Raw genomic sequence first — 189340 nt, 5'->3', positions numbered from 1 at the left:
GGTGCGGGAACGGGTGCGCACACCGGGAGCGTGGGGTGCGCCCGGCGGAAACGGGTGCGCTGTGCACGATGCGGCCAGGGCTCGGCCTGGGAGAGTGTGGGATTTCGGGTGTGCTGCGGTGCGCACCCTTTCGCGCCGCTCGCACCCGGAACCTCTGGTGCGCGGTGCGGGAACGGGTGCGCACACCGGGAGCGTGGGGTGCGCCCGGCGGAAACGGGAGCGCCCGCAGGGAACACGGGACGCGCGCGGCGGGAATCGGGCGCGCCCCACCTGGTGGCGGTGCGCGTCAAGGTTATTGACGCAATCCGCTTCTGACCTCCTCCGTGAGCCGGCCCTGTTGCAGCCGGAAGCAGCGCTCGGTTTTCTGGGCCAGGCTCCGGTCGTGGGTGACCACCAGGATGGTGGTGTTGTGGTCGCGGCTCAGTGAACTGAGAAGCTCGATGATGTGCTCGCCGGTCTGCTCGTCCAGGTTTCCGGTGGGCTCATCGGCGAGGATCAGCTTGGGTTCGTTGGCCAGGGCACGGGCAATGGCCACGCGCTGCTGCTCGCCGCCGGAGAGCCGGTTGGTCCTGCGTGCGTGCTTCTCCGGATCCAGTTGAACCTGCTCCAAGAGCTCTTTGGCCCGCTGCAAACGGGCCGACTTGCGGACACCGGCGAACTCCATGGGCAGCATCACGTTGTCCACGGCGCTGAGGTTGGGGATCAGGTTGAACTGCTGGAACACGAAGCCGATGTCCCGGCGCCGGTATTCGGTCAGTTTGCCGTCCGGCAGGCCCGCCAGGCTGACGCCATCCACGACGACGTCTCCCGAAGTGGGCTTGTCCAGCGCGCCGAGGAGGGACAACAGCGTGCTTTTGCCGCTGCCGCTCTTGCCGACGATGGATGCGAGCGAACCTTTCCCGAGTTCAAAGCTGACGCCGTTGACCGGCTTGATGGTCCGGTCGCCGGACTTGAACTGACGGACCAAATCCTTGACTACAATCACAGCTATTCTCCTCGGAGTACTTCGATGGGGCGGATACGTGCAGTCAGCAGCGCGGGTATCAGGGCGCCGATGATGGCTACAGCGAACACGGCTGCGATGCCTGCAGCGAGCACACCGGGGGAGACGCTGGCCGTAACGGAGGTCAGCAGTTGGGAAGCGCCGCCGAACGGACCTCCCTGCCCACCACCCGGGAAGCCGCCACCACCGGGCAGTGCACCGTTCGGCACGGCTCCGGCCAGGCCGCCACCCCGCTGGGTCCTGGTGGCCGCCGTCGTGGTGGTGTTGGAACTGATCAGCGCGGAAGCGATGCCGCCGCTGGCAAGGGAGGCAATGACGGCACCCACTACGCTGCCGAGGGCCACGAGCACCAGGGACTCCAGCACGAATTGCAGGCCTATGGTGCGGTTCGGGGCGCCGATCGCCTTGAGGACGCCGATTTCGCGGCGGCGTTCGCGGACCAGCATCACCATGATGAGCAGGATGATGATGCCAGCTGTGGCCAGTGCGGCGATGAAGGCGATCAGGGAGATGTTCTTGACGCTGTTCAGGGAGCTGACGGCGGTTTCGAGGTTGCGCTGGCCCTGGGTGACGTCGGCTTTGTCCGCGCCCAGTGCGTTTTGGACGGCGGTCTTGGTGCTGTCCACGTTCTCCATGCTGTTGACCGTGACGATCATGGTGGAGAGTTCATCAGGGGTTGCGGCAAGGGCCTGGGCTTCGGGCAGTGTCACGTAGACGGCGTTGTTGCCAAAAGTGGTTCCTGCGTCGAAGATGCCAGCGACCGTGAACGTTTTGTCCTGAACGGTGAAGGTTGAGCCCACGGTGAGGTTGTTTTTCTCGGCAAGCGAGCTGCCAACCAGGGCTTTAGCTTCGGCCGCGGTGTAGTCGCCCAGGCCGGTACCGCTTGTGATGTTCAGGGCCTTACCTGTGCTGTCCACCTCGGCGCCGGTTCCTGTTGCCGTGATGGGCAAGGTGCGTGTCGGCTGGGTGGTGGAACCGGTGGAGCTGTTGCGGTTGCCAAGCGTTCCGGCGTCGACGGCGGCCGTCAGGTTGGTGCTCACCGTCGCCTGCTGCCCGCCCGGACCAAAGCCGCCACCGGGGCCGGCCTGCTGGGTGGTGCCGGTGGTCGCTCCGGTGCTTGCCGTCGTCGTGCTGGCGGTTTGGAGCCGCAGCGCCTTGGTTCCCACCACGGACGTCACGTTGGCGACCGAGGCCACGGTCTGGGCTTCCGTCGTCGTGAGCGGTTCACCGCCGCCTTCGAAGCCTTGCCCGCCTGCGGGGTTGACGGTCAGGGTGGTCCCCACGGAGGCGTTCAGCTCCTGGACCTTGGCACCGACGGCCTGGTTGGCCACGAGCATGGCCAAAGCCAAGCCGATGGCTACGGCCAGGACGGCAACAACCGCCGCCGTTCTGATCTTGTTGCGGAAGGCATTGCCTACGCTTCGGGCAAGGACGCTCACGTTTCTCCTCTGGACCTGCAGATTGTCCGGCCCGCTCAGGCGCGGGCCGCAGGACCAACACTGCTGAGCGCTGCTGTGCGGTGCACCAGCCGAAGCTATGTGTGGGCTGTGAAAGCGTGGGCTGCCAAAGCAAAAGCCCGGCCCGCCTGTTTGGCGGACCGGGCTTGCTGCAAAGAGGTGTTACTTGGTGATCGGGCCCAATACCGGATCGTCAACGTAAGCCGTCTTGACGTTCTCCTTGGTCACGATCTGTGGCGGCAGGAGGAATGCCGGAACGGTCTTGACGCCGTTGTTGTAGGAGTCCTTGTCGTTGATCTCCAGCTGCTTTCCTGCCTGGAGGTCCTTCACCATGGTGATGGCGTGCTCAACGAGCTTGCGGGTGTCCTTGTTGATGGTGGAGTACTGCTCGCCGGCCATGATCGACTTGACGGACTCAACTTCGGAGTCCTGGCCGGTGACAACGGGGAGCGGCTTGCCGGCGGCCTTGACGGACGTCAGCACTGCACGGGCCAGGGTGTCGTTCGGGGACAGGACGCCGTCCAGTGAAGCGGTGCCGTAGCTGCCGGTGAGCAGCGTGTCAGCGCGACGCTGGGCGTTTTCAGCCTTCCAACCCTGGGTAACAGCCTGCTCGAACGAGGTCTGGCCGGAAACTACCTTCAGGGTGCCGTCGTCCATCTTCGGCTTCAGGACGCTCATGGCGCCGTCGAAGAAGACCTTCGCGTTGGCATCGTCGGGGGAACCGGCGAAGAGCTCAATGTTGTACGGGCCGGACGGCTTCTTGGCCTTCATGCCGTCCAGCAGGGCCTGGCCCTGGAGGACACCAACCTTGAAGTTGTCGTAGGCCACGTAGTAGTCCACGTTCTCGGTGTTCAGGAGCAGGCGGTCATAAGCGATGACCGTTGCGCCGGAATCCTTGGCCTGCTTGAGCTGCGTACCCAGCTGGGCGCCGTCGATGGCACCCACAATGATCACCTTGGCACCCTTGGTGACCATGGCACTGATCTGGTTCTGCTGCTCGGACACGCCGCCGTTGGCGAACTGGACGTCGGCCTTGAAGCCGGCGCCGGTGAGGCCGTCGTTGAACAGCTTCTCCGCCAGGACCCAGTTCTCACTGGTTTTCTGCGGAAGTGCGACGCCGATCAGCGAGTCCTTGGGGAACGCTTCCCCGCCAGCTGTGCTGCTGCTTGAGCCGCTGTCAGTGCGGCCGCAGGCCGTCAGCGCCAGTGCCGCGATGGCAGCGACTGCTGCTGCCTTTCCTGCTTTACCAAACATTCGCATATCTTGGTTCACTTTCTGTGTGGGTGGGGTGGAGCGAGTCGTGCGGAAACCTGTCAGGCTTCCTTGGAAATGACCTCTTTGGTGGAGGTGGCTTCTTGGGGCTGGATCTCGTTGTTGCGCTGGAAGTTCTTCATCAACATGCCGGTGATGGAGCGCTTGCCCTGGGACTTGTTGTAGACATCGAAGGCCACGGCGGCCAGGAGCACCAGGCCCTTGATGATCTGGGTGAGGTCGGCGCCAACGCCGAGGAGCTGGAGGCCGTTGTTCAGGACAGCCATGACCAGACCACCGACGATCGAGCCGATAACCGTACCAACACCACCGGTGACGGCAGCGCCACCGATGAAGACTGCGGCGATGGCATCCAGTTCCCAACCGACGCCGTCGAACGGACCCGATGCGGTGGAGCGGGCTACGAAGATCATGCCGGCCAGGCCAGCCAGGATGGACATGTTCATCATGACCATGAAGTTGACCTTCTTGGACTGCACACCGGACAGTTCCGCTGCGTGGCGGTTGCCACCCACCGCGTAGACGTGGCGGCCGAGGACCGTCTTGTCGGCGATGAAGCCGTAGATGAGGACCAGCACAGCCAGGATCAGGCCGGGGATGGGGAAGGAGGTGCCGGGACGGCCGGTGGCGAACAGGTACGTTGCGTAGAGGATCGCACCGCAGATCAGGACCAGCTTGGTGACCTCAACCCAGAGTTCCGGAACTTCGGCGCCAAGGGCCTTGGCTGCGGCACGGGCACGCAGGGACATGATGATCACGAAGGCGATGGCGACCAGGCCAATAAGCACGGTGAGGTTGTTGAAGCCGGTGTTCGGCCCGATTTCAGGAAGGTACCCGGAACCGATGAACTGGAATTCCTTGGGAACGGGAATGGTGTTGGACTTGCCCACGAACTGGTTGAAGCCGCGGAAAAGCAGCATGCCGGCCAGTGTCACGATGAAGGCAGGTATGCCCACGTAGGCCACCCAGAACCCTTGCCAGGCACCGATCACCGCGCCCAGGAACAGGCCGAAGAGCACCCCGACCCACCAGGGGAAGCCCCAGTCCCGCATCGCGAGAGCCACGAAGACGCCCACGAAAGCGGCCACCGAGCCCACGGAAAGATCAATGTGGCCGGCGATGATGACCAGCACCATGCCGATGGCCAGGATCAGGATGTAGGAGTTGCCGTTGAACAGGTTGATCACGTTGCCGGGGGTGAGCGTGCGTCCCTCGGTGAAGATCTGGAAGAAGACGATAAGTGCCACCAGGGCGAAGATCATGCCGAACTGGCGGGTATTGCCACCAAATAGCTTCTTGAGCGCGTTCATTGTTTTGGTCCTTGTGTCAGGAAGGGGTGAGGCTGGGCCAACGGGTCAGGCGGATTTGCGGGCGGAAGTCATGAGTTTCATGAGGCTTTCCTGGTCTGCTTCGTTCTTGTCCAGGACGCCGGTGATGGCGCCTTCGAAGATGGTGTAGATGCGGTCGGACAGGCCCAGGAGCTCAGGAAGCTCCGAGGAAATGACAATCACTCCCTTGCCCTGGTTCGCCAGCTTCTGGATGATGCCGTAAATCTCGTACTTGGCGCCGACGTCGATTCCGCGGGTCGGTTCGTCCAGGATCAGGAGGTCGGGATCGGTGAACATCCACTTGGCAAGCACCACCTTTTGCTGGTTGCCACCGGAAAGCTTTGCTACGCCTTCCTCAACCGAGGGGGTCTTGGTGCGCAGTGACTTGCGGTAGTCCTCCGCTACGGAGAACTCCTTGCGGGTATCCACCACCGTGTAGTTGCTGATCTTGTCCAGGGCCGCCGCCACTGTGGTGGTCTTGATGTCATCCAACAGGTTCAGGCCCAGGGACTTGCGGTCCTCGGTGACGTAGCCGAGTCCGGCGTCGATCGCTGCCCGCACGCTGCGGAGGTTCACCGGCTTGCCGTCCTTGTACACCTGGCCCTTGATGAAGCGGCCGTAGGAGTGGCCGAACAAGGAACGGGCCAGTTCGGTCCGCCCGGCACCCATCAGGCCGGCGAAGCCCACAATCTCGCCACGCCGTACGTAGAAGTTGGAGCCCTTGCAGATCAGGCGGTCCTGGATCTGCGGGTGGCCCACGGTCCAGTCCTTGACCTCGAAGAAGACTTCGCCGATCTTGGGCTCGTGGTCCGGGAAGCGCGACTCGAGCGTCCTGCCCACCATGCCCTTGATGATGCGGTCTTCGTCCACGCCGTCGCGTTTGACGTTCAAGGTCTCGATCGACTTGCCGTCGCGGATGATGGTGATCTCATCGGCGATCTGTTCGATCTCGTTGAGCTTGTGGGAAATGATGATCGAGGTGACGCCCTTACCCTTCAGGCCAAGGATCAAGTCGAGCAGGTGCTGGGAGTCGGATTCGTTCAGCGCAGCCGTTGGTTCGTCCAGGATCAGGAGCTTTACCGACTTGTTCAGCGCTTTGGCGATTTCCACGAGCTGCTGCTTGCCGACGCCGATTTCCTTGATGGGGGTATCGGGGTCGTCCCGCAGGCCTACGCGGGCCAGCAGTTCCAGGGAGCGCTTGCGGGCTTCCGCCCAGTCGATAACGCCCCACTTTGTGGGTTCGTTGCCCAGGAAGATGTTCTCCATGATGGACAGTTCCGGGATCAATGCCAGTTCCTGGTGGATGATCACGATGCCTGCGGCCTCGCTGGCACGGATGTCCTTGAACTGCTGCGTCTCGGCCTGGTACACGATGTCGCCCGTGTAGCTCCCGTAAGGGTAAACGCCGGAGAGGACCTTCATGAGGGTGGATTTCCCTGCTCCGTTTTCACCACAGATGGCGTGGATTTCGCCAGCCATCACCCGGAGGCTCACATTGGACAGTGCCTTCACGCCCGGGAATTCCTTCGTGATCGAACGCATCTCCAAAAGGATGGGATCACCTTGCGTGTCGAGGGATGTCATCAGCCCTTACGCCTCCAATGCATGACTTCGTTGTCGGCCCCGCAAACGGCGGAGCTGTCTGATGAAAAAGTAAACTGGATCACCCGGCTTGTCGTCAAGACTTGAACGCATCATCCAGCTAACGATTTCGTTACCTGCCAGTAATACCCGCGTGTTGGAACACCAAAGCGGCCGCTCCGAGCGCCTCTGCACGTGCCCCCAGCGAGGACATGGCCAGGTGTGTCGTCTCGCCCACAACGGGCACTGCGTGCCTGACCAGTCCGCGGCGGATTGGGTCCAGCAGCAGGTCACCGAGCCCCGCGAGAGGACCACCCACCACGATCACCTCCGGGTTGATCAGGTTGGATACGTTGCCCAAAGCGCGGCCGACGGCCAGTCCGGCGTCGTCCACCACCCGCTGCGTCGCGGAGTCCCCGGCGAGGCAATTGCGGACAATATCCTGGGGTGTCAGGAGCGACTCTTGCCCACGCCCCAGCAACTCGATCATGGTGGTTGTGGAGGCGATCGTTTCGAGGCAACCCCTGTTCCCGCACCGGCACACCAGTCCATGCTCGTGGATGGTTGCGTGGCCGATCTCCCCGGTGATTCCCACGTTGCCGTAATAGGGAAATCCATTGAGGATCAGGCCCGCGCCGATGCCGGATCCGATCTTGAGGAACATCAGGTTGGAGACGCCGCTGTGCGGTCCCCATGTCACTTCGGACAGTGCGCCCAAGTTCGCGTCGTTGTCAACGAATACGGGGCAATTGAGTGCTTCCTCCAGCCGGTGGAGGATGTCGATGCCCACCCATTCGGGCAGGATCGCACCTTGGGCCACGGTGCCTGTTCGTCGGTCAATGGGTCCCGGAATACCCGCGCCGGCTCCCACCACGGCGGTCCGGTCGATACCGTTTTCGCGGAGCAGTTTTTCCAGCAGTTGGACGGCCGCTTCAATGCCTTCTTCTGCCTGGTGACCGAGCGGCAATTCGATGTAATCCTCGGCAATGACGTGGTAGCCCAGTGAGGCCAGCACCACCCGCAGGTGGCGGCGTCCAAAGTCGATTCCGACGGCGACCGCACCGTTGCTGTTCAGCCTCACGTTGGTGGCTCTGCGGCCGGAACTGGTGGTGGGTTCAGTGGAGACGAGGCCGGCGTCCTGCATGATTTTGACGATGTTGGACACCGTTGCCGTTGAGAGCCCGGTCTGACGCGAAAGCTCTGCCTGCGTGGATGGCCCGCTCAGCAAGCACTCGATGATGCGCTGTTGATTCAGGTGGCGGAGCGCCGACTGCGAGCCGGGTTTTCGAGGGTGGCTCTTCGTTGAGCGCTGTGTAGCGGGCATGACAAGAAGATTGCCCCAGAAGCATCCTTGTAGTCAAGAAGTGAACACAGTGAGTCAAGCTTCACCGACATACTCCAACACAAGATGATTGGCTATGTACCCCTTGTGAAGCCCTCTAAGCATTGCGGGGCCCGGTTTGCGGGGTTAGTGCGCGCCGTACCGTGCAGAGCGGGCCTCACAACGCGACGGGAGCGGGCAATGCGTCCCATTTTGGAAGTCCGCGGGTCCAATTGCCTCAGTCGCCAGGACGGTTCCCGGCCTAGGCTTGAATCAAGAAACGTCCCGGCCTTGAGACGAGCGTCCGGGATTTAGCGAAAACCTAGGTGGTAATGATGCTGCTATCCGTCCTGCAGGCCAACGCTTCCGTCATGGATGTCGAGGCGAACCTGCGCACCATCGACGACGCCGCGCAGCGAGCCGCCCACGCCGGTGCCGGGCTGCTCCTCACGCCGGAGCTGTTTCCTGTTGGATACGCACCACTGCGGCTGCATGCTGAACTCGACCCCGCCACGCTGCCAGGCATTCGGGAACGGCTCGCCGGGATCGCCCGCAAGCACGGCATTGGCTTGGTCTACAGCCTTCCTGCCGTAGCGTCGGGCCAAGAAACGCACGACGGCGCAGAGTCGCCTGCAACTCATGGCGCCTGGAACATCACGGCTACTTTGCTGGACGCAACCGGCGCCGAGGTCCTCAACTACGCCAAGGTCCACCTTTTTGGCCAGGAGGAACACAAGGCGTTCGTCGGCGCCCAAGAACCTCCCGCCGTCGTGGATTTCAATGGTATCCGGACGTCGATGCTGATCTGCTACGACGTCGAATTCCCGGAAGCCGTCAGGGCCGCAGCAACCAGGGGTGCCGAACTTCTACTCGTGCCAACAGCCCTGTCCGCCGGATTCGAGAACGTCCCACAGGTCCTCATCCGGGCCCGCGCTTTGGAAAGCCAGCTCAACGTGGCCTACGCCAACCATTCCGGACACGAGGACGTCTACAACTTCCTGGGCGGCAGCGTGGTGGCCGGACCGGACGGCTCGTTGCTTGCCGCCGCGGGGGAGTCCGCGACGCTGCTGTTCGCCGAGGTGGGCACGGAAGCCGTTAAGGCGGCACGGGCTGAAGTCCCATACCTGCGCGAACGACGGCCGGACCTTTATGGCAGCTGGGAACATGGCAACTAACGCTGTCCGCTATCCACCCTCAGGCAGCCGCGCGGACTAATAGCCCCCGCCCGTGCCGTCACTCGGGCTGGCGTTCCTGTACGTACCGCCGTCCCGGTAAACCCGGCCACGCTGGGATTGGAATGTTCCCCTGTGGGCGGGTGGCTTGTCCTTCGCCTTCCTCTTTTGGCGGAAGCTTCTCCAGACGACGCCGAGGGCAAGGGCGATCGGCACCGCTATGACAGCCAAGGTTTCCATAGGGTCGAGCCTATTCTGAAGCGGTGGCGCCCGCTGCCAGGAGATCGTCCACGTACTGCAGGGCAAACCACAACTCGGCCCGCACCTGTGCCTGGTTGAGGTCCATCTCCAACAGCTCCCCAAGCACGCCGATTTGGCGACGCACGCTGTTGCGGTGCAGCCCCAGGAGTTTGGCCGAACCGTCCCAGCTGCCATTTTCACTGAGCCAGCCGCGCAGGACGCCCAACAGCGGATCCCTGCGGTCCGGCTCCAGCGACAGCACGGGAGACAACAGCCGTGACGCCAGCATGCTCCCCGCATCACGTCCCAAGAGACCGGCCACGGTCCACGAAATCTCATCCACGCGGGCACTGGCTCCACTGGACACGACACGGCTCCGCAACGAGCTTGCCCGCTGGTACGCTGCCGTGAGCCCGGTCAGTTCCGTTGGCTCTCCGATCACCAGCCGCCAACCGAGTTTCTCGACATCTGCCAGCAAGGAATCGTCAACGCGCAGCCGGGTGATGGCCGCGAAACCATAGTCGGTAATCTCCACGAGTTTGGTATCGAACAGCCGCCTCCATTGCAGCAGCTCCCGCACGGGCCCTTCATCCGCCGCGCCGTCCACCCGGACCCCCTGCACAACCCGCATCTGCGCCGACCGCGTGGAGGACAGGCTCTGCGCAAGCAGGTCCTTCAAACCGTTGACATGTTTGGTCCCGCCCGTGGCCAGCGATTCCGGGTGCAGGAGGACCGCCGTGGCCAATTGGCTCGGGGCGAGGGAGCCGCTGGTCCTCTGCCTCACCAGCAGCTCCAGCAACCCCACCGCAGCTTGCACTACGTTGTTCTGCGCAGGTGTCAGGGGCGTGTCCGAGCCGAGGATCAAGGCACCCAGGTTCGCGTCCTTGGTGCTGCGCAGCGGATGCCCGAACACCAGTGCCGACCCCGGCTGGTCGAAGCCGTCCATCTCCACGCGCGGCCCGCTCCCGGACAGCAACCTGCCCAGCATCGGTTCCAGGAGGGAATGTTCGACGCCGGTGCTGCCGCCGGCATTGTGCCCGCGCGCCCGGACCCGTCCGTCCGCGCCCACCAGCACGGCCCACACCGGCACCCGCTGCACGAGTGCGGCGAGCAGCTCGTGTTCGGGCCTGGGGGAGAGGACTGCCCGCATGAGTTGTCGGTTGGTGTCGGCCAGATGGCGGAACACCCGTGCGTTGTCGCTTTCCAGGAGCTGCGAGAACTCCAAGCCGATCGCCGCGAAGGGCACGGATTCGGGCACCTCGAACAGGGTGAGGTTGTGCCTGCGGCAAGCGTCCAGCAGCACGTCAGGAACGCCGTCGAAATAGGGCCTGATCCCGAATCCAAGTGCCGCCACCTTCGCTTCCACCAGCCGCTGGACGTAGGCGTCAACCTTCTCCGCCGAGCCGCCCTCCCCAAGGAAAGGCAGCCCGGCGGTCAGGAGGAACTCGCCCTCGGGCAGGTAGGGCGTGGGGTCCTCAAGCTCACTCGGTTCCACCCATCGCAGCAGCGAGGAGCCGCTGCCGCCGTCGTGAAGCATTTTCAACTCCGGCGGCAGCTGCTCCAGGAACTGTTCCAGCGTGACGAAACTCAGGCGGGCGGTGGCGGGCTCAGGCGACATTGCCCGGCCCGGCGGCTGCCGGCTCCTGGTAGTCGGGGCACTGGTAAGCGGCTGTGGCGTAGGCCCGGGGCAGGCGCGGGGCGATCCTGTTGATGATTTCGTCCCCGTGGCTGCCGATTGCGGCGCCCCAATCGTCGGCGCTCGCCGCCCCGCAGGCAGGGTCCCCGAACAGCACAGCTGTATCACCGACGTCGATTCCGGTGGCGTCCGGGCCCAGGTCGACCATGAACTGGTCCATGCAGACCTTGCCGATCACCGGTACGGCGCGGCCTGCGATGTTCACCACCGAGCGTCCGCTGATGCCTTTGGGGATGCCGTCCGCGTAGCCGAGCGGGATCAGTCCGAGGTAGCGGGGCTCGTAGGTGATGGCCTGGTGTTCGTAGCTCACGCCGGTGCCGGCCGGGACTTTTTTGACCATCACCAGCGGGGCGGTGACGCTGAGTGCGGGACGCAGCCCGAAGTCTGCCGGGTCAAGGTGATCGGCGGGGGCGAGGCCGTAAATGGCCAGTCCTGCCCGGACCATGTCGAAGTGGAATTCGGGCCGGTCCAGGATGTTGGCGGAGCTGGACACGTGCCGGAGTGCGGGGGTGAGGCCGGCTTCCCGGGCCTGACGTACCGCGTCTTCGAACTCGGCGACGGCGGTGGCGTTGCCGGGGTGCGCGGGAACATCGGCCCAGGCCAGGTGGGTCCAGAGGCCGCGAACGCGCAGGGTCCCGTCGAGTTCGGCCTGCCGCGCCCGGGCTACCAGTTCGGCCCAATCCTCCTTGCGCGCGCCACCGCGGCTGAGGCCGCTGTCAAGCTCCAAATGCACGACGGCGGGCCGACCAAGGCGTCCAGCGATGCCTACCAGGACCTCCAGTTGGCCGACGCTTCCAAGCGAAACATCAACGTCGTTTTCGAGGGCTTCAAGAATGGTGGCGCTTGTCTGGGATGCCAGATAAAGCCAGGAAAGGATGGGGACGGTGATTCCGGCTTGCCGTAGCGCGATGGCTTCGGTGAGCTGCGCGGTTCCCAGCCAGTCCGCGCCCGCCGCAACTGCTTCGCGGGCCACTTCCACGAGTCCATGACCATAGGCATTGCCCTTCACGACGGCCATAAAATATGGCGCTTCGCTGCGCTTTTTCAGGGACCGGACATTGTCTGAAATTGCGGACAGGTCTACGGTGACCTGTCCGGAAAGGGCGGCCGGGGCTCCCCCTTGATACTGTGCATTACGTCTCATGGTTGAACACTATAGGTCATTTTGCACCGCAGTGAGAGGTGGCTCACATGCCAGTCTTGTGGAGGGGAAATCGAAACTACTTTGAAGGGACGTCAAGGGTGACCGTGCCTGTGAACACCAAAAACGAAGCGGCGGTGAGCGTGATGAGGCCGAGCCTCGGTGCGCAGCTCCTGCGCCGCAAGCCCATCGGCCAGATGGTCGATGAAGCCGGAGGCGGCGAGGGCGGTACGCCGTTGGTCCGCAGCTTTGGGGTACTCCAGCTGACCATGATCAGTGTTGGTGCCACGCTTGGCACCGGCATCCTGGTGATCCTGGGCGAATCCGTGCCGCTGGCGGGACCGGCCATTTGGATCTCCTTCGTCATCGCCGGCGTGGCCGCGCTCCTCTCGGCTGTTTCCTACGCCGAAATGGCCGGCCTCGTCCCCGTGGCAGGATCCAGTTATTCCTATTCCTACGCCACCATGGGTGAGGGCATGGCCTGGATTTGCGGGTGGTGCCTGGTGCTGGAGTATGCGGTCTCTGTCGCAGCTGTAGCCGTGGGTGCGGGGCAGTACGTCAATGAGACGTTGGCAGCGTTTGGGCAGGTCCTGCCTGATGCCATCAGCCAGCCCCCGGGCGATGGGGGCGTACTCAACCTCCCCGCGCTGATCATCGTGGTGCTTGCCATGATCCTGCTGGTGCGGGGTGCACGGGAAAGCGCCTGGATCAACACCACAATCGTCATCATCAAGGTGGGCATCCTGATCTTCTTCTGCGCTGTAGCCTTCACTGCCTTCAACGCAGGGAACTTCGAGCCGCTCATGCCCATGGGTGCAGCCGGTGTTTCTGCCGCGGCGTCGAGCGTCTTCTTCTCCTACATCGGCTTTGATGCTGCCTCCACCGCCGGCGAGGAAGCCAAGAACCCCAAACGTGACCTTCCCCGCGCCATCTTGCTCTCCATGGTGATCGTCACCAGCATCTATGTCCTGGTTTCCGTCGCCGCCATCGGAGCCCGTCCCTGGGGCTGGTTTGATGGGACCGAAGCCGCATTGGTTCAGATCCTCCACGAAATCACCGGCCAGCCGTGGATCGCACTTGTCTTCTCGGTGGGCGCCGTCCTGGCGATCGCCAGCATCGTTCTCACCGTCCTCTACGGACAGACACGCATCATGCTGTCCATGTCCCGCGATGGCATGGTGCCCAAGGTCTTTGGCCGCGTCTCCCGCCGAACCGGCACCCCGGTGGCCGGAACCCTGATCATCGGGTCAGTCGTCGCCCTCACCGCCGGGCTTGTCCCGCTCGGGGCCCTGGCCGACGCCACCAGCATCGGCACGCTCTTCGCTTTCGCACTGGTCAATGTCGCCGTCATCTACCTCCGGCGCAACCGTCCTGACCTTGAGCGCAGCTTCCGGGTTCCGCTGTACCCCATCACGCCGATACTGGGCACCCTGATGTGCGCGTACTTGATGCTCAACCTCGGCGCCGACACCTGGGTGACGTTCGGGGTATGGATGTTGGTGGGCATCGCCATCTACTTCGGCTATGGACGCCGGAACTCCAAGGTAGCCGCGCTCACTGAGCAGGACTACCGTGAAATGACCACCAGGGCCGTCAGCCCGGAACCTGTGAAAGCAGACAACCCATGACCATTGCCACCGAACTCCCTCACGTCGATGACGCCGGAGCGCCCGGAGAAGCACCGATCACCATGCTGAATCCGGACTTCCCCTTCAGCTACGACCACTACCTGGACCACCCTGACGGGCTGGGCTCCGTTCCAGAAGAGCTGTACGGCACCGAAGTGGCCATCATCGGTGCCGGCCTGTCCGGGCTGGTCACCGCCTACGAACTGATGAAGCTCGGCCTCAAACCGGTCATCTACGAGGCCGACCAGATCGGTGGCCGTCTCAGGACAGCCAGCTTCCCGTCCGCCCCCGGCGTCACAGCCGACCTTGGCGGCATGCGCTTCCCGGTCTCGGGTAAGGCGTTCTACCACTACGTGGACCTGCTGGGCCTGGACACTAACGACTTCCCCAACCCCATGGCCCCGGCCACGTCCAGCACCGTCATTGAGCTCGCCGGCAAGAAGCACTATGCCACCACCGCTGATGAGCTGCCGGAGTTCTTCCGCGAAGTCGCCGATGCCTGGAAGGCCGCAGTGAACGACGGCGCGGCCTTCGCCGAAATGCAGGAAGCCATCAAGGCCCGCGACACCCGGCGGATCAAGGAGCTGTGGAACGCGCTTCTGCCTGAACTGGACGAGCAAACCTTCTACGGCTTCATCGCTGCCAGCAAGTCCTTCAAGGAAGCCGGCTTCGCGCACCGTGAAGCGTTCGGCCAGGTGGGCTTCGGGACCGGCGGCTGGGACACGGACTTCCCCAACTCCATCCTCGAAATCCTCCGGGTTGTTTACACCGACGCCGACGATCAGCACCGCTCCATCGCGGGAGGAGCGCAAAGGCTCCCCGAGGCACTCTGGAACCACGCGCCGTCGGGCATTAAGCACTGGCCGGAAGGGACGTCCCTTTCGTCCTTGCACTCCGGCTCGCCACGCGGTGCGGTGGACAACATCCGCCGCGCAGAAAACGGCGACCTCCTGGTCCGGGAGAACTGGGGCCGCGAAGCGACGTACCAGGCCGTGGTGACCACCTGCCAATCGTGGCTCCTGTCAACGCGCATCCACACCGAGGAAGCGCTGTTCCCGGCCGAGCTGTGGACGGCGATCGAGCGCTCGCACTACATGCAGTCGTCCAAGACGTTCGTCATGGTGGACAGACCGTTCTGGAAGGACATCGACCCGGAGACCGGGCACGAAGTTTTGTCCATGACCCTCACCGACCGCCTCAACCGGGCCACGTACCTGCTCGACGACGGCCCGGACAAGCCCGCTGTCATCCTCCTGTCCTACACCTGGAACGACGACGCCCTGAAGTGGCTGGCGCTCAGCGCCGAGGAACGCGTGAAGCTGATGCTGCACTCCTTGGAGCAGATCTATCCCGGCGTGGACATCGCGAGCCACATCGTTGGCCAACCCATCACCGTGTCCTGGGAGGCGGACCCCAACTTCATGGGCGCCTTCAAAGCCAACCTGCCCGGGCACTACCGATACCAGCAGCGGCTTTTCACGCACTTCAAGCAGGACAAGTTGCCCGAGCACCAGCGCGGCATCTTCCTTGCCGGGGATGACGTGTCCTTCACTGCGGGCTGGGCCGAAGGAGCTGTGACCACCGGCCTCAACGCTGTGTGGGGCGTGGTGAACCACCTCGGCGGTTCGTCCGTTGCCGGCAACCCGGGCCCCGGTGACCTCTTGGAGGAGCTCGGTCCGATCAGCCTGGATTAGGTTCCGTTGCGAGGCCCGCTCTGCACCCTAAAACCTCACGATAGGGTGCAGAGCGGGCCTCGCATTTGTCATTTAAGCGTGCATTTCCCGGTGCGCCGCAGCGAGTTCCTTGTAGTGGGCCGCGTTGTGCTTCACGCCTTCAAACTCTTCGTCCGTCAATTCCCGCCGGACCTTTGCCGGGAGACCCGCCACAAGTGAGCGCGGGGGAATGACAGTGCCCTCCAACACCACGGCACCGGCCGCAATAAGGGAGCCGGTACCAATCACAGCGCCGTTCAGGATCGTGGCGCTCATGCCAATCAGGCAGTCGTCCTCCACAGTGCAGCCGTGGACCACAGCGCTGTGGCCGACGGAGACGCGCTCGCCCACGGTGCAAGGAAAACCGGGGTCGGCGTGGAGGACTACGTTGTCCTGCAGATTGGACCCTGCGCCGACCTTGATGGCGGCAGTGTCGGCCCGGACTGAGACGCCGTAGAAGGCGCTGGAGTCCTCGGCCAGCGTGGCTTTGCCAATGATGGACGCAGTGGGTGCCACGAAAGCAGAGTCATGGATTTCCGGGGTGTCCCCGGCGAACGTGTAGGAAGGAGCCATGCGCCCAGCTTAGTTGGGCGCGGCGGGCCCTCAGTTGAACACTACGGTCCGGGTGCCATCGAGCAGCACGCGGTGTTCGGCCTGCCACTGCACCGCCTGCACCAGTGTGCGGCCCTCGACGTCCCGGCCCATCTGAACGAACTGCTCCGCGGTACGGGCGTGGTCGACGCGGATGACTTCCTGCTCGATGATCGGGCCCTCATCCAGGTCGGCTGTCACATAGTGGGCCGTGGCGCCAATGATCTTCACACCGCGGGCATGGGCCTGGTGGTAAGGCTTGGCGCCCTTGAAGGACGGGAGGAAGGAGTGGTGAATGTTGATGGCCCGGCCGTTCAGCTCCTTGCACAGGTCATTGGAGAGGATCTGCATGTAACGGGCCAGGACCGTGAGTTCAACATCGTGTTCGGCGATGAGCTTGAGCAGCGCGGCTTCGGCGTCTGCCTTGGTCTCGGCCGTCACGGGAATGTGGTGGAACGGGATGCCGTAGAACTCCGCAAGGGACTCCAGGTCCCGGTGGTTGGACACGATGGCCGGAATCTCAATGGGCAACGTTCCGGCGCGCTGTGCGAACAGGAGGTCGTTCAGGCAGTGGGCGTCTTTGGAGCACAGGATCAGGGTGCGCACCTTTTGCCCGACGGGGTTGATCTGCCACGTCATCCCGAACGATTCAGCCACGGGCTGCAGCGCGGCTGTCAGTTCCGTCTGCGTGCTCGACGTCGTTGCCTCCACGCGCATGAAAAAGTTGCCGGTGCTGGGGCTTCCGTATTGCTGGGAGTCAGCGATGTTGCATCCCGCCTCGAGCAAGGCGCCGGCTACCGCGTGAACGATGCCGGGGCGGTCAGGGCAGGACAGTGTTACTACGAAAGCGGTGGATTCAGTCACACGATCAAGCCTACCTGTGCTGCCTTGTTGTACTGTTAACGGGTCGCAACTGGCGTTGGGTGGACTACCACCAGGGAGCGGCAATCATGAAGACCACGGATCGTACGCCTGGGCCGAGGGTCATGTCTTACCGCTGCACGCACGTGACCAATCCCTCTGTAATTTACGGGACGCGGGAATGCTGCTGCCGGTAGCCTGACCTGTAGCACCACCGTTGCCTAGCCAGGAGATCTCCGTGACTACCACAACCACTTCCGCGTCTGTCAGCAACCAGTCGCTCGCCGATCTCGATCCCGAGATCGCAGCAGTCCTGAACCAGGAACTTGGCCGCCAGCGCGGCACCCTGGAAATGATTGCGTCCGAAAACTTCGCTCCCCGCGCCGTCATGGAAGCCCAGGGCTCTGTCCTGACCAACAAGTACGCCGAGGGCTACCCGGGCCGCCGCTACTACGGCGGTTGTGAATACGTCGACGTCGCTGAGCAGCTTGCTATCGACCGCGTCAAGGAACTCTTCGGCGCAGAGTACGCGAACGTCCAGCCGCACTCCGGTGCTCAGGCCAACGCCGCAGCCCTTTCGGCCATGATTACCCCGGGCGACAAGATCCTGGGCCTGTCCCTGGCCCACGGTGGACACCTGACCCACGGCATGAAGCTGAACTTCTCCGGCAAGCTCTACAACGTAGCGGCATACCAGGTTGAAGAAGACAACTTCCGGATCGACATGGACAAGCTCCGTGAGCAGGCCATCGCCGAGAAGCCGCAGGTCATCATTGCCGGCTGGTCCGCTTACCCCCGCCACCTCGATTTCGCTGCTTTCCGCTCCATCGCCGACGAAGTTGGCGCGCTTCTCTGGACGGACATGGCGCACTTCGCCGGCCTCGTTGCAGCAGGACTGCACCCTAGCCCGGTGCCGTACTCCGACGTCGTCACCTCCACGGTCCACAAGACCCTGGCCGGCCCCCGTTCCGGTGTGATCCTGGGCAAGCAGGAGTGGGCCAAGAAGCTCAACTCCAGCGTCTTCCCGGGCCAGCAGGGCGGTCCGCTCATGCACGTGATCGCGGCCAAGGCTGTTGCGTTCAAGATCGCCGGCGGCGAGGAGTTCAAGGAGCGCCAGGAGCGCGTCCTCGAGGGCGCGAAGATCATCGCCGACCGCCTGAACCAGGCAGATGTTGCCGAGGCCGGTGTCTCGGTCCTCACCGGCGGCACCGATGTGCACCTGGTCCTGGTTGACCTGCGCAACTCGCAGTTGGACGGCCAGCAGGCCGAAGACCTCCTGCACTCGGCGGGCATCACCGTGAACCGCAACTCTGTTCCGTTCGACCCCCGCCCGCCGATGGTCACCTCCGGCCTCCGCATCGGTACGCCCGCCCTGGCTACCCGCGGTTTCGGTGCCACTGAGTTCACCGAGGTTGCGGAGATCATCGCCACAGCGCTCAAGGCCGGCTCGGCTACGGACGTAGAAGCCCTCCAGGCCCGCGTAGACAAGCTCGCCGCCGATTTCCCGCTGTACCCGCAGCACGAGCAGTGGTAACCAGCCCCTTTAAGGCTGAACACGCATTACCCGGGCATTGAACCGGAGCCGACGGGACCCGCCGCCACATCTACGGCGGTGGGTCCCGTTGGCATGAGCCAACAGGTCACCCACCAGAAAGAGCAGATGGAATGACACAGTCCACCGCACAGATCCTCGACGGCAAGGCCACCGCCGCAGCCATCAAGGCAGAACTGACCACCCGCGTTTCCGTCCTCGCTGCCAAGGGAATTGTTCCGGGCCTGGGCACCATCCTGGTGGGTTCCGACCCCGGCAGTACCTGGTATGTGGGCGGCAAGCACAAAGACTGCGCCGAGGTTGGCATCCAGTCCATCCGCCGCGACCTTCCTGAGGACATCTCCCAGGAAGACCTCCTGAAGGTAGTCCAGGAGCTCAACGAGAACCCTGAGTGCACCGGCTACATCGTCCAGCTTCCGCTGCCCAAGCACATCGACCAGGACGTCATCCTCGAGGCCATGGATCCGGACAAGGACGCCGATGGCCTGCACCCCATGAACCTCGGCCGCCTGGTGGCCAACGTCAACGGTGAGATGAAGTCTCCGCTGCCCTGCACGCCGAAGGGCTGTGTGGAGTTGCTGCGCCGCCACGACATCGACCTGAAGGGCAAGCGTGTCCTGGTGGTCGGCCGCGGTGTCACCATAGGCCGCCCGATCGGGCTCCTCTTGACCCGCAAGGAAGTCAACGCAACGGTGATCCTTGCCCACACGGGAACTGTTGACCTGCCTGCGGAACTCAAGCAGGCCGACGTCGTGATCGCCGCGGCCGGTGTGCCGCACATGATCAAGGCCGAAGACCTCAAGCCGGGCGCTGTCGTGCTCGACGTCGGCGTCAGCCGCGTGGACGACGGCAACGGCAAGGCTGTTGTCACCGGAGACGTGGACCCGGCAGCTGCCGACGTCGCGGCCTGGCTGTCCCCGAACCCGGGCGGCGTCGGTCCGATGACCCGCGCCATGCTCCTCGCCAACGTGGTGGAGAGCGCCGAACGCCAGGCCGGAATCGCCTAAGGTTCCGCGAGCACCGCGTTCCCGCGAACACAGCAGGGCGCCTACTCCCCACGGAGTAGGCGCCCTGCTCCGTTAACCCGACGACGCCGCACAACAACCACGGCTAGGCTCTGAGTATGCAGCCCCGTTCCCCTGAGCCCACACGGCGTCCGGGGCCACCGCCCATCGCAGGCCCCCGCCGTTTCGCAGGGCCGCCCACAAGTTTCATTGTCATCACGGTCGCTGTGGTCCAGATTGTGGGAACACTGTTTTCTGCAAGCCACCAGGACGCGCCCCGGCCTTTGGATGGGCTGGCGATCCTGCTGCTCCTGGCCGGCCCGGCCGGGTTGGCCCTCCGGAAACGTGCGCCCCAGGTGATGCTTCCGGTCGCGCTCGTCGCCACCGGGGCTTATTTGGCGTTGGGTTACGCCTGGGGGCCCATCGTTTTGTCCTTTGCGCTGGCAATCGTGCTCACGGCAGCTGCCGGACTGCGGTGGCAGGCGTGGGCAGGCGCCGCAATCGCGGCTGCGGCGGTCGTCGCCGGGTCGGCAATGACGGGCGACGAGAACTGGCCGGTGCGTGCGTCCGCGGGGGTCGCGTGGGCCGCGATCCTGGTCCTGTTGGGGCAGGGCTTCCGACGGCGGAGCGAACGGTTCGCCGAATATCGTCGTCGCCGCGAGGAAGCGCAGAAGGCGGAACGCGACGAGTACAGGCTCACCCTGGCCCGGGATATCCACGATGTCGTGGCCCATTCCCTTTCCATGATCAACGTCCAAGCATCCGTGGCCCTGCACGTCGGTGCTGATGATCCGGAAAAGCTCAGGCCCGCCCTCGAAGCCATCAAGGCCGCCAGTAAAGAATCACTCACCGAGGTACGCCAGCTCCTGGGCGTGCTGCGCGAGGACGTCCCGCTGGCTCCCGCCGCACGGCCCACGTTGGCCCGTGTCCCCGAGTTGGTGCGAAACGCGCAGGTCGGTGGTCTTCGGGTCATGCTGGAGGACAATGCCGACCACCCGGGTGCTGGCCCCGCCCAGCAGGAAGCCGCCTACCGGATCATCCAGGAAGCACTCACCAACGTCGGCAGGCACTCAGGCGCCAAGTCCGCCGTCGTACGTATTGCCCAAACCGACAGGGAGCTGGAGGTGACCATTGACGACGACGGCGCGGGCATGGGTGGCGCGCTCCCCGGCAACGGCCTCACGGGCATGCGTGAGAGGGCGGTCGCCTTGGGCGGCTCGCTCACACTTCACAACCTCGAGCCGGGCTTGCGCGTCCAAGCGAACCTGCCGATACATCCCGAAGGAACCCGACCATGATCCGCATCCTCCTGGCCGACGACCAAACCCTCATCCGGGCGGGCTTCCGGGCGCTCCTGGATGCCGAACCCGACATGGAGGTGGTGGGTGAGGCAGGCACCGGCCGCGAGGCTGTCCGGTCCGCGGCCCGGGACAGGCCCGACGTCATCCTCATGGACATCCGCATGCCGGACGACGACGGCCTCACCGCCACCCGAACAATCCTGGGCGACCCTGCCATGGCCAATACGCGCATCATCATCCTCACCACCTTCGAGCTGGACGAGTACATTGCCGAAGCCGTGCGGGCCGGCGCCGCAGGCTTCCTGGTCAAGGACACGGAACCGGCTGAGCTCATCCGGGCCGTCCGGGTAGTGCACGATGGAGACGCGCTGCTCTCCCCGTCGGTGACCCGGCGGATCATGGCCCAATTGGCGTCCCAAAGCCGCGCTGCCGGCAAGGTGGTCCCGCTGGACCAGGTGACCGAGCGCGAACGCGAAGTCCTGGCCCTGGTGGGCGAGGGCCTGAACAACGCCGAAATCGCCGAACGCCTCTTCATCACACCGCTCACCGCCAAGACCCATGTTTCGCGCATCATGACCAAGCTGATGGTCCGCGACAGGTCCCAACTGGTGGTCCTTGCCTACGAATCAGGCCTGGTGAAACCGGGCTGGAGCAGCTGACCCCTTGCCGGGACTCCGCCGGGAGTAGGCGGCCGCGGCAAGGTGACTCCCGACGGCGGACGCCCCACCTGCCGCTCCCGGGCAGACTCGAACCAGAGCCGAAAGACGGTTCACGCCGGGCACCGGCGACGCAGAGTTTGGATCAAAGACATGTTCACCGCATTGACGTCAATCGTCGGGGAGACCACCACGCTTGGGGGAGCGGTGGCACAGTTGCCGGCCGCCGTCGCCACCCACGGACCGTGGGGCGACGGGCCCTTCTGGCCGTTCTTTATCATCTTCCCGCTGTTCTGGATCATCGTGATCGGCCTCTTCATCTTTGTGGGCCGGCGTACGTGGCGCCGCAACCACCACTGGGCCGCAACCCAAGGCGCCGAAGGGGTGCTGCGGGAGCGCTATGCCCGCGGCGAGATCGATGAGACCGAGTTCCGCCAGCGGCTGGAGGTGTTGCGCTCGCAGCCGGGCAGTTGACCGGCCGGCCAACTGAAACGAGAGGGCTCTTGCAGGAATATCTGCAAGAGCCCTTTCACATATTCCCTGGCGCTACTAGTCTGCTGAGGGTGCACAATGAAGCCATCCGCTCCTCGACACAGTCCCCGACACCATCAGAATCGTCGCGAACCAACCCCGACATGAACCCGCAAACCGTCATCAGCGCCCGGAACCTCACCAAGGCCTATGGTGACCTCACCGCCGTGGACAACATCTCCTTCGACGTACCCGCGGGGGAGTCCTTCGGCCTTCTGGGGCCCAACGGTGCCGGGAAGTCCACAACCATGAAGATGATCGGCGGCGTCTCCCAGCGCACCTCCGGATCGCTCAACATCATGGGCCTGGACCCCGAGTCGCATGGCCCGGAGGTGAGGGCGCACCTGGGCGTGGTCCCACAACAAGACAACCTGGACGAGGAACTACGGGTCCGCGAAAACCTGATCGTGTACGGGCGCTACTTCGGGCTCCCGCTGAGCTACCTGCGGCCCAAAGCCGACGAGCTCCTGGAATTCGCGCAGCTGACGGACAAAGCCAACTCGAAGGTGGATGCGCTGTCCGGTGGCATGAAAAGGCGGCTCACCATCGCGCGGTCGCTCATCAACGAGCCACGGATCCTCCTCCTCGATGAGCCCACCACAGGCCTCGACCCGCAGGCCCGCCACATCCTTTGGGACAGGCTTTTCCGGCTCAAGGAGAGTGGAGTGACGCTGATCCTCACCACGCACTACATGGACGAGGCCGAGCAACTCTGCGACCGGCTGATCGTGGTGGACAAGGGACGGATCATGGCCGAAGGGTCACCGGCCAACCTGATCCGCGAGCACTCCTCGCGCGAAGTACTCGAACTCAGGTTCGGGTCCGAGCGGAACGCAACAATCGGCGTCGAACTCCAAGGCATCGGTGAGCGGCTGGAGACGCTGCCCGACCGCGTGCTCATCTACGCGCACGACGGCGAGGCCGCGTTGGAGCAGGTCACGTCGCGTGGGCTGCGGCCCATGACGTCGCTGGTGCGCCGTTCATCGCTGGAGGACGTGTTCCTGCGGCTGACCGGAAGGAGCCTTGTTGACTGACTCACCGGGTAAACCGCTCACGACGGCGGCGCAGCCGTTGCGGGCCCACTCACCTGAGGTTTCGGCTGCCAGGGCACGACGCTGGGGTTCCTTCTTCTATGCGGAACAGGTTCTGCGCGTCATGCGCAATTACGGCTGGTCCGTGATTCTTTACAGCGTGGGCCAGCCGGTGGCCTACCTGTTCGCCATGGGGGTTGGGCTCGCCAGCTTGGTGGACGCAAACAGCGAGGCAGCGTTCGGCGGCGTCAGCTACCTGGAGTTCGTGGCTCCGGCCCTGCTGGTTTCCGCAGCGGTGATGACGGCGTCGGGAGAGTTCTCGTACCCCATCATGGACGGCTTCAAATGGCGCCGGGTGTTCTACGGTCCGCATGCTTCACCGTTGATACCGCAGCAGATCGCCAGTGGCCACATCATGGCCAGCACAGTCCGGTTCCTGCTGCAGTCGGTGGTCTACTTCGTGGTGGTGGCGTTGTTCGGTGCCGCACCGGGCCCGTGGGGTTGGGTGTCGGCCCTTGTTGCCACAGTGTCTGCATTGTCTTTTGGCCTGCCGCTGATGGCCTACGCCGCGAGCATCACCCAAGACAAGGGGCAGTTCGCCTTGGTCCAGCGGTTCATCGTGATGCCGTTGTTCCTGTTCTCCGGCACCTTCTTCCCGCTTGATACCTTGCCGCTGGCGGTCCGCTGGATCGGATGGATCTCGCCTGTTTGGCACGGAACGGAGTTGGGCAGGGTCTTCACTTACGGCATGGACCAGGACCCGTTGCTGACCATCACACACGTCGTGTTCCTGCTGGCGACAGCCATCATTGGATGGGTCCTTGTCCGACGCCAGTTCGTGAAAAGGATGGGCTCATGAGTGTCCTGACAGGCGGCCACAGCGCCACGGATCTTGCGCGCGAGCGGAAGTTCGGCTCGCTCTACTCCCGCAACGCCCGGGCCGTTGTGGGACGCGGGCTCATGGCGGCCAAGTCGAGCACTTGGCTGGTGATGGTGTCCGGGTTCTTCGAGCCGGTGCTGTTCCTTCTGGCCATGGGAGTGGGGATGGGCTCCATCGTGGGTACCGTGCAGGGCCCGGGAGGCGGAGAGATCAGCTACGCGGCGTACATTGCGCCCGCCCTGCTGGCGGTCTCGGCCATGAACGGGGCCATCTACGATTCCACCTGGAACGTGTTCTTCAAGATGAACTTCGCCAAGCTCTACCAGGGGATGCTTTATACATCGCTGGGACCGCTGGACGTAGCCATCGGCGAGATCTTCCTGGCCCTGCTGCGCGGCCTGCTGTACGCCACCGGGTTCACTGCCGTCATGGGGGTCATGGGGCTGCTGACCAGTTGGTGGGCCATCCTGGTCATCCCGGCATCGGTGTTGATCGCTTTTGGCTTTGCGAGCTTCGGCATGGGTATTACCAGTTTCATGAAGACCTTCCAGCAAATGGACTGGATCAACTTCTTCCTGCTGCCCATGTTCTTGTTCAGTGCCACGTTCTACCCGCTGAGCGTCTACCCGCAGGTCATCCAGTGGTTCATCCAAGCCATGCCCCTGTGGCACGGCGTGGAGTTGCTGCGGCAGATCAGCGTGGGCTCGTTCAGCCCTGCCACGGCCATCCATGTGGGGTATTACGTGGTGATGATCGGGCTCGGGATCATGTTGACCACCGGACGGCTGCGCCAACTGTTCCTCAAATGACGCCTCCGTGTTCGCCGTCCGTGGAAGCCGGCACAGGCACCATTGCTCTTTTGAGAGAATAGAGCCATGCAATCTCTCGGTGACCCGCGCCCGTCCACGTCCCCCGCCGGCAAAGGCATGTTCAAGGGCTTCCGCATCGGCGGCCTGGGGATGACTGTCGTCATCATCGCCTTCCTGGTGGCCGTCATCTTCGCGGCCAACAAGAACGACGTCGTGGGCTGGGTCGTCGCCGCAGTGGCCTTCGGCTGGCTGGCTCTGGCCACTTTCGTGGTGCTGAGCATTCGCAAGGCCGCGCAGCGGGCCGGGGCGAAGCTGAGCGAAGCGCAAGCGGCATTCAACTCCGCAACCGGCCGCGCGCCGTCGTCGGGTGTTGCTGACAACGGCGGCACCCGCGTTGTCGCTGAGCGCAGCCAGGCAGACGAAGTCCGCGACCTCAAGCTGGACCACTCCTTCAAGATCGTGCAGGTGCAGGTGCGCGTGGTGGACGGGGAACGCGCCAAGGGAGCCGCTGCGGACCAGGACACCATCAACCGGGCACTGGAAACCATCGCCATCACGGCCACCAACGCCCGGGACATGATCAAGTCCCCAGGTGGCTCGGAGGAGCCCGTAGCCGGAACCATCATCGACTAGAGTGGACCGGGTGAGTACGGCATTGAAGAAGGATTTCCTTCGCATCGCATCAGTCAACGTCAATGGCCTGCGGGCTGCCTACAAGAACGGCATGGCGGAATGGCTGGAGCCCCGCGAGGTTGACATCCTGTGCTTGCAGGAAGTGCGGGCCCCTGATGACATCGTCAGGAAGCTGATCGGCGAGGGGTGGCACATCCTCCACACCGAGGCTGAAGCCAAGGGCCGGGCCGGAGTAGCCATCGCCTCCCGCCAGGAGCCTACCGCTACCCGCGTTGGGATCGGTGACTCCTACTTCGACACCTCAGGCCGCTGGGTCGAGGCGGATTACACCGTGCAGACCGCTTCCGGCGACTTCACCACTCTTTCCGTCGTCAGCGCCTACGTGCACTCCGGCGAAGTGGGGACGCCCAAGCAGGACGACAAATTCCGTTTCCTGGATGCCATGACCGTCAGGCTGCCAGAGCTCGCCAAGCACAGCGACCATGCCTTGGTGGTTGGCGACCTCAACGTCGGACACACAGAACTCGACATCAAGAACTGGAAGGGCAACGTCAAGCGTGCCGGCTTCCTCCCCGAGGAGCGGGCGTACTTCGACCGCTTCCTCGGCGAAGAGATCGGATGGAGGGATGTCCACAGGGGCCTGGCAGGAAATGTCGCCGGCCCCTACACCTGGTGGTCCCAGCGCGGTAAGGCCTTTGACACTGACACTGGCTGGCGCATCGACTACCACCTGGCCACCCCGGGCTTTGCAGCAGCCGCTTTCTCGGCCGTTGTTGACCGGGCGCCTTCGTGGGACACCCGCTTCTCTGACCACGCACCGCTGGTAGTCGACTACCGGCTCTGAGCTTCCGAAGGTATTTTCTCCATGACCAGTTCCATCACGACTGAAACCGGCACCGCCGCCAAAGAACGCGCCGCAGCGTCCACCAAGCTGGCCGTCGGCGCCAAGCACCGCGTCCTCTCAGGGATGCAGCCGTCTGCTGACTCCTTGCACCTGGGCAACTACCTGGGCGCCCTGGTCAACTGGGTACGGATGCAGGACGAGTACGACGCCGTGTTCTTCATTCCGGACCTCCACGCCATCACGGTGCCGCAGGATCCGGCCGAGCTGGCCCGCCGCACCCGTGTTACGGCCGCGCAGTACATTGCAGGCGGCGTGGACGTGGACAAGTGCACGTTGTTCGTCCAGTCGCAGGTTCCCGAGCACGCCCAGCTGGCCTGGGTCCTGAACTGCATCACGGGCATGGGTGAAGCCGCCCGCATGACCCAGTTCAAGGACAAGGCACAAAAGCAGGGCTCGGACCACGCGAGCGTTGGCCTGTTCACGTATCCCATCCTGCAGGCCGCGGACATCCTGCTCTACCAGCCGCACGGCGTGCCCGTCGGTGAAGACCAGCGCCAGCATGTGGAGCTGAGCCGCGACCTCGCGAACCGCTTCAACAGCCGGTTTGGCGAGACGTTCCAGGTGCCCGAAGCCTTCATCCAGAAGGAATCGGCCAAGATCTACGACCTCCAGAACCCCACGGCCAAGATGTCCAAGTCCGCGGAATCACCGGCCGGGCTGATCAACCTCCTGGACGATCCCAAGACAGTGGCCAAGCGCATCAAGTCCGCCGTCACGGATACCGAAACCGAGATCCGCTACGACCGCGAAAACAAGCCTGGTGTTTCCAACCTGCTGACCATCTACTCGGCCATCAGCGGCACACCCGTGGAAAAGATCGTGGCCGACTACCAGGGCAAGATGTACGGCCACCTCAAAGTGGACCTCGCCGAGCTCGTCTCCACCCACCTCGCACCCATCCGGGAGCGGGCCAACGAGCTCCTGGCGGACCCGGCAGAACTGGACCGCCTGTTGGCCCTCGGCGCGGACAAGGCCCGCGGGATCGCCTCAGCCACCCTGGCCGATGTCTATTCCAAGGTCGGCTTCCTGCCGTACCGTGGGGACGCCGTACGCGGCGAGCAGGGAGTCCGCTAAGCCCATGTGCTCTGCTGGCCAGCTCAACGTCGAGACCGACGCCCGGAAGGGTGTCGGTCCGGACGATTCTAGCCAGCCGGCTGTCACCGGCGCCGATTGTGGTGCCGGTGACACCATGTGCGTGGGCGTGATTCTCGGCTTCCCGCCTGAGATCGCCCAGGAGCTCCAGGAATGGCGGGCATCGTTCGGTGATCCCATGGCGGCTGTCATTCCTGCGCACATCACCCTGATCACCACCACGCCCACCCAGGACTGGGCAGCAACCCGCGAGCACGTGCGGGCAGTCGCCAAAACGCAGGAACCGTTCAACATCACCATCTCGGGTACCGGTTCCTTCCGGCCCGTGTCGCCTGTGGTCTTCGTCAACGTCGAAGAGGGCTTTGAGGAGTGCGTGCAGCTGCACGAGAAGCTGCAAAGCGGCCCGCTTGAACGGATGCTTCCCTTCCCGTACCACCCGCACGTCACGGTGGCCCACGACGTCGCCCAGAAAAACCTTGATGAGGCCGAAACGGTGCTCAGGGATTACCGGGCGACGTTCCCAGTGGTTAGCATGGGACTTTACGAGCACGACACCAATGGAATATGGCAGCTACGGGAAGAGCTCGACTTTGGCGGCGATACTGACGAGGAACAGCAAGCGGATCCAAGCCACGGCGGCGGACGCTCCTCCGCTGCCAACTGAGCTGGCCAAGCTCAAACTGGAGCTTCTGCATAAACGGCAGGAATTAGGCCACGCCAAGCGCTCCGGCGCGGGCTTCCCGGCCAGGGCAGGTGCATACTTCGCCGTTTTCATGGCCAGGCTGAACACCAACCGCGCCATGCGCTCGTTCCAGCATTACTCGCGGCAGCACGGCCCATTGCTCAGCGCGGGTATTGGCTTCAACATGTTCTTTTCGGTGACAGGTCTCCTCACTACCGGTTTCGCGATCGCCGGAATCGTCCTGGGCGGCAACCCGGTCCTGGAAGACGCCGTCATCAGCAGCGTGGCCGCCGCCGCACCGGGCCTCCTGCAGGTCAACGGCGGCGAAGGCTTGGTGGATCCCCACTCCTTGCTCAACCCGTCCGGGCTCGGGTGGACCGCACTGATAGCGGCCGCCGTCACCATTTTCACGTCCTTGGGTTGGATTGCGAGCGTCAGGGAAGGGCTGCGGGGAGTCATGAACGCCGACCCACTGGTCCGCAACGCGCTCCTGCAGAAAGCCATCGATGCCGGCACCCTTCTGCTGCTGGGCGTCATCCTGGTAGTCAGCGCCGGAGCCTCGCTGATTTTCGGAACAGCCGCGGATTGGTTCATCGGCTTGCTGAAGCTGAACGAGGACGTGGCGGCGCCCATCGCCGCTATCGTCAAGATCGTGGTTCCGCTCCTTTTGAACTGCACGACGGCGGCAGTACTGTTCCGTCTGGCAGGCGGGCTCAAGCTGGGGCGCCCGGCCTTCCTGGAAGGGGTGGCGCTGGCCGGGATCGGAACCACGGTCCTTCAATTCTTCAGCACCGAACTCCTTGCCCGGTCCGGGAACAATCCCGTCCTGGCGTCGTTCGCCATCATCATCGGCCTGCTGATCTGGTTCAACCTGGTGAGCCAGGTTTATCTTGTTTCGGCGTCGTGGGCGGCGATCCGCGAGGCTGATGCCGAATCGGGAGAGGCACCGCGCACGAAGGTCCTTGGTTCGCGCCGCGTAGCGCCCCGTACCTGACCCTTTTCCTGGCCCCGGGAGGCGCGAATGAACAACCAGCTGTGGATCGCCTGTCTCGTCGGTGCTGCGGCAGGCCTCGTCGTTGGGCAGCTGATCTTCAACTCGCCCTTCCTGGGCATCCTCATTGGCGTCGGGTTGGGGGCTCTCGTGGGTGCCGCCGTGGGCCCGGGCCGCAACTAAAAGCAACGCGGGAGGCTACGGGGCCTCGGCCAGCCCCTCCCACTTCACGGTCCAGTCCGAAGGGAATCCCGGGGCGTGCTGCTCAGGTCCGTTGTCCCAACCCGCTGCCATCAAAGCGACTGCAGCCAACAATCCGCCGTTGCCGGGGAGATACAACGGCAGGGAGTCGGTTTGGCGGTTGTGTCCATTGGCGAGGAACGTGTTCTTCCCGGCGTCCAGCAGGAGTGCGTCCACTGCAGCTTCCGGGTCCTCCAGCCGCGCAGCCGTCATGGCCATCACGGGGTAGTCCCAGCCCCACGTGCTGCCCCAATCCCAGTCGGCAAGCACAGCCGTCAGGGTTGCCCGCATGGTCGCTGGATCAATCACGTCCGTCTGCGGGAGGACGCCGAGTGCGCACAACATGGAGGGGTGGTCGGTGCGGATGGTGAACGGCTCGACGTCGATGGCCGCGTACACGTCGTCGATCACCCGTGGCTTGACCATGCCGTCCGCTACCACCGACCATTCCTCCACCGGTTCCAGGCCCAACCTCTCCCGCCAAGCGGCAGCCGTTCTGAGCCCCCACTGCCAGTACGCCAACTCGAAGGTGGGGTTGGCGACCGTAGCCCTGATGGAGCCGTAGCTTTCCTGGGCCGGCACGAGTGGAGGACCCAATTCAAAGCCGCGGGACGTGGGATGCGCGAAGCTGGCCATGAAGACGGCCGACTCGAAAACAATCTCCGCGAACTCCTCCAGCACCTCGCGGCTGGGGTTGGCCCTGTACACCAGCTCCGCCAGATAAATCGGGTGTGGCTGCTGCCAGATGAGGAAGGTGCCAATGGTGCTGGGGCTTTCCCGGCCGTCCGGACCCACCTGCTTGGGCCATCGCACGCCGTCCAAACCCTGTGCCTTGGCGGTCTGCCGAGCGCTGTCCAGGACTGTGGAGTACCACCGCAGGGACGGCAGGAGCAGCTCCACCCGGTTCCAGTGCGCGAAATGCGCGGCATGCCACCAATGCATTTCCAGGTGGAAGCGGCCACGCCACGAGTTGCACACCAGCCCTGTTTCCTGCGGAGGCAAGGAACCAGCGCAGTTGACCGCTGTCAGGTATTGCGACAACACAATCCTGCGTTCCAGTTCCTTCGCCCGGGGATCGTCCGTGGCCTCCAGTTCCAAGGCACCGCCGGAGGACCAGAACTGCGGCCAATACTGCGCGGAGGCGGCGATGACGATTCCAGCAGTTGAAAGCACGACGCCGTATCCCGCCGTCGCTTGGAGGCCGGGCTGGGGTGCCGCTGGGGTTGAGCGGTTAGAGCCACGTGGAATGCAGTCGCCGTCTCCGGAAGGGGTGAAAAAGACGGCGAAGTCCAGCACGTCTGGAGCTCCCGGATCCATGTCCTCCCCGGACACACGGATAGTGTGTTGCCCTGTCTGTTCAACTCCCAGACGTTGCCCGGTGATCAACGCCCGGTACCGGGAGTTGTCCAGTGCACGGAAGACCGGCCAAGCGGTCGTCCCTTGGTCATCGGCAGAGGACATGGGCACGCCCACAACGGTGGAATGTGCGTCCGGCCTGGTCCAGTCAGCGGCGTCATGCCAAGCTTCGGAACCGTAAGGGAAGTCCACGCCTATTACCAGGCCGGACCGGAGGGCGGGCGACTCAATGCGGAAGGCGACTTCGTCGCGGTACGGGTGGCACGCCGTCGTGATTTTGACGGGGTAACCGGCCAGTGTGAAGCGACTGGTCACCACGCCTGTCCACAGGTCCAGCGTTTGCTCGGCGTCTGTGATGTCCGCCTGGTCCAGCGGGCGTTCAGTGCCGTGATCCAGCCAGCGCAGTCCGATGCGGCCCAAGTCCAACCGGTGTGCGTTGGCCCGCAACCAGTTTTCTGCCTCTGACGTGCCCGTTTCCCGGTCGTTGACGATGTCGCCCACCATGTCCACGTAGGGGACAGGACCCCGTGGTGAGTCATACATGACGGTGGAACCTGCAAGGTTGTGCCGCTGCTGGGAGGGAACGGAGTGCCAGCCCCACTGCGCTTGGGTCCCCAGCAGGGTCCCCGGTGGCAGCTCGTCGCGTGCGCCAACGGGATAGGCGCCCGGAAACGACTGCAAGCCGGTCAGGTCCATGGTGAAGGCGAATTCGCCGTTGCCGACGGATACAGGGCTGCGCGGGTCGAGCTGGTGCTGCCGGACGTTGTGGCGCCGGACGAGTTTCTCGCGGTCGATGGGTTGGTTGTTACGCACGGTGCGGATCCCGTTCCTGGGTTGCTGGTTGGAGGACAACGGTGTCTTCAAGTTCCCGCAGTGGGAAGAATGCGGCCCGCTCATACGGAGTCTTGTTGGGTTGGTGGAGGGTAAGGAACAAGCCGCCGTCGAGCCTGCGTCCGATCATGCCGTGGCCGCCGTCGGTGTTCCACAGTGGTTCTTCCTCCTGGATCCATGGGCCAAGCACAGTCCCGGAGGTGCTGCGCGCTATGCCCATGGCATAGCCGTTGTCACCGAAGCTGGACCACAGCATGATCAGTTTGCCGCTGCTGAGCCGGAACAAGAACGGGCCATCGGTGACATGGACAGGAAACTCCCGGTCCTTTGCGGACGGAACATCCAAGGCCCGGGACCATGGCGCTTCCGAGGCGCTGAAAAGGAACACCGGCACGCCCTCGGCGGTCCGCAGGTCCGGGCTGAGGCGCTGGGCCATCATGGCGCCGTCATGCACCTGCTTCCATTCGTGGCAGAAGACCATCCACGGCGTCCCTTGCTGGTCCACGTGGAGGGTCCCGTCCAGGCACTGCCAGTTTGCCGGAGTGAGCGGACCGTCGCTCCACGGTTCGAACGGTCCTTCCGGCGCTTCCGCGGCAAGAACCTGGGTTCCACGGAGCCGGCCGGGTGCAATGAATGTGGCAAACATGAAGTACCGGCCTTGATACTGGTGCACTTCGGGGGCCCAGTACTGTTCTCGGCTCCAGAATCCGGGGGACGGGCGGAAGGCTGCCACTGGTCCCTCCCAGTGGATCAGGTCACGGCTCCCGTAGCAATCGAAACCCGTTGCCTGGCCGGACCAGATGTTCCGGTCGGTACTGCCGAAGAGCAGATACCGCCCGGAGGCGGGCAGTGTTAGTACGAATGGATCCCTTATTTGGATGTCATCCAAGCTGTGCGACACGGTGTTTTCCTCTGCTGCAGATATAGTTCATGCCCCAAACTATTGACGAATATACACCGCCTTGATACGTTTCAGGAACCGTTTTCTTGAGTCTGAAAGAAGCTTACCCAATGGCGCGTAAATCTCTCCGTATCATCCGAAAATCCATCGCCTTCGTCGCCGCTCTCGGCCTGATGGGCCTCACTGCGGCCTGCTCCAGCCCGTCCTCAAACCAGCCGGAGAACGGCCCAGTGGAAATCAGGTTCTCCTGGTGGGGCAACGCAACCCGGGCGGACATCACCAGCAAAGCCATCAAGGAGTTCGAGGCCGCCAACCCCAACATCAAGGTGAAGCCCGAATACGGCGATATCAGCGGTTACTTCGACAAGCTCGCAACCCAGGTAGCTGCAAACGACGCTCCCGACGTCATTACCATGGGTGGAGCGTACCCAGCCGAATACGCAAACAGGGGAGCGCTGCTGGACCTGTCCAAGGTCAAGGATTCCCTGGACCTCTCTAAACTGGATCCGGGTGCCCTGGAGAATGGCCAGGTCAAGGGCGCGCAGTACGGTGTGTCCACAGGGGCCAATGCGCTGGCCATCGTGGTCAATCCGGCAGTGTTCCAGGCCGCCGGGGTCGCACTCCCGGACGACAGCAAGTGGACCTGGGACGATTTCGCCAAGACCGCGAAGGACATTACCGATAAGAGCCCGAAGGGAACCTACGGCACAGCCACCGTCCTGACCCACGATTCACTGGACGCCTTCGCCCGGCAGCGCGGCAAGTCGCTTTACACGCAGGACGGCCAGCTTGGCTTGGACAAGGACACGGTTCAGGCCTACTTCGATTACTCCCTGAAGCTCAGCGAATCAGGTGCAGCCCCCAGCGCCTCCGAAACAGTGGAGAAGCTAAACGTCAGCACCGAACAGACACTGATGGGCATGGGGCAGGCAGGCATGATGCTCACGTGGTCGAACTCATTGACGGCCCTCAGCAAAGCCTCCGGCGCCGAGCTGAAACTGCTCAAGCTGCCGGGTGAGACGCCCACTCCCGGCATTTGGCTCCAGTCCTCGCAGTTCTACACCATCTCGGCCCGCAGCAAGCACACTGATGCAGCAGCCAAACTGGTCAATTTTCTGGTCAACAACGAGGCCGCGGCTAAGATCGTTCAAAGCGACCGCGGTGTGCCCAGCAATGCCGGCATGCGTACCGCCATTCAGGATCTCCTGACGCCACAGGGCAAGACCGAGGCAGCGTACATCGACCAGATCGGCAAGATGGAGTTCGCGCCGACGTTCATCGGTCCCACCGGTTCAACGGCGGTCTCCGAGATCACGGCCCGCATCAACACCGATGTACTGTTCAAGCGGCTCACTCCCGAGAAGGCTGCGGAACAGTGGCTCAGCGAAAGCAAAGCCGCCATCGGCAAGTAGCCAAGAGCAACGCGGGGTCACTTTTGGCCCGTCCAGGGGTAGAACATGGGCCACAAGTGACCCCGCGTTGCTTTAGGAGACTTCCAGGTACGGATCCGCCCACGCGCCGATGATGCGGGCCACCCGCGCTGCCTGGCCCTTCCCCGTGAGGAGGTGTTCGCTGCCCTCCAGGGAAATGAAGCTGCGGGGGTGCCGGGCGGTGCGGAAGATCTCGCTGGCGTTATCAATGCCCACCGTGTTGTCGGTGGGGGAGTGCATCACCATGAGCGGCTTGTGGAGGGTCCGGATGCAGTCGCGCAGGTCCGCCCGCTCCACATCCTCCACGAAGTGCCTGCGGACCTCCATGGGCCGTCCGCCCAGATCCACCACGGCACTGCCATCGCGCAGGATCGATTCGATCTCGGCGTCGAACATGTGCTCGACGTGCTTGGGCTCGTAGGGCGCGCCAACTGTCACCACTGCGTTGAGCCCGGGGATATCGCGGGCCGCGGCCAGGACAGCGGCACCGCCGAAGGAGTGGCCTACCAGCAACGAAATCGAGCGGCCCTGTTCGCGCATGAACCCGGCAGCCAGGATTGTGTCAGCCACCTTGACGCTGAACGAGCCCGCAGACCACTCTCCCTCGGATCCACCCAGGCCAAGGTTGTCGAACCGCAGCATCCCGATTCCCTGCTCTGCGAGCCCCTTGCAGATGCGGGAGGCAGCGGGGCTGTCCTTGCCAAGGGTCAGGCCGTGCGAATACAGGCCCCAACCGCGGACGGGACCCTCAGGGACGTCCACGATGCCGGCCAGCGTGTCGCCGGTGCTTCCGGTGAAACTGATCTTCTCAGAGCGTGACACGCTGGTCTCCTTGTGGTGCGATAACCGGTTTGCTGACGGTGATTAACGACGACGGCGCCGGTCACCATGTGGGGTGAGCGGCGCCGTCGTCGTGCTGTTCTTTAAGGGAACGGCTAACTAGATCTTGCGTGCCAGGATGGCCTGCTTGACCTCGGCGATTGCCTTGGTCACCTGGATGCCACGGGGGCATGCTTCGGAGCAGTTGAAGGTGGTGCGGCAGCGCCACACACCTTCTTTGTCGTTGAGGATTTCCAGGCGCATGTCGCCGGCGTCATCACGGGAATCGAAGATGAAGCGGTGTGCGTTGACGATCGCTGCCGGACCGAAGTACTGGCCGTCGGTCCAGAAGACCGGGCAGGACGAGGTGCAGGCGGCACACAGGATGCACTTGGTGGTGTCGTCAAAGCGCTCACGGTCCTCGACGGACTGCAGGCGTTCCTTGGTGGGCTCGTGGCCCTTGTTGATCAGGAACGGCATGACTTCGCGGAAGGACTGGAAGAAGGGTTCCATGTCCACGATCAGGTCCTTCTCCACGGGGAGGCCCTTGATCGGCTCGACGGTGATGGGCTTGGACGTGTCCAGGTCCTTCAGCAGCGTCTTGCAGGCGAGGCGGTTGCGGCCGTTGATGCGCATGGCATCGGAACCACAGACACCGTGGGCGCAGGAGCGGCGGAAGGAAACAGTTCCGTCGATCTCCCACTTGACCTTGTGGAGGGCATCCAACACGCGGTCCGTGCCGTACATGGTCAGCTTGTAGTCGTCCCAGCGTGCCTCGTCCGAGATTTCCGGATCGTAGCGACGTACGCGAAGCGTGATGTGGAACGTGGGGATTTCACCGTCGCCGGCAACGCTTGCCGGGAGCTCGATCTTGGAAGCGGGCTCTGCCATTTCGGTCGTCATTAGTACTTACGCTCCATCGGCTCGTAACGGGTGAAGATGACGGGCTTCGTCTCGAGACGGATGCCCGCAACAGATTCCGCCGAGGACGCGGCGGTGACGGTGTTGTCCAGGTAAGCCATGGAGTGCTTCATGAACTTTTCGTCGTCGCGGTCCGGGAAGTCCTCACGGTAGTGGCCACCGCGTGACTCTTCACGGTGCAGCGCACCGACGGTCATGACCTTGGCCATGTCCAGGAGGAAGCCCAACTCAACGGCTTCCAGGAGATCCAGGTTGAAGCGCTTGCCCTTGTCCTGGACCGTGACGTTCTTGTACCGCTCCTCGAAGGATGCGATGTCGCGCAGGACCTGCTCCAGCGATTCCTTGGTACGGAACACCTGCATGTTGGCGTCCATGGTGTCCTGCAGTTCCTTGCGGATCTGCGCAACACGCTCAGTGCCGTTGCCGGTGAGCAGGCGGTCCAGGATGCCACGGGTCATGGCTTCGGGGTCAGCCGGCAGCTCAACAAAGTCGGCCGTCTTGGAGTACTCCGCAGCGGCGATACCGGCGCGCTTGCCGAACACGTTGATGTCCAGGAGCGAGTTGGTGCCGAGGCGGTTGGAGCCGTGCACGGAAACACAGGCAACTTCACCGGCTGCGTAGAGGCCCGGCACGATCGTGTCGTTGTCCTGCAGCACCTCGGTGGTGATGTTCGTCGGAATGCCGCCCATGGCGTAGTGCGCGGTGGGGAACACGGGAACCGGATCCGTGAACGGTTCCACACCCAGGTAGGTGCGGGCGAACTCGGTGATGTCCGGAAGCTTGGCCTCGATGTGCGCAGGCTCAAGGTGGGTCAGGTCCAGGAGGACGTAGTCCTTGTTCGGACCACAGCCGCGGCCTTCACGCACTTCGTTGGCCATGGCGCGGGCCACGATGTCACGGGGTGCGAGGTCCTTGATGGTGGGGGCGTAGCGCTCCATGAAGCGCTCACCCTCGGAGTTACGCAGGATGGCACCTTCACCACGCGCACCCTCGGTGAGGAGGATGCCCAGGCCGGCGAGGCCGGTCGGGTGGAACTGGAAGAACTCCATGTCTTCCAGGGGGATACCGCGGCGGAACGCGATGCCCATGCCGTCACCGGTGAGGGTGTGGGCGTTGGAGGTGGTCTTGAAGACCTTGCCGGCACCGCCGGAGGCGAACACCACGGACTTGGCCTGGAAGACGTGCAGTTCGCCGGAAGCGAGGTCGTAGGAGACAACGCCTGCAACGCGCTTCTGCTTGTACGGCGTACCGTCTTCGCGTACTGCGTCTTCTTCGACGATCAGCAGGTCCAGGACGTAGTACTCGTTGTAGAACTCAACGTTGTGCTTGACGCAGTTTTGGTACAGCGTCTGCAGGATCATGTGGCCGGTACGGTCAGCTGCGTAGCACGCACGGCGGACAGGAGCCTTGCCGTGGTCGCGGGTGTGGCCACCGAAGCGACGCTGGTCAATGCGGCCCTCAGGCGTGCGGTTGAACGGCAGACCCATCTTTTCCAGGTCCAGCACGGCGTCGATGGCTTCCTTCGCCATGACCTCGGCTGCGTCCTGGTCAACCAGGTAGTCGCCACCCTTGATGGTGTCAAAGGTGTGCCATTCCCAGTTGTCTTCTTCGACGTTAGCCAGTGCTGCACACATACCGCCCTGTGCCGCACCAGTGTGCGAACGGGTGGGGTAGAGCTTGGTCAGTACCGCTGTGCGTGCGCGCTGACCGGACTCGATCGCGGCGCGCATGCCGGCGCCACCTGCACCGACAATGACGACGTCGTACTTATGGACCTGCATACCAGATGCTCTCTCTTTCAAAATTCAGATGGTCGGCGGAGGCTGCTCCGCTACGTCCGGCGAACCGGTTTACTCCAAGGAGGACCGGACCGCCGCTGTGGCACAGCCCGCTACGGGGCCGGGCAGAATCCGCCAGGCAGCTGAACGCCGTCGACGACGGGGCACGGGTTGAAGGTGAAGATCACCAGAGTGCCCAGGATGATGATGACCAGGGTGGCCGCGTAAAGGACCATCTTGAGCCAGAAGCGAGTGGAATCCTTCTCGGCGTAGTCGTTGATGATGGTGCGGACGCCGTTGGTGCCGTGCAGCATGGCAAGCCACAGCATGGCCAGGTCCCAGAACTGCCAGAAGGGATCGGCCCACTTGCCGGCAACAAAGCCGAAGTCGATGGCGTGGATGCCCTCGCCCACCATCAGGTTCACGAAGAGGTGGCCGAAGATCAGCACCACCAGGACGATGCCGGAGAGGCGCATGAAGAGCCAGGCGATCATCTCGAAGTTGCCGCGGCTGGAACCGCTGCGGTTGTACTTCGGCGCGATCTTGCCGCTCCCGATTTTCCCGCTGCGCGGGGATTCGATGGTTGTCATGGCTTAGTGGCCTCCCAGCGCAAGGGAAAGGTGGCGGATGGCGAAGCCGGCGAACGTGACCAGCCACAGTGCAAGCACGATCCACAGCAGCTGGCGCTGGTACTTCGCGCCCTTCTTCCAGAAATCGATGGCGATCACACGCAGGCCGTTGAAGGCGTGGAAGATAATCGCTGCGACCAGGCCCGTTTCACCCAGGGCCATCAGGGGGTTCTTGTATGCGCCGATGACGGCGGTGTAGGCCTCAGGGGACACGCGCACCAATGAGGTGTCCAGCACATGGACCAACAAGAAGAAAAAGATCACTACACCGGTAATACGGTGTCCAACCCAGGACCACATGCCTTCACGGCCGCGGTACAAGGTGCCAGCTGGTTTTGTCGGCACTGATTAAACCTTCCTGCAACACAGCGGCGCTGGCATGGGATCCATGCGGGGGGAACGCCTGCTGCGAGAGCACTCGTAGCTCACGCCTAAATCTAGGCTTCGCTCACAGCATATTCAATTTAGGACGGACTTCTCTGCTTGTTAATTCCATGTTTCCTGCCCGGATTCAGGCGATTTTGGGAACTGCCTGAGACGAACGCCACATGCGTGGCGTTCTGCGGGGCTTCCTGCTTGCACAGGATAAAGTGTTGCGGTGAGTACAGAAGACGCGAAATACCCGGAATCGCCATTGGACCGCTTTCACGCGGTCATTCCGGCGGGCGGTGTGGGGACCCGGCTGTGGCCACTCTCGCGTGCCGCTGCGCCCAAGTTCCTCCACGACCTGACCGGTTCGGGCAGCACGTTGTTGAGGGCCACCTATGACAGGCTCGAGCCGCTGGCCGGAGACCGCGTGCTGGTGGTCACCGGTGAAGCGCACCGTGCCGCTGTGTGCCGCCAACTGCCTGAGGTAGGGGATGACGAGCTCGTCCTCGAAAGCGAGCCCAAAGACTCCGGCGCTGCCATCGGGCTGGCCGCCGCGATCCTGCACCGGCGCGATCCGGAGACCATCATGGGTTCCTTCGCCGCAGACCAGGTCATCAGCCCGGACGACCTTTTCCAGGAGGCCGTGCGGGAGGCGATCCATACAGCTGCCAAGGGCAAGATCGTCACCATCGGCATTAAGCCCACGCACCCGTCAACGGGCTTCGGCTATATCCGCTCAGGCGCGGCCCTGAACGTCGAGGGTGCCCCCAATGCCATGGCCGTGGCCGAGTTTGTTGAGAAGCCCAGCCAGGAAGTGGCCAACAAGTACTTCGAAGCCGGGGACTACGTCTGGAACGCGGGCATGTTCGTTGCGCCTGTCGCACTCATGCTCAAGCACCTCGAAGCGAACCAGCCGGTGCTCTTCGCGGGCCTGCAGGAGATCGCCGAAGCGTGGGACACGCCCCAGCGTGACGAGGTCAAGGCCCGTGTCTGGCCAACCTTGCCCAAGATCGCCATCGACTACGCCGTGGCTGAGCCCGCAGCGGAAGCCGGGGACGTCGCCGTCGTGCCTGGCACTTTCCGTTGGGACGACGTCGGCGACTTCGCCGCGATCGGTCGACTGAACAACGCCGGCGACGTCGACGAAGTCACCGTCCTGGGCGAGGGCGCCCGCGTCTTCGCGGAGAATGCCAGTGGCGTGGTGGTTTCCGACACCAAGCGCGTCATTGCCCTGATCGGCATCAAGGACGTGGTCATCGTGGACACCCCCGACGCCTTGCTGGTGACCACGAAGGAGCACGCGCAACTGGTCAAGGGCACCGTCGACGCCCTCAAAGCCAGCGGCGACACGGACGTGCTGTAACGCATCTGCTTATACCGTGAGCCACCTCTTTGGTTGCCCTGCGTCTGAACGCAGCGTAACCAAGAGGTGGCTTTCGTTCTTCGGAGGCCGTGCATGGCTAGAGTTGTGACGTGCGCAATTACACGACTGAAACCGAGCCCACTCCCGTTGTTGGTCCGTGGGTTGACGAATTCCTGCCCGGACTCATCGAATTCCGGCGTGACCTCCATGCGCACCCTGAACTGTCCTTCAAGGAATTCAGGACCACCGACAAGCTCGTAGAGCGCCTCGAGGCAGCGGGCCTGAAGCCACGCCGGCTCGAGGGCACCGGGCTCACTGTGGATGTTGGCGAAGGGCCCATTGCCACAGCACTCCGCGGCGACATTGACGCCCTGCCCATCATCGAGGAGACCGGCCTTCCGTTCGCTTCGAAGAATCACGGCGTCACCCACGCCTGCGGGCACGACATCCACACCACCACCATGCTGGGCATTGCCCTGGTGTTGCACCGGATGCACAAGAACAATCCGTTGGGCGGCACGGTACGCATCATTTTCCAGCCCGCCGAGGAAACCATGCCCGGAGGCGCCTTGTCCTGCATCGAGCAGGGTGTGCTGGAAGGGGTTCCCCGTATCCTGGCGCTGCACTGTGATCCCCGGATCAACGTGGGCCAGATCGGCACCCGCATTGGTGCGATCACGTCGGCGTCGGACACCATCAAAATTGAACTTTCCGGGCGTGGCGGACACACGTCACGGCCGCACCTGACCGAAGACCTGGTCTTCGCTTTGTCGCAGATCGCCATCAACGTCCCGGCTGTTCTTTCCCGCCGGGTGGATGTCCGCAGCGGTGTTTCAGTGGTGTGGGGCCAGATTTCTGCCGGATCGGCTCCTAACGCCATCCCGGCGTCCGGCTACATGGCCGGCACCATGCGCTGCCTGGACCGGGACGCCTGGCACAGTGCCGGCGAGTTGCTGGACGACGTCGTCAAGCAGGTGGCAGCACCCTACGGCGTTGATGTGCACCTGGAACACACCCGCGGAGTGCCGCCGGTGGTCAACTCCGAGCATGAGACCGCCCTGATCGAGGCTTCCGCGCGGGCGGAACTTGGCGAGAACGCCGTGGTCCTGACCCCGCAGTCCATGGGCGGAGAAGATTTCGCGTGGTTCCTCGCGGATCTTCCCGGAGCCATGATGCGGCTTGGGACGCATACCCCTGGCGGCGAGGAGTATGACCTTCACCGCGGCGATTTCATTGTGGATGAGCGTGCGCTTGGATACGCGGTGCGGGTCCTTACCGGCGCTGCCCTGCGGACAATCCGCGACCTGGAGTCCTAACCTCAACCAAGCCGTCAAGCGCGTTCTTTCCCCTCAAAAACTCGCTTATCGGCAAGCTGTTCGGGTTAGTGTCGGCCAATTGAGTTGTGCACAATTGAATTGTGCACTATCGTTTTATTCATGAGTGATGCTCCCCGCCTCCGCCACCAGGTCTGCTTTGCGTTGTATTCGGCGTCCAAAGCAGCCACAGCGGTCTACCGCCCCGTGCTGGAGGACCTGGGCCTGACCTACCCGCAGTATCTGGTCATGCTGGTGCTGTGGGAGCAGGAACCGCGCAGCGTCCGCGAACTGGGCGCCGAACTGGGCCTCGATTCCGGCACGCTTTCGCCGCTCCTCAAGCGCCTTGAGGGCCTGGGCCTGGTGGAGCGTAAGCGGTCCTCTCAGGACGAGCGCCGGGTTGACGTTGTGCTGACCGACGCCGGCAGGGAACTCAGTGCCCGCGCCCAGGCCGTGCCCCAGGCATTGGCCGATGCTGCGGGACTGTCCGCCGCGGAGATCCAGCAACTCCACGCCACGCTTGGCAAGCTCACCACGGCCTTGAACAGCTCACTCTAAGAATTTTCCAAGCCACCCATTACCGAAGAGAAACGGAACCACCATGAAGACTCTTTACACTGCTGAGGCCCTGGCCTCCGGCGAAGGCCGTGACGGCAACGCCCGTACCAACGATGGCAAGCTGGACGTCGCCCTCGCCAGCCCCAAGGAGCTTGGCGGCAATGGCGAAGGCACCAACCCGGAGCAGCTCTTCGCTGCCGGTTACGCTGCCTGCTTCCACTCTGCGCTTCGCCTGGTGGGCCGCAAGGAGCGCGTGGACCTGACGGACTCTGCTGTCGCGGCCAGGATCCACATCGGCGCACTGACGGACAGTGAAGGCTTCGGCCTCGCCGCTGAACTGGAAATCGCGTTGCCCGCCCTGGACCGTGAAACGGCCGAGCAGCTCATGCACAAAGCGCACCAGGTGTGCCCCTACTCCAACGCCACCCGCGGCAACATGGCCGTAGACCTCAAGCTCGTGGAGTTCGCAGCATGAGCGCCGTTTCCACTCCCGCAGAGACCCGCGAAATCCAGCTGGCATCCCGTCCCGTAGGCCGCCCGGCACAGGAGAACTTCCGCCTGGCCACGGCCGGACTGCCTGAACTCGGCGAAGGACAGATCCTGGTCAAGAACCAGTTCATGTCCGTTGACCCCTACATGCGTGGCCGCATGAACGACGTGAAGTCCTACTCGGCTCCGTTCCAGATCGATGCAGCGCTCGACGGCGGTGCCGTGGGTGAGGTGATTGCGTCCCGTTCGGAAGCGCACAAGGTGGGGGACGTCGTCGTGCATTCCCTCGGATGGCGCGAACACGCAGTGGTGGATGCCGCAGCGACCACCCCGGTTCCCAGTGGGCTTGCACCCACCTCCGCATTCCTCGGCGCATTGGGCATGACGGGCCTGACTGCCTACTCCGGCCTGCTGAAGGTGGCGGAGTTCATGGAAGGCGACGTCGTGTTCGTCTCCGGCGCGGCAGGGGCTGTTGGCTCCATGGTGGGCCAGATCGCCAAGGCCATGGGCGCGTCCAAGGTGATCGGTAGCGCCGGGTCGGCCGAGAAGGTTGCCCGGTTGCTGGAGTTGGGCTTCGACTCTGCGTTCAACTACAACGACGCCCCGGTGCTTGACCAGCTCCGCGAGGCGGCGGGGGAGCGCGGCATCGACGTCTACTTCGACAACGTCGGTGGCGAACACCTCGAAGCAGCTTTGGCCACCCTGACGGTGGGCGGACGTGTGGCCATGTGCGGTGCGATCGCCCAGTACAACTCGACCGAGCCGCCGGTTGCTCCCCGCAACCTGGCCGTCGCTATCGGCAAGCAGCTGACCTTGCGCGGTTTCCTGGTGGGCGGACAGCGCAAGCACGCGGCCGAGTTCGCGCAGAAGATGGCCGGTTGGCTTGCCGATGGCAGCGTCAGCTACGACGAGACGATTGTCGATGGCCTGGAAAACGCACCGCAGGCCTTCATTGACCTGCTGGACGGAGCAAACACCGGAAAGATGCTCGTCCGGCTCTAGCAACGCGGATTTACCAAGCAGTAGCCGGGTGTGACTTGCGCACCCGGCTACTGCTTGGTAACAAAAGGTCAACAATCTGCCCTCGGGGACCGCGATGTGCTATCCGGGTGTGTTTTAGGACACTAGTGTTGTTTCCATCAATGCGCCTAGGCGCAGCTGCGAGCATCAGTGAAAACAGAATTTCTGCCTCAGGTATAGGAAACGGACACTCATTGACCATCCGTCGTAGCGCCAATCACTTTCTTCCTGGAGGAAAATTGAAGAAACCACTGCGTGCCACCCTGAAGCGCGGTTCAATGGCCGGTGTTGCAACCGTCGGCGCAGCAGCGCTCCTGCTGACCGGCTGTGGCCAGGCTCCCGACGCCGGATCCGGTGCCGCCACCAAGAGCGACTATGTGGGATGCATCGTCTCCGACTCCGGTGGATTCGATGACCAGTCCTTCAACCAGTCCTCTTTCGAAGGCCTCAAGAAGTCCGAGAAGGACCTTGGCATCACCATGAAGTCCGCCGAATCCAAGGCCAACAGCGACTTCGAGACCAACCTCAACGGCATGATCTCCGCTGGCTGCAACCTTACGGTCACCGTCGGCTTCCTCCTGGGCGATGCCACCAAGGCCGCTGCAGAGAAGAACACTGACAAGCACTTCGCGATCATCGACTACACGTACGAGACTCCGATCGCCAACGTGAAGCCGGTTGTCTACGACACCGCGCAGGCCGCCTACCTGGCCGGCTACGCTGCTGCGGCCACTACCAAGACCGGCAAGGTTGGTACCTTCGGCGGCATCAAGATCCCCACGGTCACCATCTTCATGGACGGCTTCTACGACGGCGTCCAGGCCTACAACAAGGCAAAGAACAAGTCCGTCCAGGTTGTCGGCTGGGACAAGAAGACCCAGGACGGCTCGTTCACGGGAGACTTCGAAAAGCAGGACACCGGCAAGCAGGTCACCATCAACCTGCTGGACCAGGGTGCGGACATCGTGATGCCCGTTGCCGGCCCGGTCGGCAAGGGTGCAGGCGCTGCGCTGAAGGAAGCCAAGGCAGCCGGTAAGGACGTCAAGCTCATCTGGGTTGACTCCGATGGCTACCTCACGGCTCCCGAGTACAAGGACCTCATGCTGACCTCCGTGGTCAAGAAGATGGACGAAGCTGTGGAGACCGTGGTGAAGGACGACAAGGACGGCAAGTTCAGCAACACGGCCTACGTTGGCACGCTGCAGAACGACGGCGTTGCCATTGCTCCGTTCCACGATCTCGACTCCGCTGTTTCCGCTGACACCAAGAAGGAACTCGATGCCCTGAAGGCGGACATCGTCTCCGGCAAGCTGGTTGTCGAATCGGCAGCGAGCCCCAAGAAGTAAACAATTCCTGAACGCGCCGCCAGTACCGTGCCCCGGTACTGGCGGCGCGTTTTTGCCCTGACTAGGCTGAACCCAAGCCACGGCTTGTGGGCAGTAAAGTCCCTCGGACTCACAGAACGGTGGAGTTGTGAAACTCGAATTGAAGGGGATCTCGAAAGCCTTCGGGACCTTCTACGCCAACCAAGACATTGACCTCGTGGTCGAATCCGGACAGATCCATTGCCTCCTGGGCGAAAACGGGGCCGGCAAATCGACCCTCATGAACGTGCTCTACGGGCTCTACGAGCCCACTGCCGGCCACATCCTGGTGGATGACAAACCCGTCAGCTTCCGCGGCCCCGGCGACGCCATGGCGGCGGGCATTGGCATGGTGCACCAGCACTTCATGCTGGTTCCCGTCTTCACGGTCGCAGAAAACGTGGCCCTCGGCGCTGAACCAACAACATTCGGCGGCGTCCTGAGCATCGACGAAACCCGCAGGAAGATCCGGGAGATCTCCGACAGGTACGGTTTCGATGTTGATCCCGACGCCCTCGTTGAGGACCTCCCCGTAGGGGTCCAGCAGCGCGTTGAAATCATCAAGGCACTGGTGCGCGAAGCCAAGGTGCTCATCCTCGACGAGCCCACGGCAGTGCTGACACCCCAGGAAACCGATGAACTCCTGGACATCATGCGGCAGCTCAAGGCGGGCGGCACGTCCATTGTCTTCATTTCGCACAAGCTCCGCGAAGTGAAGGCTGTTTCGGACGTCATCACCGTCATCCGCCGCGGCAAAGTAGTTGGCGATGCTCCTCCCACGGCATCCGCTACCGAGCTGGCCTCCATGATGGTGGGCCGGCCTGTCAGCCTGAGCCTGGACAAAGCACCGGCACAGCCGAAGGAAACCACGTTCGTCGTGGAGAACCTGACCGTGCGTGCGGCCAACGGCACCAACGTGGTGGATGGCATCAGCTTCGACATCGCCCAAGGTGAGATCCTCGCCGTCGCCGGCGTCCAGGGCAACGGCCAAACCGAACTGACGGAAGCGATCCTGGGCGTGCAGGAGCACGTGACCGGATCCGTGACCCTGGACGGCAAGCAGTTGCTTGGCTTGCCGGTCAAGGATGTGCTGCGGTCCGGCGTCGGCTTCGTCCCGGAGGACCGCACCGTGGACGGACTCGTGGGTCCGTTCTCGGTGGCCGAGAACCTGGTGCTTGACCTCTACGACCAGGCCCCGTTCGCCAGTGGCATCAGCATGAAGCCCGCCAAGGTCGCCGAGCACGCCAAAGCCAAGATCGAGGAGTTCGACATCCGGACCCCTTCGGCCGGTTCGGCTGCAGGAACACTGTCCGGCGGCAACCAGCAGAAGGTCGTCATGGCGCGGGAACTGTCCCGCCCGTTGCGCCTGTTCATCGCAAGCCAACCCACCCGCGGCGTGGATGTGGGCTCCATCGAGTTCCTGCATAAGCGCATCGTTGCCGAGCGGGATGTCGGAACACCGGTGATGATCGTATCCACTGAGCTTGATGAAGTCATTGAGCTCGCAGACCGAATCGCGGTGCTGTACAAGGGCAAGCTCGTGGGCATTGTCCCCGCGGGCACTCCCCGGGACACCCTCGGCTTGATGATGGCCGGCGTCGGCCCGGAAGGAGGCTCAGATGACTGAGAAGGATCAGGCTCAGAGCGATCAGACCCCCGCTGAATCCACGGCGGAAGTACGTGCCGCGGACGTCTCGCTTGATACTGCCGGCGGAATGCTGGAACCGTCCATTGTTCCGGTGTCCTCCCAGAGCGGAGACTCGGGCCACCAGCAGGGCAGCGTCATGCGCCGCATCGTTATGGGCAACGGCTTCGTCTCCGTCCTGGCGGTCATCGTCGCGCTCTTCCTGGGTGGCCTGCTGATTGCCAGCACGGACAGCCAGGTCGCCAAGACCGCAGGCTACCTCTTCGCCCGGCCCACGGACTTCCTGAGTGCCTTGTGGGCTGCGATGACCGAGAGCTACGGCGCACTCTTCCAAGGCTCCGTTTTTAGTCCCCGCGAAGGCTTCAAGCCCATCCTGGAGACCATGACCGTTGCCACCCCGCTGATCTGTGCGGGCCTCGGCGTCGCCTTGGCGTTCCGTGCGGGCCTGTTCAACATCGGTGCCCAGGGGCAGATCATTATCAGCGCCACCCTGGCGGCTTACGTGGGCTTCGCATGGCACCTGCCGTTCGGCCTGCACCTGCTGGTGGTCCTCATCATGGGTGTCTTGGGCGGCGCAGTGTGGGGTGCGATCGTTGGCATCCTCAAGGCCCGGACCGGTGCGCATGAGGTAATCGTGACCATCATGCTGAACTACGTGGCGTTGTTTCTGTTGGACTTCCTCCTGAACACGGCGGCATTCCGCCGTCCGGGGGACAACAGCCCCATCTCGCCGCGCCTTGACGAGTCGGCCACCTACCCTGTGCTCATCCCGGGCTCCAGGCTCCACCTTGGCTTCCTCGTGGCAGTGGCACTGACCTACGGCGTGTGGTGGCTGCTCAACCGGTCAACCATCGGCTTTGAATTCCGTGCCGTCGGTGCGAACCCCGTCGCGGCAAGGACCGCCGGCGTGAAGGTATCCCGCGCCACCATCCTGGTGATGGCCATGGCCGGCGCGTTAGCTGCGTTCGGCGGCGTCGCCCAGGTTGCCGGTACCGAAAAGGTACTGACAGGGGGCGTCGCAGCCCAGATCGGCTTCGATTCCATCACCGTGGCCCTGCTTGGCCGCAGCACGCCGTGGGGGACATTCTTTGCTGGCTTGCTGTTCGGTGCGTTCCGCGCTGGAGCCGTGCAGATGCAGATCCAGACGGGCACACCCATCGATATCGTGCTGGTGGTGCAATCGCTGATTGTCCTGTTCATCGCGGCGCCGCCGCTGATCCGGTCCATCTTCAGGCTTGAACCCAAGAAGAAGACCAAGACACCCAAAGCGGCCCCGAAGGCTGCCCTTGCCAACGCCACCGGAGGTGCCAAGTGAGCGCTACGACCACCGCTCCCAGGGCGGGAGCAACAGCCCTGCCTGCGTTCAGGCCGTCCATGAAAGTCCCCATCTCACTTGGCGTCCTGGCGCTGATAGCCCTGGTCTTCTTTGGATTCCTGGGCCCGGACAAGACCGCCGAGATGAAGATCAGCGACTCCGGGGATGCCGTAGTCGTGCCGGCCTTGATGATCCCGGGCCAGGTGGGCGGGGTTGTCCTGGGCATTCTCCTGCTCGCCATGGCGGCCTACTCGATCTATTTGTGGACGCGGGGGGAGCGCTCACCGAAGTGGCTGCCTATCGCGTTTGCCGTGGTGTTCGTGTTTGCCTTGCTGGTGTGGATCGTGGCAGGTGCACGCCAGCCGTCCATCTCGTTGGCCGGCCTCGTCGCCGGTTCGGTGACGCTGGCCGTACCCTTGGTTTTCGGTTCGTTGTCGGGCGTCCTGTGTGAGCGGGTCGGCGTGGTCAATATCGCCATCGAGGGCCAGCTCCTGGGTGGCGCATTCACCGCGGCCTTGGTGGCAACCATTACCGGCAGCCCCTACATCGGCCTGATCGCTGCCGCTGCCGCAGGTGCCGCAGTGTCCATGGTCCTGGCCGTGTTCAGCATCAAATACCTGGTCAACCAGATCATTGTTGGCGTGGTGCTCAACGTCCTGGTCTCCGGGCTCACCGGCTTCCTTTTCGGCACCCTGATGGTGCCCAACAAGGAGCAGTTCAACACCCCGGGCCGCCTGGACATCCTTCCGATCCCGCTGCTTTCTGACATCCCCATCATCGGACCGATCCTGTTTGAGCAGTCCATCGCCGGCTACCTGATGTACGTCGCGGTGGCCGTGGTCTGGTTCGGCCTGTTCAAGACCCGGTGGGGGCTTCGCGTCCGTGCCGTCGGCGAACACCCGCAGGCGGCGGACACGTTGGGCATCAACGTCAACGCCACCCGGTTCTGGAACGTCACCCTGGGCGGTGCCATCGCCGGTATCGGGGGTGCGGTGTTCACGCTGGTCACCATCGATTCCTTCACCAAGGACATCTCCGGTGGCCGCGGCTTTATCGCCCTGGCAGCGCTGATCTTTGGCCGGTGGAACCCGATCGGTGCCTTCCTGGCTTCGCTGCTGTTCGGCTTTGCCTACAACCTGCAGTCCATCCTGGGCATCATCGGTACTCCCGTTCCGAGCCAGTTCATGGCCATGCTGCCGTACCTGGTGACCATCTTCGCCGTCGCCGGTTTGGTGGGTAAGTCGCGGCCACCGGCCGCAAGCGGCATACCGTACGTGAAGGGTTGACCATGCCGGCAAGCAACGTCGACTGGGGCGCCCTGGAAGATGCCGCGAAGCGGGCCATGGAGCATGCCTACGCGCCATATTCGAAGTTTCCGGTGGGGGCTGCGGCCCTTACCGAGGACGGGCGGATTATCAGTGGCTGCAACGTGGAGAATGCCAGCTATGGCCTGACCCTTTGCGCAGAATGTGCTCTCGTGGGACAGCTCCATATGACCGGTGGCGGCAGGATCGCCGCGTTCTACTGCGTGGATGGCCAGGGCAACGTCCTCATGCCGTGCGGGCGTTGCCGCCAGCTGCTCTACGAATTCCGGGCACCGGGCATGCAGCTCATGACAACGCAGGGCATCAAATCCATGGACCAGGTGCTGCCTGACGCCTTTGGTCCCGAACATTTGGAGGAAACCGCGTGACCACAGAAGCGTTTGACGCCGTCCAGATTATTTCCATCAAGCGGGACAAAGGGACGCTGACTCCCGAGCAGATCGACTGGACCATCGATGCCTACACCCGTGGTGTGATCGCCGATGAACAGATGGCGGCCCTGAACATGGCCATCCTGCTCAACGGCATGGATCGCGCCGAGATTTCGCGGTGGACATCTGCCATGATCGCCTCGGGCGAACGGATGGACTTTTCGTCGCTGACAACGCCCGACGGCGGCCGGAAGGCTACCAGCGACAAGCACTCCACCGGTGGAGTCGGGGACAAGATCACCCTGCCGCTGGCACCGCTCGTGGCGGTCTTCGGCGTCGCGGTCCCGCAGCTCTCGGGCCGCGGCCTGGGCCACACCGGCGGCACCTTGGACAAGCTCGAGGCCATTCCCGGCTGGCGGGCCAACTTGAGCAATGACGAGATCATGGCACAGCTCCAGGACGTGGGTGCGGTTATTTGCGCAGCCGGTTCCGGGCTCGCGCCGGCGGACAAGAAACTGTACGCGCTGCGCGACGTCACGGGGACCGTGGAAGCCATTCCACTGATTGCCTCGTCGATCATGAGCAAGAAGATCGCGGAAGGCACTGGCTCGCTGGTGCTGGACGTCAAGGTGGGTTCGGGCGCATTCATGAAGGATGAGGCACGGGCACGGGAGCTGGCTGAGACGATGGTGGCTCTGGGGAAGGATGCCGGAGTCCACACCGTGGCACTGATCACCGACATGTCCACTCCGCTGGGCCTGACCGCGGGCAACGCGATCGAGGTTGAGGAGTCGGTGGAGGTCCTTGCCGGCGGCGGTCCGGAAGACGTCGTCGAACTGACTGTCCGGTTGGCCGAGGAGATGCTCGCCGGTGCGGGCATCCACGACGCCGATCCGGCAGCCGCCCTCAAGGACGGCCGGGCCATGGACGTGTGGAACAGGATGATCGAAGCCCAGGGCGGGGATCCCCGGGCTGCACTGCCTGTGGCCAAGGAATCCGAGGTTGTCTACGCACCCGCTGACGGCATCCTGATGGAGCTGGATGCGCTCTCTGTGGGTGTCGCCGCTTGGCGCCTTGGTGCCGGACGGGCCCGCAAGGAGGACCAGGTCCAGGCCGGAGCAGGCGTCCGCTTGCATGCCAAGCCGGGTGCCCTGGTGCGCGCCGGCGAGCCCCTGATGACGCTGCTCACGGACACCCCGGAAAAGTTCGACCGCGCCAAGGAAGCACTCCAGGACGCGATGGTGATTGCGCCCGAGGGATCACGTCCGGCGCATCAGCTCATCATCGACCGCATCGCCTAGGCTTAATTGTTCCGGGCTGGCCCTCAGGATCAGCCCGGACAATGGAGTCATCCGGCGCTACGGTGAGCCGGCTACCTTAAGGACACAGTGCAGGGCATCAACGATTTCATCCTCGCCGCGGCAGGGCAGCCTTGGGTGTTGTTCCTGGTGTTGGCCTGCTGCGTGATCGATGGCTTCTTCCCACCGATCCCCAGCGAATCGGTGGTGGTGGGCCTGAGCGCCGTGTCCGGCAGCAGCGGTGTGCCCAATGTGTGGCTGCTGGGCTTCATGGCGGCCCTGGGGGCTTTCGCGGGGGACAACATCGCCTACCTTATTGGCCAACGCATTGGCATCCAGCGCTGGCGATGGATGCGTACGCCACGGATGCAGGGCGCCTTCCTCTGGGCGGGCAAGGAACTCCGACGTCGGGCAGCCTCCCTGATCATGGTGGCGCGGTTCATCCCAATCGGGCGGGTGGCGGTCAACCTGACAGCGGGTGCCACGAAGTTCAATCACCGGCGCTTCGTCGGCCTGACGGCCATGTCCGCGATCCTGTGGGCCTCGTATTCCGTGGTGCTTGGCTACTTCTTCGGAGTGTGGTTCGAGCACAACCATCTGTTGGGCGCAGTAATAGCGATCGTCGTAGCCGTGATCCTGGGCGTCATTATTGATCGCATCATCAGCAGGGTCCGCGGATCCGTGCCGCTGGACCGAAAAAACATTCCCGGGGAAGGCGCTCCACCTCCACCCACGGTATGACGTGGGCGGCTCCCCAAGATCAGTCCCGCGGCTGACGCAGGAACGAGCAGTGCACCGGTAGCGTTAAACGCGTGATCCCAAGGCTGGGACGTAGCGAACGACGTCCCGGCCGTGGGACACTAATAGCGACTTTGGTCACAGTGTCAAGTCATATTCATCTAGGAGCTACCACCGCGTGGAGTCTTTGAACCAAATGCTCGAGCATGCAGCCGGGCAGCCCTGGATTTACCCGGTACTCCTTGTCTTCTTCTTTATTGACGGATTTGCCACCATCCTCCCCAGTGAAACGGCCATCGTTGGCCTCTCGGCGCTGTCCCTTCACAGCGGAGAGCCCAACCTGTGGATCCTCGGGGCTACAGCACTGATCGGTGCCATGGCGGGCGACAACATGGCCTACATGCTGGGCCGTAAAATCGGCCTCACCCGCTGGAAGTGGATGCGACGACCCAAAGTCCAGAAGATGTTCGCCTGGGCCCAATACGAGCTGGATAAGCGCGGAGCGGTCCTCATCTTCACGGCTCGCTACATTCCGTGGGGACGCGTCGCGGTGAACTACGTTGCGGGACAGACCGGCTTCCGCCACCGGACCTTCTTCCTCCTGGACGCCTTTGCGTGCGTCACGTGGGTGGGATACTCCATCGGCATCGGCATCCTCGCGGGCCAGTGGGTACACAACAACCCGCTGCTCGGTGTGGGCATTGCCGTGGCATTCGCGGTGGTCCTGGGCATCGTGGTGGACCACGCATTGCGCTGGTGGCACAAGTACTTGGAGAAAAAGGATCATGCCCGCGAGGCAGCGGCACCTGCGCAGGCACCCAAGCCGGACTCACAACACAACGCGGTTGCCGGCGTCGACCTCTCCAAACCGACCGGCTAAGCGGCCTCCACTTGCCGGTGGGACTAGTCTTAGTACGTGACTGAGCCCATACTTGACGCCGCCCCTGCCCTTGACTTCGACCTGAAGAGCCTGCCAAAGGTTTCCCTCCATGATCACTTGGACGGAGGACTCCGCCCAGGCACCATCATTGAACTGGCCGAAGCCGTCGGCCACACCCTGCCCTCCACCGATCCCGTGGCATTGGGCGCCTGGTTCCGCGAGTCCGCCGACTCCGGCTCGCTGGTCCGCTACCTTGAAACGTTCGACCACACCATTGCCGTCATGCAGACCAAGGAGGGCCTGTTCCGGGTCGCCAAGGAATTCGTGGAGGACCTCGCCGAGGACGGCGTGGTCTACGGTGAAGTCCGGTGGGCTCCTGAGCAGCACCTCCAGAAGGGCCTGACCCTCGACGAGGTGGTGGAGGCCGTCCAGACCGGCCTCGAAGCCGGTGTTGACGCGGCCGAGGAGCGCGGACAGCAGATCCAGGTAGGACAGCTGATCACCGCCATGCGCCACGCTGACCGCGGCCAGGAGATCGCCGAGCTCGCCGTCCGTCACCGGGCCAACGGCGCCGTCGGCTTCGACATTGCCGGCGCAGAGGACGGTTTCCTGCCGTCCCGCTTCAAGGATGCCTTCACCTACCTCGCCGAAAACAACTTCCCCGCAACCGTCCACGCCGGTGAAGCTGCGGGCCTGGACAGCATCCAGTCGGCACTGGTTGACGGCCGGGCCCTGCGCCTCGGCCACGGCGTCAGGATCGCCGAGGACATCTCGGTTGAGTTCGAGGACAACTCCGACGACGACGGCGAGGACGTGATCGGCATGGTCACCATCGGCAGCGTGGCCGCCTGGGTCCGCGACCGCGGCATTGCCTTGGAGGTCTGCCCGTCATCGAACCTGCAGACGGGTGCGATCGCAAGCTTCGGAGAGGGCATCGAAAGCCACCCCGTGGACATGCTGTTCCAGCTCGGTTTCAATGTGACCATCAACACGGACAACCGGCTCATGAGTGGCGTCACCCTGACGGACGAGTTCGAGCTCCTGGTGGAAACGTTCGACTACGACCTCGACGATTTGCTCGAGCTCACCCTCAACGCAGCAGAGGCAGCCTTCCTGCCGCTGGACGAGCGTGAAGCCCTGGTCGAGTACATCAACGATGCCTACGCCAACCTCGCCTGATTCTCCCCTGAACCAGCTGCTGGGCAGCGTCGCCGCGCTCCGGGAGCATTGTCCCTGGATGGGGGCGCTGACCCACGAGTCACTGGTGGAGTATTTGATCGAGGAAGCCTACGAAGTGGTGGACTCGATCGAGGCCGGCGACTCACCCGTGAGGGACGGCGAACTCCGCGGCGAGCTGGGCGATGTACTGCTTCAGGTAGTACTTCACGCCCGGCTCGCCGAGGAGCGCGGCAGCTTCACCTTCGACGACGTAGCCCGGTCCATCAACGCCAAGATGGTCCGGCGCAACCAGCACGTCTTCAAGGCCGACGGTTCCCTGCAGGAGAGTTTCCCGGCCAGTGTCGAGGAAATCATCGTGAAATGGGACGCCGCAAAACGGGCCGAGAAGCCCGAACGGACGGACCCCTTCGAGGGCATTCCGCCGCACCTTCCTGCGTTGGCAGCGGCGCAGAAGTCCTTGGACAGGGCCGTCCGTTCGGGGCTGGACGTCGACGCGGAAGGCGCGCTGGCCGCCGTCGGACTTCCTGCTGTTCCGGCCTCGGAAGAGGCGCTTGGTGAGTTGCTGCTCGCCATCGTCGCCGCGGCCCGGGAGGAAGGACTCGACGCCGAACGGGCCCTCCGCGCCACGGTTCGATCGTTTCAGAACGACCAGGCCCAGGGTTCATGACGTGAAAGGTTGGAAGTCGTTCCGTAACCTGAGCCACTCTGGACTACGCTAGTAGCGACGAGGACGTTGAGAATTTCCCTCCTCATTCCTGTAATTTGCCCATAAGGAGCACATCCATGGCGCTTATCGATGCCATCCACGCACGCGAGATCCTTGATTCCCGCGGAAACCCGACCGTTGAAGTTGAGGTCCTGCTCTCCGACGGCCAGATCGGCCGCGCAGCAGTTCCGTCCGGTGCTTCCACCGGTGAGCACGAAGCTGTCGAACTCCGTGACGGCGACAAGGGCCGTTACCTCGGCAAGGGTGTCCAGAAGGCCGTTGACGCAGTCATCGACGAGATCTCGCCGGCCCTGATCGGCTTCGACGCCACAGACCAGCGCAGCATCGACCAGGCCATGATCGACCTGGACGGCACCCCCAACAAGGGCAAGCTCGGCGCCAACGCCATCCTGGGTGTTTCCTTGGCCGTGGCCAACGCCGCAGCAGCTTCGGCCGACCTGCCGCTGTACAAGTACCTCGGCGGCCCCAACGCCCACGTGCTGCCCGTTCCGCTGATGAACATCCTCAACGGTGGTTCGCACGCCGACTCCGACGTGGACATCCAGGAATTCATGATCGCCCCGATCGGTGCCGAGACTTTCTCCGAAGGCCTGCGCTGGGGCGTTGAGGTCTACCACAACCTCAAGTCCGTCCTCCAGGAAAAGGGCCTCTCCACGGGCCTCGGCGACGAGGGTGGCTTCGCTCCCAACCTGCCGTCCAACCGTGCGGCACTTGACCTGATCACCGAAGCCATCAAGAACGCCGGCTACACCCCGGGCACGGACATCGCCCTGGCCCTGGACGTCGCATCTTCGGAGTTCTACAAGGACGGCGCCTACCAGTTCGAAGGCAAAGCCCTCTCGGCCACCGAGATGAGCGCTTACTACGCCGAGCTCGTTGCCGACTACCCGCTGGTTTCCATCGAGGACCCGCTGGACGAGAACGACTGGGAAGGCTGGAAGACCCTCACCGACACCATTGGTGACAAGGTCCAGCTGGTGGGCGACGACCTCTTCGTCACCAACCCGGTCCGCCTGCAGCAGGGCATCGACGCCGCAACGGCCAACTCCCTGCTGGTCAAGGTCAACCAGATCGGTTCCCTGACCGAAACGCTCGACGCCGTTTCGCTGGCTCAGCGCTCCGGTTACACCACCATCACCTCGCACCGCTCCGGCGAAACCGAGGACACCACCATTGCTGACATCGCCGTTGCCACCAACGCGGGCCAGATCAAGACCGGTGCCCCGGCCCGCTCCGAGCGTGTCGCCAAGTACAACCAGCTGCTGCGCATCGAAGAAGAACTCGACGACGCCGCACGCTACGCCGGCCGCAGCGCGTTCCCGCGTTTCAAGGGCTAGCATTCCGCGAAAACAGCTGACCGGTGGCTATGGTGGAAAGACCATGGCCACCGGTTCTGTTTAACGCTGGCCACCTCAAACAAGCAAGCGCAGCAACCCGCCAGGCAAGCACCGGGCATTACAGGAGTGTCATGGCTACCCGTCGTCCGAAGGTACCCAGGGCCGACGCCTTGGGCTCCGGCTCCAGCGCAGCCCGGCCGTCCACCCCGGCTCCCCGTCCCGAGGCGGCCGGGGCAGCAAGCCCGGACAAGGGCGGGGCCGACGTCATCAAGGCAGAGTTCGGTGTCACCCGCACCGCTTCGAAACCGACGACGACGGCGACGCCCGCCAAGGCGGCCGGCAGCGGCAGCAAGAGCCCAAAGAAGCCCACGGAGTCCGGGAAAGCCCCCGCCACCGGAAAGAAACCGGCTGCCTCGGCCAAAGCTGTGTCCGGCGGCCCGGGACGGTCGACCCCGTCTGCCAAGGACGGGCGTGAGGCCGATCCCGTTCCTGCGAAGGCATTCTCCGGTCGAATGCTTGCGTTGGCCGTGGTCATGATTGCAATCACCATCATGTTGGCTCCCACGGTGAAGATCTTCCTGGAGAAACGTGCCGAGATTTCGGCGTTGGAGGGCGAAATCGCCAGCCGCAAGGCCGAGCAAACCGAGCTGAACAAACAGATCTCACGGTGGCAGGACCCCAACTATGTGAAACAGCAGGCCCGCGACCGCATTAACATGGTTATGCCGGGTGAAACGGGCTACTGGGTGTTTGGCGGGCAGGAAGCCGCTGGCACGCCGGGTGGCCGCACCGGCTCCGGCTCGTCTGCAAACCCGGAGAATCTGCCATGGGTGGATGCTCTTTGGGAGTCAATCAGACGGTCGGCAACTGACTAGAAGCGGCGCCCACCGCCGTCGTTCCCGCCTGGGACACGACTAACGGGCAGGAAGGTTGGCAACGCACGTGGAAGAGTACACGGCAGCCCTGCCCCAGGAATCCCGCCAGCCGTCGGCACACGATCTCGAGGTCCTCAGCCGCCAGCTCGGCAGGCCGGTCCGGGACGTCGTTGAGATCCCCGCGCGGTGCGTCTGCGGCAACCCGCTGGTTGCGGCCACAGCGCCCCGGCTGAGCAATGGAACACCGTTTCCCACGACGTTCTACCTGACCCACCCGGTCATCACCTCCGCGGTGTCGCGGCTGGAAGCGGGCGGGCTCATGAACCGGATGAACGACCGGTTGACCGAGGACGGGGAACTCGCCGAGTCCTACCGCGGGGCACATGAGGCGTATCTCCAGGCACGCAACGATATTGCCGACCGTTCCGGAACCGGGGCCGTGCCGGAAATCGATGGCATCTCCGCTGGTGGCATGCCCACCCGGGTCAAGTGCCTGCACGTGCTGGTGGGTCATTCCTTGGCTGCCGGATCCGGCGTGAACCCCTTGGGGGACGAGGCCTTGGAAGCCATCTCCGAGTGGTGGACCAAGGACCGCTGCTACTGCGACGGCGCCTGGGATACGGCGGGGGAGGCCCCTTCCCGTGATCTCAGCCGCCATGGTCCGCAGGGCCTGCCCGACATCGTGGGCCGGCCCGCACCCGTGCGGAAGCCGAAAACCGACACTGCCGGCGAGCAGTCCGGCCGTGAGCAGGCCGGCAGTGAGCAGGAGGGCACAGCATGAGCCGCGTCGCCGCGATCGACTGTGGAACCAATTCCATCCGCCTGCTCATCGCGGACACCGCGGCCCAGGGAGCTCCAGGGCCCTTGACGGACGTTGTGCGCGAAATGCGCGTAGTGCGGCTCGGGCAAGGCGTTGATGCCACCGGCGAACTCGCCCCGGAAGCCCTGGAACGCACGTTCGCTGCCGCTGGGGACTATGCAGGGCTCATCAGGGAACACGATGCCGGGCGTGTCCGTTTCGTGGCCACATCGGCAACCCGCGATGCCCGCAACCGCCAGGTTTTCGTGGACGGGATCCGGGAGCTGCTGGGCGTCGAGCCTGAAGTGATTTCCGGAGATGAGGAAGCCGCGCTCTCGTTCGCGGGGGCCAGCAGCGTCCTTCCCGCAACGGGTGAGGACGCCATCCTGGTCGTGGACCTGGGCGGTGGCAGCACCGAATTCGTCCTGGGGGACTCCACCGGGGTGATTGCTGCCCGTTCCGTGGACATTGGATGCGTGCGTCTGACGGAACGCCACCTTCGCAGCGATCCGCCCACTGCCGCGCAGATCGCCGCAGCAGAGGCCGACGTCGATGCCGCCCTTGCGCTTGCAGCCCAGGCCGTGCCGCTGAACCGCGCCACCGCCGTCGTCGGCGTTGCCGGGTCGATCACCACCATCACCGCGCACGCGCTGGGGCTCAGCGAATACCGGCCGGACCAGATCCATGGTGCCTCCCTGGACCTGGAAACCATCAGCGACGCCGCCACCAACCTCCTCGAAATGACCCGCGAGGAACGGGCGGCGCTTCCCTACATGCACCCCGGGCGCGTGGATGTCATTGGTGCCGGTGCCTTGGTATGGCGCCGCATCCTGGCGCGCCTGGCCGAGGTCAGCGACGGTGCCATCAGTGCCGCTGTTTCCAGCGAGCACGACATCCTGGACGGCATTGCGCTGAGTATCCGGGGAGCCGAATGACGTTGCGACGCCGCTCCCTTTCGGTTGCGCTGGCCAGCACCCTGGCTGGCGGGACCCTCGCGGGTGCGCTGCTCACGGCTCCGGCCGCCAACGCCGATGCCTGGCGTGACAAGGAGTTCTGGCTCAAGGACTCCGGGATCACCAACGCCTGGCAGGTTTCCAAGGGAGCAGGCGTCAAGGTCGCGGTCATCGACAGCGGCATCGACGGCAGCCATCCCGACCTCAACGGCGTCGTGGTCGGGGGCACCGATGTATCCGGTGCCGGGGCACCCAACGGGCAGAAGAGCATTGGCGCCAAGACCGAGCATGGGACGTTGGTGGCAAGCATGTTGGCTGGCCGGGGACACACTACGCCCACGGCCTCGCCTTCAGCATCCGCCTCCGCGCCTCCCGCTGCGCCGCCTACCACCCCTCCCGCAGGCGGGCCTGACGGAATCGTAGGTGTCGCGCCTGAGGCGCAGATCCTTTCGGTCTCCACCTGGCTCGGCTCCCCGAACCCAGGCGGCAAGACGGACCAGGAACAAATCCCGGACGCTGTTCGCTGGGCCGTGGACAACGGCGCCAAAGTCATCAACATATCGCTGGGCAGCACCTCGCCGGACTGGCCACAGAGCTGGGACGCGGCGTTTCTTTATGCCGAGCAAAAGGATGTTGTCATTGTGGCCGCCGCCGGTAACCGGGTTGGCGGCAACATCCAGGTCGGCGCCCCCGCCACCATCCCCGGTGTCCTGACCGTCGCCGGGCTTGACGGCGAGGGACGCGCCAGCGTGGACTCCTCCTCCCAGGGGATCAGCATTGGGGTGGCGGCCCCTGCCGAAAAGCTGGTGGGTGCGATGCCGGGCGCGGGCTACGCCGAGTGGGCCGGCACGTCCGGGGCGGCACCGATCGTCTCCGGTGTTGCCGCACTGATCCGTTCCAAGTGGCCTGAGATGAGCGCCAGCCAGGTCATTAACAGGATCGTCAGCACGGCAAAGGACGCAGGTGCTCCGGGTAAGGACCCGCTGTACGGGTACGGCATCCTCAACGCGGAAGCTGCCCTCAAGGATGATGTGCCCGCGGCGGCCAGTAATCCCTTGGGCTCCATCGCGGACTGGATCCGTGTCCATCGCCGCGGAGATCTCAGCGTGCCGTCGCAGGCACCGGTCGCGAGCCCTACCAGCGCCGCGCCCACCTTGGCTGATCCCACCGTTCCGGCAGCCAAGACGCCGGCGACCATGGATGACGCACTCCCTGCCGCCGTCGTCCTGGGTTTTGGCGGCCTTTTTGTCGCGCTGATCGTTGGTGCCGCGATTCAACTCCGAAGGGTTTCCAAGCGTCCCGGTCCGGTGGTGGAGGAGGCCGAAACCGGAGTGATGGAAGCGGTGGATCCACCCGGCAAAAAGTAGTTAGTGAAGATTTTCACAAAGTGTTGTACTCTGGACTCATGGCAACCACCCCTGAGCTCATTGACCGTCCCCGGGTCCTCGTCGTCGGCGGCGGTTACGTCGGCCTGTACGTAGCCCTCAAACTGCAGAAGAAGATCGCGAACGCGGGCGGCATCGTCACCGTCGTCGATCCCCTGCCGTACATGACCTACCAGCCCTTCCTTCCGGAAGTTGCAGGCGGCAACATCGAGGCACGCCACGCCGTCGTCTCGCACCGTCAGCACCTCAAGCAGACTGAGCTCATCCAGGGCCGCGTCACCAGCATCGACCACGCCAACCGCACCGCGGTCATCGCCCCGGCCGATGGCGGCGAGAACTTCGAAATCCCGTACTTCGACGTCGTTATGGCCGCTGGCGCCATCACCCGTACGTTCCCCATCAAGGGCCTCGCGGACAAGGGCATCGGCCTGAAGACCATCGAGGAAGCTGTTGCACTGCGCAACAAGCTCCTCGAGCGCATCGAAGCCGCTTCCACCATGACCGACCCCGCAGAGCGCGCCAAGGCCCTCACCTTCGTGGTTGTCGGCGGCGGCTTTGCCGGCATCGAGTGCCTCACCGAAATGGAAGACCTCGCCCGCGCCGCAGTGCGCAACAACCCGCGCATCCGCCAGGAAGAAGTCCGCTTCATCCTGGTCGAAGCCATGGGACGCATCATGCCCGAGGTCACCGCTTCGCAGGCAGAATGGGTTGTGGAGCACCTCCGTAGCCGCGGCATCGAAGTTCTCCTCAACACCTCCCTGGACAGCGCCGAGGGTACCCTCAAGCTCATCAACCTGCCGGACAAGACTCCGGCACAGGAAGTTGAAGCGGACACCCTGGTCTGGGCTGCCGGCGTGCAGGCCAACCCGATGATCCGCTCCACGGACTTCCCGCTGGAACCCCGCGGCCGCGTCCGCGTCCTCCCGGACCTGCGCATCGCAGGCGACGAAGGCATCGTGGAGAACGCCTGGGCCGCTGGCGACATCGCCGCTGTTCCGGACCTCACGGGCAAGGGCCTGCCGGACGGCACCTGCGTCCCCAATGCCCAGCACGCTCTTCGCCAGGCCAAGAAGCTCGCCAAGAACCTTTGGGCTTCCCGCTGGGACAAGCCGCTGCACGACTACAAGCACAAGAACCTTGGTGCTGTGGCCGGCTTCGGCGAGTGGAAGGGTGTTGCAAACATCAACCTGCTCGGCCGTATCGGCCTCAAGGGCGGCCTCGCCTGGCTGGCACACCGTGGTTACCACGGCATGGCGATGCCCACCGTGGAGCGCAAGTTCCGCGTGGTCTTCGGCTGGATCCTGGCCTTCTTCGCAGGCCGCGACACCACGCAGCTGATCGACCTCGACAACCCGCGCGGTGCCTTCGTGGCCGCAGCAACGCCGGCCCCGAAGCCTGCAGCTGCCCCGGCACCCGCCGAAGCCAAGCCCGCTGCCGAGGAAGCCAAGACTCCGGTAACGGCTGACGCCAAGTAGTACACGCACGACGGCGGCCACCCCCTGAGCGGGAGTGGCCGCCGTCGGCGTTTAAGCGGCCGCGATTTCGCGGCCCCTAGACTGGTGGCATGCCCGGTGAAACCGACCTGAAAACCCTCCTGCAGTCCCTGCATCCCGTGGTCCGCGACGGTGAGTACGTGTACGCGCTGTGGCCGCACGGGCGTCCCCTGGAGGGCGGGGTGGAGGCGGCTGTGCGCGAGGCCGAAGGACTGACCGTCGTCCTGCGAAGGGACGAAGCCGATCGGCTGGGCCTCACCTACGATTTCGTGGCCTCGTGGATCACCCTCCAGGTCCACTCCGCCCTCGAAGCCGTAGGTCTCACAGCAGCGGTCAGCGCGGCCCTGACGCACGCGGGAATCAGCTGCAACGTCCTCGCTGGATTCCACCACGACCACCTGTTGGTGGCGGCTGCTGATACGGGCCGTGCCATGGAGGTGCTCCAGTTGCTGTCCAGGGGAGTGGTGCTGCGTTCGGAAAGGCCGGGGGACAGGGCTGAGATCCTGGACCTGACGGCCCGCGCATTCTCCGTCTCTCCCGTGACAGGTGAGCCGGTCGAGGGAACGCCCGTTGAGGTTGGCTTGCTGCGGGAGCTTTTCGAATGCAGCGGATACATTCCCGAACTCAGCCTTGTTGCTGAGATCGGTGGGGAGATCGTGGGTCATGCCATCTCAACAAGGGCTTGGATCGACGAGCTGCCAGTCCTGGGTTTGGGCCCCATTGGTGTGCTGCCCACGTTCCAACGGCGCGGCGTCGGAACGGCGTTGATGCGTGAAACGACAGCGCGGGCAACAGCCTTGGGGGAGCGCGGTATAGCGTTGCTCGGCAGCACCGCCTACTACCCTCGTTTCGGTTATGTGCCGGCCTCGTCACTGGGCGTTGATGCGCCGGAGGCGGCATGGGGCGCGCACTTCCAGTTGCTGCCCTTGCCGGAATGGCCCGACGGCGTTCGGGGCACCTTCCGCTACGCCGAACCCTTCAACAGGCTGTAGCTGGGATACCATGGTGCGGGCGCCCCAGTAGCCCAATTGGCAGAGGCAGCGGACTTAAAATCCGCGTGTTGTGGGTTCGAGTCCCACCTGGGGCACGGCGGAAGGTGAGAGCTGTTTCTCCCTTCCGCGGACGCGGGTGCCGGGTTCGGCGCCATTTCCCAGCAACCTCGTAGATTTCCCACAGGCAACGAGTGTTATAGGGATGTGACCTGAATCACTTATGTTCGCCGATCAATTGCATTAGTTTGAGTCTTAATCAGGAACACCTGAGTAATCGCATCAAAGGCAGTTCGCACCTTTCGATCGAGGAGACAACGAATGTTTGATCTTTCCCCAGCGGCGCCCCGAGCCGCCAAGCTAACCGCGCTTGGCATTGGGGTCGCTCTCTTGGCCACAGCTTGTGGTGGGTCTTCGACTCCAACACAAACTGGGTCGTCATCCGCCGCGTCCGCAGCAGGAATTTCCTGCCCGGCGCCCAGTGCGGGGGCGGGAGCCGGCAACAGCGCGGCTGCCACCAACTCTGGACCTGTACCTCCCTCGACCACTACTACTTCCACGCCGCTCAAGCTTGGATCGCTCCTGCCGACAACGGGGTCGCTGGCGTTCCTTGGCCCACCGGAAATCGCCGGTGTGAACCTCGGCATCAAGGAAGTCAACGACGCCGGCGGCGTCCTGGGTGCTCCCGTATCCGTGGTCCACCGCGACTCCGGTGACACCAAGACCGACATCGCCACGCAGTCCACCACGGCACTCCTTGGACAGGGTGTCAGCGCCATTATCGGTGCTGCCTCCTCCGGTGTTTCCAAGACCGTCATCAACCAGATCACCGGTGCCGGTGTCATCCAGTTCTCGCCTGCGAACACGTCGCCTGACTTCACCACGTGGGACGACAAGGGCCTCTACTGGCGTACTGCACCGTCCGACGTCCTGCAGGGCAAGGTGCTCGGTAATTACATGGCCACCTGTGGAGCCCAGACCGTTGGCATGATCGTCCTCAACGACGCTTACGGAACCGGCCTGCAGAAGAACGTCAAGGAAGCCTTCGAGGCAGCCGGCGGAAAGGTTGTGGCCGAGGAACTCTTCAACGAAGGTGACTCGCAGTTCAGCAGCCAGGTGGACAAGGTACTGGCCGCCAAGCCGGACGCCATCGCACTGATCACCTTCGACCAGGCCAAGAGCATCGTCCCGCTGATCACCGGCAAGGGCATCAAGCCCACGCAGCTGTTCATGGTCGACGGCAACACCTCTGATTACAGCAAGGACTTCCAGCCGGGTACCTTGAAGGGCGCGCAGGGAACCATTCCCGGCACGTTCGCCAAGGATGACTTCAAGAAGAAGCTCCTGGCAATCGACCCGGCCCTGAAGGACTACAGCTACGCAGGTGAATCCTACGACGCCGTGAACCTGATCGCCCTGGCCTCCGAGGCGGCCAAGAGCACCAAGGGCACCGACATCGCAGCCAAGCTGAAGGAAGTTTCTGAAGGCGGCGAGAAGTGCAACAGCTACGCAGCCTGCGTTACCCTGCTCCGCCAGGGTAAGGACATCGACTACGACGGCCAGTCCGGTCCAGTCACGTTCTCCGACGCCGGTGACCCCACCGAGGCGTACATCGGTATCTACCAGTACCAGGATGACAACACCTACAAGCCGGTCCGCGAAGAGTTCGGCAAGCTCTAAGCTCTGAGACGGTAGCAAACGCAACAGGTCCCCTTCCTCCCGGAGGAAGGGGACCTGTGTGTTTTAACTCAACGCGGGGTCACTTACGGTCAATGCGGGGGCTCACCATGGGCCGTAAGTGACCCCGCGTCGTGGCTAAGCACGCGATCCACCATTTCCACGCCCTGCCGCTCAAAGACAGGATCGCCGACGTCGTGTGCCCAGACCACCGTGCCGACGGCCTGGTTCAGGTTCTCAAGCCGCAAAAGCTGCCGGTCCTGCCCTGACTCGACTGTCCTTCCCAGGCCCTCGTAGAAGGCCTCCGAGAGCGTGGGATTCCCCAAGAACTGCTGATGGTTGAGTCGGACAAGGTCGTGGACCCAGGGGCGCCGGTCGGCACGGCCGAAGTCTATGACTTTCACCTCGCCGTCGTCCGTCAGCCAGTTGCGCGGCTGGTAGTCGCCGTGGGTGGTGACCAGCTCAGCAGGGCCCGGCACGACGCCATCAAGGGCCACTGTGAGCTGCTCCAGGGTCTGCCGGGGGAGCAGGGAGACTGCCCGCTTGATGATGGAACCCGTCCGGGTCTTCAACGCCCGCACGTAGCTGTGGGAAATACCTGCCGGCTGGTGCAGCGCGGCCAGGATGCTGCCCGCCTGCCGGTAGGTTTCCGGGTCCTGTTCGGCGTTGCTTCCCGCAACAAGTGTCCCCGGGAGGAAACGCGTGACCAGCAGCCGGGCGTCGGCGGCAGCATGGAGGAGGACGGGCACGCGGCCTTCCAGACCTGGCATTCCACGGGAATAGGCGGCGATCTCGCGGCGGATGTGGTGGCTGGTTTGGCTGGCCTTGACGATGTAACGCCCGCCATCCGGGGTGCCGAGCTGCAGGACCGTGGTGTCCTGCATGGGCCAGGAGTGGTCGCTGATGACCTCGAAGGGGCCCAGCCACGAGGACAGAAGCCGCTGCTGCTCCTCGCTGATCCCGTCTTTCACCAATCCAGCATGCCACGGGTTGCTGGCGACGCATGTTGTGAGGCCTGCTCTGCGCGCCATGAGGGGAGTATGGGGCGCAGAGCGGGCCCCACAACAAAGCGTGGGCCCCGGCTCAGTAACCGAGCTGGGGCCCACGTGGTGTTGGAGCGTCGTGGATCTACTAGACCTCGTCCGCCAGGGTGCCCAGGTACAGCTGGATCACCTTGGGGTCTTTCATGAGCTCACGGCCCGTACCCGTGTACGCGTCCTTGCCTTGGTCCAGGACGTAGCCGCGATCACAGATCTGAAGGCAGCGGCGTGCGTTCTGTTCCACCATGATCACGGACACGCCGGCACGGTTGATCTCGTGGACGCGAAGGAACGTCTCGTCCTGCTTGACGGGGGAGAGGCCGGCCGACGGCTCATCCAGCAGCAACACAGCCGGGTCCATCATGAGGGCCCTGCCCATGGCCACCATCTGGCGTTCGCCACCCGAGAGGGACCCGGCGCGTTGTGCACGCCGCTTGCCCAGTTCCGGGAACAGGCTGGTGACAAAGTCGAAGCGCTCGGCGAAGACCTTGGGCCGCTGGAACATGCCCATCTGGAGGTTCTCTTCAATGGTCAAGGTAGCGAAGACGTTGTTGGTCTGCGGAACAAAGCCTACGCCCTGGGTGACCAGCTTGTTGGCCTTCAACCCGGTGAGGTCCTGCCCGCGGACCACAACAGTGCCGGAGTGCACCTTTACCAGGCCGAACATGGCCTTGAGCAGGGTGGACTTGCCGGCGCCATTGGGTCCGATAATCCCGATCAGTTCACCCTTGCGTGCCTCGATGCTGCAGCCGTTAAGGATGTTGACGCCCGGGATGTAGCCCGCCACCAGGTTGGTGACTTTGACGACGGATTCGCTCGCCGGGGCAGCTGCCGATGCCGGCATTGCGGCGGGACTGCTCATTTCCGGTCCTCCTTGTTGGGTTCTACGACGTCGGACAGGATGCCAGCATCTTCCGTTCCGACAACCGACTCATCGTCGGCTACGAGTTCCGCTTCGAGTTCCTTGATGCCTTCAGCGTCGCCAAGATCGACGTCGTGGTGCGCGCCAAGGTAGGCGTCGATGACGGCGGGGTTCTTCATCACTTCTCCCGGAGGTCCCTCAGCCACCACCTTGCCTTCGGCCATGACCACCACCCAGTCAGCGATGTGGCGGACCATGTTCATGTCGTGCTCAACGAAGAGGACAGTCATGCCTTCGGCTTTGAGGTTCTTGATGTGGTCCAACAGCGACTGTGTCAGTGCCGGGTTCACGCCTGCCATGGGTTCATCGAGCATGACGAGCTTGGGCCGGACCATCAATGAGCGTGCCATTTCCAGGAGCTTGCGCTGGCCGCCGGAGAGTGACGCAGCGTAGTCGTCCTTCTTGGCGTCAAGCTTGAACTTCTGCAGCAGGACGTCAGCCTGTGCGGTAATGTCCCGTTCCCGGCCACCCCACATGCCTTTGAACAGGGCCTTGGAAAGCCGTTCGCCAGGCTGGTCGGCAGCGCCGAGGCGCATGTTTTCCATGACGGTCAACTTGCCCATGACCTTGGTCAGCTGGAACGTGCGGACCATGCCCATGCGGGCCACCTTGTAGGAAGACACCCCGGCGAGACTGTTGCCTTCAAACTGCCACTTGCCCGAGTTGGGTGTGTCGAAACCGGTCAGCAGGTTGAACAGCGTGGTCTTGCCTGCACCGTTGGGCCCAATCAGGGCCGTGATCTTATGGCGGGGAATTTCGAGGTACTCGACGTCGACGGCGTTGATGCCGCCAAAGGAACGGGTAACGCCCTCTGCCACCACGATCGGGTCACGCTTCTTGCAGCCGGGCAGGTTCTCCCCGACGGCGATCGGCCGCGAATCGGTCATGTAGTCGATGTCTTGTTCGTTCATTTCACTCATGCGAATGCAAGCTCCTTCTTATTGCCGAAGACGCCTTGCGGGCGGAAGATCATCAGGAGCATCAGTGCCACACCCACCAGGATGTAGCGCAGCTGGCCTGCCTGGACAGTGGTCAGCCACGTGATGACCCCCGATTCGATGAGGCCGTAAAGAAGGCTCTGGGTTAGCGAGAGCACTACCCAGAAGATCATGGCTCCAATGACCGGCCCCAGGACAGTGGCCATGCCACCGAGCAGGAGGCAGGTCCACAGGAAGAACGTCAGCTCGGTGCCGTAGTTGGATGGTTGGACAGCGCCGCGGGGCAGCGTGAAGATCATGCCGGCAAGTGCGCCGAGCACACCGCCAATGACCAGCGCCTGCATCTTGTAGGAGTAGACGTTCTTACCGAGCGATCGAACGGCGTTCTCGTCTTCCCGGATGCCCTTCAGTACGCGGCCCCAGGGGCTGCGCATGAGGAGCCAGACCAGCAGGCAGCAAACGATGACCAAGGCCCAACCCACCACGCGGATGAAGAAGTCCCTGTTGTTCATGCCCATGTAGGAGCCTTCGGGGAATGGATTCATGGCGTAGAAATCGCCCTCGAAGGCGGCCAGGCCGTTTGCCGAACCAGTGACGCTGGTCAGCTGGTTGGTAGTGACGACGTACCGTACGATTTCCGCGGACGCGATAGTCACAATGGCCAGATAGTCGGCCCGTAGCCTCAGCGTCGGAATGCCGAGGATGAAGGCGAAGATCACCGAACACAGGATGGCGATCAGCAGGCCGATGAAGAACGGAGCCTTGAACGTCAGGGTGGAGATGGCAAAGCCGTAAGCACCCACGGCCATGAAACCTGCCTGGCCGAAGTTCAGCAGGCCTGAGTAGCCGAAGTGGACCGCAAGGCCCAAAGCGGCAAGTGCGTAGGCCGCCGTCGTCGGACTGAATAGTTCGCCAAGGGCGCTGGAGAGAATAAATCCGAAATCCATGGCCCGCTCCTAACCCACACGCTCACGCCGGCCGAGGATACCCTGCGGTCGGAACAGAAGGACAACAATCATGATGAACAGGGCACCGACGTATTTGAGGTCGGCGGGGAGGCCGAACACGGTTGTCAGTTCCACGAAGACGCCGACGACGATCGAGCCGATCAGTGCGCCGAAGACAGTTCCCAGGCCGCCCAGGGTCACGCCGGCGAAGATGAGAAGCAGGATCTGCGAGCCCATGTCGAAGGTGACGCCTGGCCGGTAGTACGCCCACAGGATGCCGCCGAGGGAAGCAAGGACACCGCCAACGATCCACACAAGCCTGATCACGGAGTCGACGTCGATGCCGGATGCCGCTGCCAGTGCGGGGTTGTCCGCCACAGCGCGTGTTGCCTTGCCGAGCCGCGTCTTCAGCAGGACGATGCCCACCAGTGCGATGACCACGGCACTGATGATCAGTGACCATAGGTTGTTCGGCGTGATGGACACGGGGCCGATCTGGATCTCGGCACTTTGGGCTCCGGGCAGCTGCTGTGTGGCACCGCCGAAGAAGAACTGGATGACATACCGGATTGCCAAGGCAAGGCCGATGCTGACGATCATCATGGGGACAAGGCCTGAGCCACGTTTACGCAGCGGGCGCCACAGTCCAGCGTCCTGGACGTAGCCGAAGACTCCGCCGCCGACCAGTGCCAGCAGGATGGCCAACCAGAAGGGCAGACCCATGCCGTTGAACATGAACACCAAGACCGCGCCCAGTGTGACCATCTCGCCGTGGGCGAAGTTGGTGAGGCCGGTGGTTCCGAAGATCAGGGAAAGGCCAACAGCGGCAAGGGCCAGGAGCAAGCCGAAGCTCAGGCCTGCGACGAGGCGGTTGAGCAGGTTCTGGCCGAAGTCCTGTTGCTGGATCACAATGCCTTTGCCGAAGGCGAAGATCACCGACAGGTTGGAGGTCTGGCTGAAGGTGACATCGCGGGGATTGTCCTGGCCTTCAGCGAGCTTGATGCCGTCCGGCAGGGTGGAAGTGTCCAGCTCTACCCTGTAAGTGCCCTGGACCGGGACGCCGATGCTCCAGGCACCGTTGGCTCCAGAAGTGGCTTCGCCCTGGAAGCCATTGCCTGAGGCCTTGATTTTGACGCCGGGTATGGGTGCCCGGGCATCATCGCGGAGGAATCCGCTGATGTTATTTTGGAAATTTGTTGCTGATGGCGAAGGCGAGGGGGTGGTTGCCTCCGCCGCGGGGGCGGCGATCAACAGAACAGCAATGAGGGAAGCGAAAAGCGCCCCCACTACTCTCTGCAGTCCCTTGGACCGTCTGATGGACGGGTCGCGCAGTGTGCTTCTCAAAATGGAAACCTCCACAGTGGGGGTGATCCCGGCTGCGCCATTGCGGCCGGTGCGAACGGTCATGGGGCTTGTGAACAACTCTTTGCCTAGCTGCCTCGATGTGATCTAAGTCACCCATGTGTGGCCTATGTTACCGCTCGCGGGGAGTAATGAATGCCCAGTTCGGCAGTGCAAAGATCGCGATCAGGTAACAACTGTGAAGCTGGAGGCAACAAGCAATGTAGTGCTTCTTAAGTAAACCTTTGTTGTTTGACGGTGCTACTAAACGTTCGGACGAACGCCTACGCCGTTCACTGTTCCAATTCCGTGTCACGGTTGTGTTTCGGCCTCGTGAACAAGGGAACTTTCGCTGCCGCCCGGGCGTGGTAATTGGTACCGTGAACTATCACTTAGCCCTTTTTCAGGAGGACACCCGTAATGGCACTTGGCGGAAACCCAGTCTTCAACGGAAAGAATTTCCGTGGAGCAAAGCAGGCCCCGCCTGTACCGCAAAATCCCTACGGCCAGCAGTTTAACCAAGCCGGTCGAGCACCCTCGCAGGTCATGGATGGCCAAGCCGCATGGTCGGCTCAGCAGCAGAACATGACCAACGAGCAGCTGCAGCAGATGTACAACCAGCCCTCGGCCGGCCCCGCCGACACCGGGCGCATGACGTATGACGACGTCATCATGAAGACTGTCGCCTGCCTCGTGGTTTTGGTCATAGGTGCAGGTGTAACCCTCTTCGTTGCCCCGGCTCTCTCCAGCCTGCTCATGATCGTTGGCGCGCTGGGCGGTTTCGTCCTGGCCCTCGTCAACACGTTCAAGAAGCAGCCCTCGCCCGCGCTGATCCTGGCTTACGCCGGCCTCGAGGGCCTGTTCCTCGGCGGCCTCACCCGCATCCTTGATGGCATGTTCCCGGGTGTCGGCCTGCAGGCAGTCATCGGCACCCTTGCAGTTTTCGGTGTCACGCTGGTCCTGTTCAAGAGTGGCAAGGTCCGTGCGACTCCCAAGATGGTCCGCTTCTTCATGATCGCCACCATCGGTTACGCAGTCTTCGCGCTCATTAACCTGGTCATGATGTGGACCGGTGCCGTGCAGGAGCCGTTCGGTCTCCGCACCAGCATCACGATCGCGGGCATCCCGTTGGGCGTCTTCATCGGTATCCTGGCCATTGGCCTGGCAGCGTTCTCGCTCATCATGGACTTCACCAGCATCGAGCAAGGCGTCCGCGCCGGTGCCCCGAAACGTTATTCCTGGGTTGCCGCATTCGGCCTGACGGTCACCCTGGTGTGGCTCTACGTCGAAATCATCCGCCTGCTGGCAATTCTGCGCGGCGACGACTAAAACCGCCGGACAAGTAAACGCCAAAATGCCCCCGAACAATGTTTGGGGGCATTTTTGTATTCACTGCTAGCTCAGGCGCTCGAACACCACCGCCATGCCCTGCCCGCCGCCTACGCACAGGGTCGCAAGCCCCAATGCCCCGTCACGCTCCTTCAAGCCATTCAGCAGCGTGCTGGTCATGCGGGCGCCGGTCATCCCAAAGGGGTGCCCCAACGCGATGGCACCACCGTGGACGTTAAGCTTGGCCGGGTCGATCCCCAGTTCACGGGCGCTGGCGAGAACCTGAACCGCGAAGGCTTCGTTGAGCTCCACCAGATCAATGTCGTCCATTGTCAGGCCGGCCAACGCCAGTGCCCGACGGGAGGATTCCACCGGTCCCATGCCCATGAGCTCGGGGGAGAGGGCGCTCACTCCGGTCGAAACGACGCGCGCAAGGGGCTGAAGTCCAAGTTCTCGGGCCCGGGTGTCGCTCATGACCACCACGGCGGCGGCGCCGTCGTTAAGGGGGCAGGCATTCCCCGCAGTCACTGTCCCGGACGCGCGGAAGACGGGCTGAAGCGCCGACACCGCTTCAAGGGTCACCCCGGCCCGGGGCGAATCATCGCGGTCCACCACAACCCCATCCTTGCGTGTGTACGGTGTGATCTCGCGCGAATAGAACCCCGAGGCAATGGCGGCTTCGGCGCGGTTCTGGCTCAGGACGCCCCACTGGTCCTGTTCGGCCCTGCTGATGCCATAGCTTGTGGCCACGTTCTCGGCGGTCTGCCCCATGGAGATGTAGATGTCCGGCAACCGCCCGCCCAGCCGGGGGTCGGTCCACGGGATGTTTGAGGCCGCACGGGCAGCTGTGCGTTGTGCGGCAGACTCGAAAAGGGGATTGTGGTTGGCGGTATCGGTTTCACCCGCTCCGGCCCAGTTTTGGTACCGGGATACGCTCTCCACCCCGGCCGAGACGATCGCGTGGGCTTCTCCGGATTTGATGGCGTGGAAGGCCATTCGCAGCGTTTGGAGGCTCGAGGCGCAGAAGCGGTTGATGGTGGCCGCCGGTACGCGGTCCAGCCCGGCCAGGACCGCAACCACGCGCGCCATGTTGGAGCCGGCCTCGCCGCTGGGCTCTGCGCATCCGAGCAGGATGTCATCGAGTCCCTTGCCACCATCGGCACCAGGATTGAAGCCGGGCAGCTTGGCCAGGGCAGCCTGGACCATGGCGGTTGCGAGGTCGTCCGGACGTTCGTCCTTGAGCGAGCCCTTGAAGGCCCGGCCTATGGGACTCCTTGCAGTGGAAACGATGACAGCCTCAGTCATGGCCCCAGCTTACGCCCGGCATCCGGAAGGAAAACCGGGCGAATCGGCGCAGGCCTCAGGCCAGGCGCCGGGCGCCGGCTGCCGGTGTTACGGTGAAAATGTCCGGTGCGGTGAAGCCCGCCTCCGCGAAGGAACGCACGACGGCGTCACGCACCTGCTGCTCCTGGCCCACCGGAGTCAGGGCGATGGCCGAGCCGCCGAAACCGCCACCGGTCATACGGGCACCAATGGCGCCGGCGGACCGGGACGTGTCCACGGCGAGGTCGAGTTCCGGGCAGGAGATCTCGAAGTCATCCCGCATGGAGACATGGCTGGCATCCAGGAGCGCGCCGATGGAGGCAGGACCCTGGGTGCCAAGGATCTCCACGGTTTGGAGGACCCTGTCGTTTTCAGTGACCACGTGGCGGACCCGTCGAAGGGTGGTTTCGTCCAGCAAACCGGACGCCTCCTCCAAACGCTCCACACCGACGTCGCGCAGTGCTTTGACACCGAGGATCTCGGCACCCAACTCGCACGACGCCCGCCTGGAGGCATAACCGCCGTCGGCATGGGAATGCGACACTTTCGTATCGATGACCAGCAGGACCAAACCTGAAGCCTCGGCATCGAAGGGGACCAGCTCCACGTGCTGGTCGCGGCAGTCCAGGAAGACGGCCTGACCCTTGGCTCCCCGCAAGGAAGCCGACTGGTCCATGATTCCCGTGGGCGCGCCAACAAAGACGTTCTCTGCACGCTGGGTAGCCAAGACCAGTTCCTCGGCGGCTAAGCCTGCTCCCGTGAGCTCGTTGAGGGCGGAAATGACGGCGCACTCAATGGCGTGGGAGGAAGAAAGGCCGGCGCCCAGGGGAACATCGGAGTCGAGGAGCAGGTCGAATCCGGGGACGTTCACGTCCCGGTCCTTCAAAGCCCAGGCCACCCCCAGCGGATACCGCGACCAGCCTTGGCCTGAACCCGGCTCCAAGCCGTTGAGCTCCGCCTCCACGAGGCCGTGGCCACCGAACGTGGAGAGCATCCGCACCGTGGAATCGTCGCGGACACGCAGGGCCACTTTTGCTGTCTTGTCGATCGCGAAGGGCAGGACAAACCCTTCGTTGTAGTCGGTGTGCTCGCCGATGAGGTTGACCCGGCCGGGAGCCTGCCACACGCCGTCGGGAGCGGCTCCAAACACTTCCTGGAAGCGGGCGGCGAGGACGCTGGTGTCGGTGGCTGTGCTCATGCTGGGGTGCCTTCCAGGGTTTTGGCGGAGGCCGGTGCGGCAACGTTGCGAAGCCGCTCAGCGACGGCCTCCGGCGTAATGTCATTGATGAACGCTCCCATGGCCGCTTCTGAACCGGCCAGGTACTTGAGCTTATCGGCCGCGCGGCGGGGCGAGGTCAACTGCAGGTGGAGTTGGCCCGCCGGGCGCAGGGCCGGATCCAACGGGGCCTGGTGCCATGCGGAGATGTACGGCATGGGTGTTGGGTAGAGCGAGTCCAACCGCTTCAACAGGTCAAGGTAGACGTGCGACAGTTCGTCCCGTTCTTCCCCGGTCAGTGCAGCCAAATCAGGGACGCTGCGGTGCGGCACCAAGTGGATCTCCAGGGGCCAGCGCGCAGCGAAAGGGACGTAGGCGCTGAAGTGCTTGGCCTCCAGGACCATCCGGCTTCCATCTTCACGTTCGGCTTTGAGGAGCGAGGCCGCCAGCGTTTCCTTCGCGTCGACGTCGTCGTAGTACTTGCGGGCGACGGCGCCCAGCTGGGCGGCGCGGGGCGTCACGTAGGGGTAGGCGTAGATCTGGCCGTGGGGGTGGTGCAGGGTGACGCCGATGTCCGCACCACGGTTTTCGAACGGGAAGACCTGTTTGATGCCGGGCAGGGCGCTCAGGGCTTCCGTGCGCTGGGCCCAGGCCTCGATCACGGTGCGGGCGCGCGTTTCACCCAGTTCAGCGAACGAGCCGGTGTGCTGCGGAGTGAAAGCCACCACTTCACAGCGCCCGTATGCCACCCCCTTGGTGCCGTGGCCGCTGAGGCCCGGTGCCGGCAGGGGAGGGATGTCACCCATTGCAGGTCCGAGCGACGGGAAACGGTTTTCGAAGACCACCACGTCATAATCCGGGGCTGGGATCTCGGAGGCGTTCGCAGGCGTGGTCGGGCAAATAGGGCACTGATCTGCAGGGGGCAGATGCGTCCGGGTTTGCCGATGGGCCGCTACGGCTACCCAGTCACCGGACAACGCGTCATACCTGACTTCCCCGGGCTCGCCTCGGGCAGGAAGCCCGCGGTGGTCAACCAGAGATTCGGGAGCTCGTTCCGGGGTTCCGGGGTCATCGAAATAGATCAGCTCTCGGCTGTCCGCGAGGCGGGTGCTGGTAATGCGACTCATGAATCCATCATTCCACAAGCAACCAAAAACGCATAGTTTCTAACAAAAGCAAACATTGCCGATCGGTCCGGACCTTCTGGGATGCAGTACGGTAATGCCATGCCTGCCTCATCTGCGCCCGTTGACCAAACCGACCAGCCAGCCTCCCGTCGATTCGCCACGGGCCGCCAATTCGAGATCCGCAGGGACGACGCGCTCGCCGTCATCACGGAGCTCGCGGCCGGCCTTCGCCTGTACTCGCGCAAGGGTATCCCGCTGACCGAAAGCTACGGCGATGACCAGATTCCGCCCGGCGCAACAGGCATCACCCTGGCTCCCTGGGCGAACCGCATCGAAGACGGTGTCTGGTACCTCGACGGAAAGAAACAACAGCTCGACATCACCGAAGCCTCCCGCAACAATGCCAGCCACGGCCTCCTCCGGAATACCGGATACACGCTGGTGGATGAGTCCGAGTTTTCCGTGACCCTGGAAGCCACCGTTTTCCCTCAGCACGGGTACCCGTTCCTGGCGCGGCACCAGGTTCGTTACGAGCTGGACGAAGCCTTGGACCTCCGCGTATCGCAGACCTTGCTCAACGACTCCCCATCAGCGGCCCCGTTCGTCCTGGGCGCCCACCCGTACCTGCGCATCGGCGACGTTGCGCCGGAGGACCTGACGCTGACCGTCCACGCAGGAACCCGCCTGGTGGCCGATGACCGGCTCATCCCCAGGAGCGCTGCCGCGGCAGAGGGGGAGTACGACTTTTCCGCCGGGCGCACAGTGGGCGGACTCCTGGTGGACGTCGCCTTGACGGACTTGGCGTTCGACGGCGGTGTGGCCCGCCACACGCTGACTGCAGTCGACGGCCGAAGTGTGAGCCTGGAGCAGGACGAAAGCTGCCAGTACGTGCACGTCTTCGTCACCGACACCTTCCCCGGCCGTACCAGGGCGGTGGCCATAGAGCCCATGACTGGACCGGCCAACGCGTTCAACAGCGGCGACGGCCTGCGCTGGCTGGCCCCAGGCGAAGCATTCACCATGAACTGGGGCATCACGGCGTCCCTGTAGCCATGCCCTGCCGCGGCGCGGGTCGGTTTCCCATACGGCGCGGGCTGCGGAAGTATAGGTTCATGACGCCAACACCGGACGCCAGATCACGTTCAGACCGCCAAATCGCCGAAGACATTCCCTACGGGGTGCGCATTGCCGCCGCGTGGTCGTGGCGGGCAGGTTTGATCCTGCTCATGATCGGCGCGCTCGTGTGGCTGCTGGGCAAGGTCAGTTTCCTCATCATCCCCGTGATGGTGGCAGCCCTCCTGGCGGGCCTGCTTTATCCGGTGGTCGCTTGGCTGCGTCAACGGAGCATGCCCAACGGTGCTGCCGTAGCTGTCACGGTCCTGGGCTTCATCGGCGTGATCGTGGGTGCCTTGGCCCTTGTGGGCAGGCAGCTCATATCCGGCTTCGGTGAGCTTTGGCAAGAGGCCCTGATCGGAATCCAGCAGATCCAGACGTGGCTGGCAGATGGGCCGCTCCATCTCACGGCCGACCAGATCGACCAATACATTGCCGATGGTGCCAATGCCCTGCAGAACAACAGCAGCAGCATCCTGAGCGGTGCCCTGTCCTTTGGCAGCACCGCCGGGCACTTTGCGGCAGGCCTGGTCCTGGCACTGTTCATCCTCATCTTTTTCCTGCTTGAAGGCAGCCGGATCTGGGGATTCCTGGTCCGTCTGTTGCCCAAGACGGCACGCCGGGCCACGGACGGCGCAGGCCGCCGCGGCTGGACCTCGATGGTCAGTTACGTCCGCATCCAGATGTTCGTCGCGTTCGTGGACGCAGTGGGCATTGGTGTGGGTGCCGCCATCATCCAGGTTCCGCTTGCCCTGCCCCTCGCCGTCCTGGTGTTCATTGGATCCTTTATCCCCGTGGTGGGTGCCCTGGTCACCGGTGCCATCGCCGTGCTTCTGGCACTTGTAGCCAACGGACCCATCAACGCGCTGATCATGCTGGCCATCGTCCTGCTTGTCCAGCAGCTCGAAAGCCACATCCTCCAGCCGCTGGTGATGGGCAAGGCCGTAGCCCTCCACCCGGTGGCCGTGATCCTCTCGGTGGCCGCAGGATCCTACTTGGCAGGAATTCCCGGCGCGCTGTTCGCGGTACCGTTGCTCGCCGTAGTAAACACGGCAGTTCGCTACATTGCGGGCCGGACGTGGGAACATGATGAAGTACTGGGCGGCGTGGAGCTCCAGCAGGGCACTGCTGCGACGGTCCCGGACGCGGACGCCAACTTCAAGGACGTCAGCGTCCAAAAGCCCCTATCCCGGGCCGGTAACGGCGTCGGTGGCAAGACCAAGGCTTCAGGGAGCACCTCTGCGGAGGACCCTGCGGCCAACATCAACAAAGGAGAATAGTCAGTGAATACCCTCGAAACCCTGCCCGTCACGCTGGACGATGTCCTCAAGGCGCAGGAGTTGCTCGAGGGCATTATTACCAAGACTCCAGTGGAGTCGTCCCGCGCGCTGGGCAGCCTTGTAGGCGGCAACGTCTTTTTCAAGTGCGAGAACCTCCAGCGTGCCGGCTCCTTCAAGGTCCGTGGCGCGTACGTCCGGATGGCCCGCCTGACGGACGACGAAAAGAAGCGCGGAGTCGTGGCGGCCTCCGCTGGAAACCACGCCCAAGGCGTGGCCGTGGCAGCCAAGAGCCTGGGCATCAACGCCAGGATCTACATGCCGCTGGGTGTCGCACTGCCAAAGCTCGCAGCAACCCGCAGCCATGGCGCTGAGGTAGTCCTGCATGGGCACAACGTGGATGAAGCATTGGCCGAAGCCCAACGCTATGCCAACGAAACCGGCGCGGTGTTCGTGCACCCCTTCGACAACGTGGACGTCGTCGCCGGGCAAGGCACCATTGGGCTCGAAATCCTGGACCAGATCCCCAACGTGGACACCATCCTCATGGGTGTCGGCGGTGGTGGGCTCCTGGCTGGCGTGGCGGTGGCCATCAAGGCCCGGGCCAAGGAGCTTGGCCGGGAAATCCGGGTTATCGGCGTGCAGGCGGAAAACGCAGCCGCCTACCCTCCCTCCCTTGCAGCAGATGCACTGGTGCCGCTCAAGAAGGTCACTACGATGGCGGACGGTATCGCCGTGGGCCGCCCGGGCCAGCTTCCGTTCAGCATCATCCGGGAACTCGTCGACGACGTCGTCACCGTCAGCGAAGACTCATTGGCCCGCGCCCTGATCTTCCTGCTCGAACGGGCAAAGATGGTGGTTGAACCTGCCGGTGCCGTCGGAGTAGCCGCACTGATGGATGGCAAGATCGAAAACCCGGGGAACACCGCCGTCGTGCTTTCCGGCGGCAACATCGATCCCATGCTGATGCTTAAAGTCATCCAGCGAGGCCTGTCGGCCGCCGGTCGGTTCATGACAGTGCGCATGATGCTGGATGACCGTCCCGGTTCGCTGGCGACCATCGCGCGGATCATCGCCGAAAACGATGCCAACGTCACCGGACTCGACCACACCCGCCTGGGTGGATCCATCAGCATGGGCGATGTCTCCATCACCATCAACCTGGAAACCAAGGGCCACGAACACGGAGAACAGGTTCTCGGTGCGCTGCGTGCCGAGGGCTTCCAGCCGATCGTGGTGCACTGACAGAGGGGGCCATTGGTGCTCGGAATGCCCGAAGGGACGCCGGTAGAGGCGAAGGATTCGTTGGCCGGGCGGGCGAAGGGCGGCCTGTTGTTCATGGGCGGCTTCGTGATCCTGCTCTACGTCATCGAGGTTATTAACACGCTGATGCTTCACAGCCTCAACCGCACCTTTGGGCTGCGTTCCCGGACCCTGGATGGCGTCCTGGACATCCTGACGTTCCCGCTCCTGCACGCCAACTTCAATCACCTGCTCTCCAACACCCTGCCGCTGATCATCTTCGGATTCCTGGCGTTCATGTCCGGATTCCGTGTGTTCATCACCGCCCTGGCGTTCAGTTGGCTGGGTTCAGGATTGGCTGTGTGGCTTATCGGCGGGGGAGGGGTGACGGTGGGCGCCTCCGGGCTGGTCTTCGGACTCTTCGCATTCCTCCTGGTGCGGGGCTTCTTCAACCGCAACTGGTGGCAGATCCTGCTCTCCGTGGTGCTCTTCATGGCCTACGGCAGCATCCTTTTGGGGGTGCTTCCCACGGTCATGGGGTACATCTCCTGGCAGGCACACCTCGGCGGAGCTGTCGGCGGCGTGATCGCGGCCGTCCTCTTACGCCCTAAAGCGCAGACCGCAGCAACTTTCTGATTGCCGGCAAGGTGGCAAAGGAAACGCCGGCCCGCCCCGGGAAGGGGCGGACCGGCGTCGTTGGTTAAAGGCGTTGCAGCTTAGCCGGCGTAGGGCTTCGCGGAAACGATCTCCACCGGGATTTCCTTGCCGTTGGGGGCAACGTAGCTCAGTTTCTCGCCCTCCTTGTGGCCGATGATGGCAGCGCCCAAGGGGGACTTCTCGCTGAAAACATCAATATCCGAATCCCCGGCGATTTCGCGGGAGCCGAGCAGGAATTTCTCTTCGTCGCCGGCAATGCGGGCAACAACCAGCATGCCGGGTTCAACGATGCCGTCGTCGGCAGGTGCTTCGCCCACCTGGGCATCGCGCAGAAGTACAGTGAGCTGACGGATGCGGGCCTCAATCTTGCCCTGCTCCTCCTTGGCTGCGTGGTAGCCGCCGTTCTCCTTGAGGTCGCCCTCTTGGCGGGCAGCTTCGATCTTCTGGACGATATCCGCCCGGCCAGCGCCGGAAAGGTGGTCCAGCTCAGCCGTCAAGCGATCGAATGCTTCCTGGGTAAGCCAAGCTGCAGTGGCGCTGTTGGTGGTAGACACGGATTTCTCCTCTTGATCTGACAATGCAAAAGACCCCGCCTAGGTGGCCACTCGTGGAACTCAGTAACCAACTTAACGGGGTGAAGGTTTCATCCATTGTAGTAAATCCTCTGGACGAACCCAAACCGGTTGAGTCGTGGGTCACACGATTGTTATTTTCCGCTGTCCACGATCCAGCAATTATCCACGACGCCGGACACCGCAGGGGACTCGGTCCGCAGGATGGTCCGCTGTACGGTGGTCCGGCCGCCATCGGCGCTCTGCTCGGGCTGGTTGGGACCGATTTCCACCACTTTCCAGCCCACGACGGCGAACTTGGAATCCATGGCCTTGATGGCGCACTTTGCCGTGGCTCCCGGACTCTTGGTGACCTGGTAGTCCACCTCCGCCTGGGTCCCATCCACCGTGCTGTACCCGATATCTTTGAAGGTGACGGGGGCTGTGGCCGAGGTCGTTGCAACCCACGCTGCGAACGCAATACCGACGATCAGTGCCACGAGGACGATGATCCGCTTGGTTTTGCGGGTCATGGCGTGCTTTTGGCCGCCGTAGCGATTGGCTAGGCTGGTGCTTGCCGGTACGTGGGTGGCCGATAGGTCCTCTGAAGTCACCCATCCAGTTTAGTGCCGATCCCGGCGCCTGCTCACCGCCCACAAGTCCGTAACACAAACCCGTTATACGAAAGAGGAGCCGTCACGTGACAGCGTCCAGCAGTTCCGACCAGCAGCTGAGGCTGCTCGCCGTCCACGCCCACCCGGATGATGAGTCCAGCAAGGGCGCGGCGACCATGGCAATGTATGCCGCGGCCGGAGTGGACGTCATGGTTGCCACATGCACGGACGGCTCGCGCGGCGATATCCAGAATCCCGCCATGGAGGATGCTCCGCACCCCAAGCGCGACATGGCCGGTGCGCGGCGCCTGGAAATGGCGAACGCAGCGGCAGTCCTCGGCATCAAGCAACGGTGGCTGGGCTTCGTGGACTCAGGCTTGCCTGAAGGTGACCCGCTTCCTGCGCTCCCTGCAGGGTGCTTCGCCCTGCAGCCTTTGGAGCGGGCCACAGCGCCGCTGGTCCGCCTGGTCCGGAATTTCAAGCCCCACGTCATCCTCAGCTATGACGAAAATGGAGGGTACCCGCACCCGGACCACATCATGGCCCACAAGGTGGCTGTGGAAGCCTTCGAAGCCGCAGGCGACGCTGACCGGTACCCGGGGCTGGGGGAGCCGTGGGCGCCGAGCAAGCTCTACTACGACCGTGCATTCAGCCCCGAACGCTTCCGGGCATTGCACTTCGCCCTGGAAGAGGCCGGCTTGCAGTCCCCGTATGCCGAGCGGCTAGCTGCTTGGCTGGAAGCTGACGCCGAGGGGCACACCCCGCCGGTACCGGCCCACCAGACAACCACCCAGGTGGATTGCGGGGACTTCTTCGAGGCCCGGGACGACGCCCTGCGCGCTCACCGAACCCAGATCGACCCGCTGGGGTTCTTCTTCGCTGTGTCACCGGAGCTGCAGCGAAAGGTATGGCCGTGGGAGGACTACACCCTGGTCACTTCGCGGGTCCCGTCCGAACTGCCGGAGAAGGACCTCTTCGCGGGGATAAGATAGGAACGCCGCCAGTTTCTATCGCTCGTAGAAATTGCATCTGCTCCCATAGAAGGTTTGAACGTGCACCACTTGCTACTCGCCCTGACCGTTACTCCGTCGCCCGATCCTACGGGCACGCTGCGGCCTGGTCTGTCCGAGGATCAGGTGACGCCGGGTACTTGGGGCTTCGTCCTGACGGCCTTCATCGTGATCCTCACGACCTTCCTGATTGTGGACATGGTGCGACGTATCCGCCGTGTCCGCTATCGGGCGCAGGTGGAGGAAGCCCGCATGGCTGCCGAGGCCGGCGACCAGGCGGACGAGAACGGCGACGCCGGGCCCGGTACCCGCTGACGCGGTAATCGCTGACGCAGGGCTTCAGGTGGTCAAATCGGGTGGCTGCGCAACCAGCTAGCTCAGTACTGCCATCATGATGGCGATGAAGTGTGCCGCGAAGGCCAGCACGGTGAAAGCGTGGAAGAGTTCGTGGAACCCGAAATGGGTGGCGCTGAAGTTTGGCCGTTTGATGCCGTAGAACACCGCTCCGGCGATATACAGCGCACCACCGACGCAGATGAGGACCGCCGCGGCGGCATTTGCCGCAAAAAACTGCGGCAGGTAGAACAGTGCGCCGCAGCCCAAGGCGATGTAGACGGGGACGTAGAGCCACCGTGGAGCTCCGGTCCAGAGGATCCGGAAAAGTACCCCGACTATTGCCCCGGACCACACGAGCCACAGCAAGGTGATGGCTTCGGAGCGTTCAAGGAGCGACCAGGCCAGTGGGGTGTAGCTGCCTGCGATCACCAGCATGATGTTGGTGTGGTCCAAACGTTTAAGGACCATCTTGACCCGGGGTGACCAGTTTCCGCGGTGGTAAACGGCGCTGACGCCAAAGAGCAGGAACCCTGTCAGCGCATAGATGGCCGAGGTGACTTTGCGGTCGGGAGTGGGTGCGACTGCCACCAAAATGATCCCGGCGGCCAACGCGAAAGGAGCGGCGACGGCGTGGATCCATCCACGCCAGAGGGGCTTGGTTTCGACGAGCTCAGCCATGGTTCCAGAATAACTTACGTTCCGGTAAGTTACCGCAGGGTAACCTGCGTCGGAGGATTTTGACCCGAGACTGCACCGGCTCGACGGCTGGGGCGGGTAGCCTTGGATGTGCGTCGTCGTCGTACAAGCAAGGAAGTCAGGTGAGAGTCCGGTGGAGCTGCCCGGTTTCCTCTATGGCTTTTACGAGCGCAAGTTGCTGCGCTCACTCAAGCAGGACCAGATCCCGCGGCATATTGGCGTAATGGTGGACGGTAACCGCAGGTGGGCCCGCCAGTTCAACGCTCCAACGAGCCAAGGGCATCAGGCTGGGGCGGACAAGATCCACGAATTCCTGGGCTGGTGCCAGGAGCTCGGCGTCAAGGTCGTGACGCTCTACATGCTCTCCACGGACAACATGAACCGCTCCGGTGAAGAACTGGACCTGCTCATGGGCATCATTGCCAACACCATGGACCGCCTCGACGAGGACGAAGACGTCTCGGTCCACGCCATGGGCGCACCTGAGCTGCTCCCGGACTACCTCGCCGAACGGCTCAACAAACTGACGTCCCGGACGCCTGTCCATGAAAAGATCCACGTCAACGTAGCAGTGGGTTACGGTGGTCGACGCGAAATTGTCGACGCCGTGCGGGAACTGCTGCACGATGCTGCCGCCAAGGGACGCACCATGACGGAGGTCGCAGATGAACTTTCGGTGGACGACATTTCACGCTTCCTCTACACCCGCGGCCAGCCCGATCCGGACCTGGTGATCCGCACGTCCGGCGAGCAGCGGCTCTCCGGCTTCCTCATGTGGCAGAGCGCGTACAGCGAGTTCTATTTCTGCGAAGCCCTGTGGCCTGCTTTCCGCAAGGTCGATTTCCTGCGTGCGCTCAGGGATTATGCCGGGCGCCAGCGCCGGTACGGAACCTAGCCGCCGTCGGGTTCACCGAAAATTAACGAGACGGACATGCGACTTGCCGACGACGGATTGCGGAAATGAATGTGTCCGGGATTACGTTAATCCCATCAGCAGGCAAAACCGCCCGCTGATCGGGGAGGCCAGTACATGGAGCGGAACATCGCACCAGTTACATGGGAGGCCACGCCCGGCCTTCCGGCCGAGCCGCTTCACCATTAGGCCGGGCGACCGCCCGGGGCTGGAGTCGATGTGGCTATTTCTGAGCAACTGCCCGCAATGGTTTCCGACGGGGAAAGTGCAGCTACCTCTCGCGCCAAGCGCGTCCCACAAAAAGCGCAGACCGTCACGTCCGCCACAGGCCGCAGCTACGTGATCGACACGTCAGTCCTGCTTTCGGACCCACACGCGTTATTGCGCTTCGCTGAACACGAAGTCATCGTCCCGATTGTTGTCATCAGCGAACTCGAAGGCAAACGCCACGATCCCGAACTGGGCTACTTCGCCCGGAAAGCGCTCAGGCTCCTGGACGACCTCCGGATCGAACACGGCGGTTTGGACCACCCCATTCCGATCGGGTCCGACGGCGGAATCCTCCGGGTGGAAATGAACCACATCTCCCCGGACGTCCTGCCGGCAGGGTTCCGCGGGGGAGACAACGACAGCCGCATCCTGGCGGTGGCGAAGAACCTGGCCAACGAAGGCCACAACGTCACGGTTGTCTCCAAGGACCTGCCCATGCGCGTCAAAGCATCTGCCATGGGCCTGAATGCCGACGAGTACCGCAACGAGCTGGTCAAAGATTCCGGCTGGACTGGCATGGCCGAGGTGGAAGCCAACGACGACGAAATCACCACGCTCTACGGACACGAGCCCGTCTTCATCCCTGCCGCGGCCGAACTCCCGGTCAACACCGGGTTGGTCCTGCTCTCCAACCGCGGCTCCGCCCTTGGCCGCGTGGGGGCCGACAAGCAGGTCCGCCTGGTCAAGGGCGACCGCGACGTCTTTGGACTCCACGGTCGCTCAGCCGAACAACGGCTTGCCATCGACATGCTCATGGACCCATCGGTGGGCATCGTATCGATCGGTGGCCGGGCAGGCACTGGTAAGTCGGCCTTGGCGCTCTGTGCGGGCCTGGAAGCCGTCCTGGAACGCCGCGAGCACCGGAAGGTTGTAGTGTTCCGGCCCCTGTACGCGGTGGGCGGACAGGAACTGGGCTACCTCCCGGGCTCCGAGTCCGAAAAGATGAACCCCTGGGCGCAGGCTGTGTTCGACACCCTGGGTGCTCTGGTCAGCCAGGAAGTGGTGGAAGAAGTCATGGACCGGGGCATGCTCGAGGTCCTTCCCCTCACCCACATCCGCGGACGCTCACTGCACGACGCCTTCGTGATCGTCGACGAAGCCCAGTCCTTGGAGAAGAACGTCCTGCTCACCGTGATGAGCCGGATCGGCCAAAACTCCAAGATCGTCCTCACCCATGATGTGGCCCAGCGCGACAACCTCCGTGTCGGCAGGCACGACGGCGTTGCGGCCGTCGTCGAGACGCTCAAGGGTCATCCGTTGTTCGGCCACATCACGCTGACGCGCTCCGAACGCTCGCCGATTGCTGCGTTGGTGACGGAGTTGCTCGAAGGGGCTGAAATCTAAGCGTTCCTTGGTCTGGGCCGTGGTCCGGTTCGCCGGGCCACGGCCCTTCGCCGTCGCTTAGACACGGGCCATAGGGACGGTCTGCGGTCGCTGGGCGACCTGCGACGTCCGATGGCCCGCGATGCGCTCCTCTGCGAAGGACCGCGGCGCGGCTGGTGCCTCCCGTCAGAGGACCAAGTATGTTTTCAGAGCTTCGTGGCCTTGGACTTGCAGGGTCCAGTCCGGGCGTTTGAACGTGGTGGGGGTGAGCCTGACTTTTTGGACTTCCTCGACCTTCTCGCCCCAGGCATGGCGGAAGGTGCCGTTGGGTTCGTAGCCCAGGCTCGTCGAGACTCCCAAGGACTGCTTGTTCCAGACGGCGGCCTCGGACTCGGCGATCTCCGCGTTCAGGTAGTCAAAGGCATAACCCACGACGGCGGAACGCATCTCCTTGCCGAAGCCGCGGCCCTGCGCGGACTGCTTGAGCCACGAGCCTGTGCTGACTGTCCTCAGGGTGGCGAAGTCCTTGGCACCAAGGTCCTGGACGCCGAGGAACTCTTCCTCGTGCCAGACGGCGAGCAGCATGGTCCACGAATCCGGCGTGAAGTTGGCGCGGCACCGCCAGTACCACTGGGCCATATTGGGTGCCAGTTCGTCTTTCGGCAGTTCGGCCCACGGGGTGCTGAACGGGCTCTTGCCGGCCTCGTGGATACCGGAGCGGGCGGCAGCCACAGCGGAGGGGATATCCGCGTCCATAACGGCGCGCAGGGAGAGCCTCGGGGTGGTGAGGATGAGTCCGAACGGGGGCCAGATGTTTGCCAGCGATGTCATCGCCGTAGCTTAGCCCGTCGGCAATGCGTGGGCGAGTCAAGCGCTCGGATCAGGCGGCGGGGCCGATGTCCCAGGGAATGTGGCGCCTCACGTCGGTGAGGTTCATGGATTCCGCAAGGAAGAGATCGTCCAGCATGTACTCATCGACTCCCAGGATCCGGAGCCAGTGGCCCTTGCCGGATGTCTCCCCGTCGAGGCTCTGGCTGGCAACACAAACTCCCGTACCGACGTCGATCCTTAGCAGTGTCCGTCCAGGGTGGACCAGCGGCTCCTTGGGGTCCGAGGGGACGTAGGTCCGGCTGGGCGTCACGATCGTTTCCAGTGCCGGCCGGCCCTCATGGTCCACCTCCCGCGGCTCGTCCAGGAACACCCTGTTGGTATCGGGAAATTCGATCGGGACCGGAGCGTTACCGGCAAGTTCCACGGGGTCGAGCGCAGCGGCGAGCCGGCCATTGCCAAACGCAGGCTCGCCGTAGGCGGCCTCGGGGCGGCGCCGGACCAAACCGGCGTCGTCATACACCGGCGTGACAAGGTGCGGCGGGAGCAACCACGAACGGCGCGTAGCGCTGACGTAGAAGTCATCACGGGAATCGTTGATGCCTGTGGTGCTGTGCAGCAGTTGGCCGTCAGGAGTTTCAAGGCGGAGGGCACCCGGACGCCGAAGCCAGGCCCGGACCATGGTGGCCCCGGTCCCTGGCCGCTCGAGGTATTCGAAACGGAGGGTGGTCCACTTCCACGGCGAAGAACGGCAAAGATTCCGGAATGTGGAGGACAGATCAGAAGCCTGTCCGCCTGCACTGAATCGCCCCATATCCACAGTTTACCCAGCCGTCCACGCGGTCCGGGAAGCCAAAGCGGGATAGCATCACGAAGGTGATCCGACGACTCTCCGACCTCTGGGACGACAGCCCTCTGGCCTTCTGGCTGGCAGCAGTGGCATGCCTGTATTTTCTGGTGATCGCCGTTCGGCTCACGGTGATTGACGTCCGGAGCCACCTGCTGCCCAACCGCATCGTGTTCCCGTCCTACGCAGTGGCCGGGTTGCTCCTGCTGGGGGCAGCCCTCGCAGCATCCATTGCCGGCATCGACCCGCATCCCACAGGCGACCTTCTTGGAGCTCCTGGCCTCGGCGTACTTACCGGGGGAGTTGCGCTCTGGCTGTTCTACTTTGTGCTCCGGCTGATCCACCCGCCCGGGATGGGATTCGGGGACGTCAAACTCGCGGGGGTACTTGGCCTGTACCTGGGGTACCTGGGATGGGCGCACCTCTTTGCCGGAACGTTTGCGGCATTCGTGCTGGGTGGGCTGTGGAGCGTGGCCATCCTGTTGAGCCGGAAGGGAAACCTGCGCTCGGCTATTCCCTTCGGACCGTTCATGCTGGCTGGTGCCGCGGCCGCCATGGTGCTGTTGCCCGCCTAAGGCTAGCCTGTCAGCAAAGACAACGGGCCTTGATGACTAAAGAAGACTGAGACCTGCTGAGGAGGATGCTGGGACAATGGGTGCACCCGAGTTCGTGCTCAAACTAAGGGAAAAGATCGGCAACGATGCCCTCTGGCTTCCCGCCGTCCGCGGAGTGGTCTTCAACGATGATGGACAGGTGCTGCTGGGCCAACGTGCCGACAATGGCCACTGGGCGCTCATCACCGGCATGCTGGAGCCCGGGGAACACCCTGCACCCGGTTTGGTGCGGGAGATCTTCGAGGAAACGGCGGTAGTGGCACGGACCGAGCGAATCATCGGTGTAGGAGTCGTGGGGCCAATAACGTTCCCGAATGGCGATGCCTGCGACTTTTTGGACATCACGTTCCGCTGCAGGTACGTGTCGGGAGAAGCGCGGGTCAACGACGACGAATCCCTTGCCGTCGGCTGGTTCAGCCTGGACGAACTCCCCGAAATGAGCGCAGGGAACCTTGAAGCCATCAGGCTTGCCACGGAGCCCGAAGGCCCCGTGGCATACCAGCCGGAGGATGAGGGCTACTGACGCCCAGCGTCCGCGGTGGGACGATCGTCGTCGAGCTCTGTGGAAGCCGCCAGGCTGGCTTCGAGCTGCGCAGTCTCCAAGCGCTCCGCTTCAAGCCTCTCAGCCTCGGCGCCACCCACGGCCTCTCCACGGGCCACCATTCCCGCGGTGTCAGAGAGGGGAATCTGCTTCAGTGTGATGGCCAGGAGCAGTGCGATGGCGATGAAGGGCACGAGGTACCAGAACACGGGGGCCAGGGAGTTCGCATAAGCGTTGACGATCGCGTCCCGCAGTTGCTCAGGCAGTTGTGCCAGAGCCTGCGGATCCAGGGTGCTGGTGGACTGGGACGCTTGTTCAGTTGACGCGCCTGCGCCCTTGAATGCGTCCGTCAGGGACTCTGCCAGGCGGTTGGTGAAGATCGAACCGAACACTGCAACACCCAGCGAGGCACCCACTTCACGGAAGTAGTTGTTGGTGCTGGTCGCGGTACCGATCTGGTCAGCCGGAACGGAGTTCTGCACCACCAGCACGATGACCTGCATGATGAGGCCCAGACCTGCACCGAAGATGAAGAGCTGGACGCAGATCACCCAGATAGGCGTGGCAGCGGTCAACGTGGTCAGCCACAACATGGCCGCAATGGTCAACGACGCACCCAGGATGGGGAACATCTTGTACTTGCCGGTCTTGGAAATGCGGATACCGGAGTATATGGAAGTGCCCATCAGGCCCACCATCATGGGCAGCATCAGCAGGCCGGATTCGGCAGCGGACGTCCCGGAGGACATCTGCAGGAAGGTGGGCACGAAGGCGATTGCCGCGAACATGCCCAGGCCCAAGGTGAATCCGATGGCCGTTGCATTGATGAAGATGGGGTTCTTGAAGAGGCTGAGCGGAATGATCGGGTCCGCCGCGCGGCGTTCAGTCATCACGAAAGCCACTGCTGCCAGGACCATGCCCGCGCCGAAAGCCCAGGTGAGCGGGGAATCCCAGCCTTCATCCTTCTTGCCGCCAAAGTCGGTGAAGAAGATCAGGCAGGTGGTGGCGGCGGAAAGGAAGACGACGCCGAGGATGTCGATCTTCTTTTCGGCCTTCTTGTTGGGCAGCGTCAGGGTAAACCAGGCGGTGATGAAGGCGGCGATGCCAATGGGGATGTTGATGTAGAAGGCCCATTCCCAGGTGAGGTGGTCCACGAAGAAGCCGCCCAGGAGGGGGCCTGCAACGGCGGAGAGGCCGAAGATCGCGCCCAGGGGTCCCATGTACTTTCCGCGTTCCTTGGCAGGAACAATGTCAGCGATGATGGCCTGCGACAGGATCATCAGACCGCCGCCGCCCAATCCCTGAATGGCGCGGAAGATCACGAAGCCCCAGAAATCCGTGGCGAACGCACAGCCCACGGAAGCCAGGGTGAACAGGGCGATCGCAACCAGAAATAGGTTTCGGCGCCCAAGGATGTCACCGAACTTGCCGTAAATGGGCATCACGATGGTGGTCGCCAGCAGGTAGGCGGTGGTGATCCAGGCCTGGTGTTCCACGCCGCCCAGCTTGCCCACGATGGTGGGCATGGCAGTGGAGACGATGGTCTGGTCCAGGCTGGACAAGAGCATGCCGGCAATCAGTGCGGAGAAGATGATCCAGATGCGTTTCTGGGTCAGCAGCAGTGGCTCTGCCGCTTTGGATAAGGTGCTCATGCGGGGTCCTTTGAGGTTTCAAGGGGGTTGGGTCCCAGTTGGTGGCTCGTGGCCAGCGGCTGGGCAAAGAGTTTGCGTGCGGCGTTGAGGTTCTGTTCGAGGATCGCGCGGTACGGGCGGCTGTTGTCCTCCGAGAAGAACTGCTGGGCTGTCTTCTTCGAGACGGCCCCAAACAGGACGGTGGCCGTCATGACCTCGGGATGATCGGGTTCCAGTCCTTCACGGGCGGCAACGAGCGCGGCGAATTGGCGCTCGCGGGCTTCCCCTTCAAGAGTGAGCCGGGCCAGGAGCTGGGGCTCGGCCGTGATGGCTGCGATGAACTGTTGAACCTCGGTGCGGCTGATGGATGAACGCTCCATCAAGGTCACGGTGAGGACATGCAGCGCAGCGAGGAGCGTTCCGGAAATGCTGTCCGACGTGCGGGAAGAATTCCGGTTGAACGCCTCCAGCGCATCCGTCGGCAGCTCGTCCGAAAACGAACCGATCACAGCGTCTTCCTTGGAATGGAAGTAGTTGAAGAACGTCCGGCGCGAAATACCGGCCGCTTCGCAGACCTCTTCGACCGTAAAACCGTTGAGGCCATGCTCGGCGGTCAAGGAACGTGCGACGGCGGTGATCGCCGTTCGCGTGGCAGCCCGCTTACGCTCGCGGAGGCCGCCGTCGATATTTGCACTATTGCTCACAAAGTAAAGTTTTGCACTCTTGTGTCAAGAGTGCAAAATCTTTTTCCTGTGTCATCTCCCACACGAGGTTAAACTTCCGGGGACGACGACGGCCGGCACCCTTCGTGCGGAAGGGTACCGGCCGTCGTCGTACTTCAGGTGGTGAACCGGAAGGCTATGCCTTGTGGGCGGGGGACGTCATGGTGGTGACGTCCAGGGCCTTGTCGAGGTCAGCCTCGGAGACCTTGCCTTCACCCTCGCCAACGAAGCCGAGCTTCTCGGTTGCCTGGCGGATGGTCAGGCCTTCCTTGACGGCGATCTTGGCGATCTTGGCGGCGTTCTCGTAGCCGATGTACTTGTTCAGCGGCGTCACGATGGACGGGGAAGCCTCAGCGAGGAAGCGGGCGCGCTCCACATTGGCGGTAATGCCGTCGATCATCTTGTCAGCCATGACGCGGCTGGTGTTGGCCAGCAGGCGGATGGACTCGAGCAGGTTGGCGGCCATAACGGGGATACCGACGTTCAGCTCGAAGGCACCGTTGGTGCCGGACCAGGCGATGGCGGTGTCGTTGCCGATGACCTGGGCGCACACCATGATGGAAGCTTCGCAGATGACCGGGTTGACCTTGCCCGGCATGATGGACGAGCCCGGCTGGAGGTCCGGGATGGCGATTTCGCCGAGACCCGTGTTGGGGCCAGAGCCCATCCAGCGGAGGTCGTTGTTGATCTTCATGAAGGAGATCGCGATGTTGCGCAGCTGGCTGGAGCCCTCGATCAGGCCGTCGCGGTTTGCCTGGGCTTCGAAGTGGTCGCGTGCCTCGGTCAGCGGAAGGCCGGTGTCTGCCGCCAGGAGTTCGATGACGCGCTCCGGGAAGCCGGCCGGGGTGTTGATCCCGGTGCCCACGGCGGTGCCGCCCAGGGGAACCTCGGCAACCCGGGGGAGTGCGGCGTTGATGCGCTCAATGCCGTAGCGGACCTGCGCGGCGTAGCCACCGAATTCCTGGCCCAGCATGACCGGCGTTGCATCCATGAGGTGGGTGCGGCCGGACTTGACGACGTCCTTGAACTCAACAGCCTTGCGGTCCAGGGATGCTGCCAGGTACTCCAGCGCCGGGATCAGGTCATTGATCAGGGCCGAGGTGGCGGCAACGTGGACCGAGGTCGGGAAGACGTCGTTGGAGGACTGCGAAGCGTTCACGTGGTCGTTCGGGTGGACAACTTTGTCACTCCCGGCTGCTGCCAGCGCACGCGAAGCGAGCTCGGCGATGACCTCGTTGGTGTTCATGTTGGAGGAGGTACCCGAACCGGTCTGGAAGACGTCGATCGGGAAGTCGCCGTCGTACTTGCCGGATGCAACCTCATCGGCAGCTGCGGCGATGGCCTCGGCGAGCTCACCATCGAGCACCCCCAGTTCGGCGTTTGCCAGTGCGGCCGCCTTCTTGACGCGGGCGAGGGCTTCGATGTGGGTGCGCTCAAGCGTCTTGCCGGAGATCGGGAAGTTCTCCACAGCACGCTGCGTCTGGGCGCGGTACAGGGCGTTCACGGGGACGCGAACTTCGCCCATCGTGTCATGTTCAATACGGAACTCAGTGGTGGAAGTCATGGGGCTAGCTTATGGCGATTGGCCGCCTCACTGAAAACCCGGGGGACAGTGCTACGTGCCCCGGCCGCATGGCCGGGGCACGTCCAACTACAGCTCGCCGATGGCGGAAACAAGGGCCGCCTGGCCCTCGTCGAGCTTGTACGAAAGGCCGATGACGGCAACACGACCATCCTCAATGGCGTCCGAAATCACACGCGAGCTGTCCGCCAGTCGCTCGGCAGTCTGCTTGACGTGTTCCACCACCATGTCGTTGACGTCTTCCTGGCCGTTGCGCTTGGCCGTGAGCACCGAGGGGGTGATGCGCTCCACGAGGTCCCGGATGAAGCCCGGCGGCATCTCGCCTGTTTCCACCGCGCTCTTGGTGGCCGTGACAGCTCCGCAGCTGTCGTGGCCCAGGATGGCGATCAGGGGAACCTTGAGTTCGCTGATGCTGTACTCGAGGGAACCCAGGACGGCATCGTCAATCACCTGCCCGGCCGTGCGGACCACGAAGGCATCGCCAAGGCCGAGGTCGAAAATGATTTCGGCCGCAAGCCGGGAATCCGCGCAGCCAAAAATGACAGCAAAAGGATTCTGGCCCTCAAGGAGTGAGGAGCGACGCGAGGCATCCTGGTTGGGATGGCGCGATTCGCCCGATACAAAGCGTTCATTGCCCTCGCGAAGGCGTTGCCAAGCCAGGGCTGGAGTCAGTTTAGTAGGCACCTTATTACCTTACGATGCAGGTGCGGCGCCCTGTGAAACTATTGCGCAGTTGGGCGTTGATCCTACGGCTTGGCTGACGCGGTGGGAGCCGGGGCCTGGTCGGCGGACTTAACGACGGCGGCTGCCAGCGTTGCGAACTCGTCAAGGCTGGCTGTGCCGCTCAGGATCAGCGTGGTGCCGCGGTATTCCAGCACCATACTGCGCTTGTCCTTCCCGGAGTCCCGCAGTTCCCAGTCCTGGCCGCCTGCGTTGCGTGTACCGGTGACCGGCAGGTTGCCCGTCTGCTGCAAAATCCAGGTGGGGTTGGCCTGTTTGGTCTGGGTGAGGCCGATGAAAGCCTCCTTGGGAGTCAGGTAGCCCACTTCCCAAGTGGGTACTCCGCTGCCCGTCCCGGACTCCCACCTGGCGTAGTTGGGAGTGAATGTGTCGCCGGTATCCGGGGTAACCGGTGTGAATCCCGCCACATCCGTGGCGTTCCTCGCAATGGATGCCACGTCCACAGGCGGCCTGAAGCCTTCGCCTTTCGGTGCCGGGTTCATCAAGACGATCGGAAGGAATGCCAGGACGCAGACCAGCAGCGCAATGACCATACCGATGACCGAAGCGTTGGCCCGCTTGGCAGCTTTCGCCGCGATGACGGGTTTGTACGGTGCATCCGGGGCGGTCTGGTCCTGGGTTTGGTTGGCCTCTGCAGCATCGGAAGGGTTGTCCGCTGCGGGCTTGTCCTGCGTTTCACTCACCACTCAATGATCCCTTATCGGAGCAGGGAACACACATCCGGGCGCCTCACCACCGTTATTGCGGTCGGTGGTCATCCAACGACCCCAAGTGGATGCGGCGACTATGATCGTTGGTAGAGGAACCCCGGGTTGCCCCGTGCAACCATGTCCGGTCCCGTGAATCGTCACTCGAAGAAGAGGTTCAAGTGTCTCCTGCACCAATGACCCAGCAGTATTCCACGATTTCGCCGTCGCTCGCCGTCGGCATCGACGAACCCGACCGCAACCTTGCGCTTGAACTCGTCCGTGTCACCGAAGCCGCGGCAATTGCCGGTGGCCACTGGGTAGGTTTCGGCGACAAGAACAAGGCAGACGGCGCGGCCGTCGATGCGATGCGTTCGTTCCTTCACACCGTCCACTTCAATGGCGTCGTGGTGATTGGTGAAGGCGAAAAAGATGAAGCCCCCATGCTGTTCAACGGCGAACAGGTTGGTGACGGCACCGGCCCCGAGTGCGACGTCGCCGTGGACCCCATCGACGGAACCCGCCTCACCGCCCTGGGCATCAACAACGCCCTGGCAGTGCTGGCAGTTGCCGAGCGCGGATCCATGTTCGACCCCTCCGCCGTGTTCTACATGGAGAAGCTCGTCACCGGCCCTGAAGCTGCAGACATGGTTGACCTCCGCCTGCCCGTCAAGCAGAACCTGCACCTGATCGCCAAGGCCAAGGGCGTGAAGGTCAACCAGCTCAACGTCATGATCCTGGACCGTGACCGGCACCGTCCGCTCGTGGAGGAAATCCGCGAAGCGGGCGCGCGCACCAAGTTCATCATGGACGGCGATGTCGCCGGTGCCATCGCCGCAGCCCGTTCCGGGACCGGCGTAGATGCCCTCATGGGTATCGGCGGAACTCCGGAAGGCATCGTTGCCGCCTGTGCCATCAAGTCACTCGGCGGCGTCATCCAGGGCCGCCTGTGGCCGACGTCGGACGACGAGAAGCAGAAGGCCATCGACGCCGGGCACGACCTCGACCGCGTCCTGTCCACCAATGACCTCGTCACCTCGGACAACTGCTACTTCGCAGCGACCGGCATCACCGACGGCGACCTCCTCCACGGTGTGCGCTACCAGAAGGACCGGGTCCTCACGCAGTCCATCGTGATGCGCTCCAAGTCCGGGACCGTGCGCTTCGTCGACGCCGAGCACCACGCATCCAAGTGGGAGACGTACGCACGTAAGGCGTAATCCCCTCACCTAACAGAAGGACGGCGAGCATCGCTCGGCGGCTATCTCCTCGTTCCTCGTCGATTTGATGCCGCTGTCGCGATACTCGCCGTCCTTCTTTGTGTCAGGCGCAGATTACGGCTGGCGCGCGTTTTTGTGGGAACGGGTTCAGCGGAGTTTGTCGCGGAGCTTCCTGGCCAGTTGGTAGGCGCTGTAGCGGAGTTTGTTCACCGGGAGGTCCCAGGTTCCGGGGTAGGAGACTTCGCGGCCTCCGAAGGATTTCTTGAAGGACGTGAAGCCGGCCCATTTGTGGTCCGGCTGGTCCTCCGGTGCCACGCCCCACAGGTCCACGTGCTTGAGGCCCTTTTCCTTGGCGTCGGCCATCAAAGTGACCAGAAGCGGGATCCCTGCGCTGAGTTTGCGGTGGGTGTCGTCCAAGGCAGCGTGGGCGTACACGCGGGTGTCCGACGAATCGTACGCGAAAGCAGCAGCGATCGGCTCTCCCTCCAACTCCGCAATGAACAGCGTTCCGGCGCCGGCGGGGAGCAAAGAAGCTGCCACCTGGGTGAGGTACTCATCGCTTTGGGGCTTGAAGCCGTTGCGGGCTGCGGTCAGGTGGAGGAAGTGCAATAGCACCGAAATGTCGGCGGGATCCTGGGAGGCCCGGAAGGTGACGCCCTTCTTGTGGATGTTCCGGTACAGGTTCCGGTTGGTCGGCTTCATCCCGGCCAGGACATCCTTGAAGTCACCCTCGAGGTCCACAATCCAACTCAGCTCGGGCTGCTGGTTGACCGGAGCGGGCCGCAAGCCGCGTGCGCGGAGGAGGGGACCGGCGTCGGACGCTGTGAAACCGGCGGCAGCGGGCTCCATCCGCACGAAGACCGCACGTTCCCTCTTGGCCAGGGCCACCAGGGCTTCCGTTGCGGCATCGAAAGCTTCCACCGACTCAGCGACCGGACCGTACGGGGAGTAGATGACTTTGCCCGCGGGGTTCTTCTCCTCGATGGCGAGGAAGCTCCAGCCCGGGCCGGACTGTTCATGGACGCGACGGCCCAAGGCACGCTGGACGTCGGCCCACGCTGGGGTTTGCAGGAAAAACTCCATGGATCAGTTCCCCAGCCCTGTGGTAACGGCGAAGGCAACACTGGTTTCCGTGGCACCCTGGATCGGGTGGACGTTCACGGGCGCCTCAATGTCCGGAATGAAGGCCGCGCCACCGCGCTGGAGCTGCAGATCGCTCTTGGGGGAATCCAGCAGTACCTCACCAGAGACCACCACGACGACGGCGGGCCCGGTCTGCGCCAGCGGCACCGGTTCTGATCCGGGAGCAAGTTCAATGCGCTGCAACTGGAACTCCGTGAAGGGCGGGCGATAGAGTTCCTGCCCGAATTCGGTGCCGCTCGCCTCGACACGGGGAACCCCCAAGGCCTCGAAGCGGACGGTCTTCAGCAGTTCCGGGACATCGACGTGCTTGGGTGTCAGTCCGCCACGCAACACATTGTCCGAGGACGCCATCACTTCCACGCCCAGGCCATGGAGGTAGGCGTGGACGTTGCCGGCGGGCAGGTAGACCACTTCGCCGGGCTCCAGCGAAACGAGGTTCAGGAGGAGCGAAATGAGCACTCCAGGATCCCCGGGGAAGGCTTCGTTGATGTCCAGGAGCGCACCCAGCACGTCCTCATGGGGTTCCTTGGGCGCTCCGGAGCGGAGGACAGCTTCGACCTCGACAACGGCCTCCGAGACCTTCCGGCCACCCTCAATCAAGCGGGTAAAGGCTGCCTTCAGTGCCGCCGGTTCCTCGGACTGCCCCAGGTCGGCGATGACACCGGTGATGATGTCCGGGACATCCATGGCCGCGGAGTCCATGCACGCCGCAAGGTGCTCGAAAACCTGTCGTGCGGAGGCAGCGGACCTGAATCCGCACAACGCCCGGAACGGAGTCAACGCAAAGATCAGCTCCGGCTTGTGGTTGTCGTCCCGGTAGTTCCGTTCAGCGGAATCGGCAGGCAGCCCGGCCGCGTTCTCACGCGCAAAGCCCTCACGTGCTTGCTCAAGGCTGGGGTGCACCTGGAGGGACAGCGGTTGCTCGGCGGCCAGGATTTTGGTCAGGAACGGAAGCCGCGGCCCGAACGCTTCGAGGCTTTCACTCCCGAGGAAATGCCGGGGATTGGAGGCAATCAAAGCATCCAGCGGCTCGGTCACACCGTTGGGGTGTATCGCCGTCGAGGGAGAATCCGGGTGCGCCCCAATCCACAGTTCCGCTTCCGGCCCTCCCGAGGCCGGCCGACCCAACAAGTCTGCGATCGCCGTCGTAGACCCCCAGACGTAGGGCCGCAAAACATTCTCAATCTGGTACACGGAAGAAGGTCCTTATCGTTGCGCTGGACGTGGTGGGTTGAACGACAGCCGGGCTTAGAGCGGTGCGCATTGCCCGTTGGTGGCCACGAGGTCGCGGATACCTTGCTCATCGCCCTGGGCCTTGAGGCCGTTCAACAACTCAATGGTGATGGGCGTGCCGTCCGGAGTGGTGGTCACCGGGGTGAAATCCGCCGACGGCGACGGCAGTTGGCTTGCCGGGAGGCGCGCCGGTACCGGGCCCGCGGCGGCGGCACCGGCAGGCGTGCCGGTGGGGGAGACGACGGCGTCATCCGCTTTGGGGCTGTTGGAGGACTTCAGGAGTTCCTGGACCTTGGAGTGGATCAGGTCAAAGTCGGGAACGGTGGAGAACGACGCATCGAAGTCCGGAGGTCCGATGGTCAGCCGTTTGACAGGCTGGTTCTTGGACTTCAGGGCAAGATCGACAAAGCTGCCGAGCTGGTTTGAAGAAATGTTCGAGTCCACCACTTTGGTGCCGGCGTTGGCGATGTCCTCGAACTTGGTCAGCAGGGTTGCAGGATCCAGTTGCTTGAGCATGGCTTGCTGCACGCACTGTTGGCGTGCGATCCGGGCGTAGTCGTCCACGAATTCGCGGGACCGTCCGTACCACAGGGCATGGAAGCCGTCCAGGTGCTGGTCACCGGCCGGGATCCAGCCGTCGGGCATGCCGTGGATACCGTGGGCCTCGTCAGTGACAGGGCCGCTGATAGGTACCCAGCCCCCGGCCTTGATGCGGATTCCGCCCATGGCGTCGATGAGTTTTGCGAAGCCGTCCATGTCCACCAGGACGTAGGCCTGCACCGTGATCCCCAAGGTTCCGGAAACGGCCTCAAGGGTGGCTTGTGCACCTGGGTCGGATACGCCCGGGTACAGGTTCTGGTAGTTGTTGGTGACCTCGGTGTTGACGGCGTTGATGAGGCATTCATCGCCGCAGTTGTAGCCGTCGGGGTAGATCTTGCGCATGGGCGAGCCCTCGCTGAACTGCGCATTCTGGAGGTTTCGGGGGACCGAGATGATGGCGCTTTCGCCCGTCTTCGCGTCGACACTGATGACCGAGAGGCTGTCCGGGCGACGGCCCGTCCGGTCATCGCCGGCGTCCCCGCCCATCATCAGGAAGTTGTAGCGCCCGTCCACGGGATCGATGGCGGGACCGGCGTCGAAGATGCTGCCGATCGCATTGCGGCTCACGTTCAGGACGTACGCGATGTAACCCAGGGAGCCACTGGCCACCACCGTGGATACGACCAGCACGACGGCGATGATGGGCCGCATCCCCGGCGCCAGGAGGTTGGGCCTGATGATCCTCAACGTGTTGAGGAACAGATAGGCCCAACCCAGCGCCAAGGCCACCAACACCACAATGACCAGCAGGGAACCAACAGGGTGCGTGGCGATGCTGAGCAGCAGGGTCCGGTTTACCAGGGCGATGACAAGGGTCAGCAGCGCCACGGCCCACACAGTCAGGGTGACGCGCAACGCCATGCGGCCCAGCTTGCGGTCGCCGGCAACGATCTGCGCGCTGCCGGGGATGAAGAGAGTCAGGAGTACCAGCACGAAGGCGCGTTTGGTCCGCACCGGAGCGCTGGCTCCGGCGGGGTAGCGGACAGGATCAGTCAGTGCGTTCCCCGGCTGATTCGGTGTCTTGTGCATGGTAGTCATCCGCTGCCTTCCTAGCGGATGCTCCGTGCGGAAGCGTTGGCAGGCGAGAAAACCTCTTCCACTTTGTGGCGCAGGTTTTCGCCCTTCTTGGTGGCAACGTCGTTCAGCTCCTGGGCGAAGGCCAGCAGGTCCGCGCGGAGCTTCGAGGCGAGCTCGTCCGTGCCCGATGCCAGCATGCGCACCGCAAGGAGTCCGGCGTTGCGGGCTCCAGCGATCGATACCGTGGCTACGGGAACGCCCGCAGGCATCTGCACGATGGACAGCAGGGAGTCCATGCCGTCGAGGGTTTTCAGGGGGACGGGCACGCCGATCACAGGCAGCGGCGTCACCGATGCCAGCATGCCGGGAAGGTGTGCAGCGCCACCAGCGCCGGCAATGATGACCCGGAGGCCGCGTTCGTGGGCCGTCTGCCCGTACCGGATCATCTCGGTCGGCATACGGTGCGCTGAGACGACGTCTGCCTCGAAGGGAATGCCGAATTCCGCAAGGGCGTCCGCGGCCGCCTCCATGACGGGCCAGTCCGAGTCGGAGCCCATGACGAGCCCTACCAGCGGGGCAGTTGTACCGGAGGTCATACGGTCTCCTCAAGAGTGGTCTGTTCGGGCTTGCGGCCGTCACGGATGATGTTTGCCACGGCCGTGGCACGCTCGCGGACGGAGTCGACGTCGGAGGTCGACGTGCCGACCAGGTTCACATGCCCGATCTTCCGGCCGGGCCGGACGGACTTGCCATACGAGTGGACCTTGGCGGCAGGCTCGTAGGCGAGGGCCATGGGGAAGGCGTTGAAGAGATCCTGGTTGTCGCCGCCCAGGAAGTTCTTCATGACCGTGACGGGGGCCAAGGCATCCGTGGCGCCGAGGGGAAGATCCAGGACAGCCCGGAGGTGCTGTTCGAACTGGCTGGTGATGGATCCATCTTGCGTCCAGTGCCCGGTGTTGTGGGGGCGCATGGCCAGTTCGTTGATCAGGAAGCCTGCCCCGACGCCGGGCGTTTCAAACAATTCGGCTGCCATGACGCCGGTGACGCCGAGCTCGTTGGCTATGCGGAGGGCAGCTTCCTCTGCGGCGGCAGCCACCTCAAGGGAAATGTTCTGGGCCGGTGCGATCACTTCATCGCAGACGCCATCCACCTGGATGGTGTGCACCACGGGCCACGCCCGGGACTCGCCGCTGGGGGTGCGGGCCACCAGGGCTGAGAGTTCGCGGCTGAACTCCACCTTGGCTTCGGCCAGCAGCGGGCTCATGGCCTGGAACCAGTCGCCGGTCTCCTGCGCTTCGTCCGCGGAGTCGATGATCCTGACGCCCTTGCCGTCGTATCCGCCCCTCGGCGTTTTCAGCACCACGGGCCAACCGATGCGGTCGCCGAAGGCTACCAATTCGTCAACCGTGTGCACGGCGGACCACTCGGGGTTGGGCAGTCCAAGCCGATCGATGGCGGCCCGCATGACCAGCTTGTCCTGGGCGTTCACCAGGGCATCCGGCCCGGGCTGGACATTCACGCCGGCATCCAGCAGCGCCTGGAGGTGCCCGGTAGGAACGTGTTCGTGGTCAAAGGTCAGCACGTCCACGCCCCGGGAGAACTCGAGGAGAGTGTCCAGGTCCTTGTAGTCGCCGACCGGGGCCGAGGCCACCGCGGCAACGGCGGAAACGTCCTCGGCTTCAGCCAAAACGCGGAGTTCGAAGCCCAGTGCGGTAGCGGGCGGAGCCATCATTCGTGCGAGTTGGCCGCCGCCAACAACGCCAATTACTGGAAAAGTCACAATGTTCAGCCTACCGAACAGGCGGCGCGATCACTGATTCTGGCGCTCTATTGCCTGCTTTTTGGTGGCGCGTACTGTCTTCTATGGGTGTTCTCACAGGCTGTTCCCGGGCACCGCCGCCAAATCGGCGCTAAAATAAGTTTGGCCCATCGGCCCATCTTCAACGGCCATGGAGGGTCATGATCACCACACTTGCAGATCGCATCCGCGGACTTGCCTCGCTTTTCTGGCGCGAGGTAGCCAAGTTCGGCGCCGTCGGCGGTGTTGCCTTCGTCATTGACTCGGCCGTCTTCATCTGGCTCTTTTCGGGCCCTATGCACGGCAGCGAGGTGTGGGCCAAGGCTCTCGCGACCATTGTTGCAAGTGTGTTCTCCTGGGTAGCCAACCGCTTCTGGACTTTCCGCCACCGCAAGCAGGCCAATGTTGTCCGCGAAGCCGTATTGTTCGCCGTCATGAACATCGTTGGGCTCTTGATCGCTTCAGGATGCGTGTGGTTCGCCAAGTACATCCTGGACCTGAACGACAAGCCGTCGCTGTTCATCGCCGGCAGCGTCGTGGGCCTCATCCTTGGCACCATCTTCCGCTTCTTCGCCTACCGCTTCTGGGTCTTCAACGAGGAACTGGATGCCGAGCCGGAGTTCTCGCACGACCACGAGATCATCGAAGGACACCCCAAGCCGAGGAACGGCGAGACCGCAAACCCTGCGACCGGCGAACTGCCCATCAAAAAAGCCTGACCGCTACCCCGCGCGTCTCAGCGTTGTGTGACGCGTTCGTTTTCCAGCAGGTGTTCGGTGACGTCCACTGCCGGGTGAACCAGGACCACTGATCCGTCCTGCTTCCATGCACCCAACGACGCGGACAAGCCTTCTTCCAGACCCTCGGCGGCGCGTACCAGCAGGCGGACCCCCGGCTCCTGGGTGGCAGCAAATCCGTCGATCAGTTCGGCATGCGCGTGTGCCGTTGTGCTGCGGACCGCAGGCAAATCACCGTCGGGTTCGTTATGTGCCATGAAGACGTCACCGTGGGAGCGGACTTCCGCGGCGTAGTCCACGACGCCGGCGGGCAACTCGCCGGGCCACCGCATGGCGAGTGCCGCAAGCGGCACGGCCACGACCGCGTCGAAGCCGGCCCCGGCGCCGTCGTCGGGCTTGTCCGTAACAAGAAGGTCAGCTGACGAATCGTCAAACACGACTTCCAGTCCGAGCTGCCAGGCCGCCAAGGCCCACACGAACGACTTCCAGTGGGCTGGGAGGTCCAGCCGGACGGCCATACCCGGTTCGGCGTCCAGCTCGTCCTGCAGGAGGTTGCTGGTCTTGGCCACCCAGTTATCCAAAACGCGGCCCGAAAGTTCCACGCGCTCGGAGTCCGGTCCGTACCAAGTGAGTCGGGGTGAGGTTGCGTGGCCGGACCTCAGGGCGGTCATCAGGTTCGCTGCCGGGATAGTCATAGGCCCATCTTGCCACGCTGCAATTATGTGGACGCGGGGCGTTGTGAATTGAAGCACACCACACGCGGCCGGGCTGAAGGATGGCCCTCCTTCGGTGGTCAAATTTCCGCAGGAATTCAATGAACGTTCACGTAAATCGATCCGACACTCCCAGTTTTTCGCCGCGAAACGCCGCGGCGCGGAGAAAATCTTGGGCGTGGCGCATCCCACGTTTCTACAGATTCTTGATTATTATCCCGGCGCGGCTTGACTGTCGGTAGTTACACGCGTGTAATTAGTAATCAACGCCGCTGCACAGAGGACCGGAACGCCACCGGGAATCGGAAATACATCCAAGCAGCAGCTGCAAACTCAGGAGGGACGCCATGGGGCAAGCGTTGCGTATCCAGGAAGATGCAGTCGTCGCAGAACATGCGTCGGTGAAATACCGTTCACGGGAAGTACCGGGAGACTGGTACGTCGATCCCGCGGATCCGGAAGCGGCAGACCGCTACAACCAGAATGTGCAGCAATCCCTGGAGGACCAGGCAACTGCCCTCCTGGCCGCACATGAAGCACTGATCGGGGACCTGTCTGCTGGGCCGGACGATGACGTTGACGACCCTCCCATGGAGTTGCGTCGTCCGCTGGAGACCCCGGGGCAACCCGTGTGGATCGGCCTCCCCAGCCAGGGTGACTTCGATGACGAAGGTGAGCTCGGCTGGCAGACAGATGCGCTCTGTGCGCAAACCGACCCTGAAGCGTTCTTCCCCGAGAAGGGCGGATCGACGAGGGATGCCAAGAAGGTCTGCGGGGCGTGCAATGTCCGCTCGCAGTGCCTTGAGTACGCCCTGGCAAATGACGAACGGTTCGGTATTTGGGGCGGCCTCTCTGAGCGGGAACGTCGTCGGCTAAGGAAGCGAGCGGTCTAATTCTCAAGGAAGTGCATGTTACCGCCGTCGTGGTTGCCCACGACGGTGGAAACTATCTCCCCAGGACCTTGGCGGCATTGTCGAACCAGACGCGTTCGGCAGATGCCGCCATTGGCATTGATACAGGTTCCACGGATAACTCGCAGGCGTTGCTTCGCGAAGCGTTCGGAACCGGCAACGTCACCACCTTCACGCAACCGAAGTCCGGCTTCGGCGCGGCCGTCCAGGCGGGCTTGAACGAACTTGCCCCCGCCCGGGACGCAGCCGAAGGCGGCACGCAGGGATCCGTCCAATGGATCTGGCTCCTTCACGACGACGCTGCGCCTGCGCCCGACGCGCTGGCGGAACTGCTCCACGCCGTCGAACGTGCCCCGTCCGTCACGGTAGCCGGCTGCAAGCAGCTCGGGTGGGATAACGAACGGCACCTTGTTGATGTGGGTCTATCGACCAGCCGATGGGCCGAACGCCTGACGTTGATCGACGCCGATGAAGTGGACCAAGGACAATACGACGCGCGGACTGACACGTTCGCCGTGAACTCTGCGGGCATGCTGATCCGCCGTGACATCTGGGAGCAGCTGCAGGGCTTCGACCCCGCCCTTCCAGGCAGCGGCGACGACGTCGACTTCTGCTGGCGCAACTGGCTCGCGGGAAACCGTGTGGTGGTGGTCCCCAGCGCCCGCATGTTCCATGTGGAGCACAGGCCGCACGGTTTGGGTACCTCCTCCGCGGCCAGGAAAGCGCAGATTCACTTACGGCTCAAGCACACCCCGTGGTGGAACGTGCCCCTTCAGGCAATCGGTGCCTTGTTCGGTGCGGTGGTCCGGTTGCTGCTCAGCATCCTGGTCAAGGAGCCGGGTTACGGGTTCTCCCAATTCACCTCCACGGTGGCTGCCTTGTTCCGTCCCGGCGCAATCGCCAGGGGCCGCCGGGTAGCGGCCAGGACACGGCGTGTACACCGCTCCGTGATCCGTGGCCTGCAAACCTCCGCGCGCGAAGTGAGGGCCAACCGGCGCTCCCTGCTGGAGGCCATACGTCCCGGCGATGAGTCCTCCGCCGTCTCCGACCTCCTGGCTCCGGAGCCCAGTGGAGATGCCGCCGATGACTTCGCGGCACTGGCAACCAATGAACGCGGCTGGGTGGGCACGGGTGCCGTCGCTGCTGCGGTCCTGGCCCTTGCCGCGGCCCTGGTAGGCCTTCTGGGATTGCTGCGCTCCGGCGCGGTGGCCGGTGGGGGACTCCTGCCCCTTTCCGCGCTCCCCGGAGACATCTGGGCCAACGCGTCCACGTGGTGGATCTCCTTGGGGGCAGGGCTGCCCGGCCATGGTGATCCGTTTGGATACGTGCTGTGGCTGTTGTCGCTGTTCGGCGGTGGGGATGGAAATTCCGCCATGGTTTGGCTGCTCATCCTGGCCATGCCGCTCTCAGGGCTGGGGGCTTGGTTCGCTGCAGGCGCACTGACCACGAAACGGCGTTTCCGCACCGTTGCCGCTCTTGCCTGGTCCGCCGCGCCTGCGCTCCAGATCGCCATCAACCAGGGACGACTTGGTGCCTTGGTGGCGCACGTGATGATGCCGCTGCTGCTCCTGGCGCTCTTACGGGCCTCCGGATCCGCTATCGGTCAAGGACCGGCCTCTGGTAATTCCGCACTCACTCGGAAGCCTGCTCCGATCCTGGGTAAGCCCGGTATCAACGGAACGCCGTCCTGGACGGCTGGCGCTGCGGCTGGCCTTGCGATGGCAGTGGTCACCTCGGCTGCGCCGTCGCTGCTTGGCCCGATCGCCGTCGCAGTGATCCTCTCCGCTGTGGTTCTTGGACAGCGGGGCAAGACGCTGTGGTGGTCGCTCCTGCCCACAATTGCCTTGTTCCTGCCCTACGGAATTTCCGTACTGGACAGGCCACGTTCGTTGCTCGCTGACCCGGGTCTGCCCCTCACTTTTGAAGCGGCACCGCTGTGGCAGCAGTTCCTGGGGCAACCGCTGGCGTTCAGTATCGACGGCGGCCTGAACGGTTTGGCCTTCTTCGGTCCGGGTTCTGTGCCATGGGCGCTGATCATGGCTTTGCTCATCAGCGCGCCCATCCTGGTCCTGGCAGTGACCGCACTGTTCCTTCCCGGTAAACGCAGCGCAATGGCCAGGGTCTTCTGGCTGGCGGCCTTGGCTACCTTGGCGGCCAGCTGGCTGGTCGGTCACGTCGCTACTGGCGTCAACGGCAACGTGATGGTGGGCCCTTTCACCGGCCCGGCTGTCTCCGCTGCTGGGATGTTGCTGCTCGGTGCCGGGATCATCGGTGCCGACAAACTCTTTACAGTGCGCCGCCGGACTCCTGATTCACAGCGGGCGAAGCTTCCGCTGCGCCGGATTTCCTCAGCCGTGGTCATGACGCTCCTCGTCGCCGGCCCGTTGGCGGGCCTGGGTGCCTGGGTTTCCCAGAACGTCCTGCAGCCTGCACCCATAGCAGGCGGGGCGGTCCCAACCACGGCTACACATCCGACGTCGGCCCTTGGCTCCGCTCGCCTGGTCCGGCCAGTGGACACCGGCACGCTGCCGGCCACCGCCGTCGACCGCGGGATTGGTCCGGAACGGACGCGGACGCTGGTTATCACCAGTGGTGAGGAGGGTGCCTTCACGTCATCCCTGATGCGTGGATCCGGAACCACCCTGGACAGCCTGTCCACCATTGCTTCCGCACGGACAATCATCGGTGCTCCGGGACGTGAGGAGATCGCGGCTGACGACGCCGCAACAACGTCCCTCCGCAGGGCAGTTGCCACGATTGTGGCGAGCACCGGTGTGGATCCGCGGCCGGACCTGGAACAGCTTGGCGCGGGTTTCGTTGTCCTCAAGGCGGCCGACAATGCCGCCCAGCTGACTGCCAGCAGGATCGACGCCGTTCCCGGCCTTGTTGCCGTGGGGCAGACCGACGCCGGATGGTTGTGGCGCGTAACGCCGCGGAACCAACCGGCGGCTACTGCTGCGGACACGACACACCGCGTAAGGATTATCGACGCCAAAGGGGCAGTAGTCAGTTCCTTGCCCTCCGAAGAAGTCTCCGTAGACGCCGACGTGGCGCCAGGGGACGAGGGCCGCAAAGTGGTGCTCGCTGAACGTGCCGATCCCGGCTGGTCCGCATCGCTGGATGGCCGCCAGTTGACCTCCACGACGTCCGGCTGGGCGCAGGCTTTTGAACTTCCTGCCACGGGCGGAAACCTCGAAGTGCGTTATACGAATCCGTGGGCTGTATGGTTCGGCATACTGCAGGCAGTGGTGATCGGTTTGACGCTCCTGCTGGCCGTTCCAATGCCTGCGCGCCGCACCCGAACCGGCATGTCGAGGGACGAAGTTTCCCTCCGTAAGGAGTACAGCAGTGTCTGACGACCGGAAGAAAGTGCCTGACGAAGCCACTGATGTCCCGGTGCCCAGGAAGTCCCGCGCCGATAAGGACGGCGACGCCGGCAGTTCCCGAAGCACCGGCAAGGGCGCCCGAAGCTCCAGGAAGGGCGTCGTCACGGGTGCGCTCTCCGCCGTGGTCATCCTGGCCGCTGGCGGCGGCGCGGTTGCTGCCGCGTCGATGATGCCCGAGCCGTCCGGTGGCACCACCCTGGCTTTCCGACAGGCGGATGTCCCGGCGGGACGTGCCCTGGGTGTCTGTCCTGAACCGGCCCGGTTGGTCAACGGTACGGTAGTCGGCACGGATGCCGACTTCAGCCCGGTATCCACCACAGCCACCAGCGCGCTCAATGCCGTGGTGCTGAGCAACCCGGCAGGTACCGTTCCCGGAAGCAAGATAACCTCGCTGGGCGGCGGCACAGTGGCGGAGATCGCCAAGGCGCCCACCAGCAGCCCCACGCCCACATCCGGTCCGCCGGTATTGTCCGCGGGCGTGGCGTCCATCAGCCCCGTCACAGGAGAATCAGTGGTGGGCGCAGATGCGCTGGGGAACGAACAAGCATCCTTGGCTGCGAACCTCAGCTATTCGGCCACGGACGGGGACCTGCGTGGCCTGGCGTCTGCCCAATGCCAGCAGCCAGGAAATGATGCCTGGCTGCTGGGTGCGAACACCGCTGTCGGCCGCACCGCCGTCCTGAACCTGAGCAATGCCTCCGAAACTCCCGCCACCGTGAACCTGGAGCTCTATGGCCACCAGGGACAAATTCAGGCGCCCGGAGCGCGGGGGCTCCTGGTAGCCCCCGGAACGACCCGCTCGGTCAACCTCGCCGGCCTTGCCCCGAATGAAGCGCAGCTGGCCGTCCATGTACGCAGCACCGGAGGTCCTGTGGCTGGGACCATCCAGCAGAGCGTGCTGCGCGGGCTCGCCCCGGGAGGAGTTGAGTACCTCGCGCCAGGAGCTGGACCGTCCAACCTGCAGGTCATGTCCGGCGTCGACGTCCAGGATCCTGCCGCTACCAAAGCGCTGGCCGGGAAGTCGGGGTTTGCCGATGCCGTACCTGCCCTCCAAATAGCTGTTCCGGGATCCACGGACGCCGTGGTGCAGGTCAGCCTTAACGGAGCGAATGGTGAACGCAAGGTACCCAACGGGGGAGTAGTGACGGTGAAGGGTGGTTCCGTGGCCACGCTGAACCTTGACGGCGTTCCTGCCGGAAGTTACACCATCAAGGCAACCTCCGACGTCTCGTTCGTGGCGTCGACCAGGATCACGCGGGGTGCCAAGCCGGAGGACGCGACTGACTTCGCATGGTCGCCGGCGTCAGCCCGCCTGGGTAGCCAGCACTTGGTTGCTGTTCCTCGCGATGGCCAACGGTTCCTCAGCTTCGGCGTGCCCGACGGCCGTGCAACAGTGAGCTACGCTCCCGTGACGGCCGACGGAAAAATCGGCAAGGCTGTGGACGTGGATATGAGCGGCGGAACCACGTCCATGATCGAGCTCCCGGCGAAATCCGGCGACGCCATAGTGGCCGGATACGTTGTCTCGGCTTCCGGTGATCCCGTCTACGGCGCCCTTGTCCTGGGAAAGCAGGGACGTTCGGACGTGTCTGTGGTGGCGATCCAGGACGCAGCGGCGGGATTTGAAAAGGTTCCCGTTTCGGTGGGTTACTAAGCAGCGCTCCCGAGCCTGCAGTCGTCGTTATTGATAGCGGCGACGGTAGACCGGGTCCAGCGTTTCCGGTGGCACACCGAGCATTTCGGCTGTGTACTCCACCACGACGTCGTGGACCAGATCCTGAAGCTCTTCACGCGTGCTGGCGCCTTGAACCACCACCCTGCGGTAAATGGTGATCATGGGCGCTTCGCCGCGGCCCCCGGGAGTGTAGGAGCCCATGGGAGCGGTGCCACCCGTAGCGACCAATTGCTCCAGGTCCGGTGGAATTTCATCGACTGCGAAGAGCACTCCGTCCAACTGCTTGCCCCACATGTCCTGCAGGCGCTCCGCGGAGTCCAGCACCATGTCGTCAAAGCGCTCTGAGCGGGTACGGAAACCGGGCAGATTGGCAAGCATCAGTTCGCCGCGCAGCCCCCGTCCGTGGCGGTTGCGCCTGCGGCGCCGAAAGCTCCGCCCGCCCATGCCTGCGTGTTCCCCGCCCTGGTCGCCGTCCGCGTCAGTCCACCGGATGGTGAAACCGGGGATATGTGGCTGTGACTGCATATATTGACTTTAGTACCGGGGGCCCGGCAGCGCGACCTCAGCGCGCCGCAGTTGTTGCCGGTCGACGGAGTTGGCAGGCCACGGGCAGCCAATGCGCACTTTGGGTGGCACTTGGCGCTAATCTGGGATGTTGTGGGTGCTATTCGTCAATGTTCAAGGTCGGCCTGCCGCCAGTCCGCGGTGGCTACTTTGACGTACGTCTACGCGGATTCGACCGCGGTCCTGGGTCCCCTGGCCACTTATGCCGAGCCTCATGCCTATGACCTGTGCTCGCAGCACGCCGAAAGCCTGACCGTGCCGCGGGGATGGGAAGTGCTTCGGCTGGCGATGCCCACCACGCCGCCCCAGCCCGGGCCCGACGATTTGCTCGCACTCGCCAACGCCGTCCGCGAGGCGGCCTCCGCAGCTCCGGAAGCTCCGGTACGCCACAACCACGCGCACATGGAACCGCCGGCCGGTACCGAAGGCACACGGCGGGCCCACCTGCGGATCCTCCGCGAACCGTCCTGATCGGCCGCCGCAAGGCAGGGGTCGCAAATCGTCGCGGTGCTCCAAACGGCACGAACGTGAGCGGTAGTCTGGAAGCTGCAGATTAACCAGCCAGCGGCGCCGGGCGGCGCCACCCAGGGAGCATCATTCATGCCAAAGGTCAGTCCTGAACTGTTGTCCATCCTGCGCTGTCCCGTGACGGGTTCACCGCTGGTCCAGGAGGGCGACGAGTTGGTTGCCTCCGTCGCCGCGGCGGACGGCGAAAAGCTCCGCTACTCGATCGAGGACGGCATTCCGCTTCTCCTGCCGCCGGAAATGTTGGCCGCTGCCCACGCAGCGACGTCCGGCCAGCACGACTCCAAGGCGTAACACCCGCTTGTCACCAAACCCGCACGGTACCCAAAGGATTTCCATGACTTTCGATTTCAAAGTGGCCGACATCACGCTCGCGGAGGCAGGTCGCCACCAGATCCGCCTTGCCGAGCACGAAATGCCCGGGCTTATGTCTCTTCGGGAGGAATTCGGGGCTTCCCAGCCTCTGAAGGGCGCCCGTATCGCGGGGTCGTTGCACATGACCGTGCAGACGGCGGTGCTCATTGAGACCCTCACTGCCTTGGGCGCCGAGGTTCGCTGGGCTTCCTGCAACATCTTCTCTACCCAGGACGAAGCAGCTGCCGCCGTCGTCGTCGGCCAGGGCACGCCGGAAGACCCGCAGGGTGTCCCGGTTTTCGCCTGGAAGGGCGAAACGCTCGAGGAGTACTGGTGGACCGCGGAGCAGATCCTTACCTGGCCCGGCGCGGACACCAACCCGGAGTTGGGTCCCAACATGATTCTGGACGACGGCGGCGACGCAACGCTGCTGCTGCACAAGGGCGTCGAATTCGAAGCGGCGGGCGCAGTCCCGACCGCTGCGGAGACTGACCCCGAGGAGTACGTCCTGATCCTCGACCTCCTCCGCAGGACCCTCGAAACCGACCCGCAGAAGTGGACCCGCCTGGCCGCCCGGATCGAGGGCGTCACCGAGGAAACAACCACCGGCGTGCACCGCCTCTACCAGTTGGCCGAGCAGGGCAAACTCTTGTTCCCGGCCATCAACGTCAACGACTCCGTCACCAAGAGCAAGTTCGACAACAAGTACGGCATCCGCCACTCCCTCCCGGACGGAATCAACCGTGCCACCGACGTCCTCATGGGCGGTAAGGTCGCCGTCGTCTGTGGATATGGCGACGTCGGCAAGGGTGCCGCCGAGGCGCTGCGCGGACAGGGTTCGCGGGTCATCGTCACGGAGATCGACCCCATCTGTGCCCTGCAGGCAGCCATGGACGGCTACCAGGTGGCCAAGCTGGAATCGGTACTCGCGCAGGGTGACATCTTCATCACCACCACGGGCAACAAGGACGTGATCCTGGCCGAGCACATGCTGGGCATGAAGAACAAGGCCATTGTGGGCAACATCGGCCACTTCGACAACGAGATCGACATTGCGGGCCTTGCGAAGATTCCGGGTGTGAAGAAGGTCGAGATCAAGCCGCAGGTCCACGAGTGGGTCTTCGACGCCGGGACCGACACTGAGCGCTCCATCATCGTCCTGTCGGAGGGCCGCCTGCTGAACCTGGGCAACGCCACCGGCCACCCGTCGTTCGTGATGAGCAACTCCTTCGCCAACCAGACGATTGCCCAGATTGAATTGTGGACCAAGAGGGACCAGCCGGCAGGGGAGCGCGAATACCAGAAGCAGGTCTACGTCCTCCCCAAGATCCTGGACGAGAAAGTCGCACGGCTCCACCTGGACGCCCTGGGCGTTGAACTGACCGAGCTGAGCAAGGAACAGGCCGACTACCTCGACCTGGACGTCGCCGGTCCTTACAAGCCGGAGCACTACCGCTACTAAGCGGTGGTGGATCGCAGATTCGCTGTTGAAAGGCCGGCACGCGTCCAGCGTGGCCGGCCTTTCGGCTAGAATTGGGTGTTCAGTATTGCTTGCCGGGGGACAGGAAGACAGGAACCATGACGGAAGTCGCCAAACGCAAAACGGGCAAGATCCTTGCCATTGTGGGGATCTGCGCGGCTATCGCCGTGGGCGGGATTGGCGTGGCTACCGTACCAGGCCTGCTGGCTGGATCCAGCCAGAATGCCGGCTCCGCGGCGTCACCCACTCCCACGGTTGAAGCCAAGCCGGTTGAGCTGGGTATCACGCCCCTTGACGGTGCGGTGGAATGGAACCCCGTGGTTGGGCCGCAGATCAAGGCGGTCAACGGCAAGGTCAAGGACGTGGTGCTGACACCGGTTGGCGGCGGTGCGCCTGTGCAGGGGAAGACCAGCCCGGACGGCAGTACCTGGACCACGCTCGAGGTGCTGAAGTTCAAGACCCAGTACTCCTATTCCTTCACCGTGGTGGATACTGCGGGCAAGGAAACCAAGAAGAACCAAACCTTCACCACAGTTTCCGCGGCATACGAGGCCGACGCCTCCATTTACCCGCGCAACGGTTCAACGGCCGGCTCCGGCCAGCCGATCGAAATCAACTTCAGCGAGCCCGTCCTCGATAAGGCAGCCATGGAGAAGCGGGTTGCCATCACAGTGTCCTCCGGCCAACCTGTCGCGTGGCACTGGTACTCCGACAAGAAAGTGCGGATCCGTCCTGAGGCTTTCTGGGCCTCGGGCAGCACCGTCACCGTCGACATGAAGCTCCTTGGCGTGGATTTCGGCAACAAGATGATCGGCAACGGGAACGTGGTGTCCACTTTCACCACGGGGCCCCAGCGCGTCGCCGTGGTAGACGACACCACCAAGACCATGAATGTCTATTCGGATGGCCAGTTGGTGCACACAGCGCCGGTTTCCCTGGGAGGCGAAGATTGGTTGTCGCCCACAGGGTACGCCGTCATCCTGGAACAGGAACGCAAATCCAACTTCAACGCCGGCAGCATCGGCCTGAAGCCCGGGGACAAGGGCTACTACGCGCCCATGGTGGTGGACTACGCCAACCGCCTCACCTGGTCCGGAGTGTACGTACACCAAGCCCTTGAACCTGCTTGGGGCGCCATAGGTCGCGTGAACGTCTCCCACGGCTGCGTCGGTTTGTTGCCGGATGATGCCGCCTGGTTCTTCAACAACATGAAGACCGGAGATGTTGTACAGATCCTGAACACCGGGGCACCTGCCGTGGAGCCCCTGGAAGGCTTCGGGGACTGGAACATCCCGTGGGCCAGCTACGCCCAGCGATAGTTCCGGTTGTAGGATCAGGGCAGTGATTATTTCCTGCATGCTTTGACCCATTCCTCAGGCGCCCACCCAGTGTCGGCCCTCCATTTTGTGCTGCCCTTTGTGGTGATTCCGGGAGTCCCTGAAGGGAACCCGTAGACGGGTTCCCCGGCCTTTCCACCGGATCCCTTTTCCCTTTGGAGCACATGTGACTATTTCACCAACCCTTCGCCCTGATTGCGGCAGCTGTTTCGCGCTTTGCTGTACCGCCCTTGGCTTTGCCCGCTCGGCGGACTTCGCCATCGACAAGCCTGCGGCTGTGCCCTGCCCCAACCTTGCCGGCGACTTCTCCTGCACCATCCATCAACGCCTGCGTCCCCGCGGCTTCCGAGGATGCACCGTGTTTGATTGTTTCGGTGCGGGCCAAGCCGTCTCCCAGCAAACCTTCGGAGGTGTCAGCTGGGCCGAAGATCCGTCGTCCAGGCACTCGATGTTCGCCGTATTCAAAACAGTCAAGCAACTCCACGAGATGCTCTGGTACCTGGAGGAAGCCGGGTTGCGCACTTTCGACCCTGAACTTGCTGACGAAGCGGGGCTCCTGTCCAGCCGCATAGCAACGATCGCCGGAGGCGACGCGACGACGGTACTGGGTGCCGACGTCGGACTCCTCCACGGCGAGGTGCGGAACCTCCTGATGGAGGTAAGCGAGGAAGTCCGCGGTGCTTATGGTGCCGAAGGAACTGAAACGCTCGACGGCGGCCTGCGCCCGGGTGCCGACCTCATGGGTGCGGTACTGGCCAACCGGCGTCTTTGTGGGGTGGACCTCCGTGGCTCCTATTTGATTGGGGCCGACCTGAGGGGGAGCGACCTGGCCGCGGTGGACCTGTTGGGCGCCGACCTCCGCGGAGCTCAACTCCAGGCTGCGGACCTTTCGCGTGCCCTCTACGTGACCCAGCCGCAAGTGAACGCCGCTGAAGGCAGTTCTGACACACGCTTACCAACACGGCTTTCACGACCCGGGCACTGGGTCTAAGCAGGATGCGGCTAACCGGCCCCGGGCACCGTCCGGGCCGGTTAGTTGCCGGTAAAGGGCAGCTTGCGGAGCCTTTCGCCGGTGGCGCGGTTCCGTATTTCGGCCTGCCGGAGGCGTGCCAGTTCCCGGTTGCGCCGCTCGCCAAGGACCGCGCCGATGTAATCCTCGGGGATGGTCCCGGCGGGCGGTGGCGGGGCCACGTAGCGGGCGAGTTCGGAGGCCAGGGACGCGGCCATGTTGATGCGTGATGCAGGCACCATGAGGTATGCCTGCTGTACGAAGGTTCCGGCACGGCGTGCCGTGGCGTCGGGCACCCTTCCGATGTCTGCCATGGCGATCCATGCCTGCAGGTAGGGCGGGGCGACGGGCATGATGCGCGGCTTCGAGCTGACACGTTGCCGGAGTGAGTAGGTGCCGGCGACGATGTCCCCGAGGCGTTTGGATTTCTCGTTGAACAGGGCCACGAAGATGGCGAGGCCCCCGAAGGTCAGGTAGATCTCCAGGAAGCCGAGGAGCCCACGGATGAGGGCGTGCCGGAACCGGATGGCGCCGCCGTCGTCGCGCACTATGCGTAGTCCCGCTGCGAGTTTTCCCAAGGACCGCCCACGGGTGAGCGTTTCGACGGTGACGGGTACAACGATGACTGAGAAGATCACGCTGCTGAGGATCAGGGCCCGGACGGCAGCTTCGTCGAGGTCCCTGGCGGCGGCGGAGACCAGGATGATGAGGAGGATAGCGAGGACCACCTGTGAGATGACGTCCAGGATGAGCCCCAGCGCTCGGGAGGCGAAGGACGCCGGGCGCAGCTCAAGGACAACTGCCTCACCAGTAATGATGGAACTCAAGATCGCCCCCCCATGCTGCGGGCGGCGTGCCCGCACCAACGAGTCTAGCGGCGGTTCAGGCCCGGTGGGCGGATAAGGGCGCTAGGGTGGTGGCGTGGACATAGATGCCTTCTCGGCCGTGCATGGGGACAAATGGTCGCGGCTTCACTTCCTGGCGCATAAACGCCGGATTACGGGGGCTGAGGCGGACGAATTGCTTCGCCTGTACCAAACCGTGTCTGCGCACCTGTCACTGATCCGGTCCGTGGCGCCCGAGTCCGGGTTGTCAGCGTCCCTTTCTGCCGCATTGGCGCAGGCCCGCACCAGGTTTACCGGCGCCCGCTCGAATTTCATGGAAGACCTGGCGCGCTTTTTCGTCATTTCCCTCCCGGCCGCCTTCTACCGGATCCGTTGGTTGACAGTGTGGTGCGGGGTGGCCTTCGTGCTGGTTGCAGGGGCGTATGCGCTCTGGATCGGCACCTCCCCGGAAGCGTTGAGGGCTGTGGCAAGCGACGCGAAAGTGAAGCAGTACGTCGAGGAAGACTTCATTGACTACTACTCGGAAAATCCCGCGGCGTCGTTCGCCGGCGCGGTGTGGACCAACAACGCCTGGATTTCCGCCCAGGCAGTGGCATTCGGAGTAACGGGTTTCTGGGTTCCGTTCATCCTTTTCATGAATGCGCAGGGCGTGGGCATCGCGGCTGGACTTTTCCTGGCGACGGGGAAGTTGGACATCTTTTTCAGTTACATCCTCCCGCATGGGCTCATGGAACTTACCGCCGTTTTCATTGCCTGCGCGGCGGGGCTGAAGATCTTCTGGGCCATGGTGAGGCCCGGTCCGAGGACGCGGCTGCAGGCGGTCGCCGATGAGGGACGCTCCCTGATCACTGTTGCCCTGGGCCTGGTGCTGGTCCTGTTGGTATCCGGCATCGTTGAAGGTTTTGTAACGCCGAGCCAACTGCCGGTGTGGGCCAAAATCGGCATCGGCGCGTTCGTGCTGGCTGCTTACTGGACCTACACCCTGGTTTTGGGCCGGAAGGCGGTCCGGTCCGGTGTGACTGGAGACCTGGACGCCCACGACGCCGGCTACCGGAGTATCGCGGCATAGACCTTACGGTTGCGTTGCGATCTGGTCGCAGGCGGGGTGGCTCCGCGTGTCTGCGTCATGGCGGGCGGTAGGCTCGAATGCAGACAAGAGAGCCGGCAGTCCCCAACCGCCGCCGGTGCATGCCTACGGAAGTGAACCCGCTGTGAGCGACAAGAGCCCAAAACCACAAGAGCCTGACACGGACGTCCCTGAGGACCCCAACGAACCGGCCTTCGACTGGATGAAGCCAAAGACGTCCTCCGGTGCTTCGGCAGCGACCCCCGAACCCGCGGCAGCACCCACCCCCAAGGCTGCCCAGCCCGCACCGGCGACAACGACGGGCGCGACTCCCACGGCTTCAGAAAGCACCGGACAGCCGGAAACCCGCGCCGACCGGAAAGCCGCTGAAGCGGCCGACGCCGAGCCTGAACCGCCGCTTTTCGCAGACACACTTGCAAGTACTTCAGCGGATAAGGAACCGTCGCACTATTCGGAGCCTTTGCCGACGTCGGCCCTTCAGGTCCGCCCGCCTGAAGACGAAGTAGCCCGGCGCAATGCCGAACGCGAGCAAGCGGCGAAGGTCAAGCCGGTGGGTCCCCGGATCTTCCAGGTGCTGTTGGCGGTGTTCTACCCCGTAATCCTCCTGGTGCTCGCTGTCAGGGCGGTCACCAGCCCGCTGTTCCTCTGGGTGGAGTACAACCGTCCCGGTTTCCCCGGCGATGGCTACGGTTTCAGCACCGATGACCGCATGACCTTCGGGTCGTACGCGGTGGACTACCTCAGCAACTGGGCCGGTCCGCGGTACCTGGGCGGCCTGGTGAACCAGGACGGGACCAAGCTGTTCAAGGACAGCGAAGTGGCACACATGGCCGACGTGAAAGTGGTCATCCTGACTTCTTTCGCGGCAGGTCTGTTGCTGATCATCCTCAGCATCATCGGCATCCTGTACCTGCGGAAGCGAAGCAACGGCGGAATCCGCCGGGGCCTGTTCGCGGGATCCATCGTCACCTTGGTCATCATCATCGGTCTTGCCGTCTTGGCGGTGTTGAGCTGGCAGCAGTTCTTCACCGAGTTCCACCGCATCTTCTTCGCCAACGGGACGTGGACGTTCTCCTTGGATGACACCCTCATCCGACTCTTCCCGGGACAGTTTTGGGTTGATGCCGGGATCGTCATCGGTGCCCTGGTGTTCCTGGTGGCGACCCTGACGTTCATCCTGACGTGGCCCACCAAGCGGCGCCGCTCCGGCATCGCTGGCCGTCAGGGCGTCGAGGCTGACGCATCGTTGCCGGAAACCGAGGAGGACTTTGGTTCAGCCGGAGTACACGATGCTAAGGCGGAGTCCCGCCGCTAAGGGACCGCTGAGCGGGCACTAGCTCTCTGCTTCGGTCAGAATACGAATGAGTTGTTCAGGGCGGTTCGTGCTGGCGATGACGGTCTTGCCGCTTTTCATCTGGATATTGATCTCCGGACCTCCCACGAGGTAGCCGACCGTGCCAGGTCCCATGTACCGGACCCCGTAGCCGCTTGGACCAGCTGCATTGTCCGTGGTCACCGTTGCGATTTCGTCGCGACGCAGTGTCCGTTTGAAGATGTCGCAGAACGCGATGACCACGCTGTGTTCGTCCACTTTCACGGTCGCCGTCATGAATCCGACGAAAGAGCCCAACGGAAAGGCGATCAACGGCAGAAGTAGAAAATCGAGGCGCCGTTGAGTCAGTGAAAGCGCTATGAAGAGCACCCCGAATGCGATGATCGTGAACCCGATGGATCGGGGCAACAATGTTGCCCGCGCGCGGGAGTAGTAGAGCGCCTGTCTCGGTCCTGTTGATGGAACTGCCATTAATCCCCCCCTAAACGTCTGGTTCGTGGGGCCAACGTTATGAGGGGAGGAGGAGCCCTTAGATTGTCAATGGCTCAATTAGGTGGCAAATACGGCCGAATTAGGTGGTAGAACGGTGCAACTAGGTGGTGGTTTGAGCCTGCCTAGGTGCCGGAGCTACTTTCCGTAGAGCTTCTCCACGATGGGCGCGAAGTCGCTGACGACGGCGGCCCGCTTGAGCTTCAACGACGGCGTCAAGTGCCCGGACTCGACGCTTAAGTCGGCAGTGATGAAGGCGAACTTCCGGATGGACTCCGCTTCGGAGACGAGTTTATTCGCTTCGTCCACTGCGGACTGAACCGCGGCCTGCACCCGGCTGTCCCCGGCCGCTTCCTCGACGGAGAGGGACACCTTGTTTACGGCACACCAGTCTGCAAGCCCTTCCGGGTCCAGGCTCACCAGCGCTGCGACGAACGGCCTGCCGTCGCCAACCACCACTGCCTGGCCCACCAACGGATGCTCCCGGAGCTTCTCCTCCAAGGGAGCCGGAGCCACGTTCTTCCCGCCGGCCGTGACCAGGAGGTCCTTTTTCCGTCCCGTGATGGTCAGGAAGCCGTCCTCGTCCAATTCGCCAAGATCGCCCGTCCGGAAGAATCCATCGACGAAGGCTTCGGCGGTGGCGGTTGGATTGCCGTGATAACCCTTGAACACGCCGATTCCCTTGACCAGGATTTCGCCGTCCGGGGCCACCCTCACGGTCGTCCCGGGCAGGGGGATCCCCACTGTGCCGATTCTTGTCATGCTGGGTGTGTTGACCGTGCAAGGTGCCGTGGTCTCGGTCAGACCGTAGCCTTCCAGCACGGGAACGCCTGCGCCATGGAAGAAGTGGTTCTCACGCAGGCTCAGGGGACTGGCGCCAGATACGGTGTAACCCACCTGGCCGCCGAAGACCTCACGGACCTTCGGGTACAGGAGCTTGTCGAAGGTGCTGTGCTTGAGCTTCAGGAGCCAACCGGGGCCTGGCCCCTTGCCGCGCGCGGCGAGGTCGACCGCCGTCGAATATTCAACAGCGGTTGCCGAGGCTGCGGCGAAGAGCGCGGACTTACCGCTCATGGCAGCTTTGTGTCCGGCGCCGGCGTAGACCTTCTCGAAGATGCGGGGGACTGCCAGCAGGAACGTTGGCTTGAACGTTCCGAGGTCGGCCATGAGCCCGCTGGCGCCGGCGCTGTGCCCCAGGGTGATGCCCGCCGTGAGGCACACCACTTGGACAGCACGTGCGAGAACATGCGCCAGTGGCAGGAACATCAACGTCCGGGCGTCCTGCTGCATCAGCAATTCGGGCAGGAAAGGAATGACGTTGCGCGCCACCAGCACAAAGTTGCCGTGCGTGATTTCGCAGCCTTTGGGCTTGCCCGTGGTGCCGGAGGTGTAAACGATGGACGCGACGTCGGCGAGCGTTGCGGCGCTGCGCTGCCGCTCCAGCTCGGAGTCCATGATTCCGACGCCGACGGCGGAGACGCTGGTCAGGTTGGGGGCGTCGCCGTCGTGCTCCATCCTCACAATGGTGACGGGGTCGTCTCCCAGCGACGGAGACTTGTCCACCACATCGTGGACGAGGCTGGCTTTCCCTGCGTCCTCCACGAAGATCCGGCGTGCCCCGGAATCGGCCAGTATCCACTCAATCTGGCTGGCGGAGGACGTCTCGTAGATGGGCACGGTCACACCACCGGCCATCCAAATGGCAAAGTCCACCAGAGTCCACTCGAAGCTTGACCGCGACAGTACCGCCACAGGGTCGCCAGGGTTCAGGCCGCCGGCAATCAGCCCCTTGGCCAAGGCCGTGACGTCGGCGAGGAACCTGGCTGCTGACACGTTCAACCAGCCGTTGGGGGTGTTATGGGCGTAGAGGATGCCGAAGGGATCCTTGGCACAGCGTTCCAGGAGGAGGTCCGTCACGTTGGTGTCGGGATCGACCTCCACCAGAAGATCCGTGCTTGCTTCCCTCACTTCTTGCCTCCTAAATCCACGACGGCATCCACATTCTCATCCGCCACTCCTGGTAGCTGATCACCTCGGCAGTCAGCACCGGGTAGAAGAACGCGGTTGCAAGAACTGCCAACACCAACACCAAACCCACAATGTAGAGCCCCGACCGCCTCCGCCACGGCGGGTCGCTGCTGCGTCCCAGGACCAAACCAAGCACGTAGGCCAGGGCCAGGACCAGGAACGGCTCGAAGGACACCGCATAGAAAATGAACATGGTGCGCTCGGGGTACATGAACCACGGCAGATAGCCGGCGGCCACACCGGCAAGGATGGCTCCCGCACGCCAGTCCCGGCGCCCGGCCCACCAGAACAACAGGATGACCAACGCGACGGTTCCACCCCACCAGACCACCGGGTTCCCCACCGGGAGGATAGCCGAGGAACAGGTTTCCACGACGCAGCCCGCCGTGCCCTGCTTGGGGGACTGGTAGTAGAACGACGTAGGCCGCCCCATGACCAGCCATGTCCACGGGCTCGACTCATACGGGTGGTCGGCACTGAGGCCTTGGTGGAATTTGAACGCTTCCAGGTGGTAATGCGCCAGGGACCGCACAGAGTTCGGCAACCAATCCCAGCCGGGAGCCGGATTGGTGGCTGCCCACTGGCGGTAGTAGGCGTCCTTGGAGAGGAACCAACCTGTCCATGTGGCCACGTAGGTGAGGGCAGCGACGGGGATGATGGTGACGAACGCAGGCAGGCCGTCCCTGATGATGCCGGCGCTGAACCAACTGCGGATGCCGGCGACACGGCGCGCGCTCATGTCCCAAAGGACTGTCATCAGGCCGAACGCGGCAACGAAGAAGAGCGCTGACCATTTGGTGCCCACCGCCAGGCCAAGGCACAGGCCAGCGACGAGCCGCCACCAGCGCATTCCCAACCATGGGCCAGCGACGAGTTGGCTGGGGGTGGGCATACGTCCAGGCGAAGCAGCCGCCTGCGCGGCGAGCCGGGCAGCAAGCCGGCGTCGGCCGTCGTCGCGGTCCAGCAACAGGGCGCCGAAAGCGGCCAGAATCCAGAACGCCAGGAAGATGTCAAGGAGTGAGGTCCGGGAGAGAACCAGGTGGTGGCCGTCGATCGCAAGCAGGAGCCCGGCAACGACGCCCAAGGTGTGGGAGCGGAAGAGCTTCAACGCTATGAGCGAGACAAGGAACACCGTCAGCGTGCCCGTCAGCGCTGCGCTGAAACGCCAGCCGAAAGGATTGTCGCCGCCGAAGAGCCACATCCCGAACGCGATCATCCATTTACCCACCGGTGGGTGGACAACATATTCGGGCGTGTTGAGCAGGACGTTTGGGTTGCCGGCGTTGAATGAGTCGTTGGCCTGGGCCGGCCAGCTCCGCTCGTAGCCGCTCATCAAGTATGAGTAAGCGTCTTTGACGTAATACGTTTCGTCGAAAACCAGGCTATGTGGCTCGCCGAGGCGGAAGAAGCGCAGGATTCCGCCCAGTACCGCGGTGATGGTGGGGATCAGCCAGAACCACAAACGCAACGACGCCGGGTAGTCGCGCCAGCTCTGCACCTCGCCGATGAGACGGGCGCGCAGCGCGGTGGCGGTGAACGCCTCCGCGGGCCGGGCTATCCACCGGTGGCGCTCCAAGCCGCGGCCAGGCAGGGGAGCGCTTGGGGTTGGCGAGGCTGGGTTTGTCGAGGCCGACGCCAACCCGTCAGGGCCTGGAGTTCCGGTGTTGCCCGCCGAGCTGGACTGCTGAGGGTCACCGAGGGCCTCGGGGCCGACTGTTTCGGCGGTCGCGGAAGACGCCTCGGGCGTGCCGGAAGCTGTGGCAGGAACGGGCGACTGGTTCACCCGCCCATGCTACCTTTCGATCCTTATGCCAGCGTTGAGGTGCGGCGCGGAGGGCAGTGCGGCATTAGGCTTGGCAGGTGGACGAAGAACGCAACACCCCGGACCTGGCTCCTTTCGGCGAAGAAGATATGGACGGGGCACCCCTTTTGGAGAGTCCACCATCCAGCGGAACCCCGGGTGTTGGCAGGATCGTACTGGCGGCGACCCCGATCGGGAATGTTGGCGACGCATCGACCCGCCTCATTGAGCTCCTTGGGACTTCGGACATCGTGGCAGCGGAAGACACCCGGCGCCTGCACCGGCTGGTTACCGCACTGGGCGTGGAGGTTACCGGCCGGGTCATCAGCTACCACGAACACAACGAGGTGGCCAAGACCGGCGAACTGCTGGACCACGTGCGTGCAGGCAAGACCATCCTCATGGTCAGCGACGCCGGCATGCCTGCGGTTTCGGACCCTGGCTTCCGCCTGGTTGAAGGGGCGGTCGCGGCCGGACTGACTGTCACCGCGGTTCCTGGCCCCTCCGCCGTGCTCACGGCGCTGGCCCTCTCCGGACTGCCCACGGACCGTTTCTGCTTCGAAGGGTTCCTGCCGCGCAAGTCCGGTGAGCGGAACTCCCGCCTGGTAGACCTCGCCGACGAACGCCGCACCATGGTCTTCTTCGAGGCGCCGCACCGGCTCGAAGTGATGCTCCGGGCGCTGCATGAGCGCTTCGGTGCCGACCGTCGCGCCGCTGTCTGCCGTGAACTGACCAAAACGTACGAGGAAGTCATCCGCGGTAGCCTCCGTGAACTCCTCGAATGGGCTGAAAACAACGAAGTCCGCGGTGAAATTGCCGTCGTTGTCGGTGGTGCGCCTGAACAGGAACCCGGCAAGCCCGAGGACCACGTTGCAGCTGTCAACGAGCTGATTTCCCAGGGTATCCGCCTGAAGGAAGCCGTGGCAGCGGTGGCAGAGGACGCCCGCGTCAGCAAACGGGAACTGTACTCGGCGGTCCTGGCAGCCCGCTGATCGTTGCTGTGCAGCTGCACAAATAGGCGCCCGCTTGGCAGTGCGCGAAGGCGTAGACACTCCTTCCGGCTGGGCAGTACCGTGGCAGTAATTCAAGCCACTTCTGGCAAGGAACCCTAGTGGTGCAACACTCCAAAGCACCCAAGACGAAGGAGTCGCCATGACTGTCACGGTTGAACGCGAAAGCGAACTGCTGGCTTCCGTTCCCACCGGCCTGCTGATCAACGGTCAGTGGCGCCCGGCAGGATCCGGTAAGACCTTTGATGTTGAGGACCCCGCTACGGGCAAGGTCCTGCTCAGCATCTCCGACGCCGGTGCTGAAGACGGCGCCGCCGCCCTCGACGCCGCGGCTGCCGCCCAGGCTGATTGGGCCCGCACCGCCCCACGCGAACGCGGCGAGATCCTGCGCCGTGCCTTCGAGCTCGTCACCGAGCGTGCAGAAGACTTCGCACTCCTGATGACCCTGGAAATGGGCAAGCCCCTGGCCGAAGCCCGCGGCGAAGTGACCTACGGCGCAGAGTTCCTGCGCTGGTTCTCCGAGGAAGCGGTCCGCGTCTCCGGCCGCTACTCCGCAGCACCGGATGGCAAGAACCGCCTGCTCGTGCAGAAGAAGCCGGTTGGTCCCTGCCTGCTGATCACCCCGTGGAACTTCCCGCTGGCCATGGCCACCCGCAAGGTAGCCCCGGCCGTCGCCGCTGGCTGCACCATGGTCCTCAAGCCTGCCAACCTCACCCCGTTGACCAGCCTGCTGTTCGCGCAGGTCATGCAGGAGGCTGGCCTCCCCGCTGGTGTCCTGAACGTCATCCAGACCTCCACGGCAGGCGCTGTTACCGGCCCGCTGATCAAGGACGACCGTCTCCGCAAGATCTCCTTCACCGGTTCAACGCCGGTCGGCCAGGCACTGATCCGCGAAGCCGCGGACAAGGTCCTGCGCACGTCCATGGAACTTGGCGGCAACGCCCCGTTCGTCGTCTTCGAGGACGCTGATCTGGACAAGGCCGTTGAGGGCGCCATCGCCGCGAAGATGCGCAACATGGGCGAGGCCTGCACCGCAGCCAACCGCTTCATTGTGCACGAGTCCATCGCCGACTCCTTCGCAGAGAAGTTCGCAGCCCGGATCGGCGCATTGACCACGGCCCGCGGCACCGAAGCAGAGTCCAAAGTCGGTCCACTGATCGACGGCAAGGCCCGCGACGGCGTGCACGCCCTCGTCACGGAAGCTGTGGAAGGCGGAGCTGAGGCAGTCACCGGTGGTGCCGCAGTTGACGGTCCCGGCTACTTCTACCAGCCCACCGTGCTGAAGAACGTGGCCGAGGACGCCCGTATCCTTCGTGAAGAGATCTTCGGGCCGGTTGCCCCGATCATCACGTTCTCCACTGAGGATGACGCGGTTCGCCTGGCCAACAACACCGAATACGGGCTGGTTGCCTACGTCTTCACCAAGGACCTCAACCGTGGCCTGCGGATCAGCGAACGCCTTGAAACCGGCATGCTGGGCCTGAACGCCGGTGTCATCTCCAATGCCGCTGCTCCGTTCGGTGGTGTCAAGCAGTCCGGCCTGGGCCGCGAAGGCGGCTCCGAAGGCATCGAAGAGTACCTCTACACCCAGTACGTAGGTATCGCGGACCCGTACGCCGACTAGGCAGCACAGGATCCGGTCTGCCGCTCTCGCAACAAGAACGGCTGACACATGCTGGGGCCCGGCCCCGGAACCACAAGTTCCGGCGTCGGGCCCTTTGCTGTAGTACAGGTAACAGTGTGGCCGGGCGCGTCAGCGGCGCTCGGGCAGCAGCCCCCGGAGCGCCCGCCACCACCGGGCCACCGTCCACCCGAGCCACTTTCCCAGCGCCCCAACAGCCCGGAACGGTGCACCCAGGGCGTGGACCCAGCGGCGCATCATCGACGGCGCCAGCCAGTCCGCGCGGAAGCGCACCAACCAGGTCGCGTTGTTCCGCAACGATTCACGGACGACGGCGATGCGCGTCGCCGCTGCGGGGGCGGCCTCCGCGGGGCGACCATAGCGCTGCCGTTCGAAGTCCGAGGTGAGCGAGGCAACCGCTGCGTGCGCGGCGTCGTCCATCCCGCCAACCTCACCCAAAGCGGGACTCGAGCGGAGCTTGGCGGAGAAGTGCCTTGGCGTCTCGCTGGGCGTTGACTCCACCCCGTAGTCAGTGGCGAGGTCCTGCAGTTCATCCCACGCCAGCTGCGGTGCTGCATCTGCAGAGCCTGGCGGTCCATCATGGGAATCACCTGGAGGCTTCCGGTTGAGGCGCCGCCGGCGGAGCATGCTCCTGCTCAGCCGGGGCGAGCACAGGAAGCCGATCAACAGCAGGACCCCGGCAGCGATGGCAACCATGGCGGGGTATGGGTTGACGCTGGCTGTCGTCGTTGCCGGCGTGTCAACGCCGGGCAGGGGGACAGGGGCAGTTGCCGGTGGGGCCTGCGTGGTGGGGACGTCTTTTTCATCCGCGTTGGTGCTGAGGTTCCCCGCGGTGGAGCTTTCCGAAGCGTACTCCGGGACGACGCCCCGTGACGGCGTGGGTTCGAAGGGAACCCAGCCAAGGCCCTCAAAGTACAGTTCCGGCCAGGCGTGTGCGTCCCGGGCATCAACTTCGTACTCCGGGAACGAGCCTTGGCCCACCAGCGCAACTGACTCGCCGGTGAGGCGGCCGGGGGCGTAACCAACGGCGATCCGGCTTGGGATGCCCTCAGCCCGCGCCATCACGGCCATGGCAGATGCGAAGTGCACGCAGTATCCGCTCTTCACGGCAAGGAAGTCAGCCAGCACCGAGAGGCCGTTTCCGTCGTAGCCGTTTTGGACGGGGGCCTGCAGCGAGTAGGTGAACTCACCGGAGCGCAGGTATTTCTGGATGGCCAATGCCTTGGCGTAATTATTCGCCGCAGGGCGTGTCACCGCATCTGCTGTCTGGCGGACGATCTCCGGCAGGCCGTTGGGAATCCGCAGGAAGTCATCGGAGATCCCCTTGGGTGTGGGCGCAGCCTGGGCCAAAGCTTTCGCCGTGACCTTGGGTGCGGCAGAGAAAACGACGTAGCGCTGGGCGCGGGTGGTTGTCTCCGAGCTCATGATGCTGAGGGTCTGCGGATCCCAGGTCCAGTTTCCGTTGAGCCCGTTCACTGACGCCGGCGCGAAGGGCACAGGGAGGTAGGGGCTGGTGAACAGGCCCGCGTTGACTGAGGTCACGGCGTTTACGACGTCGCCCTGGACCGAGTAGCCTGTCTCGATCCTGTCGGCACCGGCCCGCCTTTGCGCTGCCCGGTCATCCGGCGCCCAGGTCTCGCCGTCGAAATGGTCAATGGTGACCGAGCGCAGATACAGTGCGGAGCCGGAACTTGTGGCATACGTTATCCGACCCGAACCAATGGGGCTGCGGAGGCTGTTGCCCAACGTGATCATGGGGTTCAGGCCGTTGGAAGTGCCCCACGGACTCAACCTCGATCCCTGCGGGAACGTACCCGTCTCGAAGCCGGGAATGGCCAGCGGGACCACCATGGCCAAAGCGAGCGCCAGCCCGCCCGTGACGACGGATCGGCGAAACTGGCCGGAACCGCGCCCCGTCCCTGTCTGGAACCGGGCGTCGGGGGCGAACCAATGGCTGCACCCGAGGATGAGGAGATATCCCACGGCCGCGCCGAGGAACCCCGGCATGCCCACGCTCTGGGGCTTGATGGTGGCCGGAACCACCATGATGGCAATCAGCCCAATTCCGCTGGCAGCCGGCATGGCCAGCGGAACAGCCAGCGCATCCACCAGGATCACCAGAAGGCCAAGGCAGGCACACATCACAAAGACGATGCCCGCATTGGGCGCCACCGGAGCGCTCTCGGAGACTACAGTCTCGCCGGCGCGCTTGATGAGGCGCCCGACGGCGGTCAACGTACCGGGGGTGGGGATGAAACCAGCCAGGCTGTCCTGGCGGCAGAAAATGAAGCTCAGCACACCCGTGAGGCTCGCCAAGGAGCCGAGGGTGGCCAGGATGGGCCGGGCGCCGAGGGCCCGCAGTCCGGCCAGGGCAAGCGAAACCACCACGACAGTGGTGATGAGCGGCATGAACCAGGCCCAGCCCCTCAGCACACCGTTCAAGGACAACGCGGCTCCAAGGACTGCCACCGCGATGGATCCGGCCATGACCCACGGATACAACCCAGGCCCAGGCCGCCGCGGCTGGGTCCTCCTGGGCTGGTCCTGACCGGGTTTTCCGCCGGGTTGGGTCGCGGGTTCGGGGGAGCGGTGCGAAGTGGCAGTCATCGGGGGACCGCCGCCCCGCGCCGCACGTCCATGGCTGCGCCTGCGGCCGCGACGATGCCGCCCTCATCGAAGGAGGACCATGCTGCGACCAGGGACGTCCGGGACGTTACGGCGGCGACCCGCCAGCCGGCTTGCCGCAGGATTTCCAGCACGTCGTCGTTGCTGCGTGAAGAGTCGGTCATGACCAAGGCGAAAGCATTCGCGCCGTAGGCTGCGGCCGGGGCGAGGGCCCGTGCCTCGGCGGCGGTCATGGTCCCGACCAAAGCCAACAACGGGCCCCGCAGGCGGTGTGCCGCGAGCTTGTCCATGAGCCGGTCATCGAACACGGAATCCTCTGCGCCGGCACCGGACTCGCGGTGGTCAGGACCGTGGTTGCCCTGGCTCCGCTGGTCCGCGCGGGAATGCTCCATCCGATGGTGGTCGCCCCGGACGTGCCTGGGGCCGCTGAGCTCTATGGCGGCCAGCCCCTCCGCGACCGCATGCAAGCCGCCAACACCTGCGAACTCCTCCGTGTCCGGCTCCGGCGCCGAACGGGAACGGAGGAAGGCCGGGCCGCCAAAGGAATCCAGGACCCGCAGGGAATAGTTCCGCTCCGCCAGGTGCCCGGCGATGGACATGGCAGCGGTGACCATCCACTCAAAGCTGGGGCTGGTCACCAGGTCCGAATCGTCGTCGTGGGCTCCGAACCCGGAGCCAGGGCCGCCTGAAAACGCGGTGAACCGCTGGTCCAGGATCAGGGTGGCTTCCGGCGTGGTGACGGACTCCTCCTGCCGAACCATGAGTTGGCCATGGCGGGCGGTGGCAGCCCAGTGGACGCGGCGCATCGGGTCCCCGTGCCGGTACTCGCGGGTCATGATGTCGTCGTCGCTGGGGTTGGCCCGGATCCGTGTCGCAGTTACGCCGTCGTTGCCGCGCGCTCCTGCCAAGCCCGTAGCGGGAAGTTCGACGGCGGCCGGCGTCACGGTGAGGATGTCGCCGTCGTCTATGGAATGGCGGCGCAACGACAGGCCGAAAGGGTCGCTGAACTCAGCGGTGACCGGACCGATCCGGAACTGGCCCCGCTTGCCCGACCGCAAATGGTATTCATAGCGGCTGGTGCCGCCGGAAGCCGACCGGGCCGGGAAACGGAAAGCGGGAGGTTCGCCGAACCGGGGCGGGAGTTGCTCTTCCATGATTACGTGGCCGCTGGTGTACGTGGACCGGGCAACGGCCAGGCGAACCGTGGTGGTATTGGCTGTTTCCACTGTGGAGGGATTGAACTCCCGATACACCTGGAACTTCGGCTTGAGCACCCGGACGCCTGCCAGCGAGACCAACGGCAGGATAAGGAGGAGGACCGCCAAGGTCAGCAGGTCGCGCCTGCCCATGACGTACGCACAACCGAGTGCCAGGGCGCCCGCAGCCAGCAGTCCCCATCCGCGATTGGTGAACAAGTGCTTAGGAAGCCGATCCACGAGTGCCATATGCCCGCCTCCTAAGCGGTGTGCCGGTCCCTGCGGCCTTGGCCGGGCGTTTCCTGTGCCACCGGCAGGGAAGCGAGGATGCCCCGGAGGATGCTTTGCGGTGTGTCGCCGGAACTCGTTGCCTTGCGGTCCAGAATGATCCGGTGTGCCAGCACCGACTCGGCCACGTCCACCACGTCGTCGGGGAGGACGAAGTCACGTCCATCGAGCGCCGCTGTGGCCTTGGCGGCACGCAACAGCTGCAACAGGGAGCGGGGGCTTGCACCCAGGCGGAGGCGGGCGCTGTCGCGGGTAGCCCGGCCGATGGCAACCGTGTATTCCTTGATGGCCGTGGACACATACACCTGCTGGACCGCAGCAATCATGGCAGCAACATCGTTGGCCGTCACCACAGGGGTCACGTTGACCAACGGCGAGGATGCCTGGTGCGTCTCAAGCATCTCGATTTCGGCGTCCTTGTCCGGATAACCCATGGAGATCCGGGCCATGAACCGGTCGCGTTGGGCCTCAGGCAGGGGGTAGGTGCCTTCCATTTCGATGGGGTTCTGCGTCGCCACCACCATGAAGGGAAGACCCAGCTGGTAGGAGCGGCCGTCCACTGTCACCTGGTGCTCCTCCATGCACTCCAGGAGGGCTGACTGGGTCTTGGCGGAGGCGCGGTTGATTTCATCGCCGATCACGATGTTCGCGAAAACGGCACCCGGCCGGAACTCGAATTGCCGTGAGGACTGGTTATAGATGGACACGCCCGTGACGTCCGAGGGCAGGAGGTCAGGGGTGAACTGGATGCGTGAGACCGTACAGTCCACGGTCCTGGCCAATGTCTTCGCCAACAGTGTCTTTCCTACGCCCGGCACGTCCTCCAGAAGAAGGTGTCCTTGGGCGAGCAGGACAGTCAGTGCCAGCTTGGCCGCGTCCGCTTTCCCGTCGATGACCTGGCCGATGGAGGCCAGGATGCGTTCACTGGCGTCGTGGAACCGGTCCGCGTCCATGACCTGTGGCTTGTGCCCGTTCAGGGCAGCGCCATCGTGGGGACGTTCACTGTAGGCCTGGTCATCGAGGGGCGAGGGTTCAACAGTGACTTGTCGCTTGGACTCCATGGATTGCCCTTCAGCCGTGGCCACACACCAGCAAACCCGCTGGTGCTGGCCGCCTTTCCGTTCCAGACTACCCAGAGTTTGGCCGTCGCTGACATAGTGCTTCCGGAATTTATGTGCCAAGTGGAATTTATCTTCTCCGTTCCGAGGACCGCGGTCCGATTAAGGTGGAAAGATGTGCAACTCCCTCGCCCCTGCTCCGTACCGCGCGCCTGCCGATGCAACCGAACCCACGGATGCCCGAAAGGAATATCCGCCGCCGCCCGAACCCCTGCCCGTGCCGGTCATGGACAACCACACCCACCTGGACTTCCGGCACGGCCTCATCGAAGTCTCCGTGCGGGACGCCATGGACGCAGCCGAGGCCGTGGGCGTGCAGGGCGCCGTGCAGGTGGGCTGCGACCTTGAGTCGTCCCGGTTCACTGTCCAGGCCGTGGAGAGCGATGCGCGCCTGCTCGGAGCCGTGGCCATACACCCCAACGATGCGCCCATCTATGCAGGCCGCGGTGAGCTGGAAGCGGCGCTCGCAGAGATCGAGGAATTGGCTTCCCACCCGCGGATCCGGGCCATAGGCGAGACCGGGCTGGATTTTTTCCGGACCCACGGTGAAGGTTTGGCCCATCAGCGGTATTCGTTCCGGCGCCACATCGACATAGCAAAAAGGCTGGGTCTGACCCTGCAGATCCACGACCGCGACGCCCACGATGATGTGGTGCAGGTGCTGGGGGAGGAGGGAGCCCCGGAGAGGGTGGTCTTCCATTGTTTCTCCGGCGACGCGGAACTGGCCAGGATCTGTAACGACAACGGTTGGTACATGTCATTCGCTGGGACCATGACCTTCAAGAACGCGGGGAATCTCCGGGAGGCATTGGCAATCGCCGAGCCCAGCAGGATCCTGGTGGAAACGGATTCGCCGTTCCTGACTCCGCACCCGCATCGAGGACGGCCGAACGCGAGCTACATGGTTCCGTACACAGTCCGTTCCATGGCAGAAGTGACAGGAAATGACCTCGCCGAGCTGTGTTCGCGGTTGGCCGAAAACACGCTGCGGGCCTACGGATCATGGGCCTGATGCCTGTTTGAGGGCTGGCTTAGGGCCTCTCCAATGGATACCGGGTATGCAGATGTCTTGGTCGCTTTATAACAGATCGGTTACTGTGTTAAACAAATAGCCGGGGTCGGGGAAGGCCTTCGGACAACTGGGCGGGTTGATTCCGTGCCCACAAGTTGAATGATTTTGGCGGCGCAGATGCCGGCAGCAGGAGTGGGACCAGGCTTGTAGCCTGGCCCCTCCGTTTTGCGGCTGGCATTTCTTCTGTGCTTTTCCCCGTGCCCGGATGGTCTGAGAGTAATGGGCAATCGTGATCAAGTTCTTCACAACGGATGGCAAGTTCAGCTTCCTCAAAGTCGGAGCCCAGCTGCTGGTTGTTGCCGCGCTGGTAGTCGGTGTCGTCGCCTTCGTGGGCAACAACAAGACAGTCACGCTTAACGTCGACGGCAAAGTGAGCTCCATCCAGACCTTCGGCGGCACTGTGGACCAGGTGGTCAAGGCAGCCAAGGTCGAGCTGAAGGACGCAGACCGCGTTTCCCCTGCATTGGACAGCAAGGTCGAGAACGGCTCTGTGGTCAACGTCAACCTGGCTAAAGCCGTCTCCATTGAGTTGGACGGTGCCCGGAAGACCGTCAACACCACCGCTCCGGACGTGGCAGGCCTGGTGAGCGAACTCGGAGTGGCAAGCTCCGCCGAAGTGTCCCAGCCCAAGGAAGCCTCACTCCAGGTGACCGGCTCCTTCGTGTCGATCTCCACTCCCAAGACCATCAGCCTCGTCGCTGACGGCAAGGACACCAGCACCACGACGACGGCGCCCGATGTCGCCACAGTCCTCAAGGACGCCAAGATCATCGTCGGAGCAAACGATCGTGTGTCCCAGCCGGACAACGCTCCGATCGTCCAGGACATGGTCATCAAGGTTTCACGCGTGGATACCAGCAAGACCGACCAGGCCACCGAAGAAGTTCCTTTCGACAGCGTGAAGACCGACTCCGCCGACCTGTTCAAGGGCGAAGAGAAGGTCACGCAGAAGGGCGTACCCGGCTCACTGACGAAGAACTTCAAGTTGGTCATGGTTGATGGCCGCGAGGCATCCCGTACCCTCGTTTCCAGCGACGTCACCACCAAGCCTGTCACCGAGCAGGTCAGCGTCGGCACCAAGGCGCGCCCTGTCGCCACCCCGGCCAAGGCCGCCGCAGGAGCACCCACGTCCAGCGGTCCCACCGGCGCCCCGAACGAGGCCATGTGGGACAGGATCGCCCAGTGCGAATCCGGTGGAAACTGGTCCATCAACAGTGGTAACGGCTACTACGGCGGCCTTCAGTTCTCCGGTCCTACGTGGTTGGCCAACGGTGGCGGCGCTTACGCTGCCAACGCGAGCCTCGCCACCAAAGCCCAGCAAATCGAGATCGCCAACCGCCTCTACGCAAAGAACGGCCTCAGCGACTGGGGCTGCGCGCACGCAGCCTAGGTCCGCGCAGGCGATACGATACCTAGGTGACTGAACCGAATTCCGATCCCGCCGCCGTCGCGCCTTTGCTGGGCGCCACAGACATTCGACGGCTCGCCGAGGAAATCGGTGTACGCCCTACAAAAACCCTGGGCCAGAACTTTGTGATTGACGGCAACACGATCCGTAGGATCGTGGCTGCCGCCAATATCGACGCCGGTGAGACCGTTTTGGAGGTCGGCCCGGGCCTGGGTTCCCTCACCTTGGGCCTTCTCGACGCGGCCAAGTCAGTAGTAGCTGTGGAGATAGACCCGGTCCTGGCCGGGAAGCTGCCGGAAACGGTTCGGGCTTGGCGCCCGCACGCCGAAGAGAACTTCCACCTGGTGCTCTCGGACGCCATGAAGGTCACTGAACTGCCGGTGCCGCCCACGGCACTGGTAGCCAACCTGCCCTACAACGTGGCCGTACCAGTGGTGCTGCACCTGCTCCAGCATTTCCCGAGCCTGCAGCACGGGCTGGTGATGGTGCAGGACGAGGTAGCTGACCGTTTGGCCGCAACTCCCGGATCCAAGATCTACGGCGTGCCCTCCGTGAAGGCCGCCTGGTATGGGCACATGCGCAAAGCAGGGGTCATCGGCATGAACGTGTTCTGGCCCGCACCTAAAATCCACTCAGGGCTTGTGGCGTTCACACGCCATGATCCGCCGCAGACGCACGCCACCCGGGAACAGGTTTTCGCCGTCATCGATGCTGCCTTCGCCCAGCGACGCAAGACCCTCCGCGCAGCCCTGGCCGGTTGGGCCGGCAGCGCGGCTGAAGCGGAGCGTTGCCTTGTTGCAGCCGGTGTGGACCCGACGGCCCGCGGCGAAGTCCTGGATATTTCTGCCTACGTCAAAATCGCCGAAGCCCGCCACCCCGTGGACGCATGACGCCGGGCACCCGTAAACCGAGCAGCCTGCCGTTCGTGGGGGATCGCTTCCATGCCCGGACAGTGCGGGTTAAAGCTCCCGGAAAGGTCAACGTCTCCTTGAGCGTGGGCCCCCTGCGGGCCGACGGCTACCACTCGGTGGCCAGCGTCTACCTCGCCGTTTCCCTGTACGAGGAAGTAGCGGCTACCAGTACCGAGGCTGAGGGAATCACCATCAGCATCAGCCCGGACAGCACGCTTGACCTGGACGGCGTGGACATTCCGCTGGATGAGCGGAACCTCGCCTACAAGGCCGCGGCCATCATGGCGGAAATGTCCGAAAAGCCCACGGGCGTCCACCTGGAAATCACCAAGCGCGTACCCGTTGCGGGAGGCATGGGCGGCGGTTCCGCAGATGCCGCAGCGACGCTGCTCGCGTGCGATGCCTTGTGGAACAGTGGACTGTCCCGCGAAGAACTCGCGCACCTGGCTGCCGAGTTGGGCGCAGACGTGCCGTTCTCGCTCCTGGGGGGCACCGCCGTCGGCCTTGGCGTGGGCGACAAACTTTCCCCGGCGTTGGCCAAAGCCCAGATGGACTGGGTGCTGGTCTTTGCCGATTACGGGCTATCAACTCCCGATGTGTTCTGCACCCTTGACGGACTCCGGGACTCCGAAGGGGCGGACATTCCAGAGCCCGTGGACGTGGATCCCACCATTCTCCAAGCCCTTCGCCACGGTGACCCCGAGACACTGAGCCGGGTCCTCATCAACGACCTCCAAAGGGCTTCCATCACGCTCGCTCCACAACTGCGTGACACGATCGGCCTCGGCGAAGCACGCGGGGCGTTGGCCGGAATGGTCTCCGGCTCCGGCCCCACCATTGCGTTACTGGCGCGGGACTCCGTCTCCGCCTCTGTCCTCGCCGAAGAATTGACCCACCGGGGCCACACCGCGGTCGCGGTGCACGGCCCCGTTCCCGGCGCCCGGATCATCTCCGATACCCTCCTGTAGTACCCCTCCGGCTTTTTGTACCCGCATTCCAGCAGTAGAAAGTAGTACCCATTGGCCCACCTGCTCGGCGGCGAAAACCTCACGGTTTCGTTCGCGACCCGCACTGTCCTCGACGGCGTCACCCTCGGTTTGGAGGACGGTGACCGCATCGGCATGGTGGGCCGCAACGGCGACGGCAAATCAACCCTGATGCGCCTGCTCGCCTTGCGCTCAACGCCCGATTCGGGCCGCGTGACCAAACGCGGCGACGTTACCGTCGGCTACCTTGACCAAGGGGACGTGCTCGACGGCGACCTCACCGTGGGCGCTGCGATCGTCGGCGACCGCGCGGACCACGAATGGGCCGCCAACCCCAAAATCCGCGAAGTCATGGGCGGACTGGTGGGCGACGTCGACTGGCACGCCAACGTCCACGCCCTCTCCGGTGGACAGAAACGCCGTGTCGCGTTGGCCAAGCTGCTCATCGAAGACCACGACGTCATCATGCTGGACGAACCCACCAACCACCTCGACGTCGAGGGTGTTGCCTGGCTTGCCCGCCACCTCAAGTCGCGTTGGCGAGCCAACCAAGGTGCCTTCCTGGTGGTCACCCACGACCGCTGGTTCCTCGACGAAGTCTGCAACTACACCTGGGAAGTCCACGACGCCATGGTGGACATGTTCGACGGCGGTTACGCCGCCTACGTTTTGGCGCGCGCCGAGCGTGACCGGATGGCCGCCGTCGTCGAAAACAAGCGCCAGCAGTTGGTCAAAAAGGAGCTCGCGTGGCTTCGCCGCGGTGCCCCGGCCCGAACGGCAAAGCCCAAGTTCCGGATCGAAGCCGCCAACGACCTCATCGCAGACGTGCCCGATCCGCGCGACTCCGTGGCGCTCAGCAAGATGGCCACCGCCCGCTTGGGCAAGGACGTCCTGGACCTTGAGAACGTGTCCCTCGACTTCCTCGACGGCGAGGACGGGCAGAAGCTTTTCGACAACATCACCCTTCGGCTTGCACCGGGCGAACGCCTGGGACTCGTGGGCGTCAACGGCGCGGGCAAGTCCACCTTGTTGAAACTGCTCAACGGCGAAATCCAGCCCACGTCCGGCAAAGTGAAGCGCGGAAAGACCGTGGTCACCGCTGTGCTCACGCAGGACGTCAAGGAACTCGACGACGTCTCGGACCTGCGCGTCATAGAGGTCATTGAGCGCGAGAAGCGGTCCTTCAGCGTGGGCGGCAAGGAATTCACCGCGGGACAGCTCGTGGAACAGCTGGGGTTCACCAAGGAAAAGCAGTGGACCCCGGTCTCCGACCTTTCCGGTGGTGAGCGCAGGCGCCTGCAGCTCCTGCGCCTGCTGGTGGGGGAGCCCAACGTCCTCATGCTCGACGAACCCACCAACGACCTCGACACCGACACCCTTGCCGCCGTCGAAGATGTCCTGGACGGTTGGCCCGGGACGCTCGTAGTCGTTAGCCACGACCGCTACCTCCTGGAACGGGTCACCGACAACCAAATGGCGTTGCTGGGCGACGGCAAACTCCGTGGGCTGCCTGGCGGCGTAGACCAGTATCTTGAGCTGCGCGAAGCTGCCCTGGCCTCAGGCGCGGTGGGCGGCGGCTCCGGCGCGCCGACTTCTGCCAGTGGGGCTTCCACTTCCTCTTCGTCCGGGGCTCCTTCAGGTGCCAGCGAAGCCGAAAAGCGCGAAGCCCGCAAGGACCTCAACAGGATCGACCGCCAACTTGGCAAGATCGCCCAACAGGAAGAAAAGCTTCACACCCAGATGGCTGCGAAGTCCGAATCCGGCGACTTCGACGCACTCAGCGATCTCAATGCCAAGCTCCGCGAATTGCTCGACGAGAAAGAGGGCCTGGAGCTCGAGTGGTTGGAGGCCGCCGAAATCCTGGGCGAGTAGTTCGGGCTGGTGGGGACGCAGCGGCGCGCATCCTCTGCGTGCTGCTCCTTCGTCGCTTTGACGCACGCTGCCGGATGCCCGCCGCTGCTCCAACGCTCGCTCACGTCCCGCCGGTTTGGGCGGGACGCTCGCTCACGTCTCGAGTGCTATTCGGCGGCCTCGTAGCCTATGAGCCAGTGGAGGCCGTGACGGTCCACAACCTGGCCGTCTGATGCGCCCCACGGTTTCTGCGCCAGCGGGTCGACGATCCGGCCGCCGTCGGCAAGCTTGTCGAACCACTCGTGCAGGACCGCAGGCTCGGCCGCTCCGAGCAAGCTAAGCATGGCTCCTTCGATGCGGACGCTCTCCTCACCCGCCGCTGCGTCAGCGCCGGCCAAGGCAACAACTCCGCTCAGGACCCCATGGGCGATGGCGTCCGCGGGCCCGTCAGTGCGTGAGAAGTCCTGATACGAGTGAAGGGTTAGTTCTCCGCCAAAGATTTCCGCGTAGAAACCCAGGGCTTCGCGGGCAGTACCTGGGAAGAGGACATAGATCTGGGGTGCTGTCATGGGCAAATCCTACGAAAACGGCCCGGTTTCTCCTGCGCTGACACGTTGTTGGCCCGCTTCTCCGTCGTTGCCCAGCGACGCAATTGCGGGTTGGCGACGGAACTAGGGGAGAAAGGGGGGGCTCAGCCCTCGGAGCGCAGCTCGGGCTCTTTCTGCAGCCCCGTGAGCCCGTTCCAGGCAAGGTTCACCAAGTGGGCTGCCACTGCACGCTTGTCGGGTTGGCGGCTGTCGAGCCACCATTGGCCAGTCATGGCCACCATGCCCACGAGCATTTGCGCGTACATGGCACCGTCGGCTGCGCTGAAACCCCGACGGGCGAATTCGTCCGACAGCAGGTGCTCTACGCGCGCCGTGACATGCGAGAGCAGGGTTGAGAAGGCGCCCTCGGGCTGGGAAGGTGGGGCGTCCCGCATGAGGATCCGGAATCCGTCCGTGCGGTCTTCGATGTAGCCGAGAAGGGCCAGTGCGGCACGCTCCACCAGGACGCGGGGCTTGGCGTCGGCGCTCAGTGACTCGGTGATGGAGTCCAGGAGTATCCGGAATTCGGTCTCCACGACTTGGCGGTACAGACCCTCCTTGGACCCGAAATGTTCGTATATGACCGGCTTGGACACGCCGGCCGTGGCTGCGATTTCCTCAATGGTGGTGCCGTCCAGCCCACGGGCTGCGAAGAGTGCGCGGCCGATGCCAATGAGCTGGGATTTGCGCTGCTGCCCAGTCATCCGAACGCGCACTGCCGGAGTGTTGTGGGCGGCCTCAGCGGGCTCGACGGCGGCCACTGGCCGGGAGATTTCAGTGCGCTTGCTCACGTGACCATCATGCCCCAGGTGCCAGCCGGTAAGGGCGAAGGTGGTGTTCATTGGAGCGTCACCGATGGGGTGGCGGCCAGCCGAGTCGCGAACCACGCAAAGGTCATGGCAAACTAGATTCTTGTGTGTGCATCCCGGTGAGCCGGGAAGCCCCCGGGCCCTGCCGCCTGGAGGTGTCAACCATGCACGGTCCGCTCTGGTGTAACGGCAGCACCCCGGCCTTTGGAGCCGTGGAGTATAGGTTCGAATCCTATGGGCGGAACGGTCGGAAAATGCGCTCCTCTTTGTTCCTGGAACGGCACCTGGAACGGCTTGAACGGTGCCTGGGTCCAATGTGGGATGGCAGCATTCCGAAGCCGGGTTACCCGGGACATACCGAGCAAGGAGAGCCAGTACGTGAGCCCCGAAACCACCGGTCCCGCAGCGGTCATTGTTCTGGCCGCCGGCGCCGGAACGCGCATGAAGTCGCGGACTCCCAAGATTCTCCACGAAATCGGCGGGCGCTCCATGGTGGGCCACGCTCTCCTCGCCGCCCGTTCCATCTCGCCGCTGAAGCTGGCGCTTGTTGTCCGCCACGAGCGGGACAGGGTTGCGGAGCACGTCACTGCGCTGGATCCCGAGGCGCTCATTGTTGACCAGGACGAGATTCCCGGCACCGGCCGCGCGGTGGAAGTCGCGCTCACAGCGCTCGACGCCGAAGCTGAACTCACCGGCACGGTTGTAGTGACCTACGGCGACGTTCCCCTCCTCACAGGCGAACTGCTCGGTGAACTGGTGACAACCCACGAAGCCGAGGGCAACGCAGTGACGGTGCTCACCGCGGTCCTGGACGATGCCACCGGCTATGGCCGGATCCTCCGCGCCGAAGACGGAACTGTCACCGGCATCCGTGAGCATAAAGACGCGAGCGAGTCCGAGCGCAGCATCCGCGAGGTCAACTCCGGCATCTATGCCTTTGACGCAGCAGTCCTTCGGGATGCACTCAAGAACGTGACCACGGACAACGCCCAGGGCGAGATGTACCTGACCGATGTCCTCGGTCTGGCGCGCGACGCCGGCGGCCGGGTTGCCGCCGTCGTCACCGAAGACCGCTGGCAGGTTGAAGGTGCCAACGACCGCATCCAGTTGTCGGCGCTGGGCGCTGAGCACAACCGCCGGATCGTCGAGGCCTGGATGCGGGCCGGCGTGACCGTCGTGGATCCCAACACCACCTGGATCGACTCCACCGTCACCCTGGACGAAGACGTCCGACTGCTGCCCAATACGCAACTTCACGGTTCCACCACAGTGGCGCGTGACGCCGTCGTCGGACCTGACACCACCCTCACCGACGTCACCATCGGCGAAGGCGCGAAGGTAACCCGCACGCACGGTTCCGGCTCGGCGATTGGTGCCAAGGCAAGCGTGGGACCGTTCACGTACCTCCGCCCGGGCACGGTGCTGGGGGAGACCGGCAAGATTGGCGCGTTCTATGAGACCAAGAACGTGACGATCGGCCGTGGTTCCAAGCTTTCGCACTTGGGCTACGCCGGCGACGCCGAGATCGGTGAGGACACCAACATCGGCTGCGGCAACATCACCGCCAATTACGACGGCGAGAAGAAGCACCGCACGGTCATCGGCTCCGGCGTCCGCACAGGTTCGAACACCGTGTTCGTCGCCCCGGTGACTGTTGGCGACGGCGCGTACAGCGGTGCCGGCGCCGTGATCCGCAAGGACGTCCCCGCCGGTGCCCTGGCCCTGAGCCTGGCCGCGCAGCGGAATGCCGAAGACTGGGTCATCTCCAACCGCCCAGGCACGGCCTCAGCACAGCTGGCCCAAGCCGCGCAGGCTTCCACATCCTCCCAATCCCCGGCAACCACAGAAGAGGGCAACTAGGCATGAGCGAAATTACCGCACACGGCGAGAAGAAATTGATTCTCGCCGCCGGAAGGGCGCATCCGGAGCTGGCGCAGGAAATCGCGAAGGAGCTGGAGACCGAACTCCTGCCCATCGACGCCTACGACTTCGCCAATGGGGAAATCTACGTCCGTTCGGCCGAGAGCGTGCGAGGCACTGACGCCTTCGTCATCCAGGCCCACCCGGCTCCCTTGAACAACTGGCTCATGGAGCAGTTGATCATGATCGACTCCCTCAAGCGCGCCTCTGCCAAGAGGATCACGGTCGTTTCCCCGTTCTACCCGTACTCCCGCCAGGACAAGAAGGGCCGCGGCCGCGAGCCGATTTCCGCCCGCCTCGTTGCCGACCTGTACAAGACCGCCGGCGCGGACCGCATCATGTCCGTTGACCTGCACACCTCGCAGATCCAGGGCTTCTTCGACGGTCCTGTTGACCACCTGATGGCCATCCCGCTGCTGGCTGACTACATCCGCACCAAGGTCGAGGCCGACAACATCACCGTTGTTTCGCCCGACACCGGCCGCGTCCGTGTCGCCGAGCAGTGGGCTGAGCGCCTCGGCGGCGCACCGCTGGCGTTCGTGCACAAGAGCCGCGACCTCACCGTTCCCAACCAGGCTGTCTCCAAGACCGTCGTCGGCCAGGTCGAGGGGCGCACCTGCGTGCTCATCGACGACATGATCGACACCGGCGGAACCATCTCCGGTGCTGTCCAGGTGCTGAAGAACGCCGGCGCCAAGGATGTCATCATCGCTTGCACGCACGCCGTGTTCTCCGACCCCGCGGCCCAGCGCCTGGCGGATTCCGGTGCACGCGAAGTGGTTGTCACCAACACGCTGCCCATCCCGGCCGAGAAGCGCTTCCCGTCGCTGACGGTGTTGTCGATCGCGCCGCTGATCGCCCGCGCCATCCGTGAAGTGTTCGACGACGGTTCGGTCACCAGCCTGTTCGACGGCAAGGCCTGATACCCAAGCCTGATGAAACGGGCCACCTGCCGCCTCCGGGCGTGCGGGTGGCCCGTTTTCGGTTTGAAGGGTGTTCGCTGCTAAACTCTTGGGGAATACCTTGGCGAGGGAGAGCACATCCGGTTCGCAGCAGTGTGAACCAGGGTTGCGGGTCTCCGTTATCGACTGGGTCTGCATCTCCTTCAACACAGGCGGAATGGCTGCACAGCGGCCAGTCTCAGCCGGGCGTAGAAGGTCTCCAGACCTCCGCCCTTGCTGATAGACCTGTCCGGCCTTCGCCGGACGCCACAGTAATCAAGGAGTACACATGTCTGAGCAGAAGCTCACCGCAGAACTGCGCACCGAATTCGGCAAGGGTTTCGCCCGCCGTGCACGCATGGCCGGCCAGATCCCGGCTGTCATCTACGGCCACGGCGCAGAGCCGATCCACATCAACCTGCCGGGCAAGGCAACCACGCTGGCAGTGCGCGTTTCCAACGCCCTCCTCGCGATCGACGTTGACGGCGAGCAGCACCTGACGCTGGTCAAGGACATCCAGCGCGATCCCGTAAAGCAGATCATCGAGCACGTTGACCTGCAGACCGTGAAGGCCGGCGAGAAGGTTACCGTCGACATCGCGATCCACGTTTCCGGTGAAGTTGCACCGGGTGCCGTTGCCAGCCTCGAAGCCACCACGGTTTCCCTCGAAGCTGAGGCAACCCACGTGCCCACCGCCGTCGAGGTCAACATCGAAGGCCGCAAGGCCGGCGAGAACGTCCACGCTTCGGACCTCGAACTCCCCAAGGGTTCCACGCTGCTCACCGAAGGCGACACCCTGGTGGTCCGCGTCGCTGAAGCCGCCGCCTCCGAGGAAGAAGAGACCACGGAGGCAGCCGCAGAGTAGTCTTCTGACTGCTTGAGGCTCCTGCCTTGAAATGGCCGGGTCCCCCTTGGGGTCCCGGCCATTTGCCTTTGCCCTTGAACACGGACCGTGACGCTTTCCTAGGATGGGATCATGACTGACACCTGGCTGATTGTCGGCCTCGGCAACCCCGGCAACGAGTACAGCAACAACCGGCACAATGTGGGCCAGATGGTGTTGGACGAGCTGGCTTCACGCATGGGCGGGAAGTTCAAGACCCATAAGGCCCGGGCCCAGGTGGTGGAGGGCCGGCTGGGCATTGGAGGGCCGCGGGTGGTGCTGGCCAAGCCCATGACGTACATGAACGTTTCCGGCGGCCCGGTTTCCGGCCTGTGCAACTTCTTTGACATCGCCCCGGACCACGTCATCGCTGTCCACGACGAGATCGACATCCCTTTTAACACGGTCAAGTTAAAAACAGGTGGCGGTGAAGGCGGACATAACGGCCTTCGGGACATCTCCAAAGCCCTCGGCACCAAGGACTTCTACCGCGTTCGCGTGGGCGTTGGAAGGCCGCCGGGACGAATGGAAACTGCCGACTACGTACTGCGCGATTTCGGCACCGCAGAAAAGAAGGATCTCCCGTTCCTCATTGACGAAGCAGCCGACGCCGTGGAGTTGCTCATGGCCCAGGGGTTGCTGGCGGCGCAGCAGAAACACCACCCCGCCAAAACTTGAGCAAATCTTGAGGAAAGCCTGATCAAAGCCTGACGATCCCCAGGACCCTAAGGCCTACACACTGTCGGCGCCCGAAGGTAGTGTGCATGGTACGCAGAAGAGCGGTGGGGGACTGTCGCGGATGTGTAGCTAAGGATGCGGATGTCGGCGGAGTTGCTAAACAGGAGCGGTGGAGGCGCAGCGAGGGCTGCGGCTCCTGATCTTGTGGGCGGCGCGACGGATCGGCAAACGTGGTCGCTCCTGGCACGAAGCCGTGATGTGTCCAAGGCAGTGCAGTTCCTTCAGTCCTCGGACTCCTCCGGCGTGGTCCTGACCGGTGATCGGGGGATCGGCAAGTCCGGCGTCGCACGCGCGGTCGTCTCCTCGCTGGGACCCAAGGTTCACAGCCTGCAACTGCGCAATACCGTGGCCGGCGCACAAACCCCCTACGGATGCCTTGGCTTCCTTCTGGCGCGTTTGCCTTCCGAGGCCGTCAGCTCGCCAACAGGCATCCTGCACGCAGTGACCAACTTGATCCGCTCAGAAGCTGCAGGTCGGGAGACAGTCTTCATCGTGGACAATGCCGGCGGTATGGATCCGATGAGCACGGGGGTCCTGTTGAACCTCATGGCCACGGGAACCGCCAAAGTGATCGCCACGGTGCAGCGTTCAAGCGAACTCCCCGCAGACTTCCACCGCCTGGTCCTTGAGGGCGAGCTCGCTGAAGTGCATTTGAACACGCTCAGCGAAGAACAGACAAAGCAGGTGCTTGGTTCCGTCCTCGGCCACTACGTTTCTTCCACCTTGGTGGGTTCGTTGCATTCTGCCGTGGGTGGTAACCCGATGCTGCTGCATGCCCTCCTGGAGGAGCAACGGCATTCAGGCAACCTGGTCCTCAATGATTCCGTGTGGACGCTCCGCGACCGGATCAAGCTTGAAGGCGCGACCGTGGTGGAGGACTTCGTCCGTTCCAGGCTGGCGCGCGAACCGCAAGCCAGCAGGACCGTCGTCGAAATCCTGGCTTGCGCTCAGCGCGCGACGCTCGTTGACCTGGCAGGCCTCGTTGATACGGACGTCCTGGTGGAGATGGAAGAGCGTGGCCTGCTCACGGTCGAACGCGGTGAGGCGCACTGGGTCTCGCTGCGGGACCCTTATATGGGTGAGGTTGTCCGTGGGTGGCTCAACACCCGTCGGATGAAGGAGCTTCGACTCATGCTCCACGGACCCAAAGAGCCCGACCTTCAGGGGCTGGCACCGCAGGACCTGCTGAGCTACGCAGCCTGGATGCACGCCTCAGAAGACGAGCCCACACCCTCTCCCTCCTTGGCATTGGCCGCAGGCAGGGCAGCTTTGGACGACTATGACCCCAACTTCGCCATCCAGTGCACGCAGTCACTTGACCCGAAGGACAGTGAGTGGGTCCCCGGACAGCGCCTGAAGGCTGCCGCCTACCTCATGCTTGATCTTCCCCTGCACGCCGCACAGGCGCTGGATGAAGTCTCAGAGGAGCATGTGTCCGCCCTGGACCCGCTGGAATTTGCCGAACTCACGGCCTCGAAATGCCAGGCCATGACGTGGATCGATGGCCGCTCGGCCTTGGTCCCCGGCGTCATCTCGGACGGACTGGAAAAGCTCGACGCCATGAACGGCGCACACCCGGCGGGGACCGTGGCCAAGGCACGGAACCGGCTCCAGCTGTGCAGCTACGAGTACAACACCTTCATGGGTGAGTACGCGGCCATGATTGATTCCTTGGAAGAGGAGCTGGACAACGACCCCGCCGAGGACATGGAGCACTGGTTGCGCTCGTCCTTGTTCCTGGTGGAGGCCCGCTGCATGATGGGCCGGGAGCTTGATGCCCAGGAGCTTGCCCGCGCCGTTTCGCGGCAGCTGGGAGATACGGACCGGCCCGCCCAGCTTGAGGAAGCATTCGCCAGGCACACATTTTTGGTCTTGTTGCTCTCCGGACAATGGCGGCAATGCATTGAGCTCGTCCGCCGCACCCCCTCACGATCGTCCCGCCTGCAGTACAGGGGCGCGCTCACTGAATTGGGAATCGGATTGGCCTACGCATACGCAGGGAAACCAGCCAGCGCGATCGAGCCCCTGCGGTCAGCGGTTGCGCAACTGGAGCTGCGCCCGGCCATGAACATGAACAAGGTAGGTTATGCGGCCACCGCATTCGCCTACGCCCAGCTGGGCAACTCGGTGGAGGCGGGCCGTTACTTGGACCTGTACCGCACCTGCCGGGGTGTTGGCACCTACTTTTCAGAGTCCGTTGCCGAGTTCTGCGCTGAGATGGCCGGGCGGTGGATGGGTGACAGGGACGTCAAGCAGCGGCTCATGGCCCGGGTCCGCAATGACTTGGAAAACCAGCGCTACACCACGGCCGGTATCTGCCTCTTCGGCGCGACAGTGGAAGGCACGGATGAGGAATACCGGCTTCTGGAAGACATCGCCGGCCACCGTCAAGGGCCGCTGGCCAGGATCTCAGCAGACCTGGCACGCGGAGCGCTGAACAAGAGCTCCAAGTCGATGCTTGCCGCCGCTGACGCTGCCTCGGCGCTGGAACTGTTGGTCGTCGAAGCACGGTGCGTGGCCATGGCCCTGGACTTTGCACGGGAAGCCGGCGAGTCCACAGCTGCCCGGACAGCCCAGTTGAGGCTCGAACGGCTGGAGCACTCGGTTTCGGCGCTGCCCATCCAGCCGCGCAGCGACGCGCCGGTGTTGACGGAACGGGAACGCCAAATTGCTAAACTCGCCGGAAAGGGTGTCAGCAATCGCGAAATCGCGATGGATATTGGGGTGTCTGTGCGAACTGTGGAAGGCCACCTGTACCAGGTGTTCACCAAGCTTGGTGTTTCGTCTCGAGGCGAGCTCAATGGGCTGCTGTGAGGTTGGACCCGGAAACCCCTTAGGGTCGGCACGGATTGCCCATGCAGGCTGAGCACCTTGTAGGCCGGGACTCAGAGCTGGCCTTGGCCACGGAGATATTACGCCAGGAGGGTGCGGGGGCTGTGCTCCTGCTCGCGGACCCCGGCATCGGCAAGACTGCCCTGGCGGCCGAGATCGCCGCCCGCCTCGCCGGCGAGATGGTGGTGATGCGGATTCACGGAAGTCCCGCACTGTCCGCTGTTCCCTATGGCGTCCTGGCGCCTTACCTGCTGGATCTTCCGGTGGAGCAGGCGACGTCCCCCGTAGCGATACTTCGTGAGTTCTGGTCGCAGTTCGAGAGGCGCCGCGGCGGAGAAGGTGCCCGCCTGCTGCTGATCGTCGATGATGCCCACGACCTCGATGAAGGCAGTACCCAAATCCTGGCCGAACTGGTGACGGCAGGCTGGGCCCGGCTGGTGGCGACCAGCAGGCCTCGTCCTGGCCTGCCGCCGGCTTTGCTCCAGCTGTGGTACGACGGACTGGCCGAACGGCTGGAACTACACCCCTTGGAGAAGGACAAGGTCACTGAACTCGCTGAGAAAACCCTTGGCGGAACGGTCATGGCGAGCGTCGCTGAGGTGCTGCACACCCTTTCCGAGGGCAACCCCTTGCTGCTGCGTTGCTTGCTGGACGATTCACGGGCCGATGGGAAGCTGGTGCGCCGGAACGGCATCTGGTTCCTGACAGGTGCCCTCACCGGGACGGGCGAAGGCCTGGCCGAGGTCGTGCGGAACAGGGTCCTACGGACCAGCGAGGCGGAACGGGAGGCCATGTACGTCATTGCCCTGTCCGAACCCGTCCCCGCCTCGGTATTGGACGCCCAGGTTGGCAGGGACACTGTAAGGGCGTTGGTGGACAACCGCATGGTCGTATCAACCAACGGTCCCGGCGGCCCCCTCAAAATGTGGCATCCGCTGTACAGCGAGGCTCTTCGCCAGATCGTTTCGCCAGCCCGCAGCCTGCAAATCCGCCAGAGGATGGTGCAGGACCTGCTCTCGGAGCCGCCAACGGCGGAAGGGTTGCTCCGCATGGTGAGCTGGGCGCTGGACTGTGGCGCCGACGTCGAGGATGACCAGTTGCTCCAGGCCGCCTTCCTGGCCGCCAGGCTGCTCCAAAATCCGTTGGCCATGGCGGCAGCCCGCAAAGTCCGTTCGGATGCGCTGCAACCGCGGGCACGTGCAGTGATGGCGATGGTGCACTACCACGACGGCGACTTCCGCAGTGCCGCGCGCTTGTTGGAGGTGGACTCCGGGTTCCTGGACGCCGACCCGTCGGGACCCCTGGGTACCGGCTTGTTGTGGGCCGCGGCCAGGACCGCAGCCGGGGATTCATCCGGAGCGATCGTGGCCGAGGCCCAGGCCGCTGCGGAAGCCCTGGTGAAGGGGCTGCCGGAGGCCATGAGCGGGCACGTGGGCAGGCAAGCCCGGGTATTGGAGTTGGCCGCGTTGGCCTACGACGGCCAGTACGGGGAACTCCGCGAAGGTTTGGAACTCTTTGCTGCGGACCTTGACCCGGAACAAGCGGATTTCGTCACAAACCGGATCTCCCTGCTGGCCATACAGTGTGAACTGCTCACCGCAGAAGGCCAGCCTGTGCAGGCAATGGAGGCGGGCCGGGAGGCTTTGTCGCTCCTGGACGGGCGCACGGAGGACCTCCTCTACTTCCGCGACTTCGTGGTGGTCCGCTATGTGTTCGCAGCCCTGGAGTCCGGGGACTGGGATGCAGCGAGCTCCGCGCTTGACGGATACGCCGCAAGCTCGGCCATGGGCCTCATTGTTTTCGGTGGAGGTATCCAGGCACTGAAGGGGTTGTCGCTGCTTCGGCAGGGCCGGCTGGAGCAGGCGACGGAGATGCTGACCCCCGCCGTCGAAGCCCTCGGGGTCACTGATCCTCAGCGCTTGCGCGGTCTGGGCGCCGCACTGGCGCTGTACGCCGCGGCCAGGTCCGGTGATGCCGCCCTCGCCCACCGGTTGGCAGGCGAGCAGGACACCAACGGCTCTGGCGGAGCATATGTGGATTCCCTGGCCGAGATCTTCAGGCTGGCCGGCATGGAACTCATTGAGGAGGGCTCCGGTTTGCCGGCACTGAGGCAGATCCCTGCGTCCCGGCCAGTGCACGGCCTGCCAGGTCTTTTGCTCCAGAACCTTGTCCTCAGGGCCGAACTCGGTGAAGCGGAAGCCATGGAGTCCATCAGGGCAACGGCGTCGTCGATGGCGGGGGCCTGGGCGGCCGGCTGGCATTCTTTTGCCGCAGCCGACTTGGCCGGTACGGGCCAAGGGTTCGTCAACGCGGGAAACCTGTTGGCCGCTGCCGGAATGCCGGGCCCCGCAGCTGTGACTTTTGACAAGGCTGCGGCAACTTTCGATGCCGAAGGAAAGCGTCCCGAGGCCAGACAAGCGGCGGTCCTGCGGGACGTCAGCGAGGCGAACCTGGGTGACGCACTGGTCCATGATCCGCAGGCCGACGCGGATAGGTCGGTCCCATTGACGCGACGCGAGCAGGACATTGTTGCGTTGGCGGTCTCGGGACTGACTGACCGGCAGATTGCCGAGAAGCTGATGGTTTCGGTGCGTACCGTGGAAGGGCACCTGTATCGGAGCTACGCCAAACTGGGTATCCGCCGACGCGAAGACCTTGGGGCTGCGGTCCGTCCTTGAGAGGACCAAACCGAGTACCTGCATGCAGGCTCCCGCGCTACTTGCGCCGGGATCCTGCGGTGTTTAACCATTCACTGGAGTAATGCCCGGATGTCCCGTGTCCAAACCAAGTAGTGCCCGCCCAAGGGACTGAGTACAACACAGTATCGGGGTCCGGAAAGCCCCCAACTATTCGAGTACCAACTACTGATGTACGGAATTTGCGGTCCCGGCAGTATTGATCTTGGAAGAACGGTTCAGCCCCAAGCATCACCGGGATTCCGAAAGTCGCATCATCCGCATCGGTGGTCTCCAGAACCGATGCTCCGGCCACCGCAAGGTGATCCGGCCCTGGACGAAGCCGGCGGCGACAGAGTCTTCTGAGACCGAGACTCTCCCCCCAGCCGTCGCCGGCTTCTAGGCCAGGGACCCGCGAATCGCGGACCCCTCAAATTTCCCGGACCATGGGACTGCTTCTAGTGGAGTGTGCATGCTGCCGGATCCTTGGCTGGACGAAGACACCGTCACAGCCGGACTGCGGCCATCGCCCCTCCCGGACCGGACACAGCTTCTGGACATCATTCTTTCCTCAGTACCATCGCCATCCACCAGCGGGATCGTGGTTGCAGGTGACAGCGGATCGGGAAAGACCCATCTGTTGCTCTCCGTCAAAGCAGGACTACCCGAGACCATGGACGTGCGCACCTTCGCGGGGACCCCCGAATTGAAGGCAATCCGGTATGGCGCGTTGGGGGCCTTCGAAGCCGACGGCGGTGATTCCGTTCTGCCGGGCCTGCATGTCCTCCGTGCCCTCACCAGTTCGCTGGGGCCCGCCGCGCACCTGTACACCCCACCTCCCGGAAGACGCCGCAACAGGAAGCCGACCCCGCCGTCGCGACCCCCGCTGGTCCTGCTGGTGGACGACATCCACGACGTCGACCCGGCGTCGTTGGCTGTCCTGCTGCAGCTCATTCCGGGCTTCGGGGCCACCCTGGTGGCAACCGCCGACAGCCGCCGGCCCCTGCCCCCGGATCTCTACCAGCTCTGGGAGGAAGGCTTCCTGGACCAGTACTTCCTTCCCCCTTTTACGTTCAGTGAGGCGCACGCCCTGTGCGAAGCCCTGCTGGGCGGGCAGGTCCAGCGACGGGCCAGCAGCCTGCTCTCGGCTATATGCGGCTTCAATGCGGCCCTCCTCTGCCTGGCGATCGCTGACGCCCGAAGCGCCCGTTTGCTGGTGCAGCGGGAGGGCTTCTGGACCATTGACGTCCGTGCACACTGCGATTGGCCGCGGGTTGTTGAGCGTGTCCGCACCGAAAACGCTGCGGGGACGTCGGAAGAGCGGCAGGCCCTGGAACTCGTTGCGCTCGCCGAACCGATAGGCCTGGACGTCGTGGAGCGCCACTTTGGCCACGGGGCCGTGGAACACCTCCTTGCTTTGCAACACGTCAGGATGCTCGCCGGCAGCCCGCCTCTGCTCCGCACAAGTCCGTGGCTGCGTGGCGAGGCGACCCGACTGTCGGTTCCCCGGTCCAGGAGCGTGGCTTTGCGTCTGGGAATCGAGGATCCGGCGCTCACCAGGGAGTCCGCGCCTACCTTGCTGCGATGGATGACGTGGACACTGGACTGTGGACTCTCCCTTTCGGATGAACTTCTCCTGGCTGCGGCGCCCGCCGCTGACAGGCCGTCGACGGCGGAACTTGCCATGCGGGCAGCTGCGGCCGTCTCGGATCCGGGCCACCGGGACGAAGCGAGGCTCCTCCGGGCCCGGGCGCTGCTCGCCGAGGGCCAACTTCGCGAAGCAGCCCCGGAACTTCGTGGCCTGGCTGTAGGAGGAGAGTCGCCGGCCGTCAAGTCAGATGCCACGCACCACCTCATGGCGCTGGAGCTCCTCGGGGCCGTTCCAGGTGTCGAGCCGGATGCTGCGGAACCGTGGTCCCTGGTCGCCGGCAACGTCCGGGACACCGAACGCCTCTTGCTCGCCGGCGCCGTGCCGGAGGCGCTGCAACGGTCCTCAGCTGCGATGGCGGCACTCGACGCGGACCCGGCCTTGGGGATGTTCCGGCCGGCAGTTCTGCTCCGCCACGCCATCTGCCTGAGGTACAGCCTGGCGTGGGACACCATGGACGCACTCCTGGATTGCCCCGCCCCCTACGCCCTGCCGGCGAACCTTGCCGTGTGCATGGATGTCGCCCGCGGATATGCCGAGCTGGTCCAGGGGCTCGCCAGGGCAGCACGACGCACGTTGAGGCCGGTGCTGGCAGAGTTGCACGACGCCGGCCTTCCGCAGGTACTTTCGCTGGCGGCCGCGTTGTTGGCCTACGCGGAGGCCCTGTGCGGAAATCCGGAGGCCGCCCTGGAATGTGCCGGTCAAAGCGGTTCCGCACTGACCGGACACGATCCCGGGGCGCTGCTGTCCAGGCTCAGCGCGCTCTACGTCGCGGCGGCCCGGGATTGTGTCGCCGGGCGGGATGGCTCCTCCGGCCAGCCGGCCCATTTGATCCAGCTCGCAGGAGAGAGCCGTGGGGACCGGACCTTTTTGATCGAAGCCGAGGCGCTCTCCCTCATCGCGCTGGACCCCCACGCGGCCGCCGTCGACGATCCCGCCAGCCAGCGGCAGCTGGCCGAAGCAGCCGCGGTCCTGCAGGGTGCGGCCGGGGCTTCCCTCGCGATGTTTGCCAAGGCGTTGATGGGAGATGAGCCAAAGTCGCTCGAGGCTGCGGGCCGGAGCCTATCGGAGGATCGGCTGTTCGCCCACGCCGCCATGAGCTACTCCCGCGCCGCGCGCGGCTATGAGGCCAAGACCCGGAGCGCGGCAAGCCGCCGCACCACGATGCTGGTCAACAAGTTGCTCACCGCTTTCGACAGCGGCGCTGTTCCGCCGCTGGGGTGGGCCCCCGGGCGGGCCGGCAGCTAACGTGCTGTAAGGCACACCCCCTGCTCCGCACGCCGGAGGTCTCCGTGGGATAATAGGGAGTCCCTGAAGAATTTCCAAGGAGCGTCCCTTGACTGCCGTATCAACCCCCGCCTCACTCCTACGGTCCGTGCCTGCCATGGACAATGCGGAGGTGTTGCGGATCCGGAACGACTTCCCGGTGCTGGATCAGTTGGTCAACGGCAAACCGTTGATCTACCTCGATTCCGGGGCTACGTCCCAGAACCCGCTCAGCGTGATCGAGGCCGAGCAGGAATACTACGAGCAACGCAATGCTGCTGTTCATCGTGGGGCGCACCATCTGGCGGTCGAAGCCACGGAAGTGTTCGAGGACGCCCGCCAGACTGTCGCGGACTTCATTGGCGCCAATTACGAAGAAACAGTATGGACTTCCAACGCCACCGAAGGCCTGAACCTGGTCAGCTACGCCCTCTCCAACGCCGCGCTGTGGGCCGCGCAGGGCCGTGGTGGCGCCGCGTTGAAGGATCTGGCTCTTGGCGCGGGTGACGAGATCGTGGTCACCGAAATGGAGCACCACGCCAACCTGATCCCGTGGCAGGAACTCGCCTTCAGGACCGGTGCCACGCTCAAATACATCCCCATCACGGACGACGGCGCGCTTCGTCTGGATGTTGCGGCGGAAATCGTGGGGGAACGGACCAAAGTGTTGGCGTTCTCGCATGCCTCCAACGTCTTGGGAACCATCAACCCCGTGGCGGAGCTCGTGGCCCTGGCTCGTCGTGTCGGCGCTTTGGTGGTGCTGGACGCCTGCCAGTCCGTGCCGCACATGCCGGTCAACGTCAAGGACCTGGACGTCGACTTCGCTGCGTTCTCCGGCCACAAAATGCTGGCACCTACCGGTGTGGGCGTCCTATACGGCAAGCAGGAACTCCTTGATGTCCTGCCGCCGTTCCTGACCGGCGGTTCCATGATCACCACGGTCACCATGGAACGGGCCGAGTACCTGCCCGCCCCGCTGCGGTTCGAAGCCGGGACCCAGCGCATCTCGCAGGCAGTGGCCCTGGCAACTGCCGTGAACTACCTCGCCGAAACCGGCATCGAGCGCATCCATGCATGGGAATCGACCCTGGGCCAACGGCTGGTCAGGGGGCTGGAAAGCATCGACGGCATCCGTGTTGTGGGTCCTGCTTCGGGCTCTGAACGCATCGGACTGGCTGCCTTCGATGTCGCCGGCGTGCATGCCCATGACGTCGGCCAGTTCCTGGACGATCGCGGAATCGCGGTACGCGTCGGCCATCACTGCGCGCAGCCCCTCCACCGCCGCCTGGGTTTGACGGCCACCACCCGCGCAAGCACATACCTCTACAACACCACGGACGACGTCGATGCTTTCCTTGACGCCGTTTCCGGGGTCCGGGCCTACTTCCAGGCCTGAACACCGGGTTTCCCCCCAGATACTTAGTTAGGCATCAGCGCATCATGAGTCTTGACCAGTTGTACCAACAGATCATCCTGGACCACTCCAAGCAACGGCACGGCAGCGGGCTCGCGGAAACTCCAGCTCCGGCCGGCGCCACCACCGGACAGTCGCATCAGCTGAACCCGGTCTGCGGGGACGAGGTCACGTTGCGGCTCGCTGTGTCGGACGGGACCGTTCAGCAGATCAGCTGGGACGGCGCGGGTTGCTCCATCTCGATGGCGTCCGCCTCGGTGCTCAGCGACATGGGCGAAGGCATGTCGGTGGAGGAACTGCACTCGGTGATCGAGAATTTCCGCGAGGTCCTCCGATCACGCGGAAAGGTCCATGCCGACCCCGAGATCCTGGGCGATGCCGCCGCGTTTGAGGGCGTCGCCCGCTACGCGGCCCGCGTCAAGTGCGCCATGATCTCTTGGGTCGCGGCCGAGGACGCCCTCAACCAGGCCACAACCACCTAGCAGTCGGGCGCAGCAGCGCTTCGGTCAGCTGCGGGCAAAGACGTCAGGCACGCCGTCGCCGTCGTCGTCCCTTTCTTCGTCCGCTTGGACCTGGCGGTACCGCCGGTTACGGGCCTTAAGGACGACGGCGGCCAGCAGCGCCGAGATCAGGGAACCTGCCAGGATGGCCACCTTGGCGTGGTCGTTGTGCGCGGATCCGGCGCCGAAACTGAGTTCGCCGATCAGGAGCGAGACTGTGAACCCGATGCCGGCCAGCAGGGCGAGCCCGAAGAGGTCGATCCACGCAATGCCTGAGTCCAGGCTGGCGCGCGTGGTCTTGGTGACCAGGAACGTGGTTCCGAAGACGCCCACGGCCTTGCCCACCACCAAAGCCGCCACGATGCCCACGGCAACGGGGTCCGTCAGTGCTGCACCCATCCCATCGAATCCGCCCAAGGCTACGCCAGCGGAGAAGAACGCAAAGACGGGGACCGCGAATCCTGCGGAGAAGGGCCTGAGCTTGTGTTCGATGTGCTCGGCAAGGCCCTCGGCGGGTTCCCCCTTCTTTCCGTTGGTCAGGACAGGAACGGCGAAGCCCAGCAGGACTCCGGCGACGGTGGCATGGATACCGGAGGCATGAACGAAGCCCCAAGTAGCGAGGGCCAGGGGGAGCAGAAGGTACCAGCTGCGGATCCGCTTTTGGACGAGGAACGCGAACAGGCCCAAGGGAACCAGGGCGGCCAGCAGCATGAGCGGCTGAAGCCCGGTTGAGTAGAAAAACGCGATGATGCCGATCGCTATGAGGTCGTCCACCACGGCAAGTGTCAGCAGAAAGGTCCGCAGCGCCGCGGGGAGGTGCGTGTTGATCACGGCGAGCACAGCCAGGGCGAAGGCAATGTCCGTGGCTGTGGGGATCGCCCAGCCCTTCAGGGTTTCCGGGCTGTTGAGGTTGAAGAGGACGTAGATCAGGGCGGGGACCAGCACGCCACCGATGGCTGCTGCAACCGGGACCACCGCCCGGGCCGGTTTGCGGAGTTCCCCTGCGACGAATTCGCGCTTGAGCTCAAGTCCGGCGAGGAAGAAGAACACCGCCAACAGTCCATCCGAGGCCCAGTGGCCGAGGCTGAGTTCAAGGTGCCACGGTTCGTAGCCGATCCTGAAGTCGCGCAGGGCAAAATAGCCGTCCGCTGCGGGGGAGTTCGCCCAGATGAGCGCAACCACCGTGGCTGCCAGGAGGAGGGCCCCGCCGACCGTCTCGGTGCGGAGGATGGAGAGGATGCGGCGATACTCGGGGTAGCTGGACCGGGCAAAGACTTTGCCGGGCTGCTTGGTGGCTGCGGGGGGCTTCTGGGCCACGTCGGGCTCCTAACTCGCGGGAAGGTCAAAGGGGAGCACAATGACTCCGCCGACCAGACTTCCCGGCACACCAGTATCCATCTTACCAACCAGGGGACAGCATGTGCTGTCCCCTGGTTGGGTAGGCGCAGCGTCAGGCGACGAGGCCCGCGACGCCGATGGCCGCCGTCGCAAGGCCAAGCACCATGGAGATGGTGACCAGCACGACGTGGACCGTAAGGAACTTGGTGGCCTTGCCGGCAGCGTCCCGGGCGCGGGGATCCTTCATGACCCGCTTCAGGAACTGCGGCCACACCGCCAAGGACCAGACGCCGGCAACGATCAGGACGACGGCCAGGATCGCCGGAATCTCCACGCTAGTGGCTTTCGAGCCAGGCCTGGGCCTGCTGCGACTGGATGTTCAGGGCCTTGCCCACCATGGGCTCCGCAGCGTCGGCGATCTTTCCGCCAAGGAACGGCACCGAAGAGGACACCGTGCCATCGAGTTCGATGCGCGTGCTGGTGCCGTCTGCCACCAGGCGCTGGACGGCAGTCACATCAAGGGGAGCACCCGAGATCTTCAAGGCGATGTTGCTGGAGCGTGAGCCGTCAGCAGCAGGTGCTTCCCACTGTTCCTTCTGGGTGACCGTCAGGGTTTCGCCAACGAACTTGCGGGCAATGTCCGGCAGGCGCGTGGTGGGCAGGGTACGGACCGTGGTGGTGTTGAACGCACCTGCAGGGTCGCCTTCGATGGTGAACGATTCCAAGGAACCGCCCACCAGCTCGCTGGTGTGGCGCAGGAAATCCTCGTCGATGAAAACGGCCGCTACGCGGTCGACACTGTGCGGCAGGGTGGTGGATGCACTCAGGGCCATGGGTCCTCCGTGGATGGTATTGGTGAAGCTTCTTAGCTCCCAAACATCCTACGGGGTCTGGGTGGGCACCCCTGAACCCTGCTCCTGGCCCGCGTCCTGAAGCGTGATAGCCGCCGCTGAAATGTTGCGGGCCATGGACGGGAAGATGAATCCGTGGAAGGGGTACACGCCCAGCCAGTACAGCCGGCCGGCCAAACCGCGGGGGAAGAAGATGGCGCGCTGCTTGTAGAGGCTGCCCTCGCCGTCGGGCTCAACCCCCAACTCCAGCCAGGCGCCGCCCGGGGCCCGCATTTCAGCCCGCAGGCGGAGCAAACGGCCGCGGTCGATGGCTTCGACGCGCCACCAATCCACCACTTCGCCCGTGTTCAGCGTTTTCGGATGACGACGTCCCCGCAGGAGCCCGGCCCCACCTTGCAGCTTGTCCAGCCAACCGCGTACCCGCCACGCCAGAGGCAGCGAGTACCAGCCGTTCTTGCCGCCGATGCCCTCAATGATGGTCCAGACGTGTTCCGGTTTGGCTTCGCTATGGAAGGTGCGCTCATCAACGTAGACCTTGTAGCCGGCCCAGTCCGGGTCGCTTGGCAGCGGGTCGGCGTCGATGCCTGCGTTGGCCCAAGTGGTTTCCACCTGACCGTCCCTTTCCTTGCCCAGCGCCAAAGCGACGGCGCGGCGGTAGGACGTCAGGCCGCCGTCGGGCTGGGGGATGTAATGGTCGACGTCGTGCTCCCGCGAGATGGCGTCGTGCTGCAGCGACTGGACCAACGGCAGGGACATGGACAGGGGGATGGGGGTGACCAGCGCAACCCAGAGCCCGGCAAGTTTCGGTGCCGGAACAGGGAGCGCGATGACCAGGCGCCGGGGGAGTCCGCGTTCCACCGCGTACTCGTTCATCATCTCCTTGTATTTCAGGACGTCGCGGGAGCCGATGTCGAAGGAACGGTTCAGTTGCTCAGGCAGGGCCGCCGCTGCCACCAGGTAGTGCAGCACGTCCCGCACAGCGATGGCTTCGATCCTGTTGTTGACCCAGCTGGGCGCGGGCATGACCGGCAGGGTGTCGGCGAGGTGCCGGATCATTTCAAAGGACGCAGAGCCCGAACCGATCACCACACCGGCCTGGAACACGATGGCATCAACAGGGGATTCGAGGAACACCTTGCCCACGGTCTCGCGTGAACGCATGTGGGTGGAAAGTTCGGTGTTCTCAGGGTGCAGACCGCCCAGGTACACGATCCTGTCCACTCCGGCATCCGCAGCGGCTCCTGCGACGAGCCGCGCCATGGCTTCTTCCTTGGCTTCGAAACCGCTGCCCGACGCCATGGAATGCACCAGGTAATACAGGACCTCCACACCGCTGAGGGCATCGGCCAGGCCTTCGGAGTCGGACAGGCTGCTTTCCACGATCTCGACGTCGTCATGCCACGGTACGTCCGCGATCTTCTGCGGCGTACGGACCAGGACTTTGACCTTGTGGCCGGCCTCGAGGAGCCGGGGGACCAGCCGCCCGCCGATGTAGCCGGTAGCGCCCGTGACCAGCACGGTCCTGGGCTGCCGGGGGTTGTTGGAATGCGTCGCTTCGGAAGGTTGCAAGAGAACTCCTGTGGCTGGGGGAGGGGTAGGCTGGAATGACCCGGCATTCTGACGAATTTCCGGGCATTTGTGTTGCCTGCCCTTGGAACCACCCTAGGAGTTTCAGCCATGAGCCTCAACGGTCTGCGCCGCGCACTGGCGGAGGACAAGACTTTCGCGCGCGTCCGAACGGAGGCTCAGCGGGAGTTTTCCGACCGCAACAGCGACTACCAGATCAGCGCCCCTACGGGTATGCGGGCTGTTCTGCTTGCCGAAATGGCTGATGCCCTGGCCCAGGCTGGTGCCGGCGGTGCGGGCGATCCGGTGGTCCTCGCTGTCACCGCAACGGGCCGCGAAGCCGAAGACCTCACCGCAGCGCTGGCTTCCTACCTTCCCGCCGACACCGTGGCTACCTTTCCCAGCTGGGAGACCCTCCCGCACGAGCGGCTTTCGCCACGATCGGACACCGTGGGCCGCCGCTTGTCGGTCCTGCGCCGCCTGACCCACCCGGAAACCTCGACGGCGGCCCCCTTGCGTGTGGTGGTTGCTCCGGTCCGCGCCGTGGTCCAGCCCATCGTGGCCGGCCTGGGTGACCTGGTTCCCGTGACGCTGCAGGTGGGGCAGGAGCGCCCCTTCACCGAGGTGGTCCGGGTGCTGTCCGACGCCGCCTACGCCCGGGTGGACATGGTGACGCACCGCGGCGAATTCGCCGTCCGCGGCGGCATCATCGATGTGTTCCCGCCCACGGAGGACCACCCCATCCGGGTGGAGTTCTTCGGCGACGAGGTAGACCAAATGCGGTGGTTCGCCGTGGCCGACCAGCGCTCGCTGTCCGCCCCCGGTGTCCACCACCCCACCGAACTTCACGCGCCCCCATGCCGCGAAATCCTGATCACGCCATCGGTGATGTCCAGGGCTGCCAAGCTCAAGGCGGACATGCCCGCCGCGGCAGACATGCTGGAGAAGATTGCCGGCGGTATTGCCGTGGAAGGCATGGAGTCGCTGGCCCCGGTGCTGGTGGACTCCATGGTCCCATTCGTGGACCAGCTTCCTGCGGGGTCCCTGGCCGTGGTGATCGAGCCGGAGAAGGTGCGCACCCGCGCCCACGACCTCGCGGCCACCAACGAAGAATTCCTGGAAGCTGCATGGTCAACGGCATCCGACGGCGGTGCGGCGCCCCTTGACCTGTCGTCCGAGGCCTCCACTGACCTGCACGCCGCCAGTTTCCGGTCCCTGACCGACACACGCTCCGCGGCCCTTGAACACGGCGTGTCCTGGTGGTCCATCACCTCGCTCGCGTCGGACGAGGACCTGGTCCTGGATATCGACGTCCTGAATATGCGTGCCCGCGAACCCCGCGGCTACCAGGGCGACGTGGCCGAGATGCTGGAGTTCATCGGCTCACGTGTCCGCGAGCAGTGGCGTGTTGTTGTGGTCACCGACGGTCCTGGACCCGCGCAGCGCCTTGCCGAGTTGTTCCATGATGCGGAGATTCGCTGCTCCCGCGTGGAGTCCTTGGACAAGGAACCCCAACCGGGCATCATCGAGGTGACCACCGCCGCCGTCGGACGTGGTTACGTCCTTGACGGCCTGAAACTGGGCCTGCTGACCGAAGCCGACCTGCTGGGGCGCGCCACTGCGGGTTCCACCAAGGACATGCGGCGCATGCCATCCAAGCGACGGAACGCAGTGGACCCGCTTCAGCTCCACGCGGGCGATTTTGTGGTGCACGAACAACACGGCATCGGCCGGTTCGTGGAGCTGATCCAGCGCAAGGTGGTCGGCACGTCGTCCTCCGACGCCGGGCTGCGGGAGTACCTGGTGCTCGAGTACGCACCTTCGAAGCGTGGCGCCCCGGGGGACCGGCTGTTCGTGCCCACGGACCAGTTGGACCAGGTGACCCGTTATGTCGGTGGCGATGCCCCGGCACTGAGCAAGATGGGCGGCGCGGACTGGGCCAGCACCAAGTCCAAGGCACGCAAGGCCGTCAAGGAAATCGCCGGCGAACTCATCCGGTTGTACTCGGCCCGCATGGCATCACGTGGGCACGCGTTCGCCCCGGACACCCCGTGGCAGCGTGAACTCGAGGAAGCCTTCCCGTACGTCGAAACGCCCGACCAGCTGACCACCATCAACGAGGTCAAGGCGGACATGGAACGGGAAATCCCCATGGACCGGCTGGTGTCCGGCGACGTGGGCTACGGCAAGACCGAGATCGCTGTCCGTGCGGCGTTCAAAGCGGTGCAGGACGGCAAACAGGTTGCCGTTCTGGTGCCCACCACGCTCCTTGCCCAGCAGCACTACGAGACGTTCACTGAACGATTCTCCGGTTTCCCGCTGCGCGTGAAGCCGCTGTCCCGTTTCCAGAGCACCAAGGAGGCCAAGGAAACGGCGGAGGGGGTCAAGAGCGGTGCCGTGGATGTGGTGATCGGCACCCACCGTCTGCTGTCCAAGGACTTCGAGTTCAAGGACCTTGGCTTGGTGATCGTCGATGAGGAACAGCGCTTTGGTGTGGAACACAAGGAAGCGCTCAAGAAGATGCGCACCAACGTGGACGTGCTGGCCATGAGTGCCACCCCGATTCCCCGTACCTTGGAAATGTCGCTGACCGGTATCCGGGAGACCTCCACCCTGGCCACGCCTCCGGAAGAGCGCCACCCGGTCCTGACCTACGTTGGCCCCTTCACCAACAAGCAGACCTCCGCAGCAATCCGCCGTGAACTCATGCGCGAAGGACAAGTGTTCTTCGTCCACAACAGAGTGTCATCCATTGAGCGCATCGCGGCCCAGATCCGGGAACTTGTCCCGGAAGCCCGGGTGGAAGTTGCGCACGGCCAAATGTCCGAAAGCCGCCTGGAAAAGATCATCGTGGACTTCTGGGAGAAACGCTTCGATGTGCTGGTCTGCACCACCATCATCGAAACCGGCCTGGACATCTCCAACGCCAACACGCTCATTGTTGATGGCGCGGACAAGTACGGCCTCTCGCAGCTCCACCAGCTGCGTGGACGCGTGGGCCGTGGCCGCGAACGTGCCTACGCCTACTTCCTCTACCCTTCGGAAAAGCCCCTGGGTGAAGTGGCATTGGAACGCCTCAAGGCCGTTGCGGCGCACAACGAGCTCGGCGCCGGCATGCAGTTGGCCATGAAGGACCTGGAAATCCGTGGCGCGGGCAACCTGCTCGGTGGCGAGCAGTCCGGCCACATTCAGGGCGTGGGCTTCGACCTTTACATCCGCCTGGTGGGCGAGGCTGTAGCCGAGTACCGGGGCGAAGCCGAAGAGAAGGCCGCCGAGATGAAAATCGAGCTGCCCGTCAACGCCCACCTGCCGCACGACTACGTGCCGGGTGAGCGACTGCGCCTGGAGGCCTACCGCAAGCTGGCTTCGGCTATCACTTACGAGGCAATCGACGAGGTACTGGCAGAACTGGTGGACCGTTACGGCGAGCCGCCATTGCCCGTCCAGAACCTGATCGCCGTGGCCCGCTTCCGGGTGGGTGCCCGCGAAGCCGGGCTGTCCGACGTCGCGCTCCAAGGAAACTTCATCCGGTTCTCGCCGGCGCAACTGCCCGAGTCCAAAACCATGCGGTTGAACCGTATGTATCCCGGTTCCCAGGTCAAGCCGGCGCTGGACGCTGTGCTTATCCCCAAACCCAAGACGGCCAGGATCGGTGGCCGGGATCTCCAGGACGCCGAAATCCTGCAGTGGGCCAACAACGTGATTGAAGCAATCTTCACCGACGTGCCAGTCAAGGCGGGCTAACGTCGATGATGGGAGGACACCACGCCGCGTCGGGAGCCGCGGCGTGGATAGCTATTGCTTCGACCGGCCCCTACGCCCTGGGCTGGTACCCGCTGGATTCCACCGGAATCCTCATTGGCGCCATGGCGACGGCGGGGACGGCACTTGTGTGCGACTGGGACCACCGGCACAGCACCATCGCAAATTCACTGCCACCGCTGTCCAATGCGATTGCGGTAGGGATCGAAAAGGCCAGCGGCGGGCACCGGCAGGGGACCCACTCACTGCTTGGGGCTTCGGCGTTCGTGATCCTCGCAGCGATGGCGGCACAGTTCCAGATGGTGACCCCGGTCGGAAAACTCTCGGTCGGCGCCGGGCTGCTGTGCATGTTCATGATCAACCTCGCCGCGAAGGCATTGAACCTGTTTCCGAAGTCCGGCTGGATCACCAACTGGCTCTTCGCGATCGTCATGGCTGGCCTGGTGACGTGGTTTGCGCCGGACCAGTGGGGGTGGCTGCCACTGTCCATGCTGACCGGCGTCGTGATCCATATTGTGGGCGACATGATCACTGTGGGCGGCGTGCCGCTCCTGTGGCCGATAGTGATCAAACCGCCAAAGTTCCTGCGCAAATCAGTCATCAGTGGAGTGTGGCGGGCCAACGGCGCGTTTTCCATTCCGCTGCTGGGCCGGGCAGGTTCGCGGCGGGAATGGCTGGTGCTGATTCCCGTGAGCGGATACGCCATGGTGGGGATGGGAGTGGCCGCCTGGACCCTTGCGCAACAGCACTGGCCGGGCGTACTCGCGGCGCTTGGAGGCGTCCTGGCGGTGCGGTGACTCGGTGCGGTGACTCGGTGCGGTGAAGCCGCCAGCCCTTGGCCGCGAGGCGATCCGCCACCACAGACAGGAATGGCCCGGGCAAACGCCCGGGCCATTCCTGCAGAAGTAAGGGGTTTAGCTTTCGCCAGCCGAATCCGAGCGGCCCAGGATGGTCTGCGGGATCCAGAACGCAAGGGCGAACAGGCCCAGGCAGACAGCCATCGGCCACGGGTTTTCGAGGCTGAGGAAGGACAGCGAGTAGATAGCGCCCAGGAAGAGCACAATCATCACCAGGAACAGGACAATGCTCTGGCCCAGGTTGTTCTCACGCTCGATGGGGGCGCTGGTTGCGTTCTTGGACATTCGTTCCTCCTCGGCCCCGCAGGGCTCAAAATCTCTGGCGGTCGGGAAGCCTCAGTAGGCAGATGAACCTTGCTCACCCTTGACAATGGCAATTCCGGAACTCGCTCCGATACGTGTTGCACCAGCTGCAATCATAGCCTGTGCATCGGCCAGCGATCGCACCCCACCGGAGGCTTTGACGCCTATGTCCGGTCCCACCGTCTTGCGCATCAGCGCGATGTCTTCAACAGTGGCGCCGCCACCGTTGAAGCCGGTGGAGGTCTTGACGAAGTCTGCGCCAGCTTCAACAGCTGCTTCGCAGGCGATGACCTTTTGCTCGTCGTCGAGCATGGACGTCTCGATGATGACCTTGAGGATTGCTTCGCCGGCGTGCACTGTTTCCGCGACTGCCCGGATGTCGTCCACCAGCGCGCCCTTGTCTGCGGCGCGTCCAGCGGCCATGTTGATCACCATGTCGATTTCGTCGGCCCCGTCAAGGACGGCGCCACGGGCTTCGAAGGCCTTGACGTCGCTGGGCGTCGCGCCCATCGGGAATCCGACCACAGAGCATGTGAGCACGCCCGAGCCCTTGAGCGCTTTGGTGACGGTCTTGACCCAGATCGGGTTCACGCACACTGATTTGAACTGGTATTCGACGGCTTCGGCACACACTTTGAGGATGTCCGCCTCGCTGGCTTCCGGCTTCAACAGGGTGTGGTCGATGTAGGAGGCGATGTTTGCCGGGGTAGCGGCTTCGTTGCTCATGGGATCCTTCCGTGCAGGCGTGGCCGGCCCGGTGGCCGCAGGGTTGTCACTGCCCGTCAAAGGACCATCTTGCCATACGGGCCGGGTGGCCCTTCCGCCGCTTGTGGAAGGGCCACCCGGTTGCCGCCTAGGCCGCCAACGGGGCCAATTGGTCGCTGCCCAAGACACCGAGCAACATGCCCGAAGCGCAGAGCATCGCCGAAGATTCGGCGGAAAGGAGGAGTCCCAACCGGAGGCCGTCGCAGGACGCTGCATCGCCAATTGCCCAGATGCCCGGGACGGAGGTGGCGAGGTCGCGCCCCACTGCGATGCCGCCGTCGGACGCAATCAGGAGCCCCGCGCTTTCGGCGAGGTCGTTGCGGGCCGTACGCTCCTCGGCCAGGACCACGAGGTCCCCGTTCATGCTGCTGCCGTCCTCGAACACGATGCCGGTGGCCGGTACGGGGGAACCTGCGATGGAACGCACGACGGCGGCCGGGCGGAGGGTGGTGCGCACGGGACGGACTCCGCGGGCCCGGAGCACAGCCTCTGCCTGGCCGGCCGCGGGGCCGTTGCCCACCAGGATTCCCAGCGGACGGCGTCCAACGATCCGGGTGAGATCGTGGACGGCTTCGCCGATGGTGGCCGCATCATCGATGTTGGAGTAGCTCAGGCTGGCTTCGGCACCGGCGACCGGCGGGAGGGCCGGGGCTGAGCCGGTTGCGATGACCAACTGGTCGTAGGAGAAGTCCATGCCGTCCACCGTGGTCACAACTTTGGCGTGCGGATCGATGAAGCTGGCCGCCTGGCCGAACCGGACCGAGACCTGTGGAAGTTCTGCCAGTTCGAGGAGGGCCTCCGGGCAGTCGTCGCGGTTGCTGAGTACGGTGATCGTGCCGCCGAAGGGGCGCTGCCTGGTATCGGCCGTGCCGGCCAGCCGCCGCACCAAAGCCTGGGCTGCTGGACCTGCGCCTGCGATGACGATGTGGAGGGATGCTGCGGACGGAGTGGCGGACATGTTCGGCCCTTTCGCTGATGACCTGTTTGGTGCTGTTGATCATCAGCCTAGGCATTCGGTTTTTCGCGGGTGTTTCCCCGCTGTTGCCATCTTTGGCCGATCCGTAGCGTGTTGTTTACCAGCCGGTAATAACGTGCGTCACATCGAAAGTAGGTGGATCCGTGTGTAGACCATGTCGAAGTCGTGTTCCAAGGGCCCGCCGGGGTAGGTTCCGCGTTCCAGGCGTGCGTTGATCACGTTGCCATCGTCGCTGAACCGTCCCACGAATCGCTGGGGCCAGTCCGGGCCGTCCCGGAAAAGCGTCAACACGTTGTCCTTCAGGATCATGTCGTATATGCGTGCGACGCCGCGGGAATCGAAGTAGTGCTGCTGGAGCGCCCCATCGGAGCCGGTAGCACCGATGATGCTCACCGAGTTGGGATATTCCGGCTGTTGCACCGTGGAGTGTTGGATGAGGAAGCCGCCGTTCTCCAGCCACTCGAACGTCGTCCGGCCCTTGACTTCCCGTCCCGGGACGGTGGTTTCCCATTCGCCCACCAGGATGCCAAGTTGCTCCAGCTCTGCAGTACTTGCCATGGAATCCTCCTGAAGGTTTAGCCCCCAGTGTCCGCCTTGGCGCGATGGTTTGGCGAGGGTTTTGGCGCCACCTTGGGGTTTTGGATGCAATGATGGGCCCATGAGCCAAGTCACATGCGACCTGACCGTGTCCCTCGATGGCTACGTCGCCGGTCCCCACCAGAGCCTGCAGATGCCATTGGGTGAGCGCGGCGAAACCCTTCACCGGTGGCAGTTCGAGGAACGCGAAGCCAATGCCGCCCAGGTGGAAGGGATCCTTGCTGCGGGCGCTTTCATCATGGGCAGGAACATGTTCGCCGGACCGGGTCCTGGTCCTTGGGACGCGGACTGGCGCGGTTGGTGGGACGAGGAACCGCCCTATCACGCGCCGGTGTATGTGCTGACCCACCATGTGCGTGAACCGCTTGAGATGCAGGGCGGAACCACGTTCCACTTCATCAACGGCGGAATCGAAGAGGCAATGGCCCTGGCCCGGAACGCCGCGGGTACCAAGGACGTGGCGATCGCCGGGGGAGCGTCGACTGCCCGCCAGTTCCTGTCGGCCGGGCTGATGGACGAACTGCGGCTCCATATTGCACCCGTGATCCTGGGTGGCGGCGAGCGGCTGCTCGACGGCGTGGCGAACCTCAGGCTCGAACCGACCTCCGTCGGTGGCACCGGACTGGTCACCCACGTCACCTATAGCGTGGGCGGCGTCAAGGACTAGCCCGGCGCTGTGCTGATCTCCGGGGTCCTATAACCGCAGGTACTGGCGGACCTCCATGTAGCTTCCGCCAAACAGGGCCATGCTTTTCAGCCATGGGTGTTCGTCTGACTGGGCGTCGTAAGCGTGCTGAGTGGCAGCTCCGGGGCGGGGTCGAAGAAGCTTAAGTACAGAATTGCGTGAATACAGTCATCGATGTACTTTGTTTGCATGGAGACACTCACGCACGCACCTGTTCTGGCCCGGTTCGGCTATGCGGTGTCAGACCCAACCCGTGCCAGGATCCTTCTGGCACTCTCTGATGCCCCGTCATATCCCTCGGATCTGGCAGATTCGTTGGGGGTCTCGAGGCAGAGCATGTCCAACCATCTGACGTGCCTGCGGGGTTGTGGGCTCGTTGTGGCCGTTCCTGATGGGCGGCGGAGCCGGTATGAGCTGGCAGATGCGAGGCTTGGTCACGCCATCAAAGATCTGATCGGTGTTGTCCTCGCGATCGATCCGGCATGCTGCGCGCCGGACGGGACGTGCCTGGTATGAGCGCAGTCCTTGAAGCTCCTACCTCGGAGCGCCGGATTGTCCTGATGCGTCGCATCCGCCTGTTCGCGGCCGCGACCATCACCTATAACGTCATAGAGGCAGTCGTGGCGCTCTGGGCCGGAGGGGTTGCTGACTCTTCGGCGCTGGTCGGCTTCGGGTTGGACTCGGTCATCGAGGTTACTTCGGCTCTGGCGTTGTCCTGGCAGTTCGCTGCCAAGGACCCTGAGCGGCGTGAGCACCTGACGTTGCGGATCATTGCCATTTCCTTCTTCGCTTTGGCCGCGTTCGTGGCTGTGGACGCTGTCCGCTCACTGACCGGGGCGGGTGAGGCTCAGCATTCAACGCCGGGCATCGTCATTGCTGCGTTGAGTTTGGTGATCATGCCCGTGCTGTCGTGGGCCCAACGCCGTGCCGGGCGGGAGCTTGGCTCCAGGACGGCCGTCGCCGATTCCAAACAAACCCTGCTCTGCACCTACCTCTCCGCTGTTCTGCTGATCGGTTTGGTCCTGAACAGCACCCTGGGCTGGTGGTGGGCCGATGCCGGCGCGGCGCTGGTCATTGCCGGTATCGCCGTCCGGGAAGGTATCAACGCTTGGAAAGGCGAGGCTTGCTGCGCTGTCCCGCACGCCGATTACGGCCACGCTGACGAAGAGGATGACGGCTGCTGCGCGCCCGCCGAAAAGACGTCACCGGTGTCCGCTCCGGTAGTCGTCGAACTTGCGCGGCCAGCCGCCGAACCAGCGGATTCCTGCTGCGCAGGCTGCGGATCGGATGCCGTGGCGGAGCCTGTCACTGTGAAGCTTGGATCAAAGCCGGCCGATCGATGAGCGCAGTCATGACCGCCCGAAGGGTCCGCACTGCGATTTGGATCCTCTTCGCGGCAATAATCGGTGCCGGCGTGATCTGGTACGCAGTGCTCACCACCAACAAGCCAGCTCCGGCTGCCCCACTCGCGGCCACTGACGCCCAGCTCGTCAGGGAGAACAGTCACCGGGTCACGAGCCCGGCCATCGAGAAAGCCCAGCTGGTCGAGTTCCTGGACTTCGAGTGTGAATCATGCCGCGCCGCTGAACCCTTGGTAGAGGAATTGAAGAAGGAATACGGGGACCGGATTACGTTCGTCCACCGCTACTTCCCACTGCCCGGCCACAGGAACTCCGGGACCGCCGCATTGGCTGTGGAAGCCGCCGCCCAGCAGGGAAAATACCAGGAGATGGCCTCCAAACTCTTCGCAACCCAAAGCGAATGGGGAGAAAAACGCGACTCCCAAGCGGCCCTGTTCAGGACGTTCGCCCAGGAACTCGGTTTGGACCTAGCGCAGTACGACGCCGCGATCACAGACCAAGCAACCAAAGACCGGGTCAGCCAGGACGTCGCCGACGGCAAAGCCCTCGGCGTGACCGGCACCCCTACGTTCTTCCTGAGCGGAAAGAAACTGAACCTGAACACCGAAGCCCAATTCCGGCAGTTCCTCGACGAGGCCGCGCCTTAGGAGTCCCGCTGTAGGCCCAGACGGGATGTCCCCTCCGCGCTCACCCTCAACCTTTGCTGCAGTGTTCCTGCACGAAACGCACGATTCCCCGTGCGACGAGTCCGCCCAGCTCCTAATTTCACACCTGCTGGCGGTCTTGCAGGCCTTGAATGCCAAACGGTCGTGCGTCCCCCCAAATTGGTGGAGTCAGAACAATGTCCCCCAACGGATGTACACTCGAGTATCGAACATATATTCGAATAAAGGTGTGTTGTGGGCGTTATCGTCGGCCCCGCGTGATAGATGCGGGCTTTTCCCTGGCGTCGGTGCTGTTGGCTCCCGTCGCTGTTGCTGCGGGCTATCCCTCCCCGGCACAAGACTATTTTGATGGCCGGATCGACCTCAATGAGCACTTAATCAAGGACGTGACCAGCACGTACGTGGTGAGGGTTACCGGGCAGTCCATGGAGGGTGCCGGGATCAGTGACGGTGACGAGCTGATCGTGAACCGGGCGCTTGAGCCCAAGGACGGGTCCGTCGTCGTTGCCGTATTGGATGGCGAGTTGACCATCAAACGGCTCCGCATCACCTCAAGGGGTGTGGTACTCCAGGCGGACAACCCTGCTTTTCCGGACATCACGGTGGCTGCGCTGTCGGAATTGACCATCTGGGGGGTGGCCACCACGTGCCTGCACCACGTTTAGCCGGTGCCCGGCGGTGCGGTGGAATTTCGGACCACCAGGCGCGGCGTGAGGCGGATGTCCGCTGTGGGCGCGTCAGGGTTGGCCAGGCGCTCGAGCGCCACGAAGCCGGCTCGGCGGCCCAATTCGAACGCCTGCAGGTCAACTGACGTGAGATCGATGCCGTGCAGTCGGGACGTCTTCGAATCGTCGTATCCCACCAGTGACAGATCCTGGGGGATGGACAGGTTCATTGCGTAAGCAGCTTCGCGGGCGCCAAGGGCGAGTTGGTCGTTGTGGGTGAAGATGGCGGTCGGCCGGTCTGCCAGGCCAAGCAGTTCCCATGCTGCCCGCTGCCCGGCCTCCTGTGTGAAGTCCTCCGCCGACAACGTCACCGGCGCGAACCCGGCGTCGAGCATGGTTTTCTCGTAGCTCTGCCGACGCGCGGTGTGTCCGTCGTAAATGGGGCCGGCCAGATGGGCGATCCGCCGGTGCCCGAGGCCAAGCAGATGTTCTGTCGCGGCGCGGGCACCGGTCACATCATCGGAGTACACACTGTCCACGCCGTCGACCGGGCGGGTCACGCTGACCAGCGGCACTACCCGGGCCAGTTCCTGCACCTGGTGGTCGGTGTCCAGGAGTGTCGCGGCGATAATGATCCCCACCCTGGCTTCAATCAGGGAGTCCAGTGCGCCCCGATCCACGCCGTCGACCGACCGGGAGACGCTCAGTATGAGCCTGTTGCCGTCATGGGGGAGTGCTGTGCGGACGCCGCTAAGGATGTCTGCATAGACCTCGTTTCGGATATCCATCAAATAGAGTCCGACGGCGGAACGGTGCTTGCGTGCCAGATCGGCGGCCGCCGCGTTGGGCCGGTACCCGAGACGTTGGGCGGCCGCGAAGATGGCTTCCCTTGTCTCGTCGCTGACCCCGGGGGCTCCGCGAAAGGCGAACGACACCAGCGTCCTTGACACTCCGACTTCGCGGGCCACATCGCTCTGCGTCGCGGGACGATGCCATTGTTCAGGGGCCATGCCCTCCATCTTCCCATGGCGAATATGAGCTAAAGTTCATCATTTGTTAGTTTGACCTTACATTTAAACCTTTCGCGCGTTAGTCTGTATTCAGAGCGGGCGGTTATGACCCGCACCACACTGACAAAGGAGTCCTGATGTCTGCTACGCAAATGCAGCGGGGAAGCGCCCACGGCGTCGCGCTTCCCCCGCTGACCAACGGCCCGCATCGAAAGCGCCTTGGCCTTGTGGCCCTGGTTGCAACGTTCGGTGGCCTGTTGTTCGGCTACGACACTGGCGTCATTAACGGCGCCCTGCGACCAATGACGGTCGACCTCGGCCTCACGCCGTTGACCGAAGGCGTTGTCACCAGCTCGCTGCTGTTCGGCGCGGCGGCGGGAGCCGTTGCGGGTGGCCGGCTCTCCGATTCCTGGGGGCGCCGGAAGACCATCATCTTGCTGGCTGTGCTGTTCCTTAGCGGCACGATCGCCTGCGTCTTTGCCCCAAGTTTCGAGGTCATGGTCCTGGGGCGGGTCATTCTCGGCCTTGCCGTCGGCGGTGCATCCACGGTGGTCCCTGTGTTCCTGGCCGAGCTGGCACCCTACGAAATCCGCGGCTCCCTTGCGGGACGAAACGAACTGATGATCGTCATCGGTCAACTCGCAGCCTTCGTGGTCAACGCCATCATCGGCAACATCTGGGGTGAATTCGGCGGAGTGTGGCGGGTCATGCTCGCCGTTGCCGCGCTGCCCGCGATTGCCTTGTTCTTCGGCATGCTCAGGATGCCCGAGTCGCCACGTTGGCTGATCTCCAAGGGGCGGTGGGAGGAAGCCCTTGCTGTCCTGAAGACGATTCGGTCCGTAGAGCGGGCAGAGGCTGAAATGGCTGATGTGAAGCACCTCGCCGACGAGGAACGAGCCTCCCGGGCCACGTCCTGGGCTGCACTGAAGGACAAGTGGATCCTGCGCATCATCCTGGTGGGCATCGGGCTGGGTGTGGCCCAGCAGCTGACCGGCATCAATTCGATCATGTACTACGGCCAGTCGGTGCTGGTGGAGGCCGGGTTCGATTCCAACGCGGCGCTCGTTGCCAACATTGCACCGGGCGTTATCGCGGTAGTTGGTGGCATCATCGCACTGACGCTCATGCAGCGGATCAACCGGCGTACCACCTTGCTGCTCGGTTTCACGCTGACCACCGTGTGCCACTTCCTCATCGGTATTGCGTCCATCGCATTACCGGTCGGAAACCCTGCGCGGCCCTTCGTGATCCTCTTCCTGGTGGTCGCCTTTGTTGGCTCCATGCAGACGTTCCTGAACATCGCCGTCTGGGTCATGCTGTCCGAGATCTTCCCGCTCCACGTCCGCGGATTCGCCATTGGGATCTCAGTGTTCTGCCTGTGGATTGCCAACGCACTCCTGGGCCTCTTCTTCCCCACGCTGGTTGCAGGTGTTGGCATTACAGGCACCTTCTTCCTCTTTGGGGTGGTGGGAGTCCTGGCGCTGGTATTCATCTACACCCAGGTGCCCGAAACCCGTGGCCGCACCCTGGAAGCGCTGGAGGAGGACGTCACCACGGGCGCCATCTACCTTGTACACAAGAAGGACACCGCAGGAGCCTCCTAGCTTCCCCGTTGGGTGCGGCGTTCGAGCAGGATGGTGTCCCTCCAGGATCCGGCGGCCGGTCCGTAGGCCATGAGTCCGATCTTTTGTCGGGTGCCCACGACGGTGAAACCGTGTCGTTGGTGCAGGGCTATGGAGGCGGTGTTCTCGGGGAAGATGGTGGATTGGATGGTCCATATCCCTTCCTCTTCGGTCCTGCGGATGAAGGCGTCGAGGAGCTGGTTGCCGAGTCCGCGGCCGCGGGCCTCCTGGGCGATGTAGATGGAGTGTTCGACGACGCCGCGGTAGACCGTCCTTGAGGAAACCGCTGCCGCGGCGACCCAGCCCACGATGTTGCCGTGGTCTTCGGCAACGAGGCGGAGCTGGGGGTGGCGGGTAGCGTCGAAGTCTTCCCAGCTCGGCGGTGCGGATTCGAAAGTCGCGTGGCCTGTAGCGATGCCGGCGGCCCAGATCGCCTCAACCGCCGGCCAGTCGCCATGTTCCATCGGGCGTATCGGCAAGCGGATTCCGTCGGTCATGGTGTGGCCGGTTCCGCGCTGCGTCCGTGGACCAGGCCGGTAGCGAAGCCAATCGTGACCGGGACAGGTTCTGGGGATCCGCAGCACGAATCCGCCGCGTCTTGCCCCTCTGCGGGAAGGCTGGTGGAGCAGACACCGGTTTCGGGCAGTTCAAGCTCCAGCGCGTCCGCTGCTGCGGTGTCGCCGGCGAGGGCGGCTGCAATGGAGCGCACTTGCTCGTAGCCGGTGGCCATGAGGAATGTCGGTGCCCGGCCGTAGGACTTCATTCCTGCAAGGTAGAAGTCTTTCTCGGGGTGGGCGAGAAGCCTTGCGCCGTGGGGCTGGACGGTTCCGCAGCTGTGGAAGTCCGGATCGATCAACGGTCCCAAGGCTTTGGGGGCGTCGACCGCCGGGTCCAGGTCCAGCCGAAGTTCGGAAAGGATGCCCAGGTCCGGACGGAACCCGGTCGCCGGAATGACATGGTCCACCTCGATGAACCGGCCGTCCGCTGCGTGCACCACCACCGCGCCGGAATCGGTAGTTTCAATACGGCGGGTGTTGAAGCTTGTCAGGAGCTGCACGCCCCCGGTCTCGACGGCGGTGCGCAGGCGGGTGCCAAGCTGGCCGCGGGCGGGGAGCTCGTCAGCGTTGCCGCCGCCGTAAGCCTTGGCAGGGGTGGAGGCACGGATGGCCCACGCGACTTCGGTGCCGGGGTTGGTGCGTGCGAGGCGAGCGAGGTCCAGGACCATGTTCGCGGCCGAGTGGCCGGACCCGATGACGAGGGTCCGATGGCCAGCGAAACGGCCTTTCGTGACATCAGGCATGGGCCCGGTGATGGTCCCGGTGGCGCGCGCTTCATTTTCCCCGGGAACGGAGAGCCCGCTGGAGCCAAGCGGTGCGGGGGTGTTCCAGGTTCCGGAGGCGTCGATGACGGCCCGCGCCACAACCTCGGCCGTATGGCCGTCGTCGTGCTGAACATACAGGACGAAAGACGTCTGGTCGCGGCCGTGGCTGTGGCCCTTGTCCATCCCTTGCCGTGTAACGGCGATGACCTTGGATCGGGTATGGATCCTCTGCTCCAGTTCATGGGTTGCGGCCAAAGGTTCAAGATATTGGGTGACGATTTCGTGGCCGTAGGGCAGAGCGGTCGGGCGGGGTGCTTCCCATCCGGTGCGTTCCAGGAGGCGGACGGCTGCGGGATCGAGGTTGTATTTCCAGGTGGAGAAGACTCGGATGTGGCCCCATTCCTTGATGGCGGAACCGACGGTGGGGCCGGCTTCGATGACGAGGGGTTCCAGCCCGCGTTCGAGGAGGTGCGCCGCCGCGGCCAGACCGACCGGCCCGGCGCCGATCACCGCGACGGGCAGGGAGTCGTGCTCTGTCATTGCTGTGCTCCCGCCGGGGTGAGGGAGGCAATGAGTGCCTCGACCCGGGTTTTGATCTCATCACGGATGGGCCGGACGGACTCGACGCCTTTGCCGGCGGGGTCTTCCAGGACCCAGTCTTCATAGCGTTTGCCCGGGAAGTACGGGCATTCGTCCCCGCAGCCCATGGTGATGACTACGTCGGAGTCCTTGACGGCCTCGGTGGTGAGGATCTTGGGGATTTCGGCGGACATGTCGATCCCGATCTCGGCCATGGCCTCAACCGCTGCGGGGTTGACCTGATCGGCGGGTTGTGAACCAGCGGAGCGGACCTCGATCGCGCCCTGGCCAAGGGTGGTCAGGAAGGCAGCAGCCATCTGGGAGCGTCCTGCGTTGTGGACGCAGACGAACAAGACGGACGGTTTGACGCTCATGAGAGCACCTTTCGATCAGCCGCGGCATCAGCCGGGGAAACATCAGTGGTTTGGGGGTAGAGGAAGCGGACAAGGACCAGTCCGAGGGCGCCTCCGACCAGTTGGGCGGCGACGAAACCGGGTGCGGAAGCGGGCGCGATCCCCGAGAAGGTGTCGGTGAGGGTTCGGGCGATCGTGACCGACGGGTTGGCGAAGCTTGTGGAAGACGTGAACCAATACGCGGCGGTGATGTAACTCCCGACGGCGAAAGCCACCCGGTCGGGGCGTCCGGAACGGATGGTCCCGAACACGATGACCAGTAGCCCGGCTGTGGCGATGACCTCTGCCAGCCAGGGACCAGGCCCGCTCCGTTCATGGGTGGAGAATGTGGCTGGCGCCAGGCCGAACATCAGGTTCGCTGCGACCGTCCCGACCAAACCACCCACGATCTGCGCCGCAACCAAAAGGGCGGCAGTCCGGGTATCGATCACGCCGATGAACCGTTCAACCAGGGTGACGATGGGGTTGAACGAGGCTGATACCGGCTGCAGGGCCAGGATCAACGCAACCAGGGCCGCGCCGGTGACGAGGCTGTTCTGCAGCAGCTGCAGTCCGACGTCGTTCGGTGACAGCCGGGAGGCCATCACGCCGGACCCGACTACGGCCATGACGAGGAACGCGGTCCCAATGAACTCCGCTCCGGTGCGGCGGACAAGCAAGGGGTTCACTGAGCCTGTCCACCGATCAGGGCCGCCAGGTTCTGCAGCGCTTCGGTGCGGGCCTTGTAGTAGACCCAGACGCCGCGCTTTTCCCGGTCCAGTAAACCTACTTCGTGCAGCACTTTGAGATGGTGGCTGATGGTCGGCTGCGACAACTCGAAGGCATCGTTCAGGTCGCAGACGCACGCTTCGCCGCCCTCATGGGAGGCCACCAATGACATCAGGCGTAACCTCACCGGATCGGCCAATGCCTTCAACAAAGGCGCAACACCGTCTGCTTCTTTCTCCGACAGTGGTTCGCGCGCCAACGGCGAGCAGCAGGCGACGGTTTGAACCGGGGTCAATTCCAAAGACATAGACACATGTAAATATTTACACTCATCAATGTTTAAAGCAAGGACGGTCCATGCCCCGCTCAGCGCGCGGGAACGCCAGGATCCCCCACTGGCTTCGATTGCTCAGAGGAGCTTTCTTGTCTGTGGTCGACGCTACAGTTTAAGTATTCGAAAGTATGTTCGAATACTAAGCGTGTCCTGCGCGGGTTGCGTGGGCGTGCGTGGTAGCGCGGATCAGGAGGGATGCGGTGTCCAAGCCAGCAGTCATGCGTCGGATGCAGGAGATCGCCCATGTGGATATCAACTGCTTCTATGCGTCGGCGGAGAGGGCCTTTAACCCATCGTTGGAGGGCAGGCCGCTCATAGTCCTGTCGAATAACGATGGCTGTGCGGTGACGCGGTCTCCGGAGGCCAAGAAGCTCGGCATCGGCTTGGAGATCCATGGTTCAAGCTCGCTCCGCGGGCCAAGGAATGGGGCCTGGTTGCCCTCTCAAGCAACTATGAGCTCTACGGCGACATCAGCTCGAGGGTCATGGAACTCCTTGCCCGCTTCTCGGCGTGGCAGGAGGTCTATTCCATCGATGAGGCGTTCCTTGGCGTCAAAGGGCAGCCCGGGGAACTCCTGGAGTTGGGGCGCACCATCAAAATGGCCTGCCAAAAGCATGTGGGGGTTCCGGTGTGCGTGGGAATCGCCCGGACCAAGACCCTGGCCAAGCTGGCCAACAAGTGGGCCAAGCACAACCCCGCGTTCCAGGGGGTGTGCCGCTGGGACTCGATTCCCGAAGAGCAACGGGAAACGCTGATGGCCAGGCTTTCAGTGATCGAGATCTGGGGCGTCGCCACGCGGCTCACCAAACGTTTGAACGCCATGGGAATCTTCTCGATCCTGGACCTGGTCCGGGCCGACCCTATTGCCCTGCGGGACAAGTTTTCGATCGTCATGATGCGAACGGTCCTGGAACTCCAGGGCACGCCCTGCATTCCCATGGAAGAAGAAAGAATCGGCAGGGACCAGCTGATCTTCTCCCGTTCCTTTTCCACTCCCATCACTACGGCGGCCGGGATACGGCAGGTGCTCAGCGTTTACGGGCAAATGGCCAGCGCCAGGTTGGCCAAGCATGATCTGCAGGCCAAACTCCTGACCGCCTTCGCGCAGACCTCCGTCTACAACCCGAACGACAGGTCTTTCCCCACTGTGAGCGTCAAGCTCCCGATGCCTACCTCGGATCCGGTCCTGCTCACCCGGGCCGCGCACGCCTTGGTTCCCAGGATCCAGGAAGGCGTGCGGTACGCCAAAGCCGGGATCATGGTCACGGACCTGAGGCCCAGTGGAAACCAGAAACCCCTGGCCATCTTCGAGAACCCGCACGAGGAACGGGGTATCGGCAGCCTCTTGGAAGAGGTCAGCAAAAAGTACGGACGCGGTTCCATCGGCTTGGGCCATGCGGGAATCAAGGGCGGGCCGGACTGGTCCATGAAGCGGGACATGCTCAGCCCCCGCTACACCACCCATTGGGACGAACTACCCCTGGTGAAGGCGGCGTAGCGTGTCGGAAAGACTATGCCCGCAACCGGTAGCCACGTTTGACGACGGTCTCCACCAGCTTGCCGTCCGGAAGCGAGGAGCGCAGCCTGCTGACCGTCATGTCCAAGGCGTGGACGGATCCCCGCAGGTCCAACAGGTCCGAGAGCGCTTCCCTGGACAGGACAGCCCCGCCAGCGCCGAGCAGCGCCCGCAGCAGCAGAAGGGGTGCAGGAGCCAAATCCACCACCTCACCGTTGACCCGCAAGCAGCGGCCCCGCAACTCGATCGTGGCGCTTTTGGTCTCCAACCGCCGGACGTGGTTCAAGGACAGGTGTTCTGTCACAAGGCGGATCAGCGCACCCATACGGTACCTGTCAGGGATGAGGGGCGTGAGGCCGGCGTCCACCAGGGGTTGGGCAGTGACGGGCCCAACAGCTGCGACCGTCACGGGTCCCTTGAGGGCTTCGATGAGGGACCGGTACAGACCCATTTCATGCGCGGTGCTCCACATGGCATCCACTGCAGGGGCGCTGGTGAACGTGAGGACATCCAGGTTCCCGCCAACCACGGCTTCGATCAGGCGCGGCAGTTTGTCTTCGCCATCGGGTTTGACCCAGCGGTACGGTGTCACGGTCAGCACGGTGGCGCCGGACATGCGGAGCCGTTCCAACTGGCGGACATCGGTGTATCCATGCAACTGCACGGCCACGGTCTTTCCCCGCACGCCTTCGGCCAACAGCATGTCCACCAGGGTTGCGGTGGTTTCGTCGCTGCTGATGCCGACGTCGGCAAGTCCAGCCGCGCGGACGGCACCGCGGGCTTTGGGCCCCCGGACAAACATGCGGCAGGCAGACAACGTTTCCAGGAGCTGCTCGCCGATGCCGAAGGAATCAGCGGCCTCGCACCAACGGCGCATACCGTAAGCGGTGGTGGCGATACAGATATCCGGCCGCGCAGCGATGATGGTCCGGGTGTCCTCGATGAGGACCATGTCTTCCTGCACGGGGGCGATCTTCAAAGCGGGGGCGTGCAGAACACTCGCCCCGCGACGCTCCAGTGCCTCGATGAGGTCACGGGAACGGCGGTGCGAGGTAACACCAATGCGGAATCCGTCCAGCGGGGCATCTGCGGCTTCGGATACTTCCGGAGCTGCGGTGGCTTCCTGGACTTCGATGGCACGTGCAACAGTCATGTGTTTTTACCTTCAGGCTTCAAGGAGCGAAGCCGCGAGTCGGCTCAGTTCGGCGGATGCTTCGGCGTGGTTCCGGTTGGCTTCAGCCACCCTGACCACGTCGCCGATGACCAGCACGGCAGGGTTACTGCAACCGGTGGCTGCTGTTTCGATCGTACCGAGTTCGGCGATGGTGGTGCGCTGCCCCGGACGGTACCCGCGTTCCACCACGGCCATCGGCATCTCCGGACTCATCCCCGCCCGGCGAAGTCCCGCGGCAAGTTGGGGCAGGGTGCCTATGCCCATGAGGACCACGATCGTTCCGCCCAGGCCGGCAAGATGGGTGTGCTCTTTCTCGGTCAGGGGAGCGTGGCCGGAGACAACCGTAAACATGTGGCTCACTTCGCGGTGCGTCACAGGAATCCCCGCTGCGGCCGGAACGGAGATGGCACTGGTGACACCGGAGATGACACGCACCGGCACGCCCGCCGCAACGCACGCCGCCACTTCTTCGCCGCCGCGTCCGAACACGTAGGGATCCCCACCCTTGAGCCTGACCACGTTTTGGCCCAGCAGGGCAGCTTCAACCATGAGCTTCTCGATGTCGCGCTGGGTGACCTTATGCAGGCCGGGCTGCTTCCCAACGTCCACCAGCTCGGCGGAGGTCAGGCCTGCCAACTCCTGGTAGGGCGCCAGCCGGTCATAGAACACCACGTCGGCGTCGCGCAGGGCCTCCACGGCCCCGACAGTGAGCAGGTCCAGGGCGCCCGGACCACCGCCCACCAACGTGACGTTGCCTTCGGCGCCCGCGGCCGGCTCGAACGCTACTGGAATTCCGGCATCGCGGCAGCGTTCCACCAACGGAAGCCAGCCGGCTTCGCCGTCGTCCACCACTGCCACCAGGAACGGGCGCTCCGGGAGTTTGCCGTCACCTGGGATACCCTCGGGTGTGCTCAGCCGGGACACGTGGGCTCCGGCGTTCCGGTACCGGCGAATTGCTTGGCGGGCAGACTTTTCGGAGCCGGCAACCAGGACGTCGCGTCCGGTGAGATCAATGGTGAGCTGCATGGGGGACCCCTAGTTTTCTGCGTTGACGGTTTCGCTGCGGACCGGGATGGTGGAAGCGATGAGCACGCCGCCCTTTTCTTCATTCGTAGCCGGACGGATCTGGCCACGCTCCGGGACAAAGGAGATGGACTCGTCCTTCTGGTCGGGGGCATTGACGAAGGAACGGAACCTGCGGAGGCGCTCGGGATCCTTCAAGGTCTCGGCCCACTCGTCCTCGTAGGTGTCGATGTGTTTGGCCATGGCCGCTTCGAGCTCATCGGCGATGCCCAGGGAATCGTGTACCACAACGTCCTCGACGTGCTTGATGTCGCCGTCGAGCTCTTCCTGCCACCGGGCAGTGCGCTGCAGGCGATCGGCGGTGCGGATGTAGTACATGAGGTAGCGGTCGATGTACTTCAGCAGCGTTTCATCATCCAGGTCCTTGGCGAGGAGCTTGGCGTGAGCCGGCGTGGCGCCTCCGTTCCCGCCCACGTAAAGGTTCCAGCCGTCGGCGGTCGCGATCACGCCGACGTCCTTGCCACGCGCTTCTGCACACTCGCGGGCACAACCGGAAACGCCCATTTTCAACTTGTGCGGGCTGCGAAGACCGCGGTAGCGCAGCTCCAAAGCGATCGCCATGGCCACGGAATCCTGGACACCGAAGCGGCACCACGTGGAGCCGACACAGGACTTCACGGTACGGAGGCTCTTGCCGTAAGCCTGGCCCGATTCGAAGCCGGCATCAACCAGTTCCTTCCAGATGTCCGGCAGTTGCTCAAGGCGCGCTCCGAACATATCGATGCGCTGGCCGCCAGTGATCTTGGTGTACAGGTTGTACTTCTCGGCGACGGCAGCGATGACGCCCAGTCCTTTGGGCGTGATCTCACCGCCGGCGATGCGGGGAACCACGGAGTAGGTGCCGTCCTTCTGCATGTTCGCCAGGGCACGGTCGTTGGTGTCCTGCAGGGAACCACGCCCGGCGTCCAGGACGTAGGCGGAGTGCTGGCTGGCCAGGATGGAGGCAATGGTCGGCTTGCAGATGTCGCAACCGGCGCCCGTGCCGTACTTGGCCATGATGTCTTCGAAGGACGTGAGCTCCAGGACACGGATGGCATCGAAGAGCTCCTGGCGGGAAAGGCTGATGTGCTCGCAGAGGGCCTTGGAGACCTCGATGCCGGACTTGGTCAGTTCGCCTTCCAGAAGCTTCTTCAGCATGGGAACGCAGGACCCACACTGGGTTCCGGCACGGGTGCAGCCCTTCAGCTCGCCGAGTTCTTGTACGGGAGCGTTGCCTTCGCAGGCGCCGCACCCATTGATGGCATCACGGATGGCACCGGCGGCCACGTTGTTGCAGGAGCAGAGGATGGCATCGTCCGGGAGTTCGGTTTCCGGGGCTTCTCCACCGCCGGCCGCGCTCAGGTAGGCGCCGGGTTCTGCAGGGAGTTCCCGGCCCAGGAGGGGGCGCAGGCTCATGTACGGGGAGGCATCGCCCACGAAGATGCCGCCCAGGAGTGTCTTGGCATCGTCGGTGGTGACGATCTTTTGGTAAACACCGCGGGCGGGGTCAGCGTAAACGATCTCGAGGGAGTGCTCAGTCTTGGCGAAGGCGTCACCGAAGCTGGCCACGTCCACACCGGAGAGCTTGAGCTTGGTGGCCGTATCGAAACCGGGGAATGTGGCCTCTCCGCCGTGCAGACGGTCGGCAACAATCTCGGCCATGGTGTTGGCCGGAGCAACGAGGCCCAGGCACATGCCACCAACGTTGGCTACTTCACCGATGGCCCAGATGCCGTCCACCTCAGTGGCGCAGAAATCGTTGATCACCACACCGCCACGCTGGCCCAGGCTGAAGAGTTGCTCTTCGCCCTCCGCAGCGCGGAAGAGATCATCGCGGGGCCTGACGCCGATGGCTACGATCACGATGTCGGCTGCGATGGTGCGGCCGTCGGCCATGAGGACTCCGGTGACATTACCGTCGTCGTCCGTAACCACCTCGGAGGGGAAGACGCCACCGTGGACCGTGAAGCCCTTGGCTTCGATGAGCCGGCCAAGGGCCTGTCCTGCGCCTTCGTCCAACTGGGTGTTCATGAGCCAGGGCGAGCCGTTGATGACAACCGGGGTAGCTCCCAGTTGTTCGGTGCCGGCTGCGGATTCAAGCCCCAGCAGGCCACCACCGATGGTGACGGCGTTGACTTTGCGTCCCAGCTTCTCCGTCAGCCCCGCTATGGCCTGGTTGATGGCCCATACGTCTTCGAGCGTCCGGTAAACGTGGGTGTGCTCGGCGCCGGGGATGGGAAGACGGGCGGCATCCGAACCCGAGGCGACCACCAGGTGGTCGTATTCGTACTTGTTGCCGGCAGCAGTGAGGACGCTCTTGGCCGCGGAGTCGATCTTGACGGCGCGCTCGCCGGTCTTGAGGGTGATTGCCGGGTGCTCCCACATGGAAGCGTCACCCAGGGTGAGGTCCACGCCGGTTTCGGTGAGCGCCTTACTCAATGCCACGCGGTCGTAGGGGAGGTGGGCCTCTTCGGTCAGCACCGTAACCTGCCAACCTTCAAGTCCGCGGTTGAACATGGCATCAACAAAGCGGTGCGCGGCGGGGCCGCCGCCGACGACGACGATGCGGCGCGGGTTCTCTGTACTTGAAGTGTGTCCGGTCACTGTGGGCCTTTCGCAGATGTTGCCAACGGATCTGTCGCAACTTGTGGTTCCAGCCTAGGGACGGGCAGTTTCGCTTCAGTTTCCCGTTTGTTTCGTGATCTTAACTTCTGCATCACGAGGACATTTCCGTAGGGGTGAGGTCTCTTTTACGAAGTGGACACAATCCGCGCCCCCTGATGAAACACCCGGGTTTTAGCGTGGAGGAGTGGCCGCAAGCGCGGCCCTGTCCGGGGGAGTGACGGCGGAGACTGCCAGCACCCGGACACAGTGAGAGGGGCTGACATGACCGTAATTCTGGACGTTACCGACATTCTTGAGCGTGACCTGCGCGCCGCAGCTACGTGGCAGCGTGTTTGCCCGGTGGACGAGCTCGAACTGGCCTGGGGCGAGGCTGCGTTGATCGGCGGTCGCCAGATTGCGCTGTTCCGTACCGCGCCCACCGAGGTCTTCGCTGTTGCCCAGCAGGACCCGGCGACCCTCGCGAACGTTATGGCGCGTGGCATCATCGGGTCCAAGGGAAGCCGCCCGACCATCGCCTCGCCCCTGCACAAAGAGGTCTACGACCTCGAAACCGGTGAGTGCTTCACCAACTCCGACCTCCGCCTCGACGCTTTCCGCACCCGTTTGGTGGACGGCTTCATCGAGGTTGAGCTCTAGGAGTTTTACAAGCCCAGCGCTTCGCGGACGTCCCCGAGGACCTCGTCCAAGGATGTCCGCGCTGCTTGGCGCGCAGCGGGAAGTTCCGCTGCGGATTCCACCGCCTGGATGACTTCCAAGTAGCACTTCAGCTTCGGTTCCGTACCACTGGGCCGGATGATCACGCGGGTGAGGTCGCGGGTCAGGTACAGCAGCCCGTCCGTGGGAGGCAGTGCATCGCTTCCTTCCGCCAGGTCAGTGAAGACCTCGACGGCGGAGCCCCCAAAAGCTTCGGGCGGGTTGACCCGCAAGCGGTTCATCATGGCGTCCAGCAGGCCCAAGTCCGCCACCCGAATGCTCAGCTGGTCACTCGCGTGGAGGCCGTGCACCAGGTAAAGATCATCCAATGTGTCGAAGATCGTCCGGCCCTCAGCCTTGGCAGCTGCCGCAAATTCAGCGATCAGCACTGCCGCCGAGATGCCATCCTTGTCGCGCACCAGCCCAGGGGCCACGCAGTAACCCAACGCTTCTTCGTACCCGTAGATAAGTCCTGGAACGCGGGAAATCCACTTGAAGCCCGTGAGTGTTTCTTCGTGCGCGTACCCCGCCGCAGCAGCAATACGTGAGAGCAGCCGCGAGGAAACGATCGAGTTGGCGAAGACTCCGCTGTGCGGCTCGTCGCCGGCGCTGGCGGTCAAACGCGCCACGACATGAGCGCCCAGAAGGGCACCTACCTCGTCGCCGCGCAGCATCCGCCATGCTCCCGTATCCGGGTCCAGGGCAGCAACCGCGGCCCGATCGGCGTCGGGATCGTTGGCCAAAACGATGTCCGCCCCTGATTCCGCGGCTGCCGCGAGAGCCAGGTCCAAGGCGCCGGGTTCTTCCGGGTTGGGGAAGGCGACCGTGGGGAAGTCCGGGTCAGGATGTGCCTGTTCGGACACGAGGGTCACATCGGTGAATCCGGCTGCGTTCAGGACAGAAACGGCCGTTTCGCCGCCTACGCCGTGCATGGGGGTCAAAACAATTTTGAGGTCCCGGGCGGGGAAGTGTTCGCGGTCCACCAGGCTGGCCATGGCCGACTCGTAGTCGGATGCGATGGAGGTGGGCAGGACCGTCCAGCCGCCGTCGGCAAGTTCGATCGATTCCAGTGCGCCCACTGCCTGGATCTTTTCGGCGATTTCAGCGTCGTAGGGGGCTACGATCTGGGAGCCGCGGCCGCTTTCGGACACGGCGTGCCGGCCAAGGTAGACCTTGTATCCGTTGTCCTGCGGCGGGTTGTGGCTGGCGGTGACCATCACGCCGCCGTCGCAATCGAGGTTCCTGACCGCGTAGGCGAGCAACGGCGTCGGAAGTGCCGCCGGCATGAGGAACGTTTCGATGCCTGCTGCGGTGAAAATCGCGGCGGTTTCCTGGGCAAAGATGTCCGAGTTGTAGCGTGCATCGAAGCCGACGACGGCGCGGGGCCGCGTTCCGGGAGAAGCCGCCTCGACCGTTTCGGTGAGGAAAGCTGCCAAGCCTGCGGCTGCCCGGCGCACCACCACGCGGTTCATCCGGTTGGGTCCGGGACCGAGGGCTGCGCGAAGGCCGGCAGTGCCGAATTGCAGGGTGCCGTTGAAGCTGTCGCCCAGTTCCTGGATTGCTGCGGCATCGCCGCTGCCGGCGAGTTCCATGAGCTCGGTGAGCTCGGCGGACGTTGCCGGGTCCGGGTCTTGGGAAGCCCACAGGCGGGCGTCGGTGATCAGCTGTTCAAAGGCGGCATCGTTGGATGTCATAGGGACAAAACTATCCTCAAATGGAGGAACAGGGCGCAACGAGGGGTGGGATTCCGCCCTTAAGAAGGGTCGTAAAGGGTGAATTCCCGCCCCTCGGCGCGCTAAAACTGACGCGATTGCACCGTAAACTGCGTGTCCCCGTCCGTGCTGAACACCGAGGTTCCCGTGTCGTCCCAGTCAGGGAAGAAGGTGTCCGAGATGACGATGGCGCCGTCCCCGGCGAAGACTTCCACGGATGAGGAATCCAGGAGTATCTGGAGGCGGACCTTGGCATCGTTATTGGAGGCAGGCAAGGTGGCCTGGTGGTATGGGCTGAACTTCTCGGAAAAGTTGGTGGTTCCGGCGTTCGAACGGTCTACCTTCACCGTGCGGGTGTCCTTGGCGTAAGCGATCTGCAAGGCTGATTTTCCGTCGGCTGAGGCACGGAGGTTTATGCCTGCCTCGTGGGCCGATGTCAGCTCCATCTCCACCTCGAGCAGTTGCGCCCGGGCGGTGAAATCGCCGTCCAGGTGCTGCAGCCCGGAGCCGACGGTGAGGTTTTTGCCTTGCACCGCACTGCCAGCGCGTTCAAGGGCCTCGCGTGCAGCAGTGGCAATAGCCGATCGCAGCTCCAAACGGCGCTCGCCGCGCACCAATGTCAGTTCGCGCGGGATCGCCATGGATCCGCGCCACGGAGTGGTGGGAACGTGCTGGGCGTAGTCCCAGTTGCCCATCCAGCCCAGCAGCACGGGCTTGCCGCCGGGTGCACCGGAAATGGAGTTCGCCGCGTAGTAGTCGGCGCCGTAATCCAGCCACTGCGAATCGGTGAGCGGGGCATCCGGGGCGGCGGCATTTTCCGCCGTGAACCGTGTGCCGTCGAATTCGCCCACAAAGTACTGCATGCCCGACCCGCCTGCGATGCCGCCGGGGTTGATGCTCAACAGCATGACCCATTTCTTCGCCGTGGAGTCTTCCACGGCCATTTCGACGAGTTCCGGAACCTCCCAGAGGCCGCCCTGGGCTCCGGCTCCGGAGAAATCACTGAGGAAATCCCAGTGGAGAAGATTGGTGGATTTGAACATCTTCACCACTTGGGCGTCGGCCACCACTGTGGTCATCACCCAGTAGTGGCCCGGCTCGTACCAGGTGATTTTGGGATCGCGGAAGTTGTTGTTGGTGGGAGCGAGGTTCAGCACGGGGTTGCCCCGGTATTTTTCCCACGTGGTGCCCTTGTCCAGGCTGAATGCAACCGACTGGGCCTGCGCGCCTTGGGGGAGTGCGCCGTTCTTTCCATAAGCGCTCGTATAAAGGGCCACCATGGGCGGGTTTTCAGCGGACCCGAGGCCGGACGCGTTCTTGGTGTCCACCACGATACAGCCGGAAAAGACTTCTTCTTCCGGGCTGGCTTCCATGGCTACCGGCTGTTGTTCCCAGTGCACCAGGTCGGTGCTGGTGGAGTGGCCCCAGGACATGTTCCCCCATGAGTTTCCGCGCGGATTGTGCTGGTAGAAGGCGTGGTACGTCCCATCGTGGTAGACCAGCCCATTGGGGTCGTTGAGCCAGTTCTTCGCAGCTGTCAGGTGGGCAGTCGGCCGCCAGGGATCCGAAGCGGTGGGTGCGGTACCAGCGACAGTGGGGGCCGGCGTCGGGCTTTCATCAGGGGTGCAGGCAGCGGCTGAAAAACCAATCACGACGGCGGCACTTGCGGCTAGCAGGTGGCGGCGGGACAGGGGGGGGTTGGGGAGAGTCATGGGGAGAATCCTGAAAGGTTGGGGTGGCGGGGGTGCCGGCAGGTGTGGGGCCGGCACCCCCGCCTTGGCCTGACGGCCGGGGGTGTTACTTGTAGAGGCCTTCGCCACCGACACGGACGTTGGTGGGCAGGTAACCGAACGGGCCGAGGCCGTTCTTGCCGAAGCTGCGGTCAACCTGGGTCACGCCGCCCTTGAAGTTCATCTTCACGGTGGGTGAGAGCGAACCGCCGCGTACGCCGTCGACGTTGTCGATGAATGACTGGACGAGGCCGCCCGGCTGGACGTAGTGCGAGTAGGCCTGGAACTGCCGCCCGTTCTGGCGCGGATCCGGTCCTTCCGGCGCGTTGGCCGGCATGTTCAGGTCCGTGGGGGAGCCCAAAGCCAGGCCACTGTTGTTGACCGGCTGGTAGTCCGAACGAACGCCGTCGCCGACGAAGCCGTACACGCCGTCAGGGCCGCGCATGCCGTCGGCGTAGGTGAATTGGTGGCTGATGGTGAACAGGTAGTACTTGTTCTTGCCGTTCTCGTTCTGGATGAAGATCTGCGGACGCTCGGTCTGGTCGTTGACGCAGTTGGCCGACAGGACCGGCGGGAGGAAGCTCCACTTTGTCAGGTCCTTGTTGTCCGCCACAGCCAGGCCCACGTTGGCGGTCTGGTACCAGGCGCCGGTGGTGCTGTTGACCTGGTCCACTGTCTCAGAGTGCGGATCGCCCGGACGGTAGCCCAGGTCTTCCTGCTTGCACTTGTAGGAGCCGCGGGTGCCACCGGTGTTGCCTTCGAACACCATGAAGGTCTTGCCGGGGTGTGCGGGGTCCGCGAACGTGTAGGGATCACGGAAGGCGAAGCCCGGGTTCTGGGCTTTGTTCTGGTACAGCTTTCCGTCCGGCTCAAGCAGCTTGGTGTGCTGGAAACCATCGAAGGTCACGCCGTCCTTGGTGGCGTGGATGGTGCCAAGGGCTTTTGCGATGGCCGCATCCGGGGCAATCCCGCCGCCGCCTGCGTTGCGCTCGGCGACATCGTAGAACGTGGTGGCTGTGTAGAACACATTGATCTTGTTGCCCTGCATGAGGCGCGTGGAGCCGGACCATTCCGTGTTGCCGATGGAGGTGTTGTCCAGGAACAGGTGGCCGCCGTAGTTCCATTTGTCCTTGGCGGGATCGGCGTTGGTCTTGCGGAAGAAGTAGCCGATACGGGCGTTCCAGTGCCGCTGGTCGAAGCCGTAGCCTGCGTGGCGGTCGGCGACGAGGGCGAAGATTACGTCCCAGCCCTTGTAGCTGATCTGGTTCGCGTTCTCGTCCGTCAAGGACCAGGTGTCCCAGACCCAGACGTCGTCGTTCATGGCGGGGAAGTCCTTGGGGATTTCCGGCATGGTGACGTTGGGGCTCATGGAGTTCTGTCCGGGCGCAACGTTGGGGTTGCTCTGGGCCATGATCTGTTTGGCGTCGGCTCGCGTCCACTTGGAGGTGAAGTTCGCGGCGGGGTCGTAGGCCTGTTGCGTGTGCAGGCTCGGCAGGGGGAAGCCGGGCGTTGGCGCCGGCATGGTGCTCGACGGCGGGTCGGCCGGCAGGTTGGCCTGCGCAGCCGGCGTGAGCAGCAGGATGCTGCCTGCCACGCTGGCTGCCGCTGCGACGGCTACTGCCCGTCGCAGACGGCGGCGTGGCCGTTGAGGGGTTGAGTGCGTGTTCATGCTTGCTCTTCTCGCGGAGTGTTGGACTTCGTGGAGTGGGGCGCATGCCCTGATCCCCGGTATGGGGTTTCCCTGCTCCGGCGTCCATCGAGCCGCGGGAAGCGTCATTGAAGGACGCCATCGTTTCGGGAGTGCGGCAAGGCCTTGAGGGGACTTGCTGCCGTTCGCTCCGGCACGTCGACTTACCGGAACGCTCCCACGCTAGACACGTGTTAGGTCGCAAATCAAAGGACGTTTCAGCGGCCCAAAAAGCTACCCGCCGGTAGATGTGCAAGCGCTTACATTGTCAACGTGCGCGCGTGGCATATCCGCGGGAAGCGGGTCAAATGTTTCGGCATAAATCTTATTTATTCTGAGAATTTACTGTGTGTTTACGTGCCGGAAGAATTGTTAGCGCGCACCAATAAACGCAGCCTTAAAGCAGCAATGCGTGGCCACCGGGCGGTGACCACGCATTTTTTGTGGCGAAAACCTTAGAGCTTCGCGATAATCTCCGCCAGCAGCTTGGAGATGCGCTTGCCCGCGGCCTGACCGGCTTCGAGGACTTCGGCGTGGCTCAAGGGAACGGGGCTGATGCCGGCTGCGAGGTTGGTGACCAGCGAGATCCCGAAGACTTCCATGCCCGCGTGGCGGCCGGCGATCGCTTCCAAGGCGGTGGACATGCCTACAAGGTCCGCGCCGATGCGCTTGGCGTACTGGACTTCCGCCGGGGTTTCGTAGTGCGGCCCGGTGAACTGCGCGTACACACCCTCCTGCAGGGATGGATCCACTTCCCGGGCCAGGTCGCGGATCCGCGAAGAGTAGAGGTCGGTGAGGTCAACGAACGTAGCGCCCTCAAGCGGTGAAGTCGCAGTCAGGTTGATGTGGTCGCTGATGAGCACGGGTGTGCCTGGCGTCCAGTCCTCGTTGAGGCCGCCACAGCCGTTGGTGAGGACCAGTGTCTTGCACCCTGCGGCCGCAGCCGTGCGGACACCGTGGACTACAGATCGGACGCCCCTGCCTTCGTAGTAGTGGGTCCTCGCGCCAAGCACCAAGGCCCGCTTGCCCTCCTTGGTCAGGACGGAGCGGATGGTGCCCACGTGGCCCACCACGGCGGGTTTGTGGAAGCCGGGCACCTCCGAGGCGTTAAGGGTCGCGGTGGTCTCGCCGATAAGATCGGCGGCCTCGGCCCAGCCGGATCCCAGCACCAGTGCAACATCGTGGGACTCGATGCCTGTTTCCGCTGCAATGAAGTCTGCGGCGGCCTGGGCGGCTTCGAAGGGGTCTGTGTTCATCAGCTCAGTGTTACTCACTGGTACAAGCTACCTTGCGGCCACGGGACTTTGGTAGGGACGCACGCGTAGGTGAGGGTGGGCTGAGTGGCAGCCGGCGTGGCAATGAGCGAGAATTGAGGATTGTGACCACCCAAGTTGACTTCAGTGCCCCCCGTATCGCGATCCTGGGAGGTGGTCCCGGCGGATATGAAGCTGCCATGGTGGCCGCCTCACTCGGTGCCCACGTCACCATTGTTGAGCGGGCGGGCCTTGGCGGCTCGGCCGTGCTGACCGACGTCGTGCCTTCCAAAACGCTCATCGCAACTGCCGATCTCATGACCCGCGTCGGCGAGGCCGACGAGCTGGGAGTGAAGTTCGACGGCGACGGCGCGGCATCAAAGCCCCGCGCCGACCTCAAGCACATCAACGACCGCGTCCTGAACCTGGCCCATGGGCAGTCGAACGACATCCGCGCGGGCCTGGAGCGCCTGGGCGTGGAGATCGTCATCGGTTCGGGCAAGCTGCTGGACAACAACACCATCGAGGTCCTGACCCTCGAAGGCACCCGCACCATTGACGCCGACGCGATCCTGCTGGCCGTTGGCGCCCACCCGCGTGAACTCCCCACCGCCAAGCCCGACGGTGAACGCATCCTCAACTGGGCCCAGATCTACAATCTGGACGAACTTCCCGAGGAACTGATCGTGGTGGGTTCCGGCGTGACCGGCGCTGAGTTCGCCTCCGCCTACAACGGCCTGGGTTCCAAGGTCACCCTGATTTCCAGCCGCGACCAGGTCCTCCCTGGCGAGGACACGGATGCGGCCAAGCTGCTCGAAGGCGTCTTTGAGCGCCGCGGCGTCCGAGTCTTGTCGAAGTCCCGCGCCAACGCCGTCGAGCGGACGGACGACGGCGTGAAAGTCACCTTGGGTGACGGATCGATCGTGACAGGTACGCACTGCCTGGTGTGTGTCGGGTCCATTCCCAACACCGCTGGAATCGGCCTTGAAGAAGCGGGCGTGGCGCTCACGGAATCCGGCCACATCAAGGTGGACGGCGTTTCCCGCACCACTGCCCCCAACATCTACGCGGCCGGCGACTGCACCGGTGTGTTCGCCCTCGCATCCGTGGCCGCCATGCAGGGCCGCATCGCGATCGCGCACTTCATGGGCGACGGCGTGAAGCCACTCAAGCTCAACCAAGTTGCGTCCAACATCTTCACGTCCCCGGAAATCGCCTCCGTGGGCGTTTCCGAGGCCGACCTCGCGTCCGGCAAATACCAGGGCGATGTCGTGATGCTGTCCCTGCTCAGCAATGCCCGCGCCAAGATGCGCAACACCAAGGATGGCTTCGTCAAGATCATCGCCCGCAAGGGATCCGGCACCGTGATCGGTGGCGTGGTGGTAGGCCCGAATGCCTCCGAGCTCATCTTCCCGATCTCGGTTGCCGTCACCCAGAAGCTGCACGTCGATGACGTGGCCAGCGCTTTCACGGTGTACCCGTCCCTGACAGGATCCATCTCGGAAGCTGCACGGCGCCTGCACGTTCACATGTAGCGCCAACGCCGACGCCCGTTTCGACGGTTCGCAGCGCACCAGACGATACCTACCGTCTAACGTGCAGCGAACCATCGAAACGGGCGTTTGTGCTTCCTACGTCCGCGCGCGAAGATCCCTGGGGCCTGCTCTGAGATGTTCACGTGAGAAGCCTAAGTGTCCGATTCGATGGCTCGCTGCGGCGAATGCCGGGCGCACGGCATGCTCCGCAGCGAACCCCCGAACCCGAGCGGCAAACCAAAAACTATGCGGCTTCAAGCTGCGGCGGCCTGGAAGTGTTTCTCGATGATGCCCTTGATGTCCTCGTGGCACCCGCCGCAGCCTGTACCGGCCCGGGTGGCCTTGGAAACCTCGCCAACGGAAGAGCAACCTTCCAGCACCGAGTCTTCGATGCTGGCGGCGCTAACCCCTGCACAACGGCAAACGGTCCGTTGCGGGTCGGTGCTGGTGGCGCCGCTGTCCAACTGGTCCGGACCATCCAGGCGCAGCAGCAAGGACCGGTCCGCGGGGAGTTCGGAAGAGCGCTCAAACAAGACCACCAGTTCGGCAGCAGTACGGGGCATGCCCACAGACACCAAGCCCTCCAGCACCCCGCCCCGGGTGGTCATCTTTACGTAGCGGCCGTGCTCAGGATCGGCCCACTGGGAGACCTGCCGGCGCGGGCGCCCGGAAGCAGCACCGGACTCCAGTAGCTCTTCATCCCAAGGATCTGCCTGGTTGTCGCCCGCCACGGCAAGGTTGATGCCACGCGCCTTCAGGACCACCACACCGGGCTTTTCCGGGGGCAGCGCTTCCAGGGCATCCGCGGCCGCCTGTCCGTCGCGGGCCAGGACCACGAGGTACTCGGCCAGCCATTCGGCCTGCCGCCAGCCCGGACCCACCAGGCCTGACGGACCCGTGGCGCTCCGGCAATCGGTGCAGGCAGCGTCCGGGCAGCGCACTTCCGCACAGTCACCGATCGCGAACATGTGGGGCTCGTGAAAGGTCCGGAGGTGGTGGTCCACCAGGATCCCGGCGCCGGTAGGCAGACCACAGCCTTCCGCCAGTTCAATCCGGGGCCTTACGCCACAGGACAACACCAGCAGGTCGCCGTCGATCGCGGAACCGTCATCGAGCAACAGGGCGGAGAAGGATCCTCCGGGACCCGCCGTTTCAACACCGGTGGAGCGGGCGTTGCCCGCCATCCTGACTCCGCCCAAACGCAAGCTGTTGGTGAGCACGGAGCCGCTGCCCCGGTCGATGCTGCGGCCCAGGGGGAAGGGGCCGTTGTGGACGACAGTGACCAAGGCACCTTCCTCGGAGGCGGCCAGCGCCGTCTCCAAGCCCAGGACGCCACCGCCCAGCACCACCACGCGCTTGCCACCTGCCACGGCAGCACGGAGGACGGCGGCGTCCCGGAGATCGCGCAACGCCGTCACTCCCACCGGAAGCACAGGTCCGGCAGGGTCGGGGTTGAGGCCGGTCAGGTTGGGAATCACCGGACGGGAACCAGTGGCGAACACCAACCGGTCGTAATGCTCGGAGCTGCCATCGGAAAGCACTACGTGCTGGCGTGCCCGGTCGATCCTTTTGACCTTCACGCCCAACCTGACGTCGACGCCGTCGGCCATCAAGTCGGCCGCGTCAGCCATAGCCAGCGCCTCGGCAGTGGTCCGCCCCACGCCCAGTTCAGCAACCATCACGCGGTTGTAGGCAGCTTCCGGTTCCTGTCCAACCACCATCAGCTGGACCAGGCCCGAACGTACGGCGGGGAGGATTTCGTCCACGAGGCGCGCTGCCACGGGACCGAAACCTACGACGACAATCCGCTCGCTCATAAAGCCTCCTTGACGTAAACCGGCGCTCGAACCCCGACGGCGGTTGCTGCCACCGGGGTTGCCGCTGCCTTCTTAACCCACACCCGGCTGGTCTTGAACTCCGGCATGCCGGAAATGGGATCTGTGGCCGCCTCCGTGAGGCGGTTGGCATTCTCCTGGCCGGGGAAGTGGAACGGCAGGAAAACAGTGTCGGCCCGGACAGAGTTGCTGAGCTCGGCCCGGCAGAGGACCTCGCCGCGTTCGTTCGTGACCGTGGCGTAGTCGCCGTCGGCAATCCCACGTGAAGCTGCGGTGCCCGGGTGGATCAGCAGCCGCGCCTGCGGTTGGGCTGCCATCAGTGCCTCGACCCGTCGGGTTTGCGCGCCGGACTGGTAGTGCTCCAGCAGCCGCCCGGTAGCCAGTGCCAGCGAGTCATCCGCAAATGAACGCACCGCCCGCTTGGGTGGGGTCACGGGCACCATGACGGCCCGGCCATCAGAGTGCGCGAAGCCATCGCCGAAAAGCCGCGGCGTGCCCGTGCTGCCAACGGGGTAGGGCCAGTAGGCCGCTTCCCCGCGGTCCAGCATGGCGTAGTCGATGCCCGAGTAATCAGCCAAGCCGCCGGCGGAGGCCAGACGAAGTTCTTCGAACACCGACTCAGGGTCGTCACTGAAAATGGAGGGTGCTTCCAGACGTTCGGCGAGCCGGGCCATGAGCCAGAGTTCGCTGCGGACGCCTGGGGGAGGAGTCAGCGCCTGACGACGCCGGATCACCCGCCCCTCGAGGTTGGTCAGCGTGCCCTCCTCCTCGGCCCACTGCGTGACAGGCAGGACCAGATCCGCTTCGGCGGCCGTCTCTGACATGAAGAAATCACAGACAACCAGAAAGTCGAGAGCCCGCAGCCCGGCCGTCACGGCGTTCGTATCGGGTGCCGACACCACAACGTTGGCGCCGTGCACGAAAAGGCAACGGACGCCGTCGGGCTTCCCGAGCGACTTCAGGAGTTCGACGGCGGGCAGTCCCGGTCCGGGGATCAGTGACTCCTCGATTCCCCACACCTTGGCGATGTGGGCGCGGGCGGCGGGATCGGCGATCTTGCGGTAACCCGGGAGCTGATCGGCCTTTTGCCCGTGTTCGCGGCCGCCCTGGCCGTTGCCCTGGCCGGTGAGTGTGCCATAGCCACTGCGCGCCGAACCTGGCAGGCCGAGGAGAAGGCTGAGGTTGATCGCTGCCGTGGCTGTATCCGTGCCGTCCACGTGCTGTTCCACGCCGCGGCCACTGAGGATGTAGCTGCCGCCGGTGCGGACACCGTGCGCCAGCCGCCGGGCGGTCTCCCGGATGAGGTTCGCGGGAACGCCGGTGATGGTCTGGACGCGTTCGGGCCAGAAGGCATTGAGGCTGCGCACCACAGCCGCGTAACCGGTGGTCTTTGCAGCAATGAACTTGTCATCCACCAGGCCCTCGTGCACCACCACATGGGAGATGCCCAAAAGGAGGGCCAAATCGGTACCGGGGGTCGGCTGCAGGTGGAGGCCGCCGCCGTCGGACGTCAACGCAGCAGTAGCCGAGCGTCGCGGATCCACCACGATCAGGCCGCCGGCGTCGCGGGCGCCCTGCAGGTGCGGGACGAAGGGTGGCATGGTCTCGGCAACGTTGGAACCGAGCATGAGGATGACGGACGCGGTGTCCAGGTCCGTTACCGGGAAGGGGAGGCCGCGGTCCACGCCGAACGCACGGTTGCCTGCCGCAGCAGCCGAGGACATGCAGAACCGGCCGTTGTAGTCGATGCGGGAAGTCCTCAGCGCCAGGCGCGCGAACTTGCCCAGCAGGTACGCCTTCTCGTTGGTGAGGCCGCCGCCCCCGAAGACGCCCACCGCATCGTTTCCGTGGTGCTTTTGGGTGTCCTTGACGGCCGCTGCGATGAGCATGAGCGCTTGGTCCCAGGAGATCGGTTGGTGGACGCCGTCCGATCCCTTGAGGAGCGGCTCGGTGACCCGGCCGTTGTGATGCAACAACGACGCCGATGTCCAGCCTTTGCGGCACAGCCCGCCCCGGTTGGTGGGGAAGTCGCGCCCGGAGACCTCCAGGGGCGCGGCTGGCTGGGCCGGTTCTGCGGTGGGTGCGGGCGCCGGCCCCGGCGCGGCGGAGTCCGTCGTGGCCGGGGTCAGCGTCATGGCGCACTGGAGCGCGCAGTAGGGGCAGTGGGTATCGGCGCCGTTGGGCATCTAGATGTGTCCGATCGTGTTGCGCTTCCGGGCCGGGCGGATGTAGCAGACCCAGCAGACGGTGAGCATCAGGACGTACGCTCCCACGAATCCGTAGAACGCCGGGGTGTAGGAACCTGCGGTGGTGTTGGAGGCGTTGAGCACCTGCGGGATGACGAAGCCGCCATAGGCGCCGATCGCCGAGATCAGGCCCAGTGAGGATGCTGCAAGCCGGGCGGTGGCCGCGCTGCTGGCTCCGTTCCGTGCAGCCCTGCTGGAGGTGGCGAAGATGACCGGGATCATGCGGTATGTTGCGCCGTTACCAAAGCCGCTCGCCAGGAAGAGGAGCAGGAACAGGGTGAGGAAGAGCCAGAAGTTCTTCAGCGGCAACGTCCAGATCATGGTGAGGGTGATGACGGCCATGGAAGCGAAGGAGGCAATGGTCATTCGCGCCCCGCCCATCCGGTCGGCCATGCGTCCGCCGTAGGGGCGGGCCAGGGAGCCGACAAGCGGGCCGAGGAAGGCAAGTGAGAGCGCAACTGCGCCGACGTGGATGG

Annotated in this window: 166 protein-coding genes, 2 tRNA genes, 1 pseudogene and 1 riboswitch (1 of these 170 running past the window's edge); of the genes and pseudogenes, 93 read left to right on the top strand and 76 right to left on the bottom strand. The window is 64.0% G+C overall.

Features of this window, described 5'->3' with window-relative positions:
* Positions 1 to 292: 292 nt before the first annotated feature.
* From ABHM97_RS04420 to ABHM97_RS04395, 6 genes are all read right to left on the bottom strand, one after another.
* Positions 293 to 985: an ABC transporter ATP-binding protein gene (locus tag ABHM97_RS04420; RefSeq protein WP_349469739.1), complete on the bottom strand. Its 693-nt coding sequence runs from the start codon at positions 983 to 985 to the stop codon at positions 293 to 295.
* A 2-nt stretch (positions 986 to 987) separates the two neighbouring features.
* On the bottom strand, positions 988 to 2442 hold the full coding sequence (locus tag ABHM97_RS04415) for an ABC transporter permease (RefSeq protein WP_349469738.1): 1455 nt from the start codon (positions 2440 to 2442) through the stop codon (positions 988 to 990).
* 180 nt (positions 2443 to 2622) lie between these two features.
* Positions 2623 to 3720 carry a substrate-binding domain-containing protein gene (locus tag ABHM97_RS04410; protein WP_257368758.1) on the bottom strand — a complete coding sequence of 366 codons (1098 nt, stop codon included), beginning with the start codon at positions 3718 to 3720 and terminating at the stop codon, positions 2623 to 2625.
* A gap of 53 nt (positions 3721 to 3773) precedes the next feature.
* On the bottom strand, positions 3774 to 5042 hold the full coding sequence (gene mmsB, locus ABHM97_RS04405) for a multiple monosaccharide ABC transporter permease (protein ID WP_349469737.1): 1269 nt from the start codon (positions 5040 to 5042) through the stop codon (positions 3774 to 3776).
* A 45-nt stretch (positions 5043 to 5087) separates the two neighbouring features.
* Positions 5088 to 6644: a multiple monosaccharide ABC transporter ATP-binding protein gene (gene mmsA, locus ABHM97_RS04400; RefSeq protein ID WP_235519186.1), complete on the bottom strand. Its 1557-nt coding sequence runs from the start codon at positions 6642 to 6644 to the stop codon at positions 5088 to 5090.
* 130 nt (positions 6645 to 6774) lie between these two features.
* Positions 6775 to 7965: an ROK family transcriptional regulator gene (locus tag ABHM97_RS04395; protein WP_235519187.1), complete on the bottom strand. Its 1191-nt coding sequence runs from the start codon at positions 7963 to 7965 to the stop codon at positions 6775 to 6777.
* Positions 7966 to 8294: 329 nt separating this feature from the next.
* Between ABHM97_RS04395 and ABHM97_RS04390 the strand changes: the two genes are divergently transcribed.
* Positions 8295 to 9137 (top strand): carbon-nitrogen hydrolase family protein, encoded by an 843-nt coding sequence (locus ABHM97_RS04390; protein WP_349469735.1) that lies wholly within the window; start codon positions 8295 to 8297, stop codon positions 9135 to 9137.
* A gap of 36 nt (positions 9138 to 9173) precedes the next feature.
* On the opposite strand, the gene ABHM97_RS04385 is transcribed toward ABHM97_RS04390, so the two are convergent.
* Genes ABHM97_RS04385 through alr form a run of 3 tightly spaced genes read right to left on the bottom strand, consistent with a single transcriptional unit; the run spans position 9174 to position 12214 of the window.
* On the bottom strand, positions 9174 to 9374 hold the full coding sequence (locus ABHM97_RS04385; RefSeq protein ID WP_349469734.1) for a hypothetical protein: 201 nt from the start codon (positions 9372 to 9374) through the stop codon (positions 9174 to 9176).
* 10 nt (positions 9375 to 9384) lie between these two features.
* Entirely contained in the window at positions 9385 to 10992 is a 1608-nt protein-coding gene (locus tag ABHM97_RS04380; protein ID WP_349469733.1) for a PucR family transcriptional regulator, read from the bottom strand.
* A complete protein-coding gene (alr, locus tag ABHM97_RS04375; RefSeq protein ID WP_349469732.1) occupies positions 10982 to 12214 on the bottom strand; it encodes an alanine racemase in 1233 nt (410 codons plus the stop codon). Before alr ends, ABHM97_RS04380 begins: the two co-directional genes overlap by 11 nt.
* A 143-nt stretch (positions 12215 to 12357) precedes the next feature.
* Here alr and ABHM97_RS04370 point away from each other — a divergent pair, with 143 nt between their 5' ends.
* Positions 12358 to 13839, top strand: coding sequence for an amino acid permease (locus tag ABHM97_RS04370; protein ID WP_349469902.1), 1482 nt, complete (start codon positions 12358 to 12360; stop codon positions 13837 to 13839).
* Entirely contained in the window at positions 13836 to 15533 is a 1698-nt protein-coding gene (locus tag ABHM97_RS04365; RefSeq protein ID WP_349469731.1) for a flavin monoamine oxidase family protein, read from the top strand. Before ABHM97_RS04370 ends, ABHM97_RS04365 begins: the two co-directional genes overlap by 4 nt.
* Before the next feature lie 72 nt (positions 15534 to 15605).
* Here the strand turns inward: ABHM97_RS04365 and ABHM97_RS04360 are convergent, their stop codons facing one another.
* Together ABHM97_RS04360 and purU are read right to left on the bottom strand one after the other, a co-directional pair.
* Positions 15606 to 16124, bottom strand: a complete 519-nt coding sequence (locus ABHM97_RS04360) for a gamma carbonic anhydrase family protein (RefSeq protein WP_349469730.1) — start codon at positions 16122 to 16124, stop codon at positions 15606 to 15608.
* 30 nt (positions 16125 to 16154) lie between these two features.
* Positions 16155 to 17006, bottom strand: coding sequence for a formyltetrahydrofolate deformylase (purU, locus tag ABHM97_RS04355; RefSeq protein WP_235519205.1), 852 nt, complete (start codon positions 17004 to 17006; stop codon positions 16155 to 16157).
* Between the two features lie 35 nt (positions 17007 to 17041).
* Positions 17042 to 17127, top strand: a riboswitch (ZMP/ZTP riboswitch).
* Between the two features lie 114 nt (positions 17128 to 17241).
* On the opposite strand from purU, the gene glyA reads away from it, so the two are divergent.
* From glyA to ABHM97_RS04285, 14 genes are all read left to right on the top strand, one after another.
* Entirely contained in the window at positions 17242 to 18537 is a 1296-nt protein-coding gene (gene glyA / locus ABHM97_RS04350; RefSeq protein WP_235519207.1) for a serine hydroxymethyltransferase, read from the top strand.
* Positions 18538 to 18668: 131 nt separating this feature from the next.
* Positions 18669 to 19562, top strand: a complete 894-nt coding sequence (locus tag ABHM97_RS04345; protein ID WP_349469729.1) for a bifunctional methylenetetrahydrofolate dehydrogenase/methenyltetrahydrofolate cyclohydrolase — start codon at positions 18669 to 18671, stop codon at positions 19560 to 19562.
* A 116-nt stretch (positions 19563 to 19678) separates the two neighbouring features.
* The gene (locus ABHM97_RS04340) at positions 19679 to 20857 is read left to right on the top strand and encodes a sensor histidine kinase (protein ID WP_349469728.1); all 1179 of its coding nucleotides are present in this window, start codon (positions 19679 to 19681) and stop codon (positions 20855 to 20857) included.
* Positions 20854 to 21519, top strand: coding sequence for a response regulator transcription factor (locus ABHM97_RS04335; RefSeq protein ID WP_349469727.1), 666 nt, complete (start codon positions 20854 to 20856; stop codon positions 21517 to 21519). The genes ABHM97_RS04340 and ABHM97_RS04335 overlap by 4 nt, the downstream gene beginning before the upstream one ends.
* 150 nt (positions 21520 to 21669) lie before the next feature.
* Positions 21670 to 21990 carry an SHOCT domain-containing protein gene (locus ABHM97_RS04330; RefSeq protein WP_235519214.1) on the top strand — a complete coding sequence of 107 codons (321 nt, stop codon included), beginning with the start codon at positions 21670 to 21672 and terminating at the stop codon, positions 21988 to 21990.
* A 161-nt stretch (positions 21991 to 22151) separates the two neighbouring features.
* On the top strand, positions 22152 to 23081 hold the full coding sequence (locus ABHM97_RS04325; RefSeq protein ID WP_257368742.1) for an ABC transporter ATP-binding protein: 930 nt from the start codon (positions 22152 to 22154) through the stop codon (positions 23079 to 23081).
* Positions 23074 to 23937: an ABC transporter permease gene (locus tag ABHM97_RS04320; protein WP_235519216.1), complete on the top strand. Its 864-nt coding sequence runs from the start codon at positions 23074 to 23076 to the stop codon at positions 23935 to 23937. Before ABHM97_RS04325 ends, ABHM97_RS04320 begins: the two co-directional genes overlap by 8 nt.
* The gene (locus ABHM97_RS04315; protein WP_235519218.1) at positions 23934 to 24767 is read left to right on the top strand and encodes an ABC transporter permease; all 834 of its coding nucleotides are present in this window, start codon (positions 23934 to 23936) and stop codon (positions 24765 to 24767) included. Before ABHM97_RS04320 ends, ABHM97_RS04315 begins: the two co-directional genes overlap by 4 nt.
* 66 nt (positions 24768 to 24833) lie before the next feature.
* On the top strand, positions 24834 to 25400 hold the full coding sequence (locus tag ABHM97_RS04310) for a hypothetical protein (RefSeq protein WP_349469726.1): 567 nt from the start codon (positions 24834 to 24836) through the stop codon (positions 25398 to 25400).
* Positions 25401 to 25410: 10 nt separating this feature from the next.
* Positions 25411 to 26244 carry an exodeoxyribonuclease III gene (locus tag ABHM97_RS04305; RefSeq protein WP_349469725.1) on the top strand — a complete coding sequence of 278 codons (834 nt, stop codon included), beginning with the start codon at positions 25411 to 25413 and terminating at the stop codon, positions 26242 to 26244.
* Between the two features lie 21 nt (positions 26245 to 26265).
* The gene (trpS, locus tag ABHM97_RS04300; protein ID WP_349469724.1) at positions 26266 to 27378 is read left to right on the top strand and encodes a tryptophan--tRNA ligase; all 1113 of its coding nucleotides are present in this window, start codon (positions 26266 to 26268) and stop codon (positions 27376 to 27378) included.
* Positions 27379 to 27382: 4 nt separating this feature from the next.
* The gene (locus ABHM97_RS04295; RefSeq protein WP_349469723.1) at positions 27383 to 28060 is read left to right on the top strand and encodes a 2'-5' RNA ligase family protein; all 678 of its coding nucleotides are present in this window, start codon (positions 27383 to 27385) and stop codon (positions 28058 to 28060) included.
* Entirely contained in the window at positions 27987 to 29072 is a 1086-nt protein-coding gene (locus ABHM97_RS04290) for a YihY/virulence factor BrkB family protein (protein ID WP_349469722.1), read from the top strand. Before ABHM97_RS04295 ends, ABHM97_RS04290 begins: the two co-directional genes overlap by 74 nt.
* Before the next feature lie 27 nt (positions 29073 to 29099).
* On the top strand, positions 29100 to 29252 hold the full coding sequence (locus ABHM97_RS04285) for a hypothetical protein (RefSeq protein ID WP_349469721.1): 153 nt from the start codon (positions 29100 to 29102) through the stop codon (positions 29250 to 29252).
* Between the two features lie 15 nt (positions 29253 to 29267).
* Here the strand turns inward: ABHM97_RS04285 and ABHM97_RS04280 are convergent, their stop codons facing one another.
* Positions 29268 to 31361: a hypothetical protein gene (locus tag ABHM97_RS04280; RefSeq protein WP_349469901.1), complete on the bottom strand. Its 2094-nt coding sequence runs from the start codon at positions 31359 to 31361 to the stop codon at positions 29268 to 29270.
* Positions 31362 to 31470: 109 nt separating this feature from the next.
* Positions 31471 to 32397, bottom strand: a complete 927-nt coding sequence (locus ABHM97_RS04275; RefSeq protein WP_349469720.1) for a glycoside hydrolase family 43 protein — start codon at positions 32395 to 32397, stop codon at positions 31471 to 31473.
* A 110-nt stretch (positions 32398 to 32507) separates the two neighbouring features.
* Between ABHM97_RS04275 and ABHM97_RS04270 the strand changes: the two genes are divergently transcribed.
* Complete coding sequence (locus tag ABHM97_RS04270) at positions 32508 to 33809, top strand: ABC transporter substrate-binding protein (protein WP_349469719.1); 1302 nt, start codon at positions 32508 to 32510, stop codon at positions 33807 to 33809.
* Positions 33810 to 33881: 72 nt separating this feature from the next.
* Here ABHM97_RS04270 and ABHM97_RS04265 read toward each other — a convergent pair whose 3' ends face one another.
* From ABHM97_RS04265 to sdhC, 5 genes are all read right to left on the bottom strand, one after another.
* Positions 33882 to 34649: an alpha/beta hydrolase gene (locus tag ABHM97_RS04265; RefSeq protein WP_349469718.1), complete on the bottom strand. Its 768-nt coding sequence runs from the start codon at positions 34647 to 34649 to the stop codon at positions 33882 to 33884.
* Between the two features lie 117 nt (positions 34650 to 34766).
* A complete protein-coding gene (locus ABHM97_RS04260; RefSeq protein WP_211713080.1) occupies positions 34767 to 35549 on the bottom strand; it encodes a succinate dehydrogenase iron-sulfur subunit in 783 nt (260 codons plus the stop codon).
* A complete protein-coding gene (sdhA, locus tag ABHM97_RS04255; RefSeq protein WP_257368737.1) occupies positions 35549 to 37348 on the bottom strand; it encodes a succinate dehydrogenase flavoprotein subunit in 1800 nt (599 codons plus the stop codon). The genes ABHM97_RS04260 and sdhA overlap by 1 nt, the downstream gene beginning before the upstream one ends.
* Before the next feature lie 110 nt (positions 37349 to 37458).
* Positions 37459 to 37935 (bottom strand): succinate dehydrogenase hydrophobic membrane anchor subunit, encoded by a 477-nt coding sequence (locus ABHM97_RS04250; protein WP_235519237.1) that lies wholly within the window; start codon positions 37933 to 37935, stop codon positions 37459 to 37461.
* A 3-nt stretch (positions 37936 to 37938) separates the two neighbouring features.
* Positions 37939 to 38319 carry a succinate dehydrogenase, cytochrome b556 subunit gene (gene sdhC, locus ABHM97_RS04245; RefSeq protein ID WP_211713083.1) on the bottom strand — a complete coding sequence of 127 codons (381 nt, stop codon included), beginning with the start codon at positions 38317 to 38319 and terminating at the stop codon, positions 37939 to 37941.
* Positions 38320 to 38572: 253 nt separating this feature from the next.
* Between sdhC and ABHM97_RS04240 the strand changes: the two genes are divergently transcribed.
* The 24 genes from ABHM97_RS04240 to ABHM97_RS04125 all read left to right on the top strand — a co-directional run bounded on the left by ABHM97_RS04240 (position 38573) and on the right by ABHM97_RS04125 (position 63439).
* Positions 38573 to 39706, top strand: coding sequence for a mannose-1-phosphate guanylyltransferase (locus ABHM97_RS04240; RefSeq protein ID WP_235519238.1), 1134 nt, complete (start codon positions 38573 to 38575; stop codon positions 39704 to 39706).
* Positions 39707 to 39816: 110 nt separating this feature from the next.
* On the top strand, positions 39817 to 41022 hold the full coding sequence (locus ABHM97_RS04235) for an amidohydrolase (protein ID WP_235519243.1): 1206 nt from the start codon (positions 39817 to 39819) through the stop codon (positions 41020 to 41022).
* A gap of 120 nt (positions 41023 to 41142) precedes the next feature.
* Positions 41143 to 41577 carry a MarR family winged helix-turn-helix transcriptional regulator gene (locus ABHM97_RS04230; RefSeq protein ID WP_257368734.1) on the top strand — a complete coding sequence of 145 codons (435 nt, stop codon included), beginning with the start codon at positions 41143 to 41145 and terminating at the stop codon, positions 41575 to 41577.
* 43 nt (positions 41578 to 41620) lie between these two features.
* Positions 41621 to 42052 carry an organic hydroperoxide resistance protein gene (locus tag ABHM97_RS04225; RefSeq protein ID WP_062066863.1) on the top strand — a complete coding sequence of 144 codons (432 nt, stop codon included), beginning with the start codon at positions 41621 to 41623 and terminating at the stop codon, positions 42050 to 42052.
* On the top strand, positions 42049 to 43068 hold the full coding sequence (locus ABHM97_RS04220) for an NADP-dependent oxidoreductase (RefSeq protein ID WP_349469716.1): 1020 nt from the start codon (positions 42049 to 42051) through the stop codon (positions 43066 to 43068). The genes ABHM97_RS04225 and ABHM97_RS04220 overlap by 4 nt, the downstream gene beginning before the upstream one ends.
* 257 nt (positions 43069 to 43325) lie before the next feature.
* Complete coding sequence (locus ABHM97_RS04215) at positions 43326 to 44432, top strand: BMP family lipoprotein (protein WP_416404368.1); 1107 nt, start codon at positions 43326 to 43328, stop codon at positions 44430 to 44432.
* A gap of 127 nt (positions 44433 to 44559) precedes the next feature.
* A complete protein-coding gene (locus tag ABHM97_RS04210; RefSeq protein WP_235519248.1) occupies positions 44560 to 46077 on the top strand; it encodes an ABC transporter ATP-binding protein in 1518 nt (505 codons plus the stop codon).
* The gene (locus tag ABHM97_RS04205) at positions 46070 to 47410 is read left to right on the top strand and encodes an ABC transporter permease (protein ID WP_349469715.1); all 1341 of its coding nucleotides are present in this window, start codon (positions 46070 to 46072) and stop codon (positions 47408 to 47410) included. The genes ABHM97_RS04210 and ABHM97_RS04205 overlap by 8 nt, the downstream gene beginning before the upstream one ends.
* Positions 47407 to 48696, top strand: a complete 1290-nt coding sequence (locus ABHM97_RS04200) for an ABC transporter permease (RefSeq protein WP_235519257.1) — start codon at positions 47407 to 47409, stop codon at positions 48694 to 48696. The genes ABHM97_RS04205 and ABHM97_RS04200 overlap by 4 nt, the downstream gene beginning before the upstream one ends.
* A gap of 2 nt (positions 48697 to 48698) precedes the next feature.
* On the top strand, positions 48699 to 49103 hold the full coding sequence (locus ABHM97_RS04195; RefSeq protein WP_235519258.1) for a cytidine deaminase: 405 nt from the start codon (positions 48699 to 48701) through the stop codon (positions 49101 to 49103).
* On the top strand, positions 49100 to 50407 hold the full coding sequence (locus ABHM97_RS04190) for a thymidine phosphorylase (RefSeq protein ID WP_349469714.1): 1308 nt from the start codon (positions 49100 to 49102) through the stop codon (positions 50405 to 50407). The genes ABHM97_RS04195 and ABHM97_RS04190 overlap by 4 nt, the downstream gene beginning before the upstream one ends.
* Before the next feature lie 87 nt (positions 50408 to 50494).
* Complete coding sequence (locus ABHM97_RS04185; RefSeq protein WP_349469713.1) at positions 50495 to 51145, top strand: DedA family protein; 651 nt, start codon at positions 50495 to 50497, stop codon at positions 51143 to 51145.
* Positions 51146 to 51338: 193 nt separating this feature from the next.
* Positions 51339 to 52022: a DedA family protein gene (locus ABHM97_RS04180; RefSeq protein WP_235519744.1), complete on the top strand. Its 684-nt coding sequence runs from the start codon at positions 51339 to 51341 to the stop codon at positions 52020 to 52022.
* 36 nt (positions 52023 to 52058) lie between these two features.
* Positions 52059 to 53201, top strand: a complete 1143-nt coding sequence (locus ABHM97_RS04175; RefSeq protein ID WP_235519261.1) for an adenosine deaminase — start codon at positions 52059 to 52061, stop codon at positions 53199 to 53201.
* The gene (locus ABHM97_RS04170) at positions 53179 to 53868 is read left to right on the top strand and encodes a MazG nucleotide pyrophosphohydrolase domain-containing protein (protein WP_349469712.1); all 690 of its coding nucleotides are present in this window, start codon (positions 53179 to 53181) and stop codon (positions 53866 to 53868) included. The genes ABHM97_RS04175 and ABHM97_RS04170 overlap by 23 nt, the downstream gene beginning before the upstream one ends.
* A 116-nt stretch (positions 53869 to 53984) precedes the next feature.
* Entirely contained in the window at positions 53985 to 55265 is a 1281-nt protein-coding gene (gene eno / locus ABHM97_RS04165; protein WP_235519264.1) for a phosphopyruvate hydratase, read from the top strand.
* A 131-nt stretch (positions 55266 to 55396) separates the two neighbouring features.
* Positions 55397 to 56140 carry an FtsB family cell division protein gene (locus ABHM97_RS04160; RefSeq protein ID WP_349469711.1) on the top strand — a complete coding sequence of 248 codons (744 nt, stop codon included), beginning with the start codon at positions 55397 to 55399 and terminating at the stop codon, positions 56138 to 56140.
* Positions 56141 to 56207: 67 nt separating this feature from the next.
* Positions 56208 to 56921 (top strand): DUF501 domain-containing protein, encoded by a 714-nt coding sequence (locus tag ABHM97_RS04155; RefSeq protein ID WP_349469710.1) that lies wholly within the window; start codon positions 56208 to 56210, stop codon positions 56919 to 56921.
* On the top strand, positions 56918 to 57874 hold the full coding sequence (locus ABHM97_RS04150) for a Ppx/GppA phosphatase family protein (RefSeq protein WP_349469709.1): 957 nt from the start codon (positions 56918 to 56920) through the stop codon (positions 57872 to 57874). Before ABHM97_RS04155 ends, ABHM97_RS04150 begins: the two co-directional genes overlap by 4 nt.
* Positions 57871 to 59259, top strand: coding sequence for a S8 family serine peptidase (locus tag ABHM97_RS04145; RefSeq protein ID WP_349469708.1), 1389 nt, complete (start codon positions 57871 to 57873; stop codon positions 59257 to 59259). Before ABHM97_RS04150 ends, ABHM97_RS04145 begins: the two co-directional genes overlap by 4 nt.
* Positions 59260 to 59297: 38 nt before the next feature.
* Positions 59298 to 60752: an NAD(P)/FAD-dependent oxidoreductase gene (locus ABHM97_RS04140; protein WP_235519274.1), complete on the top strand. Its 1455-nt coding sequence runs from the start codon at positions 59298 to 59300 to the stop codon at positions 60750 to 60752.
* A gap of 89 nt (positions 60753 to 60841) precedes the next feature.
* Positions 60842 to 61762: an N-acetyltransferase gene (locus ABHM97_RS04135; protein ID WP_349469707.1), complete on the top strand. Its 921-nt coding sequence runs from the start codon at positions 60842 to 60844 to the stop codon at positions 61760 to 61762.
* Positions 61763 to 61783: 21 nt separating this feature from the next.
* Positions 61784 to 61857, top strand: a tRNA-Leu gene (locus tag ABHM97_RS04130).
* Positions 61858 to 62080: 223 nt separating this feature from the next.
* The gene (locus tag ABHM97_RS04125; protein WP_349469706.1) at positions 62081 to 63439 is read left to right on the top strand and encodes an ABC transporter substrate-binding protein; all 1359 of its coding nucleotides are present in this window, start codon (positions 62081 to 62083) and stop codon (positions 63437 to 63439) included.
* An 89-nt stretch (positions 63440 to 63528) separates the two neighbouring features.
* Here the strand turns inward: ABHM97_RS04125 and ABHM97_RS04120 are convergent, their stop codons facing one another.
* The 5 genes from ABHM97_RS04120 to ABHM97_RS04100 form a co-directional block, all read right to left on the bottom strand.
* The gene (locus ABHM97_RS04120; protein ID WP_349469705.1) at positions 63529 to 64467 is read right to left on the bottom strand and encodes an aminoglycoside phosphotransferase family protein; all 939 of its coding nucleotides are present in this window, start codon (positions 64465 to 64467) and stop codon (positions 63529 to 63531) included.
* Positions 64468 to 64567: 100 nt separating this feature from the next.
* Positions 64568 to 65338 (bottom strand): ABC transporter ATP-binding protein, encoded by a 771-nt coding sequence (locus ABHM97_RS04115; RefSeq protein WP_349469704.1) that lies wholly within the window; start codon positions 65336 to 65338, stop codon positions 64568 to 64570.
* Positions 65335 to 66318, bottom strand: a complete 984-nt coding sequence (locus ABHM97_RS04110) for an ABC transporter ATP-binding protein (protein WP_235519290.1) — start codon at positions 66316 to 66318, stop codon at positions 65335 to 65337. The genes ABHM97_RS04115 and ABHM97_RS04110 overlap by 4 nt, the downstream gene beginning before the upstream one ends.
* A complete protein-coding gene (locus ABHM97_RS04105) occupies positions 66315 to 67283 on the bottom strand; it encodes a branched-chain amino acid ABC transporter permease (protein ID WP_235519291.1) in 969 nt (322 codons plus the stop codon). Before ABHM97_RS04105 ends, ABHM97_RS04110 begins: the two co-directional genes overlap by 4 nt.
* 9 nt (positions 67284 to 67292) lie before the next feature.
* Positions 67293 to 68690 (bottom strand): branched-chain amino acid ABC transporter permease, encoded by a 1398-nt coding sequence (locus ABHM97_RS04100; protein WP_349469703.1) that lies wholly within the window; start codon positions 68688 to 68690, stop codon positions 67293 to 67295.
* A 354-nt stretch (positions 68691 to 69044) separates the two neighbouring features.
* On the opposite strand from ABHM97_RS04100, the gene ABHM97_RS04095 reads away from it, so the two are divergent.
* Entirely contained in the window at positions 69045 to 69953 is a 909-nt protein-coding gene (locus tag ABHM97_RS04095; RefSeq protein ID WP_349469702.1) for a Bax inhibitor-1/YccA family protein, read from the top strand.
* Between the two features lie 66 nt (positions 69954 to 70019).
* Here the strand turns inward: ABHM97_RS04095 and ABHM97_RS04090 are convergent, their stop codons facing one another.
* Genes ABHM97_RS04090 through galT form a run of 3 tightly spaced genes read right to left on the bottom strand, consistent with a single transcriptional unit; the run spans position 70020 to position 73619 of the window.
* Complete coding sequence (locus ABHM97_RS04090; protein WP_349469700.1) at positions 70020 to 71258, bottom strand: acetyl-CoA C-acetyltransferase; 1239 nt, start codon at positions 71256 to 71258, stop codon at positions 70020 to 70022.
* 55 nt (positions 71259 to 71313) lie between these two features.
* Positions 71314 to 72474 carry a galactokinase gene (gene galK / locus ABHM97_RS04085; protein ID WP_235519300.1) on the bottom strand — a complete coding sequence of 387 codons (1161 nt, stop codon included), beginning with the start codon at positions 72472 to 72474 and terminating at the stop codon, positions 71314 to 71316.
* Positions 72471 to 73619 (bottom strand): galactose-1-phosphate uridylyltransferase, encoded by a 1149-nt coding sequence (galT, locus tag ABHM97_RS04080; RefSeq protein ID WP_349469698.1) that lies wholly within the window; start codon positions 73617 to 73619, stop codon positions 72471 to 72473. Before galT ends, galK begins: the two co-directional genes overlap by 4 nt.
* 99 nt (positions 73620 to 73718) lie before the next feature.
* On the opposite strand from galT, the gene ABHM97_RS04075 reads away from it, so the two are divergent.
* The 4 genes from ABHM97_RS04075 to ABHM97_RS04060 all read left to right on the top strand — a co-directional run bounded on the left by ABHM97_RS04075 (position 73719) and on the right by ABHM97_RS04060 (position 77887).
* The gene (locus ABHM97_RS04075; RefSeq protein WP_349469696.1) at positions 73719 to 74669 is read left to right on the top strand and encodes an aldose 1-epimerase family protein; all 951 of its coding nucleotides are present in this window, start codon (positions 73719 to 73721) and stop codon (positions 74667 to 74669) included.
* A gap of 62 nt (positions 74670 to 74731) precedes the next feature.
* On the top strand, positions 74732 to 76012 hold the full coding sequence (locus tag ABHM97_RS04070; protein ID WP_349469695.1) for an AI-2E family transporter: 1281 nt from the start codon (positions 74732 to 74734) through the stop codon (positions 76010 to 76012).
* 3 nt (positions 76013 to 76015) lie between these two features.
* Positions 76016 to 77254: a threonine ammonia-lyase gene (gene ilvA / locus ABHM97_RS04065; RefSeq protein ID WP_211713122.1), complete on the top strand. Its 1239-nt coding sequence runs from the start codon at positions 76016 to 76018 to the stop codon at positions 77252 to 77254.
* 12 nt (positions 77255 to 77266) lie between these two features.
* Positions 77267 to 77887, top strand: a complete 621-nt coding sequence (locus ABHM97_RS04060; RefSeq protein WP_349469694.1) for a rhomboid family intramembrane serine protease — start codon at positions 77267 to 77269, stop codon at positions 77885 to 77887.
* Positions 77888 to 77967: 80 nt separating this feature from the next.
* Here the strand turns inward: ABHM97_RS04060 and greA are convergent, their stop codons facing one another.
* Both greA and ABHM97_RS04050 read right to left on the bottom strand, forming a co-directional pair.
* Positions 77968 to 78462 (bottom strand): transcription elongation factor GreA, encoded by a 495-nt coding sequence (greA, locus tag ABHM97_RS04055; RefSeq protein WP_235519311.1) that lies wholly within the window; start codon positions 78460 to 78462, stop codon positions 77968 to 77970.
* 152 nt (positions 78463 to 78614) lie between these two features.
* Positions 78615 to 79073 carry a DUF4307 domain-containing protein gene (locus tag ABHM97_RS04050; protein WP_349469693.1) on the bottom strand — a complete coding sequence of 153 codons (459 nt, stop codon included), beginning with the start codon at positions 79071 to 79073 and terminating at the stop codon, positions 78615 to 78617.
* Between the two features lie 86 nt (positions 79074 to 79159).
* Here ABHM97_RS04050 and mca point away from each other — a divergent pair, with 86 nt between their 5' ends.
* On the top strand, positions 79160 to 80065 hold the full coding sequence (gene mca / locus ABHM97_RS04045) for a mycothiol conjugate amidase Mca (protein ID WP_235519313.1): 906 nt from the start codon (positions 79160 to 79162) through the stop codon (positions 80063 to 80065).
* Positions 80066 to 80125: 60 nt separating this feature from the next.
* Positions 80126 to 80398 (top strand): hypothetical protein, encoded by a 273-nt coding sequence (locus ABHM97_RS04040; protein WP_257368688.1) that lies wholly within the window; start codon positions 80126 to 80128, stop codon positions 80396 to 80398.
* 57 nt (positions 80399 to 80455) lie between these two features.
* Here the strand turns inward: ABHM97_RS04040 and trhA are convergent, their stop codons facing one another.
* Positions 80456 to 81097 carry a PAQR family membrane homeostasis protein TrhA gene (gene trhA, locus ABHM97_RS04035; protein ID WP_257368686.1) on the bottom strand — a complete coding sequence of 214 codons (642 nt, stop codon included), beginning with the start codon at positions 81095 to 81097 and terminating at the stop codon, positions 80456 to 80458.
* A 106-nt stretch (positions 81098 to 81203) separates the two neighbouring features.
* On the opposite strand from trhA, the gene ABHM97_RS04030 reads away from it, so the two are divergent.
* Positions 81204 to 82010, top strand: coding sequence for an isoprenyl transferase (locus ABHM97_RS04030; RefSeq protein WP_257368684.1), 807 nt, complete (start codon positions 81204 to 81206; stop codon positions 82008 to 82010).
* Positions 82011 to 82247: 237 nt separating this feature from the next.
* Positions 82248 to 83642: an RNA 5'-3' helicase PhoH2 gene (gene phoH2 / locus ABHM97_RS04025; protein WP_257368683.1), complete on the top strand. Its 1395-nt coding sequence runs from the start codon at positions 82248 to 82250 to the stop codon at positions 83640 to 83642.
* 165 nt (positions 83643 to 83807) lie between these two features.
* Here the strand turns inward: phoH2 and ABHM97_RS04020 are convergent, their stop codons facing one another.
* Both ABHM97_RS04020 and ABHM97_RS04015 read right to left on the bottom strand, forming a co-directional pair.
* Positions 83808 to 84452, bottom strand: a complete 645-nt coding sequence (locus tag ABHM97_RS04020; RefSeq protein ID WP_349469691.1) for a GNAT family N-acetyltransferase — start codon at positions 84450 to 84452, stop codon at positions 83808 to 83810.
* Positions 84453 to 84501: 49 nt separating this feature from the next.
* Positions 84502 to 85263 carry a hypothetical protein gene (locus ABHM97_RS04015; RefSeq protein WP_349469690.1) on the bottom strand — a complete coding sequence of 254 codons (762 nt, stop codon included), beginning with the start codon at positions 85261 to 85263 and terminating at the stop codon, positions 84502 to 84504.
* 62 nt (positions 85264 to 85325) lie between these two features.
* On the opposite strand from ABHM97_RS04015, the gene ABHM97_RS04010 reads away from it, so the two are divergent.
* Together ABHM97_RS04010 and ABHM97_RS04005 are read left to right on the top strand one after the other, a co-directional pair.
* Positions 85326 to 85871 (top strand): prepilin peptidase, encoded by a 546-nt coding sequence (locus ABHM97_RS04010; protein WP_349469689.1) that lies wholly within the window; start codon positions 85326 to 85328, stop codon positions 85869 to 85871.
* 76 nt (positions 85872 to 85947) lie between these two features.
* Positions 85948 to 86433, top strand: coding sequence for an NUDIX hydrolase (locus ABHM97_RS04005; RefSeq protein ID WP_349469687.1), 486 nt, complete (start codon positions 85948 to 85950; stop codon positions 86431 to 86433).
* Here the strand turns inward: ABHM97_RS04005 and ABHM97_RS04000 are convergent.
* The 5 genes from ABHM97_RS04000 to ABHM97_RS03980 form a co-directional block, all read right to left on the bottom strand.
* A complete protein-coding gene (locus tag ABHM97_RS04000; protein ID WP_349469686.1) occupies positions 86427 to 88103 on the bottom strand; it encodes an MDR family MFS transporter in 1677 nt (558 codons plus the stop codon). The two genes, ABHM97_RS04005 and ABHM97_RS04000, sit on opposite strands and share 7 nt — an antisense overlap.
* Complete coding sequence (locus ABHM97_RS03995; protein WP_349469684.1) at positions 88100 to 88786, bottom strand: TetR/AcrR family transcriptional regulator; 687 nt, start codon at positions 88784 to 88786, stop codon at positions 88100 to 88102. The genes ABHM97_RS04000 and ABHM97_RS03995 overlap by 4 nt, the downstream gene beginning before the upstream one ends.
* Before the next feature lie 154 nt (positions 88787 to 88940).
* A complete protein-coding gene (locus ABHM97_RS03990) occupies positions 88941 to 90368 on the bottom strand; it encodes a class II fumarate hydratase (RefSeq protein WP_211713145.1) in 1428 nt (475 codons plus the stop codon).
* Between the two features lie 87 nt (positions 90369 to 90455).
* Complete coding sequence (locus tag ABHM97_RS03985; RefSeq protein ID WP_235519330.1) at positions 90456 to 91070, bottom strand: carbonic anhydrase; 615 nt, start codon at positions 91068 to 91070, stop codon at positions 90456 to 90458.
* 62 nt (positions 91071 to 91132) lie between these two features.
* A complete protein-coding gene (locus ABHM97_RS03980; RefSeq protein WP_349469683.1) occupies positions 91133 to 91810 on the bottom strand; it encodes a DUF4245 domain-containing protein in 678 nt (225 codons plus the stop codon).
* Positions 91811 to 92010: 200 nt separating this feature from the next.
* Here ABHM97_RS03980 and glpX point away from each other — a divergent pair, with 200 nt between their 5' ends.
* Positions 92011 to 93033 (top strand): class II fructose-bisphosphatase, encoded by a 1023-nt coding sequence (gene glpX / locus ABHM97_RS03975; protein WP_235519334.1) that lies wholly within the window; start codon positions 92011 to 92013, stop codon positions 93031 to 93033.
* A gap of 147 nt (positions 93034 to 93180) precedes the next feature.
* Here the strand turns inward: glpX and ABHM97_RS03970 are convergent, their stop codons facing one another.
* The 5 genes from ABHM97_RS03970 to ABHM97_RS03950 are packed head-to-tail and all read right to left on the bottom strand — an operon-like array spanning position 93181 to position 98806.
* Complete coding sequence (locus ABHM97_RS03970) at positions 93181 to 94116, bottom strand: lipid II:glycine glycyltransferase FemX (RefSeq protein WP_349469682.1); 936 nt, start codon at positions 94114 to 94116, stop codon at positions 93181 to 93183.
* Positions 94117 to 94119: 3 nt separating this feature from the next.
* Entirely contained in the window at positions 94120 to 95370 is a 1251-nt protein-coding gene (gene manA, locus ABHM97_RS03965; RefSeq protein WP_349469680.1) for a mannose-6-phosphate isomerase, class I, read from the bottom strand.
* A 54-nt stretch (positions 95371 to 95424) separates the two neighbouring features.
* The gene (locus ABHM97_RS03960) at positions 95425 to 97047 is read right to left on the bottom strand and encodes an LCP family protein (protein ID WP_349469679.1); all 1623 of its coding nucleotides are present in this window, start codon (positions 97045 to 97047) and stop codon (positions 95425 to 95427) included.
* 11 nt (positions 97048 to 97058) lie between these two features.
* A complete protein-coding gene (gene purE / locus ABHM97_RS03955; protein ID WP_235519347.1) occupies positions 97059 to 97622 on the bottom strand; it encodes a 5-(carboxyamino)imidazole ribonucleotide mutase in 564 nt (187 codons plus the stop codon).
* Entirely contained in the window at positions 97619 to 98806 is a 1188-nt protein-coding gene (locus ABHM97_RS03950) for a 5-(carboxyamino)imidazole ribonucleotide synthase (RefSeq protein ID WP_257368664.1), read from the bottom strand. The genes purE and ABHM97_RS03950 overlap by 4 nt, the downstream gene beginning before the upstream one ends.
* A gap of 179 nt (positions 98807 to 98985) precedes the next feature.
* On the opposite strand from ABHM97_RS03950, the gene ABHM97_RS03945 reads away from it, so the two are divergent.
* On the top strand, positions 98986 to 99543 hold the full coding sequence (locus ABHM97_RS03945; protein ID WP_349469678.1) for a GtrA family protein: 558 nt from the start codon (positions 98986 to 98988) through the stop codon (positions 99541 to 99543).
* Between the two features lie 17 nt (positions 99544 to 99560).
* Here ABHM97_RS03945 and ABHM97_RS03940 read toward each other — a convergent pair whose 3' ends face one another.
* On the bottom strand, positions 99561 to 100256 hold the full coding sequence (locus ABHM97_RS03940) for a TIGR03089 family protein (protein ID WP_349469676.1): 696 nt from the start codon (positions 100254 to 100256) through the stop codon (positions 99561 to 99563).
* 365 nt (positions 100257 to 100621) lie between these two features.
* On the opposite strand from ABHM97_RS03940, the gene ABHM97_RS03935 reads away from it, so the two are divergent.
* From ABHM97_RS03935 to ABHM97_RS03925, 3 genes are read left to right on the top strand one after another with little or no spacing between them, the layout of a single operon-like run.
* Entirely contained in the window at positions 100622 to 101167 is a 546-nt protein-coding gene (locus tag ABHM97_RS03935) for a WhiB family transcriptional regulator (RefSeq protein WP_349469675.1), read from the top strand.
* Positions 101168 to 101178: 11 nt separating this feature from the next.
* Complete coding sequence (locus ABHM97_RS03930) at positions 101179 to 104541, top strand: glycosyltransferase (protein WP_349469674.1); 3363 nt, start codon at positions 101179 to 101181, stop codon at positions 104539 to 104541.
* Positions 104534 to 106225, top strand: a complete 1692-nt coding sequence (locus ABHM97_RS03925) for a DUF5719 family protein (protein ID WP_349469673.1) — start codon at positions 104534 to 104536, stop codon at positions 106223 to 106225. Before ABHM97_RS03930 ends, ABHM97_RS03925 begins: the two co-directional genes overlap by 8 nt.
* A 27-nt stretch (positions 106226 to 106252) precedes the next feature.
* Here the strand turns inward: ABHM97_RS03925 and ABHM97_RS03920 are convergent, their stop codons facing one another.
* Positions 106253 to 106771, bottom strand: a complete 519-nt coding sequence (locus ABHM97_RS03920; RefSeq protein WP_349469672.1) for a metallopeptidase family protein — start codon at positions 106769 to 106771, stop codon at positions 106253 to 106255.
* A 132-nt stretch (positions 106772 to 106903) separates the two neighbouring features.
* Here ABHM97_RS03920 and ABHM97_RS03915 point away from each other — a divergent pair, with 132 nt between their 5' ends.
* The 5 genes from ABHM97_RS03915 to ABHM97_RS03895 all read left to right on the top strand — a co-directional run bounded on the left by ABHM97_RS03915 (position 106904) and on the right by ABHM97_RS03895 (position 111497).
* Positions 106904 to 107281 (top strand): DUF3499 domain-containing protein, encoded by a 378-nt coding sequence (locus ABHM97_RS03915; RefSeq protein WP_235519357.1) that lies wholly within the window; start codon positions 106904 to 106906, stop codon positions 107279 to 107281.
* Between the two features lie 129 nt (positions 107282 to 107410).
* Positions 107411 to 107629, top strand: a complete 219-nt coding sequence (locus tag ABHM97_RS03910) for a Trm112 family protein (protein ID WP_235519360.1) — start codon at positions 107411 to 107413, stop codon at positions 107627 to 107629.
* 43 nt (positions 107630 to 107672) lie between these two features.
* Positions 107673 to 109151 carry an adenosylhomocysteinase gene (gene ahcY / locus ABHM97_RS03905; protein WP_349469671.1) on the top strand — a complete coding sequence of 493 codons (1479 nt, stop codon included), beginning with the start codon at positions 107673 to 107675 and terminating at the stop codon, positions 109149 to 109151.
* A 116-nt stretch (positions 109152 to 109267) separates the two neighbouring features.
* Positions 109268 to 110488, top strand: a complete 1221-nt coding sequence (locus ABHM97_RS03900) for a L,D-transpeptidase (protein ID WP_257368648.1) — start codon at positions 109268 to 109270, stop codon at positions 110486 to 110488.
* A 184-nt stretch (positions 110489 to 110672) separates the two neighbouring features.
* Entirely contained in the window at positions 110673 to 111497 is an 825-nt protein-coding gene (locus ABHM97_RS03895) for a pentapeptide repeat-containing protein (RefSeq protein ID WP_349469670.1), read from the top strand.
* Between the two features lie 41 nt (positions 111498 to 111538).
* Here ABHM97_RS03895 and ABHM97_RS03890 read toward each other — a convergent pair whose 3' ends face one another.
* Complete coding sequence (locus tag ABHM97_RS03890) at positions 111539 to 112342, bottom strand: RDD family protein (RefSeq protein WP_349469669.1); 804 nt, start codon at positions 112340 to 112342, stop codon at positions 111539 to 111541.
* 94 nt (positions 112343 to 112436) lie between these two features.
* On the opposite strand from ABHM97_RS03890, the gene ABHM97_RS03885 reads away from it, so the two are divergent.
* On the top strand, positions 112437 to 113429 hold the full coding sequence (locus ABHM97_RS03885; RefSeq protein WP_284986132.1) for a stage II sporulation protein M: 993 nt from the start codon (positions 112437 to 112439) through the stop codon (positions 113427 to 113429).
* Between the two features lie 142 nt (positions 113430 to 113571).
* On the top strand, positions 113572 to 114762 hold the full coding sequence (locus tag ABHM97_RS03880; protein WP_349469668.1) for a TIGR01906 family membrane protein: 1191 nt from the start codon (positions 113572 to 113574) through the stop codon (positions 114760 to 114762).
* 18 nt (positions 114763 to 114780) lie between these two features.
* Here ABHM97_RS03880 and ABHM97_RS03875 read toward each other — a convergent pair whose 3' ends face one another.
* From ABHM97_RS03875 to ABHM97_RS03865, 3 genes are all read right to left on the bottom strand, one after another.
* Positions 114781 to 115251, bottom strand: a complete 471-nt coding sequence (locus ABHM97_RS03875; protein ID WP_349469666.1) for a hypothetical protein — start codon at positions 115249 to 115251, stop codon at positions 114781 to 114783.
* A gap of 156 nt (positions 115252 to 115407) precedes the next feature.
* Positions 115408 to 117237, bottom strand: coding sequence for an AMP-dependent synthetase/ligase (locus tag ABHM97_RS03870; protein WP_349469665.1), 1830 nt, complete (start codon positions 117235 to 117237; stop codon positions 115408 to 115410).
* A 10-nt stretch (positions 117238 to 117247) separates the two neighbouring features.
* On the bottom strand, positions 117248 to 118936 hold the full coding sequence (locus tag ABHM97_RS03865) for a dolichyl-phosphate-mannose--protein mannosyltransferase (RefSeq protein ID WP_502921258.1): 1689 nt from the start codon (positions 118934 to 118936) through the stop codon (positions 117248 to 117250).
* Between the two features lie 272 nt (positions 118937 to 119208).
* On the opposite strand from ABHM97_RS03865, the gene rsmI reads away from it, so the two are divergent.
* A complete protein-coding gene (rsmI, locus tag ABHM97_RS03860) occupies positions 119209 to 120090 on the top strand; it encodes a 16S rRNA (cytidine(1402)-2'-O)-methyltransferase (RefSeq protein WP_257369016.1) in 882 nt (293 codons plus the stop codon).
* A gap of 160 nt (positions 120091 to 120250) precedes the next feature.
* Complete coding sequence (locus tag ABHM97_RS03855) at positions 120251 to 121732, top strand: NAD-dependent succinate-semialdehyde dehydrogenase (RefSeq protein ID WP_211713185.1); 1482 nt, start codon at positions 120251 to 120253, stop codon at positions 121730 to 121732.
* A 129-nt stretch (positions 121733 to 121861) separates the two neighbouring features.
* On the opposite strand, the gene ABHM97_RS03850 is transcribed toward ABHM97_RS03855, so the two are convergent.
* Genes ABHM97_RS03850 through ABHM97_RS03840 form a run of 3 tightly spaced genes read right to left on the bottom strand, consistent with a single transcriptional unit; the run spans position 121862 to position 126920 of the window.
* Positions 121862 to 124357 carry a transglutaminase TgpA family protein gene (locus tag ABHM97_RS03850; RefSeq protein WP_349469663.1) on the bottom strand — a complete coding sequence of 832 codons (2496 nt, stop codon included), beginning with the start codon at positions 124355 to 124357 and terminating at the stop codon, positions 121862 to 121864.
* Positions 124354 to 125820, bottom strand: a complete 1467-nt coding sequence (locus ABHM97_RS03845; protein WP_349469662.1) for a DUF58 domain-containing protein — start codon at positions 125818 to 125820, stop codon at positions 124354 to 124356. The genes ABHM97_RS03850 and ABHM97_RS03845 overlap by 4 nt, the downstream gene beginning before the upstream one ends.
* An 11-nt stretch (positions 125821 to 125831) precedes the next feature.
* Complete coding sequence (locus ABHM97_RS03840; protein ID WP_349469661.1) at positions 125832 to 126920, bottom strand: AAA family ATPase; 1089 nt, start codon at positions 126918 to 126920, stop codon at positions 125832 to 125834.
* A 172-nt stretch (positions 126921 to 127092) separates the two neighbouring features.
* Between ABHM97_RS03840 and ABHM97_RS03835 the strand changes: the two genes are divergently transcribed.
* The 5 genes from ABHM97_RS03835 to ABHM97_RS03815 all read left to right on the top strand — a co-directional run bounded on the left by ABHM97_RS03835 (position 127093) and on the right by ABHM97_RS03815 (position 133226).
* A complete protein-coding gene (locus ABHM97_RS03835; RefSeq protein ID WP_349469660.1) occupies positions 127093 to 127989 on the top strand; it encodes a TatD family hydrolase in 897 nt (298 codons plus the stop codon).
* A gap of 289 nt (positions 127990 to 128278) precedes the next feature.
* Entirely contained in the window at positions 128279 to 129439 is a 1161-nt protein-coding gene (locus ABHM97_RS03830; protein ID WP_349469659.1) for a resuscitation-promoting factor, read from the top strand.
* 26 nt (positions 129440 to 129465) lie between these two features.
* Positions 129466 to 130347 (top strand): 16S rRNA (adenine(1518)-N(6)/adenine(1519)-N(6))-dimethyltransferase RsmA, encoded by an 882-nt coding sequence (rsmA, locus tag ABHM97_RS03825; protein ID WP_235519382.1) that lies wholly within the window; start codon positions 129466 to 129468, stop codon positions 130345 to 130347.
* Positions 130344 to 131336 carry a 4-(cytidine 5'-diphospho)-2-C-methyl-D-erythritol kinase gene (locus ABHM97_RS03820; protein ID WP_349469658.1) on the top strand — a complete coding sequence of 331 codons (993 nt, stop codon included), beginning with the start codon at positions 130344 to 130346 and terminating at the stop codon, positions 131334 to 131336. The genes rsmA and ABHM97_RS03820 overlap by 4 nt, the downstream gene beginning before the upstream one ends.
* A gap of 51 nt (positions 131337 to 131387) precedes the next feature.
* Positions 131388 to 133226, top strand: coding sequence for an ABC-F family ATP-binding cassette domain-containing protein (locus tag ABHM97_RS03815; RefSeq protein ID WP_257368626.1), 1839 nt, complete (start codon positions 131388 to 131390; stop codon positions 133224 to 133226).
* A gap of 146 nt (positions 133227 to 133372) precedes the next feature.
* Here the strand turns inward: ABHM97_RS03815 and ABHM97_RS03810 are convergent, their stop codons facing one another.
* A complete protein-coding gene (locus ABHM97_RS03810) occupies positions 133373 to 133774 on the bottom strand; it encodes a VOC family protein (protein WP_349469657.1) in 402 nt (133 codons plus the stop codon).
* A 122-nt stretch (positions 133775 to 133896) separates the two neighbouring features.
* Entirely contained in the window at positions 133897 to 134496 is a 600-nt protein-coding gene (locus tag ABHM97_RS03805) for a TetR/AcrR family transcriptional regulator (protein ID WP_235519747.1), read from the bottom strand.
* Positions 134497 to 134773: 277 nt separating this feature from the next.
* Between ABHM97_RS03805 and ABHM97_RS03800 the strand changes: the two genes are divergently transcribed.
* From ABHM97_RS03800 to sufU, 10 genes are all read left to right on the top strand, one after another.
* Positions 134774 to 134845: transfer RNA gene (locus ABHM97_RS03800), tRNA-Gln, on the top strand.
* A gap of 134 nt (positions 134846 to 134979) precedes the next feature.
* Complete coding sequence (gene glmU / locus ABHM97_RS03795; RefSeq protein ID WP_284986144.1) at positions 134980 to 136461, top strand: bifunctional UDP-N-acetylglucosamine diphosphorylase/glucosamine-1-phosphate N-acetyltransferase GlmU; 1482 nt, start codon at positions 134980 to 134982, stop codon at positions 136459 to 136461.
* A 2-nt stretch (positions 136462 to 136463) separates the two neighbouring features.
* Positions 136464 to 137444: a ribose-phosphate diphosphokinase gene (locus ABHM97_RS03790; protein WP_011774071.1), complete on the top strand. Its 981-nt coding sequence runs from the start codon at positions 136464 to 136466 to the stop codon at positions 137442 to 137444.
* A 307-nt stretch (positions 137445 to 137751) separates the two neighbouring features.
* Positions 137752 to 138327, top strand: a complete 576-nt coding sequence (locus tag ABHM97_RS03785) for a 50S ribosomal protein L25/general stress protein Ctc (protein ID WP_235519390.1) — start codon at positions 137752 to 137754, stop codon at positions 138325 to 138327.
* Positions 138328 to 138438: 111 nt separating this feature from the next.
* Positions 138439 to 139023 carry an aminoacyl-tRNA hydrolase gene (pth, locus tag ABHM97_RS03780; RefSeq protein WP_349469656.1) on the top strand — a complete coding sequence of 195 codons (585 nt, stop codon included), beginning with the start codon at positions 138439 to 138441 and terminating at the stop codon, positions 139021 to 139023.
* Between the two features lie 141 nt (positions 139024 to 139164).
* Positions 139165 to 141897, top strand: coding sequence for a helix-turn-helix transcriptional regulator (locus ABHM97_RS03775; RefSeq protein ID WP_349469655.1), 2733 nt, complete (start codon positions 139165 to 139167; stop codon positions 141895 to 141897).
* 41 nt (positions 141898 to 141938) lie between these two features.
* Positions 141939 to 144593, top strand: coding sequence for a helix-turn-helix transcriptional regulator (locus tag ABHM97_RS03770; protein WP_349469654.1), 2655 nt, complete (start codon positions 141939 to 141941; stop codon positions 144591 to 144593).
* 469 nt (positions 144594 to 145062) lie between these two features.
* Positions 145063 to 147486, top strand: coding sequence for an AAA family ATPase (locus tag ABHM97_RS03765; protein WP_349469653.1), 2424 nt, complete (start codon positions 145063 to 145065; stop codon positions 147484 to 147486).
* Positions 147487 to 147574: 88 nt separating this feature from the next.
* Positions 147575 to 148900: a cysteine desulfurase gene (locus ABHM97_RS03760; protein WP_349469652.1), complete on the top strand. Its 1326-nt coding sequence runs from the start codon at positions 147575 to 147577 to the stop codon at positions 148898 to 148900.
* Positions 148901 to 148944: 44 nt separating this feature from the next.
* The gene (gene sufU, locus ABHM97_RS03755) at positions 148945 to 149400 is read left to right on the top strand and encodes a Fe-S cluster assembly sulfur transfer protein SufU (protein ID WP_235519402.1); all 456 of its coding nucleotides are present in this window, start codon (positions 148945 to 148947) and stop codon (positions 149398 to 149400) included.
* Positions 149401 to 149424: 24 nt separating this feature from the next.
* Here the strand turns inward: sufU and nhaA are convergent, their stop codons facing one another.
* The 4 genes from nhaA to ABHM97_RS03735 form a co-directional block, all read right to left on the bottom strand.
* Complete coding sequence (nhaA, locus tag ABHM97_RS03750) at positions 149425 to 150735, bottom strand: Na+/H+ antiporter NhaA (RefSeq protein WP_349469651.1); 1311 nt, start codon at positions 150733 to 150735, stop codon at positions 149425 to 149427.
* A gap of 133 nt (positions 150736 to 150868) precedes the next feature.
* Positions 150869 to 151090 carry an SCO4848 family membrane protein gene (locus ABHM97_RS03745; protein ID WP_211713203.1) on the bottom strand — a complete coding sequence of 74 codons (222 nt, stop codon included), beginning with the start codon at positions 151088 to 151090 and terminating at the stop codon, positions 150869 to 150871.
* 1 nt (position 151091) lies between these two features.
* Positions 151092 to 151589 (bottom strand): DUF2505 domain-containing protein, encoded by a 498-nt coding sequence (locus tag ABHM97_RS03740; protein ID WP_211713204.1) that lies wholly within the window; start codon positions 151587 to 151589, stop codon positions 151092 to 151094.
* 48 nt (positions 151590 to 151637) lie between these two features.
* Complete coding sequence (locus ABHM97_RS03735; RefSeq protein ID WP_349469650.1) at positions 151638 to 153176, bottom strand: SDR family oxidoreductase; 1539 nt, start codon at positions 153174 to 153176, stop codon at positions 151638 to 151640.
* Positions 153177 to 153284: 108 nt separating this feature from the next.
* Here ABHM97_RS03735 and mfd point away from each other — a divergent pair, with 108 nt between their 5' ends.
* Positions 153285 to 156917 (top strand): transcription-repair coupling factor, encoded by a 3633-nt coding sequence (gene mfd, locus ABHM97_RS03730; RefSeq protein ID WP_349469649.1) that lies wholly within the window; start codon positions 153285 to 153287, stop codon positions 156915 to 156917.
* Positions 156918 to 156922: 5 nt separating this feature from the next.
* Positions 156923 to 157732, top strand: coding sequence for a metal-dependent hydrolase (locus tag ABHM97_RS03725; RefSeq protein WP_235519412.1), 810 nt, complete (start codon positions 156923 to 156925; stop codon positions 157730 to 157732).
* Positions 157733 to 157849: 117 nt separating this feature from the next.
* On the opposite strand, the gene ABHM97_RS03720 is transcribed toward ABHM97_RS03725, so the two are convergent.
* The 4 genes from ABHM97_RS03720 to ABHM97_RS03705 all read right to left on the bottom strand — a co-directional run bounded on the left by ABHM97_RS03720 (position 157850) and on the right by ABHM97_RS03705 (position 160394).
* Positions 157850 to 158077 carry a hypothetical protein gene (locus tag ABHM97_RS03720; protein WP_211713208.1) on the bottom strand — a complete coding sequence of 76 codons (228 nt, stop codon included), beginning with the start codon at positions 158075 to 158077 and terminating at the stop codon, positions 157850 to 157852.
* A gap of 51 nt (positions 158078 to 158128) precedes the next feature.
* Complete coding sequence (gene deoC / locus ABHM97_RS03715) at positions 158129 to 158821, bottom strand: deoxyribose-phosphate aldolase (RefSeq protein ID WP_235519415.1); 693 nt, start codon at positions 158819 to 158821, stop codon at positions 158129 to 158131.
* A 127-nt stretch (positions 158822 to 158948) separates the two neighbouring features.
* Positions 158949 to 159818 (bottom strand): FAD-dependent oxidoreductase, encoded by an 870-nt coding sequence (locus ABHM97_RS03710; RefSeq protein WP_349469648.1) that lies wholly within the window; start codon positions 159816 to 159818, stop codon positions 158949 to 158951.
* A 138-nt stretch (positions 159819 to 159956) separates the two neighbouring features.
* On the bottom strand, positions 159957 to 160394 hold the full coding sequence (locus ABHM97_RS03705) for a hypothetical protein (RefSeq protein ID WP_349469647.1): 438 nt from the start codon (positions 160392 to 160394) through the stop codon (positions 159957 to 159959).
* Between the two features lie 100 nt (positions 160395 to 160494).
* On the opposite strand from ABHM97_RS03705, the gene ABHM97_RS03700 reads away from it, so the two are divergent.
* From ABHM97_RS03700 to ABHM97_RS03680, 5 genes are all read left to right on the top strand, one after another.
* The gene (locus ABHM97_RS03700) at positions 160495 to 161100 is read left to right on the top strand and encodes a dihydrofolate reductase family protein (RefSeq protein ID WP_349469646.1); all 606 of its coding nucleotides are present in this window, start codon (positions 160495 to 160497) and stop codon (positions 161098 to 161100) included.
* A gap of 207 nt (positions 161101 to 161307) precedes the next feature.
* Positions 161308 to 161634, top strand: coding sequence for an ArsR/SmtB family transcription factor (locus ABHM97_RS03695; protein ID WP_235519420.1), 327 nt, complete (start codon positions 161308 to 161310; stop codon positions 161632 to 161634).
* Positions 161631 to 162461 carry a cation diffusion facilitator family transporter gene (locus ABHM97_RS03690; RefSeq protein WP_349469645.1) on the top strand — a complete coding sequence of 277 codons (831 nt, stop codon included), beginning with the start codon at positions 161631 to 161633 and terminating at the stop codon, positions 162459 to 162461. The genes ABHM97_RS03695 and ABHM97_RS03690 overlap by 4 nt, the downstream gene beginning before the upstream one ends.
* Positions 162458 to 163126 (top strand): DsbA family protein, encoded by a 669-nt coding sequence (locus ABHM97_RS03685; protein ID WP_235519424.1) that lies wholly within the window; start codon positions 162458 to 162460, stop codon positions 163124 to 163126. Before ABHM97_RS03690 ends, ABHM97_RS03685 begins: the two co-directional genes overlap by 4 nt.
* A gap of 275 nt (positions 163127 to 163401) precedes the next feature.
* On the top strand, positions 163402 to 163809 hold the full coding sequence (locus ABHM97_RS03680; RefSeq protein ID WP_349469643.1) for a LexA family protein: 408 nt from the start codon (positions 163402 to 163404) through the stop codon (positions 163807 to 163809).
* Here the strand turns inward: ABHM97_RS03680 and ABHM97_RS03675 are convergent.
* Positions 163806 to 164819, bottom strand: a complete 1014-nt coding sequence (locus ABHM97_RS03675; RefSeq protein WP_349469641.1) for a LacI family DNA-binding transcriptional regulator — start codon at positions 164817 to 164819, stop codon at positions 163806 to 163808. The genes ABHM97_RS03680 and ABHM97_RS03675 overlap by 4 nt on opposite strands.
* Before the next feature lie 137 nt (positions 164820 to 164956).
* Here ABHM97_RS03675 and ABHM97_RS03670 point away from each other — a divergent pair, with 137 nt between their 5' ends.
* On the top strand, positions 164957 to 166423 hold the full coding sequence (locus ABHM97_RS03670; RefSeq protein WP_349469640.1) for a sugar porter family MFS transporter: 1467 nt from the start codon (positions 164957 to 164959) through the stop codon (positions 166421 to 166423).
* Here ABHM97_RS03670 and ABHM97_RS03665 read toward each other — a convergent pair.
* Genes ABHM97_RS03665 through ABHM97_RS03645 form a run of 5 tightly spaced genes read right to left on the bottom strand, consistent with a single transcriptional unit; the run spans position 166420 to position 169769 of the window.
* Positions 166420 to 166938, bottom strand: coding sequence for a GNAT family N-acetyltransferase (locus ABHM97_RS03665; protein ID WP_349469639.1), 519 nt, complete (start codon positions 166936 to 166938; stop codon positions 166420 to 166422). The genes ABHM97_RS03670 and ABHM97_RS03665 overlap by 4 nt on opposite strands.
* Positions 166935 to 168302: an FAD-dependent oxidoreductase gene (locus ABHM97_RS03660; protein ID WP_349469638.1), complete on the bottom strand. Its 1368-nt coding sequence runs from the start codon at positions 168300 to 168302 to the stop codon at positions 166935 to 166937. Before ABHM97_RS03660 ends, ABHM97_RS03665 begins: the two co-directional genes overlap by 4 nt.
* Complete coding sequence (locus tag ABHM97_RS03655; protein ID WP_349469637.1) at positions 168299 to 168715, bottom strand: arsenate reductase ArsC; 417 nt, start codon at positions 168713 to 168715, stop codon at positions 168299 to 168301. The genes ABHM97_RS03660 and ABHM97_RS03655 overlap by 4 nt, the downstream gene beginning before the upstream one ends.
* Positions 168712 to 169422 carry an aquaporin gene (locus tag ABHM97_RS03650; RefSeq protein ID WP_349469636.1) on the bottom strand — a complete coding sequence of 237 codons (711 nt, stop codon included), beginning with the start codon at positions 169420 to 169422 and terminating at the stop codon, positions 168712 to 168714. Before ABHM97_RS03650 ends, ABHM97_RS03655 begins: the two co-directional genes overlap by 4 nt.
* Entirely contained in the window at positions 169419 to 169769 is a 351-nt protein-coding gene (locus ABHM97_RS03645; protein ID WP_235519438.1) for an ArsR/SmtB family transcription factor, read from the bottom strand. The genes ABHM97_RS03650 and ABHM97_RS03645 overlap by 4 nt, the downstream gene beginning before the upstream one ends.
* A gap of 245 nt (positions 169770 to 170014) precedes the next feature.
* On the opposite strand from ABHM97_RS03645, the pseudogene ABHM97_RS03640 reads away from it, so the two are divergent.
* A pseudogene (locus tag ABHM97_RS03640) lies at positions 170015 to 171294 on the top strand (Y-family DNA polymerase).
* A gap of 13 nt (positions 171295 to 171307) precedes the next feature.
* Here the strand turns inward: ABHM97_RS03640 and ABHM97_RS03635 are convergent.
* The 3 genes from ABHM97_RS03635 to nirB are packed head-to-tail and all read right to left on the bottom strand — an operon-like array spanning position 171308 to position 176152.
* On the bottom strand, positions 171308 to 172465 hold the full coding sequence (locus ABHM97_RS03635) for a uroporphyrinogen-III synthase (protein WP_235519442.1): 1158 nt from the start codon (positions 172463 to 172465) through the stop codon (positions 171308 to 171310).
* Between the two features lie 12 nt (positions 172466 to 172477).
* Complete coding sequence (gene cobA / locus ABHM97_RS03630) at positions 172478 to 173512, bottom strand: uroporphyrinogen-III C-methyltransferase (protein ID WP_349469635.1); 1035 nt, start codon at positions 173510 to 173512, stop codon at positions 172478 to 172480.
* A gap of 9 nt (positions 173513 to 173521) precedes the next feature.
* The gene (gene nirB / locus ABHM97_RS03625) at positions 173522 to 176152 is read right to left on the bottom strand and encodes a nitrite reductase large subunit NirB (RefSeq protein ID WP_349469634.1); all 2631 of its coding nucleotides are present in this window, start codon (positions 176150 to 176152) and stop codon (positions 173522 to 173524) included.
* A 282-nt stretch (positions 176153 to 176434) separates the two neighbouring features.
* On the opposite strand from nirB, the gene nirD reads away from it, so the two are divergent.
* On the top strand, positions 176435 to 176809 hold the full coding sequence (gene nirD / locus ABHM97_RS03620) for a nitrite reductase small subunit NirD (RefSeq protein ID WP_235519449.1): 375 nt from the start codon (positions 176435 to 176437) through the stop codon (positions 176807 to 176809).
* A gap of 5 nt (positions 176810 to 176814) precedes the next feature.
* Here nirD and ABHM97_RS03615 read toward each other — a convergent pair whose 3' ends face one another.
* The 4 genes from ABHM97_RS03615 to ABHM97_RS03600 form a co-directional block, all read right to left on the bottom strand.
* Positions 176815 to 178560 carry a phospho-sugar mutase gene (locus tag ABHM97_RS03615; protein ID WP_349469633.1) on the bottom strand — a complete coding sequence of 582 codons (1746 nt, stop codon included), beginning with the start codon at positions 178558 to 178560 and terminating at the stop codon, positions 176815 to 176817.
* Positions 178561 to 178661: 101 nt separating this feature from the next.
* Positions 178662 to 180290 (bottom strand): glycoside hydrolase family 32 protein, encoded by a 1629-nt coding sequence (locus tag ABHM97_RS03610; protein WP_349469632.1) that lies wholly within the window; start codon positions 180288 to 180290, stop codon positions 178662 to 178664.
* Positions 180291 to 180375: 85 nt separating this feature from the next.
* Positions 180376 to 181977 (bottom strand): glycoside hydrolase family 68 protein, encoded by a 1602-nt coding sequence (locus ABHM97_RS03605; RefSeq protein WP_349469631.1) that lies wholly within the window; start codon positions 181975 to 181977, stop codon positions 180376 to 180378.
* Positions 181978 to 182450: 473 nt separating this feature from the next.
* The gene (locus ABHM97_RS03600) at positions 182451 to 183251 is read right to left on the bottom strand and encodes a purine-nucleoside phosphorylase (protein WP_261609007.1); all 801 of its coding nucleotides are present in this window, start codon (positions 183249 to 183251) and stop codon (positions 182451 to 182453) included.
* Between the two features lie 122 nt (positions 183252 to 183373).
* Between ABHM97_RS03600 and ABHM97_RS03595 the strand changes: the two genes are divergently transcribed.
* Positions 183374 to 184783, top strand: coding sequence for an NAD(P)H-quinone dehydrogenase (locus tag ABHM97_RS03595; protein WP_235519460.1), 1410 nt, complete (start codon positions 183374 to 183376; stop codon positions 184781 to 184783).
* A gap of 254 nt (positions 184784 to 185037) precedes the next feature.
* Here the strand turns inward: ABHM97_RS03595 and ABHM97_RS03590 are convergent, their stop codons facing one another.
* The 3 genes in view from ABHM97_RS03590 to ABHM97_RS03580 are tightly spaced (each overlapping or abutting the next) and all read right to left on the bottom strand, a layout consistent with a single transcriptional unit that may run on beyond the window.
* Positions 185038 to 186600, bottom strand: coding sequence for an FAD-dependent oxidoreductase (locus ABHM97_RS03590; protein WP_349469629.1), 1563 nt, complete (start codon positions 186598 to 186600; stop codon positions 185038 to 185040).
* Complete coding sequence (locus tag ABHM97_RS03585; protein WP_349469628.1) at positions 186597 to 188804, bottom strand: molybdopterin oxidoreductase family protein; 2208 nt, start codon at positions 188802 to 188804, stop codon at positions 186597 to 186599. The genes ABHM97_RS03590 and ABHM97_RS03585 overlap by 4 nt, the downstream gene beginning before the upstream one ends.
* A protein-coding gene (locus tag ABHM97_RS03580; protein ID WP_235519463.1) for an MFS transporter crosses the window boundary here: on the bottom strand, positions 188805 to 189340 show its end. 877 nt of this gene lie beyond the right edge of the window; only the last 536 of its 1413 coding nucleotides appear in the window; the start codon falls outside the window, past its right edge — the gene reads right to left on this strand; the stop codon is at positions 188805 to 188807.

The sequence above is a fragment of the Paenarthrobacter sp. CAP02 genome (assembly GCF_040137855.1).
GTDB lineage: Bacteria > Actinomycetota > Actinomycetes > Actinomycetales > Micrococcaceae > Arthrobacter.
The sequence above is the reverse complement of the archived record's forward strand: the minus strand, read 5'-3'. Positions and strand labels throughout refer to the sequence as shown.

Bases quoted from the DNA above. Each gene is read 5' to 3' on its own strand.
- ABHM97_RS04410 (WP_257368758.1), bottom strand. From the start codon at position 3,720: ATGCGAATGTTTGGTAAAGCAGGAAAGGCAGCAGCAGTCGCTGCCATC.
- mmsB (WP_349469737.1), bottom strand. From the start codon at position 5,042: ATGAACGCGCTCAAGAAGCTATTTGGTGGCAATACCCGCCAGTTCGGC.
- mmsA (WP_235519186.1), bottom strand. From the start codon at position 6,644: ATGACATCCCTCGACACGCAAGGTGATCCCATCCTTTTGGAGATGCGT.
- ABHM97_RS04395 (WP_235519187.1), bottom strand. From the start codon at position 7,965: ATGCCCGCTACACAGCGCTCAACGAAGAGCCACCCTCGAAAACCCGGC.
- ABHM97_RS04390 (WP_349469735.1), top strand. From the start codon at position 8,295: ATGATGCTGCTATCCGTCCTGCAGGCCAACGCTTCCGTCATGGATGTC.
- ABHM97_RS04385 (WP_349469734.1), bottom strand. From the start codon at position 9,374: ATGGAAACCTTGGCTGTCATAGCGGTGCCGATCGCCCTTGCCCTCGGC.
- ABHM97_RS04380 (WP_349469733.1), bottom strand. From the start codon at position 10,992: ATGTCGCCTGAGCCCGCCACCGCCCGCCTGAGTTTCGTCACGCTGGAA.
- alr (WP_349469732.1), bottom strand. From the start codon at position 12,214: ATGAGACGTAATGCACAGTATCAAGGGGGAGCCCCGGCCGCCCTTTCC.
- ABHM97_RS04370 (WP_349469902.1), top strand. From the start codon at position 12,358: ATGAGGCCGAGCCTCGGTGCGCAGCTCCTGCGCCGCAAGCCCATCGGC.
- ABHM97_RS04365 (WP_349469731.1), top strand. From the start codon at position 13,836: ATGACCATTGCCACCGAACTCCCTCACGTCGATGACGCCGGAGCGCCC.
- ABHM97_RS04360 (WP_349469730.1), bottom strand. From the start codon at position 16,124: ATGGCTCCTTCCTACACGTTCGCCGGGGACACCCCGGAAATCCATGAC.
- ABHM97_RS04345 (WP_349469729.1), top strand. From the start codon at position 18,669: ATGACACAGTCCACCGCACAGATCCTCGACGGCAAGGCCACCGCCGCA.
- ABHM97_RS04340 (WP_349469728.1), top strand. From the start codon at position 19,679: ATGCAGCCCCGTTCCCCTGAGCCCACACGGCGTCCGGGGCCACCGCCC.
- ABHM97_RS04335 (WP_349469727.1), top strand. From the start codon at position 20,854: ATGATCCGCATCCTCCTGGCCGACGACCAAACCCTCATCCGGGCGGGC.
- ABHM97_RS04330 (WP_235519214.1), top strand. From the start codon at position 21,670: ATGTTCACCGCATTGACGTCAATCGTCGGGGAGACCACCACGCTTGGG.
- ABHM97_RS04325 (WP_257368742.1), top strand. From the start codon at position 22,152: ATGAACCCGCAAACCGTCATCAGCGCCCGGAACCTCACCAAGGCCTAT.
- ABHM97_RS04315 (WP_235519218.1), top strand. From the start codon at position 23,934: ATGAGTGTCCTGACAGGCGGCCACAGCGCCACGGATCTTGCGCGCGAG.
- ABHM97_RS04310 (WP_349469726.1), top strand. From the start codon at position 24,834: ATGCAATCTCTCGGTGACCCGCGCCCGTCCACGTCCCCCGCCGGCAAA.
- trpS (WP_349469724.1), top strand. From the start codon at position 26,266: ATGACCAGTTCCATCACGACTGAAACCGGCACCGCCGCCAAAGAACGC.
- ABHM97_RS04295 (WP_349469723.1), top strand. From the start codon at position 27,383: ATGTGCTCTGCTGGCCAGCTCAACGTCGAGACCGACGCCCGGAAGGGT.
- ABHM97_RS04285 (WP_349469721.1), top strand. From the start codon at position 29,100: ATGAACAACCAGCTGTGGATCGCCTGTCTCGTCGGTGCTGCGGCAGGC.
- ABHM97_RS04280 (WP_349469901.1), bottom strand. From the start codon at position 31,361: ATGGACCTGACCGGCTTGCAGTCGTTTCCGGGCGCCTATCCCGTTGGC.
- ABHM97_RS04270 (WP_349469719.1), top strand. From the start codon at position 32,508: ATGGCGCGTAAATCTCTCCGTATCATCCGAAAATCCATCGCCTTCGTC.
- ABHM97_RS04260 (WP_211713080.1), bottom strand. From the start codon at position 35,549: ATGACGACCGAAATGGCAGAGCCCGCTTCCAAGATCGAGCTCCCGGCA.
- sdhA (WP_257368737.1), bottom strand. From the start codon at position 37,348: ATGCAGGTCCATAAGTACGACGTCGTCATTGTCGGTGCAGGTGGCGCC.
- ABHM97_RS04250 (WP_235519237.1), bottom strand. From the start codon at position 37,935: ATGACAACCATCGAATCCCCGCGCAGCGGGAAAATCGGGAGCGGCAAG.
- ABHM97_RS04230 (WP_257368734.1), top strand. From the start codon at position 41,143: ATGAGTGATGCTCCCCGCCTCCGCCACCAGGTCTGCTTTGCGTTGTAT.
- ABHM97_RS04225 (WP_062066863.1), top strand. From the start codon at position 41,621: ATGAAGACTCTTTACACTGCTGAGGCCCTGGCCTCCGGCGAAGGCCGT.
- ABHM97_RS04220 (WP_349469716.1), top strand. From the start codon at position 42,049: ATGAGCGCCGTTTCCACTCCCGCAGAGACCCGCGAAATCCAGCTGGCA.
- ABHM97_RS04205 (WP_349469715.1), top strand. From the start codon at position 46,070: ATGACTGAGAAGGATCAGGCTCAGAGCGATCAGACCCCCGCTGAATCC.
- ABHM97_RS04195 (WP_235519258.1), top strand. From the start codon at position 48,699: ATGCCGGCAAGCAACGTCGACTGGGGCGCCCTGGAAGATGCCGCGAAG.
- ABHM97_RS04180 (WP_235519744.1), top strand. From the start codon at position 51,339: ATGCTCGAGCATGCAGCCGGGCAGCCCTGGATTTACCCGGTACTCCTT.
- ABHM97_RS04170 (WP_349469712.1), top strand. From the start codon at position 53,179: ATGCCTACGCCAACCTCGCCTGATTCTCCCCTGAACCAGCTGCTGGGC.
- eno (WP_235519264.1), top strand. From the start codon at position 53,985: ATGGCGCTTATCGATGCCATCCACGCACGCGAGATCCTTGATTCCCGC.
- ABHM97_RS04160 (WP_349469711.1), top strand. From the start codon at position 55,397: ATGGCTACCCGTCGTCCGAAGGTACCCAGGGCCGACGCCTTGGGCTCC.
- ABHM97_RS04150 (WP_349469709.1), top strand. From the start codon at position 56,918: ATGAGCCGCGTCGCCGCGATCGACTGTGGAACCAATTCCATCCGCCTG.
- ABHM97_RS04145 (WP_349469708.1), top strand. From the start codon at position 57,871: ATGACGTTGCGACGCCGCTCCCTTTCGGTTGCGCTGGCCAGCACCCTG.
- ABHM97_RS04140 (WP_235519274.1), top strand. From the start codon at position 59,298: ATGGCAACCACCCCTGAGCTCATTGACCGTCCCCGGGTCCTCGTCGTC.
- ABHM97_RS04135 (WP_349469707.1), top strand. From the start codon at position 60,842: ATGCCCGGTGAAACCGACCTGAAAACCCTCCTGCAGTCCCTGCATCCC.
- ABHM97_RS04125 (WP_349469706.1), top strand. From the start codon at position 62,081: ATGTTTGATCTTTCCCCAGCGGCGCCCCGAGCCGCCAAGCTAACCGCG.
- ABHM97_RS04120 (WP_349469705.1), bottom strand. From the start codon at position 64,467: ATGGCGCGCAGAGCAGGCCTCACAACATGCGTCGCCAGCAACCCGTGG.
- ABHM97_RS04115 (WP_349469704.1), bottom strand. From the start codon at position 65,338: ATGAGCAGTCCCGCCGCAATGCCGGCATCGGCAGCTGCCCCGGCGAGC.
- ABHM97_RS04110 (WP_235519290.1), bottom strand. From the start codon at position 66,318: ATGAGTGAAATGAACGAACAAGACATCGACTACATGACCGATTCGCGG.
- ABHM97_RS04105 (WP_235519291.1), bottom strand. From the start codon at position 67,283: ATGGATTTCGGATTTATTCTCTCCAGCGCCCTTGGCGAACTATTCAGT.
- ABHM97_RS04100 (WP_349469703.1), bottom strand. From the start codon at position 68,690: ATGACCGTTCGCACCGGCCGCAATGGCGCAGCCGGGATCACCCCCACT.
- ABHM97_RS04095 (WP_349469702.1), top strand. From the start codon at position 69,045: ATGGCACTTGGCGGAAACCCAGTCTTCAACGGAAAGAATTTCCGTGGA.
- ABHM97_RS04090 (WP_349469700.1), bottom strand. From the start codon at position 71,258: ATGACTGAGGCTGTCATCGTTTCCACTGCAAGGAGTCCCATAGGCCGG.
- galK (WP_235519300.1), bottom strand. From the start codon at position 72,474: ATGAGCACAGCCACCGACACCAGCGTCCTCGCCGCCCGCTTCCAGGAA.
- galT (WP_349469698.1), bottom strand. From the start codon at position 73,619: ATGAGTCGCATTACCAGCACCCGCCTCGCGGACAGCCGAGAGCTGATC.
- ABHM97_RS04075 (WP_349469696.1), top strand. From the start codon at position 73,719: ATGCCTGCCTCATCTGCGCCCGTTGACCAAACCGACCAGCCAGCCTCC.
- ABHM97_RS04070 (WP_349469695.1), top strand. From the start codon at position 74,732: ATGACGCCAACACCGGACGCCAGATCACGTTCAGACCGCCAAATCGCC.
- trhA (WP_257368686.1), bottom strand. From the start codon at position 81,097: ATGGCTGAGCTCGTCGAAACCAAGCCCCTCTGGCGTGGATGGATCCAC.
- ABHM97_RS04030 (WP_257368684.1), top strand. From the start codon at position 81,204: ATGTGCGTCGTCGTCGTACAAGCAAGGAAGTCAGGTGAGAGTCCGGTG.
- ABHM97_RS04020 (WP_349469691.1), bottom strand. From the start codon at position 84,452: ATGACATCGCTGGCAAACATCTGGCCCCCGTTCGGACTCATCCTCACC.
- ABHM97_RS04015 (WP_349469690.1), bottom strand. From the start codon at position 85,263: ATGGGGCGATTCAGTGCAGGCGGACAGGCTTCTGATCTGTCCTCCACA.
- ABHM97_RS04005 (WP_349469687.1), top strand. From the start codon at position 85,948: ATGGGTGCACCCGAGTTCGTGCTCAAACTAAGGGAAAAGATCGGCAAC.
- ABHM97_RS04000 (WP_349469686.1), bottom strand. From the start codon at position 88,103: ATGAGCACCTTATCCAAAGCGGCAGAGCCACTGCTGCTGACCCAGAAA.
- ABHM97_RS03990 (WP_211713145.1), bottom strand. From the start codon at position 90,368: ATGACTTCCACCACTGAGTTCCGTATTGAACATGACACGATGGGCGAA.
- glpX (WP_235519334.1), top strand. From the start codon at position 92,011: ATGACCCAGCAGTATTCCACGATTTCGCCGTCGCTCGCCGTCGGCATC.
- ABHM97_RS03970 (WP_349469682.1), bottom strand. From the start codon at position 94,116: ATGGAGTTTTTCCTGCAAACCCCAGCGTGGGCCGACGTCCAGCGTGCC.
- ABHM97_RS03960 (WP_349469679.1), bottom strand. From the start codon at position 97,047: ATGACTACCATGCACAAGACACCGAATCAGCCGGGGAACGCACTGACT.
- purE (WP_235519347.1), bottom strand. From the start codon at position 97,622: ATGACCTCCGGTACAACTGCCCCGCTGGTAGGGCTCGTCATGGGCTCC.
- ABHM97_RS03945 (WP_349469678.1), top strand. From the start codon at position 98,986: ATGATCACCACACTTGCAGATCGCATCCGCGGACTTGCCTCGCTTTTC.
- ABHM97_RS03940 (WP_349469676.1), bottom strand. From the start codon at position 100,256: ATGACTATCCCGGCAGCGAACCTGATGACCGCCCTGAGGTCCGGCCAC.
- ABHM97_RS03935 (WP_349469675.1), top strand. From the start codon at position 100,622: ATGGGGCAAGCGTTGCGTATCCAGGAAGATGCAGTCGTCGCAGAACAT.
- ABHM97_RS03920 (WP_349469672.1), bottom strand. From the start codon at position 106,771: ATGCAGTCACAGCCACATATCCCCGGTTTCACCATCCGGTGGACTGAC.
- ABHM97_RS03910 (WP_235519360.1), top strand. From the start codon at position 107,411: ATGCCAAAGGTCAGTCCTGAACTGTTGTCCATCCTGCGCTGTCCCGTG.
- ahcY (WP_349469671.1), top strand. From the start codon at position 107,673: ATGACTTTCGATTTCAAAGTGGCCGACATCACGCTCGCGGAGGCAGGT.
- ABHM97_RS03900 (WP_257368648.1), top strand. From the start codon at position 109,268: ATGACGGAAGTCGCCAAACGCAAAACGGGCAAGATCCTTGCCATTGTG.
- ABHM97_RS03875 (WP_349469666.1), bottom strand. From the start codon at position 115,251: ATGGCAGTTCCATCAACAGGACCGAGACAGGCGCTCTACTACTCCCGC.
- rsmI (WP_257369016.1), top strand. From the start codon at position 119,209: ATGGACGGGGCACCCCTTTTGGAGAGTCCACCATCCAGCGGAACCCCG.
- ABHM97_RS03855 (WP_211713185.1), top strand. From the start codon at position 120,251: ATGACTGTCACGGTTGAACGCGAAAGCGAACTGCTGGCTTCCGTTCCC.
- ABHM97_RS03850 (WP_349469663.1), bottom strand. From the start codon at position 124,357: ATGACTGCCACTTCGCACCGCTCCCCCGAACCCGCGACCCAACCCGGC.
- ABHM97_RS03845 (WP_349469662.1), bottom strand. From the start codon at position 125,820: ATGGCACTCGTGGATCGGCTTCCTAAGCACTTGTTCACCAATCGCGGA.
- ABHM97_RS03840 (WP_349469661.1), bottom strand. From the start codon at position 126,920: ATGGAGTCCAAGCGACAAGTCACTGTTGAACCCTCGCCCCTCGATGAC.
- ABHM97_RS03835 (WP_349469660.1), top strand. From the start codon at position 127,093: ATGTGCAACTCCCTCGCCCCTGCTCCGTACCGCGCGCCTGCCGATGCA.
- ABHM97_RS03820 (WP_349469658.1), top strand. From the start codon at position 130,344: ATGACGCCGGGCACCCGTAAACCGAGCAGCCTGCCGTTCGTGGGGGAT.
- ABHM97_RS03810 (WP_349469657.1), bottom strand. From the start codon at position 133,774: ATGACAGCACCCCAGATCTATGTCCTCTTCCCAGGTACTGCCCGCGAA.
- ABHM97_RS03805 (WP_235519747.1), bottom strand. From the start codon at position 134,496: ATGACTGGGCAGCAGCGCAAATCCCAGCTCATTGGCATCGGCCGCGCA.
- ABHM97_RS03790 (WP_011774071.1), top strand. From the start codon at position 136,464: ATGAGCGAAATTACCGCACACGGCGAGAAGAAATTGATTCTCGCCGCC.
- ABHM97_RS03785 (WP_235519390.1), top strand. From the start codon at position 137,752: ATGTCTGAGCAGAAGCTCACCGCAGAACTGCGCACCGAATTCGGCAAG.
- pth (WP_349469656.1), top strand. From the start codon at position 138,439: ATGACTGACACCTGGCTGATTGTCGGCCTCGGCAACCCCGGCAACGAG.
- ABHM97_RS03775 (WP_349469655.1), top strand. From the start codon at position 139,165: ATGTCGGCGGAGTTGCTAAACAGGAGCGGTGGAGGCGCAGCGAGGGCT.
- ABHM97_RS03770 (WP_349469654.1), top strand. From the start codon at position 141,939: ATGCAGGCTGAGCACCTTGTAGGCCGGGACTCAGAGCTGGCCTTGGCC.
- ABHM97_RS03765 (WP_349469653.1), top strand. From the start codon at position 145,063: ATGCTGCCGGATCCTTGGCTGGACGAAGACACCGTCACAGCCGGACTG.
- sufU (WP_235519402.1), top strand. From the start codon at position 148,945: ATGAGTCTTGACCAGTTGTACCAACAGATCATCCTGGACCACTCCAAG.
- ABHM97_RS03740 (WP_211713204.1), bottom strand. From the start codon at position 151,589: ATGGCCCTGAGTGCATCCACCACCCTGCCGCACAGTGTCGACCGCGTA.
- mfd (WP_349469649.1), top strand. From the start codon at position 153,285: ATGAGCCTCAACGGTCTGCGCCGCGCACTGGCGGAGGACAAGACTTTC.
- ABHM97_RS03725 (WP_235519412.1), top strand. From the start codon at position 156,923: ATGATGGGAGGACACCACGCCGCGTCGGGAGCCGCGGCGTGGATAGCT.
- ABHM97_RS03720 (WP_211713208.1), bottom strand. From the start codon at position 158,077: ATGTCCAAGAACGCAACCAGCGCCCCCATCGAGCGTGAGAACAACCTG.
- deoC (WP_235519415.1), bottom strand. From the start codon at position 158,821: ATGAGCAACGAAGCCGCTACCCCGGCAAACATCGCCTCCTACATCGAC.
- ABHM97_RS03710 (WP_349469648.1), bottom strand. From the start codon at position 159,818: ATGTCCGCCACTCCGTCCGCAGCATCCCTCCACATCGTCATCGCAGGC.
- ABHM97_RS03705 (WP_349469647.1), bottom strand. From the start codon at position 160,394: ATGGCAAGTACTGCAGAGCTGGAGCAACTTGGCATCCTGGTGGGCGAA.
- ABHM97_RS03700 (WP_349469646.1), top strand. From the start codon at position 160,495: ATGAGCCAAGTCACATGCGACCTGACCGTGTCCCTCGATGGCTACGTC.
- ABHM97_RS03695 (WP_235519420.1), top strand. From the start codon at position 161,308: ATGGAGACACTCACGCACGCACCTGTTCTGGCCCGGTTCGGCTATGCG.
- ABHM97_RS03690 (WP_349469645.1), top strand. From the start codon at position 161,631: ATGAGCGCAGTCCTTGAAGCTCCTACCTCGGAGCGCCGGATTGTCCTG.
- ABHM97_RS03685 (WP_235519424.1), top strand. From the start codon at position 162,458: ATGAGCGCAGTCATGACCGCCCGAAGGGTCCGCACTGCGATTTGGATC.
- ABHM97_RS03675 (WP_349469641.1), bottom strand. From the start codon at position 164,819: ATGGCCCCTGAACAATGGCATCGTCCCGCGACGCAGAGCGATGTGGCC.
- ABHM97_RS03670 (WP_349469640.1), top strand. From the start codon at position 164,957: ATGTCTGCTACGCAAATGCAGCGGGGAAGCGCCCACGGCGTCGCGCTT.
- ABHM97_RS03665 (WP_349469639.1), bottom strand. From the start codon at position 166,938: ATGACCGACGGAATCCGCTTGCCGATACGCCCGATGGAACATGGCGAC.
- ABHM97_RS03660 (WP_349469638.1), bottom strand. From the start codon at position 168,302: ATGACAGAGCACGACTCCCTGCCCGTCGCGGTGATCGGCGCCGGGCCG.
- ABHM97_RS03655 (WP_349469637.1), bottom strand. From the start codon at position 168,715: ATGAGCGTCAAACCGTCCGTCTTGTTCGTCTGCGTCCACAACGCAGGA.
- ABHM97_RS03645 (WP_235519438.1), bottom strand. From the start codon at position 169,769: ATGTCTTTGGAATTGACCCCGGTTCAAACCGTCGCCTGCTGCTCGCCG.
- ABHM97_RS03635 (WP_235519442.1), bottom strand. From the start codon at position 172,465: ATGACTGTTGCACGTGCCATCGAAGTCCAGGAAGCCACCGCAGCTCCG.
- cobA (WP_349469635.1), bottom strand. From the start codon at position 173,512: ATGCAGCTCACCATTGATCTCACCGGACGCGACGTCCTGGTTGCCGGC.
- nirD (WP_235519449.1), top strand. From the start codon at position 176,435: ATGACCGTAATTCTGGACGTTACCGACATTCTTGAGCGTGACCTGCGC.
- ABHM97_RS03615 (WP_349469633.1), bottom strand. From the start codon at position 178,560: ATGACATCCAACGATGCCGCCTTTGAACAGCTGATCACCGACGCCCGC.
- ABHM97_RS03610 (WP_349469632.1), bottom strand. From the start codon at position 180,290: ATGACTCTCCCCAACCCCCCCCTGTCCCGCCGCCACCTGCTAGCCGCA.
- ABHM97_RS03605 (WP_349469631.1), bottom strand. From the start codon at position 181,977: ATGAACACGCACTCAACCCCTCAACGGCCACGCCGCCGTCTGCGACGG.
- ABHM97_RS03600 (WP_261609007.1), bottom strand. From the start codon at position 183,251: ATGAACACAGACCCCTTCGAAGCCGCCCAGGCCGCCGCAGACTTCATT.
- ABHM97_RS03590 (WP_349469629.1), bottom strand. From the start codon at position 186,600: ATGAGCGAGCGGATTGTCGTCGTAGGTTTCGGTCCCGTGGCAGCGCGC.
- ABHM97_RS03585 (WP_349469628.1), bottom strand. From the start codon at position 188,804: ATGCCCAACGGCGCCGATACCCACTGCCCCTACTGCGCGCTCCAGTGC.